Annotated in this window: 226 protein-coding genes, 5 tRNA genes, 3 pseudogenes and 1 riboswitch (2 of these 235 only partly in view); of the genes and pseudogenes, 134 read left to right on the plus strand and 100 right to left on the minus strand. The window is 68.5% G+C overall.

What is annotated here, in order from left to right; all coding sequences use genetic code 11:
• Positions 1-413: the 5' portion of a biotin transporter BioY gene (locus ACFQRE_RS04845; RefSeq protein ID WP_380119509.1), read on the minus strand. The gene continues 175 nt to the left of window position 1, outside the view; 413 of the gene's 588 nt are visible here — the first part of the coding sequence; it begins with the start codon at positions 411-413; the stop codon falls past the left edge of the window.
• Positions 414-473: 60 nt separating this feature from the next.
• Entirely contained in the window at positions 474-1,907 is a 1,434-nt protein-coding gene (locus ACFQRE_RS04850) for an MFS transporter (RefSeq protein ID WP_380119511.1), read from the minus strand.
• Positions 1,908-1,961: 54 nt separating this feature from the next.
• Between ACFQRE_RS04850 and soxR the strand changes: the two genes are divergently transcribed.
• The 7 genes from soxR to ACFQRE_RS04885 all read left to right on the plus strand — a co-directional run bounded on the left by soxR (position 1,962) and on the right by ACFQRE_RS04885 (position 9,450).
• Positions 1,962-2,414: a redox-sensitive transcriptional activator SoxR gene (gene soxR, locus ACFQRE_RS04855; RefSeq protein ID WP_380119513.1), complete on the plus strand. Its 453-nt coding sequence runs from the start codon at positions 1,962-1,964 to the stop codon at positions 2,412-2,414.
• Between the two features lie 33 nt (positions 2,415-2,447).
• Positions 2,448-3,338: a phosphoribosylaminoimidazolesuccinocarboxamide synthase gene (locus ACFQRE_RS04860; RefSeq protein ID WP_380119515.1), complete on the plus strand. Its 891-nt coding sequence runs from the start codon at positions 2,448-2,450 to the stop codon at positions 3,336-3,338.
• 54 nt (positions 3,339-3,392) lie between these two features.
• Positions 3,393-4,058: a class I SAM-dependent methyltransferase gene (locus ACFQRE_RS04865; protein ID WP_380119517.1), complete on the plus strand. Its 666-nt coding sequence runs from the start codon at positions 3,393-3,395 to the stop codon at positions 4,056-4,058.
• A gap of 43 nt (positions 4,059-4,101) precedes the next feature.
• Positions 4,102-4,341, plus strand: a complete 240-nt coding sequence (locus ACFQRE_RS04870) for a hypothetical protein (RefSeq protein WP_380119519.1) — start codon at positions 4,102-4,104, stop codon at positions 4,339-4,341.
• A complete protein-coding gene (locus tag ACFQRE_RS04875; RefSeq protein ID WP_380119522.1) occupies positions 4,341-4,643 on the plus strand; it encodes a type II toxin-antitoxin system PemK/MazF family toxin in 303 nt (100 codons plus the stop codon). The genes ACFQRE_RS04870 and ACFQRE_RS04875 overlap by 1 nt, the downstream gene beginning before the upstream one ends.
• Positions 4,644-4,731: 88 nt before the next feature.
• Positions 4,732-8,634, plus strand: a complete 3,903-nt coding sequence (gene purL / locus ACFQRE_RS04880) for a phosphoribosylformylglycinamidine synthase (RefSeq protein WP_380119524.1) — start codon at positions 4,732-4,734, stop codon at positions 8,632-8,634.
• Between the two features lie 180 nt (positions 8,635-8,814).
• Complete coding sequence (locus tag ACFQRE_RS04885; protein WP_380119526.1) at positions 8,815-9,450, plus strand: hypothetical protein; 636 nt, start codon at positions 8,815-8,817, stop codon at positions 9,448-9,450.
• 297 nt (positions 9,451-9,747) lie between these two features.
• Here the strand turns inward: ACFQRE_RS04885 and ACFQRE_RS04890 are convergent, their stop codons facing one another.
• Positions 9,748-10,548, minus strand: coding sequence for a spermidine synthase (locus tag ACFQRE_RS04890; RefSeq protein WP_380119528.1), 801 nt, complete (start codon positions 10,546-10,548; stop codon positions 9,748-9,750).
• Positions 10,549-10,614: 66 nt separating this feature from the next.
• Between ACFQRE_RS04890 and ACFQRE_RS04895 the strand changes: the two genes are divergently transcribed.
• Genes ACFQRE_RS04895 through ACFQRE_RS04905 form a run of 3 tightly spaced genes read left to right on the plus strand, consistent with a single transcriptional unit; the run spans position 10,615 to position 12,111 of the window.
• Complete coding sequence (locus tag ACFQRE_RS04895; protein ID WP_380119530.1) at positions 10,615-10,992, plus strand: sterol carrier family protein; 378 nt, start codon at positions 10,615-10,617, stop codon at positions 10,990-10,992.
• A gap of 2 nt (positions 10,993-10,994) precedes the next feature.
• On the plus strand, positions 10,995-11,852 hold the full coding sequence (locus tag ACFQRE_RS04900) for an LLM class flavin-dependent oxidoreductase (protein WP_380119532.1): 858 nt from the start codon (positions 10,995-10,997) through the stop codon (positions 11,850-11,852).
• Between the two features lie 10 nt (positions 11,853-11,862).
• A complete protein-coding gene (locus tag ACFQRE_RS04905) occupies positions 11,863-12,111 on the plus strand; it encodes a hypothetical protein (RefSeq protein WP_380119534.1) in 249 nt (82 codons plus the stop codon).
• Between the two features lie 39 nt (positions 12,112-12,150).
• On the opposite strand, the gene ACFQRE_RS04910 is transcribed toward ACFQRE_RS04905, so the two are convergent.
• Entirely contained in the window at positions 12,151-13,176 is a 1,026-nt protein-coding gene (locus ACFQRE_RS04910) for a helix-turn-helix transcriptional regulator (RefSeq protein ID WP_380120431.1), read from the minus strand.
• Between the two features lie 89 nt (positions 13,177-13,265).
• Between ACFQRE_RS04910 and ACFQRE_RS04915 the strand changes: the two genes are divergently transcribed.
• Positions 13,266-13,574: a hypothetical protein gene (locus ACFQRE_RS04915; protein WP_380119536.1), complete on the plus strand. Its 309-nt coding sequence runs from the start codon at positions 13,266-13,268 to the stop codon at positions 13,572-13,574.
• Between the two features lie 12 nt (positions 13,575-13,586).
• Here the strand turns inward: ACFQRE_RS04915 and ACFQRE_RS04920 are convergent, their stop codons facing one another.
• The 4 genes from ACFQRE_RS04920 to ACFQRE_RS04935 all read right to left on the minus strand — a co-directional run bounded on the left by ACFQRE_RS04920 (position 13,587) and on the right by ACFQRE_RS04935 (position 17,471).
• Positions 13,587-14,381 carry an anti-sigma factor gene (locus ACFQRE_RS04920; RefSeq protein WP_380119538.1) on the minus strand — a complete coding sequence of 265 codons (795 nt, stop codon included), beginning with the start codon at positions 14,379-14,381 and terminating at the stop codon, positions 13,587-13,589.
• Complete coding sequence (gene sigK, locus ACFQRE_RS04925; protein WP_380119540.1) at positions 14,378-14,980, minus strand: ECF RNA polymerase sigma factor SigK; 603 nt, start codon at positions 14,978-14,980, stop codon at positions 14,378-14,380. Before sigK ends, ACFQRE_RS04920 begins: the two co-directional genes overlap by 4 nt.
• Before the next feature lie 50 nt (positions 14,981-15,030).
• Positions 15,031-15,681: a fasciclin domain-containing protein gene (locus ACFQRE_RS04930; RefSeq protein WP_380119542.1), complete on the minus strand. Its 651-nt coding sequence runs from the start codon at positions 15,679-15,681 to the stop codon at positions 15,031-15,033.
• 218 nt (positions 15,682-15,899) lie between these two features.
• A complete protein-coding gene (locus tag ACFQRE_RS04935) occupies positions 15,900-17,471 on the minus strand; it encodes a molybdopterin-dependent oxidoreductase (RefSeq protein WP_380119544.1) in 1,572 nt (523 codons plus the stop codon).
• 80 nt (positions 17,472-17,551) lie between these two features.
• Here ACFQRE_RS04935 and purF point away from each other — a divergent pair, with 80 nt between their 5' ends.
• Both purF and purM read left to right on the plus strand, forming a co-directional pair.
• On the plus strand, positions 17,552-19,126 hold the full coding sequence (purF, locus tag ACFQRE_RS04940; protein WP_380119546.1) for an amidophosphoribosyltransferase: 1,575 nt from the start codon (positions 17,552-17,554) through the stop codon (positions 19,124-19,126).
• Between the two features lie 25 nt (positions 19,127-19,151).
• Positions 19,152-20,384, plus strand: coding sequence for a phosphoribosylformylglycinamidine cyclo-ligase (purM, locus tag ACFQRE_RS04945; protein WP_380119548.1), 1,233 nt, complete (start codon positions 19,152-19,154; stop codon positions 20,382-20,384).
• Between the two features lie 13 nt (positions 20,385-20,397).
• Here the strand turns inward: purM and ACFQRE_RS04950 are convergent, their stop codons facing one another.
• The 3 genes from ACFQRE_RS04950 to ACFQRE_RS04960 form a co-directional block, all read right to left on the minus strand.
• Positions 20,398-20,952 (minus strand): cysteine hydrolase family protein, encoded by a 555-nt coding sequence (locus tag ACFQRE_RS04950; RefSeq protein ID WP_380119550.1) that lies wholly within the window; start codon positions 20,950-20,952, stop codon positions 20,398-20,400.
• On the minus strand, positions 20,949-22,442 hold the full coding sequence (locus ACFQRE_RS04955; protein ID WP_380119552.1) for a purine-cytosine permease family protein: 1,494 nt from the start codon (positions 22,440-22,442) through the stop codon (positions 20,949-20,951). Before ACFQRE_RS04955 ends, ACFQRE_RS04950 begins: the two co-directional genes overlap by 4 nt.
• A gap of 85 nt (positions 22,443-22,527) precedes the next feature.
• Positions 22,528-22,722, minus strand: a complete 195-nt coding sequence (locus tag ACFQRE_RS04960; protein WP_380119554.1) for a DUF3073 domain-containing protein — start codon at positions 22,720-22,722, stop codon at positions 22,528-22,530.
• Positions 22,723-22,980: 258 nt separating this feature from the next.
• On the opposite strand from ACFQRE_RS04960, the gene ACFQRE_RS04965 reads away from it, so the two are divergent.
• Both ACFQRE_RS04965 and ACFQRE_RS04970 read left to right on the plus strand, forming a co-directional pair.
• Positions 22,981-23,472 (plus strand): RNA polymerase sigma factor, encoded by a 492-nt coding sequence (locus tag ACFQRE_RS04965; RefSeq protein WP_380119556.1) that lies wholly within the window; start codon positions 22,981-22,983, stop codon positions 23,470-23,472.
• A complete protein-coding gene (locus tag ACFQRE_RS04970; protein WP_380119558.1) occupies positions 23,465-24,280 on the plus strand; it encodes a hypothetical protein in 816 nt (271 codons plus the stop codon). Before ACFQRE_RS04965 ends, ACFQRE_RS04970 begins: the two co-directional genes overlap by 8 nt.
• Before the next feature lie 88 nt (positions 24,281-24,368).
• Here ACFQRE_RS04970 and ACFQRE_RS04975 read toward each other — a convergent pair whose 3' ends face one another.
• From ACFQRE_RS04975 to ACFQRE_RS04990, 4 genes are all read right to left on the minus strand, one after another.
• On the minus strand, positions 24,369-25,487 hold the full coding sequence (locus ACFQRE_RS04975) for a Glu/Leu/Phe/Val family dehydrogenase (RefSeq protein WP_380119560.1): 1,119 nt from the start codon (positions 25,485-25,487) through the stop codon (positions 24,369-24,371).
• A 96-nt stretch (positions 25,488-25,583) separates the two neighbouring features.
• The gene (locus tag ACFQRE_RS04980; RefSeq protein ID WP_380119562.1) at positions 25,584-26,501 is read right to left on the minus strand and encodes a hypothetical protein; all 918 of its coding nucleotides are present in this window, start codon (positions 26,499-26,501) and stop codon (positions 25,584-25,586) included.
• A 107-nt stretch (positions 26,502-26,608) separates the two neighbouring features.
• A complete protein-coding gene (locus ACFQRE_RS04985) occupies positions 26,609-27,280 on the minus strand; it encodes a DUF6766 family protein (RefSeq protein WP_380119564.1) in 672 nt (223 codons plus the stop codon).
• 85 nt (positions 27,281-27,365) lie between these two features.
• Positions 27,366-27,809 (minus strand): hypothetical protein, encoded by a 444-nt coding sequence (locus ACFQRE_RS04990; RefSeq protein ID WP_380119566.1) that lies wholly within the window; start codon positions 27,807-27,809, stop codon positions 27,366-27,368.
• A 38-nt stretch (positions 27,810-27,847) separates the two neighbouring features.
• Between ACFQRE_RS04990 and fgd the strand changes: the two genes are divergently transcribed.
• Genes fgd through ACFQRE_RS05020 form a run of 6 tightly spaced genes read left to right on the plus strand, consistent with a single transcriptional unit; the run spans position 27,848 to position 32,885 of the window.
• Entirely contained in the window at positions 27,848-28,900 is a 1,053-nt protein-coding gene (gene fgd / locus ACFQRE_RS04995) for a glucose-6-phosphate dehydrogenase (coenzyme-F420) (protein WP_380119568.1), read from the plus strand.
• Positions 28,900-29,421, plus strand: a complete 522-nt coding sequence (locus ACFQRE_RS05000) for a DoxX family protein (protein WP_380119570.1) — start codon at positions 28,900-28,902, stop codon at positions 29,419-29,421. The genes fgd and ACFQRE_RS05000 overlap by 1 nt, the downstream gene beginning before the upstream one ends.
• Entirely contained in the window at positions 29,418-30,185 is a 768-nt protein-coding gene (locus ACFQRE_RS05005; RefSeq protein ID WP_380119572.1) for an enoyl-CoA hydratase/isomerase family protein, read from the plus strand. The genes ACFQRE_RS05000 and ACFQRE_RS05005 overlap by 4 nt, the downstream gene beginning before the upstream one ends.
• Positions 30,182-31,168 (plus strand): glucosyl-3-phosphoglycerate synthase, encoded by a 987-nt coding sequence (locus tag ACFQRE_RS05010; protein WP_380119574.1) that lies wholly within the window; start codon positions 30,182-30,184, stop codon positions 31,166-31,168. The genes ACFQRE_RS05005 and ACFQRE_RS05010 overlap by 4 nt, the downstream gene beginning before the upstream one ends.
• Complete coding sequence (folP, locus tag ACFQRE_RS05015; RefSeq protein WP_380119576.1) at positions 31,165-32,037, plus strand: dihydropteroate synthase; 873 nt, start codon at positions 31,165-31,167, stop codon at positions 32,035-32,037. Before ACFQRE_RS05010 ends, folP begins: the two co-directional genes overlap by 4 nt.
• Positions 32,034-32,885 (plus strand): hypothetical protein, encoded by an 852-nt coding sequence (locus ACFQRE_RS05020; protein ID WP_380119578.1) that lies wholly within the window; start codon positions 32,034-32,036, stop codon positions 32,883-32,885. The genes folP and ACFQRE_RS05020 overlap by 4 nt, the downstream gene beginning before the upstream one ends.
• Positions 32,886-32,893: 8 nt before the next feature.
• On the opposite strand, the gene ACFQRE_RS05025 is transcribed toward ACFQRE_RS05020, so the two are convergent.
• A complete protein-coding gene (locus ACFQRE_RS05025; protein ID WP_380120433.1) occupies positions 32,894-33,190 on the minus strand; it encodes an excalibur calcium-binding domain-containing protein in 297 nt (98 codons plus the stop codon).
• Between ACFQRE_RS05025 and ACFQRE_RS05030 the strand changes: the two genes are divergently transcribed.
• Together ACFQRE_RS05030 and ACFQRE_RS05035 are read left to right on the plus strand one after the other, a co-directional pair.
• On the plus strand, positions 33,072-33,359 hold the full coding sequence (locus ACFQRE_RS05030; RefSeq protein ID WP_380120470.1) for a hypothetical protein: 288 nt from the start codon (positions 33,072-33,074) through the stop codon (positions 33,357-33,359). The genes ACFQRE_RS05025 and ACFQRE_RS05030 overlap by 119 nt on opposite strands.
• Before the next feature lie 214 nt (positions 33,360-33,573).
• Positions 33,574-33,856 (plus strand): annotated as a pseudogene (locus tag ACFQRE_RS05035) (DUF4287 domain-containing protein).
• Here the strand turns inward: ACFQRE_RS05035 and ACFQRE_RS05040 are convergent.
• On the minus strand, positions 33,857-35,152 hold the full coding sequence (locus ACFQRE_RS05040; protein WP_380119580.1) for an esterase-like activity of phytase family protein: 1,296 nt from the start codon (positions 35,150-35,152) through the stop codon (positions 33,857-33,859).
• 117 nt (positions 35,153-35,269) lie between these two features.
• On the opposite strand from ACFQRE_RS05040, the pseudogene ACFQRE_RS05045 reads away from it, so the two are divergent.
• The 4 genes and pseudogenes from ACFQRE_RS05045 to ACFQRE_RS05060 all read left to right on the plus strand — a co-directional run.
• Positions 35,270-35,347: pseudogene (locus ACFQRE_RS05045) on the plus strand (ATP-binding cassette domain-containing protein); the annotation flags it as partial.
• A gap of 331 nt (positions 35,348-35,678) precedes the next feature.
• The gene (locus ACFQRE_RS05050) at positions 35,679-36,290 is read left to right on the plus strand and encodes a dihydrofolate reductase family protein (RefSeq protein ID WP_380119582.1); all 612 of its coding nucleotides are present in this window, start codon (positions 35,679-35,681) and stop codon (positions 36,288-36,290) included.
• Positions 36,290-36,670 (plus strand): nitroreductase family deazaflavin-dependent oxidoreductase, encoded by a 381-nt coding sequence (locus tag ACFQRE_RS05055; RefSeq protein ID WP_380119584.1) that lies wholly within the window; start codon positions 36,290-36,292, stop codon positions 36,668-36,670. Before ACFQRE_RS05050 ends, ACFQRE_RS05055 begins: the two co-directional genes overlap by 1 nt.
• A 79-nt stretch (positions 36,671-36,749) precedes the next feature.
• Positions 36,750-38,297 (plus strand): DHA2 family efflux MFS transporter permease subunit, encoded by a 1,548-nt coding sequence (locus ACFQRE_RS05060; protein WP_380119586.1) that lies wholly within the window; start codon positions 36,750-36,752, stop codon positions 38,295-38,297.
• 131 nt (positions 38,298-38,428) lie between these two features.
• Here ACFQRE_RS05060 and ACFQRE_RS05065 read toward each other — a convergent pair whose 3' ends face one another.
• From ACFQRE_RS05065 to ACFQRE_RS05095, 7 genes are all read right to left on the minus strand, one after another.
• On the minus strand, positions 38,429-39,298 hold the full coding sequence (locus ACFQRE_RS05065) for an IclR family transcriptional regulator (protein ID WP_380119588.1): 870 nt from the start codon (positions 39,296-39,298) through the stop codon (positions 38,429-38,431).
• A 62-nt stretch (positions 39,299-39,360) separates the two neighbouring features.
• Positions 39,361-40,380 (minus strand): CobW family GTP-binding protein, encoded by a 1,020-nt coding sequence (locus ACFQRE_RS05070; RefSeq protein ID WP_380119590.1) that lies wholly within the window; start codon positions 40,378-40,380, stop codon positions 39,361-39,363.
• Between the two features lie 77 nt (positions 40,381-40,457).
• Positions 40,458-41,843: a UbiD family decarboxylase gene (locus ACFQRE_RS05075; RefSeq protein ID WP_380119592.1), complete on the minus strand. Its 1,386-nt coding sequence runs from the start codon at positions 41,841-41,843 to the stop codon at positions 40,458-40,460.
• Positions 41,840-42,448 (minus strand): UbiX family flavin prenyltransferase, encoded by a 609-nt coding sequence (locus ACFQRE_RS05080; protein ID WP_380119594.1) that lies wholly within the window; start codon positions 42,446-42,448, stop codon positions 41,840-41,842. Before ACFQRE_RS05080 ends, ACFQRE_RS05075 begins: the two co-directional genes overlap by 4 nt.
• Positions 42,449-42,535: 87 nt before the next feature.
• Positions 42,536-44,008, minus strand: a complete 1,473-nt coding sequence (locus ACFQRE_RS05085; protein WP_380119596.1) for a nucleobase:cation symporter-2 family protein — start codon at positions 44,006-44,008, stop codon at positions 42,536-42,538.
• Between the two features lie 207 nt (positions 44,009-44,215).
• Positions 44,216-45,718: a nucleobase:cation symporter-2 family protein gene (locus ACFQRE_RS05090; protein ID WP_380119598.1), complete on the minus strand. Its 1,503-nt coding sequence runs from the start codon at positions 45,716-45,718 to the stop codon at positions 44,216-44,218.
• 73 nt (positions 45,719-45,791) lie between these two features.
• Positions 45,792-47,198, minus strand: coding sequence for an amidohydrolase family protein (locus ACFQRE_RS05095; RefSeq protein WP_380119600.1), 1,407 nt, complete (start codon positions 47,196-47,198; stop codon positions 45,792-45,794).
• A gap of 482 nt (positions 47,199-47,680) precedes the next feature.
• Here ACFQRE_RS05095 and ACFQRE_RS05100 point away from each other — a divergent pair, with 482 nt between their 5' ends.
• Positions 47,681-48,697 carry an amidohydrolase family protein gene (locus tag ACFQRE_RS05100; protein WP_380119602.1) on the plus strand — a complete coding sequence of 339 codons (1,017 nt, stop codon included), beginning with the start codon at positions 47,681-47,683 and terminating at the stop codon, positions 48,695-48,697.
• Positions 48,698-48,746: 49 nt separating this feature from the next.
• Here ACFQRE_RS05100 and ACFQRE_RS05105 read toward each other — a convergent pair whose 3' ends face one another.
• Positions 48,747-49,475 (minus strand): GntR family transcriptional regulator, encoded by a 729-nt coding sequence (locus tag ACFQRE_RS05105; RefSeq protein WP_380119604.1) that lies wholly within the window; start codon positions 49,473-49,475, stop codon positions 48,747-48,749.
• The gene (locus ACFQRE_RS05110) at positions 49,472-50,524 is read right to left on the minus strand and encodes a LacI family DNA-binding transcriptional regulator (RefSeq protein WP_380119606.1); all 1,053 of its coding nucleotides are present in this window, start codon (positions 50,522-50,524) and stop codon (positions 49,472-49,474) included. Before ACFQRE_RS05110 ends, ACFQRE_RS05105 begins: the two co-directional genes overlap by 4 nt.
• A 159-nt stretch (positions 50,525-50,683) precedes the next feature.
• On the opposite strand from ACFQRE_RS05110, the gene ACFQRE_RS05115 reads away from it, so the two are divergent.
• The 5 genes from ACFQRE_RS05115 to ACFQRE_RS05135 are packed head-to-tail and all read left to right on the plus strand — an operon-like array spanning position 50,684 to position 56,779.
• Positions 50,684-53,092 (plus strand): molybdopterin cofactor-binding domain-containing protein, encoded by a 2,409-nt coding sequence (locus tag ACFQRE_RS05115; RefSeq protein ID WP_380119608.1) that lies wholly within the window; start codon positions 50,684-50,686, stop codon positions 53,090-53,092.
• A gap of 55 nt (positions 53,093-53,147) precedes the next feature.
• Complete coding sequence (locus ACFQRE_RS05120; RefSeq protein WP_380119610.1) at positions 53,148-54,017, plus strand: FAD binding domain-containing protein; 870 nt, start codon at positions 53,148-53,150, stop codon at positions 54,015-54,017.
• Positions 54,018-54,020: 3 nt separating this feature from the next.
• Complete coding sequence (locus ACFQRE_RS05125) at positions 54,021-54,503, plus strand: (2Fe-2S)-binding protein (protein WP_380119612.1); 483 nt, start codon at positions 54,021-54,023, stop codon at positions 54,501-54,503.
• A gap of 45 nt (positions 54,504-54,548) precedes the next feature.
• Positions 54,549-55,700 carry an XdhC family protein gene (locus ACFQRE_RS05130; RefSeq protein WP_380119614.1) on the plus strand — a complete coding sequence of 384 codons (1,152 nt, stop codon included), beginning with the start codon at positions 54,549-54,551 and terminating at the stop codon, positions 55,698-55,700.
• On the plus strand, positions 55,697-56,779 hold the full coding sequence (locus ACFQRE_RS05135) for an EamA family transporter (protein ID WP_380119616.1): 1,083 nt from the start codon (positions 55,697-55,699) through the stop codon (positions 56,777-56,779). Before ACFQRE_RS05130 ends, ACFQRE_RS05135 begins: the two co-directional genes overlap by 4 nt.
• A gap of 75 nt (positions 56,780-56,854) precedes the next feature.
• Here ACFQRE_RS05135 and ACFQRE_RS05140 read toward each other — a convergent pair.
• Positions 56,855-56,931, minus strand: a tRNA-Phe gene (locus ACFQRE_RS05140).
• A gap of 382 nt (positions 56,932-57,313) precedes the next feature.
• Between ACFQRE_RS05140 and ACFQRE_RS05145 the strand changes: the two genes are divergently transcribed.
• From ACFQRE_RS05145 to ACFQRE_RS05195, 11 genes are all read left to right on the plus strand, one after another.
• Positions 57,314-58,312, plus strand: a complete 999-nt coding sequence (locus ACFQRE_RS05145) for an ABC transporter substrate-binding protein (protein WP_380119618.1) — start codon at positions 57,314-57,316, stop codon at positions 58,310-58,312.
• Between the two features lie 120 nt (positions 58,313-58,432).
• Positions 58,433-60,019: a sugar ABC transporter ATP-binding protein gene (locus ACFQRE_RS05150; RefSeq protein ID WP_380119620.1), complete on the plus strand. Its 1,587-nt coding sequence runs from the start codon at positions 58,433-58,435 to the stop codon at positions 60,017-60,019.
• Positions 60,016-61,161: an ABC transporter permease gene (locus ACFQRE_RS05155; protein ID WP_380119622.1), complete on the plus strand. Its 1,146-nt coding sequence runs from the start codon at positions 60,016-60,018 to the stop codon at positions 61,159-61,161. The genes ACFQRE_RS05150 and ACFQRE_RS05155 overlap by 4 nt, the downstream gene beginning before the upstream one ends.
• Positions 61,158-62,171 (plus strand): galactofuranose ABC transporter, permease protein YjfF, encoded by a 1,014-nt coding sequence (gene yjfF / locus ACFQRE_RS05160; protein WP_380119624.1) that lies wholly within the window; start codon positions 61,158-61,160, stop codon positions 62,169-62,171. Before ACFQRE_RS05155 ends, yjfF begins: the two co-directional genes overlap by 4 nt.
• Entirely contained in the window at positions 62,168-63,187 is a 1,020-nt protein-coding gene (locus ACFQRE_RS05165) for a LacI family DNA-binding transcriptional regulator (protein ID WP_380119626.1), read from the plus strand. The genes yjfF and ACFQRE_RS05165 overlap by 4 nt, the downstream gene beginning before the upstream one ends.
• Positions 63,188-63,192: 5 nt before the next feature.
• Positions 63,193-63,861, plus strand: coding sequence for an L-ribulose-5-phosphate 4-epimerase (locus ACFQRE_RS05170; RefSeq protein ID WP_380120435.1), 669 nt, complete (start codon positions 63,193-63,195; stop codon positions 63,859-63,861).
• Between the two features lie 34 nt (positions 63,862-63,895).
• The gene (araA, locus tag ACFQRE_RS05175; RefSeq protein ID WP_380119628.1) at positions 63,896-65,407 is read left to right on the plus strand and encodes an L-arabinose isomerase; all 1,512 of its coding nucleotides are present in this window, start codon (positions 63,896-63,898) and stop codon (positions 65,405-65,407) included.
• 22 nt (positions 65,408-65,429) lie between these two features.
• Complete coding sequence (locus ACFQRE_RS05180) at positions 65,430-66,476, plus strand: aldose epimerase family protein (RefSeq protein WP_380119630.1); 1,047 nt, start codon at positions 65,430-65,432, stop codon at positions 66,474-66,476.
• Positions 66,443-68,068 (plus strand): xylulokinase, encoded by a 1,626-nt coding sequence (locus tag ACFQRE_RS05185; protein ID WP_380119632.1) that lies wholly within the window; start codon positions 66,443-66,445, stop codon positions 68,066-68,068. Before ACFQRE_RS05180 ends, ACFQRE_RS05185 begins: the two co-directional genes overlap by 34 nt.
• Positions 68,069-68,183: 115 nt before the next feature.
• A complete protein-coding gene (locus ACFQRE_RS05190) occupies positions 68,184-69,107 on the plus strand; it encodes an NADP-dependent oxidoreductase (protein WP_380119634.1) in 924 nt (307 codons plus the stop codon).
• 55 nt (positions 69,108-69,162) lie between these two features.
• Positions 69,163-69,918, plus strand: a complete 756-nt coding sequence (locus tag ACFQRE_RS05195) for a lysophospholipid acyltransferase family protein (RefSeq protein ID WP_380119636.1) — start codon at positions 69,163-69,165, stop codon at positions 69,916-69,918.
• A gap of 83 nt (positions 69,919-70,001) precedes the next feature.
• Here ACFQRE_RS05195 and ACFQRE_RS05200 read toward each other — a convergent pair.
• From ACFQRE_RS05200 to ACFQRE_RS05230, 7 genes are all read right to left on the minus strand, one after another.
• Positions 70,002-70,078 (minus strand) — tRNA-Asp (locus ACFQRE_RS05200).
• Positions 70,079-70,129: 51 nt separating this feature from the next.
• Positions 70,130-70,202 (minus strand) — tRNA-Glu (locus tag ACFQRE_RS05205).
• A 167-nt stretch (positions 70,203-70,369) separates the two neighbouring features.
• Positions 70,370-70,744, minus strand: a complete 375-nt coding sequence (locus tag ACFQRE_RS05210) for a GntR family transcriptional regulator (RefSeq protein WP_380119638.1) — start codon at positions 70,742-70,744, stop codon at positions 70,370-70,372.
• A complete protein-coding gene (locus ACFQRE_RS05215) occupies positions 70,741-71,685 on the minus strand; it encodes a hypothetical protein (protein ID WP_380119639.1) in 945 nt (314 codons plus the stop codon). The genes ACFQRE_RS05210 and ACFQRE_RS05215 overlap by 4 nt, the downstream gene beginning before the upstream one ends.
• A gap of 126 nt (positions 71,686-71,811) precedes the next feature.
• Entirely contained in the window at positions 71,812-72,705 is an 894-nt protein-coding gene (locus tag ACFQRE_RS05220; protein ID WP_380119640.1) for a hypothetical protein, read from the minus strand.
• The gene (locus tag ACFQRE_RS05225; RefSeq protein ID WP_380119642.1) at positions 72,702-73,268 is read right to left on the minus strand and encodes an RNA polymerase sigma factor; all 567 of its coding nucleotides are present in this window, start codon (positions 73,266-73,268) and stop codon (positions 72,702-72,704) included. Before ACFQRE_RS05225 ends, ACFQRE_RS05220 begins: the two co-directional genes overlap by 4 nt.
• A gap of 33 nt (positions 73,269-73,301) precedes the next feature.
• A complete protein-coding gene (locus ACFQRE_RS05230; RefSeq protein ID WP_380119644.1) occupies positions 73,302-74,354 on the minus strand; it encodes a PHP domain-containing protein in 1,053 nt (350 codons plus the stop codon).
• Positions 74,355-74,480: 126 nt separating this feature from the next.
• Between ACFQRE_RS05230 and ACFQRE_RS05235 the strand changes: the two genes are divergently transcribed.
• Together ACFQRE_RS05235 and ACFQRE_RS05240 are read left to right on the plus strand one after the other, a co-directional pair.
• Positions 74,481-75,182: an isocitrate lyase/PEP mutase family protein gene (locus ACFQRE_RS05235; RefSeq protein ID WP_380119646.1), complete on the plus strand. Its 702-nt coding sequence runs from the start codon at positions 74,481-74,483 to the stop codon at positions 75,180-75,182.
• 40 nt (positions 75,183-75,222) lie between these two features.
• Entirely contained in the window at positions 75,223-76,554 is a 1,332-nt protein-coding gene (locus ACFQRE_RS05240; protein WP_380119648.1) for a lactate 2-monooxygenase, read from the plus strand.
• Between the two features lie 60 nt (positions 76,555-76,614).
• On the opposite strand, the gene ACFQRE_RS05245 is transcribed toward ACFQRE_RS05240, so the two are convergent.
• The 5 genes from ACFQRE_RS05245 to ACFQRE_RS05265 all read right to left on the minus strand — a co-directional run bounded on the left by ACFQRE_RS05245 (position 76,615) and on the right by ACFQRE_RS05265 (position 81,648).
• Entirely contained in the window at positions 76,615-77,694 is a 1,080-nt protein-coding gene (locus tag ACFQRE_RS05245) for a hypothetical protein (protein ID WP_380119650.1), read from the minus strand.
• A gap of 77 nt (positions 77,695-77,771) precedes the next feature.
• Positions 77,772-78,446, minus strand: a complete 675-nt coding sequence (locus ACFQRE_RS05250) for a response regulator (RefSeq protein WP_380119652.1) — start codon at positions 78,444-78,446, stop codon at positions 77,772-77,774.
• Complete coding sequence (locus ACFQRE_RS05255; RefSeq protein WP_380119654.1) at positions 78,443-79,666, minus strand: sensor histidine kinase; 1,224 nt, start codon at positions 79,664-79,666, stop codon at positions 78,443-78,445. Before ACFQRE_RS05255 ends, ACFQRE_RS05250 begins: the two co-directional genes overlap by 4 nt.
• Before the next feature lie 29 nt (positions 79,667-79,695).
• Positions 79,696-80,895 (minus strand): cysteine desulfurase-like protein, encoded by a 1,200-nt coding sequence (locus ACFQRE_RS05260; protein WP_380119656.1) that lies wholly within the window; start codon positions 80,893-80,895, stop codon positions 79,696-79,698.
• Between the two features lie 30 nt (positions 80,896-80,925).
• The gene (locus ACFQRE_RS05265; RefSeq protein WP_380119658.1) at positions 80,926-81,648 is read right to left on the minus strand and encodes a hypothetical protein; all 723 of its coding nucleotides are present in this window, start codon (positions 81,646-81,648) and stop codon (positions 80,926-80,928) included.
• A 152-nt stretch (positions 81,649-81,800) separates the two neighbouring features.
• Here ACFQRE_RS05265 and ACFQRE_RS05270 point away from each other — a divergent pair, with 152 nt between their 5' ends.
• On the plus strand, positions 81,801-82,391 hold the full coding sequence (locus tag ACFQRE_RS05270; protein ID WP_380119660.1) for a hypothetical protein: 591 nt from the start codon (positions 81,801-81,803) through the stop codon (positions 82,389-82,391).
• Here the strand turns inward: ACFQRE_RS05270 and ACFQRE_RS05275 are convergent.
• Both ACFQRE_RS05275 and ACFQRE_RS05280 read right to left on the minus strand, forming a co-directional pair.
• Entirely contained in the window at positions 82,378-83,364 is a 987-nt protein-coding gene (locus ACFQRE_RS05275) for a hypothetical protein (protein ID WP_380119662.1), read from the minus strand. The two genes, ACFQRE_RS05270 and ACFQRE_RS05275, sit on opposite strands and share 14 nt — an antisense overlap.
• 11 nt (positions 83,365-83,375) lie before the next feature.
• Positions 83,376-84,812 carry a GuaB1 family IMP dehydrogenase-related protein gene (locus tag ACFQRE_RS05280; RefSeq protein ID WP_380119664.1) on the minus strand — a complete coding sequence of 479 codons (1,437 nt, stop codon included), beginning with the start codon at positions 84,810-84,812 and terminating at the stop codon, positions 83,376-83,378.
• A gap of 40 nt (positions 84,813-84,852) precedes the next feature.
• Between ACFQRE_RS05280 and ACFQRE_RS05285 the strand changes: the two genes are divergently transcribed.
• On the plus strand, positions 84,853-86,106 hold the full coding sequence (locus tag ACFQRE_RS05285) for a DUF445 domain-containing protein (protein WP_380119666.1): 1,254 nt from the start codon (positions 84,853-84,855) through the stop codon (positions 86,104-86,106).
• A gap of 92 nt (positions 86,107-86,198) precedes the next feature.
• Here the strand turns inward: ACFQRE_RS05285 and ACFQRE_RS05290 are convergent, their stop codons facing one another.
• From ACFQRE_RS05290 to ACFQRE_RS05300, 3 genes are all read right to left on the minus strand, one after another.
• Positions 86,199-86,720, minus strand: coding sequence for a hypothetical protein (locus ACFQRE_RS05290; protein ID WP_380119668.1), 522 nt, complete (start codon positions 86,718-86,720; stop codon positions 86,199-86,201).
• 124 nt (positions 86,721-86,844) lie between these two features.
• Positions 86,845-87,636 carry a DUF1295 domain-containing protein gene (locus tag ACFQRE_RS05295; RefSeq protein WP_380119671.1) on the minus strand — a complete coding sequence of 264 codons (792 nt, stop codon included), beginning with the start codon at positions 87,634-87,636 and terminating at the stop codon, positions 86,845-86,847.
• The gene (locus tag ACFQRE_RS05300) at positions 87,636-88,925 is read right to left on the minus strand and encodes a class I SAM-dependent methyltransferase (RefSeq protein ID WP_380119673.1); all 1,290 of its coding nucleotides are present in this window, start codon (positions 88,923-88,925) and stop codon (positions 87,636-87,638) included. Before ACFQRE_RS05300 ends, ACFQRE_RS05295 begins: the two co-directional genes overlap by 1 nt.
• 84 nt (positions 88,926-89,009) lie before the next feature.
• Here ACFQRE_RS05300 and ACFQRE_RS05305 point away from each other — a divergent pair, with 84 nt between their 5' ends.
• The 6 genes from ACFQRE_RS05305 to ACFQRE_RS05330 all read left to right on the plus strand — a co-directional run bounded on the left by ACFQRE_RS05305 (position 89,010) and on the right by ACFQRE_RS05330 (position 97,753).
• Positions 89,010-90,296 carry an NAD(P)/FAD-dependent oxidoreductase gene (locus ACFQRE_RS05305; RefSeq protein WP_380119675.1) on the plus strand — a complete coding sequence of 429 codons (1,287 nt, stop codon included), beginning with the start codon at positions 89,010-89,012 and terminating at the stop codon, positions 90,294-90,296.
• 56 nt (positions 90,297-90,352) lie between these two features.
• A complete protein-coding gene (locus tag ACFQRE_RS05310; protein ID WP_380119677.1) occupies positions 90,353-91,120 on the plus strand; it encodes a DUF1365 domain-containing protein in 768 nt (255 codons plus the stop codon).
• Positions 91,117-92,352 (plus strand): class I SAM-dependent methyltransferase, encoded by a 1,236-nt coding sequence (locus tag ACFQRE_RS05315; RefSeq protein ID WP_380119679.1) that lies wholly within the window; start codon positions 91,117-91,119, stop codon positions 92,350-92,352. The genes ACFQRE_RS05310 and ACFQRE_RS05315 overlap by 4 nt, the downstream gene beginning before the upstream one ends.
• A gap of 198 nt (positions 92,353-92,550) precedes the next feature.
• Positions 92,551-93,552 carry an ABC transporter ATP-binding protein gene (locus tag ACFQRE_RS05320; RefSeq protein WP_380119681.1) on the plus strand — a complete coding sequence of 334 codons (1,002 nt, stop codon included), beginning with the start codon at positions 92,551-92,553 and terminating at the stop codon, positions 93,550-93,552.
• Positions 93,549-94,934: an ABC transporter permease gene (locus ACFQRE_RS05325; RefSeq protein WP_380119683.1), complete on the plus strand. Its 1,386-nt coding sequence runs from the start codon at positions 93,549-93,551 to the stop codon at positions 94,932-94,934. The genes ACFQRE_RS05320 and ACFQRE_RS05325 overlap by 4 nt, the downstream gene beginning before the upstream one ends.
• A 44-nt stretch (positions 94,935-94,978) precedes the next feature.
• The gene (locus ACFQRE_RS05330) at positions 94,979-97,753 is read left to right on the plus strand and encodes a bifunctional YncE family protein/alkaline phosphatase family protein (RefSeq protein ID WP_380119685.1); all 2,775 of its coding nucleotides are present in this window, start codon (positions 94,979-94,981) and stop codon (positions 97,751-97,753) included.
• 87 nt (positions 97,754-97,840) lie between these two features.
• Here the strand turns inward: ACFQRE_RS05330 and ACFQRE_RS05335 are convergent, their stop codons facing one another.
• On the minus strand, positions 97,841-98,839 hold the full coding sequence (locus ACFQRE_RS05335) for an NAD(P)H-binding protein (RefSeq protein WP_380119687.1): 999 nt from the start codon (positions 98,837-98,839) through the stop codon (positions 97,841-97,843).
• A 21-nt stretch (positions 98,840-98,860) separates the two neighbouring features.
• On the opposite strand from ACFQRE_RS05335, the gene ACFQRE_RS05340 reads away from it, so the two are divergent.
• The 7 genes from ACFQRE_RS05340 to ACFQRE_RS05370 all read left to right on the plus strand — a co-directional run bounded on the left by ACFQRE_RS05340 (position 98,861) and on the right by ACFQRE_RS05370 (position 106,370).
• Entirely contained in the window at positions 98,861-99,586 is a 726-nt protein-coding gene (locus ACFQRE_RS05340) for a CPBP family intramembrane glutamic endopeptidase (RefSeq protein WP_380119689.1), read from the plus strand.
• A gap of 113 nt (positions 99,587-99,699) precedes the next feature.
• Positions 99,700-100,059: a TFIIB-type zinc ribbon-containing protein gene (locus ACFQRE_RS05345; RefSeq protein WP_380119691.1), complete on the plus strand. Its 360-nt coding sequence runs from the start codon at positions 99,700-99,702 to the stop codon at positions 100,057-100,059.
• A 71-nt stretch (positions 100,060-100,130) separates the two neighbouring features.
• Entirely contained in the window at positions 100,131-100,970 is an 840-nt protein-coding gene (locus ACFQRE_RS05350) for a hypothetical protein (RefSeq protein WP_380119693.1), read from the plus strand.
• Between the two features lie 211 nt (positions 100,971-101,181).
• Positions 101,182-101,646, plus strand: a complete 465-nt coding sequence (locus tag ACFQRE_RS05355; protein WP_380119695.1) for a hypothetical protein — start codon at positions 101,182-101,184, stop codon at positions 101,644-101,646.
• 61 nt (positions 101,647-101,707) lie between these two features.
• Positions 101,708-102,229, plus strand: a complete 522-nt coding sequence (locus tag ACFQRE_RS05360) for a hypothetical protein (RefSeq protein ID WP_380119697.1) — start codon at positions 101,708-101,710, stop codon at positions 102,227-102,229.
• 8 nt (positions 102,230-102,237) lie between these two features.
• A complete protein-coding gene (locus tag ACFQRE_RS05365) occupies positions 102,238-102,726 on the plus strand; it encodes a hypothetical protein (RefSeq protein ID WP_380119699.1) in 489 nt (162 codons plus the stop codon).
• Positions 102,723-106,370, plus strand: a complete 3,648-nt coding sequence (locus tag ACFQRE_RS05370) for a hypothetical protein (protein WP_380119701.1) — start codon at positions 102,723-102,725, stop codon at positions 106,368-106,370. The genes ACFQRE_RS05365 and ACFQRE_RS05370 overlap by 4 nt, the downstream gene beginning before the upstream one ends.
• Before the next feature lie 25 nt (positions 106,371-106,395).
• Here the strand turns inward: ACFQRE_RS05370 and ACFQRE_RS05375 are convergent, their stop codons facing one another.
• The 7 genes from ACFQRE_RS05375 to ACFQRE_RS05405 form a co-directional block, all read right to left on the minus strand.
• Positions 106,396-106,848, minus strand: a complete 453-nt coding sequence (locus ACFQRE_RS05375) for a cupin domain-containing protein (RefSeq protein WP_380119703.1) — start codon at positions 106,846-106,848, stop codon at positions 106,396-106,398.
• 74 nt (positions 106,849-106,922) lie between these two features.
• Positions 106,923-107,405, minus strand: a complete 483-nt coding sequence (locus ACFQRE_RS05380; protein WP_380119705.1) for an RrF2 family transcriptional regulator — start codon at positions 107,403-107,405, stop codon at positions 106,923-106,925.
• 77 nt (positions 107,406-107,482) lie between these two features.
• Entirely contained in the window at positions 107,483-108,661 is a 1,179-nt protein-coding gene (locus ACFQRE_RS05385; protein ID WP_380119707.1) for a YibE/F family protein, read from the minus strand.
• Between the two features lie 26 nt (positions 108,662-108,687).
• Positions 108,688-108,763: transfer RNA gene (locus tag ACFQRE_RS05390), tRNA-Lys, on the minus strand.
• Positions 108,764-108,817: 54 nt separating this feature from the next.
• Positions 108,818-109,243 (minus strand): DUF1810 domain-containing protein, encoded by a 426-nt coding sequence (locus ACFQRE_RS05395; protein WP_380119709.1) that lies wholly within the window; start codon positions 109,241-109,243, stop codon positions 108,818-108,820.
• Positions 109,234-110,133 (minus strand): crotonase/enoyl-CoA hydratase family protein, encoded by a 900-nt coding sequence (locus tag ACFQRE_RS05400; RefSeq protein WP_380119711.1) that lies wholly within the window; start codon positions 110,131-110,133, stop codon positions 109,234-109,236. Before ACFQRE_RS05400 ends, ACFQRE_RS05395 begins: the two co-directional genes overlap by 10 nt.
• Positions 110,134-110,143: 10 nt before the next feature.
• Positions 110,144-110,614: a hemerythrin domain-containing protein gene (locus ACFQRE_RS05405; protein ID WP_380119713.1), complete on the minus strand. Its 471-nt coding sequence runs from the start codon at positions 110,612-110,614 to the stop codon at positions 110,144-110,146.
• Between ACFQRE_RS05405 and ACFQRE_RS05410 the strand changes: the two genes are divergently transcribed.
• The 3 genes from ACFQRE_RS05410 to ACFQRE_RS05420 all read left to right on the plus strand — a co-directional run bounded on the left by ACFQRE_RS05410 (position 110,613) and on the right by ACFQRE_RS05420 (position 113,178).
• Entirely contained in the window at positions 110,613-111,257 is a 645-nt protein-coding gene (locus ACFQRE_RS05410; RefSeq protein ID WP_380119715.1) for a hypothetical protein, read from the plus strand. The genes ACFQRE_RS05405 and ACFQRE_RS05410 overlap by 2 nt on opposite strands.
• 287 nt (positions 111,258-111,544) lie before the next feature.
• On the plus strand, positions 111,545-112,171 hold the full coding sequence (locus tag ACFQRE_RS05415; protein ID WP_380119717.1) for a DUF47 domain-containing protein: 627 nt from the start codon (positions 111,545-111,547) through the stop codon (positions 112,169-112,171).
• 5 nt (positions 112,172-112,176) lie between these two features.
• A complete protein-coding gene (locus ACFQRE_RS05420; protein WP_380119719.1) occupies positions 112,177-113,178 on the plus strand; it encodes an inorganic phosphate transporter in 1,002 nt (333 codons plus the stop codon).
• Between the two features lie 210 nt (positions 113,179-113,388).
• Here the strand turns inward: ACFQRE_RS05420 and pstB are convergent, their stop codons facing one another.
• The 7 genes from pstB to ACFQRE_RS05455 all read right to left on the minus strand — a co-directional run bounded on the left by pstB (position 113,389) and on the right by ACFQRE_RS05455 (position 121,784).
• Positions 113,389-114,165 (minus strand): phosphate ABC transporter ATP-binding protein PstB, encoded by a 777-nt coding sequence (gene pstB, locus ACFQRE_RS05425; protein WP_380119721.1) that lies wholly within the window; start codon positions 114,163-114,165, stop codon positions 113,389-113,391.
• A 58-nt stretch (positions 114,166-114,223) separates the two neighbouring features.
• A complete protein-coding gene (gene pstA / locus ACFQRE_RS05430; RefSeq protein ID WP_380119723.1) occupies positions 114,224-115,144 on the minus strand; it encodes a phosphate ABC transporter permease PstA in 921 nt (306 codons plus the stop codon).
• Positions 115,141-116,154, minus strand: coding sequence for a phosphate ABC transporter permease subunit PstC (gene pstC / locus ACFQRE_RS05435; protein WP_380119725.1), 1,014 nt, complete (start codon positions 116,152-116,154; stop codon positions 115,141-115,143). The genes pstA and pstC overlap by 4 nt, the downstream gene beginning before the upstream one ends.
• 107 nt (positions 116,155-116,261) lie before the next feature.
• Positions 116,262-117,395 carry a phosphate ABC transporter substrate-binding protein PstS gene (gene pstS / locus ACFQRE_RS05440; protein WP_380119727.1) on the minus strand — a complete coding sequence of 378 codons (1,134 nt, stop codon included), beginning with the start codon at positions 117,393-117,395 and terminating at the stop codon, positions 116,262-116,264.
• 344 nt (positions 117,396-117,739) lie between these two features.
• Positions 117,740-118,708: an NUDIX hydrolase gene (locus ACFQRE_RS05445; RefSeq protein WP_380120437.1), complete on the minus strand. Its 969-nt coding sequence runs from the start codon at positions 118,706-118,708 to the stop codon at positions 117,740-117,742.
• On the minus strand, positions 118,705-121,029 hold the full coding sequence (locus ACFQRE_RS05450; protein WP_380119729.1) for an RNA degradosome polyphosphate kinase: 2,325 nt from the start codon (positions 121,027-121,029) through the stop codon (positions 118,705-118,707). Before ACFQRE_RS05450 ends, ACFQRE_RS05445 begins: the two co-directional genes overlap by 4 nt.
• A gap of 47 nt (positions 121,030-121,076) precedes the next feature.
• A complete protein-coding gene (locus ACFQRE_RS05455) occupies positions 121,077-121,784 on the minus strand; it encodes an aspartate/glutamate racemase family protein (RefSeq protein ID WP_380119731.1) in 708 nt (235 codons plus the stop codon).
• Positions 121,785-121,929: 145 nt separating this feature from the next.
• Here ACFQRE_RS05455 and ACFQRE_RS05460 point away from each other — a divergent pair, with 145 nt between their 5' ends.
• From ACFQRE_RS05460 to ACFQRE_RS05475, 4 genes are all read left to right on the plus strand, one after another.
• Positions 121,930-122,157, plus strand: coding sequence for a FitA-like ribbon-helix-helix domain-containing protein (locus tag ACFQRE_RS05460; RefSeq protein ID WP_380119733.1), 228 nt, complete (start codon positions 121,930-121,932; stop codon positions 122,155-122,157).
• Positions 122,154-122,573: a type II toxin-antitoxin system VapC family toxin gene (locus ACFQRE_RS05465; RefSeq protein WP_380119735.1), complete on the plus strand. Its 420-nt coding sequence runs from the start codon at positions 122,154-122,156 to the stop codon at positions 122,571-122,573. The genes ACFQRE_RS05460 and ACFQRE_RS05465 overlap by 4 nt, the downstream gene beginning before the upstream one ends.
• Before the next feature lie 342 nt (positions 122,574-122,915).
• Positions 122,916-124,142, plus strand: a complete 1,227-nt coding sequence (locus ACFQRE_RS05470; protein WP_380119737.1) for a lipid II:glycine glycyltransferase FemX — start codon at positions 122,916-122,918, stop codon at positions 124,140-124,142.
• Positions 124,143-124,155: 13 nt separating this feature from the next.
• On the plus strand, positions 124,156-125,472 hold the full coding sequence (locus ACFQRE_RS05475; protein WP_380119739.1) for a carboxylate--amine ligase: 1,317 nt from the start codon (positions 124,156-124,158) through the stop codon (positions 125,470-125,472).
• A 94-nt stretch (positions 125,473-125,566) separates the two neighbouring features.
• Here ACFQRE_RS05475 and murJ read toward each other — a convergent pair whose 3' ends face one another.
• From murJ to ACFQRE_RS05490, 3 genes are read right to left on the minus strand one after another with little or no spacing between them, the layout of a single operon-like run.
• A complete protein-coding gene (murJ, locus tag ACFQRE_RS05480) occupies positions 125,567-127,252 on the minus strand; it encodes a murein biosynthesis integral membrane protein MurJ (RefSeq protein WP_380119741.1) in 1,686 nt (561 codons plus the stop codon).
• 38 nt (positions 127,253-127,290) lie between these two features.
• Complete coding sequence (gene mshD / locus ACFQRE_RS05485) at positions 127,291-128,205, minus strand: mycothiol synthase (RefSeq protein ID WP_380119743.1); 915 nt, start codon at positions 128,203-128,205, stop codon at positions 127,291-127,293.
• Entirely contained in the window at positions 128,202-128,912 is a 711-nt protein-coding gene (locus tag ACFQRE_RS05490; protein ID WP_380119745.1) for a response regulator transcription factor, read from the minus strand. Before ACFQRE_RS05490 ends, mshD begins: the two co-directional genes overlap by 4 nt.
• A gap of 20 nt (positions 128,913-128,932) precedes the next feature.
• Here ACFQRE_RS05490 and ACFQRE_RS05495 point away from each other — a divergent pair, with 20 nt between their 5' ends.
• Together ACFQRE_RS05495 and ACFQRE_RS05500 are read left to right on the plus strand one after the other, a co-directional pair.
• Positions 128,933-129,205, plus strand: coding sequence for a MoaD/ThiS family protein (locus ACFQRE_RS05495; protein WP_380119747.1), 273 nt, complete (start codon positions 128,933-128,935; stop codon positions 129,203-129,205).
• A gap of 4 nt (positions 129,206-129,209) precedes the next feature.
• Positions 129,210-130,109 (plus strand): hypothetical protein, encoded by a 900-nt coding sequence (locus ACFQRE_RS05500; protein ID WP_380119749.1) that lies wholly within the window; start codon positions 129,210-129,212, stop codon positions 130,107-130,109.
• A 32-nt stretch (positions 130,110-130,141) separates the two neighbouring features.
• Here the strand turns inward: ACFQRE_RS05500 and ACFQRE_RS05505 are convergent, their stop codons facing one another.
• A complete protein-coding gene (locus tag ACFQRE_RS05505; protein ID WP_380119751.1) occupies positions 130,142-130,519 on the minus strand; it encodes a DsrE family protein in 378 nt (125 codons plus the stop codon).
• A 35-nt stretch (positions 130,520-130,554) separates the two neighbouring features.
• On the opposite strand from ACFQRE_RS05505, the gene ACFQRE_RS05510 reads away from it, so the two are divergent.
• Positions 130,555-131,064, plus strand: coding sequence for an FABP family protein (locus tag ACFQRE_RS05510; RefSeq protein ID WP_380119753.1), 510 nt, complete (start codon positions 130,555-130,557; stop codon positions 131,062-131,064).
• Between the two features lie 42 nt (positions 131,065-131,106).
• Here ACFQRE_RS05510 and ACFQRE_RS05515 read toward each other — a convergent pair whose 3' ends face one another.
• A complete protein-coding gene (locus ACFQRE_RS05515; protein WP_380119755.1) occupies positions 131,107-132,123 on the minus strand; it encodes an LCP family protein in 1,017 nt (338 codons plus the stop codon).
• Positions 132,124-132,180: 57 nt separating this feature from the next.
• Here ACFQRE_RS05515 and ACFQRE_RS05520 point away from each other — a divergent pair, with 57 nt between their 5' ends.
• The 3 genes from ACFQRE_RS05520 (at position 132,181) to ACFQRE_RS05530 (ending at position 134,534) form a co-directional block, all read left to right on the plus strand.
• Positions 132,181-132,600 (plus strand): Fur family transcriptional regulator, encoded by a 420-nt coding sequence (locus tag ACFQRE_RS05520; protein ID WP_380119757.1) that lies wholly within the window; start codon positions 132,181-132,183, stop codon positions 132,598-132,600.
• The gene (ygfZ, locus tag ACFQRE_RS05525) at positions 132,597-133,631 is read left to right on the plus strand and encodes a CAF17-like 4Fe-4S cluster assembly/insertion protein YgfZ (protein ID WP_380119759.1); all 1,035 of its coding nucleotides are present in this window, start codon (positions 132,597-132,599) and stop codon (positions 133,629-133,631) included. Before ACFQRE_RS05520 ends, ygfZ begins: the two co-directional genes overlap by 4 nt.
• Positions 133,632-133,694: 63 nt before the next feature.
• Entirely contained in the window at positions 133,695-134,534 is an 840-nt protein-coding gene (locus tag ACFQRE_RS05530; protein ID WP_380119761.1) for a BKACE family enzyme, read from the plus strand.
• An 85-nt stretch (positions 134,535-134,619) separates the two neighbouring features.
• On the opposite strand, the gene ACFQRE_RS05535 is transcribed toward ACFQRE_RS05530, so the two are convergent.
• Positions 134,620-135,129, minus strand: a complete 510-nt coding sequence (locus ACFQRE_RS05535; protein WP_380119763.1) for a DUF4395 domain-containing protein — start codon at positions 135,127-135,129, stop codon at positions 134,620-134,622.
• Positions 135,130-135,319: 190 nt separating this feature from the next.
• Between ACFQRE_RS05535 and ACFQRE_RS05540 the strand changes: the two genes are divergently transcribed.
• The 5 genes from ACFQRE_RS05540 to ACFQRE_RS05560 all read left to right on the plus strand — a co-directional run bounded on the left by ACFQRE_RS05540 (position 135,320) and on the right by ACFQRE_RS05560 (position 138,218).
• A complete protein-coding gene (locus tag ACFQRE_RS05540; protein WP_380119765.1) occupies positions 135,320-135,691 on the plus strand; it encodes a helix-turn-helix domain-containing protein in 372 nt (123 codons plus the stop codon).
• A gap of 63 nt (positions 135,692-135,754) precedes the next feature.
• Positions 135,755-136,432 carry a hypothetical protein gene (locus ACFQRE_RS05545; RefSeq protein WP_380119767.1) on the plus strand — a complete coding sequence of 226 codons (678 nt, stop codon included), beginning with the start codon at positions 135,755-135,757 and terminating at the stop codon, positions 136,430-136,432.
• A 31-nt stretch (positions 136,433-136,463) separates the two neighbouring features.
• The gene (locus tag ACFQRE_RS05550; protein WP_380119769.1) at positions 136,464-137,447 is read left to right on the plus strand and encodes an asparaginase; all 984 of its coding nucleotides are present in this window, start codon (positions 136,464-136,466) and stop codon (positions 137,445-137,447) included.
• Positions 137,448-137,882: a D-aminoacyl-tRNA deacylase gene (gene dtd / locus ACFQRE_RS05555; RefSeq protein ID WP_380119771.1), complete on the plus strand. Its 435-nt coding sequence runs from the start codon at positions 137,448-137,450 to the stop codon at positions 137,880-137,882.
• Positions 137,883-137,891: 9 nt separating this feature from the next.
• Positions 137,892-138,218, plus strand: a complete 327-nt coding sequence (locus ACFQRE_RS05560) for a DUF2516 family protein (RefSeq protein WP_009777551.1) — start codon at positions 137,892-137,894, stop codon at positions 138,216-138,218.
• Here ACFQRE_RS05560 and ACFQRE_RS05565 read toward each other — a convergent pair.
• Positions 138,203-139,033 (minus strand): class I SAM-dependent methyltransferase, encoded by an 831-nt coding sequence (locus tag ACFQRE_RS05565; protein WP_380119774.1) that lies wholly within the window; start codon positions 139,031-139,033, stop codon positions 138,203-138,205. The genes ACFQRE_RS05560 and ACFQRE_RS05565 overlap by 16 nt on opposite strands.
• 282 nt (positions 139,034-139,315) lie before the next feature.
• Here ACFQRE_RS05565 and ACFQRE_RS05570 point away from each other — a divergent pair, with 282 nt between their 5' ends.
• From ACFQRE_RS05570 to ACFQRE_RS05585, 4 genes are all read left to right on the plus strand, one after another.
• On the plus strand, positions 139,316-140,107 hold the full coding sequence (locus tag ACFQRE_RS05570; RefSeq protein WP_380119776.1) for a hypothetical protein: 792 nt from the start codon (positions 139,316-139,318) through the stop codon (positions 140,105-140,107).
• A gap of 34 nt (positions 140,108-140,141) precedes the next feature.
• Positions 140,142-141,455: a D-inositol-3-phosphate glycosyltransferase gene (gene mshA / locus ACFQRE_RS05575; protein WP_380119778.1), complete on the plus strand. Its 1,314-nt coding sequence runs from the start codon at positions 140,142-140,144 to the stop codon at positions 141,453-141,455.
• Positions 141,452-141,946 carry a YbjN domain-containing protein gene (locus ACFQRE_RS05580; RefSeq protein WP_380119780.1) on the plus strand — a complete coding sequence of 165 codons (495 nt, stop codon included), beginning with the start codon at positions 141,452-141,454 and terminating at the stop codon, positions 141,944-141,946. The genes mshA and ACFQRE_RS05580 overlap by 4 nt, the downstream gene beginning before the upstream one ends.
• A gap of 65 nt (positions 141,947-142,011) precedes the next feature.
• Positions 142,012-142,746 carry a phosphoglyceromutase gene (locus tag ACFQRE_RS05585; protein WP_380119782.1) on the plus strand — a complete coding sequence of 245 codons (735 nt, stop codon included), beginning with the start codon at positions 142,012-142,014 and terminating at the stop codon, positions 142,744-142,746.
• 87 nt (positions 142,747-142,833) lie between these two features.
• On the opposite strand, the gene ACFQRE_RS05590 is transcribed toward ACFQRE_RS05585, so the two are convergent.
• From ACFQRE_RS05590 to phoU, 3 genes are all read right to left on the minus strand, one after another.
• Positions 142,834-144,186, minus strand: coding sequence for a hypothetical protein (locus ACFQRE_RS05590; RefSeq protein WP_380119784.1), 1,353 nt, complete (start codon positions 144,184-144,186; stop codon positions 142,834-142,836).
• A 1-nt stretch (position 144,187) separates the two neighbouring features.
• On the minus strand, positions 144,188-144,727 hold the full coding sequence (locus ACFQRE_RS05595) for a SigE family RNA polymerase sigma factor (protein ID WP_380119786.1): 540 nt from the start codon (positions 144,725-144,727) through the stop codon (positions 144,188-144,190).
• 261 nt (positions 144,728-144,988) lie between these two features.
• Positions 144,989-145,696 carry a phosphate signaling complex protein PhoU gene (phoU, locus tag ACFQRE_RS05600; protein ID WP_380119788.1) on the minus strand — a complete coding sequence of 236 codons (708 nt, stop codon included), beginning with the start codon at positions 145,694-145,696 and terminating at the stop codon, positions 144,989-144,991.
• Positions 145,697-145,890: 194 nt separating this feature from the next.
• On the opposite strand from phoU, the gene ACFQRE_RS05605 reads away from it, so the two are divergent.
• Complete coding sequence (locus tag ACFQRE_RS05605; protein WP_380119790.1) at positions 145,891-147,075, plus strand: sensor histidine kinase; 1,185 nt, start codon at positions 145,891-145,893, stop codon at positions 147,073-147,075.
• Positions 147,072-147,752: a response regulator gene (locus ACFQRE_RS05610; RefSeq protein ID WP_380119792.1), complete on the plus strand. Its 681-nt coding sequence runs from the start codon at positions 147,072-147,074 to the stop codon at positions 147,750-147,752. The genes ACFQRE_RS05605 and ACFQRE_RS05610 overlap by 4 nt, the downstream gene beginning before the upstream one ends.
• 230 nt (positions 147,753-147,982) lie before the next feature.
• Here the strand turns inward: ACFQRE_RS05610 and ACFQRE_RS05615 are convergent, their stop codons facing one another.
• Positions 147,983-148,483, minus strand: coding sequence for a hypothetical protein (locus ACFQRE_RS05615; RefSeq protein WP_380119794.1), 501 nt, complete (start codon positions 148,481-148,483; stop codon positions 147,983-147,985).
• 233 nt (positions 148,484-148,716) lie between these two features.
• Here ACFQRE_RS05615 and ACFQRE_RS05620 point away from each other — a divergent pair, with 233 nt between their 5' ends.
• The 8 genes from ACFQRE_RS05620 to rlmB all read left to right on the plus strand — a co-directional run bounded on the left by ACFQRE_RS05620 (position 148,717) and on the right by rlmB (position 155,516).
• Positions 148,717-149,199, plus strand: coding sequence for a CarD family transcriptional regulator (locus tag ACFQRE_RS05620; RefSeq protein WP_009777563.1), 483 nt, complete (start codon positions 148,717-148,719; stop codon positions 149,197-149,199).
• 39 nt (positions 149,200-149,238) lie between these two features.
• Positions 149,239-149,910 carry a 2-C-methyl-D-erythritol 4-phosphate cytidylyltransferase gene (ispD, locus tag ACFQRE_RS05625; protein WP_380119797.1) on the plus strand — a complete coding sequence of 224 codons (672 nt, stop codon included), beginning with the start codon at positions 149,239-149,241 and terminating at the stop codon, positions 149,908-149,910.
• The gene (locus tag ACFQRE_RS05630; protein ID WP_380119799.1) at positions 149,907-150,677 is read left to right on the plus strand and encodes an SDR family NAD(P)-dependent oxidoreductase; all 771 of its coding nucleotides are present in this window, start codon (positions 149,907-149,909) and stop codon (positions 150,675-150,677) included. The genes ispD and ACFQRE_RS05630 overlap by 4 nt, the downstream gene beginning before the upstream one ends.
• On the plus strand, positions 150,674-151,168 hold the full coding sequence (ispF, locus tag ACFQRE_RS05635; RefSeq protein WP_380119801.1) for a 2-C-methyl-D-erythritol 2,4-cyclodiphosphate synthase: 495 nt from the start codon (positions 150,674-150,676) through the stop codon (positions 151,166-151,168). The genes ACFQRE_RS05630 and ispF overlap by 4 nt, the downstream gene beginning before the upstream one ends.
• 139 nt (positions 151,169-151,307) lie before the next feature.
• Positions 151,308-152,393 (plus strand): S-(hydroxymethyl)mycothiol dehydrogenase, encoded by a 1,086-nt coding sequence (locus tag ACFQRE_RS05640; protein ID WP_380119803.1) that lies wholly within the window; start codon positions 151,308-151,310, stop codon positions 152,391-152,393.
• Positions 152,393-153,070, plus strand: a complete 678-nt coding sequence (locus ACFQRE_RS05645) for an MBL fold metallo-hydrolase (RefSeq protein WP_380119805.1) — start codon at positions 152,393-152,395, stop codon at positions 153,068-153,070. Before ACFQRE_RS05640 ends, ACFQRE_RS05645 begins: the two co-directional genes overlap by 1 nt.
• Positions 153,071-153,129: 59 nt before the next feature.
• The gene (gene cysS, locus ACFQRE_RS05650; protein ID WP_380119807.1) at positions 153,130-154,563 is read left to right on the plus strand and encodes a cysteine--tRNA ligase; all 1,434 of its coding nucleotides are present in this window, start codon (positions 153,130-153,132) and stop codon (positions 154,561-154,563) included.
• 2 nt (positions 154,564-154,565) lie between these two features.
• Positions 154,566-155,516 (plus strand): 23S rRNA (guanosine(2251)-2'-O)-methyltransferase RlmB, encoded by a 951-nt coding sequence (gene rlmB, locus ACFQRE_RS05655; RefSeq protein ID WP_380119809.1) that lies wholly within the window; start codon positions 154,566-154,568, stop codon positions 155,514-155,516.
• 86 nt (positions 155,517-155,602) lie between these two features.
• Here rlmB and ACFQRE_RS05660 read toward each other — a convergent pair whose 3' ends face one another.
• The gene (locus ACFQRE_RS05660; RefSeq protein WP_380119811.1) at positions 155,603-156,097 is read right to left on the minus strand and encodes a DUF4190 domain-containing protein; all 495 of its coding nucleotides are present in this window, start codon (positions 156,095-156,097) and stop codon (positions 155,603-155,605) included.
• A gap of 236 nt (positions 156,098-156,333) precedes the next feature.
• Between ACFQRE_RS05660 and ACFQRE_RS05665 the strand changes: the two genes are divergently transcribed.
• A complete protein-coding gene (locus ACFQRE_RS05665; protein ID WP_380119813.1) occupies positions 156,334-156,684 on the plus strand; it encodes a DUF2752 domain-containing protein in 351 nt (116 codons plus the stop codon).
• A gap of 86 nt (positions 156,685-156,770) precedes the next feature.
• A complete protein-coding gene (locus ACFQRE_RS05670) occupies positions 156,771-156,914 on the plus strand; it encodes a hypothetical protein (RefSeq protein ID WP_380119815.1) in 144 nt (47 codons plus the stop codon).
• Positions 156,915-156,985: 71 nt separating this feature from the next.
• Here the strand turns inward: ACFQRE_RS05670 and ACFQRE_RS05675 are convergent, their stop codons facing one another.
• The 3 genes from ACFQRE_RS05675 to ACFQRE_RS05685 all read right to left on the minus strand — a co-directional run bounded on the left by ACFQRE_RS05675 (position 156,986) and on the right by ACFQRE_RS05685 (position 160,172).
• Positions 156,986-157,666 (minus strand): RDD family protein, encoded by a 681-nt coding sequence (locus ACFQRE_RS05675; protein ID WP_380119817.1) that lies wholly within the window; start codon positions 157,664-157,666, stop codon positions 156,986-156,988.
• Positions 157,667-157,709: 43 nt separating this feature from the next.
• A complete protein-coding gene (locus ACFQRE_RS05680; RefSeq protein ID WP_380119819.1) occupies positions 157,710-158,963 on the minus strand; it encodes a DUF4032 domain-containing protein in 1,254 nt (417 codons plus the stop codon).
• A gap of 102 nt (positions 158,964-159,065) precedes the next feature.
• Positions 159,066-160,172, minus strand: a complete 1,107-nt coding sequence (locus ACFQRE_RS05685; RefSeq protein ID WP_380119821.1) for an ABC transporter ATP-binding protein — start codon at positions 160,170-160,172, stop codon at positions 159,066-159,068.
• A gap of 199 nt (positions 160,173-160,371) precedes the next feature.
• Between ACFQRE_RS05685 and ACFQRE_RS05690 the strand changes: the two genes are divergently transcribed.
• From ACFQRE_RS05690 to ACFQRE_RS05715, 6 genes are all read left to right on the plus strand, one after another.
• The gene (locus ACFQRE_RS05690; protein ID WP_380119823.1) at positions 160,372-160,800 is read left to right on the plus strand and encodes a CBS domain-containing protein; all 429 of its coding nucleotides are present in this window, start codon (positions 160,372-160,374) and stop codon (positions 160,798-160,800) included.
• 11 nt (positions 160,801-160,811) lie between these two features.
• The gene (locus tag ACFQRE_RS05695; protein ID WP_380119825.1) at positions 160,812-161,468 is read left to right on the plus strand and encodes a hypothetical protein; all 657 of its coding nucleotides are present in this window, start codon (positions 160,812-160,814) and stop codon (positions 161,466-161,468) included.
• 187 nt (positions 161,469-161,655) lie between these two features.
• Positions 161,656-163,407 (plus strand): serine/threonine-protein kinase, encoded by a 1,752-nt coding sequence (locus ACFQRE_RS05700; RefSeq protein ID WP_380119827.1) that lies wholly within the window; start codon positions 161,656-161,658, stop codon positions 163,405-163,407.
• Positions 163,404-164,858 (plus strand): threonine/serine exporter family protein, encoded by a 1,455-nt coding sequence (locus ACFQRE_RS05705; protein ID WP_380119829.1) that lies wholly within the window; start codon positions 163,404-163,406, stop codon positions 164,856-164,858. The genes ACFQRE_RS05700 and ACFQRE_RS05705 overlap by 4 nt, the downstream gene beginning before the upstream one ends.
• A gap of 160 nt (positions 164,859-165,018) precedes the next feature.
• A complete protein-coding gene (locus ACFQRE_RS05710) occupies positions 165,019-165,708 on the plus strand; it encodes a transglycosylase family protein (RefSeq protein ID WP_380119831.1) in 690 nt (229 codons plus the stop codon).
• Positions 165,709-165,943: 235 nt separating this feature from the next.
• Positions 165,944-166,633, plus strand: coding sequence for a transglycosylase family protein (locus ACFQRE_RS05715; protein WP_380119833.1), 690 nt, complete (start codon positions 165,944-165,946; stop codon positions 166,631-166,633).
• 18 nt (positions 166,634-166,651) lie between these two features.
• On the opposite strand, the gene ACFQRE_RS05720 is transcribed toward ACFQRE_RS05715, so the two are convergent.
• From ACFQRE_RS05720 to ACFQRE_RS05730, 3 genes are all read right to left on the minus strand, one after another.
• Positions 166,652-167,023, minus strand: a complete 372-nt coding sequence (locus tag ACFQRE_RS05720; RefSeq protein ID WP_380119835.1) for a VOC family protein — start codon at positions 167,021-167,023, stop codon at positions 166,652-166,654.
• A gap of 111 nt (positions 167,024-167,134) precedes the next feature.
• Positions 167,135-167,383, minus strand: coding sequence for an acyl-CoA-binding protein (locus tag ACFQRE_RS05725; protein WP_380119837.1), 249 nt, complete (start codon positions 167,381-167,383; stop codon positions 167,135-167,137).
• A gap of 70 nt (positions 167,384-167,453) precedes the next feature.
• The gene (locus ACFQRE_RS05730; RefSeq protein WP_380120439.1) at positions 167,454-168,119 is read right to left on the minus strand and encodes an NUDIX domain-containing protein; all 666 of its coding nucleotides are present in this window, start codon (positions 168,117-168,119) and stop codon (positions 167,454-167,456) included.
• Positions 168,120-168,222: 103 nt separating this feature from the next.
• Here ACFQRE_RS05730 and ACFQRE_RS05735 point away from each other — a divergent pair, with 103 nt between their 5' ends.
• Entirely contained in the window at positions 168,223-169,221 is a 999-nt protein-coding gene (locus ACFQRE_RS05735) for an SPFH domain-containing protein (RefSeq protein WP_380119839.1), read from the plus strand.
• 10 nt (positions 169,222-169,231) lie between these two features.
• Positions 169,232-170,116 carry a hypothetical protein gene (locus ACFQRE_RS05740; RefSeq protein WP_380119841.1) on the plus strand — a complete coding sequence of 295 codons (885 nt, stop codon included), beginning with the start codon at positions 169,232-169,234 and terminating at the stop codon, positions 170,114-170,116.
• Between the two features lie 72 nt (positions 170,117-170,188).
• Here the strand turns inward: ACFQRE_RS05740 and ACFQRE_RS05745 are convergent.
• Positions 170,189-170,261, minus strand: a tRNA-Thr gene (locus ACFQRE_RS05745).
• Positions 170,262-170,415: 154 nt separating this feature from the next.
• Between ACFQRE_RS05745 and ACFQRE_RS05750 the strand changes: the two genes are divergently transcribed.
• Complete coding sequence (locus ACFQRE_RS05750) at positions 170,416-171,759, plus strand: MFS transporter (protein WP_380119842.1); 1,344 nt, start codon at positions 170,416-170,418, stop codon at positions 171,757-171,759.
• A 191-nt stretch (positions 171,760-171,950) separates the two neighbouring features.
• Here the strand turns inward: ACFQRE_RS05750 and ACFQRE_RS05755 are convergent, their stop codons facing one another.
• Genes ACFQRE_RS05755 through ACFQRE_RS05765 form a run of 3 tightly spaced genes read right to left on the minus strand, consistent with a single transcriptional unit; the run spans position 171,951 to position 174,663 of the window.
• A complete protein-coding gene (locus ACFQRE_RS05755) occupies positions 171,951-173,111 on the minus strand; it encodes an acyl-CoA dehydrogenase family protein (RefSeq protein WP_380119843.1) in 1,161 nt (386 codons plus the stop codon).
• Positions 173,112-173,158: 47 nt separating this feature from the next.
• Positions 173,159-173,989, minus strand: a complete 831-nt coding sequence (locus tag ACFQRE_RS05760) for an SGNH/GDSL hydrolase family protein (RefSeq protein WP_380119845.1) — start codon at positions 173,987-173,989, stop codon at positions 173,159-173,161.
• On the minus strand, positions 173,986-174,663 hold the full coding sequence (locus ACFQRE_RS05765; protein WP_380119847.1) for a uracil-DNA glycosylase: 678 nt from the start codon (positions 174,661-174,663) through the stop codon (positions 173,986-173,988). The genes ACFQRE_RS05760 and ACFQRE_RS05765 overlap by 4 nt, the downstream gene beginning before the upstream one ends.
• A gap of 142 nt (positions 174,664-174,805) precedes the next feature.
• On the opposite strand from ACFQRE_RS05765, the gene ACFQRE_RS05770 reads away from it, so the two are divergent.
• Positions 174,806-175,141, plus strand: a complete 336-nt coding sequence (locus ACFQRE_RS05770; protein WP_380119849.1) for an ArsR/SmtB family transcription factor — start codon at positions 174,806-174,808, stop codon at positions 175,139-175,141.
• 34 nt (positions 175,142-175,175) lie between these two features.
• A complete protein-coding gene (locus tag ACFQRE_RS05775) occupies positions 175,176-175,673 on the plus strand; it encodes an SRPBCC family protein (RefSeq protein ID WP_380119851.1) in 498 nt (165 codons plus the stop codon).
• An 82-nt stretch (positions 175,674-175,755) separates the two neighbouring features.
• On the opposite strand, the gene ACFQRE_RS05780 is transcribed toward ACFQRE_RS05775, so the two are convergent.
• On the minus strand, positions 175,756-176,124 hold the full coding sequence (locus ACFQRE_RS05780; RefSeq protein ID WP_380119853.1) for an ArsR/SmtB family transcription factor: 369 nt from the start codon (positions 176,122-176,124) through the stop codon (positions 175,756-175,758).
• A gap of 115 nt (positions 176,125-176,239) precedes the next feature.
• Between ACFQRE_RS05780 and ACFQRE_RS05785 the strand changes: the two genes are divergently transcribed.
• The 11 genes from ACFQRE_RS05785 (at position 176,240) to ACFQRE_RS05835 (ending at position 186,535) form a co-directional block, all read left to right on the plus strand.
• Entirely contained in the window at positions 176,240-176,731 is a 492-nt protein-coding gene (locus ACFQRE_RS05785; protein WP_380119855.1) for an ArsI/CadI family heavy metal resistance metalloenzyme, read from the plus strand.
• Entirely contained in the window at positions 176,728-177,399 is a 672-nt protein-coding gene (locus tag ACFQRE_RS05790) for an aquaporin (RefSeq protein ID WP_380119857.1), read from the plus strand. The genes ACFQRE_RS05785 and ACFQRE_RS05790 overlap by 4 nt, the downstream gene beginning before the upstream one ends.
• Positions 177,396-177,812, plus strand: coding sequence for an arsenate reductase ArsC (locus tag ACFQRE_RS05795; protein WP_380119859.1), 417 nt, complete (start codon positions 177,396-177,398; stop codon positions 177,810-177,812). The genes ACFQRE_RS05790 and ACFQRE_RS05795 overlap by 4 nt, the downstream gene beginning before the upstream one ends.
• Before the next feature lie 126 nt (positions 177,813-177,938).
• Positions 177,939-178,763 (plus strand): DUF3152 domain-containing protein, encoded by an 825-nt coding sequence (locus ACFQRE_RS05800; RefSeq protein ID WP_380119861.1) that lies wholly within the window; start codon positions 177,939-177,941, stop codon positions 178,761-178,763.
• Positions 178,764-178,785: 22 nt separating this feature from the next.
• On the plus strand, positions 178,786-179,442 hold the full coding sequence (locus ACFQRE_RS05805) for an HAD family hydrolase (protein WP_380119863.1): 657 nt from the start codon (positions 178,786-178,788) through the stop codon (positions 179,440-179,442).
• A gap of 123 nt (positions 179,443-179,565) precedes the next feature.
• Positions 179,566-179,865, plus strand: coding sequence for a DUF3263 domain-containing protein (locus ACFQRE_RS05810; RefSeq protein ID WP_380119865.1), 300 nt, complete (start codon positions 179,566-179,568; stop codon positions 179,863-179,865).
• Between the two features lie 4 nt (positions 179,866-179,869).
• Positions 179,870-180,334, plus strand: coding sequence for a hypothetical protein (locus ACFQRE_RS05815; protein ID WP_380119867.1), 465 nt, complete (start codon positions 179,870-179,872; stop codon positions 180,332-180,334).
• A gap of 123 nt (positions 180,335-180,457) precedes the next feature.
• The gene (locus ACFQRE_RS05820) at positions 180,458-181,060 is read left to right on the plus strand and encodes a hypothetical protein (RefSeq protein WP_380119869.1); all 603 of its coding nucleotides are present in this window, start codon (positions 180,458-180,460) and stop codon (positions 181,058-181,060) included.
• Positions 181,061-181,402: 342 nt separating this feature from the next.
• Positions 181,403-183,031, plus strand: a complete 1,629-nt coding sequence (groL, locus tag ACFQRE_RS05825) for a chaperonin GroEL (protein ID WP_380119871.1) — start codon at positions 181,403-181,405, stop codon at positions 183,029-183,031.
• 168 nt (positions 183,032-183,199) lie between these two features.
• Positions 183,200-183,988 carry an ABC transporter ATP-binding protein gene (locus ACFQRE_RS05830; protein ID WP_380119873.1) on the plus strand — a complete coding sequence of 263 codons (789 nt, stop codon included), beginning with the start codon at positions 183,200-183,202 and terminating at the stop codon, positions 183,986-183,988.
• 3 nt (positions 183,989-183,991) lie between these two features.
• Positions 183,992-186,535, plus strand: a complete 2,544-nt coding sequence (locus ACFQRE_RS05835) for an ABC transporter permease (protein WP_380119875.1) — start codon at positions 183,992-183,994, stop codon at positions 186,533-186,535.
• Positions 186,536-186,667: 132 nt separating this feature from the next.
• On the opposite strand, the gene ACFQRE_RS05840 is transcribed toward ACFQRE_RS05835, so the two are convergent.
• Positions 186,668-186,958 carry a WXG100 family type VII secretion target gene (locus ACFQRE_RS05840; protein ID WP_380119877.1) on the minus strand — a complete coding sequence of 97 codons (291 nt, stop codon included), beginning with the start codon at positions 186,956-186,958 and terminating at the stop codon, positions 186,668-186,670.
• 130 nt (positions 186,959-187,088) lie between these two features.
• Between ACFQRE_RS05840 and ACFQRE_RS05845 the strand changes: the two genes are divergently transcribed.
• On the plus strand, positions 187,089-187,835 hold the full coding sequence (locus ACFQRE_RS05845) for a DUF4031 domain-containing protein (RefSeq protein ID WP_380119879.1): 747 nt from the start codon (positions 187,089-187,091) through the stop codon (positions 187,833-187,835).
• Positions 187,836-187,972: 137 nt separating this feature from the next.
• Positions 187,973-188,593, plus strand: coding sequence for a DedA family protein (locus ACFQRE_RS05850; protein ID WP_380119881.1), 621 nt, complete (start codon positions 187,973-187,975; stop codon positions 188,591-188,593).
• On the opposite strand, the gene ACFQRE_RS05855 is transcribed toward ACFQRE_RS05850, so the two are convergent.
• The 9 genes from ACFQRE_RS05855 to ACFQRE_RS05895 all read right to left on the minus strand — a co-directional run bounded on the left by ACFQRE_RS05855 (position 188,581) and on the right by ACFQRE_RS05895 (position 198,932).
• Positions 188,581-189,228, minus strand: coding sequence for an HD domain-containing protein (locus ACFQRE_RS05855; RefSeq protein ID WP_380119883.1), 648 nt, complete (start codon positions 189,226-189,228; stop codon positions 188,581-188,583). The two genes, ACFQRE_RS05850 and ACFQRE_RS05855, sit on opposite strands and share 13 nt — an antisense overlap.
• A gap of 13 nt (positions 189,229-189,241) precedes the next feature.
• Positions 189,242-191,080, minus strand: a complete 1,839-nt coding sequence (locus ACFQRE_RS05860; protein ID WP_380119885.1) for a DUF2339 domain-containing protein — start codon at positions 191,078-191,080, stop codon at positions 189,242-189,244.
• A gap of 126 nt (positions 191,081-191,206) precedes the next feature.
• The gene (locus ACFQRE_RS05865) at positions 191,207-192,610 is read right to left on the minus strand and encodes a S1C family serine protease (protein WP_380119887.1); all 1,404 of its coding nucleotides are present in this window, start codon (positions 192,608-192,610) and stop codon (positions 191,207-191,209) included.
• A gap of 49 nt (positions 192,611-192,659) precedes the next feature.
• Positions 192,660-194,120 carry a sensor histidine kinase gene (locus ACFQRE_RS05870; RefSeq protein ID WP_380119890.1) on the minus strand — a complete coding sequence of 487 codons (1,461 nt, stop codon included), beginning with the start codon at positions 194,118-194,120 and terminating at the stop codon, positions 192,660-192,662.
• Positions 194,120-194,833, minus strand: coding sequence for a response regulator transcription factor (locus ACFQRE_RS05875; protein ID WP_380119892.1), 714 nt, complete (start codon positions 194,831-194,833; stop codon positions 194,120-194,122). The genes ACFQRE_RS05870 and ACFQRE_RS05875 overlap by 1 nt, the downstream gene beginning before the upstream one ends.
• Before the next feature lie 63 nt (positions 194,834-194,896).
• Complete coding sequence (locus tag ACFQRE_RS05880; RefSeq protein ID WP_380119894.1) at positions 194,897-195,268, minus strand: DNA polymerase ligase N-terminal domain-containing protein; 372 nt, start codon at positions 195,266-195,268, stop codon at positions 194,897-194,899.
• Positions 195,269-195,292: 24 nt separating this feature from the next.
• The gene (locus tag ACFQRE_RS05885; protein WP_380119896.1) at positions 195,293-195,919 is read right to left on the minus strand and encodes a hypothetical protein; all 627 of its coding nucleotides are present in this window, start codon (positions 195,917-195,919) and stop codon (positions 195,293-195,295) included.
• Between the two features lie 628 nt (positions 195,920-196,547).
• Positions 196,548-198,185 (minus strand): DNA repair helicase XPB, encoded by a 1,638-nt coding sequence (locus ACFQRE_RS05890; protein WP_380119898.1) that lies wholly within the window; start codon positions 198,183-198,185, stop codon positions 196,548-196,550.
• A gap of 6 nt (positions 198,186-198,191) precedes the next feature.
• On the minus strand, positions 198,192-198,932 hold the full coding sequence (locus ACFQRE_RS05895; RefSeq protein ID WP_380119900.1) for a DUF4190 domain-containing protein: 741 nt from the start codon (positions 198,930-198,932) through the stop codon (positions 198,192-198,194).
• Positions 198,933-199,039: 107 nt separating this feature from the next.
• Here ACFQRE_RS05895 and ACFQRE_RS05900 point away from each other — a divergent pair, with 107 nt between their 5' ends.
• On the plus strand, positions 199,040-199,969 hold the full coding sequence (locus tag ACFQRE_RS05900; protein ID WP_380120441.1) for a hydroxymethylglutaryl-CoA lyase: 930 nt from the start codon (positions 199,040-199,042) through the stop codon (positions 199,967-199,969).
• Between the two features lie 31 nt (positions 199,970-200,000).
• Here the strand turns inward: ACFQRE_RS05900 and ACFQRE_RS05905 are convergent, their stop codons facing one another.
• A complete protein-coding gene (locus tag ACFQRE_RS05905) occupies positions 200,001-202,286 on the minus strand; it encodes a helicase-associated domain-containing protein (RefSeq protein WP_380119902.1) in 2,286 nt (761 codons plus the stop codon).
• 55 nt (positions 202,287-202,341) lie between these two features.
• Between ACFQRE_RS05905 and ACFQRE_RS05910 the strand changes: the two genes are divergently transcribed.
• A complete protein-coding gene (locus ACFQRE_RS05910) occupies positions 202,342-203,262 on the plus strand; it encodes an aldose 1-epimerase family protein (RefSeq protein ID WP_380119904.1) in 921 nt (306 codons plus the stop codon).
• Here the strand turns inward: ACFQRE_RS05910 and ACFQRE_RS05915 are convergent.
• Positions 203,249-204,517 carry an MFS transporter gene (locus ACFQRE_RS05915; RefSeq protein WP_380119906.1) on the minus strand — a complete coding sequence of 423 codons (1,269 nt, stop codon included), beginning with the start codon at positions 204,515-204,517 and terminating at the stop codon, positions 203,249-203,251. The two genes, ACFQRE_RS05910 and ACFQRE_RS05915, sit on opposite strands and share 14 nt — an antisense overlap.
• Positions 204,518-204,748: 231 nt before the next feature.
• On the opposite strand from ACFQRE_RS05915, the gene ACFQRE_RS05920 reads away from it, so the two are divergent.
• The 3 genes from ACFQRE_RS05920 to ACFQRE_RS05930 are packed head-to-tail and all read left to right on the plus strand — an operon-like array spanning position 204,749 to position 206,175.
• Entirely contained in the window at positions 204,749-205,153 is a 405-nt protein-coding gene (locus tag ACFQRE_RS05920) for a cold-shock protein (RefSeq protein ID WP_380119908.1), read from the plus strand.
• Complete coding sequence (locus ACFQRE_RS05925; RefSeq protein ID WP_380119910.1) at positions 205,153-205,890, plus strand: DUF3027 domain-containing protein; 738 nt, start codon at positions 205,153-205,155, stop codon at positions 205,888-205,890. The genes ACFQRE_RS05920 and ACFQRE_RS05925 overlap by 1 nt, the downstream gene beginning before the upstream one ends.
• Before the next feature lie 6 nt (positions 205,891-205,896).
• On the plus strand, positions 205,897-206,175 hold the full coding sequence (locus ACFQRE_RS05930; protein ID WP_380119912.1) for a DUF2530 domain-containing protein: 279 nt from the start codon (positions 205,897-205,899) through the stop codon (positions 206,173-206,175).
• A 90-nt stretch (positions 206,176-206,265) separates the two neighbouring features.
• Here ACFQRE_RS05930 and ACFQRE_RS05935 read toward each other — a convergent pair whose 3' ends face one another.
• Complete coding sequence (locus tag ACFQRE_RS05935) at positions 206,266-207,750, minus strand: NCS2 family permease (protein ID WP_380119914.1); 1,485 nt, start codon at positions 207,748-207,750, stop codon at positions 206,266-206,268.
• A gap of 119 nt (positions 207,751-207,869) precedes the next feature.
• Here ACFQRE_RS05935 and ACFQRE_RS05940 point away from each other — a divergent pair, with 119 nt between their 5' ends.
• Positions 207,870-208,322 (plus strand): MarR family winged helix-turn-helix transcriptional regulator, encoded by a 453-nt coding sequence (locus ACFQRE_RS05940; protein WP_380119917.1) that lies wholly within the window; start codon positions 207,870-207,872, stop codon positions 208,320-208,322.
• Positions 208,319-209,617 (plus strand): MFS transporter, encoded by a 1,299-nt coding sequence (locus tag ACFQRE_RS05945; RefSeq protein WP_380119919.1) that lies wholly within the window; start codon positions 208,319-208,321, stop codon positions 209,615-209,617. Before ACFQRE_RS05940 ends, ACFQRE_RS05945 begins: the two co-directional genes overlap by 4 nt.
• Before the next feature lie 230 nt (positions 209,618-209,847).
• On the opposite strand, the gene ACFQRE_RS05950 is transcribed toward ACFQRE_RS05945, so the two are convergent.
• The 3 genes from ACFQRE_RS05950 to ACFQRE_RS05960 form a co-directional block, all read right to left on the minus strand.
• On the minus strand, positions 209,848-211,164 hold the full coding sequence (locus tag ACFQRE_RS05950) for a KOW motif-containing protein (RefSeq protein WP_380119921.1): 1,317 nt from the start codon (positions 211,162-211,164) through the stop codon (positions 209,848-209,850).
• 249 nt (positions 211,165-211,413) lie between these two features.
• Positions 211,414-212,538, minus strand: coding sequence for a phosphoserine transaminase (gene serC / locus ACFQRE_RS05955; RefSeq protein WP_380119923.1), 1,125 nt, complete (start codon positions 212,536-212,538; stop codon positions 211,414-211,416).
• A gap of 138 nt (positions 212,539-212,676) precedes the next feature.
• Positions 212,677-213,825 (minus strand): citrate synthase 2, encoded by a 1,149-nt coding sequence (locus ACFQRE_RS05960; protein WP_380119925.1) that lies wholly within the window; start codon positions 213,823-213,825, stop codon positions 212,677-212,679.
• A gap of 133 nt (positions 213,826-213,958) precedes the next feature.
• Between ACFQRE_RS05960 and ACFQRE_RS05965 the strand changes: the two genes are divergently transcribed.
• The 6 genes from ACFQRE_RS05965 to ACFQRE_RS05990 all read left to right on the plus strand — a co-directional run bounded on the left by ACFQRE_RS05965 (position 213,959) and on the right by ACFQRE_RS05990 (position 219,070).
• Complete coding sequence (locus tag ACFQRE_RS05965; protein WP_380119927.1) at positions 213,959-215,194, plus strand: MFS transporter; 1,236 nt, start codon at positions 213,959-213,961, stop codon at positions 215,192-215,194.
• Positions 215,195-215,209: 15 nt separating this feature from the next.
• The gene (locus ACFQRE_RS05970) at positions 215,210-215,917 is read left to right on the plus strand and encodes a metal-dependent transcriptional regulator (RefSeq protein ID WP_380119929.1); all 708 of its coding nucleotides are present in this window, start codon (positions 215,210-215,212) and stop codon (positions 215,915-215,917) included.
• A 119-nt stretch (positions 215,918-216,036) separates the two neighbouring features.
• A complete protein-coding gene (locus ACFQRE_RS05975; protein ID WP_380119931.1) occupies positions 216,037-216,879 on the plus strand; it encodes a hypothetical protein in 843 nt (280 codons plus the stop codon).
• Between the two features lie 197 nt (positions 216,880-217,076).
• A riboswitch (cyclic di-AMP (ydaO/yuaA leader) is annotated at positions 217,077-217,231 on the plus strand.
• Between the two features lie 3 nt (positions 217,232-217,234).
• Positions 217,235-218,032: a C40 family peptidase gene (locus ACFQRE_RS05980; protein ID WP_380119933.1), complete on the plus strand. Its 798-nt coding sequence runs from the start codon at positions 217,235-217,237 to the stop codon at positions 218,030-218,032.
• A 108-nt stretch (positions 218,033-218,140) separates the two neighbouring features.
• Complete coding sequence (locus ACFQRE_RS05985) at positions 218,141-218,725, plus strand: DsbA family oxidoreductase (protein WP_380119935.1); 585 nt, start codon at positions 218,141-218,143, stop codon at positions 218,723-218,725.
• A 120-nt stretch (positions 218,726-218,845) separates the two neighbouring features.
• The gene (locus ACFQRE_RS05990; RefSeq protein WP_380119937.1) at positions 218,846-219,070 is read left to right on the plus strand and encodes a hypothetical protein; all 225 of its coding nucleotides are present in this window, start codon (positions 218,846-218,848) and stop codon (positions 219,068-219,070) included.
• A gap of 2 nt (positions 219,071-219,072) precedes the next feature.
• Here ACFQRE_RS05990 and ACFQRE_RS05995 read toward each other — a convergent pair whose 3' ends face one another.
• On the minus strand, positions 219,073-221,238 hold the full coding sequence (locus ACFQRE_RS05995; RefSeq protein WP_380119939.1) for a DEAD/DEAH box helicase: 2,166 nt from the start codon (positions 221,236-221,238) through the stop codon (positions 219,073-219,075).
• 572 nt (positions 221,239-221,810) lie between these two features.
• On the opposite strand from ACFQRE_RS05995, the gene chrA reads away from it, so the two are divergent.
• Both chrA and ACFQRE_RS06005 read left to right on the plus strand, forming a co-directional pair.
• Entirely contained in the window at positions 221,811-223,232 is a 1,422-nt protein-coding gene (gene chrA / locus ACFQRE_RS06000) for a chromate efflux transporter (protein ID WP_380119941.1), read from the plus strand.
• A gap of 271 nt (positions 223,233-223,503) precedes the next feature.
• Positions 223,504-224,013 (plus strand): annotated as a pseudogene (locus tag ACFQRE_RS06005) (replication initiator).
• On the opposite strand, the gene ACFQRE_RS06010 reads toward ACFQRE_RS06005, so the two are convergent.
• On the minus strand, positions 223,937-224,077 hold the 3' portion of the coding sequence (locus ACFQRE_RS06010) for an alkaline phosphatase family protein (protein ID WP_380119943.1). Its footprint extends 828 nt past the window's final position; 141 of the gene's 969 nt are visible here — the last part of the coding sequence; the start codon falls outside the window, past its right edge; the stop codon is at positions 223,937-223,939. The pseudogene ACFQRE_RS06005 and the gene ACFQRE_RS06010 sit on opposite strands and share 77 nt — an antisense overlap.

Below are 224,077 nucleotides of genomic sequence, written 5' to 3' on the forward strand. Positions count from 1 at the left end.
ATCGCCATGCCGATGATGCCGATGATGTTGAGGGCGATGACGCCGCCGAGGATGTTGGCCATGACACCGAGGGTGAGCTTGTAGGGGCGGCCGACCTTCTCGGTGAGGAGGCCGACCAGGAACGCGGCGACGGGGAAGCCGACGAGGTAGCCGACGCTCGGGCCGGCGAACACACCGAGGCCGCCACGGCCGCCCGAAAGGAGGGGCAGGCCGATCGCGACGAGCGCGAGGAAGAGCAGGACCGAGAGGGCGCCGCGCTTCGAGCCGAGGATGGCGCCGGCGAGCATGATGCCCATCGACTGGGCCGTGATGGGCACGGCGCCGCCGAACGGGGCAATGGCCGGGATGAGGCCGAGTGCGGCGATGACGCCGGTGAAGATGGCAATGAGCGCGAGGTCGCGGGACTTGAGCATGGACGGAGTGTGCCAGTCCGACAAGGGGTTGCGGCACCCCCGTCCGTGCCCGTGATTCTTCTACGGGCGCATCCGCTGCGTGAGCGTGAGGGCAATCACGGCGGCGCCCAGGGAGATACCCATGAGTACGGCGAAGACGCCCCCGTCGAGGGTGTCGTGGCGGGCCGCGATGAGGGCGCCACCACCGGCCGTGGTGAGGGCGCTGCCGAGGCTGGCACCGATCTGTGAGGCGGCCGTCGCCTGTCCCTGCTCGTGCTCGGGAGCGAGGGTGAAGATCTCGGTGGCCAGGCTGGGTGAGCACAGGCCCATGCCGGCTGAGGCGAGCGCCCAGCCGGCGAGTCCGGGGACGAGGCCGACGACCTCGAGCGAGAGCAGCAAGGGGCCGATGCCGCCCAGGGTGATGAGGGTGAGGCCCAGGCGGACGCGCGCGGCGGCGTCGAACCGGCGCTGGACCGCGTCAAGGCTGTGGAAGGCCGAACCCGCCGCCCAGAACACTCCCGTGAGGCTGAGGCTGATCCCCGCGATGGCCGGGCCGACGTCGTGGGTGACGTCGAGCATGAGCGGCAGGTAGCCGCCGATGCCGCCGAAGGCGATGACGAGCAGCGTGCGCAGAGCAACGACGGCGGGTATGCCGGGTGCTGCCGTCAGCGTTCCGGCTGGCAGTGCCGCTCGGATCGTGGCGACGAGAGTGGCGGCGCCGACGACAAGGCTGGCGAGGCCGGCGATGCGGTGGTCGCCGCCGTCGAAGGCGAGGGGCCCGCCGACGCTGAGCAGGGCCACGGCGCCGGCGAGCCCGAGGGCAGGCAGGAGCGGTTTGTCCTTCTGGGCATCCGACAACTCGGTGGCTTGCTCGCCACGTGTGCGGTCGCTGACCCGGAGAAGTCCCGGGATGAGGAGCAGCAGGGCAGGGACGAGGAGGAAGGTCGGCAGCAGGAAGACGAGTCGCCAACCCACGAGGGCCTCGGCTGCCCCCGCGGCCCCGGGCCCGAGGAGGCTCGGCAGGATCCAGGCAGCCGCGAACGTCGCGAAGACCTTGGCGCGCAGGTGCTCCGGCAGGGCACGGGCTGCGAAGACGAGGGTGGACACGTCGATGAGGCCCTCGGCGATGCCGGAGAGCCCGCGCCCCGCGATGAAGACAGCCATCGAGGGGGCACTCGCGGTGACCACCTGTGCGGCGGCGAAGGTTGCGAGCCCCGTGAGCAGGACGGCTCGGGCCCCGGCGCGATCGACCCAACGCCCGGCGACGACCACCGCGACCATGAAGGTCACCATCGACGCGGCGTTGGCCGGTCCGAACCAGGCGAGTCCGTCGAGTGCCCGGGCAGCCGTGGGCATGATGCTGATCGTGGCGCGGTTCTCGAAGGCCCCCAGGGTGACGAGGGCGATGATGCCCAGGGCCACGGGGAGGTGCTTGGCGCTGAACAGCCTCTCCGGTGGGAGCTCGGTCTGGGTTGGCGCTGTGGGGGTTGCGGGCGCGTCGGCCGTCGAGGTCATGGAGAGCATCCTGATATCTCAAGGGCACTTGAGATCAAGGCCTACTCTGGAGTGGTGGACAAGAACGACGAGCTGCCCATCGGTGAGGTCGCTGCACGCAGTGGCGTCTCCATCCCCACAGTCCGCTTCTACGAGGATCGCGGACTCATCCAGAGCGTGAGGAACGCCGGAAACCACCGCCGGTATGCACGGCATACGCTCCGCCGCATTGCCGTCGTGCGCGCCGGGCAACGGTTCGGGCTGAGCCTCGCCGAGATCGGTGAAGCGCTCGCGACCCTGCCGTCCGACCACCCGCCGACGAAACGCGACTGGGCCCGGCTCTCGACCGTGTGGCACGACGCGTTGTCGGAGCGGATCGAGGCGCTCACCAAGGTCCGCGACGGGCTCACCGACTGCATCGGGTGCGGGTGTCTGTCGTTGACCTCGTGTCCGATCTACAACGCCGAGGATGGGCGCGCTGCGGACGGTCCGGGGGCGCAGCGGTGGCCGGCCGCAGCCAGGGCATGACTCGTCCGTCGTGCGGCTGACAGAATCTGCGGCATGACGACGCCCCCGACGCAGTCACCCCTCGAGATCCCCGGCTTCACACACGTCTACTCCGGCAAGGTCCGCGACCTCTACGAGCCGGACGGCCGCGACGACCAGCTGCTGCTCGTGGCGTCGGACCGGATCTCGGCGTTCGACTTCATCCTCGACCCGCCCATCCCCGACAAGGGCGCGGTGCTGACCCAGCTGTCGCTGTGGTGGTTCGAACAACTGGCCGACCTCGTGCCCAACCACGTGGTCTCGACGGACGTGCCCGAGGTCGTGGCCGGGCGGGCGGTGCTCGTGCGCAAGCTCGACATGGTGCCGGTCGAGTGCGTGGCGCGGGCCTATCTCACGGGTGGCGGACTGCGGGAGTATGCCGCGGACGGCACCGTGAGCGGTTTGTCCTTGCCGTCCGGTCTGCGGGACGGCGACCGTTTTGACGAGGTGCTGTTCACGCCGTCGACCAAGGCGCCGATGGGGGAGCACGACGAGCCGATGTCCTATGGGGCGGTCGAGGCCGAGGTGGGGCCCGAGCTGGCCGCGACCCTGCGTAACCTGACGACGCGAATCCTGGGTCGTGGCAACGAGATCGCGGGGAAGCGCGGCATCCTCATCGCCGACACCAAGGTCGAGTTCGGCCTCGATCCAGCCGGAGCGCTGGTGCTCGCCGATGAGGTGCTGACCCCGGACTCGTCGCGCTTCTGGCCAGCCGACCAGTGGGAGCCCGGCCACACGCAACCGAGCTTCGACAAGGAGTTCGTGCGTGAGTGGCTGCTGTCGCCGGAGAGCGGTTGGTCGAAGGCATCGGGCGAGGCTCCGCCGGCGCTGCCCGCTGAGGTCGTCGAACGGACGCGCGCGAAGTACGTCGAGGCCTACGAACGCCTCACCGGCAAGACCTTCTGAGTCAGCCGCAACCCCCGACTCGCGGGGTCGGTCGGTCGGGCCTAGCGTCGGGGCATGAGGAGTGAGCCGCGGGGATGGCAGGCGGAGGCGGATCGACTGGCCAACGCAAGCGTGGAGCGAGGTGACCCGACCGGGTGGTTCGAGGAGCTCTACGCCGCGGGCGAGTCGGGTGAGGTGACGATGGCGTGGGACCACGACGACCCACAGCCGCTGTTCGCGGACTGGACCCACGAGGGAGACGTGAGAGGCGCGGGGCGCCGTGCGCTCGTCGTCGGTTGTGGTCTCGGCGCCGAGGCAGAGCACCTCGCAGCGCTGGGGTTCGCCACGGCAGCGTTCGACCTGTCGCCGACGGCGATCCGCACGGCCCGCTCGCGTCACCCGGACTCGACCGTGGACTACCGGGTGGCCGACCTCCTCGACCCGCCGCGGGACTGGCGCCAGGCCTTCGATCTCGTCGTCGAGATCTACACGGTCCAGGCCGTGCCTCGCGAACTGCGCGACCAGATGGTCGCCGGAGTGTGTGACCTGGTCGCGAGCGGCGGCACGTTGCTCGTCATCCAGGCGGTCCTCGAACCCGACGACGATGGTTCGGGCCCGCCATGGCCCCTCACTCGCGAGGAGATCGAGTCCTTCGCCCGGCACGGTCTCACCAAGGTTGCCGTCGAACAGCTCCATCTGGCTGACACCCCCTCTCGCTGGAGGGCCGAGTTCCTCCGCTGAACTTGGGATTCACGCTGTCACCCATCTTGGGTACGCTGGGCTCATGAGCACCCAGATCTCCGTCCGCCTCAACGACCGCGTCGTCTTCGAGCTGGACGCGCTTGTCGCATCCGGCGCTGCCAAGAGCCGAGCCGAGCTCGTCGAGTCCGCTCTGGAGGCCGAGTTGCGCAGGCGGCTCTACCAACGAGATGCGGAGATCTATCGCGAGCACGGCGAAGATCCTGAGCTCGCAGGGATGAACGACTGGCTCCGCGAGCGGACCTACCCGTCGCTTGACGACTGATGCACTCGATCCACACCGCAAGGCTCGACAAGGTACGGACGGTGCTTGTGCTGACTCGTGCTGACGTCCGCCCACACCGGTCGCGAGTCACCGTCGCCACCATCACGTCCACCGTCAGAGGACTGAGTGTCGAGGTGCCCGTCGGGCCTGCCGATGGTTTGGACCGTCCTTCGGTCGTCAACTTGGACGAGATCACGACCATCCTTGTCGACGATCTCGGTCCTCAGATCGGCCAACTCGCGGCCGCCAAGGAGGCCGCACTGGCGGCGGCTGTCTTTCACGCCTTCGGCCTGGACTGGTGATGCATGGGAGGTCGCGGACGGACACGGCTGGCCGGGCCAGTAGCCTGTGACTCGGCCCAGCCGCACCTCCCTGGAGATCCCCCACGTGATGGTTTCGACGCATGACCTCGCCCTGACCACTGTCGATGGAGGGTCTGCGCTCTCACCTTTCCGGGCCCGCGCGCTGCTCGCGAGGCTGCAAGCAGTCGATCCGGCCATCACGGGAGTGAGTGCTCGCTTCGTCCACTGGGTCGCGAGTGAAGAGCCCCTCGACGACGCACAGCGCGCCACGGTCGAGCGTCTCCTGGCCTACGGCGACGCGTATGCCGGTGGCTCACCTACGCAGGACCCCCACACTCTCGTCGTGGTCGCGCCGCGCCTGGGCACCATCTCGCCCTGGGCGAGCAAAGCCACCGACATCGCCCACAACTGCGGCATCGACCTCCGCCGGGTCGAGCGGGTCACCGAGTTCGTCGTCGAAGGCGTCAAGCTGACCAGCAGCGAGTCCGACGCAGAGCAGTGGGGCGCGATCGCCGCAGTCCTCCACGACCGCATGACCGAGACCGCTCTCCCGCTGCGTGAGGCCGCCGCAGCTCTCTTCGAGGAGCGCGAGGCCGAGCCGATGGAGCACGTCGACGTCCTCGGCGGCGGTCGCGAGGCGCTGGAAGGTGCGAACACGGCATACGGGCTCGCCTTGTCGGACGATGAGATCGACTACCTGGCGGCAGCGTTCACCGGACTTCAGCGCAACCCGACCGACGTCGAGCTGATGATGTTTGCGCAGGCCAACTCCGAGCACTGTCGCCACAAGATCTTCAACGCCGACTTCATCGTCGACGGCGAGCCGCAGGTCAAGAGCCTCTTCGGCATGATCCGGCACACCGAGAAGGTCGCCGGGGCCGGCACGATCGTGGCCTACAAGGACAACGCCAGCGTCATGGAAGGCGGGCGGATCGAGCGCTGGCTTCCCGGGCGCGGTGACGGTCCGACGGCATACGCCGCTCGTGAGGAGGACGTCCACGTCCTCATGAAGGTCGAGACGCACAACCACCCGACCGCGATCTCGCCGTTCGCGGGGGCCGCGACGGGTGCTGGTGGCGAGATCCGCGACGAGGGTGCGACCGGACGGGGCTCGGCGCCCAAGGCGGGGCTCACCGGCTTCGTCGTCTCGAACCTGCACCTCCCCGGGACGAACGAGCCGTGGGAGAGCGAGACCTATGGCGCGCCCGACCACATCGCGACCCCGCTCGAGATCATGGTCGACGGTCCGATCGGTGCCGCAGCGTTCAACAACGAGTTCGGTCGGCCGGGGCTCGGCGGCTTCTTCCGCGTCTATGAGCAGACCGTCGACGGTGTGCGCCGCGGCTACCACAAGCCGATCATGAGCGCCGGTGGCCTCGGCTCGATCAGCGCCGACCAGACCGAGAAGGTGCTCTTCCCCGCTGGCACGCTGCTCGTCCAGATCGGTGGACCGGGCATGCGCATCGGGATGGGCGGTGGGGCGGCGTCGTCGATGGCCTCTGGTACCAACGCTGCTGACCTCGACTTCAACTCCGTGCAGCGCGGCAACCCCGAGATGGAGCGGCGCGCGCAGGAGGTCATCAACCACTGCTGGTCCCTCGGTGCCGACAACCCGGTGCTCGCCATCCACGACGTCGGAGCGGGTGGGCTCTCCAACGCCTTCCCCGAGCTCGTCAACGACGCTGGCCTCGGTGCGCGCTTCGACCTGTCCGCGATCCAGCTCGAGGAGTCCGGTCTCGCGCCCAAGGAGATCTGGGTCAACGAGAGCCAGGAGCGCTACGTCATGGCGATCGCGCCCGAGTCTCTCGAGCTGCTCGAGACCTTCGCCGCACGTGAGCGCTGCCCGCTGGCGGTCATCGGCGTCGCGGCTGACGATGCGCAACTGCTGGTCGCCGGTGACTCTGACGACGACGTGCCCATCGACATGCCCATGGAGGTCCTCCTCGGCAAGCCGCCGCGCATGACGCGTGACGCGAAGCGGGGGTCGTGGACGGGCGATCCGCTCGACGTGAGTGACATCGACGTGCGCGACGCGGCCTACGCCGTCCTGCGTCACCCCTCGGTTGCGAGCAAGCGCTTTCTCATCACCATCGGTGACCGCACGGTCGGCGGCTTCTCGCACCGAGACCAGCTCGTCGGACCATGGCAGGTGCCCGTGGCTGACGTCGCGGTCACCCTGGCGGACCACGCCGGCTTCGCGGGTGAGGCCATGGCCTCGGGGGAGCGTATGCCGCTCGCTTCCGTCAATGCCCCCGCCTCCGGTCGGATGGCGGTCGGGGAGGCGCTGACCAACCTCTTGGCTGCGCCCCTGCCCGCGCTGTCGGCCGTCAAGCTGTCGTGCAACTGGATGGCCGCCGCTGGCGAGTCCGGCGAGGATGCTGCGCTGTTCGACACGGTCGAGGCCGTCGCGATGGAGCTGTGCCCGGCGCTGGGGATCTCGGTGCCCGTCGGCAAGGACTCGATGTCGATGCGGACGAAGTGGACGGATCAGGCGTCCGGCGAGGACCGCCAGGTGACGTCGCCGGTTTCCCTCGTCGTGTCGGCGTTCGCGGCACTGCCGGATGTTCGCGGCACACTCACTCCGCAGCTCGAGCCCGACTCGGCGTTGGTTCTGGTGGACCTTGGGGCGGGCGCGAACCGTCTCGGCGGATCGATGCTCGCGCAGGTGTCCGGTGTCTTTGGCGGCGATGTGCCCGACCTCGACGACCCGGCTCGACTGGTTGCCTTGGCCGACGCTTTGCGCGAATTGCGTTCTCGCGGGCTGCTTTCGGCCTATCACGACCGCTCGGATGGTGGCCTGTGGGCGACCGTGTGTGAGATGGCGTTCGCGAGTGGGTTCGGAGTCGAGATCGCGGTCGACTCGGTTGAGGCACTCTTCACCGAAGAGTTGGGCGCCGTGCTCGGCGTGCGCGCCGACTCGGTCAGTGAGGTCCGCGAGGTCCTCATCAGCGCTGGTGTCGGCGAGTTCTCGTCGATCATCGGCGGGACGCACCCGGAGCGTCGGGTCACGGTCTCGGTCGACGGCGAGGTGCCGCTCGATGAGTCCACGCAGGACCTTGCTCAGGCCTGGGACGAGGTGTCCTGGCGCATCTCGTCGCTGCGGGACAACCCGGAGTGCGCCGATCAGGAGCACGCAGCGTTTGGCAACGAGGACGACCCCGGGCTGCACGTGTCGACGTCGTTCGACCCGACCGATGATGTTGCTGCGCCGTATTTCAATCTGGGTGCCCGCCCCCGCGTCGCGGTGTTGCGCGAGCAGGGCGTGAACTCCCACATCGAGACGGCGTATGCCTTCCACCGCGCCGGGTTCGAGACGCTCGACGTCCACATGACCGACCTCCAGACCGGTCGGGCCTCACTGTCCGACGTCGTGGGGCTGGTGGCGTGTGGCGGCTTCTCCTACGGCGACACCTTGGGCGCCGGCGAGGGCTGGGCGCGGTCCGTGCTCTTCAACGAAGACCTGACCGACGAGTTCTCGACGTTCTTCTCGCGAGGCGACACCTTTGGGCTGGGCATCTGCAACGGTGCCCAGATGTTCGCTGCGCTTGCGGACCTCATCCCGGGAGCGGACGCGTGGCCGCGATTCACCCGCAACCGGTCCGAGCAGTACGAAGCCCGGCTCTCACTGGTCGAGGTGCTCGAGTCGCCGTCGATCTTCACCACCGGTATGGCGGGGTCGCGGATCCCCATCGCCGTCGCCCACGGTGAGGGGTTCGCGAACTTCTCCACCCGTGGCGACCAGGCTGCCGTTCAGCGAGTGGCCCGGTTCGTCAACAACGATGGTGGCGTCGCGACGGCATACCCGTTCAATCCCAACGGGTCCCCGGACGGGCTCACGTCGGTGACCACGACGGACGGTCGGTTCACTGCGATGATGCCGCACCCCGAGCGGGTCCAGCGCAACGCGCAGATGTCGTGGACGAGCGGTCGGGTCGAAGAGGTCTCGCCGTGGATGCGCATGTTCCGCAACGCCCGAACCTTCATCGGCTGACCCGAACTCCCAACCCCGAGCATGGTTGCCCCTTAGCCTGAGCCCGGGCAGGGTGTCGATGGGAAGGGGTGGGCGATGCGTGCATGACCGAAGTCGACCGAGCGACTCTGGGGGGTCAGTGCACGACTGCTGGCGGTTGCGTCGGTGTTGAGCTCGATCGGGGTTGGGCTCGCATTACGGATGTCGTGGCAACAGAGCGGGCAGAACTACGGGCCCGACGGGCAGGTCGACGGCACTGGCGTGCCTTTCGCTCAACGCCTCACCTTGGCGATGTTCGATCTCGGCTACCGACAGATCGGCCTCCAGCTGTTGCTCGCGGCTGCGTTGGTGGGCGCAGCCGTGGTTGTCCTCCACCGGAATCCGTCGTGGGCGCAGGTCCGACTGGTCCGGTGGGAGGTGTTGGGTGCTGGGCTCGTCGCCCTCGCCCCCGTCGTGGGACTCGTCCTCGCCAATCTTTACGTCCTCACGCCTTCCGACGACGCGACCAGAGGCCTGCCGGACTACATGGGCCCGCAGCCCTTGACCGAGCCGATCCTCGGCAACCTGCCGACCCTCTTGGCCTCGGTCCTCACCCTCACCGCCGCCGGCCTGTGGTGGCTGCGCCTCGAGCCAGTCGCTGACGGGACCGACGACCCCGCCGACGACGCGGCCGACGAGCCCAGTGACGACCTCGACGCGTCGGTTGAGGAGGAGGCCGCCGGGAGCCTCCCGGTTCCGGCGCAGGCACCCCTTGACTCGTCGGACAACCTGGGGAACGGCGCCGCCATGGGCTACCCCCAGGACTGGTCGCCGGAGGACTTCCGGCCGCCGAGATGACCGAGCCGCAGGGTGAGAGCGGCGGATTCATCTCGGTGACCACCACGGACGGCCGGTTCACGGCCTTGATGCCGCACCCCGAGGGCCCGCAATCAGTCCGGCGTCAGGCACAGACAGGACGTCGCCCTCGACTCCCTCCCCGTCGTCCTCACTGCCGCCGCCTAGGTTCTGGGGCGGGCACGGAGCGCGGCAATTGTTGAGGGGCACTGCACGTTCCGTGCTCAGGGGGTGCTCGTCCGCGGCAGATTCCGGGCGTTTGCCGCGCGCGGTGCTCGCGCGATGGCGGAAAAGGCGCCGTCAGGCGGGTGGGGCAGGGGAGTCGGAGGTCTCTCCTGCGGTGGCGCTGAACGGGGCGGCATGTGAGCCACGGGAGATCACCTCGTTCGGCGGCACGACGCCGGTCGGCAGGGCGAGTCGCGCCGTCGCGCGTCGCATGTCGAACAGGGGCAGGGGGTCGCGCGAGGCAGCCAGCACGACGTTGCCGAAGCCCTTGCTCTTGAGGACTTGGTGCAATCCGACGTAGGCCGTCTGCGCACCCGGGCCCAACGCGGCCCGGGCACCCGAGGCGACGCGGGCGGCATACCGGAGCCCGGGTCGATCTGCGAGGTTCGCGAGGAACAGACCGCCCGGTGCGAGAACTCGCGCAACCTCCCTCAACCACTCCACGGTGGCGAGTGAGGCAGGCACCTGCCCGTCGACGTACGCATCAAGAATGACGAGATCTGCACTGGCAGAGGCCAATCCGACAACTCCCTCTTCGCCGCGCAACGGCCGCACCCGGATCCGGTGCCCACGCGGGAGCGGCAACTCACGCCGAACCGCCTCGGTGAGGGCGACGTCCGGCTCCAACACGATCTGCGGTGAACCCGGCCGCGTCGCATGCACCCACCGTGCCAAGGTCAACCCGGCCCCGCCGACATGCGTCACGCGCAACGGCGCCGGCCGCGCAAAGACGGCGTCGATGCAGAGCGCCAGCTGCTGGACGTACTCGAAGACGAGCAGCTCAGGGTCGTTCAACGACACCGCCGACTGCGGGTGCTCACCGATGCGGATCCACGTGACGTCACCGTCCTGCTCGAACTGCGCGGCGTCGGTCACGCCCCAAAGCCAAGCACCCCCTGCGCCGTGGTGGCGCACGGGGTGCGCCGACCTACGATGTCGAGTATGCCGTCCCGTCGCCGTGTCTCCGTCGCCGACGGTCGCGCTGCACTCACCTCGTGGTCCACCGACCCGGGCACAACGGACCGTTCCACGACCGCAACTGCCGTGCGTTTCACCCTCGAGGAGTTGGGGCTTCGCGCCCCCGGCCGCAGCGTCGAGGTGCGCGTCCCGCCCTTCGGCGTCGTCCAGTGCGTCGAGGGTCTCCAGCACCGGCGTGGCACCCCGCCCAACGTCATCGAGACGGATGCGGCGACGTGGCTGGCGCTCTCGGTCGGACACCTCAGCACGGCGGATGCAGCGGCTGCGGGGGCACTCAGGGTGAGTGGCACGCGAGCCGACCTCACGGCATACCTCCCGCTGTTTCCCGACACCGAAGGCTGACCATGCGACACGGAATCTCGATCCTGCCCGACCTCCCCTGGCGCGAGGCCGGCCCGCGGTGGCGGGCCGCCGAGGAGATGGGGTTCGCGCACGCCTGGGTCTATGACCACCTCGTGTGGGGTGGGCTCCCCGACAGTGCGTGGTTCCCGGCGGTGCCGACTCTGGCCGCGGCGGCGGGGGTGACCTCGACCATGGGGCTCGGAACGTTCGTGACGTCGCCGAACTTCCGCCACCCCTACGTCTTCGCCCGCGACGTCCTGGCGTTGGACGACCTGTCCGATGGGCGGTTCATCTGCGGACTGGGCACCGGCGGCGATCTGGACTCGGCGGTGCTCGGGGAGTCCCACACGGTCAAGGCACGGGTCGACCGGTTTCACGAGTACGTTCCTCTGTTGGACCGGCTGCTCCGCGAGGATCACGTCGACCACGACGGCGACTGGTATGCCGTCCGCGACGCCCGCACGCTGCCGGGTCCCGTTCGCGATCGGGTGCCCTTCGTCGTGGCCGCCAACGGGCCGCGCTCGCTGCGGCTGGCTGCTGCCCACGGGCAGGGCTGGGTGACGACGGGGGTGAAGGCCGAGACGCTCGAGGACTGGTGGACGGGCGTCGCCGGGTTGGCGGAGAAGTTCACGGCGACCGCCGGCTCCGAGGGGGTCGACCGCTATCTCCTGCTCGACGCGTCACCACAGTTCTCGCTGGAATCCGTGGGGGTCTACCAAGACATGACCGGACGCGCGGCGGAGCTGGGCTTCACCGACACCATCACTCACTGGCCGCGATCCGAATCCCCGTATGCCGGTTCGCTGGCAACGCTCGAAGCCGTCGCCTCCGATGTCGTCGCGCCTGCGAACGGCAAGTAGCGTGGAGGCCGTGAGCAGCCAGGTTCGTCGCCCCAACCACCTCCGCGTCCTCGTCATGGGAGCATTGGTGGGCTTTGCGCTCGGCGGGTTCCTCGGTGTCTACCGCGGCCTCGAGTCGTCAGGTCGCGTGTCCCAGGGGGAGTACTCCACGTCGTCGGCAGTCGGTTACCTGGGACTTCTGGGTGCGCTGGTCGTCGGCCTGCTCGCGGCGGGCGTGTCGGTCCTGTTGGAAGCACTCTCGGAGCGCCGTAACCGCTGAGAAACCACGGCGCCGCCGCTGACGGGCCGCCGCTGACAATCAGATCGTCGGAGTGCCCATGGCGCGGGCGAGCAGTTCTCTGCGGCTGTGCTCGTCGGTCTTCGCGAAGATCGCCTTGAGGTGGTCCTGGATGGTGTGCGGCGAAAGGTGGAGTTGCGCGGCTGCCGTCGCAGTGTCCGCGCCCGTCGCAATGACGGTGAGGAGCTCGGACTCCCGGGGAGAGAGGCCATGAGCGCGGCAGAACACGTCCAAGCGGTCATGGGGCGTGGACTGTTCGATCGTCACCGCGATCTCGTGGTGAGCCTCCAGCCGTGAGGCCCGCAGTGTCACCCAGGCCCCATCGGGAAGGGGCATCCGAGCCATGGGCGGGTTGTCATCGACCCCGGCTTCACGGGCCAGGAGCTGCGCCGCCACGTTGTAGGCACATGCCGGGACCGGGCGCGTCCCATCCGGCTGGGGAAGGAGGAGACGCAGCCACTCCTCGGACCCCCGTGCTCGGTCGAGGATCGTCAGGTCGTCGCTGAGGACGAGGACGGTGGGCCCAGTCGATGCCACGGACTCACCACCGGCCACGTGGAAACTGCGCGCCCGCACGAGTCGCACGGCATTCGTGAGCGACGGCGCAAGGTCCAGCAGGAGTGCGAGCTCGCGAACGGCATACGCTCGGGTCGACCACAGGTCGAGGAAACCCCAGCATCCGTAGCGGTCACGCAGGGCCAGTGACGCGACGTCGACCACTCCATGGCGCGCCTGTTCCTCCTGCCAGAGCGGACTCTCGCTGGCCCTGGTCGCGAGGCTGGCGACACCGTCGAGCGACGTCCACCGGTTGAGGGAGGTGAGGTACTTGAGCCGGATGGTCGCGGGGATCGCCGCCGGATCGGGAAGTTCGGCGAGAGGATCGACCCCGACGGACGTCGTCGGATCGGTGAGGACCCATGCGTACCAGTCGAACTCGATGACCGCACGCAGCCTCGTCAGGAGCTCGCTGCGCAGAGAGCGCGAGTCCTCCGCATGGAGGGCCAGCCGCTCGATGGCGGCTGGCTCCAGTCCGCGCAGCCCGGGCATGCCCACGTTGCAAGAGTAGGAGGCCGAAGGGGGCAGAACCCCAGTTTTCTGGGATACCGACAGCCCCGCCGGCGTCGGACGCTGGACACATGCACACACTTCACATCGAGCACCCCATCACCAACTACGCCACCTGGAAGGGAGCCTTTGACCGATTCGCCGAGATGCGGACCGGCGCAGGTGTCCGAGCCCACCGGGTGGCACACCCGGTGGACGACGACTGCTACGTCGTCGTCGACCTCGATTTCGACACGGAAGCCGAAGCGACGGCCTTCCACGAGGTCCTTCGGACGAGGGTCTGGGCGCTTCCCGCGAACAGTCCGGCTCTCGTCGGGTCCCCGATGGCCCGTGTACTTCTCGTGGAGGAGCTGTCGAGCAGCGCCCCTGCCCCGGCCTGAGCCAGGTCCGACTCAGGCGAAGGAGAAGAGGGCGACCGGGTCGCTCGTGGGGTGCTCAGAACCGCTGGCGGGCTCCAAGGTGATCCCTGCACCGGTGGCCACCGTCGCGTCACCCTGCATCGGGATCGTCACGGCACCGCTGCCCCTGATGAGGCCGGCGCTGACCATTCCCTTGCCGGGCACGTCGAACCACAGCTGGTAGGCCTTGCCGAAGGGTGCCTCAGGCATCGCGTCGGCGAGGAAGACGGCCTTCTTGTGCGACGGACTGCGCACGATGGTGATCTCGGAGCTCCCCATGGGCTGCTCGACGCGCTGGGCATCGCTGGCGCTCAGGACCTGTTCGGTCACGGTCCCCTGTGGGGAGTCCTCGTTCCACGGCTGCCAGACGGCGCCGCCAACGGCGAAGACAGCTGCGGCGGCTGCCGCGGCGAGCCAGGGCTGCACCCGGAACCGACGACGGGCAGCGAGCTCGTCGACGGGAGCGGAGGCCGGCGTCGCCGACTCGCTCTCACGGGTCGACTCGATCCGGTCGGCCTGAATGGCGGTGGCCCGCTCGACCGACTCGGCCGACGTGATCGGCGAGAGCTGGCGGGTCTGGGAGATGGCCGAGAGGATCGAGGCACGCAGGGGAGGCGGGGGAAGCAGCTCGACGTCGATGGCCAGCGCAGCGGCGGCCTCTTGCAGCTCGGCCACCTCGGCGCGGCAGTCCTCGCAGAGGTCGAGGTGGATCTCGAAGGAGCTGCGCTCCTCGAGGGTCAGGGCATTGACGGCATACGCACCTGCCAAAGCGTGGGTATCTGGGTTCATGCCGTCACCTCCAAAGTGTCACGCAGTCTGATGAGTCCGTCTCGGATCCGGGTCTTTGCTGTCCCGAGCGGAATGCCCAGGAGTGCTGCGACCTCGGTGTGCGTGTGTCCGCCCAGGTAGGCCAGCTCGACCGCGCCCCGTTGGGTCTCGGTCAATGTGGCCAGAGCGCGACGCACGCGTTGCTGGTCGAGCCGGACCTCGACCTCTTCGAGAGTCGAGTCGTGCTCGCGTTCGGTCGTGGTGGTCTCGTAGGTCACTTCGCGTGCCTTGCTGGCTTCGGCCGAGCGAACCCGGTCCACGGCCTTGCGGTGCGCGATGGTGAGCATCCATGAGAGGGGCGAGCCCCGCGAGGGGTCGAAGCGGGTGCAGTGCCGCCAGATGTCGAGGAAGGCCTCTTGCGTGACCTCTTCACTCTGTGCCCGGTCGCGGACGACTCGGACGACGAGGCCGTGGATCCTGGCGGCGGTGGCGTCGTAGAGCTGAGCGAACGCCGACTCGTCACCTCGTGCGGATCGAGTCAGCAGAGCGCCGAGATCCGGTCCCATGGCAGCAGTCGGTGCGGGCGTATTGCCTGATCCGACTGCTGCCATGACGACCATGATTGCCTACTTCGTCTCTTGAGCGTTCATCGAGCCTGTGATCGTGTCGATCACATGGCCGGGAGCAGGACCTTGTCGACGATGTAGACGGTGGCGTTCGCGGTCTGGACGTTGCCGCAGATGACGCTGGCCTCGCCGACCTTGAAGTCCTCGCCACTGCCCGAGACGGTGATGGTGCCGCCACCGAGCGTCTTGTGCTCACCCGCGATCTTGTCGGGTGCGATCTTGCCCTCGAGGACGTGGTTGGTGAGCACCTTGGAGAGCAGGCCCTTGGGGTCGGCCATTGCGGCGTCCATCGTTGCCTTCGGGAGGGCAGCGAACGCGCTGTCGATCGGCGCGAACACGGTGAGCGCCGGGGCGCCGTTGAGGGTGTCGACGAGGCCGGCTTCCCCAACTGCGGTCACGAGCGTCTTGAGGAGCGGGTTGGCGCTCGCAGCGGTGGCGACCGGGGCGGTGGCCATGCCGTCGAACGAACCGGCGCCCGTGGTGGGGACCTTGGCGCAGCCAGGGCCGAACGGCTTGGCTGCCATGTCGTCAGCGGATGCAGACTCCGAAGGCGACTCCGAAGGGGCTGGCGCTGAGGTCGTCGACGACGAGGTCGTCGAGCCGGCGTCCGTGTCATCGGAGCTGCCACAGGCCGCGAGGCCGAGGGGCAGCGACAGAGCGAGGGCAAGGGCGGCGGTGCGGTGGGTGAGTTTCATGGTCGTCTCCTTGAGGCGGGTTGGCTTACATCTCTTATTCGCCGCCGCCACAAGCCCGGATTGGTTGACCCTCAACCTTTTTCAAACTTCCTACCGCCAGGTATGCCGCCCGCCCCAAGAACGACGTATTGCCCGTTCGCGCGGGTCCCAGCACCGGGAACGGTGCTGGGACGGGCGCGCGAACGGGCAATAGGTCGTTGGAGTGGGTTGCAGTGGGGCTATTCGACGTTGACGGGGATGGTGTGCCAGCCCGTGGCGCCCCGGGGGAACGGGGAGGCGCGCTTCTCGGTCTGCACCGCTCCGGTCAGGTCGGTTGCGCGCACGGTCAGCTCGTGCCGGCCAGCCTGCGCATCCCAGTCGAAGAACCACTGACGCCAGTAGTCGATGTTGGCGTCCGGGCCGAGCGTGGCCTTCTGCCAGGGGCCGTCGTCCACCCGGATCTCGACCTTCTCGATGCCGCGGCCCTGTGCCCAGGACACGCCGCCGATGACGTTCTTGCCGGCCTTGAGGGTGGCGAGGCCGCGAGGGGTGTCGATGCGGGACTGGGTGAGAATCCGTCCGTCGGTCGCCCAGTCGCGCTCGGTCCAGTAGGCCTTCTTGGCGGCATACGTCGTGGCCGTGAGGCTCTTGAGCCACTTCGTCGAACCGACGAAGCCATAGAGCCCGGGAGTGACGAGCCGCACGGGATAGCCGTGGCGGCGGGGGAGTGGCTCCCCGTTCATGCCGATGGCGAGCAGGGCCTCGCGGTCGTCGGTGAGTGCCTGGATGGGCGTCGAGATGGTCATGCCATCCACGGACGTGCTGAGAATCTGGTCGGCGCCCGAGCGAACTCCGGCTCGTTCCAGCAGTTCTCGCACGGGAACTCCGAGCCAGCGGGCGCCGCCGATGTAGCCACCGCCGACCTCGTTGCTCACGCAGCACATCGTGATGTCCTTCTCGATGAGGTCCATCTTGAGGATGTCGGCGTAGGTGAGCGTGAGGGGCTTGTCGACCTCACCGTCGATGGTCAGCTCCCAGGAGTCCGGGTCAACGCGCGGGATGACGAGCGCGGTGTCGATCCGATAGAAGTCGGCATTGTTGGTGCGGAACGCCGTGAGGCCCTTGACCTTGCCCTCGATCCCTTGCACCAGCGCGGGCAAAGGCTTGGCGGGGGCGGGGAGGGTGATGTTGGAGGGGGCGATCGCGTCGGTCGTGAGCTTCTGGCCGAAGGCGCCCACTGCGGCGGCTCCGACAGTCACTCCACCGGCGCCGAGCAGGAAGGCGCGGCGGCCGGCCGGGCTCGCGTCGCCGGTTGCACGGGCGTTGTGGTCGGTCGGGCTCTCGACCGCTCCCGCGCCCCCAGCGCGCGGGATGAGTCGCAGCAGGAGGACGAGCAGGCCAACGCCGACGAGGCCGGTCACGAGACCGGGGATGATGTCGGTCGGTCCCGCGGTCGGACGCAGGACCGCTGCGGCGGAGGCCAGGGCGGCGAGCACGACGATCATGAGCCGGCCGACGGTGGGGTGGCGCCGAGACACCAACCCAGCGACCGCGGCGAAGATCAGCGTGACGACGGCGACGCTGCCGATGAGGACGGGCTTGTCGGCGGTTCCCATCGTCGCCACGGCCCATTCCTTGACCGGGGTGGGCGTGGCGTCAATGACCTGCGAGCCTACGGCCAGAACGGGCGAGGACTCAGGGGAGACGAACGCCGCGACGAGGTGACCAGCAGCGGCACCGCCAGCAGCGGCGAGAAGCCCGCTCACGGCATACGGCCAACGGGGTCCGGTCGATCGTTCAGATGCGTCCATGGCAAGCCATTCGGAGCGAGGGGGCGCCACGGATTGGAGCGGCGCGTCAGTGCCCCGCGAACCCGTGGGACACTGGGAGTGTGGCACGCGGAGACGGACGACTGACCCACGACCTGATGCCCGACGAGAAGGGGCCGCAGGACGCTTGCGGGGTCTTCGGCGTCTGGGCTCCCGGCGAAGACGTCGCCAAGCTGACCTACTACGGGCTCTATGCGCTACAGCACCGTGGCCAGGAGTCCGCGGGCATCGCGACGAGCAATGGCCGACGCCTCCTGGTCTACAAGGACATGGGTCTGGTCTCGCAGGTCTTCGACGAGCGCTCCCTCGGTTCCCTCACCGGTCACCTCGCCATCGGGCACTGCCGCTACTCGACCACGGGTGCGTCGATCTGGGAGAACGCCCAGCCGACCCTCGGCGGTCACGACGGCGGGACCGTCGCCCTGGCCCACAACGGCAACCTCATCAACTCCGCCGAGCTGCGCGACATGGTCGAGGCGGCCAACGGTGACGAGGCGCATCGCGGCGAGCTCGCGCGCGGCAACACCACCGACACCGCCCTGGTCACGGCCCTGCTCACCGCCGACGAGGACCGCACGCTCGAGGAGTCCGCCCTTGAGGTCCTGCCCAAGCTGCGCGGCGCCTTCTGCTTCGTCTTCATGAACGAACACACCCTGTATGCCGCCCGCGACCCCCAGGGGATCCGCCCCCTCGTTCTGGGTCGCCTTGAACGTGGCTGGGTGGTCGCCTCCGAGACCGCGGCGCTCGACATCGTCGGCGCCTCCTTCATCCGTGAGGTCGAGCCGGGCGAGCTCATCGCCATCGACGAGGACGGTCTGCGCTCGCAGAGGTTCGCCGAGCCCGACCGCAAGGGGTGCGTCTTCGAGTACGTCTACCTCGCCCGCCCCGACACGACGATCAACGGTCGGGTCGTCCACGAGGCCCGCGTCGAGATGGGTCGGACCCTGGCCCGCGAGCACCCAGTCGATGCCGACCTCGTCATGCCCACGCCCGAGTCGGGCACACCGGCCGCCATCGGTTATGCCCAGGAGTCGGGCATCCCCTATGGCCAAGGCCTGGTCAAGAACGCCTACGTCGGCCGCACGTTCATCGCGCCGTCGCAGACGATCCGCCAGCTGGGGATCCGGCTCAAGCTCAACCCGCTGCGCGAGGTCATCAAGGGCAAGCGCCTCATCGTCGTCGACGACTCGATCGTGCGCGGCAACACCCAGCGCGCCCTCGTGCGGATGCTGCGCGAGGCCGGTGCGGCCGAGGTCCACGTGCGCATCTCGTCGCCGCCCGTGCGGTGGCCCTGTTTCTACGGCATCGACTTCGCGACCCGGGCTGAGCTCATCGCGACCGGCATCGGGGTCGAAGAGGTCTGTCGCTCGATCGGCGCCGACTCTCTCGGCTACATCTCCGAGGACGGCATGATCGCGGCGACCGACCAGCCACGCGAGATCCTCTGCTCGGCCTGCTTCACCGGGACCTATCCGTTGGAGATGCCCGCCAGCGAGCGCGTCGGCAAGGGCCTGCTCGAGCTCGAGTTCCCCGTCGAGGCCGGCGAGAGCGACGCCTCGGACGTGGGCACGCTCGACATCGATCGCGTCTCGGTCACCGCCGCTGGCGGCGCCGCCGAGGCCGTCCGCCGTCCGTGATGGCCCGGGCAATAGGCTCTCCCGCGTGAGCGACAGAGGCAGTCAGAGCGAACAGATCACCTATGCCGGCGCGGGCGTCGATGTCGAGGCCGGTGACAAGGCCGTCGAGCTGATGAAGGCCGATGTCCGCCGAGCGACCCGACCCGAGGTGCTCGGTGGTCTGGGTGGTTTCGCGGGCATGTTCGACGCCTCCGCCATCGCCCGCATGGACCGCCCGATCCTCGCCACGTCGACCGACGGGGTGGGGACCAAGGTCGCCATCGCCCAGGCGCTCGACATCCACGACACCATCGGCTTCGACCTCGTCGGCATGGTCGTCGACGACATCGTCGTCTGCGGCGCCGAACCCCTCTTCATGACCGACTACATCGCCACGGGCAAGGTCGTGCCCGAGCGGATCGCCGCGATCGTCGGCGGCATCGCGCGCGCCTGCCAGCAGGCCGGCGTCGCCCTCATCGGTGGCGAGACCGCCGAGCACCCCGGTCTGTTGGAGCCCGACGAATATGACGTGGCCGGCGCCGCGACGGGCGTGGTGGAGTATGCCGCGGTGCTCGGCCCCCAGCGTGTTCGCACCGGCGACGTGGTGTTGGGTCTGGCCAGTTCGGGGCTGCACTCCAATGGCTACTCACTCGTGCGCAAGGTCATCGCGCATGCCGGATGGGCACTCGACCGCCACGTCGACGAGTTCGGTCGCACCCTGGGTGAGGAGCTGCTCGAGCCCACCCGCGTCTATTCGCGCGACCTGCTCGACCTCATCGGCACCGATGGCGTCGACCTCCACGCCCTCTCGCACGTCACTGGTGGCGGCCTCGCGGCCAACCTCGCCCGCGTCCTGCCCGACGACGTGTTTGCCCGCGTCGACCGCAGCACGTGGACCCCGCCGGCGGTGTTCTCAACCGTTCAGCGCCTGGGCCGGGTGCCGCAGGCAGACATCGAGCGCACGCTCAACATGGGCGTCGGATTCGTGGCCATGTTGCCCGCCGACCAGGCCGAGCTGGCCGTGGCCACCCTGGCCAAGAGCGGCATCGTGGCGTGGCCGATGGGTGAGGTGACGGCGCTCGAGGACGCTCACATCGAGGACGGCGTCGAGGTCGTGCGGGGTGCCAAGGGCGTCGACGGCGGCTCCGTGCAGGTCGTCGGCAGTCACCCCGGGACGACCGGGAACGCACGTCCGTCCAGCGGGCCGCCCAGCGGGGTCATGGCGATGCGTGACCATGTCGACCTCGAGGCCGCGAACGAACCGGTCCGCGGCGACTGAGTCGCAGAAGGGGTCAGATCACGGTGATCTGGGGGGCGAACATCTCCATGGCGCCCAGTGCCTGCTCGTGCTTCTCGACGCTCGACCCGGCGCAGGCCTGAGCGATGACGCGCACGCTCGCACCGGCATCACCGGCGGGGATCGCAGTGGCGATGACGCAGCAGTCGGTGGCCACCCCCGCGAGCGCGATCCGTGGCTGGTCGCCGATGACGGCCCGCAGCTTCGGGCCCCACTTGCCGAACGTCCCCTCTGTGACCACATGGTCGGCGAGCTTCACGAGCTCGGGCACCACGGCATACAGGGGGTCCTTGTCCGGGACGAGCGCGAACTGCCAGTCGTCGTAGTAGTCCGCCCATGACCCACCGAGGCCCGGGTCCGCGACGAACCGCGTGACCACCACACGACCGGCGTATGCCGCCGAGAGACGAGCGATGCGCGGCACCGTCTCTGCCCACATGGGCGAACCCCAAGCGCTTGTCCTCGGGTCGGCGAAGATGACCTGCGGGTCGATGATGACGAGCCACTCGTCGTCCAGCGGCTCGACGGACTCGACTGGCCCTCGGGTCATGCCCCGCTCTCCTGGCGCTGCACCGTTCCACGTCGCGCGACGTAGGTGACGGCGAACGACAGCACAAGGGCCAGCAGGACGCCGAGGTTGGCGTAGGCGAAGGTGCCCTCCCAGTAGGAGCCGGCAGGGTCCTTGACGAAGGTGCCGAGGCCGAGGGGGTCCAGCAGGAAGCCCTGCCAGTTGTTCCAGGCGGCGTCGTCCGCGTAGATGTTGACGACGAGGCCCCAGCCGAGCACCGAGGTGACGATCATCGTCCCGATCGAGACCCAGTCGAAGGCACCATAACGACCGGACGCGTCGAAGAGCGCATCGTCGTCATAGTCACGCTTGCGCAGAGCGATGTCCGCGATCATGATCCCCGCCCACGACGCCAGTGGCACTCCGAGGGTGATGAGGAACGACTGGAACGGGTTGATGAAGCTCTCTGCGACGAAGACGACGTAGAACGTGCCGAGGGTGAGGATGACGCCGTCGACCAGCGCCGCCATCGGGCGTGGGATGCGCACCCCGAGGGAGAGCAGCGTGAGGCCCGACGAGTAGATGCCCAGGACGGCGCCTGACACGAGGGAGAGGATCGCCGCGACGAGGAAGGGCACGAGCACCCACGTCGGGAGCAGGGTGGCCAGGGTGCCGATCGGGTCGGTACCGATGCCCTCGAGGACCTTCTTGTCCGAGCCGGCGAGGGCGAGGCCGTAGCAGACGAGCAGGGCCGGGGCGAGGGCTCCGCCGAAGGTGTTCCAGCCGACGATGGCGGTGCCGCTCGCGTCCCGGCGCTGGTAGCGGGACCAGTCGGCCGCGATGTTGATCCAGCCGAGGCCGAAGCCGGTCATGACCGTCACCAGGGCGCCGATGGTGGCGCCGATCCCGCCGGACGGCATCGCGGAGACCGCGGACCAGTCGAGGTGGCGGAAGGTCATGACGACATAGAGGACCGTGATGATGCCGGTGATCCAGGTGAGGACCGACTGCATCCGCATGATGATGTGATAGCCGGCGACGGCCGCGGCCACGATCATCGCGGCGACGACCACGGCGGCGACGATCTTGGTGGCCGTCCCACCGCCCCAGCCGAGGCGCTCGAAGATCGTCGCGGTCGCGAGGACGGCCAGGATGGCGAGGAAGGTCTCCCACCCGATCGAGGTGAGCCACGAGATGACGCCGGGCACCTTCTGCCCCTTGACGCCGAAGGCGGCGCGCGACAGGACCATCGTCGGGGCGGATCCGCGCTTGCCGGCGATCGCGATGATGCCGCAGAGGGCGAACGACACCACGACGCCGATGATCGTCACGACGACGGCCTGCCAGAAGGAGATGCCGAAGCCGAGGACGAAGGCCGCGTAGGAGACACCGAAGACGGAGACGTTGGCGGCGAACCACGGCCAGAAGAGATCTCGGGGCGCGGCGGTGCGTTCCGCCTCGTCGATGATCTCGATGCCGGTGGTCTCGACGCCGAGTCGCTTCGCAGCGTCGGCAGTGCGCACGTCAGTCATGCCCGTGAGCATGTCAGATCTCCGACGGCAGGACGTGCTTGCCGCACAAGGATGTGCAGGTGAAACCCGAGCGGATGGTCAGACGTCAACGACGTCCGTTGACCCACTTGTCGTAGTCGTCATCCTCGTCGGTCTCCGGCTCGGCGACCCGAGTCGAAGGCAGCGTCGGAGAACTCCCGTGGAGTTCGCGCTCAAGCGAGCTCAGGTCAGTGTCGGGGCTGTAGTACTTCAGCTCCCGTGCCACCTTGGTCTGCTTGGCTTTTGCTCGGCCGCGCCCCATGGCGAGACCCCCTTGTGCGTCTGCCGGGCGACATACCCAAATGGGACGGCCCCGAAGGGGTCATCCCAAGTCGAGCTGTGGTCCCGGGAATCGTGTGTATGTCGTGGGGACAACGCTACATCAGCCCGAAGTGTTTCCGCTCCAGGGGTCGACTTGCTGAGACGGGGTCGCAACATTGGCGTGCGATTCAATGCAACCGGTCGCGGTTGCCACGCGTAGACCTGTCGACCAAGCAGTGTTTTCGGGGAGGGAGAGGGCATGAATCCGGAGGAGTTCGACCGGCTGTACCACGCAGCGGCTCCCAGGCTGATCGGCCAGGTGTATGCCATGTGCGGCAGCCGGACCGAGGCGGAGGACGTCGTGCAGGAAGCGTTCATCCGGGCCTGGCAGCACCGTGACCGCATCGACGCAGCTCGGGCTCCGGAGGCCTGGGTGCGCACCACGGCGATGCGTCTGGGGGTAAGCCGCTGGCGCAAGAGCAAGAACGCCATCATCGCCTGGACGCGGCGGGCTGACCCCCACGAGCACGAGCAGGCCCAACCCTTTGACCCCGCACTCGTGGCCGCCCTCAACCAGCTCCCGACCGCGCAACGTGAGGCGATCATCCTCCACCATCTCGCGGATCTGTCCGTCGCGCAGATCTCCCGAGAACTCGACGTGCCCGAGGGCACGGTCAAGGCTCGCCTCTCCCGCGGTCGGGCCGCACTCGCCACACTCCTCGCTCCCACGACGGAGGGCTCCCATGTCTGACCACACCAACCGCCCCCAGCCCGGCGAGGACCCCCTGGCCGACCGGCTGCGTGCTTTCGGCAGCCAGAGCGCGCACACGACCACGCTTCCCCCGGTGGAGGAGATCCACCGGGGCGGTGACCGGCGCCGGCGCAACCAGCGCATCGCCACGGCCGGTGCCACCCTCGCCGTTGCGGCGATCATCGGCGGCACGGTGATTGCCAGCCAGTTGGGCAACGGCGGAGACGACACCTTGCTACCCGCGACACCGGCGGCCATACCGACCGCCACGACTCCAGCCGTCACGCCGTCGGTGGCACGGATCGATCTCGGGGGCAAAGCCACGGTTGTCGTACCGCAGGGTTGGACGTCGCAGGGCTTGTCCACCTACGTCGACGACGCGGCTGGCAGCACGGTCGAGACCGTGTGCCTCAACGATGGGAAGGCCAACGGCCTGTCGGTGGACTGCGACATCGAGATCCAGTGGGGGCCGGTGACCTTGGGCAGCGAGCGCCAGCCGTGGACGCCGGGACAGGCGGGAGGCTGGTACCACCGCACTGACGCGGCCCCGTGCTTCCTGCCAACCGGTGATCTGTCTGCACCCGACCAGGGCGACATCATGCAGGTGGACCAGACCCCCACGAAGTCCTACGCTCCAGTCGGCTCCAAGATGGCGGAGATGTACCGCTATGCCGTCTCATGTGCCGAGGGTCGCAGTTTCACCTCGACGATGTGGTGGCTGCCGACGACGCAGTTGCGCTTCCATGATCTCGTTGGCAACACCTCGACCGCGGAGATCCTCGCGTCCGTGCGCTTCGCCGGGGAGTGACCCTCCAGAACAACGACGATGGCGTATGCCGGGTGCTCACCTCGAGAGGTGGGCACCCGGCATACGCCATGGTTGGCTTGAAAAGCGTCTAACGCTGGGGGAGCCAGATCGTCGACGAACCGGCGGCCATGCGCTTCTCGGCGATGTGGTCGGCTGCGGCGGCGGGGCTCTCGCCACGCTCGTCGGCGGTGCGGAGGACCTCGAGGGTGTGCTCCAAGATCGCCGTCGCACCGACCTTGGCACGGTCGAAGTCGAAGCCGAGGAGCTCGTCGCTCACCTGGATGACTCCACCGGCGTTGACGAGGAAGTCGGGGCAGTAGGTGATGCCGCGCGAGACGAGACGGTCGGCCGTGCCGCCGTCGCCTTCGGTCACGAGCTGGTTGTTGGCGCCACCGCACACGATGCGCGCCTTGAGGACGTCGACGGTGTCGTCATCGAGTGCTCCACCGAGTGCGCAGGGGGCGTAGACGTCGAGGTCGGCGCGCACGAGGGCGGCGACGTCACCGAGGATCTCGATCTCGGGGTGCTTCGCCTCGAGCGCCGCGACGGCGTCGGCGTTGACGTCGGTGACGACGACCTGGGCGCCGTCCTCGACGAGGTGGCCTGCGAGGATGCGTCCGACCTTGCCGACACCGGCGATGCCGACCCGACGGCCGCGCAGCGTCGGCTCGCCCCACACGTGCTGAGCGGCGGCGCGCATGCCCTGGAAGACTCCGAACGCGGTGAGCACCGAGGAGTCGCCGGCGCCGCCCTTCTCGGGGGAGCGGCCGGTTGCGAAGCGCGTCGTCTCGGCGACGACGTCCATGTCCTGCACGTAGGTGCCCACGTCGCACGCCGTGACGTAGCGGCCACCGAGGCTCTCGACGAACCGACCGTAGGCGCGAAGCAGCTCGGGGGTCTTGAGCGTCGCCGGGTCGCCGATGATGACGGCCTTGCCGCCGCCGTGCGGGATGCCCGCGACCGCGTTCTTGTAGGACATTCCCCGAGAGAGCCGGAGGACGTCGGCGAGGGCCTCGTCGTCACTGGCGTAGGGGTAGAACCGGGTGCCGCCGAGCGCGGGGCCGAGGGCGCTGTTGTGGATCGCGATGATCGCGCGCAGGCCGGACTTGGGGTCGGAGCAGTGGACGACCTGCTCGTGCTCCGCGAGCGAGAGGTGCGGCGCAGTGCTCAAACCTGCGGGCGCGGTGGTGGTGGGCGACGCGGTCACGGTGGTGACTCCTTTGTCAGAAACGGGCCGCGCGATGGCGCAGCAAGGTGGTGCGTGGGTCTCACGCACCACCAAGCGTAGGCCCGTCGCCGCGAACTAGAAGATCTTCTCGGTCCACCCGGAACTGATCTTGCCGTAGCCGACGACGTCCGACCCGGACCCGTCGTTGGCGTTCTTGTCGTGGTAGAGGTAAACGTCGCCTGCGGTGGTGACCCCAAGCAGGATTCGCCCCACGGCAGCGCCGCTGTTGTTGTAGCAGTCGCCGCTGTGGAGGGCCTTGAAGCCGCCCCAGCTCGTGGTCTTCAGGTCCACGCGGGTCCATTGAGCCGGTTGGTCGAGGGGGACGGTGTATTCGACCAGCTTGCCGTCGGTGGTGGTCGCGAGCAGGACGTCGGCCTGTCGTGTCGTGCCCGGGAGGGTCACGGTCCGGGTGCGAGCGATGGTCTTCACCACCTGCCACCCGGAAGCGCCGACCGTGACCCGGCCGTAGGGCGCTTGGCTCGCCGGGCCGTACTGGTAGCGGTAGAAGCCGCCAGCGTCACTCAGCCCGTAGATGTAGTTGGAGTTCGAACCGCCGGATCCGGTCGTCGTGAGCGTCCGGATCGCGGACCAGGAGGTGCCGACGGACGTCGCCGTGACCTTGACCTCCTCACTGCTGTTCTGCCCCACGGCGGAGATCCGGTAGAAGTTGCCTGCCGCGGAGTTGCCCAGGTAGAACGAGTTCACGGCGGGAATCCCTCCGGCGCCGCCCGGATCGGTCACGAGGCCCCGCGGGACGAATCCGAGCCGCCCCGGGTTGTAGCGATCGAGGGTCGAGGCAGGCTGACCGTTGCGGGTCTCGTAGAACCGGCGCGTGATCTGGCCGGTGTTGGCACCCGTCGCCACGACCCCGTTGAGGTGGATCGAGCACCATGCTGCGGGACCCACTGCGGCGACCGGCACCGGTCCGCTGCTCGCGTGCGCCGGAGAGGCTGCCACCACGAACGCAGCTGCCCCGACTGCCGCGCAGCCCATTCGAAACTTCTGTCCACCCATGTGGAACCCACCCTCACGTCAAAGAAATCTTCCCCCGCGGCCCGCTGCGGGCGGGCCACGTCGTCGGTGTTCCGACGAACCGAACCCTAGCCTTCGATCCCCGTGGCCTCGTGGGAGGACCCGACCGGCTTGGACTCGGGTGATCCGCGCTCGCGCAGGTAGATCGCCAGAACGACCATGCTCGCGACGGCGAGGAACTCGGACTGCCAGTTCTGGAAGGTGCGGCTCCAGAAGTCGGGCGCGGCGAGGTACTCCCCGAAGGTCAGAGTCTCCTTGAGGTCGCGGATCTGTTCGGCGTTGTATGCCGCGTGGCCGGCAATGAACTGCGCCGACCACGAGCCGACGAAGATCGCCCCCATGACGAGCCCGAGGGAGTGGGAGTAGAGGCCTCTGCGCCAGCCATCGACCTTGGCCCACGCCGGCGAGTCGGGTTCGGCGAACCGTCCGACCTTCTGCTCCTCGTCGCTCTCGCGCCCGGTCTTGTCGAGCGGTTTGGACTCGGGAGATCCCTTCTGGACGAACCAGACCGTGAGGACGATGAAGAGGAGGAACTGGAGGTACTCGGACTGCCAGTTCTCAGCGAGGTCGACGGCGAAGTCCGACGACGCGAGGTACTCAGCCATCCCGATCGTCTGGAGTCCGTGGTCGCGGGCGTCACCGTTGACGCCAGCGAGTCCCGAGATGGCCTGACCGACGAGGGCCAGGAGCAGGAGGGCGCCGAAGACGAGGGGGAGCCCGTGCTCGCGCAGTCGCCTCATCGCCCGCTCACCCCCATGACGAAGCACCACGCAAGCCCCGCGACGATGAAGACGAGCCACCCGATGAACGACCATCGCACGACGGTCACCGCCCTTCGATGGAGCAGTCGTAGGGGAGGTCCTTGCCGCGCGGGGTGCACCCGGCAGCAGTGACAAGCCAGCCACTGTCGAAGCGGGCGAGGAACATGGTCTGGTCCTCCCACTGGACGATCGCGTCGCGTCCATAGACCTGGGCCCGAAGCTCTGGGCCGTCCGCCCTCAACGTCTCCACCCCGAGGTCGGCGATCGCGGTGGCACACTCCTCGTCGTCTGAGGCGATCGAGTCGAGGGTGGCGGGGGCCAGGGTGTCGCAGGCCTTGGCTGGCTCGGTGCTCGCGGCGGAGATGAACCGTCCGGCGGCATCGTCCACTGCCGAGTTCTCGACCGACCCGCGGCCGGCGCAGCCGGTCAGCGACACGAGCGTGAGGAGCGCCGCACCGCAGACGGCGAGGCACGGCATACGTGGACGTTTGCGCAGGTCAGCAGGCACGCGACCACTATGGCACCTGCATGGGAGAGGATGGCGGCATGCGCATCGGCTACAAGGCTTCGGCCGAACAGTTCGCTCCAGCCGACCTGGCGGCATACGCCGTCCTCGCGGAGGAGCTGGGACTGGACTCGGTCACGATCTCCGACCACTTCCAGCCCTGGCGGCTCGAAGGCGGCCACGCCCCGAACTCGATCGCGTGGCTGTCGTGGGTCGCGGCCCGCACCGAGCGGGTCATGCTCGGGACGTCGGTCATGACCCCGACCTATCGCTACAACCCGGCCGTCGTCGCGCAGACGTTCGCGACCCTGGGTTGTCTCGCGCCCGGCCGCATCATGCTCGGTGTCGGCACGGGTGAGGCGCTCAACGAGGTGGCCGTCGGGTCGGTGCCCGAGAGTGGCTGGCCCGAGTTCAAGGAGCGCTACGCGCGGCTGCGCGAGTCGGTCAGGCTCATGCGGGCCCTGTGGACCGAGGAGTCCGTGACCTTCGAGGGCGAGTACTACCGCACCGAGGACGCGCGGATCTTCGACCGCCCGGATGCGCCGATCCCCGTCTACATCGCTGCGGGTGGCCCGCTCGTTGCCAGGTATGCCGGCCGGTCCGGTGACGGTTTCATCTGCACCTCGGGCAAGGGGCGTGAGCTCTATGCCGACAAGCTGCTGCCCGCTGTGGCCGAGGGGCTCGACAAGGGCGGCCGGTCCGGCAGTGACATCGATCGGATGATCGAGATCAAGGTGTCCTGGGACCCCGACGCCGACCAGGCGCTCGAGAACACCCGCTTCTGGGCGCCGCTGTCGCTCACTCCCGAGCAGAAGCACTCGATCCACAGCCCCGCCGAGATGGAGAAGGCGGCCGACGAGCTGCCCATCGAACAAGTGGCCAAGCGCTGGATCGTCGCGTCCTCACCGGATGATGTCGTCGCGGCGGTCAAGGAGTACACCGACCTCGGCTTCGACCACCTCGTCTTCCACGGACCCGGCCACGACCAGGAGCGGTTCCTGCGGACCTTCACGGAGCAGGTCGTGCCCGGCCTGCGTGAACTTGTGCCCGCTGACCTGACCACCGCACCGACCGCCACCAAGGACAACTCCTGATGGACGCCACCGCAATCTCCTCGACCGAGCTCGACGTCGCGTCTCTCATCCTGCGCCTCGCGCTCGGACCGATGCTCGTCCTCCACGGACTCAACAAGGTCCAGGGTGGCCTCGACGGCACGGTCGGCTGGTTCGAGTCGCTGGGGCTCAAGCCCGGTTGGCTGCACGCCCGGGTCGCCGCGTTCACCGAGATCGGTGCCGGGATCATCGTCACGCTCGGCCTGCTCAACGGTCTGGGAGCGATGGCGTTCGTCGGTCTCATGACGGTGGCCGCGCTGACCGACCACCGCGGCAAGGGCTACTTCATCTTCAAGGGTGGTGCCGAGTACGTCGTCCTCGTGGGCATCGTCGCGGTGGCGCTCGCCGTCGTCGGCCCCGGGCGTTGGTCCCTCGACCACGCCCTTGGCCTCGACCTCGCGGGCCTCGGCTGGGGCATCATCGCCCTCGTCGGCGGTGTGGCCGCCGCGGCCGGTCTGCTCATCACCTTCTATCGCCCCAACGCGACCAAGGCTGACGCGTGACGTCCCCTGCTGTGAGCGTTGCGATCGAGGGCGCGATCGGGCGGATCACGTTCACCGTGCCGGATCGACTCAACTCCCTCGATGCGGCCATGCTCGAATCCCTGACCGTCGAGGTCGCCCGGCTCGACGCCGACCCGAGAGTTCGGGTCATCGTCCTCGCGGGCGAGGGAAGGGCGTTCTCGGCGGGCGCGAACATCACGGCCCACGAGGACATGGGCGACCTTGACGCCACCCTGTTCGGCCTCGGGTCCGTCGTGCGCGCGATCCTCGAGGCGCGAACCCCGGTGCTGTCGCTCGTGCCCGGGGTCGCTGCGGGGGCCGGGCTCTCGCTGGCTCTGGCTGCGGACTATGTCCTGGTTGCCGATGACGCCAAGCTCCTCCTGGCCTTCGGCGCCCTCGGTCTCATGCCCGATGGTGGTGCGACGTCGCTCGTCGTGGCCTCGATCGGACGCGCGCGGGCCCTGCGCCTCGCCCTGACCGGTGAGAAGCTCAGCGGTGCCACCGCCGCAGAGTGGGGCCTCGTCTCGGAATCCGTTGCCGCAGAGGGGTTCTCGGCACGCGCCGACGAACTGATCGCTCACCTTGCCTCCCTCGCACCCGATGGCACGGCTCTCACCACGGCGGCCATCACCGATGCCGCGCTCGACCTCGACGCCACCCTCGACCGTGAGGAGCGCGGACAGCACGCTCTGCTGCGCACCGACGACTTCGCCGAGGGCCTCGCCGCCTTCCGCGAGAAGCGCCGCCCGACCTTCGGTCGGTGACGGAAGCGGTGGGGGAGGGGAACGCCTCCGGCGGGCGCGGGTCCCACGCTCTGCGTGGGCCGGCATACGCGGCTTCTGACTGGACGGCCGAGGTCCTGCTGGCCCTCAAGGGCGACCGGACGATCTCCGTCGTCATCCCCGCCAAGAACGAAGAGGCGACCGTCGGAGACGTCGCGAGCCGTATCCTCGCCGACCTGGGTGAGCTCGTCGACGAGGTCGTCGTCATCGACTCGGACTCGACGGATGCGACGAGTGAGGTGGCTCGGCGGGCAGGGGCAATCGTCCACTCCGCGGCCGATATTCGTCCCGAGCTCGGTGCGGTCGCGGGCAAGGGCGAGGCGCTGTGGAAGTCGCAGTTCGTCACGCGCGGCGATCTTGTGGTCTTCGTCGATGCGGACTTGGTCGACTGGGGCACGCACTTCGTGACCGGCCTGCTGGGCCCGCTGCTCACGCGCGACGACATCCACCTCGTCAAGGCCGTCTATGACCGGCCGATGCTCGACGACTCCGGCAACGAGGAGGAGCAGGGCGGGCGTGTCACCGAGCTCGTGGCCCGTCCGTGGCTCGGCCTCCACCGACCCGAACTGGCCGGGATCGTGCAGCCGCTGTCGGGGGAGTGGGCCATCCGGCGTTCGAGTCTTGCCGGGTTCTCGGTGCCCGTCGGCTATGGCGTGGAGATCGCTGCGGTCCTCGACACGGCCGATCGCTTCGGGGTCGACGCCATCGCGCAGGTCGACCTGGGGCTGCGCACCCATCGTCATCACCGTCATGACACGCTCGGGCTCATGGCAGTCCAGGTCCTCGCAGCCGCTGATCGTCGTCGGGTCGCTGCTGTCGTCGGTGACGTGGCGTCGGGTGCCACGGTCAACCTGACGCAGTACTCCCGTGGAGCTGTCGGCTTCGAGCCGCGCGTCACCGCGGTGGCGATCGGTGAGCGTCCTCCGGCCAATTCGGTGGGTATGCCGTCTGCGGAGTCCCGATGACCGGGTTGCGTTTCCGCTTGGGTCGCCGCGAGTTCGATGCGCACTCGCGCCTCGTCATGGCGATCGTCAACCGCACGCCGGACTCCTTCTATGACAAGGGATCGACGTGGCGGGAGGACGCGGCCTTCGACCGCGTGCGCGAGGTCGTCGCGCAGGGAGCCGACATCGTCGACATCGGCGGCATCAAGGCAGCGCCCGGTGTCGAGATCGGCGCGGACGAGGAGAAGGCGCGCGTCGTCGACTTCGTCGCTGCTGTGCGCGCCGAGCACCCGGACCTGCTCATCAGTGTCGACACGTGGCGGGCTTCGGTCGGCCGTGCGGTGCTCGAGGCGGGGGCGGACATCCTCAACGACGCGTGGGGTGGGGCGGATCCTGGTCTGGTCGAGGTGGCCGCTGAGTTCGATGCTGCGGTGGTCTGCACTCACACGGGTGGTGTGACTCCGAGGACGCGGCCGCACCGGATCGAGTACGACGACGTCGTCGAGGCCGTCGTGGAATCCCTTGTGGCACAGGCCGATCGGGCCGTCTCCGTGGGAGTGGCGCGCGAGCGGATCGTCATCGATCCGGCGCACGACTTCGGCAAGAACTCGTGGCACTCACTCGAGGTGACGCGACGGCTCGACGAGCTCGTGGCCCTGGACTGGCCGCTGCTCGTGTCGCTGTCCAACAAGGACTTCGTGGGGGAGGCGCTCGACCTGCCCGTGGGGGAGCGGCTCACCGGGACCCTTGCGGCGACGGCGATCTCGGCGTGGCACGGGGCACACATCTATCGCGTGCACGAGGTGGTCGAGACCCGGCAGGTGCTCGACATGGTGTCGGTCATCTCCGGCGACCTGCCGCCAGCCCGGACAGCTCGGGGGCTCGCATGATCACGGACATCGTCATCGTGCCGGGGGCGCCGCTGTTGTTGCCCGAGTACCAGGGGCGGGTGGCGGCCGCACCTGGGCTCCTCGAGTCCTGCGTTGGCGTGGTGCGCGAGGCGGTGGGTTCGGCACACCACGTGGTCGTCGTGCACGCGACCGATCGCGATCCCCGCAGCACGAAGCCGGCCGTGGGTCTGCGGGTGGCAGATCACCTGCTCGCTGCGACCCACGAGAACTTCGACGTCGAGCACGTCGCCGTGCCGTGGGACGCCACCGTCGAGGAGTGCGTGATCGCGGGGCACGCCCTGGTAGGCAGGTTCCACGATCGGTGGCCAACAGGGTCCCGCTCAGGAAGTGCCTTTGCTTCAACCGACGATGCAAAGGCACCCCCAATTGCTCCGGATGGTGATGCAAAGACACACCCCTTTGCATCCGATGGCGAAGCAAAGGGGAGTGTCTTTGCATCTCAGGGTGAAGCAAAGGCACCTTCTGGGGCGATCCCTCGCGAAACTCCGGCCACGACGCTCCTTGTCGTCGCGGACGGATCGGCTCGCCGCACCGAGAAGGCACCCGGACACCTTGACGAGCGGGCATTGTCTGTCGACGACGCCATCGTCGGAGCGATCCGGGGCAGCGGCGACGGGAGCCTCGACCGTCTCCTCGATCTCGACGTGGAGCTCTGTGCTGACCTGCTCGTCGCTGGTCGGGCACCACTGCAGGGCCTGGCGGCCGCCGTCCGCGCAAGCGCGGGGTCGGCGGAAGGTGAGCGGGCGGCATACCGGGTCGAGCAGTTGGAGGTGAGCGATCCGTTCGGGGTGCTCTACGTCGTTGCCCACCTCAGGGCCACCTCCTGAGCCCTGGGCTACTCGCAGGCCACGCCGTCGTTGTCGCGGTCCAACCCAGAGCGGTATCCGGGGTCGTCGCGCCGCAGCGGTGCCACACCTGCTGCGCGGGCCGCATCACAGTTCGCGTTGTAGACGGACGAATCCTCCTGTGGCGGAGGTGCCACGAACGGCACCGCCCTGGTCGCGGGCGCTTTGGTGACTGTCACCGTGGGTGCGGGGGCTGGCTTCGCAGTGACCGTGACCGTCGGGGCGGGCGCTGGAGTCGCCAAGACGGTCACTGTCGTTGTCGGTCCCGGCCTCACCGAGATCGACACGCTGGGCCGGCTTGTGGGTGCGGCAGCGCTGGCGTCGGCGTCCGTTCCGTTCGCTCCGCCTGCGCCGACCGCGGTTCCGATCAGGAGTGCTCCAACAGTCACGACACCCGCTCTGGCGTACGACACGGACGCCTTCTCGGAGGTTGGGGCCATTCGGGCGGTGCGTTGAATCTCTGGGTCATGGTCCGCTCCTCGCGTGTCCGTGAAGGTCACGCTAGGGACCTGGAGGATCGCGCGTGGGGAGACGACGCATCTAGCGGGGGGTCCTTCTGCACGGCATGTGGGTTCCCGTCAGGGTCGAGTCGATTCCCTGTCGAAATCTGCTTGGTTCGTTCGGCACTCTGGGTGAAGGACCGTCATTCACCACCGATCAAGGAGTCACCATGTCGTTCCAGGCCTACCTCGATGCCGCTGAGAAGAAGACCGGTCACACCCCGCAGGAGCTCGTGGACCAGGCGCATGCGCGCGGGTTCGGCCCAGAGACCAAGGCCGGCGAGATCCTCGCCTGGCTGGCTGAGGACCATGGCCTCGGTCGTGGCCACGGCATGGCCCTGGTCCACGTGATCAAGAACGGCGCGGGCATCTCCGGACAAGCACGTCGGCTCCACCGGGACCCATCGCGACGACTCGGACGAGCTGCGCCTCGACGGCATCGCGAATCGGTAGTCACAGCAGGCGGTGGTCGACCTGGAGTGCCGAGCCGAGGCGGATGAGGACGAACTCGTTCTGGTCGGGCACAGTCGCGCTGCGGCCTCCGGCGGCCGGGAAGTTGTTGTCGTTCATCACCGCGATGGTGCGGTCATTGACGAGCTCGACGTCCTCGATCGTGAAGAACGGGAAGGTGAACGGGTCGGCGAATCCGCCTGCGCCAGTGGGGTTTGCCACGTTCATGAGGTCGACAAGGAGGGTCTTTGACACGTAGCCACCCGCCGCGACGCCGCGGGTGTCGACGAGGTAGATCCGCTTGAACACTGCCCTCGGGCCCTGGCCGTTGTCGCGCTCGATGACGAGGAACTGGTGCTTGTTGATCGCGATGAAGTCGCCGAGAGCGTTGGCCGGGTCCTGCATGCGATAGCGGCGGAAGTCACCGGTGAAGGCAGCCGTGCCGCCCTTGGCGATCGGCGCCTCATAGATGCGCAGGTCGCTCGCGAGACCCGCGGCCTTGTCCTCGGCGGTCGAACCCTCGAGCATCGGGTACAGCGTGCGGCCGTCGGGGCTGATGGCCATGCCCTCGAAGCCCTTGGAGTTCGCGATGTTGGGCGTGTCCGTGCCGAGGACCGGGTTCGACGGCGACTTCACGCCGGGAGTCGGCACGGGTGCCTCGAGCAGCTGACCCTGCTGATCGAAGTGGAGCAGGAACGGACCGAACTCCTCACCCACCCAGTAGGTCCCGTCCGTCCCGACCTGCAGCGACTCCGGGTCGAAGTCCCATCCGGTGAGCTTGCGGTCGGGCGTCGGGCACGCGTACCCCGCCGGCAGGCTGGCCGCAGCCGCGCACCCACCGTCGCGCCACGTCGTCCACGGAATGAGTCGCTTGGGGTCGGAGAACGTGAAAAGCGTTCTCTCGTATGCCGTTGCGCCTGTTGTCGTGTTCGGTCGGATCCGGTGGATGGCCAGCAGAGCGTCCTGGCTGTTGCCCTTGGCGCCGAAGCCGTTGTCGCTGAGCACCAGGTAGGAGCCGTCAGGGTTGCGGTGGGTGCCGGAGAAGCCCTGCACTGGCTGGCCGCGGTAGGGCGCAGGCACGGCGGCGTTCCCGGCCGTCCAGTGTCCGGAAGTCTCGCTGCCGGGCACATAGGTCTCGGCCGGCAGCACCGAGAAGCCCTGCACCTGCGCAGTCGGGGCCGCAGGAACCGGGCGACCGGCCGCGCTGGCGATGCTCGGCGTTGCGGCACCGACGGCAGGGGCGATCAGGACTGCGGCTGCGAGCGCGCACGCGGGCAGGGCGAATCGGCGTGAAGTCATGGCCGCAGCCTGCCCAGTGAAGGGAACGGACGGCATACGTCCGGGTGAACCCCAGCAGAACTCCTGAGCCTGGCTCCGGCTCTTCTGCACACAACCTTCACAGGTTGATCTCCCGCTGGGAAGGTGACCGGCTTCCTCGGCCCGAACGGCGCGGGCAAGTCGACGACGATGCGGATGGTGCTCGGTCTCGATCGGCACCTCACGATCACTCCCGTGACCGACAGGTTGTTGGGCGAACTGGTGCCGACCCTGGTCGAGGCCGCCGACGCCGTCCGGGGACAGGCACTGCCGAGCCCGGAAGCGTTGTCTCACACCGGCATACCCGAACCTGTTGCTCTTGCGGACGGTGCCAGAGCGGGAGGCGACCTCGACCTCACACGGTCCTGTCGCTCATAAAGGCACTGCCACGCAAGGACTCGGCGAAGCTGCTCTCGGCCTTCCTCCACCCCGCGACTGACCCGCAGGGCCTTCCATCCCAGTGGTGCCTGCGAGAGGATCGAGGGAACCTTTCGCCGAAGGACATCTCATGCAGAGCGTCATGGTCGACTTCATCATCAGTCTCGACGGCTACGCCTCAGCGAAAGGGTGGCCGGGCCTCTGGGGGGTGGACAGTCCGGAGTACCTCGCATGGCTCGGCTCCCAGACCGGTGACCCCTACACCTACCTGATGGGTGCGACGACCTATCGCCTCATGTCGGGGTTCGCCGAGCAGGTGGGTGACGACCCGGGCTTCGCGCACCTGGCTGCGACGCCGAAGGTCGTCTTCTCCTCCTCCCTCGAAGAACCGCTCCCATGGACGAACTCGCAGCTCGTCGCGACGGATGTCGTGGATTGGGTGCGCGCGGCCAAGGAGACCGCTGACCGGCCGATGCACACCCTGGGAAGCCTTTCGGTATGCCGTGCGCTCATCTCTGCGGGACTGGTGGACCGTTTCCGGGTCGTCATCTTCCCGTTCATCACGGGGGCCACGGGTCAGGAGCGAATCTTCGACGGCTACCCCGACCTGGGGCTCGAACTGGTCGAGCACCAGACGTTCGCGCCCGGGCTGCAGCTGCTCGAATATGTCCCCACGATCCTCGACGGTCCGCCGGCCGGAGGCATCACCGGCCCTGAGACGCAACCCGAATCGAGCTCGTGATGAACGGTCCTCCTCCCGGAGCCAAGGCCTTCAACAAGCTGGCGGTGCAGGTGGCTGGGCGACGACATGTGCCGGTGTGGGCGGTGGTGCTTCACCGAGGCCGCAAGAGTGGCAAGGAGTACTCGACGCCCGTTGCCGTGCTGACCACTTCGGACGCGTTCATCATCGGGCTGCCCTGGGGCAAGGGCACCGACTGGGTGCGCAACCTTCGCGCTGCCGGCGGCGGAACCGTGCACTGGCAGGGTCGGGACGAGAGGGTCACGGATCCGGAGTTCGTGGGTGCCGACGTGGCGCTCGCCGCTGCTCCGGCCGTGTTGCGACCGGCACTGAAACGCCTCCCCGGCGGCGGTGACTTCCTCCGGCTGCACCGCTCCCGCTGAGTGTCACCGCCCGGGCGTAGTGTGCCGCTCGTCAGGCTGCCGAGGTGGCCGCCGCAGCACGTCGCGCGAGGAGATCCGGATGACCGTGAACGATCAGGTGGCAACGTCCGGAACGCCAGCCGTGGAGCGCAGCCCGTGGCCGGCGCTGTGGGCGATGGTGCTCGGCTTCTTCATGATCCTCGTCGACACGACGATCGTGTCGGTGGCGACGCCGGCGATCATGGAGGGCCTCGACACCGACGTCAACGGTGTCGTCTGGGTGACGAGCGCCTACCTGCTCGCGTATGCCGTCCCGCTGCTCATCACCGGGCGGCTCGGTGACCGGTTCGGGCCCAAGAACCTCTATCTCATCGGCCTCGCCGTGTTCACGCTCGCGTCCTTGTGGTGCGGGCTGACGGACTCGATCGGCGGACTCGTGGCTGCTCGTATCGTGCAGGGGCTCGGTGCCTCGATGCTGACGCCGCAGACGATGGCCGTCATCACGCGGACTTTCCCGGCGGCCTCTCGTGGGAGTGCGATGGCGCTGTGGGGAGCCACCGCGGGCGTGGCGATTCTCGTTGGCCCGGTCCTCGGTGGGGTGCTCACGGACGGGCCCGGCTGGGAGTGGATCTTCTTCATCAACGTCCCCGTCGGCATCGTCGGTCTGGTGCTAGCTTGGCGCCTCGTGCCTCGCCTCGAGACCCACTCGCACAGCTTCGACTGGCTCGGTGTGGGCCTGTCGGCAGTCGGCATGTTCCTGCTCGTGTTCGGCGTGCAGGAGGGGGAGACCTACGACTGGGGGACCATCACCGGCGTGATCTCGGTGCCGCTGCTCATCGGCGCCGGCCTCATCATGCTCGCGGTCTTCCTGTGGTGGCAGCGCCGCAACACCAGCGAACCCCTGCTGCCTCTCGGGCTGTTCGCCGACCGCAACTTCTCACTCGCCAACGTCGCGATCACCACGATCGGGTTCGCCTTCACCGCAATGGGTTTCCCGCTCATGCTCTTTGCCCAGGTCGTGCTGGGCTTCAGCCCAACACGGGCCGCGCTGCTCCTCGTGCCGATGGCGATCGTCTCCATCGTTCTGGCTCCACTGGTCGGCAAGCTCACCGACCGCATGCACCCGCGTCAGCTCGTCGGCTTCGGCGTCGCGACCTCGTCGGTGAGCCTGTTCTGGCTGAGCCGCATCATGACGCCCGACACGGCGACGTGGCAGCTGCTCCTGCCCATGACCCTCATGGGTGTGGGCAGCGCGTGCATGTGGGCGCCACTTGGTGCGACGGCCACACGCAACCTGCCCCTCCGGGCCGCCGGTGCAGGGGCTGGTGTCTACAACACGACACGTCAGGTTGGCGCTGTCTTCGGCAGCGCGGCGATCGCGGCGCTCATGGAGAACCGTTTGGCCGCGCACCTGCCCGGCATGCCCGAGGGTGGCGGGCTCCAGGGAGCTGGAGCGAAGCTGCCTCCGCAGTTCGCCGACGGGTTCGGGCAGGCGATGTCCCAGGCGATCGTCCTGCCGGCTGCGGTCCTGCTCATCGGTGTGGTCGCGGCCGTGCTCTTCGAGCGCCCGAGCCACCAGGGCGCCGGGGCCACCGCGGCGACCGGGGCGACCGGGGCGCCCGCGGCAACCAGGGCGACCGCCGAGTAGGCACCGGCGGCAACGACGAAACCGCAGGTGCGCCTCACGGCATACCTGCGGTTTCGTCTGTGTCCTGTGGTGGCCAGGGACGGGGTCGAACCGTCGACCTTCCGGTTTTCAGTCAGACGCACACTCACGGGTCAGGGCGCACTCATCGGCGCCCGTCCCATCTCTCGTCCAGCATCATTCACGACCCGATCGCAAGGCTCGCGGATGTGGGCGGACGAGAAGCAGTCGCTGCGTACGCGGCCGTCAGCGCGTGATTCACCGCGAGGAGAACCGCGCTGAAACTCGTCGCAGATTCGGTCTGCCGCCAGTTGCAGCAACGCCGCCGCCCGAGCGATCACCTCGTCAGTCATGCGGATGACGGGCGCCGACACGGACAAGGCCATGAGAAAGGGTGCTCCGGAAAACGCCACGGCCACGGATCGAACCCCCAGCTCCTGCTCGCCGTCCTCCATAGCAAATCCGTGCTCGCGGGTCCCGTCCAGCTCGGCGAGGAAGGCGTCAACGGTCGTGAGGGTCGACGTCGTATGCGGTGGCATGCCCGTGCGAGCGAGAAGCGCCTGTACTTCGACGGTGGTTCGCTTGGCCAAGATGGCTTTGCCAGCGGCCGTTGCGTGGGGTCGGGCCCGCGTTCCGATGTCGGTGAACATGCGCATGGAGTGGCTGGCATGTTGCACCTGCGCGGTGTAGAGGACGGCGTCGCCATCCAGTGTGGCCAAGGCGACTGACTCACCCAGGGCCTGGGCGACATCGAACATGTGGGGACGTGCCCAGATGGCGATGCGCTCCGCCGTGGCCTCGCCCAGCGGGATCAGCTGCGGCCCGAGGGAGTACATCCGGGAGCGCTCCTGCCGCAGGTAACCCAGGTCCACAAGGGTTCGCGAAAGTCGATGAACCGTGGGTGGCGGCAGGCCCATCACCAGACTGAGTTGTGACAGTGCGATCGTGCCACCCGCATCGGCGATCGCTTCGAGGATCCCAAAGGCACGCTCGAGCGAGCGCACGCTGGACGCGCGGGGGGTTGGCTCCGGTGAGGGCACCACAGACGAGATGGGCTGCGGCACCGTCACGTCTGCAGCTGGCACGCCGGATCCCGCTCGACCGCGACACACGAGCGCAGGCCCGCCGTGAGCGTCTCTCTCTCGAGGTCACGCCCGATGAAGACCATTTTGCTCGTCCGCGGCTCCAGCCCCCACGGGGTGCTGGCGCGGACGTCGAACATGCGGTGGATGCCCTGCACGACATGCCGTAGGTCGTCTCCGCTCACCGCGACCATGCCCTTCAGGCGGTACAGGTCATCGCCGTGCTGCGCCACGAAGGATGACAGCCATGCCTGCAAGGCATCTTGGTCAACGTCGCCTGCCATCTCGACCCCGACTGACATCAGCGCGGGATCGTGTTGGTGGTCGGTGTCCTCCAGCCAGTTCGGCTGGTCCGCCATCGTCCGGGTGAGGTCGAAGGCGCCGATCCCGAGAATCTGCGACACATCGATGTCCGCGTAGGTCGACGTGATCATCTCTGCCGTCGCATTGATGCCACGCACCCTGTCCCGGAGCGCCGCCAGTTCGCCGTCGGTCACCAGGTCGACCTTGTTGATCACGATGCGGTCGGCGAAGGCGATCTGGTCAAACGCCTGCGCGCTGACTCCGTCGTCGCCCTTCTCGTCGAGATGAGCCCCGATGTGCTTGGCGTCGATCAGGGTGACGATGGCGTCAAGGGTGAAGTGCTTGGCCACCTCGTCGTCGACGAAGAACGTCTGAGCAACGGGGTTGGGGTCCGCCAGCCCGCTCGTCTCGATCAGGATCCGGTCGAACTTCTCCCGCCGCTCACTGAGCGACTGGAGGATCTCGATCAGGTCCGTGCGGGCTGTGCAGCACAGGCAGCAGCCGTTGCTCATCTCGACGATCTTCTCCTCGCCGCCGAGCACCAAGGCGTTGTCGATGGGGATCTCGCCGAACTCGTTCTCGATGACCGCAATGCGGTGCCCATGGTCTGCGGTCAGAATGTGATTCACGAGGGTCGTCTTGCCAGAACCGAGGAATCCGGTCAGGACTGTCACGGGGGTCTTCTCGTCGTGGGTGCTCATGTTCTTCCTTCGGGTTTGTGTTCGTGGTTGGTCGGTGCGGCTGGGGCATTGGTTCGCGTACCGCCGTCGTGACTTCGCTACTCGCGTCTCAGCCCGAGCAGCTGGCGGGCTGCGGCGCGCGAGTCCTCGGAGACGACGATCCGCTGGCCGTCGAAGTCGGGACCCCGGGTGGCATCCAGGCCCATCCGGGAGGTGGTTCCGTCACTTCCGGAGGACGGGTCCAGCGGCGAGCCGGGGAGTCCGTCGACGGTGAAGAGGTCTCGGTGGGGCTGGAAGTGGGTGGCCAGCGCCCAGAGCACCTCCGCGTCGTTGGTCACGTCCACGTCGTCGTCCACCGCGAAGACGGTCTTGACGTAGGGGTCCCACCCAAGGAGCCCCAGCATGACCTGGCGCGCCTGACCCGGGCGCTTCTGACGCAGCGCCACATAGCAGTGGAAGTGGGTTCCGGAGGTGGGGTAGTGCAGGGCCGTCACGTCGGGAAAACGTGCCTTGATCTTCTCGGCCATCTCCGACTCGCGGGGGATGCGTGCCAGGTTGAGGTGCTCAGCGGTGTTCCCGCCCTCGACGTCGATGAGCAGCGGCTCTCTGCGCCGCAGAATGGTGTCCACGTGCATCACGTTGTTGGTGGAGCGGTTCGAGGAGTAGCCGGAGAACTCTCCGAAGGGCCCCTCCTCTGCACGGGCCTCGGGGTCGATCGTGCCCTCGAGCACGAAGTCGGCCCAGGCCGGCACGCGGATCCCGTGCTTCGGCGTGCGCACCACCTCAAGCGGCTCACCGAGCAGGGCCCCCGCGATCTCCCGTTCGTCGACGTCGTACCCGACGCGTGCTGAAGCTGCCAGCATGAAGAGGGGATGTCCGCCGATGACCAACGCGGTGGGCATGGGCTTGCCCCGGTCGCCGTACTTGTTGAGCATCCGCCACAGGTCGCCGCGCGAGTGCAGGCTGGTTGCCAGCTCGGTGGGGGAGTGGATCATCGAGCGGTGGTAGCTCATGTTGCCGACGCCGGTGTCCGGGTCCTCGGCGATGAGGATGGCGCTGGTGATGTATGGCGCCCGGTCCGAGGCGAAGTGCCGCAGCATCGGCAGGGTGCGCAGGTCGACGTCGTCGCCGGAATCGACCACCTCGCAGATGGGGCCGTCGTCGACCTCCCGCATGGGCAGCGGGATGGCCGATCGCTGCTGGTAGGTCTCGTGCAGGCGGTCCTGGGTGACCCCCAGCATCCGAGCGATCCGATCGCGAGATGCAAAGAGGTTGCTGACCACCGGCACGTCGAGCCCGTCCACCTTGCGACACAGCAGCATCTCGTTGCGGCCGGTGGCGGTCAGCTCGTAGATCAGGCCGGTGACGCCTTCATCGGCCAGGACGACGTCCTCGACCACGACGACGTCGTCGGGATGTTCGGTGACGTAAGCCTCGACGAAGACGTGGGGATCCTGTCGTGATGCCAGCTGGGGATAGGTCACAGCAGTGCTCCTTGGGCGGGTTGGTCGGATTCCGCGAGGCCTTGCCAGCGGGGGTAGAGATCGTGCTCGATGGCGAACTGGTCGAGAACCTTGCCGGTCAGGTGCGCCAGCAGGTCGTCGATGGATTGGGGCCTCTGGTAGAACGCGGGCATGGGTGGCAGGACGGTGGCGCCGGCCTCCGTGACCGCCACCATGTTCCTCAAATGCACGAGGCTCAGCGGCGTCTCGCGTGCGACCAGCACCAGGGGTCTGCGCTCCTTCAGACAGACGTCGGCTGCCCTCGTCAGCAGGTCGTCGCTGTAGCCGTGCGCGATGCCCGCCAGCGTCTTCATCGAGCAGGGCACCACGGCCATACCCATGGTCCTGAAGGACCCGGACGCGATGCTCGCTGCGATGTCCCCACGAGGATGGAAGACGTCAGCCAGAGCCGCGACCTCGGCAAGGCGCAGGCCGGTCTCGATCTCTATCGTGCGGACTGCCGCGCGGGAGATGACGAGGTGGGTCTCGACCGTGCCCAGCTGTCGCAGGGACCTGAGCAGGTGGATGCCCAGGTGAGGGGCGCTCGCTCCGGTGATCCCGACGACCAGGTGTTGGGCACTGGGCATGGAGTCCCTCGTCAGACTCGGGGGACTCAGGTGATGGGTGGACATGTCTGCCTTTCCAGCTGTTCCGTCACAGCGGAGGGGTGTGGCTCAACGTGAGAGGTGGTCTGCAGAACCTTCGAGTGGGTCCCGGGGGGTCGGCTCACTGCTCGGCCCCCGGGCCTCGCCGGAGATCTGGCCGGAGATCTGGCCAGGGATTTGGCCGGGCGGCACTGGCTGCGCCTTGCGGCCCAGTTCGTGGAACAGGAGGTTGAGCAGAATGGCAAGGATGGTCCCGGTGGCGACGCCACTCTTGAAGAACATCCGCGTGATCTCAGGCATCTGGACATAGAAGCTCGGGGCTACCGATGGGATGAGCCCGACGCTCAACCCGAGCATGACGATCAGAAGGTTGCTCGACCTGCTGTAGTCGACCTTCGACAGAAGTTGTATTCCGGCAACGGCCAGGGCGGAGAAGGTCGCGACTGCGGCAGCTCCCACCACCGGGGCAGGAATCGCCGCCATGACCCGCCCCACAGGCTGCACGACACCAAGGGCGATGAGGATGAGACCACCGGCTGCCACCGGGAACCGGCTGCGGACCCCGGTCAGCGCGATGAGGCCGATGTTCTGGCCGAACGTGGTGTAGACGAAGCCGCTGAAGACACCGCTGGCGGCAGTGAGCAAGCCGTCCACTCGCAGCAGTCGGGTGATGTCGTTCGGAGTGATCTTCTTGTCCAACAGCTCGCCCACAGCAAGGCCCTGCCCGGCCCCCTCGACCATCAGGACGAAGACGATGATGAGGAACAGCAGGATGGATGGGATGTGGAACTGCAACGCTCCGAAATGGAAGGGGGCGATCATCGAGAAGACGGGACCGTTGCCGACCTCACTCAGGGTGCCGAGGCCCATGACCCATCCCACGATGGCGCCGATGACGATGGCCAGCAGGATGGACAGCTGGCCCAGGAAGCCCCGGAGCACGCGATAGAACACGGCCATCAGAGCCAACGTGAACGCTCCGAGACCGATCTTGTCCAGATCGCCATACCCGGGGGCTGCGGGGTCTGGCCCTGCGATGAGGCGCAGCCCGACGGGGATGAGGGTCAGCCCGATCAGCATGATCACCGTGCCCGTGACGACCGCCGGGAACAACCGCAGCAGCCTGCTGAAGTACGGAGCAGCCAGTATCCAGATGACTCCAGAGACCAGCAGTGAGCCGTAGACGGTGCCCAGTCCGTGACTCTGACCCACCAGGACCATGGGAACGATGCCGTTGGATGCCGCTCCGACGACCAGTGGCATCCGGATGCCGAACTTCCAGAGGCCAAGCGCCTGGAGCAGTGTCCCGATCCCCGCCAGCACCAGGTCGATGCTGACGAGGGCGGCGACTTCATTCCCTGTGAGTCCGAGCCCGGCGCCCACCACGATGGGGACGACCACGACACCCGCGTACATCACGAGGACGTGCTGGAGGCCGAGAATCGTCGTTCGCCCCAAGGGCAGACGCTCGTCGACGGCTGCGATCCCGGATTCGGACGGCGATTCGGACGGCGGCCCTTCGGGCCGGATCTGCTGAACCATGCTCTCACTCACCTCGTAGGCAGGCCGCTGGGCGCCGGTCTCCGGGGTCAGGGCCACACAACGGTGATGACCGGTTTGGCCCTGGCCCCGGCCGTCCGAAGACGGACCGGTGGGCCCCCGGCCGCGCGGTCGTGACCGCTGCACCTACGGGGCGATGGTGTTCTCGCTACGCTGTTCTCACATATTGCATGTAATCCTGCACGTGAGTCAAGGTTGGTTCGTTTTCGCCTTGGCGGTGTCGGCCGCCTTGCTCCTCGGGGTCCCGACTGTCGACTCCCTCTCGGCGGTCAGGTCCCGCTCGTCTGTTGCGCGGGCCAGGTCCTGACCTCGTGCCGGGTTACCCGGGTCAAGGGGTGCCACGCCGGTGGCACCGCCCGACGGGCTGGCCGGGTGCTGGTCCCGGTTGCGGTTGAGGATCCAGTTGAGCACGATGGCGCAGATCCCACCGGCAGCGATGCCGCTGCCGAGGATGGTCTGCACCGACTGGGGCAGGTTCTGGTAGATCTGCGGGGCTCCGGTTGGCATCATGCCGAACCCGAAGGCCACCGCGACCACCATGATGTTGCGAGGGTTGCTCAGGTCAGCCTGAGCAGCGATCTTCAGGCCAACCACGCCGACCGTCCCGAACATGATGAGGGTGACGCCACCGAGCACCGGACCTGGCAGCGCCGCGATGACCGCGCCGAGCTTCGGCAGGAGGCCCATGAGCACCAGGAAGACTCCGGCTATGGCGACCACGAACCGGCTGAAGATCTTTGTGATGCTCACGACGCCCACGTTGTTGCTGAACGTCACGATCGGAAAGGTGTTGAAGACCCCGGCCAGGGCGGCGGAGGCTCCGTCCGCACGCAGAGCCCCGGCGATGGTGCGCTCATCGATCTTCTTGCCCGTGATGTCGCCGATCGCCAGGACGTGGCCCGTGGTCTCGACCATGTTGACGGCCTGCACGACGAGCATCGGCACGATGGCCGCGATCGCGAAGGTCGGCAGGCCGAAGCTGAACGGCGTCACGATGCCGAAGGCCTCCGCTGCGCCGGCGCTGGAGAAGTCCGTCATCCCGAGCGGAAAGGCAACCAGCGTGCCCAGCACCAAACCGGTGAGGATGCCTATGCGCCGCAGTGCTGGTGGCGCCATACGTTCGATGACCAGCACGATGACGATGGTGAGCGCGGCGAGGAGCAGCCGCTTCGGAGAGGCATAGCTCTCCGCAGTCGGGTCGCTGCCAGCGATGAGGTTCGACGTCGAAGGCAGAAGCGAGAAACCGATGATGGCGATGATGGTGCCGGTCACCAGCGGCGGAAAGAACCGCAACAGCTTGCTGAAATAGGGAGCCGCCAGCCACGCCAGGAGACCGGCCACGATGGTGGCGCCGAACACTGCGGGGAGGCCGCCCTGGCCTCCGACGATGATGGCGGGGGTGATGCCGGTGAAGGTGGACCCCATAATCAGCGGGAGACGGGCTCCGATGTTGAAGATGCCCAGGGTTTGCAGCAGCGTCGCCACTCCACCGATGAAGACGTTGGCGGTGATGAGCGTGGCGATCTGTTGCTGGGGTAGCCCTATCCCCAAGCCGATCAGAAGAGGGCAGGTGACCATGCCCGAGTAGGCGATGAGGACGTGCTGGAGGCCCAGGGGGGCCAGCAGACGCAGTGGGGGAAGGGCGTCGACAGGATGGACCTGCGTACTTCGTTGGCGTGCGAGAGAGAACATTGTTCCTCCAAGGGGCGGATGGCCGTTCGCCGAGCGACGAGCGGGGAGAGCCGAGCTGGGGCGGTGCCGCTTGTCAGCGGATCCAGGGCGTCAGCAGGTCGCCCATGCCTGCGCGGGTCAGCAGACGATTGGCCTGCTCCTGCGCATCGCTCATCACGGTGTTTTCGTCGATGCGCAGGCAACGGCCGTCGGTGTAGACGATCTCGCCGCCGATGATGGTCGTGTGCACGTCCGAGCCCCTGGCCGAGTAGACGAGGGTGCTGACGACGCGGTGCAGGGGACGAAGGTGCGGTTGATCGAGGTCCACCACGACGATGTCCGCCAGCCGCCCGGCCTCGAGCACGCCGGCGTCCACGCCTGCGTAGCGCGCACCCTCGCGGGTCGCGAGCTCCAGTGCTTGCTCAGCGCGAGCCGCTGCCGGGTCGAGCGTGGCCAGCCGCTGGGCGAAGATCGACTGCTTCATGCACTCGAACATGTCTTGGCGGTGCCCGCAGCTGGGACCGTCCGTGCCCAGCGAGACTGGCACTCCGCGTTCGCGGAGCTCGCCCAGCTGGAGGGTGCCCGACGCCAGGTAGGCGTTGGAGGTCGGGTTGTGGGCGATCCCGGCACCGGCATCGGCGATCTGCTCGATCTCCTTGGCGTCCAGCCAGATCGCGTGCGCCAGCGTGGCACGGTCGTCGAGCAGCCCTTCCTCTGCAAGCCACTGCACCGGGCGGGTGCCGTAGGCCTCGAGGTAGCTCTCCGGGTCCTTCTGGCCCTCACAGCAATGGGTGTGCCATCGCGTGCCCAGCTCGCGCGCGAGCTCGACACACCCTCGGACAAGGTCCCGGTCCACGTACGTCAAGTTCAGGGGGGCGGGCCAGATCTCCACCTTTGACCCGGGAGGGCGGTGCTGGATCGCTTCACGCGTCATGGCCAGCTCGTCCTTGAGGCTGTAGCGGAACAGCTCATCCGGCTGGCCCCGACGGGCCGCGATCTGAGTGCGCTCTCCGACGACGCCTCGTGCGACGGCCCCTCGCAGGCCCACCTCTTCCAGGACGTCGGCCACTGCGAGCGTGGTCTCCAGATCGCTAGGCGCGTAATGGTTGTCGATCACGGTGGTGATCCCCGTCCGCACCGCCTCCGCCGAACCGAGACGGACGCCGGCAAGGGCCTCCTCGCCCGTGATGGCGATCGAGTAGGGCCACATGAACTCGCACAGCCACGGCACGATCGACATGCCCTCACCCAGACCGCGAGCCAGGGCCTGGTACAGGTGGTTGTGCCCGTCGATGAACCCGGGCAGCACTGCCTTGCCACCGCAGTCGATGACCGTGTCGGCGTGCCAGCCGGTCATCTCGTCATCGGGTCCGACGGCGACGATGCGATCGCCCGACACAGCCACGGACCCCCGCAGGTGCACCTCGCGGTCGTCGTTCACCGTGACGACGGTGCCACCGGTGAGCAGCAGGTCGCAGCGCAGCAAGCTCTGGTCAGTCATCGTGCCAACACCTCCCGGACGGCAGAGCCGTCCCTCTCGTTACGGACTTGATCTCCCGACCCGAGACCTGCGGTCAGGACGCCGAACGGTTGAACCCTGGAGGGGGAGGTCACCGGCGATGCGGGACAGCGTCATCGACCGAGAGTCGACGATGACTGCCTGCAAGCGACATGTAATCTTGAAGTCGCACCCCGTGTCAAGAGTCCCCGTGTCTGCGGACCGTGAAACAGGTTGCGAGGGTCGCGACGGTCCGGAGCGGCGCATCTTTGGAATAGTTGCATGTAATTGCTTGACAGAAGCGGCCAGCGAATGCTGGAATCGATCCGGTCGACCTACCTGAGCCGCTCTTCTGCAGCGAGCTCTGGTCGACCACAAGCCGCAGTGACGACAACTAGTCGCTGCGGTGCCGCTCCCAATGCGGCGGCCCGAAGGTGCGGTTGGAACGCGGCCGGGGTGTCTCAGCAGACCCTGGAGGAGTTCCCGTGATCATCGACACTCACGTCCATCCGACCAACCTCGTCGACGAGGCCTGGCGCCACACCGGCACCCCGTTCACCGGCGAACGAACGCTGGAGATGATGGACGGGCCCTTCTACATCAACGGCAAGCCGCGGCGCGTCGACGTGTCCTGCATCATGCCGCCGCCGGGCAACACCGCATGGCGCGAGGGCAATCGCAGCGGCCGAGAGGGGATCCGGGACTACCAGGCGTACGTCTCGTCTCTCGTGCAGCAGTACCCGGACCGGTTCGTGGGTCAGTTCATCTACAATCCGCGGTTCGGGCCTGAGAACGGCGCGGCGGAGCTCGAGTTCCACGTCAAGGAGTACGGCTACAAGATGCTGAAGCTCCACGCGAACATGCACTCGTACCGGCCCGACCGGGCACTCGACTGGCTCCGGCCCGCGATGCGGAAGTGCGAGGAGCTCGGCGTCACGGTGCTCATCCACACCGGAGACGGCCCGTACTCCATCCCCACGCAGTTCTACCCGATCATCCGGGAGTTCCCGAACGTCAACTTCATCTTGGGGCACTTCGGTATCCAGACTGGCGGGGTCTACTGCTTCGAGGCGTTCTGGATGATCCAGGATTCCCCCAACGTGCTGGGTGAGTCGGGCTGGCTCCTGCAGTCGCGCATCGTGGAGTTCGCCAAGGAGATGAAGAAGAGCAAGCTGGTCTTCGGCACTGACTCGCCGCCGAACGAGCCGGGCATGTGGGCGCGTGAGCTGGAAGTGCTGTGTCACGAGCCGCCGCAGGGGCTGAACCTCTCCGAGGACGACCTCGAGGGCTACCTGGGCAACAACATGGCCAAGCTGCTCGGCCTGCAGCCCACACCTCCGCCCAAGGACAAGGCGGAGGCCCAGGCCTACCTTCGAGGTGAGATCCCGCAGGCCTCCGCGGTGAACTCGCACGCCGACCACTACTCCGACTACACGCCGGAATCGTGGGCTGACGACGCGTCACCGGCGGAGCTCGAAGCTCGTGAGGGCGCGGCTGTCTGAGGTCGGCGTCTTGCCTTGAGGCTGCGGATCCCGTCTGGGATTCGCAGCCTCAGCTCAATGCCGACGTGCCGGACCTTCGCCGCCGTGGCGGGATCGCAGCTTCTCGCAGCGTGGCCTGGGACAGTCGGATCCGAAGCCTGGCTATGTGCTGCCGGGCCGCGGTCTCAGCGAGCGCAGGGTCGCCGGTCACCATGGCGTCCACGATGCGGCAGTGCTCGTCCAGCGCGAGGCGTGGTGCATCGGCACTGCGCCACAAGGAGTGCAGGGCGAAGTGCGACCTGCCCACGATGGGTTCCAGAGCACCGGTCAGGTGAGTGTTGCCCGCAAGGTCCCGAAGCGTGCGGTGAAACAGGGTGTCGAGGTGCACGTGCGCGGCGATGTCGGTCTCGGCTGCGAGCACCTCCTCGTGGTCGGTCAGGATGCCCCGCAGGAGGGTGAGGCCGTCCACGTCCAGGTTCTCGGTAGCCAGGCGAGCCGCCAGTCCCTCCAGCAGCTCACGCACGACGTACAGCTCACGCAGGTCGTCGATGTCCACGCGGCTGACCTCCGCGCCGCGGTTGGGGACATGGGTGGCCAGGCCGTCGTAGATGAGTCGCTGGACCGCTTCTCGCACAGGGCTGCGGCTCACGCCCAGCTGGCGGGCAAGCTCCGGGACGCTCAGAGCCGTGCCGGGGGGGAGGCGGTTTGCCAAGATGGCTACCTTGACCGCCTCGTAGGTGCGTTCCCCGATGAACCCTCCCGGTGGCAGCGGATCCAAGGGGCGTTGCTGCTGAGTCACGGTGAACCTTTTGTTGCGAGAGTCGGGGGTCGCGGGGTGTCGTCGGTACAGCCACAGCTGTGGCGGACCGTCAGCTCGACCTCGAGCACGACGTCCGGCTGGCGCTGCCCGCTCCGTTGCACTTCCTTGAGGGTTGCGACCGCCTGTTGGCCGAAATCCTCGAATGGATGCCCCACGGTGCTCAAGGTCGGCCAGCTGTGGGCGGACTCGTCGGTGCCGCCGAAGCCCATCACCGCAAGGTCTTCCGGCACCTTCACACCGATCTCCTGTGCCACGCTCAGCAGGTCCAGGGCCAGGCCGTCAGCGGTCGCCATCACAGCCTGCGGCCGATCCGACCGTTGAAGCCACTTCTTCACCTGCTTTCGGGTGGAGTGTCGGTCCAAGCCGGTGCGGAGCATGATCGAGCTGTCCAGGCCCGCCCGTTGCAGTGCGGCGGCACAGCCGCGCGCACGGTCTGCCACCGGTCCTGACCGCGCGGTGCCGGTGAGGCAGGCAATACGCCGGTATCCGTGCCACATGAGGTGTTCCGCCGCCAGCGCACCTCCTCGGTGGTTGGCGAGCACGACGGAGGTGGCGTCGGCGCCGCGTGGCGCGCTGTGGTTGAGGTAGACCAGGGGCACCGCGAGTCCAGCACCCATTCCCAGGACCAGACGTCGACTCTCCACCTCGGACTCGATGAGCAGGAGGCCGTCGACCTGCATGCCCGCGAGCGACTCCGCATATCGGCGCTCCATCGTGCGGGAGAAGCCGGAGTTGCCCAACAGCACGAGAGAACCGTCGGCAAAGGCGGCTCGCTCCACGGCGTGGATGAGCTCGGTGAAGAACGCTTGGGTGCTGTCGGGAACGACAAGCCCGATGGTGTTGCTGCGCGAGGAACGCAGGGCACGAGCCACCAGGTTGGGTCGATATCCGAGTTCCACCACGGCCGCCTCGACACGCGCACGCGTCGCGGCCGCCACAGGCCGCGGCCCGTCGTTGAGCACATAGCTGACGACAGCCGACGAGGTGCCGGCGCGACGTGCGACATCGTTGCGGGTCACCCTCTGCACGTCGTCACCCTATCGCGGGCGGGCAGACTCTTGACAGGCGGGGTCTACACGTGTTGAGTGACTCTACTCGTGTAGATCTTCAAAGGAGCCAACGATGCGCATGTCGATCACCGGATCGCCCGAACGGCGCCGAACCGTCTCGCCGGTGGGAGTCTCGTCGTGACGCTCACACAGTCGGCCGAAACCCGATCGGCACAGGGCGTGGGCACGAACGCGGCCCGCCCCGACGGCAGGCTCAAGGTCACCGGGCAGTTCGCCTACTCCTCGGACATATCTGTCGAGGGAACGGTCTTCGCCACCACGGTGCGGAGTCCGCACGCCGCGGCTCGCATCCTCTCGATGGACACCACGCGCGCGCTCGCTCTCCCAGGGGTCCATGCAGTGCTCACGCATGAGGACGTTCCCGGGGCAAAGACCTACGGCATGAAGGTCGCGGACCAGCCCGTTCTTGCGATCGACGAGGTGCGCTACCAGGGCGAGGCCGTCGCCCTGGTCGCGGCTGACGACCCGGAGACCGCTCGTCAGGCGGCGAAGCTCGTCGAGATCAGGTATGAGCTGCTGGCTCCTGTGACTGATCCGGAGACCGCGCTCGAGAACGACGTCCGCGCCGTCCACCAAGGCAGCATCGAGTACTCGCCGCTCGAGCCGACGATCACGGAGGAAGAGGTCTTCGACTACGACACCTCTCAGGTACGTGTGCACGGAAACCTCGTGCGGCACGTCAAGATCCGGCACGGTGACATGGCACGGGCTCGTGAGTTGGCCGAGGTCGTCGTCGTGGGGGACTACGAGGTCGGAATGCAGGACCAGGCCTTCCTGGGTCCGGAGTCCGGTCTTGCCATCCCCGCCGATGACGGCGGGGTGGAGCTGTACGTCTCATCCCAGTGGTTGCACAAGGACCTGGAGCAGCTGGCGCCCTGCCTGGGTCTTCCTCCCGACAAGGTGCGGCTCACGCTGGCCGGGGTGGGTGGTGCCTTTGGTGGGCGCGAGGACCTCTCGGTGCATGTGCACGCGTGCATGCTCGCGCTTCACCTGGGCAAGCCCGTGCGGATGGTCTACAACCGGTACGAGTCCTTCTTCGGTCACGTCCATCGCCATCCTGCCCGGATGCGGTACGAGCACGGCGCCACGAAGGACGGGCAACTCGTGTACGTCAAGGCACGACTGCTGCTCGACGGCGGCGCCTACACCTCCACCTCTCCCGTGGTGATCGCCAACGCCTCCTACTTCGTGGCGGGTGCCTACGAGGTACCTCACGCTGAGATCGACGGCTTCGCCGTGTTCACCAACAACCCACCGTGCGGCGCGATGCGGGGGTTCGGTGCCGTCCAGTCCGCGTATGGCTGCGAGTCCAACATGGACAAGCTCGCCCGAGCGCTGGGCATGGACCCGCTCCACCTGCGTCTGAAGAACGCCATGACCACGGGGACCGTGCTTCCGACCGGCCAGGCCGTCGACGGCCCCGCGGCGGTGCGGGAACTGCTGGAGAACCTTCGGGACAGGCCCATGCCACCCATGGCAGATGGCGCGCGCGACCTGCTGGACCTGCCCGGGGGAGTGGCGAACACCACCCACGGGGAAGGTGTGCGACGGGGTGTGGGGTATGCCGTGGGTGTCAAGGCGATCGGCTACTCCGGAGGAGTCGACGACATCTCGACCGCAAGGGTGAAGCTGTCGGTGGTGGCAGGCGAACCGTTCGTCGTGGTGCACACCGCCGCCGCCGAGTGCGGGCAGGGTGTCACCACGGTCCAGGCGCAGATCGCCAGCACCGAGCTGGGAGTCGCGCGGGTGGTGGTGGCGCCCGCCGACACCCAGGTGGGGGACGCCGGTTCAGCGTCCGCGTCACGGATGACGTGGATGTCCAGTGGGGCCGTCCAAGGTGCCTGCAGAGGCATCGCGCGTGAACTGCTGTTGCGCGCCGCACAGGCGGCCGGGCGGCCCGCGAGCACACTCGCGCTGTCGGACGACGGGGTGACGGACAACGCGACGGGCCAACGGGTCTGCGCCGTGGCTGACCTTGTCGGCGAGGGCAGCATCGAGCACGTCTTCGAGTACCACCACCGGCCAACGCAGAGCATCGACCCCGAGACCGGCCAGGGAGATGCGCACATCGCCTTCGCGTTCGCGGCGCATCGGGCCGTGGTCGACGTCGACGTCGACCTCGGCCTGGTCAAGGTGGTCGAGCTGGCCACCTCCCAGGACGTCGGGAAGGCCATGAACCCACTGGCCGTGGAAGGTCAGATTGAGGGGGGCAGTGCGCAGGGACTGGGCCTCGCGCTCATGGAGGAAATCCTGCTCGACGACCAGGGCAGGGTGCGCAATCCGTCCTTCACCGACTACCTGATCCCCACGATCCTCGACATCCCGCCGATGCCCATCACCCTGTTCGAGTTCCCACACCCGGACTCCCCCTACGGACTGAACGGCGTCGGTGAACCCCCGACGCTGTCCTCCACCCCGGCGATCCTCAACGCCCTGCGCGACGCAACCGGCCTCGAGCTGCCTCGCGTACCCGTTCGGCCCGAGCACTTCACGACCGAGCAGCCAACTGCGGACGTCCCATCGTGATCAAGGCCAAGACCGCTGCCGGGAACCCACCAACCAGCACCAACAGGAGACGATCATGGAGTTTCTTCGCCCACTGACCCTGGAGCGGGCCCTGCAGCTCAAGGCAGCTCACCCCGATGCGGTACCGGTCGCAGGCGGCACCGATGTGATGGTGGAGCTCAACTTCGACAAGGTGCGGCCACCCGCGCTACTGGATCTGGGCGGGGTCGCCGAGCTGTCCCAATGGACGATGGTCGACGGGCAGGTCCGCCTCGGCGCGGGCGCCCCGTACACCCGCGTGATCGCCGAACTTGGCCAGACTCTGCCCGGCCTGGCAATGGCCGCTCGCACCGTGGGCTCGCCGCAGATCCGGAACCGAGGCACGGTCGGTGGCAACCTCGGCGCGGCGTCACCGGCCGGAGACGCGCATCCGGCACTGCTGGCGGCCGACGCCGAGGTGGAAGCGGCCTCGGTGCGGGGAGTCAGGCGGATACCCATCACGGAGTTCTTCACCGGGGTCAAGCGCAATGCCTTGGCAGCGGACGAGCTGATCGCGGCCATCTGGATCACCCCTCCGTCTGGCCCGCAGCAGTTCTCCAAGATCGGCACGCGCAACGCGATGGTGATCTCCGTCGCTGCGTTCGGACTGGCGCTGCACCCGGCACATGAGGCAATCGGCACCGGCATCGGCTCTGCAGCCCCCACGCCCCGTCGCGCCACCCACGCCGAGAAGTTCCTGGCGGGGGAGCTCACGGCGCACAACCTGTGGCACTCCCGAGGTGCCCTACCTCCGAGCCTGACCGCCGCCTTTGGCGAACGCGTAGCCGACGCGGCGTCTCCCATCGACGACGTCCGAGGCACCGCGGCATACCGCTTGCATGCCTTGTCCGTGATGGCCCGCCGCACCCTTGTCTGGGCCTGGAACGACTACCAGAGAGCAGCCTGACTCATGCGAATCACCACTACTGTCAATGGAACCGAGCGCGAGATAGACGACGTGTGGGAGGGCGAAAGCCTCCTCTACATGCTGCGTGAACGTGTCGGACTGCCCGGGTCCAAGAACGCCTGTGAGCAGGGCGAGTGTGGCTCTTGCTCGGTCTACCTCGACGAGACCCTGGTCTGCTCCTGCCTTGTCGCGGCGGGCCAGGCACAGGGCCGGAAGGTCACCACGGTCGAGGGCCTGGCCACCGAGGAAGACCTCCACCCTGTCCAGCAGGCGTTCCTCGAAGCAGGTGCCGTCCAGTGCGGGTTCTGCACACCCGGCCTCATTGTCGCCACCCACGACCTACTCACCACGAACCCAGACCCGAGCGGCCCGGAGACTCGGGAGGCGCTCGCTGGCAACCTCTGCCGTTGCACGGGCTACGAGAAGATCCTCGACGCCGTGCGGCTCGCGGCCACCCGGATGGGCTCACAGGCAGCATCCGGCTGATGTTCGGTTCTCGAAACAGATACGACAACTGAGGAGGCGAGACAGGTGCGCGAGGTCCTCGACGACGTGGTGGGTTGGTGGGCGGTCGGCGAGCCGGTGGGCCTGGCCACGGTCGTGCGCACCAGCGGCTCCACCCCCCGCCAGCCGGGTGCGGTCATGGCCGTGCGGTCGGGTGCGGTCGGGCACGCCGTAGTGCGCGGCAGCGTCTCGGGGGGTTGTGTCGAGAGCGCCGTCTACGAGCTGACGCAACAGGTCGTGGCGACCGGTGACCCGGTGCTCCAGCAGTACGGTGTCGAGGACGAGGACGCCATGGCAGTGGGCCTGACGTGTGGTGGAGCCATCGAGGTCTATGTCGAACGAGTGGACCAGCGCAGCTTCCCCGAGCTGGGTGACGTGGCGGCCTCCGTGAGAGCCGGAAGTCCGGTGGCGATCGCGACGTGCGTCGCCGGCCCTCCGCACCGCAGGGGTCGACGGCTCACGGTGTGGCCCGACGACGTGCGCGGCTCTCTCGGCACCCGGCGGCTGGATGACGCTGCCACGGAGGATGTCCGGGGCTTCCTGGCGGCCGGCATCTCGGCCACACTCCACTACGGCGCTGACGGGGAGCGGCGAGGCGACGAGTTGACCCTGTTCATCACCTCTTTCACCCCACCGCCGAGGATGCTGATCTTCGGTGCCATCGACTTCGCAGCAGCGACTGCGCGGATGGGCGCCTTCCTTGGCTTCCACGTCACGGTCTGCGATGCACGTGGCGTCTTTGCCACGACTGAACGGTTCCCTGGCGCTCACGAGGTGGTCGTGGACTGGCCGCACCGATACCTACGCGGCGAGATCGATTCGGGCCTGGTCGACGCCCGCACCGTGGTCTGCGTACTGACCCATGACCCGAGATTCGACGTCCCCGTACTGGAGATCGCGCTGCGCGCCGACTTGGGTTATGTCGGGGCGATGGGCTCTCGTCGCACGCACGACGAGCGTCTCAAACGTCTGAGGGAGGTCGGCGTGACCGAGCCCGACCTCCGTCGTCTGCACTCTCCCATCGGGATGGACATCGGCGCTCGGACCCCCGAGGAGACTGCGGTCTCCATCGCCTCAGAGGTGATCGCGGCCCGTTGGGGTGGCACTGGTCGCCACCTGAGTGACAGCGAAGGACGCATCCACGCCGGCATACTGCCGCTGCAGGTCGTCCACACATGACGGTCACAACGACGTCGGTGTCCCGAGCGCTGAGGGCACCTGCCCGTCGTCATCGCCCCGTCGCTGGTCTGGTCGCCGCGTTGGTGGCTGCCGTGATGTTTGGGGTCAACGGCACCGTCAGCAAACTGGCTCTCGAGAACGGTCTGAGCTCGTTGCAGCTTGTCGAGATCCGTTCGGTGGGCTCCGCCGTCCTGCTGGTCGCCCTGATGGGCATGACGCGCCCGCGCGCGCTGCGGGTGACCCTGCGCGACCTCGGCTTCCTGCTGCCGGCGGGCGTGGTCGGGATCGGTCTGGTCCAGTGGCTCTACTTCGTGGCCATCGCTCGACTGCCGGTGGGCATCGCGCTGCTGGTGCAGTTCCTGGCCCCGGTCATCGTCGTGCTGTGGGTGCGTCTCGTGCGCCGCGAGCCGGTCCGCGCTCGACTGTGGGCCGCCCAAGGACTTGCCTTGTTGGGTCTCGCCGTCGTGGTCCAGGGGTGGCGCGGACTCACGTTGGACGGCGTCGGGTTGCTGGCCGCGCTGGGAGCCGCGGTTGCCTTGGCGGCCTACTACCTCACCGGGGAGAAGGCCGTGGCCGCGCGGGACGAGCTGAGCCTCGCCGCCTGGCTCTTCCTGGCGGCCGGAGTGTTCTGGTCCGTGCTCCTGCCATGGTGGACCTTTCCCTTCAGCGTCCTCGCCGAGCCGGTCGCGCTTCCCGGTCCGTTGAGTGGGACGGTAGGGCCCGTGTGGGCGCTCGTCGCATGGATCATCGTGCTTGGCACCGTGGCGCCATTCGCCCTGGTACTCACCGCCATCCGCGCCATGGGACCGGCCCGTAGCGGTCTGGTCGGTATGGCGGAACCGGTCGTGGCGGCCCTGTGCGCCTGGGCGGTCATGGGGGAGCTCCTGACGCTGGGACAGCTCGCCGGTGGCGCAGCCGTGCTGTGTGGCATCGCGCTGGCCGAGACCGCTCGTAGAGGCACACCAGCAGGAACGGCCACGCACAACGGAGCGTGGCTGGGCGACAACGGGACCATGAATGGCACCCGGGGAGAAAGGTCCTCGCATGACCCAGGAGCCGACGGTCAGTGGCGCCACTGACCGGCCGGACTCGAAAGGTCGTCTCACGAGAGAAGCCGCAGGTCAGAATGTCTCTGACCTGCGGCTTCGTCGTGGTGGTGGCCAGGGACGGGGTCGAACCGTCGACCTTCCGATTTTCAGTCGGACGCTCGTACCAACTGAGCTACCTGGCCGTGTCGCGACAGTAGTCCCACGGGCTGTCCTGGTCGAACGACAGCGCCAGGCCTCCCTGGCGCGACGGCAACTATAACCCAACCCCGTGAGGGCGCAGAAACGCCGTCGCAGGGGCGCCAGGACGGCTCGCGCCCGAGCGGGGTCATCCCGCCGAGGCGCAGCCAAGGCACCGACGACCAACGCCGGAGTGTCGCGGTGTGCGCGTGAACATGCGGCGTAGCCAGGCCGACCATCCATCTGGTGAGCGGCGCTCGGGTGAGCGCAAAAGAAGTCCTTGACAGGCGTGATGTTAACGCTCACACTCGTCTGCAACGTGACGACGATGTCACGGCGGCAACCTCGGTCGGCCGCTTGGGCGACGCCAACGACGGCGTCACACACATGGAGGCACCAGTGTTCAAGAAGTTCCTTCCGGTGGCCGCGAGCATCGCTCTCGCCGCCTCCCTCACGGCCTGCGGTTCCGACTCGGCCACGCCGGACAGCGCCGCCGCGGCCGGCGGCGGCGACGCGATCGTCATGGGCTTCGCCCAGGTCGGCGCTGAGTCCGGTTGGCGCACCGCCAACACCAAGTCCATCCAGGAGTCGGCCAAGGCCGCGGGTGTGACGCTCAAGTTCTCCGACGCGCAGCAGAAGCAGGAGAACCAGATCAAGGCGATCCGCAGCTACATCCAGCAGAAGGTCGACGTCATCGCCTTCAGCCCGGTGGTCGAGACCGGGTGGGACACCATCCTGCTCGAGGCCAAGCGCGCGAAGATCCCCGTCATCCTCACCGACCGCGCCGTCGACTCCGAGGACAAGACGCTCTACAAGACCTTCCTCGGCTCCGACTTCGTCCTCGAGGGCAAGAAGGCCGGCGAGTGGCTCGTGAAGGACTCCGCAAGCGCAGGTGCGGTCAATGTCGTCGAGCTGCAGGGAACCACGGGCGCCGCGCCCGCGATCGACCGCAAGGAGGGCTTCGCCGAGGCCATCAAGGCGAACCCGCAGATCAAGGTCGTCGCGTCGCAGACGGGCGACTTCACCCGGTCCGGTGGCAAGCAGGTCATGGAGGCGTTCCTCAAGTCGAACCCGGACATCGACGTCGTCTATGCGCACAACGACGACATGGGGCTCGGTGCGATCGAGGCCATTGAGGCTGCCGGCAAGGTGCCCGGCAGGGACATCAAGATCATCACGGTCGACGCGGTCAAGGACGGCATGCAGGCCCTGGCCGACGGCAAGATCAACTACATCGTCGAGTGCAGCCCGCTGCTGGGCGACCAGCTGATGGACCTCTCCAAGAAGGTGCTTGCCGGTGAGAGCGTGCCTGAGCGCGTGGTGACCGAGGAGGCTGCCTTCGACCAGGCGCAGGCGAAGGCCGCGCTGCCCACCCGCAAGTACTGAGCGCAGCCTCAGCCCCACCCGCGCCTCCTCCGTCGCGCGCACTGATCGCGCGACGGAGGAGGCGTCACCACCACACTCTCGTTGACTCCTTCCGACCGACGATCTTCCACGGAGGCCCTGATGACAACCCCGACCCGCGAGGACCAGCCGGACGCTCTCGACCCGGTGATCTCGATGAGCGGAATCCGGATGCATTTCGGCCAGGTGAAGTCGCTCGACGACGTCGCCTTCCGCCTCGTGCCGGGCGAGGTCCACGCCCTCATGGGTGAGAACGGCGCCGGCAAGTCCACCCTCATCAAGGTCCTCACCGGCGTCTACAAGGCGACGTCCGGAACGGTTCACCTCGACGGCGCCCCCGTGTCCTTCACGGGGCCGGGCGACGCGCAGGAGCACGGTGTCAGCACCGTGTACCAGGAGGTCAACCTCTGCCCCAACCTCAGCGTCGCCGAGAACATCCTCCTGGGCCGGGAGCCCCGCCGGTTCGGGGCCATCGACGGCGGAGCCACCCGCCGCCGCGCCGCACAGCTGCTCACCGACATGGGCCTGGACATCGACCCGGGCTCGACCCTGGCCGAGCACCCCATCGCCATCCAGCAGCTGGTCGCGATCGCCCGGGCGGTGGCCGTCGACGCCAAGGTCCTCATCCTCGACGAACCGACCTCCAGCCTCGACCAGGACGAGGTCGCCGAGCTGTTCCGGATCATGCGGGTGCTGCGGGACAAGGGAGTCGCGATCCTCTTCGTCTCGCACTTCCTCGAGCAGGTCTACGAGATCTCCGACCGCATGACGGTGCTGCGCAACGGCAAGCTCGTCGGGGAGTACCGCACCTCCGAGCTCAGCCGCATCCAGCTGGTCTCGCTCATGGTCGGTCGCGAGCTCGGCGAGCTGGCCGAGGTCGAACGGATCGCCGAGCAGGCGGCCGGCAACGCCTCCGGTGTGCCGGTCATCCGCGCGACCGGGCTGGGCCGCAAGGGCTCGGTGGCCCCGTTCGACCTCCACGTCAACCGTGGCGAGGTCGTCGGGCTCGCGGGGCTCCTCGGGTCCGGTCGGACCGAGGTGGCCCGCCTGCTCTTCGGTGCCGACCGTGCCGACTCCGGTGAGATCGAGATGGATGGCCGGTCCCGCTCGATCCGGACCCCACGGGCAGCGATCGCCGCCGGCATCGCGTTCTGCTCCGAGGACCGCAAGGGCGAGGGCGTCATCGCCGACCTCAGCATCCGCGACAACATCGTGCTCGCGCTGCAGGCCTCCCGCGGCTGGGCCCGCCCACTGCCGCGGCGCACCAAGGACGAGATCGTCCAGAAGTGGATCACGGCGCTCGACATCCGCCCCACGAACCCGGACGCGCTCGTCGGCCGACTCTCTGGCGGAAACCAGCAGAAGGTCCTGCTCGCCCGCTGGCTCGTCACCGAGCCAGCCCTGCTCATCCTCGACGAACCCACCCGAGGCATCGACGTCGGTGCCAAGGCGCAGATCCAGAAGCTGGTCGCGCAGCTGGCGACCGAGGGCATGGCGGTGATCTACATCTCCGCAGAGCTCGAGGAGGTCGTCCGCCTCAGCAACCGCATCGTCGTCATGAAGGACCGTGCCAAGGTCGCCGAGCTCGACGACACGGCGACGGTGGACGAGATCATGCAGCTCATCGCCACGGTCGAGGACGCCTCCGGGACCGGGGTCCACGGCGACCGGACGGCGGTGGCCTCATGAGCACGGAACGACGGATGGACCGGCTGCGCGACAGCGGACTGCTCTGGCCCCTGCTCGCCCTGGTGGCCCTGCTCGCGGCGAACGCCGTCGTGCGGCCCTCCTTCCTGGCGCTGCGGATGCAGGACGGCCACCTCTACGGCAGCCTCATCGACATCCTCAAGAACGGCGCACCGACGCTGCTCATCGCCCTGGGCATGTGCCTCGTCATCGCCACTCGCGGGATCGACCTGTCGGTCGGCGCCGTCGTCGCCATCTCGGGCGCCGTCACCTGCACGTACATCGCCGCAGCGCCTGACCCCGGCAGCGCGCAGACCGCGCTCATCGGCATGGGGATCGCGCTCGTGCTCTGCGTCGTGCTCGGGGTCTGGAACGGCTTCCTCGTGGCGGTCCTCGGGATCCAGCCGATCATCGCGACCCTCGTGCTCATGACGGCGGGCCGCGGGATCGCCATGCTCATCACCGACGGCCAGATCATCACGGTCAACAGCCCGGCATACCGGACGGTCGGTGCCGGCTTCCTCTTCCTTCCGGTCTCCATCCTGATCGCCCTCGCCGTCCTGGTCGCCGTCGCGCTCGTCACGAGGCGGACCGCGCTGGGCCTGCTCATCGAGAGCGTCGGCGTGAACCCGGAGGCCAGCCGGCTCACCGGCATCCACGCCCGCACGATCCGCTGGACCGTCTACGTCTTTGCCGGTCTGTGCGCCGGCGTCGCCGGGCTGATGATCAGCTCCAACGTCAGCGCCGCGGACGCCAACAACGCCGGGCTGTGGATCGAGATGGACGCCATCCTGGCCGTCGTCATCGGTGGCACCTCGCTGGCGGGCGGCAGGTACAGCCTCGTGGGCACCTTGATCGGCGCCCTGACCATCCAGACACTGACCACCACCGTCTACAGCATGGGCATCGCCCCCGAGATCACCCTGGTGTTCAAGGCTGTCGTAGTCGTCACCGTCTGCCTCCTCCAGGCACCGAAGTTCCGGGCGCTCCTCTCCCGCGGAGGTCCCGGGACGAGAAGCCGCAGGCAGCCGGCCGCCCCGGCGTCACCAGAGGCAAGCGAGAACCGTGAGCCGGCCCGCCAGGCGACGCGTCGCGACCAGGTCGCGGTCTCCGCGTCCCCGAGCCAGGAAGCAGGTCGGTCATGACCGCCACAAGCACGTCCGTGGGCCGTCGCGGGGCCCTCGCCGCAGTCCTCGGCGGACGCTCCATCCCGGCACGCGTCCTGCCGACCCTCGCGACGTTCCTGCTCTTCCTCATCCTCTTCGGAGCGGGGTCGGCGCGGTTCGAGGGCTTCTCCTCGGGCCAGGTCGTCGCCAACCTCTTCATCGACAACGCGTTCCTCATCGTGCTGGCCGTGGGGATGACCTTTGTCATCCTCACCGGTGGCATCGACCTGTCGGTGGGCGCGGTCGTGGCCCTGTCGACGATGGTGACCGCGGCCCTGCTCCAGGCGGGCTGGTCGGCTCCGCTCGTGGTCCTGCTCGTCCTCGCGATGGGGTCGACCTTCGGGCTGCTCATGGGGCTGGTCATCCACCACTTCGAGATCCAGCCGTTCATCGTCACCCTCGCCGGCATGTTCCTCGCCCGGGGCCTGTGCTTCGTCGTCGGGGTCGAGTCGGTTCCGATCAAGGACTCCGGCTTCCGGGCCTTGGCGACTGCGGCGATCCCACTCCCGGGCGGAGTGACCATCACCTGGAGCGTCGTCATCGCGCTGGTCGTGGTCGTGGTGGCCGCCTGGGTGCTGCACAAGACTCGCTTCGGGCGGACGGCATACGCGATCGGTGGCAGTGAGTCGTCCGCGATGCTCATGGGACTGTCGGTCGCCAGGGTCAAAGTCGGCGTCTACGTCGTCAGCGGTCTGTGCTCGGCCATCGCCGGGCTGCTGTTCAGCCTCTACATGCTCTCGGGCTACGGCCTGCACGCCGTGGGGATGGAGCTGGACGCCATCGCCGCGGTCGTCATCGGCGGCACGCTGCTGGCCGGTGGGGTCGGCTACGTCGCGGGCAGCGTCCTCGGCGTCATGGTCCTCGGTGTCATCCAGACCCTGATCTCCTTCCAAGGCACACTCAGCTCATGGTGGACGAAGATCGCAATCGGCACCCTGCTCCTGATGTTCATCGTGATGCAGCGGATCATCGTGCGGAGGCAGCCGTGACCGACACGATGAAGGCCCCGGTCATGGCCGACGTCGCCCGTCTCGCGGGCGTGTCGCACCAGACCGTCTCACGGGTCATCAACGGCTCGCCGAAGCTGCGGCCGGAGACGCGCGACAAGGTGCTCGCCGCCATCGAGCGTCTCGGCTACCGCCCCAACACCGCTGCCCGCGCGCTCGTGCGGGGTCGCACCGGCATCATCGGCATCATCGGCACGGCGGCCGTGGAGTTCGGGCCGACGAGCATCCACCGCACCGTCGAGCAAGCGGCCCGCGAGGCCGGCTTCTTCGCCAGCTCGGTCAACCTCGCCGAGATGACCCGGGAGTCGCTGGACGGTGCCATCGAGCACCTCATGACCGTCGGGGTCGAGGGCATTGTCATGATCGCCGGCCACGACGCCGCCCTGGAAATCGTGCGGGCCCAGCGCTCCGGCATCCCCTTCGTCGTCGTCGAGGGCGACCTCAGCAAGGGGGCGCTGACCGTCGGAGTCGACCAGGTCGCCGGCGCCCGGATGGCCACCCAGCACCTCCTCGACCTCGGTCACCGCGAGATCGCCCACGTGAGCGGACCGCTCGACTGGACCGAGGCGCGAGCCCGGCTCGAGGGCTGGCGCGGTGCCCTGCTCGACGCGGGCGTGCGTCCAGCCGAACCGATCGTCGGGGACTGGAGCTCCCAGAGCGGGTATGCCGCAGGGCTGGCCGTCTGCGAGATGCCGGACGTGACGGCGGTCTTCGCCGCCAACGACCAGATGGCCATCGGCATCCTGCGGGCCCTGCACGAGTGCGGCCGAGCGGTGCCGGGTGACATCAGCGTCGTGGGGTTCGACGACGTCCCCGAGGCCGAGTACCTCATCCCTCCGCTCACCACCGTGCGCCAGGACTTCCCGGCCGTCGGACGTCGGGCGATCGAGGTCATCCAGGAGGCGATGCAGGACGGCGAGCTGACCCCGTCGCCCTTGCTCCACCCCGTCCTCGTGGTGCGCGACAGCACCGCTCGCCGCCCGGAGGTGGCACCGTGACCGTCCTGTCCGAGGTCCGCGACACACTCTCCCGCCTGCGGGCCGAGGTCGCCGAGCTGCACGCCGAGCTCACGAGGTACCAGCTCGTGGTCTGGACCGCCGGCAACGTCTCCGCCCGGGTGCCGGGTCACGACCTCATGGTCATCAAGCCGTCCGGGGTCGCCTACGAGGACCTCACCGCCGACTCGATGGTGGTCTGCGACCTGCACGGTGCCGTTGTCGAGGGTGACCACGCACCCTCCTCGGACACCGACGCGCAGGCCTACGTCTACCGACACATGCCGAACGTCGGAGGGGTCGTGCACACCCACTCGACCTACGCGACCGCCTGGGCCGCGCGCGGCGAGCCGATCCCCTGCGTGCTCACGATGATGGCCGACGAGTTCGGCGGCGAGGTGCCGGTCGGCCCGTTCGCCCTCATCGGGGACGACTCGATCGGCCGCGGCATCGTCGAGACGTTGCGGGACAGTCGTTCTCCGGCAGTCCTCATGAGCAACCACGGGGTGTTCACGATCGGCAAGAACGCTCGCACCGCCGTGAAGGCCGCGGTCATGTGCGAGGACGTCGCCCGCACCGTCCACATCTCGCGCCAGCTGGGGGAGCCCCTCCCCATCGAGCAGCACCACGTCGACGCACTGTTCGACCGCTACCAGAACGTCTACGGGCAGCGATGACCCGTCCGACCGCACGCCACCACGAGGAGATCCGATGACCCCCGACACGTCCGCGCAGCCCGAGCTCTGGTTCCTCACGGGGAGCCAGCACCTCTACGGCGAGGACACGCTGCGCCAGGTCGCCGAGCAGTCGCAGGCGATCGTCAAGGAGCTCGACGCCAGTGGTGCGATCCCGGCCCGCGTCGTGTGGAAGCCGATCCTCGCCGACTCCGGAGCCATCCACGCGCAGATCCTGGCCGCGAACGCCGCGCCGAACTGCGTGGGCGTCATCACCTGGATGCACACGTTCTCGCCGGCCAAGATGTGGATTGCGGGCATGGACGCCCTGCGCAAGCCGATGCTCCACCTGCACACGCAGGCCGGTGCCGAGCTGCCGTGGTCGACCATCGACATGGACTTCATGAACCTCAACCAGGCCGCCCACGGCGACCGGGAGTTCGGCTACATCGGGGCGCGCCTGGGCGTGGCCCGCAAGATCATCGCCGGTCACGTGGGCAACCCCGTCGTGGTCGAGCGGGTGGCGACGTGGGCCCGTGCGGCCCGGGGGGCGCACGAGCTGAGGACGCTCAAGCTTGCCCGCTTCGGCGACAACATGCGCGACGTCGCGGTCACCGAGGGCGACAAGGTCGAGGCCCAGCTCCGCTTCGGCGTCTCCATCAACACCTACGGCGTCAACGAGCTCGTCGAGGTCGTCGACCAGGTCTCCGACGCAGCCGTCGGCGACCTCGTGGACCAGTACCTCGAGGCCTACGACGTCGCGACCGAGCTGCGTCCAGGCGGTGAGCGCCACGAGTCGCTGCGCTACGGAGCGCGCATCGAGGCCGGCCTTCGCACCTTCCTCACCGACGGCGGGTTCCGCGCCTTCACCACCAACTTCCAGGACCTCGGTGGGCTGCGCCAGCTGCCGGGCCTGGCCGTGCAGCGGCTGATGGCCGACGGCTACGGCTTCGGCGGCGAGGGCGACTGGAAGACCTCGGTCGTGCTCCGCGCCGCCAAGGTCATGGCCGAGGGTGTCGAGGGCGGCACCAGCTTCATGGAGGACTACACGTACCACCTGGTCCCGGGGGAGGAGAAGATCCTCGGCGCGCACATGCTCGAGGTCTGTCCGACCATCGCCAGCGCCAGGCCGTCGCTCGAGATCCACCCCCTGGGGATCGGGGACCGCGAGGACCCCGTGCGCCTGCGGTTCACCGGGGCGCCCGGGCCTGCGGTCATCGTCGGGATCAGCGACATGGGCGGCCGCTTCCGCCTGACCCTCAACGAGGTCGAGGTCGTCGACCCCGACCACGACCTGCCGAAGCTCCCGGTCGCCTGTGCGGTCTGGGAGCCGCAGCCGAGCCTGTCGACGTCGGCCGAGTGCTGGCTGCTCTCGGGCGGCCCGCACCACACCGTGCTCTCGTCGGCCCTCACGACCCAGGAGTTCCGGGACCTTGCCGAGATCATCGGCACCGAGCTCGTCGTCATCGACGCCGGCGCGACCCCCGACTCGGTGCGCCGAGAACTCCGGTGGAACGCGGCATACCATCGCCTCGCGGCCCGGCTCTAGACCAACGGAGGAACTGCTCCCCATGCCTGCGAACTTCGGCACCCTGCCCTCGGGTGAGGCCGTCACCGCACACACCCTGAGCAACGACCACGGACTCCAGCTCGTGGTGCTCGACCTCGGGGCCACCCTGCAGAGTCTCTGCGTCACGGACGCGCGGGGCGAGCTCGTCGAGCTCACCCTCGGCTTCGACGACGTGGAGGGCTACGTGCAGGCGGGCAACCCCTACCTCGGGGCCACGGTCGGGCGCTACGCGAACCGGATCGCCGACGCCTCGTTCGTCCTCGACGGCACCCGCCACGACCTCAGCGCGAACGAAGGACCAACCTGCCTGCACGGCGGCGCAGACGGGTTCCATGCCCGGCTCTGGTCGGTCATCGACGCAACGCCGGCCAGCATCACCCTGCGGCTCGTGAGCCCCGACGGCGACCAGGGCTTCCCCGGCGAGCTGACGGTGACGGCGACCTATGCACTCGAGGGCGACTCGGTCGTGCTCACGTACGAGGCCACGACGGACGCGCCGACCGTCGTCAGCCTCACCAACCACGCCTACTTCGACCTCGGTGGGCCCGGCGGTGGGGGAGTCGACGCGCACCGCCTCACCGTCCGGTCGGATGCCTACCTCCCGGTGGACTCGCGCTCCGTCCCCGAGGGCGCGGTCGAGTCCGTGACCGGCACGCCGCTGGACCTCACGACGTCTGTCCCGCTGCGCGACCGGGTCAGGGCCGGGCACCCGCAGGTGGCGGTCGTCAGCGGGATCGACCACACCTACGTCCTGCCCGGCAGTGGCGACAGGACGGTCGCCCTGCTGGAGCACCCCGACAGCGGCAGGTCCCTCGAGGTCGCCACCGACCAGCCCTCGCTTCAGGTCTACACCGGCAACCGGCTCGACGGCGCGCTGCTCGGTCGTGGTGGCACGCTCCTGCGCCAGGGCGACGGGATCTGCCTCGAGACCCAGCAGCTCCCCGACGCACCCAACCAGCCCCAGTTCCCGTCGACCGTGCTGCGACCGGGGGAGACGTACCGGGCGCACACACGGTGGACCCTCTCGACCCGGCCCGGCCCGGCGTGACCGCGGACCTCGCCGCCGAGATCCTCGGGGGCCGGACGACCTTGGGCATCGAGCTGGGCTCGACGAGGATCAAGGCCGTGCTCATCGGCTCGGACCACCGCCCCCTGGCCGTGGGGACGGCCGAGTGGGAGAACCAGTTCGTCGACCGTGTGTGGACCTACTCCGTGGACGCGGTGTGGGCGGGGCTGCAGCAGTGCTACGCCGCTCTGGCCGCCGACGTGAGACGAACGTATGCCGTCCAGCTGGCGTCCGTGGGCGGGCTGGGGATCTCGGCGATGATGCACGGCTACCTGGCCCTCGACGCCGACGGCGAGCTGCTCACGCCCTTCCGGACGTGGCGCAACACCAACACCGGTCGCGCCGCCGACGCGCTCAGCGCCGCGTTCGGCGCCAACATCCCGCACCGCTGGAGTGTCGCCCACCTCTACCAGGCCGTACTCGACGACGAGCCCCACGTGCCCCGGATCGCGCACCTCACCACGTTGGCCGGCTACGTCCACTGGCGGCTCAGCGGTCAGCGGTGCCTCGGGGTCGGCGATGCCAGCGGCATGTTCCCCATCGACTCCACCACGGGTGGCTATGACGCGGCGATGCTCGACGAGTTCGACCGGCTCACCGCCGACAGCGCGCTCGCGGCGAAGCTCGCGGACCTCCTGCCGCCCGTGCTGGTGGCGGGTCGGGAGGCCGGCGCCCTCACCGCGGACGGTGCACTCCTGCTGGACCCCACCGGAGGGCTCGCTCCCGGTGCCGTCATGTGTCCGCCCGAGGGTGACGCCGGCACGGGGATGGTGGCGACGAACTCGGTGGCTCCGCGCACCGGCAACGTCAGCGCCGGGACGAGCATCTTCGCCATGGCCGTGCTCGAGGGCCCGCTCGGCCGTCCGCACCGCGAGGTCGACCTGGTGACCACCCCGGCCGGCGACCCGGTCGCGATGGTGCACTGCAACAACGGCGCCAGCGAGCTCAACGCCTGGGCGGGCCTGTTCGCCCAGTTCGCCCGCGCCGCAGGCACGCCCGTCGAGCCCGGCGCGGTCTTCGAGGTGCTCCTCGGTTCGGCCCGCGACGCGTCCCCCGACGGTGGCGGCCTCATGGCCTTCAACTACCTGTCCGGTGAGCCGATCACTGACCTCGAGGAGGGGCGGCCCCTGTTCTTCCGCACGCCGGGGAGCGCCCTGGACCTCGGGACGTTCGTGCGCACGCAGCTGTATGCCGTGCTCGCCACGCTCCGGCTGGGCATGGACGTGCTGCAGCGGGAGGAGGGCGTGGAGCTGGAGCGCCTGTTCGCGCACGGCGGGCTCTTCAAGACCGCCGGTGTCGCGCAGGCGTTCCTCGCCGGCGCCCTCGACACCCCCGTCGCCGTGGGTGACGTGGCCGCCGAGGGCGGAGCCTGGGGGATCGCGGTCCTCGCCGCCTTCAGCCAGCAGGGGGGACACCCGGCTGGGCTCGCGGCCTTCCTCGACACCGAGGTCTTCGCCGACGCCGTGCTGTGCACGGTGGACCCGCAGCCCGAGGACGTCGCCGGCTTCGACTCGTTCATGAAGCGCTACGTGCAGGCGCTTCCGGTGGTGAGAGCAGCCGTCAGTCACAGCTGACCCGGGTCCTGCCGGCCCCACCCCTCCACCACTCCACCGCGGCGCCTGACATCCGTCACGCGCTCCGGGACGCCGACGTGGAATGCGCCGCCGTCACCCGTGCGTTGGCCCGGGCATGCGAGCAATCACCTACAGCCAGTACGGCACCCCTGACACCCTCACCCTCACCGACGTCCCCGATCCCAAGGTCGGGCCGGGCGAGGTCCTCATCCGGGTGCGCAGCGCCTCGGTCAACCCGGTGGACTGGAAGGTCCTCGCGGGCTACCTCGACGGCCTCATGCAGGTCGACTTCCCGGCGATCCCCGGTTGGGACGTCTCTGGTGTCGTCGAGGCCATCGGCCCGGACACCCCGGAGTACGCCGTGGGTGACGAGGTCATCGCCTACGCCCGCAAGGACTGGGTCCAGCAGGGCACCTTCGCCGAACTCGTCTCGGCCCCTGTCCGCATGGTCGCGCGCAAGCCGGCCGCCCTGGATTGGAACGAAGCCGCAGGCCTTCCGCTGGCCGGCCTCACGGCATACCAGCTCCTCACGCGCCTGCGCACCACGGAAGGCGACACGGTCCTCGTCCACGCCGCGGCCGGCGGCGTCGGCATCCTCGGCGTGCAGATCGCGAAGGCCCTCGGCGCCCGCGTCATCGGCACCGCGTCCGAGGGCAACCACGAGTTCCTGCGTGAGTTGGGCGTCGAGCCGGTCACCTATGGCGACGGACTGGCCGAGCGGGTCCGCGAGCTCTCGCCCGAGGGCGTCGACGTCGTCGCAGACTTCGTGGGTGGCGTCCTCGAGACCACGCAGGCTGTCCTCGCCGAGGGTGGTCGTCACGCGTCCATCGCTGACAGCACGGTGGCCGAGGCCGGCGGCATCGCGCTGTGGGCGCGCCCCGACGCGGACGACCTGCAGGCGCTCGCGGACCTCGCTGACGCCGGCAAGCTCACCGTGCCCGTGGCGCAGGCGTTTGCGCTCGAGGACGTGGCGAAGGCGTTCGAGCTGAGCCAGAGCGGGCACGTGCGCGGCAAGATCGCGATCGAGGTCAGCCGCTGACGGTTCGTCGCAAAACGGCTCAGGAGCGTCGCAGTCCCGGGTACCCTCGGCGCCCATGAACTGGAGACAGCCGGGTCGACGGGACGCCCTGCTCTACGGGGTCGCCGCGGCAGTTGCGGGCGGTCTCGTGGCGAGTGTCGCGCGCCTCGAGGGCGCGCGACAGGTGGGGCGTCGGTCCGTCGCCCAGCAGCTGCCGGGCGGGCCGCTCATCGTCATCGCCAACCACACCAGCTATGCCGACGGGATCCTGCTCGCCATCGCCTGCCGCGACCTCGGCCGGTCGTTGCGGCTCCTCGCCACGGCCGGCGTCTTCCGGGCGCCACTGCTCGGGCCGGTGGTGCGCCGGCTCGGGTTCATCCCGGTGCACCGCGGGTCGGACGCCGCGGCGCGTTCCCTCGACGCCGCCGCAGAGGCACTGGCGGCGGGTGAGGCCGTCGGGCTGTTCCCCGAGGGACGGATCACGCGCGACCCCGGCCACTGGCCAGAGCGCTCGAAGACGGGGGCCGTGCGGCTGGCTCTGCGCACGGGTGCGCCGGTCGTTCCCGTGGCCCTGCAGGGCGCCCAGGACGTCGTCGGCCGCAGCCGCAACCTGCGTCGCACGCTACGCAACCTCGCCCTGCCGCCGGAGGTCAGCGTGCTCGTGGGGGAGACGATCGACGTGGTGGCGCTCGCCGGGGCTGACCCCGATGAGGCGACTGTCCGTCGCGTGGCCGACGAGGTGATGGGCCGCCTCATCGACCTCATCGAGGAGCTGCGGGGCCTCGATGCCGCGCACGAGTATGGCGTCCCGCGCGACCCGGCCGACGGCTAGGTCACGTCCGTCCGCTCCGCGCGACGTCATCCGGAGGCACCGACGACGAGAGGCCCACACCTGGTGGTGTGGGCCTCTCGTGCTGGCGACCCCGACGGGACTCGAACCCGCGACCTCCGCCGTGACAGGGCGGCGCGCTAACCAACTGCGCTACGGGGCCTTGCGTGGTGCAAGACCTTCACTGCTGAACTGCATTTCCAACTGCCATGCGTATCCCCAACGGGATTCGAACCCGTGCTGCCGCCGTGAAAGGGCGGAGTCCTGGGCCGCTAGACGATGGGGACCCGTCGAGACGACAGACCCCACGTCGCGCAGCGCGCAGCGCTCGAGATCCGTCGTGGACTCGGAAAGCATAAGGGACGTTCGCGCTGCATCCAAAACGAGGTCCGCAGGGCTGCTGAACGACCATCCGGTATGCCGGCCCACGCAGACCGTGGGACCCGCGCTCACCTCACGCGCGCGCCTCCCGGAGCGCTGCCCGGACGAGGTCGATGGCTGCGGAGTCGGTCAGTCCGGCCCGCGCCACGCTGATCGCGTAGGCCGCTGCGCTGCGGTGGAGGGCAGTGTCCGTGGCGTGGCCGCCGGGGGCGACGGTGGTGCCGGCTCGGCGGCCGGTTGTCACGAGCCCCTCGCCCTCGAGCTCCTTGTAGGCGCGAGCGACGGTGTTCACGGCGATCCCGAGGTCGGCGGCGAGGGCGCGAACGGTCGGGAGGCGGTCACCTTCAGCGAGGGCGCCTCGTGCGATGAGACCGGCGAGCTGCGCGCGGACCTGTTCGAACGGCGGCTCGTGCGCCGACACGTCCACGGTGATGACGAGGTCGTTCATGCGGCGGCGCCACGGGAGGGCGTCACGGCTGCGGGCGAGACGGGCGTCTGGTCTGCCGTGGGCATCGGCGGGCCGGGTGTCAGGAACACCTTGATTGCGAGGATCGCGACCGCCGCGCCCAGCACATAGGCGAAGACACCCAGGGGTTGAACGAGTCTCCATCCAACGGTGTCGAAGGCCTGTGGGGCGTCCATCTGGGCGCTTTCGAGGACTTTTGCCCACGACAGGACCACGCTCATCAGCAAGCCTGCGGTGGTGATCAGCATTGCGAACGCGCTGCCGCGCAGGATTCTCACCCGTGAGGCTTCGCGCGCGGCTTCATCCTCAAGTTCGAGTCCGACACCCAGCGCTGGACGAGCGTCGACGACGCGCAGTCCGAGCAGGGTCAGGCCGCAGACGAGAGCCAGTGCGCCGAGCACCGCCCAGGTGTAGTGGCTTCCCGGGTAGGGACCAGCCGTGGCCTTGCCTGAGTCCCAGGTGAGTTGCGCGCCAACGCCGCCCGGCTCATCGGTGAGCGCAGCAAAGATCAGCAGCATCACACTGGCCACGCCACCCACAATCGCCATGCGCGACATGGCGATGGACCCGGAGCCTGCCCGCCTGGTCCGCAGAGCCGCGGAGCGTACTTGGCCGCTGGGTCGTGGCCAGGTGCGTTCCGCAACGGTGGCGACGGCGATCATGGCCGCGCCGGTCAGCGCGGGACCGGTGGCGACGACGAAGGCAAAATACCCACTACCTGTGAGTGCCAAGGTGAGTGCGATCGCTCCGATCGCCGCCACCCCCGTGGCGGCGGACGCCGCAATGGCTCGTCGACGTGCGGTGGCCGCTGCGGCGCTGAGCCCGGAAGCACGAAGGCCCCGAAACAGCGGCCCAAGGGTTCCGAACAGCACAACGGCGATGGCGATCAGCACAAGGAAATCGAGCCAACGGCTTGCAAACATGACGCTCCCTCTATGTATCAATGACTTAATCCATTGAGACATAACTTCTCGAGCGTTGTCAAGGGTGTGCTGCAGGATGCGCGCCCTGCCGCGCACCCTGCAGCACCGGAACGACCCAGCCAGCGGTCAGCTCGTCGGAGGCGTCTCCGTGTGGATCTCGCCGCCGGGGCCTCCGGGCTCGGTCGGTGCGACATCTCGCGCGACCGTCCCGTCGGCGAAGGTCACGTCGTAGGTGATCGCCGGCGCCGGCCCGCCCTTACCGGACCGACCCGCGGAGTCCGCGAAGGCCTTGCCCGGCCACCACGCGGCATACGTGCCGTCCTTGATCGTGGCGACGACATCGTGACCGTCGGCGTGAAGGGTGAGTCCGACGACGTCGGGTCCGACCTCGCCCTCGGTGATGGACGCGCCGTCGTCGCCGCCGAACTGCGAGATGCCGCCCTGGGTGAACTGTCGGCCCGTCGGTGCGGGGAACCCGCCGCCGCCGGTCGCGCCGGTCTCGACATCAGCCACGTCCTCTGCGCCGAGGGGCAACTCGGCGAGGCAGTAGACCGAAGCGACGAGGCGATCCGGCGTCCGCTTCGAGAGCAGCATCGTCACGAAGTCGCCGCGCCGTTCGGCGAGCTGGACGGCGAGGTCCTTCGTCGCCATGAAGCCGTCGCCGATGGACGGACCCTGCTGGTCGAGGCAGGCCTCGCGCACGAGCGTGGACTCGGCTGCCGTGACGGTGTCGGGACGGGCGGTCCACGACGCGTAGGACGGTGCGGCGTTGAGCGTCGGCAACACGACTGCACCCGTGACTGCTGCGGCGGCGACAGCTCCGAGGGCAGCCCAGCGGCGAGCCGTTCGGCGAGGTGCAACGGGGAGCAGTGGCGTGACCAAGGCGGAAGTCGCGGCCGGTGCACCGAGAATGCTGTCGAGGGTGGTCGCCCGGCGAGCGGGGTCGCCAGAGACGTCGGATGCAGCGTCGAGAGAACGTAGTTCGACATCGGTGGTCGGATCCAGGACGTGGGTGTTCATGAGTTCTCCTTGAGGAGCGCGGGTGCAGGCAGCGCCCGCACCGGGGTGTCAGTGGGGTCGAGGTGGCGACGCAGCGTGCGTCGCGCTCGGGAAAGCCGCAGCCGGTATGCCGCGGCGGTCGTGCCGAGAACGCGCGCCGCCGCCGGGGAGGGCAGGTCCTCCCAGATGGCGAGGGCGAGCACCTCCTGCTCGGCATCGGTGAGCCTTTGCCAGGCGGTGGCGAGGTCGACGCGGCGGGCGATGTGGTCGGTGTCGAGGTGCGTGTGGTGGGCGTCGCTCGGTCCGGCATCCGCGATGCGCACAGCGAGGGCTCCCTGCCGCCCTGTTGCGCGAGCCGAATTGAGCAGGCAGTTGCGAGCCACGGCATACAGCCACGGCAGTGCTTCGCCAACGCGGGTCGGGACATCGTCGAGTCGGCGCCACGCCACCAGAAACGCCTCTGCCACAACGTCTTCGGCGCTGGCGGGGCTGCTTCGTCGGGCCACGAACCGCAACACGTGGTCGTAGTGGTCGGCGTAGAGGGCACGGAACCGCTGCTCTCTCGCCGCTGCTGGGGTGCTCATGTCCCGTCTATGTCCGGATGGTCAGGGGTTGTGTCAGGCGGGATTGGCCCAGGCGTGAAGCGTGTCGGCATCCCACGTCGTGATGATCCGATCCCACGGCACGCCGAGCTGTTCGGCCCGCTCGCACCCGTAGGCCTTCATGTCGAGCTGTCCAGGTGCGTGCGCATCGGAGTCGATCGAGAACAGGCAGCCGATCTCCAGGGCCAGCTCGATGAGTTCGTCGGGCGGGTCGCGTCGCTCGGGGCGGCTGTTGATCTCGACCGCGGTGTTGCCCTCGAGGCAGGCTTCGAAGACGGCGTGAGCGTCGAAGTCGGACTGCGGTCGAGTCCCGCGAGATCCCTCGACGAGCCGCCCGGTGCAGTGGCCGAGCACGTTGACGCGCGGGTTGAGGACGGCGTTGACCATGCGCTTGGTCATCGGGTCGGCGTTCATCCTGAGCTTGCTGTGCACCGACGCCGTGACGAAGTCGAGCTGGCCGAGCATCGCGTCGGTCTGGTCGAGGCGGCCGTCGTCGAGGATGTCGACCTCGATCCCCTTGAACAGCCGGAATGCCTGTCCCACACCGCGATTGATCGCGTCGACGATGGCAATTTGCTTCGTCAGCCGCTCGGCCGTGAGTCCGTTGGCGACGCGCAGCTGTGGGGAGTGGTCAGTGAGAACCATCCACTCGTGGCCGAGCTCGATCCCGGTGAGCACCATCTCGTCGATCGGTGAACCACCGTCCGACCAGTCGGAGTGGAGGTGGCAATCTCCGCGCAACGCGGCATACAGGTCCGCGCCACCGCTGACGAGCGGACCGCCGCTCTTGTCCTGCAACGACGCAAGGTATGCCGGCAGCTCACCTTGCGCTGCCTCCTCGACGACCGCTGACGTGGACTTCCCGATGCCGGGGATCTCCTGGAGCGTGCCGGCCTCGACGTGCTGGTCGAGCTCGTCGTCGCTGATCTCCTTGAGCGCCTTGACGGCATTGCGGAAGGCCTCGACCCGATAGGTGCCGGCCCGGGTCCGTTCGAGGAGGAAGGCGATCCGGCGCAACGCCTCGGTGGGTTCGACCGGGGCCTCGAGTGGGGTGAGCAGCGCAACCATGACCCCATCTTTGCGACTTTGTGCCCCATACTGACAGGCAGGGTCGGCCGTAGGCCGCCGCCGCGTGTCCGTATGGGGCACGAAGTCGAGGGGGTGGATGTCAGTGGGGGCGGGCAGGATGCAGGCATGTCCTTCGCAGAGCTCCACGAGAGCGGCCTCTTTGTCATGCCCAACGCCTTCGACGCCGGCTCGGCCAAGCGGCTCGAGGAGGCAGGCTTCCCCGCGCTCGCGACGACGAGCCACGGCCACGCCGCCACGCTCGGCAAGTCCGACCTGGAAGTGACGCGCGACGAACTCGTCGCGCACGTCGCCCTCCTCACGAGCGTCATCACGGTGCCGCTCAACATCGACTCGGCCGACTGCTTCCCGCGCGAAGCGGGTGGAGTTGCCCGGACCGTGGAGCTCCTCGCGAAGGCGGGGGCGAGTGGGCTGTCGATCGAGGACTACGACCCGGTGACGTCGGCGATCGTCCCCTTCGACGAAGCCGTCGAGCGAGTGGCGACCGTCGTCGAGGCCGCCCACCAGCACGGGATCGTCGTGACCGCCCGCTGCGAGAGCGTCCTCTACGGCTTGGGGGCGGACCACCTGGCCCGCCTCTCGGCCTACCGCGACGCGGGGGCCGACGTCCTCTTCGCGCCACTCGTCAACGACGAGGAGGGCATCGCGGCGATCGTCGCGCTCGGCCGCCCGGTCAACGTCCTCGCTGCCGGCGACCACCCCCCCGTCGAGCGGTTGGGCGAGCTCGGCGTGCGACGCGTCTCAACCGGTGGTGCTTTGGCCGGTGTCGCCTATGACGCAGCGGTCGCAGCCGCCAAGGCCCTCGCCTGACGGGCCTCGGGACCGGTCGGCGGCGCGCTAGTTTGGCGAGGTGACTGAGCAGACCCCTTCAGAGCCGGCCATCGGACCAGGGCGCACCCGGCAGAGTGCGATCTATCGCCGCGGGACCCTCGGCCAGCCGCCCCGCGTGCCGACCGACCCTGGCGAGCTCGAGGGCCGGGCCCGCAGGGAGATGAGCGCCCAGGCGTGGGCCTACGTTTCCGGTGGTGCGGGTGCCGGTGCGACCGTTCGGGCCAACCGTGCCGCCTTCGACCGCTGGCAGATCGTGCCTCGGATGCTCCACGGCAACACGACCCGCGACCTGCGCACCGAGATCCTCGGCACGCCCCTCGCCGCACCGGTGATGCTGGCTCCTGTCGGGGCCGCGGAACTGGTCGCCCCTGACTCGGACCTCGACATCGCCCGCGGTGCTTCGGCTGCAGGAACGCCCTACATCTTCTCGACCCAGGGCTGCTCGCCCATGGAGGAGACGGCGAAGGCGATGGGGGACGTCCCCTGGTGGTTCCAGCTCTACTGGTCGGTCGACGAGGGCCTGGTCGACTCACTCATCGGACGCGCTGAGGCCGCAGGCGCCAAAGCCCTCGTCGTCACCCTTGACACGACGATGCTCGGCTGGCGCACCCTAGACCTTGACCTCGGGTCGCTGCCGTTCACCCAGGGCATCGGCATCGCGCAGTACACCTCCGACCCGCGCTTCATGGAGATCGTGCGGGAGCGCGTCGCTGCCGCCGGCGACGAACCCTCACCGCTTGCCGGGACCAAGGGAGCGGAGAAGCTCATCGCTGCCGCCAGCGGAGCGCGGACCTTGCTCAACCAGTCGCGTCGCCACCCCGGCGGCACTCGCGACAACCTGCGCTCAGCGGAGCCGCGGGCCGCCGTGGAGACGTTCCTCGACATCTACTCGAACCCGGGGCTGTCGTGGGCGCACATCGAGACCCTGCGTGAGCGGACGCGACTTCCAGTGTTGCTCAAGGGAATCCTGCATCCCGACGACGCCCAACGTGCGGTGGACCTGGGCATCGACGGGATCATCGTGTCGAACCATGGGGGCCGTCAGGTGGACCGGTCGATCGCCTCGCTCGATGCCCTTGTCTCGATCCGCGATCGACTCGGCCGGGACCCCGTCGTCCTCCTCGACAGCGGCATCCGCACCGGTGCCGACGTCTTCGTCGCCTTGGCCCTCGGCGCGGACGCGGCACTCATCGGTCGTCCGCACATCTACGGGCTGGCACTCGACGGCGCCAAGGGGGTGCGTGATGTCATCGACAACGTCATCGCCGAACTCGACCTGACGATGGGCCTCACCGGAGCCGTCTCCATCGCCGACATCACCCGGGAAGGGTTCCTGACGGGTCCCTCGTGACCCGCACGGCTGTGCACCGCTGCGCCGTACTGCAGCAGTGCACAGCGGGGGAGATTGACGTCAGGACCCGGCCGTGCCAGTCAGCCGACGGCGGCGATAGGCGAGGGCGGCCACGGCCAGAGCGATTCCCCATGCGGGCCACAGCATCTCCGGGGCCCACGCCGCCCAGTCCTCCTGCGCACCGGGCAGGTCGGCAAGGTGGCCGGAGAAGACCGAGCCCCAGAACCCCGTGCCGGCGGACGTGACGATCGCCGCCACGAACAGTGCAGGGATCACGGCCATGCCGACCGGTACCGGTCGCCCACCGATCACCGGCACCCACGACCAGAACACCTCGCCCCACCGCTGGACCAGACCGAGAGTGAGCAGGGCGCCGACGACCGCGAAGGCACCCAGACCGAAGCCGGCCCATTTCGCATCACCAAGGTCAACGAGGAACTCGTCACTGACTCCGAGCGGGACGCCGACGGTCCACGCGATCCGGGTCACGGCATACATGACCGGGATGACGGCCGCGATCCCCACTGCCCACCGCGTGATGAGCCGGGTTCGCTCCGGCGTGCCCCACAGGGACCGGCCGCCTCGATCGGACACGGCGTGTGCCCCAGCGACGAGCATGCCGATCCCGGCCGTTGTCGATCCCAGAGAGAGCAGGGAGCCGGTGATGACCTCCGCACTGACGCCTCCGGTCGCGACCGGCCCGACACCGAAGAGCCCGAGCAGGAGCATCGGGCCGTAGCCGACGAAGCTCAGGGAGCGAGCGTCGGCGACCGCCAGCGTGAGGATGAGTCCGACCGCGATGAGCAGCCATCCACCCATCCGGACGCGACCGACGCGACGCGATGCCGTCACAGCTGCGAGCGCGGCAGCGGCGATCAGGCCCAGCGCGATGATCAGGGCGGACACCTGCCCCGAAGTGAGGGCCGCCAGGGCGGACGCGGGTGAGTGCGTCCACGGCGGGTCGGTGTCCCGCACCAGGTGCAGCACCGCCATGGGCACGTAGGCCCCCACCCAGAGTCCGGCCAGCCAAGGGGCTGTCCTGGTGATGCGCCCCGGCCGTTGGCCGATCGCAGAGTTGTCGTATGCCGGAGGCGCCAGTTCGCCTGTGCCTGTGCCTTTTTCGTGCGAGTGAGTTGTCATGCACCCACGTTCGCCCCGAACCCACCGACGTGGCCTCGTCGCGCAGGCCCGTCCTTCTCATCCTTCAGGAGGAGGTGTCACTGACCCGGACGCACGAGACCTGACTCGTAGGCGAGCACCACTGCCTGAACCCGGTCACGCAGGCCCAGCTTGGCGAGGACGTGACCGACGTGGGTCTTCACGGTCGTGCCGGACAGGTGCATGGCCGTGGCGATCTCGGCATTCGTGGCACCCGTCGCGATCCGGCGCAACACCTCGGACTCACGTGGCGTCAGAGCCTCCAACACCGCCTCGCCACGGGACGGGTCGAAGTCCGGGGTCGAGGCGAGGTGCTCGATGAGGCGCCGCGTCGTCGAGGGGGCCACCACTGCCTGACCGGCATGCACGACCCGGATGGCCTCGATGATCTCCTCGGCCCGCGCATCCTTGAGCAGGAAGGCGCTCGCGCCGGCGCGGATCGCGGCGAACGCGTACTCATCCAGGTCGAAGGTCGTCAACGCCACGACCCGGGTGGCCGGAAGTTCGGCCGTGATCACCTCGGTCGCCTTGATCCCGTCGAGGCGCGGCATCCGCAGGTCCATGAGCACGACGTCGACCCGATGGGCCCGGACCAGCGCCAGGGCTTCGTGCCCGTCGCTGGCCTCACCGACGAGCACAAGGTCCGGCTGGGACTCCACGGTCATGCGCAGGGCGGAGCGCATCAGTTCCTGGTCATCGACCAGCGCAACACGGATCGGCTCGTCAGCCCTCATGCCGGAATCCTCGCGCACGTCTGCCACCCACCGTCGGTCTGCGGTCCCACGGCAAGGGTGCCGCCGACCAATTCGATGCGCTCATGCATCCCGATGAGCCCTCGCCCAACACCAGCCGCAGGCGCGGGCGCACCTGTCCCGTCGTCGCTGACAGTGAGGGTGAGTCCGTTCGTCCAGTCGACGCTGACGCGGGCAGTGGCGCCCCGCCCTGCGTGCTTGACGACGTTGGTCAGGGATTCCTGCACGACGCGGTATGCCGTCAGGGCCGTTCCCGGGTCGACTCGCCTCGGGTCCCCGAAGGTCTCGAGCTCGACCTGATGGCCGGTGGCCCGGACCTGCGCAACGAGTGTGGGCAGGTCGGCCAGCGTCGGCTGAGGCGCCTCGGCGCCCGACCCGTCGGCGACGGAACCGTCCCCGGCCTCACGCAACACCCCGAGCAGGCCACGCATCTGTCCGAGCGCCTCTCGCCCCTGCGAGGCGATGCCGTCGAGAATCTCCGGTGCCCGCTCGGGTTGGGTCGCCGCCAGCATGCGACCGCCCTCGGCCTGGGCGACGACGACAGCGAGCGAATGGGCGACGACGTCGTGCATCTCGCGGGCGATGCGGCGGCGTTCCTGCGCCGCAGCCCGATCGGAGAGCGCCGCCGTCCATGCCTGTCGCGTGGCACGGTAGCGGCCCAGGGCCCAGGCGGCGACGGTGCCTGCCAGCAGCGAACCGCCGAGCAGCAGCCGCCACCCGAGAGGTCCCTGGAGCGCCTCGGACGCGCTGGAGTCCCACAGGCGCACAAGGACGAGGACGCTTCCGACGAGCCCTGTGGCCAGGCCGATGGACGGCCACGGGGCAACGGTCCGGGCGCTCACGGCATACAGGAGCACGAACCACACGAGTCCACTGGGAAGGAAGACCGGAGGGACAGCGCCGCCCGACTCCGCGGCGAGTGTGCCGCCGAGGTCTGGCGCCACGACCAGGCCCAGCATGCTGGCCGAACCGATGGCGAGGGCGACCACGGGCCATTGCGTGACCAGCGGTGGGACGAGGGTGAGGTGGAGGGCGACGAGCAGCGCGGCGAGGCCCCAGCGCCAGCCGGCGTCGAGGCCGCCGTCGGCCACGGCGGACAACCCGGTCGGCAGGAGCGCGGCGGCACAGAGCGCGGCCACGCCGACCGTCACGACCATGCCGACCCAGGGCAGCGGGCCGTCCCCCTCCCACGATCTCGTCACGTCGATCAGGCTAGCCGGGAACTGGGGATTCAGCTGAGGTCGGCGAGGGCCGTCAGGAGGCGGTCGATGTCGCTGCCGTCGGTGTAGGGCGCGAGTCCGACCCGGACGCCACCCCCGTCCCCGAGCCCCAGATGACGTGAAGCCTCGATCGCGTAGAAGTGCCCGGCCGGCGCGTTGACGCCGCTCTCGGCCAGGGCCCGCCGCACCTCCTGGGGCGACTTCCCGTCCACGGTGAAAAGAACGGTGGGCGTGCGCTTGCGAGCATTCGAGAACAGCCGCACACCCGGCATACCCAGCAGTCCGGCTTCGAGCCGGTCGAGGAGCCGGTGCTCGTGCTGCTGCAACGCGTCGAAGCTCGCGAGGATGCGTTCGCGACGCGAGCCGGTCGCGGACGGGTCCAAACCGGCGAGCACGTCGACCGCGGCAGTCGCACCGGCCAGCAGCTCATAGGGCAGCGTCCCCAACTCAAAACGCTCGGGCACCGCATCGCTGGACGGCAGCAGCTTGTCCATCGTCAGGGTCTCGAGCAGTGCGGGGGAGGCCGCCACGACGCCGAGGTGGGGGCCGAGGAACTTGTAGGGCGAGCAGGTCCAGAAGTCAACGCCGAGCACCTCCAGGTCGACCGAGGCATGAGCTGTCGAGTGCACCCCGTCGACCCAGTGCATCGCCCCGACCTCGTGGACGGCCCGGGCGATCTTGCAGACGGGCGGTTTGGTGCCGATGAGGTTGGAGGCGGCACTCGTCGCGACGAGTCGGGTGCGTTCGGTGATGAGAGAGGTCACTGCCTCGGAGTGCAGCTCGCCCGTCTCGGCCTCGAAGTCGGCCCACTTGACGACAGCACCCACCGACTCGGCTGCCTGGACCCACGGGCGGATGTTGGAGTCGTGGTCGAGGCGGGTGACGATGACCTCGTCGCCGGCCCTCCAGGTGCGGGCCAGGGCCCGCGACAGGTCGTAGGTCAGTGCCGTGGCGCTGCGCCCGAAGACGACACCTCGCGGGTCGGCGCCGAGCAGGTCCGCCATGGCGGCGCGTGCCTCGACGACCACCGACTCGGCTCGTCGTTCGCTCGCCGTGACGTCGCCACGGTTGGAGATCGCCGACACCAAGGTGTCGCGCACGGCCTCCGCCACCGGGGTCGGGGTCTGGGACCCGCCGGGCCCATCGAAGTGGGCCGCTCCTTCGCGGAGCGCCGGGAAGAGTGAGCGGACCGCTTCAACGTCATAGGTCATGACGTCAACGTACCCATGTCACGGCGATGCTCAGGTGCAGGCCGGGGCCTTCGCGACCACCGCCGCGGCGGCCGCGTAGGCGGGCACGCTCTTCTGCGCGCTGCCCACGGCCTTCACCCACGTCGTGAAGTAGGCGCCACCATCGGTGTGCGCCTTCTTGTCCATCATGCGCAGGTGGGCGGACCACTCGTCCTGCACCTTGGTGCCGGTGAGCCGGACGGCCTCGAGGGCCTTGAGTCGCGTCGTGCAGGCAGCGATGTCAGCATCCGCTGATGCGGCCCTGGCGGCATCGCCGCACGCAGCTCCCGTCGCCGTGAACGCCTTGGTCGTCGCCGCGATGGCCTTCTCGTCCGCGAGACCGAACGACTTCGACGCGGCATACTGCGCCTTCGTCTGCGCCAGGGTGAACTTCCCGTTCTTCTTCTGGAGGTAGGCGTCGGTGTGCGCCTTCCAGTGGGCGGCGGAGTTCTTGGCGGCGGCGGCGATGCCCTCGGCGGCCCTGACCTGAGCGACACATGCTGCGCGCACCTCGGCTGAGGCTGTCGTGGCGTCGGGGGTGCTGGGTGATGGCGTGGATGACGGTGTGGAGGCCGAGGGTGTTGGCTCCGGCGTGGACGACGCAGGTGCGCTCACGCTCGCCGAGGTGCTGGGTCCGGCGCTGGCCGAACCTGGGTCGTCCTTGAGGATCGAGCCCATCGCCCACGTGCCGCCGCCTGCGACGAGGACGACGCCTGCGACCACGACGGCGGTCACCAGGCTGGCATTCGTTCCGGAGTGTCTCCCCACCTGCCTGATGGTTCCAGCCGTTCGTTCACGGGGAAGGCGAATGGCTCATTTGGTGTCCGCGACCTCGCAAATGGTCCGTTTGGGGCACGGTGTACCCCCCTATGGCCTTGTATGTGGCCATGACCTCCTCCACTGACAGTTCCGTGGAGGGAAGTTCGCCACGCCCATGGGCCTCGGCCATGCGTCAGGTCCAGTGGCGTTGGCACGCCATCGTCACAGCGGGCTGGGCCCTCGCCCTGGCCTTGTCACCCTTCCTCGAGGCGTCCGGCGTCGGCCATGACATCGCCCTCGGCGGGCACCTCATCGGCATGGTTGTCGGCTTCGGGGCAGTGCTGCTCGTGGACTGGCACGGTCTCGTCTGGCTGTCGGGGCTGCGCACCTTCCGTGACTCGCTGCGGATCGGCGAGGCGGCCCACCCACTCGTGTGGATGGGCCTGCTCCTGATCATCGTCACGGGCGCGTTCCTCGGCCCCGACCTTCGCGAACCGACGACCTGGGTCAAGCAGTTGGCCGTCCTGGCCCTGGTCAACAACGGGGTGGCGGTGCGCCGGCTGGGGGCTCGGTTGAGCCTCCTCAAGCCACGGATCCACGGGATCTCCGAGCTGCCCCGACGTCACCGGATCGCGATGATCGCCAGTCTCGTCGTCTCTCAGGTGGCGTGGTGGACGGCCGGGATCGTCGGCTTTCTCGCGACCCTCAGCCGCCGCTGAGCCACGAGTAGCGCCGCACCGTCTCGCCGTCGAGGACGGTGAGACCCGTGTCGTCGATGCGCAGCGTGTGGAGCGCTTCGCGACTGACAACCCGTCCGGTATGCCGTCCGCTCACCGTGAGTGTCGGCCTTCCGTCGCCGAACGGCCACCACCACACGCCCGAACGCGTCGAGGTGGTCGTGGTCGTCGCTGACGCGTCCGACCCGGGCTTGGCCCCCGCTTCAGCTCCGGTTGCGGCGGCGGGGCAGGGGCCAGGGGTCGAGGCGATCGACGTGCGGTCCAGGGTCTGGAACGTCGTGCGGGTGCACTGGCCGCCCGAGGTCGTGCTCAGGGTCAGGGCGCCGTCTCGGCCGACGGAGGCGACGGCGGCCGGTCGGAGCACGACCCGGCTGGTTGCGGGGTCGACGAGCAGGAGCGTGCCGTCGGAGGCAGTGAGGACCCCGACGGTCGGCAGGCTTCCGTCCGCGCCGACCGTGGGCTTCGACGTGCCGGTGGCCGTCGGCTGAGGGGTCTGCCACGACTCCTTGCCGTTGTTGTCCACACCGATGAGCCGGCAGGCGACCGGCGTCCCACCGCAGGCCTGCGCGACCGTCAGCGACGGGGCCGCCGCCACGAGGGCGAGCTGGTGGGCCGGAGGGCCCTGCCACGTCCATCGGGAGCGCCCGTCGAGTCCCGCCCCATCGAGCCTCGACCCCTGCAGGACGAGCAGGCGACCCGCGCCGATGGCCGGGGTCCCGTCGGTCACCGAGCCGAGGGTGATGCGCGTGCCACTGACGAGGTCGATGGCGACCGTCGAGTCGGCGCCCACGAGGGCGCGCCCACCGAGTACCTCGCCGCGCACGGCAGCGGTCTCCCACTCGCCCTCAAGGCCCTGTGTCCGTGGCGTCGTGAGCCAGCCGACCACAAGGGTGAGGACGACAACGAAAGCCGCGAGGACGGCATACGCGATCGGTCGACGCGAGGTGGCGCGCACGCCGGGCAGGGTCACCAGGACTGGTGCAGCGGGCGGCCTTCGGCAAAGCCGGCGGTGCTCTGGATGCCAACCGTCGCGCGCTCGTGGAACTCGGCGAGGGTGCGCGCGCCGGCATAGGTGCAGCTGCTGCGGAGGCCGGCGATGATCTCGTCGATGACGTCCTCGACCGAGGGGCGGGCGGGGTCGATGAACATGCGGGCCGAGCTGATGCCCTCCTCGAACATGGCCTTGCGGGCGCGCTCGTAGGCGGAGTCGGTCGCGGTCCGGTTGCGCACGGCACGCGAGGACGCCATGCCGAAGGACTCCTTGAACTGGCGGCCCTTCTCGTCGCTGAAGAGGTCGCCGGGTGACTCGAGCGTGCCGGCGAACCACGAGCCGATCATGACGTTGGACGCCCCGGCGGCGAGGGCGAGGGCCACGTCGCGGGGGTGGCGGACACCGCCGTCGGCCCAGACGTGCTTGCCGAGCTCCCTTGCAGCAGAGGCGCATTCGAGGACTGCGGAGAACTGCGGGCGACCCACAGCCGTCATCATGCGGGTGGTGCACATGGCTCCGGGGCCGACGCCGACCTTGACGATGTCAGCGCCCGCCTTGATGAGGTCCCGGGTGCCAGCGGCGCTGACGACGTTGCCGGCGACGATCGGAACCTGGGGGTCGAGGTCGCGCACGGCCTTGAGGGCCTCGAGCATCTTGCGCTGGTGGCCGTGAGCGGTGTCGATGACGAGGACGTCCGCGCCGGCTTCGAGAAGCTGTGCGGCCTTGGCTGCGACGTCGCCGTTGATGCCGACCGCCGCGCCGATGCGGAGCGCGCCGTTGGCGTCGAGCGCAGGGGAATAGAGGTTGGCGCGCAGTGCTCCTTGGCGGGTGAGGACTCCGACGAGCGTGCCGTCCGCGGCGACGACCGGAGCGAGGCGACGACGACTCTCGTTGAGGGTGTCGAAGGCTCCGACGACGTCAACGTCGTCGCGCACGGTGACGAGGTCACGCGACATGACGTCACGCACCTGGACGAAGCGGTCGACCCCGCCGAGGTCCTTCTCGGTCACGACGCCAATCGGCTTGTCGCCCTCGATGACGACCGCCGCGCCGTGGGCCCGCTTGCCGATGAGGACCTGCGCCTCGCCGACGGTGGTGTGCGGGTCGAGGGTGATGGCCGTGTCGAAGACGAGGTGGCGCTGCTTGGTCCAGCCGATGACCTCGCTGACGACGTCACGAGGGATGTCCTGCGGGATGATCGTCAGCGCTCCACGGCGAGCGGTCGTCTCGGCCATGCGGCGTCCGGCGATGGCGGTCATGTTGGCGACGACGAGGGGGATGGTCGTGCCCGTGTCGTCGTCGGAGCTGAGGTCGACGTCAAGGCGGCTGGTGACATCCGACTGGTTCGGCACCATGAAGACGTCGTCGTAGGTGAGGTCGAACTGCGGCTGGAGGTCGTTGAGGAAATGCACGGCACCACTCTATGAGGCGAGGTGTAGCAGGATCGTGCCTGTGAGTCTCCTGGCCCCGTCACCCGCCGACGCGCAGCGCCGCGTCGGCCTGCGCCGCATGCGCGCGCTTGCCCTCGCTCTGCTCGTGCTCGCCGCGATCGTGTATGCCGTGACGTTGCGTCACGAGACCGGTTGGCTGGGCTACGTCAAGGCCGGGGCCGAGGCCGCGATGATCGGGGCGCTCGCGGACTGGTTCGCGGTGACGGCACTGTTCCGCCACCCGTTGGGGATCCCGGTGCCGCACACGGCGATCATCCCCAAGCGCAAGAACGAGATCGGACGCAACCTCCAGGACTTCGTCACGGAGAACTTCCTCACCGAGGAGATCGCGCGTGAGCGGCTCACGGCGGCCCGGGTCGGGGAGCGGTTGGGGTTGTGGCTCGGCGAGGCCCAGCACCGTCAACGGGTGATGGCCGAGGTCGTCCGGGCAACCCGCGCTGGCTTGGGGCGCATGTCCGATGACGACGTGCGCGAGGTCATCGAGAAGTTCGTCCTGCCCCGACTGGCGACCGAGCCGATCAGTCCGATCGCCGGCTCGCTCCTCGAGGGCGTCGTGGCGGAGAAGACGCACCACGGACTCGTGGACCTCGGCCTCGAGCAGCTGCACGACTGGCTCAGGGAGAACCCGGGCACGTTCCAAGCCGTGATCGGCGAGCGCGCGCCGTGGTGGTCACCGCCATGGGTGGATGACAAGGTCATCGGCTGGAGCTATCAGCAGGTGCTCACCTGGCTGCACGACATCCAGGTCACGCCCAACCATCCGGCGCGTTTGGCCCTCGACGACCTGCTGGCTCGGCTGGCTCACGACCTACAGACCGACGAGGACGTCATGCAGCGGGCCGAGTCGCTCAAGGCCCGGCTGCTGTCCCACCCTCAGGTGCCCGAGACCGCGGTCGGGTTGTGGAACTCGTTCAAGGCCGCGCTGGAGGCAGCCATGGACGACTCGCAGTCCTACCTCCACGTGCGCGGTGAGGAGCTCCTCGAGCACCTCGGCCAGCACCTGGTCGAGGACGAGGAATGGCGCTCGCGGCTCGAAGGGCACCTCGGGGAGGCCGTGTCGTTCTTCGTCAACACCTACGGATCCGAGCTGGCCGAGGTGATCTCGGTGACGGTCGAGAAGTGGGACGGGCGCGAGGCCTCGGAGCGGATCGAGCTGCAGGTCGGGCGCGACCTGCAGTTCATCCGGATCAACGGCACGATCGTCGGCGCCCTCGCCGGGATCGTCATCCACGCCCTGAGCTCCATCGCCCGCTGACCCACTGCCGGGCGGGCCAGCTCCTGGCCCACAGCGACGAGTCCGGGTGCGTCACGGGCGTCGGCCGCTGTGGGCCATGAGTCAGGGTCGGGTCAGATGTCCCGGCGGGAGCGGCGGGTGAGGTCGCCGTCGTCGCCGTCGTCGAGGCGACGGGTGTCGTCACCCACGCGGTCGGAGTCGCGCAGGCGGGCGTCGTCGTCGGCGCGGAGGCCGTCCCGATCATCAGCGCGGAGGCCGTCCCGCTCATCAGCGCGGTAGCCGTCGGCGCTGGTGTCGACGTCGGGGTCGAGCTCATCTGCCCGCCGCATCTTCTCGTCGAGCTCGGAGCGGGTCTCCGCTGCCGCGGTGCCGCGTCGGGCCCGCTCGTTCTCGAGCTTCTCCGCCTCGGCCAGCTTGAGCTCGGCATCGGCACGCGCCTGACGGGCTGCGGCATCCGCCTGACTCGCGTGCGCCTCGCGTTCATGGAGGACTTGTGAGTGCTCCTGGGCCTCCTCGCGCACCTCAGAGGCCTGTTGGCGCCGGGACTCCTCGCTCCGCTTCCGCATCTGCATGAGGAGCAGCGCAAGCAGGGCGAGCACGACGACTGCGATGACCAACCACCAGATGGTGTCCATGGGGTTCACTCCTTCGGTGTGGTGAGGAAAAGTCCTCAGCACCTTTGAAAGTAGCCCCCAGAGGCGGCTTCCGGTGGCTTGGTGCAGGGTGAGAAACGGCCAGTGACCAGCCAGAATGCTGCCGTCAGCTCGCGGATGGCCTACGGGGAGGTCGCGGGAAGAACATCGAGGTGCGCTGCATGTATTCGGGGTAGCCGGGACGTTTGGCCATCTCGGACTCCAGCAGCCGCGCCCCGGTGGCGAAGGCGAGGAAGTAGGTCATGACGATCGGCGAGAACACCGTCAGCACTGCTGGCCAGACCTCGGACGCAATGAGCCACAGCCCCCACCAGACTGCGGCGTCACCGAAGTAGTTCGGGTGCCGTGTCCACGCCCACAGGCCGCGATCCATGATCCGACCCTTGTTGGCCGGGTCCGCCTTGAACCGAGCCAGCTGCGCGTCGCCGATCGCCTCGAACCCGATCCCCACGAGGAACACGACGACGCCGAGCGCTGCCACCCAGCCGAGCGGGTGCAACCCCGTTGCCGCCGCGGCTACCTGAAGGGGCAGAGAGACGACGTATGCCGCGAGGCCCTGGACGACGAACACCTTGCGGACGGCATACGCAAAACGCTTTTCCGGCGGCGCCGCGGACAGCATCTTCTCGTAGCGGGGGTCCTCGCCGGCACCCAGCGCCCGGCGGCGGATGTGCCACGCCAGACGCCCACCCCACACGGTCACGAGCACAGCGAGCAGGATCCCGCGGGGGCCCGCACCGAAGAAGGCGCAGACCCCCGCGATGACCACGAAGACGAGGCCCCACGCGATGTCGACGACACTGATCCTGCCGAGCCGTCGGGCAATGAGGGCAGTGACGCCCATGACGACGGCAGCGGCGACGAGTGAGCTGAGCGTGACGAGCAGGAAACGATGCATCAACGCACCGTGTCATGCGCCACGGGTGCCCCGCCTGAACGACGGGACAGGATCTGGTCGACACCCATGCGGCCGTCACGGAACGCCTGGCTGCCTCCGACGAGATACAGCCGCCACACGCGGGCGACCTCCTCACCGACGAGTTCGACGACGGCCGCCCAGTTCTTCTCGAACGTCTCGAGCCACGCATCGACGGTCCACACGTAGTGCTCCCGCATCGCGTGCACGTCACGCACCTCCAGCCCGCCGGACTCGATGAGCTCGACCGTCTCGCCGACAGGCCGCATGTGCATGTCGGGCGCGATGAACGACTCGATGAACGGCCCTCCACCGGGGTGACGTCCACGACGTGACATCTGCTGGATGAGGACATATCCGCCGGGCTTCACCGCTTCGCGAAGGACGGACACATAGGCCGGGTAGTTGCCCTGGCCGACATGCTCACCCATCTCGAGCGACGCCACCGCGTCGTACGGCCCGTCGTTCACCTCGCGGTAGTCCTGCAGCCGGATCTCGACCCGGTCCTCGAGGCCGCGCTCGCGGATGCGGGCGTCGATGAACGCCTTCTGCTCCTTGGCGATGGTCACGCCGGTGACCTTCGCGCCGTAGTGCTCTGCGGCATACAGGGACAGAGAACCCCAGCCACAGCCCACGTCGAGGAAATGCGAACCCTCGTACAGACCGATCTTGCGGCAGACGAGATCGAGCTTGGCGGACTGGGCGGACTCCAGCGACTGCTGGGTCCGGTTGGGGTCTGCGCTCCACCACCCCGAGGAGTAGGCCATGTGCGGGTCGAGCAGGAGCTCGTAGAACGCGTTGGAGAGGTCGTAGTGGTGGCTGATGGCCGACCGGTCACGACCAACGGAGTGCAGCCGACCGCGCAGCCGGGCCTGGCTCGCCGGAGCCTCGAGCGGCCCGCGGAGGACACCCACCTCACGGGCCAGGGCCACGAGTCGCGGCGCCGAGCGGGCAAGCGCACCCACCGGCAGGCGATCGACTCCACGCTCGGCGAGGACGGTGCGGGCCACGTCGAGCGCCTCGCCGACGTCGCCCTGGACGTCGATCTCGCCGGTCACGTAGGCCTGCGCCGCGCCGAGCTCACCCGGCGACCACAACAGTCGCCGCAGCGCCTGCGGTGAGCGCAGAACGAGGACCGGCCCCTCCTCCGGTCCCGCTCGGGAGCCGTCCCATGCCCGCAGCCCGATGGGAAGTGGCCCACGCAGGAGGGGAACCAGCGCGTCGGCGATCCGGGGGGCGAGGTCAGGGGATGAAGTGCTCACAGTCGTCATTCGTAGGGCTCCCTCGCGCGGATTGGGTGCATGGCGGCCAAGATGGACCCAATCCAATCTCACCCGGCGCGACGAATGGACAGCATGACCTCGACAGCCGCCGCCCCTCGCACCGCTGTCGTCGGCTCCGGAGTGTCCGGGTTGACGGCGGCGCACGTGCTCTCGCGGCACCACCACGTCACCCTGTTCGAAGCCGATCCCCGGCTCGGCGGACACGCCCACACCCACACCGTCGAGACCTCGGACGGTGAGGGTGCCGTCCGCGTCGACACCGGATTCATCGTCCACAACGACCGCACGTACCCCCACCTGCAGCGGCTCTTCGGTGAGCTCGACATCCCCGTACGCGACACGGAGATGTCGATGTCGATCCTGGACCCCGCGAGTGGCCTGCAGTACGCCGGCGGCCGTGGCATCACCGGCTTCCTCGCCCGACCCCGTCAGCTGCTCTCCCGCGACTTCCTCACGATGCTGCGCTCGGTGCGTCGCTTCCACACCGAGGCCACCGCCTTCCTCTCAGCGACCGATGCCGACGACCGGACGACCTATGGGGAGTTCATCGCCGCGCGCAGCTTCCCGTCGAGCTTCGTCGAGTTGTATGCCGTGCCGCTCGTCTCGTGCGTGTGGTCCAGCGGGCGCGGCGACGCCATGGACTACCCCGCGCGCTACCTCTTCGAGTTCCTCGACCACCACGGGATGCTCAGCGTCACCGGGTCACCGCAGTGGCGCACCGTCGTGGGCGGCTCGGCCACCTACGTCGAGGCGCTCGCCGCGCGACTGACCGATGTGCGACGTGGGCAGGGAGTCCTCGGAATCGAGCGCGACGACGACGCAGTCACCATCACGACCCGGGCCGGCGACGAGCGATTCGACCACGTCGTCATCGCCACCCACGCCGACGACGCCCTGCACCTGCTCGTCGACGCGACCCCCGCCGAGAAGGAGGTCCTGGGCGCGTTCCGCTACTCGCGCAACGAGACCGTGCTCCACCGCGACGAGTCGCTCCTGCCGTCCGCGAAGTGGGCCCGCGCGTCCTGGAACTACCGCGTGGCTCGCCCCGGCCACGACGAGGGAACAACCGGACCCGTCGTCACCTATGACATGACGCGCCTGCAGGGCCTGCCGTCCGCCGACCCGCTCTACGTCACCCTCAACGCGACGGCTCTCATCGACCCGGCCAAGGTCATCGCGGTCATGGACTACGCCCACCCCATCCACGACCTCGACGCCGTGCGCGCCCAGCGCCGCCGCGACGAGATCACCACCACCCGCACGGCCTTCGCCGGTGCGCACTGGGGCTGGGGCTTCCACGAGGACGGCTGCCGCTCCGGCGTCGAGGCCGCCCATGCTCTCGGGGTGCAGTGGACATGACGGTGGACATGCCAGCCCTCTCCACGGATGTTGGGGTTGTGACGGATGCTGGGGTCGTGACGGATGCTGGGGTCGTGGCGCTGGATCTCCCCACCCTGCCGGCCCTCGTCGTCGGTCGGGTCCACCACACCCGGCACATGCCGATGCGCCACACGTTCACCCACCGGCACTACCAGTGGCTCATCGACCTCGATGAGCCCCTGACCCTCCCGGCCTGGCTGAGCCCGGTCGCATCCTTTCACCCGGAAGACCACCTGGCCGGCTCCGGATCCCACGCCGAGCTCAAGGCGAACGTCCTGCGCTGTCTCGAGCGCAGCGGCATACCCGCCGAGGGTGTGACGCGCGTCGTCGCACTGACGAACGCCCGCGTCCTCGGGCACGTCTTCGACCCGATGACCGCCTACTGGTGCCTCACGGACACCGGAGTCCTGCGCGGTGTCGTCGTGGAAGTGCACAACACCTACGGCGGACGGCATGCGTATGCCGTCGCGCCCGATCCCAGCGGCGCCGCCTCCGTGGACAAGGACTTCTACGTCTCACCCTTCAACGACACGTCGGGGGAGTACGCGATCCGGTTCCACCTCGACGCCGACCGGGTGTCCGTGGGCATCAGGCTGCACCGCGAGGGCCAGCTCGTGCTCACCGCCGTGGTCGAGGGTGAGCTCGTCCCCGCGACGCCGCGCTCCGTGCTGGCCACTGTCGCCCGCCACCCCCTCATGACCCAGCGGGTGACCGCACTCATCCGGATGCACGGCATCCGACTGTGGGCCCGCCGCCTGCCTGTCCAACCCCGTCCCCCTGCCTCCGAGGAGAGCGTCCGATGACTACCGATGTCCTTCCGTCCTTCGAAATCCCCACTGCCAAGACGCTGTTCACGCGGGGAGCCGTCGCGCGCACGCTGATCCACAAGATCGTCGCCGGTGTGCCGGTGCGGTTGCGCTACCCCGACGGTTCGCACGTTGGCGGCGGCAGCGAGGCTGGTCCGACGCTCGACATCGTTCGTGCCGCCGCGATGTATCGGCGCATCGAGCAGCACCCCAAGATCGGTCTGGGCGAGGCCTACATGGCCGGCGACTGGCGCGCGGCCCCCGGCACCGACCTCGCCCAGGCACTGTTGCCGTTCGCGGCCAGGATGGGGCAGCTCCTGCCCAAGCCCCTGCTGTCCCTGCGACGCATCGCTGACCGCGCCCTGCCCGCCGGCACCCGCAACACGCTCACCGGCAGCCGCGCCAACATCGAGGCGCACTACGACCTCTCCAACGACCTCTTTGCCGCGTTCCTCGACCCGACGATGTCCTATTCGTCGGCCCTGTTCGACCACACCAAGCCGCTGGCCGGCCAGGACCTCGTCGAGGCACAGCACCGCAAGATCGACGCCATCCTCGACTCGACGGCCGTCGGCCCGGGCTCGCGCGTCCTCGAGATCGGCACGGGCTGGGGCGAACTCGCGCTGCGCGCAGCGGCCCGCGGCGCCGACGTCCTGTCGATCACCCTCTCCCACGAGCAGCGGGCGCTGGCCCAGGAACGCATCGCCGCCGCCGGTCTCACCGACCGCGTCGAGGTGCGGCTGCAGGACTACCGCGAGGTGACGGGGGAGTTCGATGCCATCGTCTCGGTCGAGATGATCGAGGCCGTGGGCGAGGAGTACTGGCCGACGTACTTCGGGGCGATCGACAACCTCCTGGCACCCGGTGGCACTGCTGCCGTCCAGGCGATTCTCATGGACCACAACCGCTACCTCGCGACCCGCAACTCCTACGGCTGGATCCAGAAGTACATCTTCCCCGGTGGCCTCATCCCCTCACTGGACGCGATCTCGGAGGTGACCGGACGGCATACGGGACTGAAGGTTCGCGACGTGCGCGCGTTCGGCGGCGACTACGCAGAAACGTTGCGGCGCTGGCGTTTTCAGTTTCTCGAGGCGTGGCCGCAGATCGAGGGCGGCACGTTCGACGAGACGTTCAAGCGGATGTGGGAGTTCTACCTCGCCTACTGCGAGGCCGGATTCGCCTCTGGCTATCTCGACGTCGCCCAGGTGACCCTGCGCCGCGACTGAGGCCACTTTGCCGGCCGCAGACCTTCGCTCCACGAAGTCGGCCGACAGTGTTCAGCATCCATTCATGCTGCGCTGCTGACCTCTCGAAAGTTCGGTGCGCGTTTCCCCTGCGTTCGTCGTAGGGGACCCGCCACGTCTCCCTCGCGCTCGTAACTTCCCTCAAGGCAGGGGCGCGAGCAACTACGGGAGACACACATCATGAATCGGAGCACGGCGGTCCGGGCGCGCGGACTCACCAAGAAGTTCGGTGACGTCGTCGCACTCGACGCCCTGGATCTCGATGTCGAACCGGGTCAGATTCATGGACTCGTCGGGCCCAACGGCGCAGGCAAGACCACCCTGCTCGGTCTGCTGCTCGGCCTTGCAGTGGCCGATTCCGGAAGCCTCGAGGTCTTGGGTGCGCCGGTCGGCCCCGTGCTGTCGACCCCGGAGGGTGTCGCCGGCTTCGTGGACGGACCCGGGCTCTACCCATCCCTGACGGCGCGCCAGAACCTCTTCTCGGTCGTGAGCCTTCGAGGTCAGCGTCATCGTCGCGATGACGTCGACGATGCCTTGGCCAAGGTCGGCCTCGAGGATGTCGCGGACGACCCGGTGCGCGGGTTCTCCCTGGGGATGCGCCAACGTCTTGGTCTGGCCGCGGCACTGCTCAGTGAACCCCGGCTGCTCATCCTCGACGAGCCGGCCAACGGCCTCGACCCGGCCGGCAAGCGTCAGGTGCACCGTGTCCTCACCGACTTCGCCGAGGCTGGCGCCACGGTGATCCTGTCGAGCCACCGGATGGACGACCTCGCCGCGCTGTGCACCGACGTCACCCTGCTGTCGACCGGCCAAATGGTCTTCTCCGGGCCCCCGAAAAAACTCGCCGTCGAAGGCGGACTCCTCGACTACCGGATCCTCACGTCGGACGGCGACGGGGCCAGAGAGGTTGCCGCGTCAACGCCCGGCCTGCAGATCGTCCACACCCGCGACACCCTTGGCCTGGCCGATGCGCGGGCGATGGTCGTGCGCGGTCACGAGTCCGCCGTCGACGTCCTCGTGGGTGATCTGGTCCGATCAGGAATCGCGATCCGCGAGCTGGCACCGACCGTCCCACCGCTCGAAGCGGCGTTCCTGGCGCTGACGGGGGCCGACACGCAGAGCTACTTCCCGGAGCAGCTCACCCCACGTGAACCCACCCTTGTCGAGGAGCCCGCGCGATGACGACCACTCTCGACCGTCCTGACTCCCAAGGGGAGGCTGCGCCGACAGGTCCTCCATCGCCGACCGCTCCGGCCGCGCGAACCGGTCTGGCCGCCGTCTACCGCTTCGAGCTGGTCAAGCTCCTCGCCCAGTGGCGTCTGAAGGCAGTCTTCCTCGCCTGCCTCGTCGTCCCCGCCCTCTACACCGCAGTCGTGAGCAGCCAGACCTCCTTGCCCGCCGACTCTGTCTACGGACGGTGGATGAACCAGTCGGGCTGGGCCGGATCCCTGGTCATCCTCGTGTTTATGGGCACGCTCGTCCTGCCGCTCCTCACGAGTGTCGTGTCCGGCGACATCTACGCCGTGGAGGACCGGCTCGGAACCTGGCGCCACCTGCTGGTCACGGTCCGCTCGCCGCGGTTGATCTTCGGCGCCAAGGCGCTCGCGGCGCTGACCGTGACGCTCGCCCTGTTCGTGCCGCTCGTGATCTCGTCCATCGTCGGCGGGCTGCTGGTCGTGGGCAGCCACCCGGTGCCCGGTCTCGACGGACACCTGATCAGCTCGGGCGAGCTCTCCGGGTTGGTCCTCCTCTCCTGGGCCACAGTCATCCCGCCGACGCTGGCCTTCTCGGCCATCGGCCTGCTCGGTTCGGTCTCCTTCGGTCGCTCGCCGCTCGGCCTGCTCATGCCGGTGGTGTTCGCCGTCGTCCTCGACCTGGTCCACCTGATGCCGGCCCCGGTCGCCCTTCGGGCGGCAACGCCGACGAGCCCCTTCACGGCATACAGAGGTCTGTTCACGGAACCGGCCCAGGTCGGCATGCTCGGCATCGGCCTCGTGGTCAGCGTGGCCTGGGCGGGGTTGGCGACCTACCTGGCCTACCGAACCTTTGTCCGGCGCGACTTCACCGACCTCGCCAACGACGGTTCCGCCCGTCGGTTCGCGGTCACGGGTCTGCTCCCGCTCGTCGGCCTGTTCATCGCGACCGCAGCTGCCGTGTCAACGGTGACCGGGGTGGCCGGCAGCGGCATCAACCGGGCCAAGCTCGAGGCCTCCCTGGCCACCTCTTTCTCGCACCTCTACGTGCTCCAGAACACCGAGCTGAACCGACCGGCGATGAGTGAGGACCAGCTCAGGTCAACCGCCGAGTGCGACAAGGGTGGCGACCGGGTCGAGGACACCGGCCCGGGCAACGACTGGCGCTGCGTCGTGACCTGGACAGTGCCCGGTGCCGCCGGGTCAGCCAACGCCATCTACCAGCTCGATGTCCTGCCGGACGGCCGCTACATGGCCGACGGCGACGGACCCAAGGAAGTCAACGGCTACTTCCTGGTCCACACCCAGACGGGGGATGCACCCAACCCCCTGTGGCAGTTCGACGGTCTCGTCGACCTGCTCGAGAAGTAACAACTGAAAACACAACTCAACACACAACTCAAGAAAGGTTTCCCATGCGCGTCACACGCAATCGCGTGGAGAAGGCCGCAGGCCGCCACGTCTCCCGCCACCTGATGGCAGTCACTGCTGGTTCGCTCGCCCTGGTCGTCACCGGAGGGATCGCCTACGGCACGACCAATGGCTTCGGCGAGAACCTGGTCGGCACCGAGTATGCGAACGGCCGGCAGATCTCCTCGAACCAGCTGATCAAGCCGATCGGTCAGCGGCTCCTTACCGAGTACGGCAAGTTCATGGGCTCGACCATCAGCCCGGACGGCCGCTACCTCGCGGCGACCGCGAACGACCGCTCGATCTCCCTGCAGATTTTCGACCTCCGGAACAACGCGCTGATCTTCCGCGCGGGCACTGCTGCTGGCGCCAATCTGCGCCCGGCGGACAACACCGTCGGCCAGGAAGGTCCCACGTACTCGCCCGACGGCCAGTTCCTCTTCATGCCGAACGCCACGGGGATCACTCGCTTCCCCGTCAAGGCCGACGGCACCCTTTCGGCCGGGACGAAGATCGCCATCCCCACCTTGGCCACGCCGAGCCGCCAGGCGCTCACCGCCGGCATGACCTTCTCTGCGGACGGCAAGACCCTGTATGCCGCGGTCAACGGTCAGAACTCGGTTGTCGCCATCGATCCGGTCGCCGGCACGATCACCCGGACCTGGAACGTGGGCATCGCCCCGCGCCAGGTGAAGTTCGTCGGCACCAAGCTCTATGTCTCCGACGAGGGTGGCCGCCTGGCCAGGCCCGGTGAGACCACGATCGAGTCGTACGGCACCAACGTCCCGGCCAACCCGGTTCTCGGCACCTCGACCAACGGCATACTCAGCGTCATCGACACGGCGACTGCCGGTGCGCCGGTCGCTTCGCTCGAGGTCGGCCTGCACCCGACCGCCATGCACCTCAACGGCACCGACCTCTATGTCGCCAACACCAACGACGACACCATCTCGGTCGTCGACACGAAGACCGACAAGGTCGTCCAGACCATCGCGACCCAGCCCTGGGCCAGCTCGAAGGTCGGCTACGAGCCGACCGGAATGACCGTCAAGGACGATCGACTCCTGGTCACCCTCGGACGGGCGAACGCGGTCGCCGTCTACAAGCTCGGCGCGAATGCCCTTGACCCGGTCAGCTATGTCGGCCTGCTCCCGACCGACTTCTACCCCGAGGACGTCTTCCCCGTGGGTGACGAGCTCGTCGTGGCCAACCGTCGCGGCATCGACGCCCGTGGCCCGGAGATCACCTACAACGCGGGCTACGGCACCACGCCCGCCACCGGCCACGGCACGCACAGCACCACCGCCTCACTGACCCGGTTCAGCCTGCCGAGTGACACCGCAATCCGGAGGACCTACACGCCGCAGGTGTTCACTCAGAACGGTTGGGGCAAGAAGGACTCCGATGTGGAGCGGGCCAAGGGCAACCGCAAGGTCAAGCCGGTTGCGGTGCCCAAGCGCATCGGCGATCCGTCGACCATCAAGCACGTCTTCCTGCTGGTCAAGGAGAACCGGACCTACGACCAGGTCCACGGCGACATGCCGGAGGGGAACGGGGACCCGACCTTGGCCCAGTTCGGGGAGCAGGTCACCCCCAACACCCACGCGTTGGCCCGCCAGTTCGGCCTCTACGACAACACCTACGACGTCGGCACCAACTCCGCCGAGGGTCACAACTGGCTCATGCAGGGTGACAACCCGGAGTACACCGAGTCGAGCGCCGGTGAGTACACCCGTTCCTACGACACCGAGAACGACGTCTTGGGACACCAGCGCTCCGGCTTCTTGTGGACCGCGGTCCAGGCGGCTGGCAACACCGCCCGCAACTTCGGTGAGTTCTCCTTCTTCGAGAACAAGCCGGCCGGCGCGACCTGGCAGAAGTACTACTGCGCGACGAAGAGCGTGGAGGCCGGTGGCGACCCCGCCCAGCTCACCGATCCCGCGATCCGGGTCAACCAGGTCTCACCGATCCCGTCCCTCAACGCGATCTCCAACCACGATTCGCCGATGTTCGACTCGAACATCCCGGACCTGTACCGCTACCAGATCTGGAAGCAGGAGTTCGAGAAGCAGGGCCCCGCGAACTTCCAGATGATGTGGCTCTCGAGCGACCACACCGGTGGCGCTCCCGACCCGCGCGCCCAGGTCGCCGATGGTGACCTGGCGGTGGGCAAGATCGTCGACACGATCTCGCACAGCAAGTGGTGGAAGGACTCGGCGATCTTCGTGGTCGAGGACGACAGCCAGAACGGCCCTGACCACGTCGACGGTCACCGTGCACCGATCCAGGTCATCAGCCCGTATGCGGTCCACGGCAAGACGGTCTCGACGTACTACTCGCAGATCAACATGGTTCGAACGATCGAGCAGATCCTCGGGGCCGAGCCGCTGAACCAGAAGGTTGCTGCGGCCACGCCGATGTTCAACGCGTTCTCGCAGAGGCCGGACCTCACGCCGTTCACTGCCCTGCCGAACCGCATTCCCCTCACCGAGAACGTCAAGACCGCACCTGAGTGCGGCCTGGACGAGGTGGCCAACCCTCCGGTTGCCCCCACGGTGGCACCCGCGCAGGTGTCCACCTCGGTGGAGTGGGAGAAGTGGGCGCAGAAGCAGCACTTCAGCGGGAAGACTCCGCGCGCGGACTTCTCCCACCCGGAGCAGATGAACCGGTACACGTGGTACCAGACGCACAACTGGGACCTGCCCTACCCGGGTGACTCCACGATCTACACGCCGTCGCAGGTCCCCGGTGGGGCGCTGCCCGGCGCCGACAACGAGTGACTCGGGTGATCCTGAAGTAGCTCTCGCGTGATGCAGCGGCCCACCGGACTCCGGTGGGCCGCTGCCCATGTCGAACTCTCGAGCTGCTCAGCCGGCCCAGTCGGGGTCGGCGGCCGTGAGTCGGGCGGGCTCGACGGTGCCCGGCTCGGGACGGGTGGTCTCGTCCTTGCCCACGAGGGCGGCCTTCACGGAGTCCTCAAAGGTCATCGCCCCGCCCTCGGGCGCGCCGATGACGTCGTCGACGTCGTTCTCCTGGCACACCACCTCGTGAATGAGGCTCCCCACCAAGGGTTTCGCGATGCCCGACGGCACGGGGGTGACGAGTCCGACCCAGTGGCTGGCCAGACCGGGGGTGAGGACCGGCACGGTCACGATGGCCCGGTCACGCAGACCCGCCACCCTGGCGAAGCGGTGGATCATGTCGCGGTAGGTGAGGACGTCGGGCCCACCGATGTCGAACGTCCGGTTGTGCTCGCCGCCGAGGGTGGCGGCGCCGATGAGGTAGTGGAGGACATCACCGATCGCGATCGGTTGGATCCGGTTGTTGACCCACTTGGGCGTCAGCATCACCGGGAGGTTGTGGGTGAGGTGCCGGAGCATCTCGAAGGAGGCCGAGCCGGACCCGATGATGATCGCCGCCTGCAGAACCACGGTGGGCACGCCCGAGGCCATGAGCAGGTCACCGACCTCGACCCGCGAGGCGAGGTGGGTCGACAGCTTCTTCTCATCGGGATGCAGACCGGAGAGATAGACGAGGCGCTGGACGTCGGCCGCCTGGGCTGCCAGGCCGAACGTGCGCGCCAGCTCGCGGTCGCGCTCCTCGAAGTCAGCGCCTCCGTCCATCGAGTGGAGCAGGTAGTAGGCGACGTCGATGTCCGTCAGGGCCCGGTCGAGGTCGGCGCGAGATGTCGCGTCACCCTCGATGATGTCGACGGCGTCGTGCCAGTCGCGGCTGGTGAGGCGGTCGGCCGAGCGCGTGAGGACGCGGACCTCGTGACCGGCAGCAAGAAGGGCGGGCACGAGGCGCGAACCGATGTAGCCGGTCGCCCCCGTGACGAGGACACGAACGTGCTGGTCAGAAGTCATCTGTGGCATCGTCTCACTGCCATGCGACATGCACTCACGGAACTGCAGCGGTTCTTCCGCGCGACCCTTGTCGTGCCCGTGGCTCGCGACCACGCGGAGTCCGACCGGGCGTTCCAACGACGGCGCATTGTCGCCGTGGCCACGCTCGTCGTCGGCCTCGTCCTGAATGCCTGGGCGCTGCGCATCCCGCCGGGCGACGGCCTCTTCTATGGTGCGACGTTGGCGCTGGCTGCTGTGTGGGCCGGCGGCGCGTTCCTGTCCGGTCCCCTCCATCTCGGGCGGGCGCACACCCGCGGCGGTGATGAGCGGAGCCGGTCGGTCGTGCAGTCGCTCGTCCTGGGGCTCCTGCTTCTCGCGCTGTTCCTCGTCGGAGCGCTCGTCGTCGCGCGCATCCCGGTGCTGCGTCAGCCGGTGGACGGGCTGCTCGACCACGCCCGCTTTGGCTCCCTTGCCGTCGTGGCCGTCATCACCGCGGTGAACGGGGTTGCTGAGGAGCTCTTCTATCGGGGTGCGCTCTTTGCGGCCGTCGGTCGTCGGCATGCCGTTCTCGTCACGACGATCGTGTATGCCGTGGTCTCGGCTGCCGCTGGCGTCCCCCTGCTCGTGTTGGCGGCTGTGCTGCTGGGCATCGTCGTCGGCCTGCAGCGCCGCGTCACCGGCGGCATCCTCGGCCCGATCATCACCCACCTCACCTGGTCGCTCGGCATGCTCTTCCTGCTGCCCCACGTCCTCGCCGCTGCCGGCTGAGCGACTTCGTGCCCCACACGGACCATCGTCGCTGGGCTCCTCATGTCCGTGTGGGGCACGAAGTCGGGTGTGGGTGTCGGGACGATCGAGGGGGCTCGGTCGTTGGGGTGGGCATGAGCACCCTCACCTGCCCCAAGTGCGCATCTGAGATGCGGAACTACGAGCGCAACCAGGTCCACGTCGACCAATGCACCGGCTGCGGCGGCCTCTTCCTCGACCGCGGCGAGCTCGAGGCCCTCGTCAACGCCGAGAACGCCTGGCACCAGCCACAGGCACAGCAGGCCCCACCCCAGGCGCCGCCGGCAGCGGCACCGCAGCAGCCGGCATACGGGCAAGAACAACAGCCCTATGGTCAGCCGGCCGCCCAGGCCTATGGGCAGGCGCCGCGCTACTCGTCCTCGCCCGGCAAGGGTCAGTACGGCTACGGACACCCGCGACGCAAGAAGTCCTTCATGTCCGAATTGTTCGACTGACCGACCCGCCCCGACTCACAGGCCCCCGTTGGCATCTGGTCAGCGGGGGTTTGTCGTGCCATATTTCAGTCATGACGGTTGGGGTGGGGGTAGGGGACGACGTCGCGCAGGTCGCGACCCCGGAGCGGGAGCGCACCGAGCCGGGGTGGCATGCGCGGTTCATCGCGGCGTTCGGCGGTGCCGTCGTCATCGTCGCCCTGATCCTCATTGCCATGTCCTGGAGCGAGGGACTGCGCGCGGCGACGTTCGGAGACCTGCGAGCCGACATCGGTCAGGGCAGCGTGCAGGAGTGGTACGTCGCCGACAGCATCGACAAGGGCGACTTCGACCGGATGGAGGCGCGCCAGTCGACGCTCCACGACGAGGTCGTCACGGAGGACGGAACGACGGTCTCGAACTCGACCTCCCTGAACGGGCCCGGAGAGCCCTCGGGCGGGATCCTCGTCTGGCGCACGTGGGGCGACTCGGGCTGGAAGGTGGCCACCGCTGACTCCGAAATCCAGGGGATGGGCGGACTCAGCGCGGAGGCGTCGGAGGAGTCGAAGGCTGTGGTGAAGCAGCTGCGCGATGCGGGCGTCTCGATGCGGCCCTACGACTTCTTTGAATCCACAGGGCTGGAGAACCTTGCCAAGCTCGGTGGTCTCCTCGTCCTGCTTGGCCTCGTGGCCGGCTCTGCACCGCGGGTGGGGACGCGGTGGTTCTGGTTCTGGGCGATGGTCATCGGTCCCTGGTTCCTGGGTTTCATTGCGTATGCCGTGATGGAGCTCATCGGGTTCCGTCGCCAGCCCGACCCGCCGCTCAAGAAGCGCCTTCCCGGCATCGCCAGTTTCGTCGGCGCGCCCGTCCTCGGTTTCCTGCTCGCCGTGGGCGTCGACTACCTGCGCTCTCGTGGGTTGGCATTCCCACTCTGAGCTCGTGCAGGACGGGACGGACGAGGTCCTGCGTTCCCCAACGGGCCTCGCCGCGCGCGATGCCGCCATGTGAGAGACACTTGAGCCACTTGAGCCACTGAGACGTGCCAGCCATGGGTTAGGCCGTCGTCAGGCGGGTCCGAGGCTGGGGGTCTGCCGTCTTGGCGCCCTGGGGCGGGCTGGCAATCACATTAGGGACAGGGCTATTCACATGCGCACACTGAACAAGAAGACCGTTGTCATCGGGGCCGCCGCCACACTCGTTCTCCTGGGTGGTGGAGTGGCGTTCGCCTACTGGACCAACACTGGGTCCGGCACAGGTGGGGCGACGACCGGGTCCAACCAGAGCATTGTGGTCAAGCAGACCAGCACGGTCACCGGTCTCGCGCCGGGACTGCCGGCACAGGCCCTGAGCGGCAACTTCGACAACCCGAACACCAGCCCGGTCCGCGTCGGCACGGTCACCGCCACCGTCACTGGCACCGACAAGGCCGGCTGCGGCCCGACCGACTACACGATTGGCGGCACGGCCCCCGTCAACGCGGAGGTTCCCGCGGGCACCGGCGTGGGGAGCTGGTCGGGTCTGACCATCGCGTTCAACAACAAGCCGGCCGTCAACCAGGACGCCTGCAAGGACGCCGTCGTCACCATCGCGTACGCCGCCTCGAACAGCTGATCCGAGAGATCCACCTGCACCGCGAGAGGGCCGGGACGTCCGGCGTCTCCCGGAGGGCTTGATGACCGACGATGCGCGCAGGCGTCACGTCCCGGTCGGCGCGCTGGCGCTGCTCGGGGCGGCCATCGTCATGCTCTTGATCAGGTGCGGGGGTCCGGACGACACGGGCACGGGCCACGGTGGAGGTCGGGCCACGTCGTCAGGTTCTTCGTTCACCATCTCGGGTGATGCCAGCGAACCGATCACCCCGGGCTCGAGGGCGAGCATCGACCTGGAGTTCGCGAACCCGCGCTGGCTACCTCTGGTGGTCCGCGACGTACGGGTGAGTGTTCGCGCGGTCAGAGCCCCGCACGCGGACTCCGAGCATCCGTGCGGCATCAGCGACTACACCGTGGAGCAGGTCCCGGCGGGCACAAAGATCACCATCCCCGCCCGGGCCACGCGCACCCTCAGTGGTCTGGCGCTGCCCGAGCGGTCCTGGCCGAGCGTCGAGCTCGTGGCGAACCCGACCGGGAACCGGGACGGGTGCAAGGGCGCGTCGCTGGAGCTGGTCCACGGCGCGTCCGGGTCGATCGGATGGTGAGCGTGCGGGTGGCAGGTGCACGCGCAGCGCTGCTCCTCGGACTGGCGGTGCTCTTCATCGCGGGCGCGGGAGCCGCCTTTGCGTTCTGGAGTGCGTCCGGGAGCGGCTCCGGCGCCGGGAGGACCGCGAAAGTCATGCCCGTCACGCTGAGTCCGGGCCTGCCCAACGCAGACCTCGTCCCCGGTGGTCGGGCCGACATCCTCCTGACCATGACCAACCCCAACGCCTCGTCGGTGCGCGTCGAGGCGCTCGTGCTCCAGGGGGCGCAGGGGACAGGCGGATTCGCCGTGGACGCCGGTCATTCCGGGTGTGCGTTGTCGGCCCTCAGCTATGCAGCGCAGACCAACGGGGGTGTCGGCTGGGCCGTTCCCCCGAGAAGCGGGAGCGTTGACGGCACGCTCGAGATCAGGTTGCCGAACGCGCTGACGATGAGCCTGGACGCCGCGAACGCGTGCCAGGGCGCCCGGATCACGGTCTACCTGGCGGTGGGCCCATGACCTCCACGCGGCGGACCCTGCTCAGGGTCCTGCTCGTCGTGCTGCTGGGCCTCGGCATGACGGGCGGTGCCGCCTGGGCGTTCTGGACGACCTCCGCGACACCGGGGAGCAGCGGCGCCTCCCAAACGGCATCGCTCAACCAGGTCCCCACTCCCAGCGCCGTAGCCACGGGTCGGGCTGTCCGCGTCACCTGGGCGGAGAGCACGGTGTCCAACGGCGCGTCCGTGGACGGCTATCTGGTCAGGCGCTACGACGCGGCGACACTCAGCCCGCAGATCGTTGGATCCGGTTGTGCGGGAACCCTTTTCCTGGCCAGCTGCGTGGAGTCTGGCGTCCCGGCCGGAACCTGGGTCTACTCCGTCACGCCCGTGCTCGCCACCAACTGGCGCGGCCTGGAAAGCGTCAAGAGCAGCCCCGTCACGGTGGCCGCGCCCACCTTGGCGCTGTCCTCGACCCGGGCGAGGCCCGGGACGTCCCTGTCCGGCACGGCCAGCGGCTTCATCGTGGGTGAGACGCTGCGCTACCGCCTCGACAGTCCTACCGGCGCCGAACTGACCGGCACCCTGGCCGGCAATGCCACGCCTGCTGTCGTTCCCTCCGGTGGGGGCGGGGCGCTCACGGTCCTGATCCCGTCGGGTGCCAGCGACGGCACCCACACCGTGTATGCCGTCGCCTCACCGACCGGTGAGGCGGCCGCGACCGACGTGGTCGTCGACGGAACGGCACCCCCGGCGCCTGTCTTCACCCAGACGCCCGTCAACCCGAGCGGCGACACCGCCACCTTCGCCTTCACCGAGGCCGAAGCGGGGGCCACGGTGGAGTGCCGTCTCGACACCGCGGCATACGCGTCGTGCGAGAGCCCGACGAGCTTTGCCGAACTGGCGGCCGGCTCACACACCTTCCAGGCGCGCGCGACCGACACGGTGGGCAACGTCAGCGCGGTCACGTCCTACACGTGGACCGTCAACCTGACGATCCCGACGGTGAGCATCGGCTTCCCCGCCCTGGGGGGCTCCTACAACGACACAGGCTTCACGACCGGCTGCGGCACGGCCTCCATTGGCGACCTGTGCGGCACGGCAGAGGACGACACCGCCGTGACCGCGGTCGCGGTGAGCCTGCGCCAGATCAGCACCGGCCTGTACTGGAACGGAGCGAGCTTCTCCGGGGGCACCGAGACCTTTTTGCCGGGGTCGCTGACCGCCACCGACTGGAGCTACGCCATCGGGTCGGGCTCGCTGCTCGAGGGCGACTACACAGTGCGCGCGAGGGCCAGCGACGGGGCCAACCTCGGCTACGACTCCCGCACCTTCACCGTTGACCGCACCGCCCCGACCGCACCAACTCTGACCATCTCGCCGCCGGCAACCAGCGGGCCGGCGGTGACCGTTGGCTTCAGCGCCGGCGACCCGAACGCCACCTTCGAGTGCCGCCTGGACAGCGGGCCGTGGACGCCCTGTGCGAGCCCGAAGCAGTACGACGCGCTGAGCGACGGGTCGCACACCGTCGCGGTGCGGGCGCTCGACCGGGCCGGCAATATCAGCACCGTCACCTCACGCACCTGGACGGTCGACGCCATCGCCCCCTCCGCGGGGCTGACCTTCCCCAGCTCTGGCACCTACAACCACGCCAGCTGGGCTGCGGGCTGCGCCACACCGACCACCGGGGACCTGTGTGGAACGGCCAGCGACGCGCGCAGCGGACTGGCCAGCGTCGCGGTCAGCATCCGTCGGGTGGCCACCAACGGCTACTGGGACGGCACTGGGTTCGCGGCGGCGAGTGAGACCTGGCAGACCGCAACCGGAACCACGTCGTGGCGCTACCCGTTCGAGGCCACCAGCTTTCCCGCCGACGGCGCCTACACCGTCCGGTGGCGCGCCACCGATGCTGTGGGCAACTCCACGACTGGGGGTACGGACCTGACCGTGGACACTGCGGCGCCCTCGGCGCCCGTCATCGTCCAGGCCCCGCAGGATCCCAGTGGCCCTTCCGTCCAGTTCGACTTCACCACCGCAGAGACCGGCACTGTGTCCGAGTGCCGCCTCGACGCCGGCTCCTGGACCGTCTGCACCGGCCCGGTCGGCTACAGCCCGCTGGCTCCTGGTGCGCACACCTTCGCTGTCCGCAGGACCGATGCCGCTGGCAACGTCAGCGCCGCGACGTCCTACAGCTGGACCGTCGACACCGGCATACCCAACGTCAACGTCAGCTCGCCCGCCGGTGGCCGTGCCTACAACGAAACCGGCTACAACGCCGGGTGCGGCACGCCCGCAGGCGACATCTGCGGCACCGCCTCCGACCCCCAGGGCAACCTGTCCGCCGTCCACGTCAGCATCCAGCGAGCGTCCACGCAGCTGTACTGGAACGGGAGCAGCTTCGGCAGCCCTTCCGAGGTGTTCCTGCCGGTGACCCGCTCCACCACCTGGTCCTTGTCGATGCCCGGTGCGTCCTTCCCGGCCGACGGGGTCTACACGGTGCGCGCCCGCGCCACTGACGGTGTCGGCCTGACTGCGCTCGACTCGGTGAGCATCACCCTCGACCGCGCCGCGCCCGCCGCGCCGACCATCACCAGCGGGCCGACCGGCACGACCTCCGGAAGCGGCACGTTCACCTTCACGGGCGAGTCCAATGCTCGCTTCGAGTGCCAGCTCGACGGTGGGACCTGGACCGCGTGCACCAGCCCCAGGACCTACGCGTCCCTCGCCGATGGTTCGCGCACCTTCGCGGTCCGCGCCGTGGATGTCGCGGGCAACACCGGCCCAGCCACCAGCCGGTCCTGGACCGTCGACGCCACTGCCCCCACCATCGCCACCACCTTCCCCGCGGTGGGTGGCCGCTACAACGCCACCACCTACGACGCCGGCTGTGTCGCAGCCACCGGCGACATCTGCGGTACCACCCTTGACTCACCGGCCGGTGTCGCCACCGTGGAGGTCAGCGTGCAGCGCGCCAGCACCGGGCTCTTCCTGTCCGGCACCACCTTCGGCTCCGCCACCCCGATGTGGGTCCCGGCCAATGGCACCACGTCGTGGAGCCTGCCACTGGCTGCCAGCACCTTCCCCGCGGACGACACCTACACCCTGACCGTTCGCGCCACCGACACCGTCGGCAACGCGCGGACCGCCAGCACGGCATACGCCATCGACCGCACCAAGCCGGTGGCGGCCGGTCTGACCGCGACCAACACCACTGGCGGAACGGTGCGCAAGCTCGACCTGAAGGACACCCTCACCCTGACGTACTCGGAGGCGGTCACCCCGAGCTCGATCATCGCCGGATGGAACGGAGCAACCGCCCAGAACGTGGTGGTCCGGGCCACCGGGAGCGGCGGCACCAAGGACCGGCTCACCGTCTACAACGGCGCCAACACCACCCTGCTGCCGTTGGGCACCATCAACCTGAACAGGACCGACTACGTCACTGGCGCAGTGAACTTCGGGGTCACGGGGACACTCTCGACTCTCACCATGAACGGCTCCACCCTCACCATCACCCTCGGCACCCCCAGCCTCACGACCAGGATCACGATCGCCGGTGCAGCAGCCAACATGAGCTGGATCCCGAGTGCCAGCGTGCGTGACCTCGCCAGCAACGCCGCCGCCACCACGACCTACGCCGAGACGGACAACGACAGCGACTTCTAGTGAATCGACGTCCGGGGCTGTGAGGTCAGCGGGTCTGCCAGGTGGGGCTGTCGACGTAGTGGTTGTCGTAGAGCGTGCTGGTGGTGCCAAGTTCCTTGGGATCGGCCTCGCCGCGGTAGACCCGCTCGAGGAGGCGGTAGTAGTCGAACCGGGGCTTGGCGTTGGTGAGGACGAAGAGAACCTGGGCATCTGTTGTCCCGGCTGCTTCGAAGGCGTGCGGGGTGTTCGGGGGGACCACCAGGAAGTCGCCCACATTCAAGGTGGTGAGGGTTTCGCCGGTGAGGACCCGGAGGCTGCCGGCGATCACGTAGAAAAGTTCTGATGCTTCGTGGTGGAGGTGCGGCGGTGCGCCTTCCTTGCCCGGCCTGAAGACCGACCGGTGGCTGGTGAGGTGGCCGTCGGTGGCAGGGGTGTCGGCGAAGAGAGTGACGCCGCTGGCGGGGAGTACTTCGGCTTCTGCTGCGCGAACGAGGATCATGGGTCTGCTCCTAATGTTGATGTGTGATGTCCAGAACCTGGTGTTGCCTTGAGTGCGTGGGTTTGCTGAGGGCGTCAGGACGTGAGGTTGGCGAACCAGTTGCGGGTGTTGACCGCTGTCTCCGGGTGGGTCTGCTCGACCTGGCCGACCAGATCAGCGATCGTTGTGCCGGCCAGTTCGCGGCGGTAGGTCAGCTCGGCCTTGCGCATCGTCATGGAGACCAAGCAGGTCTTGCGGTAGTCGGCCTTCTGGTCGGCGCCGGGTCCGGCCTTGAGGATTTCCGTGCATCTGAAGGCCTCTTCGGGCCCGTCGATTGCGGTGACGACGTCCAGGACGGTGATCCGCTCGGGGCTGCGGGCCAGCTCGAACCCGCCCTTGGGTCCGGAGGTCGAGCTCAGGATCCCGGCCCGGCCGAGTGCCTGCAACTGCTTGTTGAGGTACGCCGTGGGTAGCTCGTAGAACGCGGCGAGCCGCTTTGCGGTCACCGTCTCTCCTGGAATGAAGCACAGGTTCACACAACTGTGGAGCGCCCACTCCACGCCTTCGTTCATCCTCATAATCTAGATATTAGATGTCCAGAATGCTGATTGTCAACGGTTCGCCGGATCCCTGCCCCCGGGTTCACCCGTTCGGGTCAGAGGGCCCGTCGTGCGGTCACGGCGGCCAGGGCCGTCGTGATGGGGACTGCGGCGATCAGCCCCAGGGTGGCCACGACGCTGCGGACGATCTCCTGAGCGATGACCTGGGTCGTGACGACGTTGCTGATCGAGGTGTTGTTCGCGGCGATCAGGATGAGGAGCGGAAGTGACGATCCGGCATACGCCAAAATGATGGTGTTGATCACCGAAGCGATGTGCGCCCGGCCAACGCGGGTGCCGGCGCGATAGAGCTCGCGCAGGCCGTACCCCGGATTGGCCCGGGCAACCTCGGTCACGGTGGCCGCCTGGGTGACCGTGACGTCGTCCAGGACGCCGAGGGTTCCGATGACGATTCCGGCGAGCAGCAGGCCCTGCATGTTGACGCCCTGCGACGTAGCCAGGAAGGTCGATGACTCGTCCGAGAACCCACTGAGATGCATGCCGGCCACCCACAGCGCCGAGAGGATTCCGGTGAGGCAGAGGCTGGCCAGAGTCCCCAACACGGCGACGGAGGTCAGGAGGCTGAGACCGTGAGTGAGGTACAGGACGGTGAGCATGATGGCGGCAGAGCCCACGATGGCCACGAGGAGTGGCGAGGACCCGGCAAGGATGGCGGGCACGACGAAGTACAGGAGCAGGGCAAAGGTCACGGCCAGCCCGATGAGGGCTGCAAAGCCGCGCCACCTGCCGAAGGCCACCACCGCGAGGACGAAGGCGACGGCCAGGAGCCACAGCCCCGTGCCCCGCTGGTGGTCCACGATGTCGTAGCGATCCCCCTCCGGTGCGGTGGTCTTCACGACGATGACGTTGTCGCCCTCGGAGACTGTGGGGGCGCCCGGACCGTTGGGCAGTTCAACGGTGACTCGTCGGTCGCGGTCCGCACCGTTGGTGATCTGCACTTGTGCCGTCCCGCAGACCGTTGCAACCAGCGACGTTCCGCTGGTCTGGGGCTCCTCCGGTGCTTCGGTCTTGGGACAGTCCACCTCGTCGACGCCGATGACCTGCGCACTGGACTGGTCCGCCCTTCCGGACTGGTCCACCGTGTCTGTGGCCGGGGGCCAGAGCCAGATCAGCGCAAGGAGGGTGATGAGCCCGCAGGGAACGATCACGGCGAGCGCGATGTTGCGCATCCGCTTCGTGTCCTGACCGGTGTGGCGCGAGTGGTGATGGCCCATGACCTGAAGTCCTTGTCGACATTCGATGGTGGGCCCCGTGGGACTCGAACCCACAACCTACGGATTAAAAGTCCGCAGCTCTAACCATTGAGCTAGAGGCCCGCGCGGGCGTGAACCCACACGACCGCAGACGATACCGGGCGGCGCTGGGGTCCTTCAGCCGAGGAGCGCGATGGTGGCGGAGTCCTCGGCGCCGTCGAAGTACTTGTCGAGCACGCCGACGAACAGATCGCGGTCCAGCTCGGCCTCGGCAGCGTGCGTGAACAAGGTCATGGACGAGCGCAGTTTCACGGCATCGATCCCGCCGAACACGGCCACCGGATCCGACCCCTGCAGCTCCAACAACACCGCGCAGCACTCCCGCAGCCGCTGTCCGAGAACGGGATCCGTGAGAAAGGCGCGGGCCTCCGCAAGGTCTGACACGGCATACCGCTGCGCCATGGCGCTCCGCCCGAGACCGGCAATCTGCGGGAAGACGAACCACATCCAGTGGCTCTTCTTGCGGCCATGCCTCAGCTCGGCGAGGGCTGCGGCATACGTCCCGCCCGCGTCCTGAGCCTCGACGAACCGGGCTAGTTCCACGGCACCCAGCCGGGCAGGTCGGTGGACGCCGCCGACGTGAACTCCGCCGCCCGCTTCTCCTTGAACGCGGCCACACCCTCCTTGCCGTCGCCGACGCTCGTGACCCACATCGCGAGCGAGTCGACGCGGTGCGCTTCGAGCGGGTGCGGTTGAGCAGCGTTGCGCCACATCATCTGCCGAGTCAGTGCCGTACCGACCCGCGACTTCCCGACAACAAAACGACGGGCGAGCTCGTATGCCGTGCCCAACAACGCTTCTGGCTCCACCACCGTGCGAACCAAGCCACCCTCCAGGGCGTCGGCGGGGGAGAGGATGTCGGCGGCATACGTCCATTCGAGCGCGCGCGATACGCCCACCAAACGCGGCAGGAACCACGAAGAGCAGGCCTCCGGCACGATGCCGATCTTCCCGAAGACGAACCCGATCCGCGCCGCCGTCGACGCCAGGCGCACGTCCATCGGCAGCGTCATCGTCGCGCCAATCCCCACGGCCGGTCCGTTGATCGCCGCGATGACCGGCTTGGTGCAGTCAAAGATCGCCAGGGCGACGCGACCGCCGGTGTCGCGCACGCCCTCCGCGATCTCGGGCGAGTCCAGCCGTTCGCGCATGTCCTCCAACGTCGGCGACAGCGACTCGTCCAGCCCGAACACGTTGCCCGCGCGCGACAGGTCCATCCCCGCGCAGAACGCCCGCCCCGCACCGGTCACCACGACGGCTGCCACCGAGTCGTCGCCGTTGACCCGACGGAACGCGTGCTCGAGCTCGCGCGCCATCGTCACGGTGAACGCGTTGAGTGCCTCCGGCCTGTTGAGGGTGAGTGTGAGGATGCCGTCGTCCGACACCTCCCAGAGCAAGGTCTCGTAGGCCTCAGGGGCAGCGGTGTCCGTCATGGAACCCAACCTATGGGGCCCGGGTCAGCGTCTCGGCCTCGTCCCAGTCCTCGCCGGACATCTCGATCGCGGCGGCGGGGAAGAGGCCGTTCTCTTCCTTGTCGATGTGTTCGCGCAGCTCGTGGACGAACGTGTCGATCAGCTCCAGGTGGCCACCACGGATCTGCTCGGCCAGCTCGTCGAGGCGGTCGTGCTCGGCGCAGAGGGTGGCGATGTGGTCGGTGAAGTCGGGGTTGCGGCGCAGGACCGTGAACAGGCCCTTCTCCTCGGCCCCGGTGTGCGGCTGAAGATGCCCCACGGCGCTGTCGAGGGCGTCCGACACGGCCTGGGCGTCACCGCTCACCGCCGTGCGCCGCAGGTCCCCGGCGAGGTTGACGATGTCCTCGTGCTCGGCCATGAAGCGCCCGATCATCTCGATCGACTGGCACCCGCAATAGCTGCACACATCCCCACCGTAGACCCGGTGCGAGAATGGGGGCATGACCTCCGAAGGTGGGCGCAACGTCCCCCGGCGCCCGGTCCACTTCGGTCCGGACGCCATTGAAGCCCACGGCGCAGGCCTCCCCGGCCCCGCCGAGATCGTCGAGATCGCGCACCAGACCGCGGCCGTCCTTGTCGGCACTGGCCGCGCTGTTCACGACCCGACCGTGACGGGCCGGCTGGTCGCGCTCGTGGACGAGCTCGGCCTCTCGACCGTCGCGGATCTCTGGGCTGCCCGCCCGGCCCGCAGCCTGCCGGGCACCCTGTGGCGCCTCTACGCACTGCGCGAGTGGGTGCGCCGCCAGCCCGTGGAGGCAAGCCGGCAGTATGCCGCGGGGATGCGATTCACCGACGTCGCCCACGCTGTGGCCGGGGTGGCCGAACCGCCCGGTCCCGCCGAGGTCATGGCTCTCGCCGACGAGATCCTCACGGGTGTGTTCGCCGGTGACCTGGCCGTCGCCCTGGAGCGTGCCGCGGCGTTCTGCGCCGTCATCGCCGCAGGGCGCGCGGAGCTGGCTCACGACCGCGATTCCACCGACCCGGCGACCGCAGGCACTCTCACCACGAGCGCCGCCGCTATGCAGCGCACCGGCGAGGACCTCGTCGCCAGCGCCGCTCTCTGGCGCGCCGACGAGCTGGACTGAGCCACACGGCATACCCGACGTCTTCGAAGTCGGGAACACATCGGGACTGCACCGGCGTTAGGCTTGTCTGGTGGTGCCGGATCGCGGCAGCCCCGGGTCCCAATTTCAGCCGCTACGAGCGGCCTCGCGCCGTGAGGTGCTCCCGGTCCGGCACCACACCTCTTCCCCCCTCTCGTCCGCGAACCCGCAGGTCGAACACTCGGTGAACCGCCGATGACACGTGGATGGCCAAGAGGCCTTAGCCTTGTCAGCGACACCTGTACCTCGAGCCGTTCGGAGCGACTCTCGTGGGCTTCAGCCTCACCCCCAAGGACAACGGGTTCTACGAACTCTTCTCGATTTCCGCGAAGCACCTCATCGAGGGCGCGGCGGAGCTCACCGCCATTCTCGGCGCGGAGACCCAAGAGGAGCGCGAGATCATCGCCGCTCGCATGAGCGATGTGGAGACGTCGGCCGACGAGGCCACCCATGAGCTCCTGCGCAAGGTGAACTCCTCGTTCATCACGCCGTTCGACCGTGAGGACATCCACGGCCTCGCGAGCGCCCTCGACGACTGCGTCGACCACATGGAAGCTGCCGCCGACCTCGTGGCGCTCTACCGGATCGACAACCTCCCCAAGGGCGTCACCAAGCAGGTCGAGATCCTGTCGCGCATGGCCGAGCTCACCGTCGAGGCGATGCCCAAGCTGCGCTCGATGAAGGACCTGAGCGACTACTGGATCGAGATCAACCGGCTCGAGAACTCGGCTGACAAGGCCTACCGACGCATGCTGGCCAAGCTCTTCAACGCCGAGGGTGCCGACGCCATCACCGTGATGAAGCACAAGGAGCTCATCGACGAGCTCGAGGCCGCTGCCGATGCGTTCGAGACGGTGGCCCACAAGGTCGAGGGCATCGCCGTCAAGGAGTCCTGACCACTGTGGACAGCTGGATCCCGGTGGCCCTCGTCGTTGCACTGGCGATGGGCTTCAACTACACCAACGGTTTTCACGACGCGGCCAATGCCATCGCAACGTCGGTGTCGACCCGTGCCCTGACTCCGCGAATTGCGTTGGGAATGGCGGCGATCGCCAACCTCTTCGGCGCCTTCCTCGGCACCAAGGTCGCCAAGACCGTCGGCAGCGGCATCATCGACGCCCCCGCCGGCAAGGTCGGTCTGACCATCTGTGCGGCCGGGCTCGTCGGCGCCATCGCCTGGAACCTCCTGACCTGGTGGTTCGGCCTGCCGTCGTCTTCGTCCCACGCGCTCATCGGTGGGCTGGGCGGCGCGGCCATCGCGGCGTCGACGACGGTCCACTGGGCCAAGGTCTTCGAGAAGGTCATCATCCCGATGGTGGCCTCGCCCGTCATCGGGCTCATCGTCGGCTTCCTCGTCATGACGGCGATCCTCTGGATCTTCCAGAAGGGCCACCCGGGCAGGGTCAACCGTGGTTTCCGCTACGCCCAGACGGTGTCGGCCGCCGCGATGGCGTTCGGGCACGGCATGCAGGACGCAGCGAAGACGGCCGGTGTCGTCGTGCTCGCGTTGACCGTCGGCGGCTTCCACGCCACCGGCGACGACCACATTCCGCTGTGGGTGCTCGTCGCCAGCGCACTGGTCATCTCTGCCGGCACGTATGCCGGTGGGTGGCGGATCATGCGCACTCTCGGCCGGCGCATCATCCACCTCGACCCGCCCCAGGGTTTCGCGGCAGAGACGACGGCTGCAGCCGTGCTGTTCGTCGCCACCGCCACGGGTGCCCCGATCTCGACGACCCACGCCATCACGTCGGCGATCATGGGCGTCGGCTCGACCAAGTCGATCAAGGCGGTGCGCTGGGGCGTGGCCAAGAACATCGTCGGGGCCTGGGTCTTCACCTTCCCGGGCGCCGGTCTCGTGGCCGCAGGCACCTACCTGCTCCTCAAGTTCGTCACCTCCTGACCCCCGCCCTGCCCGCCCTCTCGCCCGGTTGAGTCGCGAAAGGATCACTTCCTGACGGGGTGTCCACCTCCACATGGGTGTTCCATCAAGAGGTGGACGTCTCGCCCCCCCGCCTGCCCCGCCCAAACGCCCCAGAGACAGCGGAGCACGCCGTGCCCCCCCTGCCGCACGGCGTGCTCTGGTGTCCGGCCCTGGCCGGGGTGCTGCGGCTCAGCCGAAGCGGCCCGAGATGTAGTCCTCGGTGGCCTTCTGCGTCGGGTTGCTGAAGATCTTCTGGGTGTCGTCGACCTCGACCAGGCGCCCGGGCTGACCGGTCGCCTTGAGGTTGAAGAACGCCGTCTGGTCGGACACGCGCGCCGCCTGCTGCATGTTGTGCGTGACGATGACGACGGTGAACTGGCTCTTGAGCTCGTTGATCAGGTCCTCGATGGCGAGGGTCGAGATCGGGTCGAGCGCGGAGCAGGGCTCGTCCATGAGGAGCACCTGTGGGTCGACCGCGATGGCGCGAGCGATGCAGAGCCGCTGCTGCTGACCACCGGAGAGGCCGGCGCCCGGCTTGTCGAGGCGGTCCTTGACCTCGTTCCACAGGTTGGCGCTCTGGAGTGACTTCTCGACGACCTCGTCGAGCTTCTTCTTGTTCTTGACGCCGTTGAGCTTGAGCCCGGCGGCGACGTTGTCGCGGATGGACATCGTCGGGAACGGGTTGGGCCGTTGGAACACCATGCCGACGGTGCGTCGCACGGCCACCGGGTCCATCGACGACGCATAGAGGTCCTGGTCGTCGAGCGTCACCTTGCCGTCGACGCGACCACCGGGGATGACCTCGTGCATCCGGTTGAGGGTGCGGAGCACCGTCGACTTGCCGCAGCCGGACGGGCCGATGAAGGCCGTCACGGAGCGGGGCTCGACGGTGAGGGTGACCCCTTCGACGGCCTTGAAGTCGCCGTAGTAGATGTCGAGGTCCTTGACGTCAATGCGCTTGGCCATGTGCTGTCGTTTCTCTCTGGGTTCAGAAATTCAGGGGTATGCCGTGTGCGCGGCGCGGTCAGTTCCGCACCTTGCTGAACCGGCCGATGAACCGGCCGGCGATGTTCAGCAGGAAGACGATGAGGATGAGGGTCAGGGCAGCACCCCACAACCGGTCGACAGAAGGTTCGAGGGTCTCGCCGTAGTTCTGGTAGATCATCGTCGGCAGGGTCGGCATGAGCCCGTCGAAGAGGTTCGTTGCGATGACCGCTGTGTATGGCCCGAGGATGATCAGCGGTGCCGTCTCGCCGATGACACGGGCGAGGCCGAGCAGGATGCCGGTGACGATGCCCGAGAACGAGGTGGGGATGACGATCTTCATGATCGTCTTCCACTTCGGCACGCCGAGGGCATAGGACGCCTCGCGCAGCTCGTTGGGCACGAGCTTGAGCATCTCCTCGGTCGACCGGACGACCGTGGGAATCATCAGCATCGTCAGGGCCAGGCAGACGGCGATGCCGACGCGTTGGAAGTTGAACGTCGTGACCCAGAGGGCGTAGATGAACAGCGCGGCCACGATCGACGGGATGCCGGTGAGGATGTCGACCATGAATGACACGACCTTGGCGAGTCGACCTCGGCCGTACTCCACGAGGTACACCGCGGTGAAGATACCGATCGGCACCGAGATGAGGGCCGTGACGCCCGCTTGGATGAGAGTCCCCTGGATGGCGTGGACAGCGCCTCCGCCCTCCCGACGGGCGGTGATTCCTGCCTGGGACCTGGTCCACCACCCGGCGTCGAGCAGCATGGCGCCGCCCTTGTAGATCGTTGACCCGAGGATCCAGATCAGGGGGATGAGGGCGATCAGGAAGGCAGTCCACATCAGGACTCGTGCGAGCTGGTCCTTGAAGGCGCGCCCGCTGGACTTGCCGCCGAAGTCGTCGTCGGCACGCGCCGTGGGCAGGGCTGCATCGTCGAGGGTGCTGAGGGTGCTCATTCGCTGAAGGCCTTCCGACGGTCGATGACGACTCTCGCGGCCGCGTTGACGATGAAGGTGAGGATGAACAGGACGAGGCCAGCTGCGATGTAGGCACCCGTCTTCTGCGCCGAGTCGAACTCACCGGCGTCGTTGGCGATGCGGGATGCGAACGTCTCGCCGCCGCCGAAGATCGAGAACGAGAACTTGTCGGACGTGTTCAGGGCGGACAGGAGCAAGGTCACGGCGAGCGTCTCGCCCAGCGCCCGTCCCAGGCCGAGCATGGCCGCCGAGATGATGCCGGGCTTGCCGAACGGCAGGACGGCGGTGCGGATCATCTCCCACTTCGTCGCCCCCAGAGCGAGGGCGCCCTCCTTGTGCGTCGTCGGCACCTGCGCGAAGACCTCACGCGAGATCGCCGTGACGATCGGCAGGATCATGATGGCGAGGATGACCCCGGCGAAGGCAAGGGTGCTCTTGGCGCTCGGTGTTCCGGTGTAGGTGAAGAACGGGAGCCACCCCAGCACCGTGTCGATGAGCTTCGCAATGGGTTCGAAGTACTGACCTGCGACCAAGAGGCCCCACAGCCCGTAGACGATCGAGGGGACGGCGGCCAGCAGGTCCACCAGCGCTGCCGCAGGCTTGCTCAGCCAGTCGGGGGCGTACTGGGTGATGAACAGCGCCACAGCCACGCCGAGAGGCACGGCGATGAACATGGCAATGAGCGAGGTGATGATCGTGGCCCACAACAGGTCGACGATGCCGAAGCGCGGATCCGTGCCGCTGGCCACCCATTCACGTGACGTGAGGAAGTTCGCGTTGTTGTTGAGCAACGACGGCACTGCCTGGATGACGAGGAAGACCCCCACGAGGGTGACCAGGACAACGACGAAAATGCCCGATCCGGTCGCGAGGCCGCCGAAGATGCGGTCTCCGAGTCGACCGGTGTCGGCCCTGTCGGCCTCGAGCAGTGGGCGGCCGTCCTCGGTGGGCAGTTCGTCGATCGCACTGTGACCGGTGATCGATGGCACGAGGTCGATTCCTCTCGGAAATGGTGGGGGAGGGGAGAGGGGGCGGAGCCGGTCTGGCTCCGCCCCCTCAGTGGATCAGATGATCTGAAGGTCTGGAAGGGACCTGATCAGGAGATCGCGTCGATCGCGGTCGCGACCTTGGTCTGCACGTCGGCGGGGAGCGGCGCGTAGCCGATCTCCTCGATGGCCTTCTGGGCCTCTTCGGAGGCGAAGTACTTGAGGAACGCCTTGATGTTCTTCTGCTTCGCGGCGTCCTTGCCCTTGGAGCAGACGATCTCGTAGGTCACGAGGTTGATCGGGTAGGCCCCGGCTTCCTTCGTGGCGTAGTCGAGCTTCAGGGCGAGGTCGTTGCCCGTGCCGGTCTGCTTCGCCGTGGCGATGGCCTTGCCGACGGTCTCGGAGGTGAGCTCGACGGCGCCGGCGCCGTTGTCGATCGCGGCGACACCAAGGTCGGCGTCCTTCGCGTAGCTCCACTCGACGTAGGTGATGCCACCGTCGGTGCTCTTGACGCCTTCGGTGACACCGGCGGACTTGCCCTTGCCCTCGCCCTTGCCGTCCCACGTCTTCGCGGGCTCGCCCGGCCAGTTCGCCTCGGCAGCGGCCTTGAGGTACTTGGTGAAGTTCTCGGTCGTGCCCGACTCGTCGGAGCGGAAGAAGGGCTTGATCGCGGTGGCGGGGAGGCTGACACCAGAGTTGACCGCGGCGATCTTCGGGTCGTTCCAGGTGGTGATCTTGCCCTGGAAGATGTCGCCGATGACGGCGGGGGTCAGGGTGAGCTTGTCGACACCCTTGAGGTTGTAGGCCACGGAGATGGGGCCGGTGACCATGGGGATGTTCCACGCGGGGGAGCCACAGAAGGTGGCTGCGTCGGTGGCCTCGACCTTGCCGTCCTTCTCCACCGTCTTGAGGGCCGAGTCGGAGCCGGCGAAGTCGACCTGACCGCCGATGAACTGCTTGACGCCCGCGCCGGAGCCAGACGGGTTGTAGTTGATCGTCGCACCGGAGCACTTCTCGCTGAACTTCGAGCCGACCTCCTCAAAGGCGTTCTTCTGGGCCGACGAGCCTTCGGCGTTGAGGGTGCCTTCGAAGCAGTCCTCGGTGCCGGCGGAGCCGCTCGATGACGCGGTGCTGTCGCCGGTGCCGGCGTCGGCGCTGGCGTTGTTGTCGGAGCCGCAACCGGCCAGGGCAATCGAACCGACGAGGGCGAGGGACGCCATCGCGCCGAGACGCTGAATCTTCACTGTGTGGACCTCTCACAAGGACAAGGAATCTGGGCCGAGCGTGGTGCCCGACACTGCGAAGGTAGGGATGGCCGATGACGCGATGGCCCGTGCCCGGTGAACGCGACGTGAACGCTGTTCGGCCATTGCCTTTCGCGCAGTTCAAGTGGGAGTCAGATCCCCCCAGTTCGTCTTCGTGCCCCGCACGGACGGCGAGCGCCAGCGAGTTGTCCGTGCGGGGCACGAAGACGAGAGTCAGGCGCTACGGCGAGCGCCAGCGAGTTGTCCGTGCGGGGCACGAAGACGAGAGTCAGGCGCTACGGCGAGCGCCAGCGAGTTGTCCGTGCGGGGCACGAAGTCGAGATTCAGGGGTTCAGGTGGCGCTCGACGGCGACGATGCGTGCGTCCGACCCGACACCGGCGACGTGGCACACGAACGCCTCGCCCTTGACGAGGTTGTCGTCCTGCGCCTCGACGAAGGCCTCGAGCATCTCCACCGAGCCGTCGCCCACGAGATCGAGTCGTGTGCCGAGAGCACCGAGCAGGGTGCCCATCACAGGTCCGTGCGAGCACACCGCCGCCGGCTCACCGCGCTCAAGGACGCGCTCGAGGTGCTGTTCGGTCTTCGCGGGGTCCGCTTCGTGGCCCTCCTCGGACAGGCCCTTCTTGGCGCGGGGCACGATCCCGGACCACACGGCATACGGGGAGATCGTGTCGAGACAACGCACGGACGGTGACGTGAGGATCCGGGAGATCCCGTATGCCGTGAGCACTGGGATGAGCGCATCCGCGCGTTCTCGTCCGCGCGCCTCAAGGGGGCGCTCGCGGTCATCGCCCTTCCAGTCCGAGCGCGGCACAGCCTTGGCGTGCCGCACGATCACCAGTGGCCAGGTGTCCAGCGAACCTTCGGTGTGAGCGCGCACGAGGGCTCGCAGCTGCTCGCGGTCGTGGGCGTAGTCGAGGCGGACGTTGGCCTCGACCACGTCGAGCCACTCGACCGCGTCGATCTCGTTCTCGAGGAGTCCGCTGCCGCCGGTGACCGTGGAGGCCCAGTAGCGGACGATCTTCTCGCCCTGCTCGCCCGCCTTGGTGAGCAGCAGGTAACGGGCTTCGGGCAGGGGCCGACCGAGGCGCACCTCGAGCCCGGTCTCCTCGAGCGTCTCGCGGGCCGCGGCGGTGCCCCAGTCCTCGCCCGCGTCGAGTTTGCCCTTGGGCCAGGACCAGTCGTCGTAGCGAGGGCGGTGGACGAGGGCGACTTCGAGCACGCCGTCACGCATCCGCCACGGCAGCGTGCCTGCCGCGGGGATGCTCTGGGCTCGGGCCTGAGTGCTCAGCGCCGACGAGCCTTGCGTCGACGCTTCGCGTGCATCTCGATGAGGACGGCCTGCACGTCCTCGAGCAGTTCGCCGTCAGTGCCGACGTGGTGTCGGGCCCAGCGGCCGTCGCTCTCGAGACTCCAGTGCGAGTAGTCGCCACTCATGCCCTTGGTCATGAGTGACGTGAGGTCGTGGAGGTGGCGTGGGTCGGAAAGTCGCACGAGGCACTCGACGCGGCGGTCCAGGTTGCGGTGCATCATGTCGGCGCTGCCGATCAGGGCCTCGACGTCGTCGCCGGTGCCGAAGAGGAAGACGCGGGAGTGCTCCAGGAAGCGGCCGAGGATCGAGTGAACCGTGATGGTCTCGGACAGGCCTGCGACCCCGGGTCGCAGGGAGGAGATGCCGCGGACCCAGACGTCGACCTTCACGCCGGCCTGCGAGGCGCGATAGAGGGCGTCGATGATCTGCTCGTCGACGATGGAGTTGACCTTGAAGCCGATGTAGCCACTCCCCGTGCTCGCGCGCTCCTTCTGGATTTGTGAGTCGATGCGCTCGAGGAGCCCGGTGCGCACCGATCGCGGCGCCACCAGAAGGCGCTTGAACTTGGTCCGTGGCGCGATGCCCGACAGCTGGTTGAACAGTCGCGAGAGGTCCTCGCCGACCTGGGGGTCGCAGGTGAGCAGGCCGAAGTCCTCGTAGAGGCGGGCCGTCTTGGGGTTGTAGTTGCCGGTGCCGACGTGGCAGTAGCGGCGCAGGCCGTCCTCCTCCTGGCGGACGACGAGGCTGAGCTTGCAGTGGGTCTTGAGTCCGACGATGCCGTAGACGACGTGGACGCCGGCGCGCTCGAGCTTGCGGGCCCAGGAGATGTTGTTCTGCTCGTCGAAGCGGGCCTTGATCTCGACGACGGCCAGCACCTGCTTGCCGCTGTCGGCGGCGTCGATGAGGGCGTCGATGATGGGGGAGTCGCCGCTCGTGCGATAGAGGGTCTGCTTGATGGCGAGGACGTTGGGGTCGGCCGCTGCCTGCTCGATGAACGCCTGCACCGACGTCGAGAACGAGTCGTAGGGGTGCTGGAGGAGGACGTCCTGCTTGCGGATGCTCGCGAAGATGTCGCGGGCCTTGGCGCTCTCGGTCGGGGCGAGGTCGCTGTTGGTGCGCGAGACGAACGCCGGGTAGTGCAGGTCGGAGCGTTCGAGGTCGGCGATGATGTTGAGCCCGCGCAGGTCGAGCGGTGCGGGCAGGCGGTAGACCTCGTGGCCCGAGACACCGAGCTCGCGCACGAGCAGGTCCATGACGTGGTCGTCCATGTCACGGTCGACCTCGAGCCGGACGGGCGGGCCGAAGCGGCGCCGGGTCAGCTCCTTCTCCAGGGCGGCGAGGAGGTTCTCGGCGTCGTCCTCCTCGACCTCGAGGTCCTCGTTGCGGGTGACCCGGAAGGTGTAGTGCTCGTGGACCTCCATGCCGGGGAAGAGCTGGTCGAGGTGAGAGGCCATGACGTCCTCGAGCGGGACGAACCGCACGTCGTAGACGTCGCCCGCCGAGCCGGTCTCGCCCACGCGGAGCAGGCGGGGGAGGAGCGGTGGGACCTTGACCCGGGCGAAGTGCTCCTTGCCGGTCTTGGGGTTGACCAGGAGGACCGCGAGGTTGAGCGACAGCCCGGAGATGTAGGGGAACGGGTGGGCCGGGTCGACGGCGAGCGGCGTGAGGACGGGGAAGACCCGGTCGGTGAAGAGTTGCCCGAGCTCGGTCTGCTCGTCCTCGGACAGCTCGTCCCAGCGCATGACCTGGATGCCTTCGTCCTCGAGCGCGGGCTGCACGAGGTCGTCGTAGACGCGGGCCTGCATGTCGAGGAGCTCGTGGGCCACGGTGGAGATCTGCTCGAGGACCTCGCGGGGTTCGAGGCCCGAGGCCGAGCGGACGGCCAGGCCGGTGGCGATGCGGCGCTTGAGACCGGCGACGCGCACCATGAAGAACTCGTCGAGGTTGGACGTGAAGATCGCGAGGAACCGCGCCCGCTCGAGCAGGGGGACGTTCTCGTCGGCGGCCAGTTGCAGGACCCGCTCGTTGAACTGCAGCCACGAGATCTCGCGGTCGAGGAACCGGTCGGCGGGCAGCCCGTCGTCCTCCTCGTCGGTCCGTGCGAAGCGGCCGTTGGAGGAGCGGGGCTGGATCGCGCGGGCCTCGGACGCGGAGGCGCTCGCGATGGACACCTCACGGACGAAGTTCGCATCAGCAGCAGCCCGGGCAGCCGTGTCGGCGGCGGTCGCATCCGCCGCTTTCGTCAAAACCTCGGGCTGGTCCAGGTCCAGTGAGCTGTCCTGGGTCGTCGACGTCGTCATGGATTCATCGTGTCAGTTCGAGGTGAACAGGAGAAGACATCACGGGGTCAGCGCAGACGTCCGCCGGCGAGCACCACCGTGCGTGCCGCAAGCGCATCGAGCGAGTCGACGACGTCGGGCTCATCGACCTTGAGGTCGGTCTGCAGGATGGACAGCTCGGTGCAGCCGAGCACGATGGCGCCGGCACCCTTGGCGCGCAGGTGCGCGACCGCAGCGTCGAAGCGGTCACGCTCGACCGGCATACCCGCTTTGACGCCGTCATAGATCATCGACATGACGTCCTTCTGGACGACGTCGTCGGGAACGATGGGCTGGAGCCCGGCTGCCTCGGCCGCCCGGTGATAGGTCTCGGCGCGCAGCGTGCCGTCGGTCGCGAGGATGCCCAGTGTCGTCAGCCCGGGCACCGCGGCCTGGGCGGCCTGGACCGTCACGGCGACGATGTCGATGACGGGGATGTCGACGGCGGCCGCGACCTCGTCCTGGAAGGCCTGGGCGGTGTTGCACGGCAGGGCGATGAACTTCGCGCCGGCGCGCTCGAGCTGGCGGGCGTCCTCGGCCATCACCGGTCCGGGGCTCTCGTCACTGTCTCCGACGATGTATGCCGTCCGGTCCGGAATGCTGGCGTGGTTCCACACGAGCATGTCGACGTGGTCCTGGTCGCGGCCCGCGTCGGTCATCTCGAGGACGCGCTGCATGAAGTAGACGGTGGCCATCGGGCCCACGCCGCCGAGGATGCCGACTGGTTCGTTGCGCACGCTTCGAGCCTAACCCGCACGCCCTCGTCGCCGATGACGCGGAAATCGTGGATCGTCCCGGTTATAACCGGGAATGCGTGAGATTTCCGGTTCACAGACCGGCGGGCACAGTGATATCCTGTCGGTGATATCGGAGGTGGTTGTCATGGAGCAGATCCTGATCCGCAATCTTCCCGCGGGCACGAAGGCCGCGCTCAAGGCGCGTGCCCGGCAACATCACCGGTCGGCGGAGGCTGAGGCGCGTGAAGTCCTTGCGGCCGCCTTGGAGCGCGACCCTGTCACCCTCGTGGACCTGCTGTCTGGCGACGAGGGGGCGGGCATCGACTTCGAGCCCGGTCGGCTCGGCCTGACGGCCCGCACTGCCGTCCTGTGAGCTACGTCCTCGACACCAATGTCGTGTCGGCGCTTCGGGTGCGCGGTCGCCATCCCGAGGTTGAGGCGTGGGCTGTCTCGGTTCCTGTCGCCGAGCAGTTCGTCACCGCCATGACGATCAGCGAGATCGAGCGTGGAGTCGCGGGCCGGGAACGCTCCGACGCTGCTCAAGGTGAGGTTCTGCGTCGGTGGTTCGAGGAGCGAGTCCTGCCGGCTTTCGCGGATCGTGTGCTGCCCTTCGACGTGGCCGCAGCGCGGATTCTGGCGACCTACCGCGTGCCAGAGCATGCTCCGCTGGACGATGCCCTGATCGCTGCGGTGGCGCAGGCTCGGGAGTTCACCGTCGTCACCCGCAACGTCCGCCACTTCGAGCCCCTCGGCGTCGCGCGCCTCGACCCCTGGACCTGGTCGCCGTGAGGCCCAGACAGCGAGTGACCGAGTGGATGGAGCGCCCACGCCGCCGCTACTTCGACGCTGTCTCTTGGTCCATCCAAGGGCTGTTGGCCCTTCCGATCGTGTGTCTATTCTTTGTCATCCGCTGGCTGACTGGAGGACCAAGGCCGGAGAGCCACGTCCTTGTCTTGATCTTCTCTGGCGTGGGCGTGCTCGAAATCGCCTTCCTGGTCATCTGGCTACGACGGCCGAAAGAGAGCCGCGAGGCGACGCGACGGCGACGCGTGGGTCTGACGCCGACCGATGATCAAGAGCCCGGCGGATAGACTCCGGGGCGATCCCTGACGACCCCTACCAAGGAGCTTCGTGGCACTGTCGGCCCTGTCCCTCACCGAGCGTGAGCACGACGACTTCGTTCGTGACCACCCCAACGGGCACCTCATGCAGACGACGCCGTGGGGCAAGGAGAAGGAGCACACCGGCTGGACCTGGCGCACCGTCGCCGTGGGTCGCAAGGGTGCCGGAGCCGACGGCGCCGACGAAATCACCGGCGCCGCGCTGATCCTCTTCCGGCGCACTCCGGTCGTGCCCATGGCGCTGGCCTATTGCCCGCGTGGGTTCGTCGTCGACTGGTCCGACGCCGAGAGCGTCGACGCGCTGCTCGCCGAGGTCACGCGGGTTGCCAAGGAGAGCCGAGGCGTCCTGCTTCGCGTCGACCCGGCCGTCCGCATCGACAACCCCGACATCCGGCCGGCCCTCGAGTCGCGTGGCTTCACCCGCACCGACCCGGGCGACGACGCGGCCAAGACGCTCGCCCAGCCGGCGCTGCGCATGGTCACCGACATCAGCGACCTCGAGGCCCTGCACAAGGACCTCACGCAGGGCACGCGGCAGTCGATCCGCAAGGCCGAGAAGTCCGGCCTGGTCTACGAGTCGGTCGGTCGCGACAAGATCCCCGCGTTCTACGAGCTCATGAAGACGACCGGCGCGCGCGACGGCTTCGGCATCCGCAGCATGGAGTACTTCACCACCCTCTACGACGTGCTCTCGCCCACCGACGACATCGTCATCTCGCTCGTCAAGCTCGACCACGGCGCCGCCGCCGAGTCGGCGCGCACCAAGCTGGAGGACCTGCGCGGTCAGCTCGAGAAGGCATCGGCCAAGCGAGAGAAGTACCCCTCCGAGAAGGCCGACCGCCAGGTCGCAGGTCTCGAGGAGAGCATCGAGAAGAACGAGGGCTCGGCGGCGCAGTTCGAGGCTTCGCACGCCCAGCACCCTGACGGCCAGTACTTGGCCGGCTCCGTCTTCGCGACCTGCGGCACGCGCGGTTCCTACCTGTACGCCGCGTCGTCCGACGAGCACCGCAACCTGCGCCCGAACTACCTCATGGTCTGGCAGATCATGCAGGACGCTGCGGCCAAGGGCGTCACGACGTTCGACTTCGGTGGCATCGACGCGTCCGAGGGACTCGAGGAGTTCAAGCGCCAGTGGAACCCGGAACGACGCGAGTATGCCGGTGAGTTCACCAAGCAGCTCCGTCCCCTTTCCGGTCGGCTCATCGACCTTGCCGTCCGCGTCTACAAGCGCCGCTGAGAGGCGAATCCCGTTGTCCGACAACAAGTTTGCGTCCATCGCGGACCAGCCGTTCGTGCCCGTGATCGTCGGGGCCCATGTCGGCGGGTACTCGCTCGTGCGCGCGTTCCATGAGGCGTACGGCGTGAAGTCGCTCGTCGTCACCGGCGCGTCCTCGTGGGTCGTCGACAACTCGGCGATCCTTGAGGTCGTCGGCTGCCCCGACGCCCACGACGCCGACGTCCTTGCTGCGACCCTCGAGGGCTCGCCGTTCGCGGAGCTGTCGCAGCCCAAGATCCTTCTCGCGACGTCGGATTCGCTCGTCGACGTCATCGACGCCATGCGCGACCAGCTCGACGAGTCGTGGAAGGTGCCGTACGTCCGCGCCGAGATCCTGGAGAGGGCGACCCGCAAGCACACCTTCGAGCAGGCTGCCGCGGCGGCGGGGGTCTCCATCCCGACCACGACGATCATCGACCTGTCCGACGAAGGCGACGGAACGGCATACGCGATCAAGGTTCCGGCAGAGGGCTATCCGCTGATTCTCAAGCCAACGGCCCCGCGCGCCTGGAACACGGTGACGTTCGAGGGCCAGGCCAAGGTGCACGAGGTCGCGTCCGCTGACGAGCTGCGTGACCTTCTCGACCGGATCCACGCGTCCGGCTACCGCGCCAAGCTGATCCTCCAGGACATGATCCCCGGCGACGACACGGGGATGCGGATCCTCACCTGCTACTGCGACAGGAACTCGCAGGTGCGCTTCGCGTCCTACGGCCGGACGCTGATCGAGGAGCACTCGCCCGGACTCATCGGGGTGCCGGCGGCGATCCTCACCGGCCAGAACCGCGAGATCGTCGACGAGGCCGTGCGGTTGCTCGCTGAGCTCAAGTGGGTGGGCTACGCGAACTTCGACCTCAAGTACGACCCGCGCGACGGCAAGAGCAAGTTCTTCGAGCTCAACCCTCGGCTCGGGCGCTCGAACTACTACGTCACGGGGACGGGCTTCAACGCCATCACCTGGTACGTCGACGAGTACGTCCACGACAACCTTCCCGACGAGTTCGAGCTCATCGAGGCCGACACCGAGACTGTCTACTCAGTGGTGCCGGTGCGGACCATCAAGTGGGCGCTCGCGGGTCACCCCGAGCTGTGGGCGCGGGTCCAGCGCGTCATCAAGGCCGGTGGGCTGCGCAACCCGATGCACTACAAGGCCGAGAAGCACCCGGTGCGGTGGGCCAAGATCCTCGCCGCCGGCGTGAGCTATGACCGCAAGTTCCACCAGTACTACGACCCCGAGGCAGCGTTCCACCCCGGCGGCGAGGCCGCCGACTCCGACCTCCCCCGCCCCTGAGGTCTTATTGCGCTGGAGCGACTTCATCCGGGTCGAAACCCCGGTTACGTGTGGCTTTTGCGCAAGAAGGCGGGTGGGGCCAGGGGAGATGAGGTCAGGCGCGGCCAGGGAGGCGGCGGAGGATGGGCGCGAGCATCTCGTCGACCTCACGGATCTTCATGAGCCTGGCGAAGCCATAGAACACGACCGCCAACGCGATTCCGCCACAAGCCAGCGCGAGGAACTGTGACAGCCAGGGGCTCCCGGGGTCGGCGATGAGGGCGGCGACCCCCCACCCCGCGACGCCGGAGATCGTCGCGGCGACCGTGAGACGGGTCCACATCCGGGCCACCGTCGCGAGGTTGAGTCCGCCGAGCTGGCTCCGGGCGATGAGGAGGAACGCGCCCGCCGCAATGAAGTTCGAGATGCTCGCACCACCCGCGACGACCGCGACGACGTACTGCGGCGCGGTCCACAGCAGCGCCACGACACAGCCCAGGGCGTTGCCTGCCATGAGCAGCACGACCGTCCAGAAGTTCATCTTCCCGTCGCCACGTGCGAAGCAGTAGCGCTGCTTGAGCGCCGTGATGCCGAACGGAACGCTTCCCACGGCACTGACGGCGAGGATGAGCGCGATGTCCCGCGCTTGGTCGATCCCCTTGCTGGGGATGTAGTCCGTCCCGGGCAGCAGGGTCGAGACGAGCGGCCGACCGAGGGCGATGAGCGCGGCCGAGGCGGGGAGGACCAGCACCGCCGGAGCGGTCAGTCCGTGGACCAGCCACCGACGCATCGCCGCGAGATCGCCCTGCTCGTGGGCGCGCGACATGGCGGGGAACATCGCGGTGATGATCGAGATGGTGATGATCGAGTGGGGGAGCATGTAGAACGTGTAGGCGTACCCCTGCGCGCCATTGCCGGCCACGTTGTCGGCCCTGCTCGAGCCTGTGCTGTAGGTGTAGGTGCTCAGGAAGCCGTACGCCTGCGACACCAGCAACGCCGCGATCGTCCACATGCCCATGCGCGACATCTCGCCGAAGCCGTATCCACGCCACCCGAAACGAGGCCTGTAGGCGAACCCTGATCGCAGCAGAGGGGCGACGAGGCAGACGCCCTGCACCACAATGCCCAGGGTCGTCGTGCCACCAAGCAGCCAGATCATCGCCGGAGTCCAGGTGTCCACCGTCGGCTGCTTGCCCCATTGAATGATGAACCAGGTCAGGCCGATGATCTGCACGACGTTCGCCCACGCGGGCGCCCAAGCGTAGGCCACGAAGTGCCCACGCGCGTTGAGCACCTGACCGAGCACCGAGTAGAGCCCGTAGAAGAAGAGCTGCGGCAGGCAGATGTAGGCCATGGTCGTCGTGAGCGACAGGTAGTTCGGACGGTCGTTGTCGCTGAGCAGGCGCACGATCCACGGGGCCGCAGCCAGACACGCAATCGTGCTCACCCCCAGCACGAGGAAGCATGCGGTGATGAGCCGGTCGCTGAAGTCCTGGCCGCCGTCCTTGCGCAGCATCGCCTTGGTGATCTGGGGGATCAGCAGGGCCGACAACAGGCCACCGTTGATGAGGACGTAGATCTGCGTGGGCAGGGAGTTCGCCACGGTGTAGGAGTCCGAGGCCAGCGCCGCGCCGACGACCCCGGTGAGCAGGGCCATCCGGACGAAGCCGAGGATGCGTGAGCCGAACGTCCCCATCGCCATGATCGCGCTGTTGCGGGCGACGCTGTTGTCACCCGTGCCACTGGGCGGGGTGGCGCCTTCGGGATCTACTCCGGCGCCCTCGGGGCGGGTGTCGGTCACGTGCTCTCCCTGCGGGTTCCTCGGTGGACCGGGCCACTCTACGGCGCGGAGGGACGTCCGTAGACGACGTGGATGGCCGCGTCCTCGAAGCCCGCGCGCCGATAGGTCGCGAGGGCACGCGTGTTGTCACCGTCGACATAGAGGTCGATCGCGTCGACGCCCTGACGGGCGAGGTGGGCCGTACCCAGTCCCGTGAGCGGTCCCGCAAGACCACGTCCTTGGTATGCCGGGTGCACGCCTACGACGTAGACCTCGCCCGTGCTTGAGCCAGGTTCCCTTTTGGTCCAGTGGGACGCCGCGAGGGGGTGATTGCCGTCGGCCGCGGTCACAGTGGTGTCCTCGACAAGCAGGAGACCTGCGGGGTCGAACCAGTCCTGGGCCATGCGGTCCTGCAGGTCCTGCAGCGTGATCGAACCCTGCTCCGGGTGACTCGCAAACGCCAGGCCGTTGACCTCCAACCACGCCTGCTCATCACGCCCCGGCTCAAACGCCCGCACCGAAAAGCCCTCTGGCAGAACGGGATCGACATCGTCGCCGGGCGCAACGACGCGCGCCATCACATGAAGTTCGCGGGTCGACACCAGACCTTCGGCCGCAGCCAAGGCCCGGGCTGCGGGCAGATCCCCGTGAGCCCACACGCCCTTCGCCACCTGTTGCGAGGCGAACAAGGTCCGCACCAACGCCCGACCCACGCCCTGCCGGCGGGCATCAGGATCGACCACCAGTTCTGCGGACCCGGCCGCATCGAGAGCCGCGTAGCCCACGAGACGGGACTGGGCGGCATACGCCGCAACGTGTGAGACCTCGGCACGAGCGGAGGTGAGAGCGAGACGAAAGGCCTCCGAGATCGCGTCGACGCCATCGGCGTCAGCCGCCCGCCCAGCCAACGCGAGGACGTCAGCAGCCGCTGTCGCGTCCAGGTGCGACGACGTGTCGAGGTGCACGGAGGTCACGAGGACGCGATCTCGGCCTCGGCAGCGGCTTCGGCCTCTTCGGGAACGAACCGGTAGCCGACGTTGCGAACCGTGCCGATGAGCGTCTCGTGGTCGGAGCCCAGCTTGGCGCGCAGCCGGCGGACGTGGACGTCGACGGTGCGGGTGCCACCGAAGTAGTCGTAACCCCAGACCTCCTGCAGCAGCTGGGCGCGGGTGAAGACGCGCCCCGGGTGCTGCGCGAGGTATTTGAGGAGCTCGAACTCCTTGTAGGTGAGGTCGAGGGCCTTTCCGCGCAGCTTGACCGAGTAGGTCGCCTCATCGATGACGAGGACGCCAGCGGTGATCCGCACGTCGTCGTCGCCCGGGTCGCCCTCCAGGCCGCGAGCAATGGCGAGCCGCAGCCGGGCCTCGACCTCGGCCGGCCCGGCACTGTCGAGCAGCACGTCGTCGATGCCCCACTCAGGGGTCAGGCCCGCGAGCCCACCCTCGGTGAGCACGGCAAACAGGGGCGCGGACAGCCCGGTCGTGCGGATGACGCGGCACAGCGAACGAGCCATCGCGAGCTCGCGACGGGCGTCGACGAGCACTGCGTCAGCGGGCGGAGCGTCGATGAGGGCGGTCGGCTCGGCCGGGAGGATGCGAACATGGTGGCTGAGCAGGCCCAGAGCTGGCAGCACCTCGGCGCTCGGCGCCAAGGCGTTCGTCAGCAGCAGGAGTTGGGCCATCCAGCACAGAATAGGTGGACATGACCGCGACCGACGGCTCTCACCGGGGCATGAGACCGGTGACACTGCGTTATTGGGCCGGTGCCCGAGCGGCAGCAGGGGTGACCGAGGAGACGTTCGAGGCGGGACCGCGCGTCGGCGACGTCCTTGACGCTGCGGTCGCGGCGCACCCGGCCCTTCGCGACGTCGTCGCCGTCTGTTCGGTCCTCCTCGACGGGCGCTCCGTCGGTCGTGACGCCGAAGTCGGGCTGGACAAGGTCGTCGAAGTGCTCCCCCCGTTCGCCGGTGGCTGACCGCATGACTGATGGCAGGATGCCGATCGTGGATGCGACGGAGCCCGTGAGTGACCCCGTGAGTGACCCGGTGAACGAACCAGTGAACGAGTCGCGTGCTGCCCGGCGTGCGGCGCGGGAGGATCGCCGCCGCAACCCGATCCTGCCGCCGATCGCCACGGAGCGCCGGGTGATCCTGGTCCTGGCCACGGCGGTGTTCGCGGTGCTGCTGGCTCTGGCAACCGCAGCTGACCAGGCTCTCGGCGCTGCGGCGATCGCCTGGGGCGGCCTCGTGCTCGCCTGGGGCTGGCCCGAGCTGCTGGGTTCGTCGAGCAAGTTCGGCTCGTCGCTCGCCATCGGCCTGGCCGGCGTGCTCGCTCCTGTGGCCGTCGCAGTGACCTCGGAGGAGCCCTTCCTGCGGCATGTCCCTGTCGTCGTGGCCGTCGCCATGCTCGCGATGTTCCTGCACCAACTGCTGCGCCGTGACGGTCGGCCCCGCCTCACGCAGTCCCTGGCGGTGAGCGCAGCCGGCATCGCGATCGCCGCGATCGGTGCGGCCTACGTCCCGCTCGGTCGCACGTTCGGTGGTCGTGAAGTGGTTGCGGTCGTGGCGGCCTCCCTCGCCCTGTCCGCCATCGCCGACCTCGGTGCACCGATGGCCAGGGCTCGTCCTTGGATGGTGGCGGCGGCAGGTGCCATCGGTCTCGTCGCCGGAGGGGTCGCCGGCCTGTTCGTCGACGTGGTCGGTGCGCCTTCTGGAGCTCTGCTCGGCGCGGTGGTCGGCGTGCTGGCGCACGTGACGCGACGTGCGCTGTGCACCCTTTCGCCGATTCGCGGGATGCGCGGCCAGATCACGGCCGCGGCGGCCTCGGTCCTCGTGACTGCCGTTCCGGTCTACCTGCTGTCGCGACTCATCGTCGGCTGACGGACCACACGGCATACGCAGTCCGGGATGCGTCAGTAGACGATCGCCTGCGCGTCCGGTCGCAGGATTTCCTCGACGTATGCCGCGGCGCCCCTGATCGTCGCGCCCTCCAGCAGGTCGTCGGGCGAGAGGTCACGGCGGGCCGCGCACTGGCCGCAGACCGTGACGGTGGCGCCGGCGAGCAGGGCGTCACGAAGGGCCGCGAGAGGGGTGCCGTGGGGGAGGGAGAGCTCCTCGGCGCGGCCGGCGACAGCCATCCACGTGGCCTCCCCGCTGAGCCAGACGCTGACCTCGGTGCCGGCGGTGACGGCGATGACGGCAACGGTGAAGCCTTGGTTGAGGCGTTCGAGGGCTTCGGCGCCGCAGGTGATCTTGACGACGAGCGGTCGGATGCTCGAGGGATTGGCCATGGGTCCTCCTCAGGGGTACGGCTACGATCCCACTCGTGGCCTTCCATCTCGACACAGACCTCCCGCCTGAGCTCGCGCCCCTCGCCTGGCTGATCGGCAAATGGGTCGGTGCCGGCGTCGTCGGCTACCCCACGATGGAGTCGGCGAACTTCGGCCAGGAGATCATCTGCGCCCATGACGGCCGGCCCTTCCTCGAGTGGCGCAGCCAGTCCTGGCTCCTTGACGACGCGGGCGAGAAGGTCCGCCCACTCGCGACCGAGGTCGGCTTCTGGCGACCCGTGCCCGAGACGCCGGACGGCACCAACGTCGAACTGCTGCTCGCCCACCCCACGGGATTCGTGGAGATGTATGCCGGGCACGCCCAGCCGGCCAAGGTCGAGCTCCGCACCGACGGCGTCATGCGCAGCCCGCACGCCAAGGAGTACACCGCGGCGCACCGGATGTACGGCTACGTGAACTCCAACCTCATGTGGGTCATGGACATGGCCGCCATGGGTCAGCCGCTGACCTCACACCTCTCGGCCGAGCTCAAGCGCGTCGAGTAGTCGTTCCCCCTTCCGGCTGGTCGGCTGCCGGCAGGCCGGTCCTTACGGCGTGACGGACACGTCTGCGTAGTCGTCCATCGTGTCGGTGCGCAGGCCCTTGCCCAGAGCGTCCATGCCGGCCTCGTCGACGACGTCGATGGCGCCGCCCTCCGGAGAGGTTCCGAAGCCGGTGAAGGGTGCGGTGATGAAGACGATGTCGCCGCTGCGGAGGTTGCGCAGCGAGATCGCCTCGCTGCGCATCGTTCCCACATTGAGGGCGCTGTCGACGACCAGGTTGCTCGTCGCTGCGTTGACGAACTTCGTGAGCGTGATCGGGTTGGCGATGACCGACGGGGTGAGCGTCTTGATCATCAGGGCCTTGATGAACGCCTGCTGGCGTCGGCCGCGCGAGATGTCGCCCTCGGAGAGTTCGTGGCGCTCTCGCACGAAGGCCAGGGCCTGCTCACCATTGAAGTTGTTCCAGCCCTCGCGGACCTGGAAGGCGCCCTCGTTGCTGGCCTCCTCGGCATAGACGCGCACGCCACCGACGGCGTCGGTCATCCTGCGGAAGCCTTCGAAGTCGGTCTTGGCCACGTGGTCGATCTTGACGCCGAGGAGGTCCTGGAGCGTGCTCACCAGCAGGGGTGCCCCGCCGTAGGCGTAGGCCGCGTTGATCTTGTCCTTCTTGCGCCCCGGGATCGAGACATAGAGGTCGCGAGGGAAGTGGATGAGCTGGACGGATTTCTTGTCCTCGGGCACGTGGGCGAGGACGATGACGTCGGCTCGGCCCGCGTCGCCGGGGCGCGTGTCCGCGCCGACGATGAGGTAGTTCTGCCCCACGCCCTTGAGCGGGACGGGCTTGCCGTCCTTCGTCGTCGGGGTGGACTTGGGGGGAAGGAGGTCCTCCTGGGTGATGTTGCTCGCTGCCTTGCGGTCGAGGAAGACCACGAAGCCGACCGCGCCGACGAGGGTCACGGCCACGAACGAGGCCACGACGAGGAGGAACCGACGCCCCCAGCGCGGCTTCCTGTGAGCCTGGCGGTCTGCACGGGTGTCCTCGGCGGCGAAGTCGTCTAGCACCCGGCCCAGTGTAGGTGCGCCTGAGGGCCAGCCGGCCGACCGGCATACATTGGTGGTGTGAGTGATCTCGGCACGCGTCTGCGAGCTGCCGGCCGGCGGCTCACGCCGCAGCGCCAGCAGGTGCTCGACGCGGTCGAGCGGCTCGGTCACGCGACGCCCGAGCAGATCGTCGACGCCGTCTGCGCCAAGGCCGAGACGCCGATGGCCCTGTCGACCGTCTACCGCTCCCTCGAGGCGCTCCAGGAGCTCGGCCTCGTGAGCCACACCCACGTCGACCACCGCGTCCCGAGCTATCACCTCACCACCCACGCCACCCACATCCATGTCGTGTGCCGTGAGTGCGGTTCCGTGGACGAGGCGCCTGTCGAGGTGGCCGAGGAATTCGTGGCCCGGCTCGACGGTTCTCTTGGATTCGAGGCCGACGTCACCCACGCCGCCATCCACGGCCTCTGCCGCACCTGCAGGAAGCAGTCATGACCGACACGACGACCGTCCGTCCCACCTCACCCCTGTTGACCAGGCCCGGTGCCGTCGCGGGTGAGGGACTCGACGCCGGAGTGGCCGCGCACTACGGCGACCCCGGTCGTGAGCAGCGGCTGCTCGAGGAGGGCCTCGCGGTCGTCGACCTCTCCCACCGTGGGGTCGTGCGCGTGTCGGGTCCCGACCGCTTGTCCTGGTTGCACTCGATCACCACGCAGCAGCTCACCGGTCTCGCGCCGCGGGTCTCGACCGAGTCGCTCGTGCTCTCACCCAAGGGCCACATCGAGCACGCCCTGCACATCGTCGACGACGGCGAGTCGACGTGGATCACTGTCGAGCCGGGCACAGCGCCAGCGCTCGCGGCCTGGCTCGACTCCATGCGCTTCATGTTGCGTGTCGAGGTTTCAGACGTCACCGATGCGTATGCCGTTCTCGGAGAACCGCTTACGGCTGCCAGTGTCGAGGGCGAACCCTTGGCGTGGGTCGACCCGTGGCCGAACCTCGTCGGTGACACCGCGGCATACGGGCCGGAGACGGATCACCCGGGTGAGGCGCGTCGCTGGCGTGAGCTCATCGTTCCTCGCGCCGGGCTCGAGGCCGCCGTGGGTGACCGCCCCCTGGCCGGGATCTGGGCGGCGGAGGCGTTGCGGGTTGCTGCCTGGCGTCCGCGACTGGGCTTCGAGACCGACCACCGCACGATCGCGCACGAGGTCGACTGGCTGCGCACTGCCGTGCACCTGCACAAGGGCTGCTACCGCGGACAGGAAACCGTCGCGCGCGTCCACAACCTTGGCCGACCCCCGCGACGCATCGTCTTCCTGCACCTCGACGGCTCGGGCCACCTGCTGCCCGAGGCGGGGGCTCCGCTGGTCCTGGAAGGTCGCGAGGTCGGTCGGATCACGAGCGTGGCCCGACACCACGAGGACGGTCCGATCGCCCTGGCCGTCATCAAGCGCAACACCCCCGAGGATGTCGATCTTGTCGCCGGAACGGTCGCCGGAGCGCAAACCGTCATCGTCGGACGCTGATTGACCGCAGGATCTGCGCGATCCGGGTCCCGGCAGGTCTGGTCCTCCTGACAGACTGAGGCCATGGCCACCGCATCGTCCGCGACCCTGATCACCGTTGCCCCCACTGGGGCCGAGCACGCGAAGGCCGATGTGCCGCAGCTGCCCACGACCCTCGACGAGCTCGTCGAGACGGCGCGCACGTGCGAGGCGGCGGGGGCTGCCTTGATTCACCTGCACATCCGCGACGGCGAACACCGTCCGACACTCGACGGTGGATACCTCAAGGCTGCGGTCGACGCGATCCGCTCCGAGACCGACCTCATCGTCCAGCTCTCCACGGGCGGCTCCGTGCACGACCCGCTCGAGCAGCGGCTCACCGTCCTCGACGCCGAACCCGACTCGTGCTCGTTGACGTGTGGCACGACGAACTTCGGGGACGACGTGTTCCTCAACCCGTGGGGCTTCATGTCCGACCTCTATGTGCAGGCGCAGGAGTGCGAGGTGGTGCCCGAGTTCGAACTCTTCGAGCTGGGCCATGTCCACGCGTTGCAGCGGCTCCTCGACACCCACGGGCTGCCGTTCGGCGGCAAGGTCCACGTCGACTTCGTCCTGGGTGTGCCGGGCGCGATGCCGGGGACTGCCGCAGCCCTCATGGCTGGCGTCGCGATGCTGCCCGACGCGGTGACGTCGTGGTCGGCGACGGGGATCGGCCGTACCCACCTGCCCGTCCTGGCTGCGGCATTGTCGGCCGGTGGACACCTGCGCGTCGGCATGGAGGACAACATCGTCTTTGCGCGAGGTCAGCAGGTGCAGCAGAACTCCGAGCTGGTCGCCCGCGCCGCCGAGCTGGCCACCACCATGCAACGCCCGCCCATGTCCACGGCATCGGCCCGCGAACTACTCGGCATCAAGCCCCGCTGACCCGCCTGAGAACCCGACTTCGTGCCCCATACGGACACGCTCGCCGGGGCTCGCATGTCCGTATGGGGCACGAAGTCGGTGTGAGTCAGGCGGGTTGGTTGGCGCGCTCGGGGTTGCGGAGGGTGATGTCGTTGCAGGCTGCGCAGGTCTCCTGCGGGATGACGCCGAGGCGCATGAGGTGACCGAACACCCAGCAGCCCGCGCAGAACCCCAGTCCTGACTCGAGCAGGGCGAAGACGACGAGGACTGCGAGCAGGACCGATGCGAAGGTCGTCGCGCCGAAGCCCAGGGCTGCGATCACGGCGACGCCACTGAACAGCAGGCCGACCGTCTGGGCGAAACGCTTGGGCGGGCCCGGCACGAGGCGCGCCTCCCCGAAGCGGGGAGCGATGACGTGGACGGCGAGGCGTCCCAGCGGGCTGTAACGCGGTCCGCCGGCCACGCGCAGGGCGAACCCGACCGCGAGGAGCGCAGCCAGCCACCACCACTGGGTGAGCAGGGTGAGCAGTGCGAGGACGACGACGCCACCAGCCACCGACCGGGCCGCCTTCTCGTTGACCGGGTTGGGGAAGGTGAGGAGCTCGCGCGCAGACATAAGGCAAGGTTATGTCAAACCCAAGCACACGGCATACCCCGTCTCAGTCCTCAGTTCGACTTCGTGCCCGAGACGGACACCCGTCGCTCGGCTCCTCCTGTCCGTCTCGGGCACGAAGTCGAGGGCAAGTGTTCACCATCACGCTTGCCCCGGTTTGCATTTTGCTAACTAGAGCAAGCACACTGGATCCATGAGCCGGAACCCGCTGAACGACCTCGCCGGACTGGGCGACTACCTGCGTGAGCAGCGTCTGTCGCACCGTCTGTCGTTGCGTCAGCTCTCCGAGCTCGCCGGGATCTCGAACCCCTATCTCTCCCAGCTGGAGCGCGGCCTCAAGCGCCCGAGCGCCGAGATCCTGCAGCAGCTGGCCAAGGGGCTGGAGGTGTCGGCCGAGACGCTCTACGTCAAGGCCGGGATCCTCGACGAGCAGCCCGTGGCCGAGTCCACCAGCACCACCACCGTCCGGGACGCCATCGCCGCCGACCCGAATCTCACCGACCGTCAACGAGCGACCCTCCTCGACGTCTATGAGTCCTTCATCGGCGCGGACCCCAAGCGCTGACCCAGACGTACCCCTTCCTTCGCACCACCCACAACCTCACCACCCAATTCACCAGGAGTGAACATGACCACGAAGACAGCCACCAAGAGCCCTGCCACCCCGCTGTTCGCCGTCGTCGGCGCCACCGACCTCGCCGTGGAGCGTGCCCGTGACGCCCGTGTCCGCGCCGACAAGGTTCGCACCGAGCTCAAGGCCGACCTGGCCCCGACCGCCGTCCAGAAGCGCGCCGAGACCGTGATCGAGGACGTCAAGGCGCTCCCGACCAAGGCCCTCAACCAGGGTGTCGCCACGGCCGACCAGGTCACCAAGAGCTACGAGGACCTCGCGGTCCGTGGCGAGAAGCTCGTCACCCGCATCAAGAACCAGAAGGCCACCAAGGACCTCGTCGCCCAGGCCGAGACCACCCTCAGCCTCGGCAAGGGTGCCGTCACGACCGCCCGCAAGGCCGTCCTCGACGTCCGCAGCTCGGCCCTCGCCACCTTCACGACCGGTCGCAAGGAGGCCGTCAAGGTCGCCGAGACCCTCGTCGAGACCGTCGACAACAACGCCGACGTCGCCGCGACCGAGGTCAAGGCTGCAGCGAAGCGCACCCGCACCGCCGCCAAGCGCACCAGCACGACGGCGACCAACGCCGCCAAGCGCACCACCACGTCGGCCAAGGCCACCACCACCAGCGCCAAGAAGGCCGCCGCCTCCACCACGAAGGCGACCGCCAAGGCTGCTGACAAGGTCGGCAACTGACGCAATACTCCGCGGACCTAGTCTGGGACGCGTGAGCATCCCCCAGACCTCCCGCACCCCTGCAGTCCTCGACGCCGCCCCGGTTCTCGCGCAAGCGATCCGGGGCGGCTTTGTCGAATCCGTCCACCGAGCCAGCGTCGCCGTCACCGCGGCCGATGGTTCGGTCGAGCTGGAACTCGGCAATGCCACGGACCCGGTCTTCCCGCGGTCCTCCAACAAGCCGATCCAGGCCCTCGCCATGGTGCGCAGCGGCCTCGACGTCGCTCCCCACCATCTGGCCCTCGTGAGCGCCAGCCACTCGGGTGAGCCGTTCCACCTCGACGCTGTGCTCGAGATCCTGGGCGGCGCCGGACTCACCGTCGCCGACCTGCAGAACACCCCGGACTACCCGATCGACGACGCGGCCAGGCTCGACTGGATCCGCGCCGGCCACGACAAGGAGTCGCTCGCCCAGAACTGTTCGGGCAAGCACTCGGGCATGCTCGCGACGTGCGTCGCCTCCGGGTGGGACCACACGGCATACCTCGAGATCGACCACCCGCTGCAGCGCGCCTGCGACGAGACGCTTGCGGACCTCGCGGGGGAGCCGATCGCGGCAACCGCCATCGATGGCTGCGGCGCACCAGTCATGGCCGTCTCACTCGCCGGCCTGGCGCGGGCCTTCGGCCGCGTCGCCAGCGCTGCCCCCGGCACGGACGAGGCACGTGTCGCCGACGCGATCCGCAGCCACCCCGAGTTCCTCGGTGGCACGGGTCGCGACGTCACGACGTTCATTCAGCGCACTCCCGGAGCGATCGCCAAGGACGGAGCAGAAGCCGTGTATGCCGTGGGGCTGGCTGACGGACGCGGCATCGCTCTCAAGGTGGCTGACGGAGGCCAGCGGGCCCGGACGGTCATCCTCGCCGCGGTGCTGCGTCGCCTCGGCGTCGAGACCGGTGCGCTCCAAGCCCTCGAGGACGCGCCGATCCTGGGGCACGGTGAGCCCGTGGGATCCGTTGTCGCCGTGGGCATCTGAGTGAGAGCAGTCATCCAGCGAGTCCGACGGGCCGCCGTCGTCGTCGACGGCGAGACCGTTGGTGAGATCACCCGGTCCGGTCTGTTCGTCCTCGTCGGGGTCGGTCATGACGACGGCCCGGCCGAGGTCGAGTTCATCGCCCGCAAGGTGGCGGACCTGCGTCTGCTCGAGGGCGAGCAGTCCGTGACTGACGCCGGTGCGCCGGTGCTCGTCGTCAGCCAGTTCACCCTGCTCGCCGACACCCGCAAGGGCCGCCGCCCATCGTGGAACGCGGCGGCCCCCGGAGATGTTGCCGAACCCGTTGTGGCACAGGTTGTCTCGGCGCTGCGTGCCCGCGGCCTGACGGTCGCGACGGGCCAGTTCGGCGCCCACATTGAGATCGAGAGCGTTGCCGACGGACCCGTCACGATCGTCGTGGACTCATCCGCGCCGTAGTCTTGTCCCATGTTCGCACTCGGTAACGCGCAGGCCTACGTCATGCTCGCGCTCACCATCGCCGCCCTCGCCGTCGAGGTGTTCGCCTTCGTACATGCCCTCCGGACCCGTGCCGACGCCTTCGCGGCGGCCGGCAAGCGCACCAAGAACTTCTGGCTCGCGGTGACTGGGGTTGCTGTCCTGCTCGGGTTCGTCGCTCTGGGCGGGGCAGTGCTCTTCCTCGGGATGATCGCTGTGGCCGCAGCCGGGGTCTACCTCGCCGACGTGCGCCCCGCAGTCGAGTCGGTGCAGGGCAAGGGCAGCGGTTCGCGCCAGGGCCCCTACGGTCCTTGGTGACTCACCGGATCTGAGCCAGGTCCGGCAGGCGCCACGGCGTCCCAGGCGACGGTGAGTTCGCCGAGTCGCCACCTGGACGGTCCGTCGAGCAGTGGCCAGCCGCCGTCACGCATGGCTTGCGCTGTGGTCAGGAACCGTTGTCTCACACCGTATGCCGCGTGGCTGGCGCTGCGTGCCCAGTGCCGGTCGAGGTCGGTCAGGTAGTTGTGGACGGCCTCACCGGGGATGTTGCGGTGGATGAGCGCTTTGGGGAGACGCTCGGCGATGGCCGAGGGCTGGTCGAGCCCACGGAGGTGCCACGACAGGGTGAGGCTGACCGGTCCCGAGCGTTCGACGGCAACCCACGTCGCCAGGCGGCCGAGTTCGTCGCAGGTGCCATCGACCAGCAGGCCGTCGTCGGTGAGTCGGCTGCAGACGGCCTCCCACGCCCCCGGCACTTCTTCCTCGGCGTATTGGCGCAGCACGTTGAAGGCCCGCACCACTGTGGCACTTCGACCGTCGAGCGGCACCTCGAACCCGCCGCGGCGAAAGCTCAGCCCCGGTCGGGCGAGCCGCTGCCCGGCGGCGACGCGAGCAGGGTCGATCTCGATGCCCACGACTTCGACGTCGGGGCGCACTCGGGTGAGTCGCTCGTGCAGCTCAACGGCCGTGACCGGTGAGGCGCCATAACCCAGGTCGACGACGATCGGAGGGAAGCCAGTCGCGCGACGCAGCCGCCACGCGGCAGGACCGGCGAGCCAGCGGTCGCAGCGGCGGAGGCGGTTGGGGTTGGTCGTGCCACGGGTGATCACCCCGACCGGTCTCGTCCTCGCCACGGGCCCCAGCGTACGAGCAGCCTGTGGTTTCCGGTTTCGCCGATGCGTTGCGCGCACTCGACTGAGGTCGGCTGCAGCGGGGCAGGGCCTTCGTGCCCCGCACGGACATCGACGTGCCTGTCCGTGTGGGGCACAAAGGTGGCTCCACCTGCGTATGCCGTTCGCTCACCTGTGCCCACCATCGTGACTTCGTGCCCCGCACGGACATCGACGCGCCTGTCCGTGTGGGGCACAAAGCTGCGTCGGGCGAGAGCCACGCCTGAGCGCACGTAGGCTGCTGACGTGCGCCAGTGGGGAGTGCGCGGCCGTGGCCGCGACGTGAGTCGGAGCATGGTGGCGCTCGTCGTCTCCGTGGCAGCCGCCCTTGCCCTGGGCCTTGCGACCTGGTTGCCCGGGGTGCTGCGCACGGACATCGGTCTCGTCCCCGTCCCGCCGGGGCTGCTCACCGTCGACGAGGGCACGCGGGGGATCGCCACCCTGGGCCGGGGCTACACGGTCGCGGCCTACCAGTCCGGCTTCCGGGTCTCAGCTGCGAGTGGGCCGCTGGTCGACACCATCACCCGCGGATCCCCGGTCAGCGCCGTCCTCGGCGACCTCGGTGAGCGAGACGACCATCCGATCGAGCACGTCGAGGCCACCCTCAATCACGTGCTCATCGATGACGTACGCATCGAGCCCGGCCGCGCGGCATACAGCGGCGAGGTCTATGACGTCGTCGACGGGCAGCGACGCAGTATGCCGCTCCGCATCGTCTTCCTGCTCACCACGGCGGGAGTGCACGTGACGGCGCACATCCAGGGCGCCGACGCGGTGATCGTCCACCTGGATGCGATTCCCGGGACGACTGGCATCGATCCGGTACTCCCGGATCACAACCTGCGCACCCGCGGCTGGTGGGTCGTGCCCAGGGCGGGGGAGCAGCGGGCCTTCACGACGGCACGCGAGGCGGTCGTCGGCATCGGTCCCGCCGTCCAGACGCGAGGACTCGACCTCCGGCCGGATGGTCGTCTCGACGTCCACGTGTGGTCCAACCGAGCGACACTCACCCTCAGCGGTGTGCCGCGACCGGGCTGAGCAGGGCGCCAACGGTGCGTGTCAGACTGACCGGATGACGATCGACGAGCCACGACCTCGGCGCCGGGTGGCGATGGTGTCGGTGCACACCTCGCCCCTCGCGCAGCCGGGCACAGGTGACGCGGGCGGCATGAACGTCTATGTCATTGAGACGGCAAAACGGTTGGCGCGCAGGGGAATCGACGTCGACATCTTCACCCGCCAGACGACGGCCTCGGACGCGCCCGTGGTTGAGGTGGAGCCCGGCGTCGTGGTCCGCCACGTCGCTGCGGGCCCCTATGAGGGACTCAACAAGGAGGACCTGCCGGGCCAGCTGTGCGCCTTCGCGGCAGGCATGATGCGGGTCGCGGCTCACGCCCCCGAGGGGCACTACGACCTCGTCCACTCGCACTACTGGCTCTCCGGGCAGGTCGGCTGGCTCGCCGCAGACCGCTGGGACGTGCCCCTCGTCCACACGATGCACACGATGGCCCGGGTCAAGAACCTTCACCGCGCCGAGGGTGACGCCGAGGAGCCCCGAGGCCGGGAGATCGGTGAGGCGCAGGTCGTCGAGGCTGCGGACCGGCTCGTGGCCAACACGAAGGACGAGGCTCGCGAGCTCATCGAGCTCTACGGCGCCGACCCCGAACGTGTCGACGTCGTCCCGCCCGGTGTGGACCTCGACGTTTTCCACCCCGGCAACCGCTCCAAGGCCCGGCGCAGCGTGGATGTCCCCGAGGATGCCGTCCTCCTGCTCTTCGTCGGACGCATCCAGCCGCTCAAGGCCCCTGATGTCCTCATCCGTGCCGCGGCCATGTTGACTCGTCGCGACCCCCACCTGCGCGAGCGGCTCGTCGTCGGCATCCTGGGCGGTCCCAGTGGGGGAGCGGTGCGCACCCCCATGGCACTGGACCGGCTCGCGCGCGACGAGGGCATCGCCGACCTCGTGCGCTTCGTCGAACCCACCGATCGCGACACCCTCGCCACGTGGATGCGGGCTGCCGACATCGTGGCCGTCCCGTCGCACAACGAGTCGTTCGGACTCGTCGCCGTCGAGGCCCAGGCCTCCGGCGCCGTCGTCATCGCCACCAACGTGGGTGGCCTGCCCACGGCCGTCGGCGACGCCGGACTTCTCGTCGACGGGCACGACGTCCACACGTGGGTCGACGCCATCGAGTCCGTCATCGACAACCCCGAACGCCAGGCCGCCCTGTCCGCCCGAGCCGTCGAACGGGCTCGCAGTTTCGCTTGGGAGGTGACCGCCGAGCGGTTGGCAGCCGTCTACGAAGCCGCGCTGGCGACCCCACGCAGAGCCTCGATCAACGAGTCAGACGCACTGGCCGGCATACCCACTGCGGTGATCCCATGAAAACACAGCCGGAGCTGGCCGCAGTTGTTGAGACGTTCCTCGACGAGACCGAGATCGAGTGGGAGGCGGGCGCGCGCGACGGCGAGTTCGTCGTGACGCTGCCCGGCGAAAAGAAGCTCAAGACCGTCGTGTCCCTGGTGGCCGGCGCGGACCTCTCGGTCTCGGCGTTCGTCATCCGCAACCCCGACGAGAACCACGAGGCGTTCTATCGCAGCCTCCTGCGACGCAACCTCAGGCTGCCGGGCCTCGCCTATGCGATCGACGGCAGTGGCGACGTCTATGTCACCGGTCGCATCCCGGCCGCGGGCGTGGACGCGGAACTGCTCGACCAGCTCTTCGGCGTCGTGTTGGAGGCGGCCGACTCACCGTTCAACGAGCTCCTCGTCATCGGCTTCCTCACGTCGATGCAGAAGGAGTGGGACTGGCGGGTCTCGCGGGGTGAGTCGTTGCGCAACCTCGAGGCGTTCCGTCACCTCCTCGACAAGTCCTGAACGACCGATTCCGTATGCCGGGTGCTCCCGATGCGCTCGCGGGTCGCCTCGCTAGGCTGCCGCCCATGGCACACACCCTGATCCTGCTGCGTCACGGCCACTCCGAGTGGAACGCCAAGAACCTCTTCACCGGATGGGTCGATGTCGACCTCAACGACCAGGGGCGTGAGGAGGCCGTCAACGGTGGCCGCCTGCTCAAGGAGCGCGGTGTCCTGCCGACCGTCGTCCACACCTCGGTGCTGCGTCGCGCGATCACCACCGCCAACCTCGCGCTCGACGCCGCCGACCGCCACTGGATCCCGGTGCGTCGCGACTGGCGCCTCAACGAGCGTCACTACGGCGCGCTGCAGGGTCTCGACAAGGCGGCGACGCGCGACAAGTACGGCGACGAGCAGTTCATGCTGTGGCGTCGTTCGTTCGACACCCCGCCGCCGCCCATCGAGCTCGGCTCGGAGTTCGACCAGACGGGCGACCCACGCTACTCCGGCATCGAGGTGCCGCGCACGGAGTGCCTCAAGGACGTCATCGAGCGCTTCACGCCCTACTGGGAGGGCTCGATCCGCGACGACCTCACGGCCGGCGAGACGGTCCTGGTCGTCGCTCACGGCAACAGCCTCCGCGGCCTCGTCAAGCACCTCGACGGGATCTCCGACGAGGCCATCGCCGGACTCAACATCCCCACCGGCCAGCCGCTCGTCTACGAGCTCGGCGACGACTTCATGCCGACCAAGCCGGGCGAGTACCTCGACCCTGAGGCTGCCGCAGCCGCAGCCGCAGCAGTCGCCAACCAGGGCCGCTGACAGACTCCCTGCGTCTGCGGATCCGGTTGTTCTAGCCGCCGAATCCGCAGACGCAAGCAGGGCGTATGCCGCCCGCCCACCGCTCGGTCAGGGCGTCACTTCATAGGTTCGTGCGTCGGATGGCAGCACGGGGTAGGTGCCGAGGGCGCGACCGGAGGCATCAAAGACCCGGAGGTCGTACTGGCTCTGGAAGTAGAGCTGGTCAACGGGGAGCTCGATCCGTGCAGCCCCACCTTTGAGTGGAAGGCGACCGCTGGATGGCCACAGGTCGGTGTCCTTGGAGACGGCCTGCACCGCTGCGGCACCGGGAGCCACAACCCACGCGGTCGTCGAACCTGAGTCCTGCCCCACCTGATTGAGGACGATCGGCTTGATGTCCGGAGTGCTTGCAGGCACCGGATTTGCGAGCTCGAGGCTAACTGAATGCTCGGGGTTCGAGTCCTCGACCGCAATGTGCACTGTACGGAGCACCTGACCTTCGGGCAGCGTGCTGAAGGTGACCTGCAACGTGGCCGAAGTGTCCTTGGGTGCCCCTTCGATGAGGCGCGCGGTGATGTCGGCGGGCACGTCTCCAACGTACGAAGTCCGCGTGGTAATTCGTTCCTGCGCAAGCCCGTAGAGTCGCGCGGCAGCAAGGTCAGCCGTGTTCTCGACCATCGCTCTCCGGTCCTCGGTGGGGCACTCGCCCGGACAAGGACTGGGCTCCGGCAGAGGGACCCCGCCGTCACCTGCCAAGAAATCCACGGCACCGGCCGTGTCGCCCAGTCGGTAGCGAGTCAACGGCGTCCACGTCGTCCGACCGAGGCCCTGTGGCAGCGCGATGGTGGCCCACGACCGCTTCACGGACCCGTCGAGCCCGACCTCGGGGACCACTGACACTTCGACGCTTTCGCGATTGGGTGTCGTGAGGAAGACAAGCTGTCCGCCGCCTGCGATTGAGAGCAGCTGGTCCCCATAGTCCGTCGTGGGGTTTTCCTGCCCGGAGGAGAGGTTCGCCACGGCTCCACGCGGCCCGGTCGCGAAGACGAGCGTGCCAGTGTTGTTGGCGATGAGCGCGACGCGCTCGGCACCCATGTCCTCGATGAAGATCGTGCGCCCGGAGAACTTCGCATCGACTTTCGCGACCAGCGCTGGGTCGTTCGCGAGCTCGCCGCGGGTGGGCCATGTCGCGATGTTGCGCCAGGCCTTGTCGGTCGGCGGGGGTACGTGGGCCGAGCTGCCCGCCGGAGTCGCCCGGCCGTCGGCGAGGCGGCTCGAGACCGTCGGGACTCCGATGACGATCGCGGCCACCACCGCCACGGCCGCAGCGCCGACCGTGCGTCGACGCGTCCGGTTCTTGGCGACGGCTCCGGCCACCCGCTCGTAGGGGTGGGCCTCCATCGACTCGATCGAGCCGGCGTGAGAGGTCAGTGCGTCGCGCAGCTGGGTCTCGATGCTCATGTCACGCTCCATTCGACTGAGTGGTGGGGGTGAGGCGTCCGGGTTCGGACGACGCGGTGATCGCGGCCCGCATCCGGTCGAGACCGCGAGAGGTCTGGCTCTTGACCGAACCCACCGAGATCCCGAGGGCATGAGCCGTCTCGGCCTCGGAAAGGTCGTCGTAGAACCGGAGGACGATCACGGCGCGCATCCGTGGGGGCAGGCCGTGCAGAACGCGAACGAGTTCGTCGCGGTTGTCGACGCCGGCGTACGCGTCGGAGCGGGCTCGGTCGGCGTGGACCGGGATGTCGCCGAGCGCCTCGTCGACCCGCTTTCGACGCCACCAGGACGTCGACTCGTTGGCGACCGCCGCCCGTGTGTAGGCATACGGCGAGCCGTCGCGATACACGCGCGGCCAGTGGCGGTGAACCTTGACGAGCGCCTGCTGCACGAGGTCCTCGGCCCGGCCGACGTCGCTGGTGAGCAGGAAGCCGACCCGCACGAGTCGTGACCACTCGCGCGTCACGAACTCGGCGAATGCCGCCTCGTCGTCTCGGTCCACGTCCCCATCCTCACGTCGATCGCACCCCTGTCACCCCAAGAGAACGCGACCTGGCCACGAAAGGTTGAGAGCGGCATACCCAAGAGTTTGCTTCGCCCACCTCCGACGACTTCGTGCCCCTCCCGGACATTCAGCACGCCTGTCCGTTTCGGGCACGAAGACGCCTGGAGCCCGGGCGAGCGGGCTGGGACGCCACAGATTCCGTATGCCGGGCGGCCGGCATACGGGATCTGTGGACTATCGCTGTGCGGGAGGAACGCGTCAGGGAGTCGTGGTCTCCGGGTGGGCCTGGTCGTCCTCGTCGTCCTCGTGGCTCGACTCGCTCTCGGCGCTGTGCTCGCCGGTGACGAGGAAGATGACGCGACGCGCGACGGAGACGGCGTGGTCGGCGAAGCGCTCGTAGTAGCGGCCGACGAGCGTGAGGTCGACGGTCACCTCGGCCGGCTGGTTCCACGAGTCCGAGGCGAGGGCTTCGAACAGGCGACGGTGGAGGTCGTCCATCGCGTCGTCGTCGCGTTCGATCTGCTTCGCGGCCTCGACGTCGCGGGCGGCGATGACGGAACCGGCCTTGGTGACGATGCGTTCGGCGACCTGGCCCATCTCGAGGATGATCGAGCGCAGCTCGGGGGGCACGGCGGAGTTCGGGTAGCGCAGCCGTGCGACCTTGGCGACGTGGCGGGCGAGGTCACCCATGCGCTCGATGTCGGCGCTCATGCGCATCGACGTGACGACCATGCGCAGGTCGGTCGCGACCGGCTGCTGCAGGGCCAGGAGGTCAAAGGACAACAGGTCGAGCTCTTCGCGGAGTGCGTCGATCTCGGCGTCGGCGCCGATGACCGACTCGGCGAGCTGCACGTCTGCATCGAGCAGAGCGGTCGTCGCCCGGGACATGGCCGAGCTCGCGAGTCGGGTCATCTCGACCAGACCCTGCGTGACCCGGTCCAACTCCTCGTGGAATGCCTTGCGCATGAATACCCTCTCGACACCAGCGACTGACGCCCTCCGGCCCGGCGGGCACGCGGACTAGGGCGTCCGTCTTCGACGGCAGCGTGGCACGAGGTGATGAATTCCCGCCACCGGGCAGGTGAACATCTGCTGCCTGCCCACCACTGGCCACCAGTGAGTGGGTCTGAGTTCATTCTCCGTCCGTCTACGCTGATCCGGTGGATGCGACGCTCGCCGGAATCGTGGGTGGCGGCCTGGGACTGGTCATCGGTGCCGTGGCCGTCGCCGCCAGTCGGCTGAGCGAACGCAAGCTGAAGACGATCCCGCCGAGCGCACCCCCGCCGCTGCCCTCGGGGGTGAGTGATGTGCTCGCCGTTCTCCGCTCGATCGCCATCGTCCTGGACTCCTCGGACGCCGTCGTCAACAACTCCGCGTCTGCCGTGAGCTATGGCCTGGTGCGTCACGGCGAGCTCGTGCACACCGAGCTGCGCCAGCTCGCCCGACAGGTGCGACGCGACGGCGAGATCCGCGAGGTCGAGCTCGAGCTCACCCGCGGTTTCGGCACGACGACCAACACGGTGATGACCGCTCGAGTCGCGCCCCTCGGCGCCCCGCACATCCTCATCCTCGCCGAGGACCACACCCACGCCCGACGGGTCGAGGAGGTGCGCCGCGACTTCGTCGCCAACGTGTCGCACGAGCTCAAGACCCCGGTCGGCGGCATCGCCCTGCTTGCCGAGGCCGTGCTTGATGCCCGCGACGACCCCGAGGCCGTGTCACGCTTCGCAGCGCGCATCCAGGTCGAGTCGACCCGCCTCACCCGCCTGGTCAAGGAGATCGTCGACCTCTCCCGCCTCCAGGTCGCCGACACCCTCCACGAGCCCGAGCTCGTCCAGATCCCGCAGGTCGTCGCCGAGGCGGTCGACCGGGTACGCGTCGCGGCCGAGGCCCGGCAGATCACCCTCGAGGCGGTGGCCGACGAGCGCGCCGCCGTCTTCGGCGACACCGAGCTGCTCGCGACGGCTGTCGCCAATCTCGTCTCCAACGCCGTGAACTACTCCGAGACCGGCACCCGGGTCGCAGTGGCGGCGCGTCGAGTGGGCGACACCATCGAGATCACGGTGTCGGACCAGGGCCAGGGGATCCCGACCACCGAGCAGAGCCGCATCTTCGAACGCTTCTACCGCGTCGATGCTGCCCGCTCGCGGGCGACGGGCGGCACCGGCCTCGGCCTCGCCATCGTCAAGCACGTGTGTGCGACCCACGGCGGTGACGTGTCGGTGTGGAGCGAGGAGGGCCACGGCTCCACCTTCACCATGAGACTTCCTGCTGCGTCCGACCGGACTGCGGCAGACTCCGATCGGCACACGGTCGGCACAGCACAAGGAGAACAGCCAGGATGACCCGCATTCTCGTCGTCGAGGACGAAGTGTCCTTCTCCGATCCCCTGTCCTACCTCCTGCGCAAGGAGGGCTACGAAGTGAGCGTCGCCGAGAACGGCAACGACGCCCTCACCGAGTTCGACAGTGGCGGAGCGGATCTCGTGCTCCTCGACCTGATGCTTCCGGGCCTTTCAGGCGTGGATGTATGCCGTGCGCTCCGGCAGCGCTCGAACGTTCCGGTCATCATGCTGACCGCCAAGGACAGTGAGATAGACAAGGTCGTCGGGCTCGAGCTCGGCGCCGACGACTACGTCACCAAGCCCTATTCGTCGCGTGAGCTGCTCGCCCGCATCAAGGCGGTCCTGCGCCGGCTCAGCGAGCCGGAGGAGCTGCTCCCGACAACCCTCGAGGCGGGGCCGGTCCGGATGGACGTCGAGCGCCACGTCGTCACTGTGGGCGGCGCCGCGACGCAGCTGCCGCTCAAGGAGTTCGAGCTCCTCGAGATGCTGCTGCGCAACACCGGCCGTGTCCTCACCCGCATGCAGCTGATCGACCGGGTCTGGGGCAGCGACTACGTCGGGGACACCAAGACCCTCGACGTCCACGTGAAGCGGCTGCGCGCCAAGGTCGAACCCGACCCGGCAGCACCCAGGCACATCGTCACCGTGCGCGGCCTCGGCTACAAGTTCGAGGCCTGACCAGCGACGCAGCACGAACGGTCGACCACCCTCGGCCCCGGCCGTCGCTGGCCACGTTCTGCGCCGTTGGCGCCGACGGCGCAGAGGCTCACCAAGGGCGCTCGCATGGCAGCTCCTCTCGTCACGATGAGCGCCTCGGGCGCCAGCGGCGCAGAAATCTGGCAAGCGCAAGAGCCCACCGGCGCGCGGTCGCGCACGGTGGGCTCACGGCATACAGGGCCGTTGTTGGATCAGGGGGTGGCGCTCGCCGACGGGGTCGGCTTGTCGCCGGTGTAGTAGCCCTTCGCGGGCAGGACCGGGACCGTGAGGACGTTCTGTCCCGTGGCCGCCGTGATGACCTGGAGCTGGAGGACGTCGCCGGGCGAGACGGTCACCTTGGGCAGCGTGGCTGCTTCGCCCTCGCCGAGAGTGAGCGAGGAGTGTCGGGCGACGGTGAGCTGGGGGCCGGCGCCACCGTCGGTCGCGAACGCGACGGCCAGGTCCTCGTTGCTCGAGTTGACGAGCTGGCCCACGATGTTGCCGGCGGCGTCCTTGGCGTCGGAAATCACGAGCACCCCGCGCACGTCGAGGTCGCCGAACGTTGCGTCGACGCCGTCCGATGCCTGATAGGCCACGTCGGTCTGCACCGGTGAGAACACGGCGCAGCCACCGAGCAGGGTGGTGCCGAGTGCGGCGGCCGCAAGGGCTGCGCGCAGGCGATGGCGGGGAGTGGTCACTGGTGCGGTCGTCACGGGGGACAGCGTAGCGAGCGCCATCCGCCACCGTGTGCACAGTGGTGGTGACGACCGGCCCCGCGCACGTCCCCGGCACCGCACAGGCACGGGAAAGGCAATGTGTCAAGACCCAGTTTCGGTGCCTGCCAACGGTTTTCAGCGTTCTGACCTGCGGGTATGCCGTCCCTCTCCGATTCTCTGTGTCGGTTCCGGCGTGTTAAACTGGGCGTCGCGAAAGGGGCAAGTTGCATATGGTTTTCAAGGTCGGCGAAACGGTCGTGTACCCCCACCACGGGGCTGCGCGCATCGAAGAGATCAACAAGCGCACCATCAAGGGCGTTGAGAGGCTGTACCTGAAGCTCAAGGTGGCCCAAGGAGACCTCGTCATTGAGGTTCCCGCCGAGAACTGTGACCTGGTCGGTGTGCGTGACGTCGTCGACAAGGCCGGCCTCGAGAAGGTCTTCGAAGTGCTTCGGGCCCCGTTTGCCGAGGAGCCGACCAACTGGTCGCGCCGCTTCAAGGCCAACCTCGAGAAGCTCGCCTCCGGCGACGTCATCAAGGTCGCAGAGGTCGTGCGCGACCTCTGGCGTCGTGACAAGGACCGCGGGCTGTCCGCCGGCGAGAAGCGCATGCTCTCCAAGGCACGCCAGATCCTCGTGTCCGAGCTCGCTCTGGCCGAGAAGACCGACGAGGAAAAGGCAGAGACCATCCTCGACGAGGTTCTCGCGTCCTGATCGGCTGCTGACATCAACGCTGCTGACACCAATGGCGGCGTGAACGTCGGCATCATCCTCGTCGCTGCTGGACTTGGCACGAGGCTTCGGGCAACGCAGCCCAAGGCTTTTGTCCGCGTCGCGGGCACCACGCTGATCGAGCACGCCGTCACCCGCGCGTTCGAGGCTGCCTACATCTCCCAGATCATCATCGTCGCGCCTGCCTCCCACCTCGGGGAGGCGGGCGCGCTCGTGTCTGCGCACCCCCGCGTCGCTGACATCACCGTGGTCGCCGGTGGCTCGGAGCGGACCCTCTCGGTCTCAGCCGGTCTCGCCGCTCTGCGCGAGGACGTCGAGATCGTGCTGGTGCACGACGCCGCTCGGTGCCTGGCTCCGGCCTCGCTCTTCGACCGGCTCGTGGCCGCCGTGCGTGCGGGCCACGACGCGGTCGTCCCCGGCCTGCCGGTCACCGACACGATCAAGCAGGTCGATGAGCAGGGTCGCGTGGTCGCCACTCCTGAGCGCTCGACCCTGCGGGCCATCCAGACACCGCAGGCCTTCCGTCGCACGGTTCTCGCGCAGGCCCATGCCGCAGGTCTCGAGGCCACCGACGACGCAGCCCTCGTCGAGCGTCTCGGCGCCGCAGTGCTGGTGGTCGACGGAGACGACCTGGCCTTCAAGGTGACCACTCAAACCGACTTGGAGCGGGCCAGCCGTATCCTCGGCTCGTGAGCCAGAGACCCGTCGCCCTTGTCACCGGAGGCGGCACCGGCATCGGTGCCGCCATCACTCGCCGCCTGGTCAATGACGGGTACGACGTCATCGTGGCCGGTCGCCGACCTGACCGCATCGAGTCGGTGGCCACCCTGCTCGGTGACGGCGTCACGGCAATGCGCCTCGACGTCACCGATGCCAAGAGCATCGACTCGGCCCTCTCCTCCGTCGAGCGGCTCGACCTGCTCGTCAACAACGCTGGTGGGGCCCTCGGCCTGAGCTCCGTCGAGAAGGCTGACCTCGACGAGTGGCAGGCGATGTATGAGACCAACGTGCTGGGCACCGTCCGCATGACCCAGGCCGCGTTGCCGCTGCTGCGCGAGTCGGCTCGGGGCACCATAGTCAACGTCAGCTCGATCGCGGGGGAGCGCGCGTATGCCGGGGGCGGCGGCTACACGGCCGCCAAGCACGGCCAGTCGGTCGTCTCGGAGACGCTCCGCCTCGAGCTCAACGGCTCACACGTGCGCGTCATCGAGATCCGCCCCGGAATGGTGCACACCGAGGAGTTCTCGCTGACCCGGCTCCACGGGGACCAGTCCGCAGCCGACAAGGTCTATGAAGGCGTGGACCGGCCCCTCATCGCCGATGATGTCGCGGCGTGCGTCGCCTTCGCCGTCGGGCTGCCGCAGCACGTCAACATCGACACCCTCGTCGTCAAGCCCGTGGCCCAGGCCGCACCCCACCTCCTGCACCGCGGCTCCATCGACTGGCGGGACGGCAAATGACCCGAGCGGCACTACCGCGCACCGGTGTCGGTGTGGACGTGCACGCGCTGGCACCCGAAGGCTCCGTGCGTGAGCTCTGGGTGGCGGGGCTGCTCTGGCCCGGCGAGCGTGGTCTCGACGGCCACTCCGACGCCGACGTCGCGGCTCACGCCGCGTGCGACGCGTTGTTCTCGGCTGCGGGCATCGGTGACCTCGGCCAGCACTTCGGCACCGATCGCCCCGAACTCGCGGGAGCCTCGGGCGTGACGCTGCTCGCCGAGGCCGCGCGACTCGTGCGTGAGGCGGGCTTCGAGATCGGCAACGTCGCCGTGCAGGTCATCGGCAACCGACCCAAGGTCGGGTCCCGGCGGGCGGAGGCCGAGAAGGCTCTGTCCGGCGCGTGCGGCGCCCCGGTGTCCGTGAGCGCAACGACCACCGACGGCCTCGGACTCACCGGCCGTGGCGAGGGAGTCGCTGCCATCGCGACGGCCCTCATCGTTCCCACCGACTGACGGCGGATCCCCGGGGCTAGATGCCTGTGCGCCAGCGGTCGCTACACCCGCTGCCACCTGCGAGGATGCGACGAGAAGGTGCTCCGGTTGCGCCACGCGAGTGACGGCATACAGTCATAAGGGACCAATGGAGGGGAACATGCCGCAGACCGTCAAGGGTGTCATCGCCCGCGCCAAGGGCGCGGGTGTCGAGCTCGTCGACGTCGTCGTACCCGACCCGGGGCCGGGAGAGGCCGTCGTCCACGTGCAGTCCTGCGGCGTGTGCCACACCGACCTGCACTATCGCGAGGGTGGGATCAACGACGAGTTTCCGTTCCTGCTCGGACACGAGGCAGCGGGGGTCGTCGAGGCGGTCGGCGAGGGGGTCACCGAGGTCGCGCCGGGAGACTTCGTCATCCTCAACTGGCGGGCCGTCTGCGGTCAGTGCCGCGCCTGTGCCAAGGGCAAGCCCTGGTACTGCTTCACCACCCACAACGCCAAGCAGAGGATGACCCTCACCGATGGGACCGAGCTCAGCCCGGCGCTCGGCATCGGTGCGTTCATCGAGAAGACCCTCGTCGCTGCAGGCCAGTGCACCAAGGTCGACGCCGACGCCGACGCAGCTGCTGTCGGGCTCCTCGGATGCGGCGTCATGGCCGGCTTCGGGGCCGCCGTGAACACCGGTGGTGTCGGCCGCGGTGACTCGGTCGCCGTCATCGGGTGCGGCGGCGTGGGCAATGCCGCGATCGCCGGAGCCTCCGTCGCCGGCGCGACCACGGTCATCGCCGTCGACGTCGACGACCGCAAGCTCGAGGGTGCCAAGAAGTTCGGCGCCACCCACACCGTCAACGGCAAGACCGAGGACGTCGTCGAGCGCATCCGTGAGCTCACCGGTGGCTTCGGCGCCGACGTCGTCATCGAGGCCGTCGGGCGCCCCGAGACCTATGAGCAGGCGTTCTATGCGCGCGACCTCGCCGGCACCGTGGTTCTCGTGGGTGTGCCGACGCCCGACAAGGAGGTGACGCTGCCGATGATCGAGATCTTCGGTCGTGGAGGTGCTCTCAAGTCCAGCTGGTACGGCGACTGCCTCCCGAGCCGCGACTTCCCGATGCTCGTCGACCTCTATCGCCAGGGCCGGTTCGACCTCGACGCCTTCGTCTCCGAACGCATCGAGCTCGGCGACGTCGAGTCGGCGTTCGAGAAGATGGAACGCGGAGAAGTGCTGCGTTCAGTGGTGGTGCTCTGATGTCCTCCGATGCATCCCTCGATGGCGTCCCCGCAATCGCCCCCACCCACAACGGTGTTCGGGTTGACCGAGTCGTCACGTCCGGGACCTTCGAGCTCGATGGAGGATCCTGGGAGGTCGACAACAACGTCTGGGTCATCGGTGACGAGCGCGAGTGCATCGTCATCGACGCCGCGCACGACGCCGACGCGATTCTCGCGGCTGTCAAGGGCCGCACCGTCCGCGCCATCCTGCTCACGCACGGGCACAACGACCACATTGGTGCTGCGGCTGAACTGGTGTCGGCCACCCACGCGCCGATTCACCTCCATCGCGACGGTCGGCTGATCTGGGCCCTGAGCCAGGACACTCCACCTCCTGACGACATGACCGACGGGCAGGAGTTCCACGTCGGCGACGTCACGCTGCGCGTTCTGCACACTCCCGGACACTCGCCGGGCAGCTGTTCCTTCCACGCGTCGGCGATGCACGTCGTCTTCACCGGGGACACGCTCTTCCAGGGCGGGCCGGGTGCCACCGGGCGGTCGTTCAGCAACTTCGGCCAGATCATCGAGTCGATCCGGACGCGACTCCTGACCCTCCCCTCGGGAACGATCGTCCTCACGGGCCACGGAGACGCGACGACCGTCGGTGCCGAGGCACCTCACCTTGACGAGTGGATCGCCCGCGGTCACTGACCACATGGGGGTATGCCGCGTGGCGGGGAGCCGTGCGTGGCGCCGGTACCCTTGTGCGGGTGACTCTCAGATTGTTTGACTCCCAGTCGCGCGCACTGCGTGACTTCGTCCCGCTGCAGCCTGGCCGGGTCGGGATCTACATCTGTGGACTCACCACACAAGCCCCTCCGCACATCGGCCACGTGCGTTTTGCCGTCGCCTTCGACGTCCTCCGTCGCTGGCTCGTGCGCGGTCACGGACTCGACGTCTCGCTCGTGCGCAACGTCACCGACCTCGACGACAAGATCCTGCGCAAGTCCGCCGAGTCCGGCGAGGACTGGTTCGCCCTGTCCTACCGCAACGAGGTCGCGACCTCCGAGGCGCTGACCCTCCTCGGAGTCCTGCCTCCGACGTACGAGCCGCGCGCCATGGGTCACATCACCGAGATGGTCGAGCTCGTCGAGCTGCTCATCGACAACGGCCATGCGTATGCCGCGGAAGATGGCTCGGGTGACGTCTACTTCGACGTCCGGTCCTGGCCGGCCTACGGAGAAGTGACGAACCAGAAGATCGACGACATGGCCGCCGCAGAGGACGCCGACCCGCGCGGCAAGCGCGACCCCCGCGACTTCGCCCTCTGGAAGGGCCGCAAGGACGACGAGCCCGAGTCCGCGAGCTGGCCGACGCCCTGGGGTCGCGGACGCCCCGGCTGGCACCTCGAGTGCTCGGCGATGGCCCGCAAGTACCTCGGCGACGCCTTCGACATCCACGGTGGCGGCGTCGACCTGCGCTTCCCGCACCACGAGAACGAGCAGGCCCAGTCGCGCGCAGCCGGACTGCCCTTCACGTCGATGTGGATGCACAACGCGTGGGTGACGATCAGCGGCGAGAAGATGAGCAAGTCGCTGGGCAACAGCCTGCTCATCCACGAGGTCACCAAGAAGGCCCGGCCTCTTGCCGTGCGCTACTACCTGACCGCTGCGCACTACCGGTCGATGATCGAGTTCCACGAGGGCTCCCTCGCGGAGGCGGAGGCCGCGGTCGACCGCATCGAGGGATTCCTGCGTCGCGCGCTCGGCCCCGACAGCGCCGTGACGCCGAGGGGCGACGAGAAGCTGCCCGTCGAGTTCGTCGAGGCCATGGACGACGACCTGGGAGTGTCCGGCGCACTTGCCGCCATCCACGACACCGTGACCCAGGGCAACACCGCCCTCGACGACGGCGAGAACGACACGGCCCGTGAGCTCGCCGGACTCGTCATCGCCATGACCGACATCCTCGGGGTCAACCCACTGGATCCGGCGTGGGCCGGCGCGGACAGCTCGTCCAGCGACGCCCAATCGGCTCTCGACGCGCTCGTGAGTGAGCGCCTCGCCGCCAGGACCACCGCGCGCTCGGCGCGCGACTACGCAACATCCGACGCGATCCGCGACCAGCTGATCAGTGCCGGCATCACGATCGAAGACACTCCGACCGGCGCTCGCTGGTCGTTGACCCGTGGACGAGGAGAGTAGCCGTGGCAGGCAACAGCCAGCGACGAGGAGCCGTCCGCAAGGGCGGAAAGAAGGCCCCAACTGTCGGTTCCGGTGGTCAGCGACGCCGAGGACTTGAGCCCAAGGGAGCGACTCCGCGCGCGGAGGACCGGACCTATCACAAGGCCCACTCGGCCGCGAAGGCCGGCGAGCGACGCTCCGGCGGGCGCCCGACCGGTGGCCGCAAGGCCAAGGCGTCGAGTGAGGTCGTGGCCGGACGCAACTCCGTCCTCGAGGCCCTGCGCAACGACGTGCCCGTCACGACGATGTACATCGCCGGGCGCATCGACAGCGATGACCGAGTGCGCGAGGCCCTCAAGATCGCGACCGAGCGCAGCCTGCCGATCCTCGAGACGCCGCGCGGCGAGCTCGACCGGATCACCGACGGTGCCGTGCACCAGGGTTTGGCCCTTCAGGTGCCGCCCTACGAGTACGCACACCCGAACGACCTCATCGACCCCGAGCTGCCGGGCATCCCGCTCGTCGTGGCGCTCGACGGCATCACCGACCCGCGCAACCTCGGAGCCATCGTGCGTTCCGTGGCAGCGTTCGGCGGTCACGGTGTCGTCGTGCCCGCTCGACGCTCGGTCGGCATGACGGCCTCGGCGTGGAAGACATCTGCCGGTGCCGCCGCCCGCATCCCGGTGGCGCAGTGCACCAACCTCACCCGGACCCTCGAGGACTACCGCAAGGCCGGCTTCTTCGTCATCGGACTCGACATGGAGGGCGATGTCGAACTGCCCGATCTCGAGTTGGCCAACGAGCCGATCGTCATCGTGGTGGGTTCCGAGGGCAAGGGACTCTCCCGGCTCGTGCGTGAAACCTGCGACCAGATCGTCTCGGTGCCGATGTCGTCGGCCGTCGAGTCGCTCAACGCCGGTATCGCCACTGGGGTCACCCTCTACGAGGTCTCTCGCCGCCGACGTCGGCGCTGATCTCGGTGTGGTGTGCCGTTGATGGCAGGTCGCCAATGCAACAGCCCGGCGAGCCACATGTCGATGGCTCGCCGGGCTGTGTTTGATCAGGAGCCTGACTGCCCTTCCATCTGACGCGCCCACTCCGACGGGTCGAGGACCCCGCTCACAGCCAAGATGATGAGTAGAACGACGAGAGCCAGCGCCACAATGCTTGTGATGAGCCCGACCTTCGCGTTCCCGCCATTGGTTTGCACGCCGCCGGACCTCTCGATCTCGCCCTTGCTGATAACGCTAAGGACGATGCCGGCGATCGCGAGCGGAACCCCGAAGTAGCAGCAGAACACCAGCGGGATGCTGGCGATCCCGAGGATCATCGACCACAGGGCCTTCTTGTTCTGGGGGTTGACCGGCTGCCCGCCGTATCCACCTGCGGGTGGCGGGGCGCCGTAGTCACCACCCGAGGGCGGTGGAGGGGCGTTGTAGCCACCACCGGCGGGGGGTGGGGGAGGGGCGTTGTAGCCACCACCGGTCGGGGGCGGGGGAGGGGGCGTGCTGCCCGAATTGTCAGGACCTGAGGGAATGGACGGCGTGTCGGACATCTAGTTACCTCCGCAATGGGTGCATGAACGCGTTCATCTAAGCACCTACGAGCGGGCGTGGCCGCACTTGGACGTCGAAAGCACGGCCAGTACCGCCATCAACTCACTGGAGACGTGCCGTGGGTGACCAGACCTGGAGATGCGATCCTATTCTCATGAGCCACGTCGAGTCGCGAGATCCCCGAGTAGGGCGGACGCGTCGTCTTTGGGGACCTCTGGTCACGGCGGGTGCGGTCATGGCTTATGGCGTCATCGTGCATCTGGTAGATCCGAACGAGTCGGGCAACTACCCGACGTGCCCGTGGCTGGTGCTTACGGGGACGTACTGCCCGGGCTGTGGCACCTTGCGTGCCACACACGCCCTCACCGAGGGTGATGTGCTCCTCGCACTCCAGCGCAACCCCGTGGTGGTCGTGGCAGCAGTTCTCGGGCTCGTTTTCCTGCTTCGTTGGTTCGGTAGGCAATGGCGCGACGAAAGGCGCCGAGGTAGCTCTCCCGCCTGGCTGCTCTATGGCATGGTCGTGCTGTTATGGGCTTTCTGGATTCTGCGTAACATTCCTGGCTGGACATGGCTTTCACCAGCCTGAGCGCCTGAATACCAGGACTTCCGCCTTTCGAATGCGATTTCGAGGAGATCGTCATAGGGTCAAGACGACCGCGACGAAGCATCGGGATGTTCCTCGGTTATGTCTTCAGTTTCCTGCTGATGTTCGTGCTCATCGGCTTCCTGACGGCACCAGCCATCTGGATCTGGGCGATGGTCGACGCATATCAGAGTGCCCAGCGGTGGAACCTGGAGCGGGGCATCGTCAGCTGACTGACGTCCCGAGGACAAGAAGGCGCCACCAGCGGGATCTGCTGTCGGCGCCTTCTAGGTGCTCGACGAGGTCAGGACTTGGGGACCTCGATGACGGTCGAACTGACGATCTTGTCATGCAGGGTCTGCTTGTTGTCGTCCCACAGCATCCAGAGGTTGCTGAGGAAGAGGATCTGGTTGATGAACTGCGAGAGGATCTCGCGTCCGAAGGCCATTCCTGCACCGATCGGCTGACCGGTCTGCTCGTGGATGAGCTTGAGGCCCATCGCCTTCTTGCCGACGCTCTGGCCGGTGCGGCCCATCTTGAAAATGCGGTTCCAGATCACGATGCCCCACATCAGCAGCACGCCGAGCAGGGCGAGGATGCCGCCCATCGCAGCCATTCCAGCATCGCCCGTGCCGCTGACGGAGTTGCCGAACTCGTCGACGTCGGGACCCGCGACGACGAGCAGAACCAGACCGATGATGAGCGGGATCAGCCCGATGAAGGACAGGAGCACGTCGATGAGGAACGCGCCGACGCGGCTGCCGAAGCCAGCGACCGGGCCGAACTGCTGCTCTACGTAAGCCCTCGTACCGGGGTACGCAGGTGCGCCAACGCCATAGGGGTTCACCGTGGGAGCCGCCTCGTAGGGCGAAGGCGCCCCACCGGCATACGGGTTCGCCTGCTGCGGCTGCTGCGGCTGCTGCGGGACGGACGGCTGCGACGGCGGGACCGGCGGCGGCTGGTTCGAGTCGTTCGGTTCGGACATGCGGTGCTTCCCCCTGGGGAGTGTGTGCTCGGACGCCCTGATTCTAGGGGCGACCGGGGCGCTCGACGATGACCGGCATCTCGACGGTGTCGACGCCGACGACGGAGACCTCGTCCGGCTTGGTGGGGAGGATCGAGGCGACGTAGTCCTCGATGGCGCGCTCGATCGGGACGTCCTTCTGCTCCCGCTCGGCCATGTACCAGCGGTGCTCGAGCACCTCGTGGAACAGCTCGGCCGGTTCGAGCTTGCCCGAGAGCTCTCGGGGGACGCGTCGGGTGATGGGTTCGTAGATCCGGGTCAGCCAGTCGTGGGCGACGATCTCTTCGTCGTCGTTCTGGCGTTCGGTGCCCGCGCGGTAGCTGTCGAGGTCGTTGAGCAGTCGCCGCGCTTGGCCTTCGCCGACGTCAAGACCGGTGAGCCGCAACAGTCGTCGCGAGTGGTGGCCGGCGTCGACGACCTTGGGCTGGATGCTGATGGTCGTCCCGCCGATGTCGGTGGTGATCGCCAGCTCGTCGACGTCGAAGCCGACCGCGTTGAGGCGGCGGATGCGCTCCTCGACCCGCCAGCGCTCGCCGGTATCGAACTCCTCGGTCTCGGTGAGCTCGACCCACAGCTCCTCGTAGCGGGTGACGATCCGGTTCGAGATCGCCACTGGGTCGACGCCCTCGTCGAGGAGTTCGCCGGCCTGGAGGTCCATGAGCTCACCGGCGATGTTGACGCGGGCGATGTCGAGGTCGTGTGCGCGTTGGCCGGCGCTGAGGGTGGGGAAGAGCTCGCCCGTCTCGGCGTCGACAAGGTATGCCGCGAAGCTTCCGGCGTCGCGACGGAAGAGCGTGTTGGACAGGGACACGTCACCCCAGAAGAAGCCCATGAGGTGCAGGCGCACGAGCAGCACGGCGAGGGCGTCGATGAGGCGCGTCTCGGTGCCGGGCCGCAAACCCTGCGAGAACAGGGCGCGGTAGGGCAGTGAGAACTTGAGGTGCCGGGTCAGCAGGCACGCATCGAGGGGGTTGCCGTCGGCGTCGACCCGACCGCTCACGATTCCGAAGGGCTCGACGCTGGGCTGGTCGAGACGCCGCAGGTTGCGCAGCATCTCGTACTCGCGCCGGGCCAGGTCCTCCTTGATCTCCTTGACGGCGAGCACCCGGCCCGACAGGCGGACGAAGCGGACGACGTGGCGGGAGATGCCTCGGGGGAGGGCAGCGAGGTGGTGTTCCGGCCAGTCCTCGAGCGGCGTCGACCATGGCAGGTCGAGCAGGGCGGGATCGGGCCGGGCGGTTGTGATCTGCAGGGCCATCGCTACCTCCGACATGACAACACGGGTACGGAACGCTTCAGGGGTGCCGAGCACGCGGCATACGCCGCTCTCGGCACCCCCGAAGGCAGTGGTGGTGCGTCGTCAGTGGCTGAGACGAACCCCGGACTCGGCGTTGAAGATGTGCATGTGGCTCGCGTTGGGCTGGACCCAGATCTTGTCGCCCTTGAGGGGGACGCGACGACCGTCGACGCGGGCGATGAACGGCTTCGGCAGCGAGTCCTCGCCACCTTCGAGGCGGATGGCGTCGTCGGACGGCGTGCCGTAGACGTAGGCATCGGCTCCGAGCTCCTCGACGACATCGATCGTGATCTCGAGACCCTGACCTTCACTCGTGACCTCGACGTCCTCGGGGCGAACTCCGACGATGGCGTTGGAACTGACGCCCTTGAGGGAGTCGCGCGGGACCTCCAGGGTGTGCGAGCCGAACTTCACGCCACCGTCGGTGACGGGGACGCTGATGAGGTTCATCGCGGGGGAGCCGATGAAGCCGGCGACGAAGACGTTGGCCGGGGTGTCATACATCTCGCGCGGCGTCGCGACCTGTTGGAGAATGCCGTCCTTGAGCACCGCGATGCGGTCACCCATGGTCATGGCCTCGACCTGGTCGTGGGTCACGTAGACCGTCGTGACGCCCAATCGCCGCTGGAGAGAGGCGATCTGGGTGCGGGTCTGGACGCGAAGCTTGGCGTCGAGATTGGAGAGCGGCTCGTCCATGAGGAACACCTGAGGTGAACGGACGATGGCGCGACCCATGGCAACGCGCTGACGTTGACCACCCGAGAGGGCCTTGGGCTTGCGCTCGAGGTAGGCCTCGAGGTCGAGGATCTTGGCGGCCTCGTCGACGCGCTTGCGGATCTCGGCCTTGTCGACGCCGGCGATCTTGAGCGCGAAGCCCATGTTGTCGGCGACGGACATGTGCGGGTAGAGCGCGTAGTTCTGGAAGACCATGGCGACGTCGCGGTCCTTGGGGGACAGGTTGGTGACGTCGCGGTCACCGATCCAGATCTTGCCGGCGTTGACCTCTTCGAGGCCGGCCAGCATGCGGAGTGCGGTCGACTTGCCGCTTCCTGAGGGACCGACGAGGACGAGGAACTCGCCGTCCTTGACGTCGATGTTCAGTCGGTCAACCGAAGGGCTGTCGTTCCCGGGGTAGATCCGGGTGGACTCGTCGAACTTGACTGTAGCCATGGCTGCATTGCCTTCCTTCACCGGCAGGAACGTGCCGGACGATCCGTTGTAAAGGGAAAAACCCGCCCACGTCGGTGTGAGCGGTTTTGCCAGCATGCCGTATGCCGTGGCCCCTGTCACTCTCTGTCTCACCGCAGCGTGATCGCAGGGTGATCGCCCAACTCTGGCGCGGGCACGCGCGGACCACTACCGTCGGCACATGAGGATCTCCGATGTCGTGAAGCGCAAGGGAGACACCGTCATCACGGTGCGCTCCGACGCCAGTGTCACCGACCTCCTCGACCTGCTCGCCGAACATCGCATCGGCGCCGTCGTCGTGAGCGATGACGGTCAGAGCGTCGACGGGATCGTCAGTGAGCGTGACATTGTGCGTCATCTCCAGCAGCTCGGTGCCGACGTGCTGGGCAAGCCCGTGTCGTCGATCATGACGAGCGAGGTGCAGACGTGTGCCCCCGAGGACGAGCTTGGTGCCCTCGAGCACACCATGACCGAGCTCCGCATCCGCCACGTCCCCGTCGTCGTGGATGGGCACCTGGCTGCGATCGTCAGCATCGGCGACGTGGTCAAGCACCGGATCACCGACCTCCAGGCGGAGCGCGACCAGCTGAGCGCCTACATCCAGCAGTAAGTCGCGCGGCCGTGCCACGTCGCAACCGGGTCGACCCGTGGGGTGACCTGGTGGCGAACCCCGCCCGCGGACTGTTCACGGGCAACCGGGGCTGTCTGGTCGATGACCATGAGAACGTCGTCCGCCACCACAAGACGAACCTCCTGTGGATCACCTGTCTGCTCGAGTTCAAGGGGTGGCGGGTGGACCTTGCTCGCCCGAACCGCTGGACTCCGCTCTTCTTCCTCGATGAGGCGGTGGCGCTGGCCGCCGGTCACCGACCGTGTGGTGAATGCCGAAGAACGGCGTATGCCGCGTACCGCGACGCTGTGTCCGTGGCCCTGGGTGCCCAGAAGCCGGGCAGTCCTCAAAAGTTGCTGACCGCAACGGAACTCAACCGACGGCTGGCGGACGAGCGACTGAGCCCGGGTCGCGGGATCGACCGGGCCACGGATCGCAGGACGTGGCGCGCGCCCATCGCCGGGCTGCCGGTCTGGACGGTCGTGTTGGATGACGAGCGTCGGCCGTGTCTGTGGACGGGGGAGGCGCTGCGGCCGTTCGCCTTCGAGGGCTGGGGTGCGCCGCTGGCGGTCACGGACGAGCGCGTCGAAGTGCTGACCCCACCGACGTCCGTGGCGGCGCTGGCCCACGGGTTCGTGCCCGTACTGCACCCGACCGCGTTCGCCTGAACCGTGTTGAGGTCACCAGCACAAAGTCGCACACCGATTCATGCCGGTCAGAGCAGCTCGGCGAGCAGCGGGGCGCGAACCCTCATGCTTGCGAGCGCCAGCACCTGAGTCACATCAGCCACACCAGTCACACCGGCGTCGGCGATTCGGACAGGTTTCGTACAGGCACACGGCATACCGTGTCTGCATGACTGCCGAAATCCTTGACGACTCGGGTGGGAGGGACGAGCTCCCCGAGCATGCGCTGCTCGGTTCGTACCGTCTCGTCCAGCGACTCGGCGAGGGCGGCATGGGTGTCGTCCACCTCGGACTCGACCGCCAGGGCAAGGCCGTCGCCATCAAGGTGCTGCGACCGCACGTCGCACACGACCCCGCAGCTCGGGCGCGACTGACGCGCGAGGTCGAGACCCTCCGCCGGATCCGCAGCCCTCGCGTCGCCCCGATCATCGACGCAGACGTCGACGGAGAGCGCCCGTTCATCGTCACCCGCTATGTCCCCGGCCCGCCGCTCGACGAGGTCGTCAACGCCCAGGGTCCGATGGGTCCGGACGACCTCCACCGCCTCGGCCGCGGTCTCGCCGAAGCGCTCGACGTCATCCACGCGAGCGATGTCATCCACCGTGACCTCAAGCCGGGCAACGTCCTCATCGTCGACGGCGACCCCGTGGTCATCGACTTCGGCATCGCCCACGTCGCCGACGACATCCGCCTCACCTTGACCGGACTCGTCATGGGCACGCCCGGCTATCTCTCACCCGAGGTCGTCGAGGGATCACCCGTGTCGACCGCCACCGACTGGTGGGGTTGGGCCGCAACCCTGGCGTATGCCGCGTCGGGCCGTCCGCCCTTCGGGCGCGGACCGATGGACGCCGTTCTCACCCGGGTCACCAGCGGCGAGCCGGACCTCGACGGGGTCGACAAGCGCATTGCACCCCTGCTGTATGCCGCCCTGGCTCCCGTTCCGCAGGACCGCCCGCACCAGCGCGAGGTCGTGGCGGCGCTCGAGAGGTATGCCCACGGCGGACTCGTCACCGACATCATCAAGGTGCGGCGCCCGTCGCCCCCCACACAGTCGCTGGCGATGCCTCGCACGGCGGTACTTCCGTTGTCCCGCACGCAGATTCAGCCCGCGCGTCCCGCAGTGGCGCCCGCCGTGATGCCGGCTGTCGTGCCACTGGTGGCGCAGCGTCCGACTCCCGCCGAGGCCCTGTTCGGACCTCCGGCCGGGGCACCCCAGGTCGCGCCGGAACGACAGCTGGAGCACCCGGCATACCCTCCGCAGGAAGGCGGCCAGAACGACTGGGATGCCGCGAGGGACGGCCAGCAACAGATCGATCCGCGCATCGGTCGGCAGAGCCGCAGCGGCACGGTCGCGGCGTTGCTTGCCGTGCTCGTGGCGACAGCGGCGACCGCTCCCGTTGTCGCTGCGATCGGACTGCTGTCGTGGATCGTCCTCGCACGCACCGCCGACCGTTCGGTGACCTCGCTCATCTTGCGGCGCCACGACAAGGGGCGGCGGCGCAGTGACATCCCGCTCGCGGTCGTGACCAGCCCCTGGCACTTCCTGGTGGGCATCATCAGCTCCTTGTTCGGCGCGATCATGCCGGCGCTCATGGCCGTGTCGGGTGTGTTCTGCGCGGCACTGGCCGTCGTCGCCATCCAGGGGACCGGATCGCCGGAGCCCGATGCGCTCGCGCCCCTCGCCGTCGGAGGGCTCCTCGCGGGGCTCATGGCGTGGTGGGGGCCGGGCGGCGCCAGTCTGCGCCGCGGCACCCGCAGCATCGTCCGGGGCGTCAGTCCCGGCCCGAGCATGGGTCGGGTCCTCGTCCTCCTCCTGCTCGTCACCGCGGTCGCCGTGGCGGCGGCGGGTGTCGTCAGCGGCCAGCCGTCGTGGTGGCCGACCGGGACGTCGTGGGCCGACCAGCTCAACCTGCCGTGAGCGACGCAGACCGTCGCCGCCGGGCCTGGCGCCTGCAGGGCGGGCCTCCGACCGAGCCCATGCCGCTCGTCGACCTCTTGCGACGCACCCCCTATCGCAACGCCCGGGTCGCCATCGAGGCCGCAGAGGAAGCGCGCGTGCGCGAGGCCCTCGACCTCGCCGTGCGCCTCGGTGAGCTCATGCTGCGCTCCGGCGCCGGGGCTCCTCAGGTCGAGGGATCGGTCGCTGCCGTCTGCGCCGCGGCGGGGCTCACCAACGTCGAGATCGACATCACGCTGCAGTCCTTGCTCGTCCACGCGCGCATCGACGCGGTGCACGCGGTGACCGAGCTGCGGGTCGTGCGGTCGACCCGTCACGACTATGCGCGACTGGTGGCGGTGCACGAGCTGGTCGACGCCTTCGTCAGTGGCCACATCGAGCTCCCGGAAGCCGTCGAGCAGTTGCGCGACATCAAGCGGGCTCGGCGCATCTGGCCGGACTGGTCGGTGACTGCCTCGACGGCGATGTTGGCCGCGGCCGTCGCCGTGATGATCGGCGCGACCCTTTTCACGGCGGCGGTCACGGTTCTCGTCGTCCTCGCGGTGTCGGCCGTCGAGCGCGTGATGCGGCCGATCCACCTGCCCGACTTCTACTCGAACGCCGTGAGCGCCTTCGTTGCGACACTGCTCGCGTGGGTCGCCTATTCCGTGGGTGCGCAGGGGTGGATTCCGTTGGGGGGCAAGGACTTTGCTTTCATCGTGGCCGGTGGAATCGTTGCGCTCCTGCCGGGGCGGACGATGGCCTCGGCTGTCGAGGACGTCATCTCTGGGTATGCCGTGACGGGCGCCGGACGGCTCCTCGCCGTCATGGTGTCGCTCACCGGAATCATCATCGGCGTCGCGGTGGCGCTGGGCACGACGATCCGGCTCACCGAGGCGCTGTCCTTCACCTTCGTCTCGCCGTCGGTGCTCGACCTGCGCACGACCCAGGCGGAGTGGTGGGCTTCGGTCATCGGTGCCTTCATCGTGGGTGCCTGCGGGTCGGTCACGATGCAGACCCGTCAGCGTCTCGTGTTGCCGACCGCTGCGATGGCGGTGGCTGCGGGCAGTGTGTATGCCGTGCTGACCCGCCTTTTCGACGTGGGTGCCGTGACGGCGACCGGGCTGGCAGCCGTCGCTCTCGGGCTGGTCGGTCGTCTGGTGGCCCTGCGTCTGGGTGCGCCGGCCATGGTGGTTGTCGTGCCGGCGAGCTTCGGGCTCCTGCCCGGTCTGACCATCTTCCGCGGCCTCTATGAGCTCGTCGGTCAGAACGCCACCGACATCGGGACGCTGTCCTTCCAGGCCGGTGTCGCGACCCTGCTCGGAGCGGCCGGCGTCCTGCTCGCCATCGCGACCGGGACGACGCTCGGTGAGATCATCGCGTCGCCGTGGGACCGGCGCGTGGCCCGGGTGCGGCGGCGCGCGCGCGTCTGACCACTTTTCGGTGGGCGAGCAGAGGGCTGGGCTCGGGTGCGAGGTTTCACAGACTTGTGAATATCCGTGATCTTCTTGTGACCTTTACTGATCGTGGGTACCTTCGAGGCTTGGCCCGAATCCCCTGTTGGGTCACCCCTCACCGCAAGGACCCCTGCCGATGTTCTACAGCCCGAAGCACGCTGCCCCGAAATCTGCACCCGTCCGTCGTCGCCTGGCAGGTGTCGCGGTGACCTCCGTGGCCGCCGTGGGTGGCGCCGCTGCGATGGCTCAGCCGGCATCTGCCGGTGGGACCGTCTGGGACCGGGTCGCGGCCTGCGAAAGCGGTGGCAACTGGTCGATCAACACGGGCAACGGCTACTACGGCGGGCTGCAGTTCTCCTACTCGACGTGGAAGGGCTTCGGCGGTCAGCGCTACGCCACCACCGCCAACAGGGCCTCCAAGGGTCAGCAGATCGAGATCGCCCAGAAGGTCCTCAAGGTCCAGGGCCCTGGCGCCTGGCCGGTCTGCAGTGTCCGTGCCGGGCTGACGCGCGCCAACGGAGCGGCTGTCCCTGCCCCCGCGACCGGGGTCTCGCGCGGCACGGCGCGACCTGGGCTGCTCGTCGTCGACGGCGTGAAGGGTCCCGCGACGCGCCGGGCGATCGAGTCATGGATCGGCGGGTCCGTCAACGCCTCGCTCGGCAAGGCCGACATGCGCCTGCTCGAGAAGAAGGTCGGCGGCTCGGTCAATGGCTCCTTCGAGCGCTCAGATGTGCGCAGGCTTCAGCGGCTCGTCGGTTCCACGGCCGATGGCTCATGGGGTCCCAAGACCACCGCGGCTCTGCAGCGTCACCTCAACGCCCGCTGACAGCAACGCTTGTGACGACGGGGTGGATCCGGCACTGGCCGGATCCACCCCGTCGTCGTGGGGCCCTGCTTGTCGGATTGGCGCGGGTGGTGCTCGGGCGGGCGACACGCCGTCGGCATACTTGCGTGACACGTGGGGTTGAAGTTACAGTCGTGTAGTTATGTGACAGGATTGAAATCTGTGACTGATGTGACGTAGCGTCCTTTGTCGTCCCCTGACGCAAAGGACTTCGGTCATGCTCTTCGCTCCTGAATTCCCCACTCGCCCGACTCGACGCCGGCCTCTGCGCCGCGCAGTCGTCGGCACCGCGCTCCTCGCCACGACCGCGTCAGCAACTGTCCTCGGTCTCGCGACCGGCGCCGGGGCGACCGAGAACGTCTGGGACCGCGTGGCCACCTGCGAGAGCGGCGGCAACTGGTCGATCAACACGGGCAACGGCTACTACGGCGGGCTGCAGTTCTCGTACTCGACGTGGAAGGCCTTCGGCGGACAGACCTACGCGACCACCGCGAACCTCGCGTCGAAGTCGCAGCAGATCCTCGTCGCCCAGAAGGTCCTCAAGGTCCAGGGCCCCGGCGCCTGGCCGGTGTGCAGTGTCCGCGCAGGCCTCACCCTGGCGAACGGCCTTGCTGTTCCCGTCTCGCGCGACACCACCCGAAGCCTGTTCCCCCTGACCGTCGACGGCCAGAAGGGGCCGGGCACGCGCAAGGCCGTCGAGACCTGGGTCGGTGGGTCGATCGATGCGATCTGGTCACCCGACGACGTCAAGAAGCTTCAGGGCAAGGTCGGCGCGACTCAGGACGGCTCGATCGGGCCGAAGACGACCAAGGCCCTCCAGGCCAAGGTCGGCGCGACTCAGGACGGCTCCTGGGGTCCCAAGACCACCGCCGCGCTGCAGGGCTACCTCAACCGCGTCTTCGACTGAGTTCCCGGTCAGTCAGGGTCAGCTGCGGTCGGGCAGCTGCTGCAGCGTCCACTGGTTGCCGTCGGGGTCGCTGAAGTCGACGAAGCGACCCCAGGCGAGGTCCTTGACGTCAGTGCACTCGACGTCCCGGTCGCGCAGATAGTCACACGCGGCGTCGGCGTCCGCGACAACGATCTGGATGTGCTGGGTCTGGCCCGTGGGCAGCATGTCCAGGCCGGTGCCGAAGCAGAACGAACATGCTGACCCCGGCGGCGTGACCTGCACGAAGCGCAGCCCGTCCATCGGCGTCTGGTCGTGATCGACGGTCCAGCCGACTTTGTCGCCGTAGAACTGCACGGCGGCGTCGACGTCGCTGACGCTGATGGGCACGAGCTCGATCTTGAAGTCCATGACAGCTTCCTTCGCGCAGACGCCCGAGCCGGTCTCGGCGCTCCCCGCCGACGTTAGCGGGCGTTCCGGTCAGCTTCAGGACGCTCAGGACAGGCGGGAGTCTCAGGACGCTCAGGACAGGCGAGCGACTTCGGCGATGTAGCCGGCCTCGGCCTGCTCGCTTGAGGTTCCGGAGAGCTTGGCCCACGCGTCGTACTTCGCGCGGCCCACCGGATTCGTGAAGCCGGGGCGCTTGCCATCCGCGTCCCCCACCGTGGCCTGCTTGTAGAGCGCATAGAGGCGCAACTTGGTGTCGTTGCCCGGGTCGTTGGTGAGGTCCGCGACCGCAGCCACAGCCTGTTCAAACTCAGAGTCAGCCATGTTCCTCAGGCTAGCGCCGGAGGCAGCGGTTGCGGGGCATCGAGAGGAGAGTGCAGGCGAGGGCTGAACCTCAGTGGCGGGTGATCGGGGGGTTGAGGACGTCGAGGCCGCCGCGAGTGAAGAGCTGCGCCGGCCGCCCGCCGTCGGCATTGCTGACCTGGCCGGTGGGATGAAGGAATCCCGGGGTCCGGGTGACCTTGCGGTGGAAGTTGCGCGGATCCAAGGACTGCCCCCAGACGGCTTCGTAGACCGCGCGCAGTTGGGCGACGGTGAACTTCGGAGGGCAGAACGCGGCCGCCAGCGGGCTGTACTCGAGTTTGGCGCGGGCGCGCTCGAGGCCGTCGGCCAGGATCTCGGCGTGGTCGAAGGCGAGCGACGTTGCCTTGGCGGTCGCATCGACGACGGGTACCCACGTGGCGCCGGCTGCGTCACTGCCGGCGACCGGCTCGACCAGTCCCGGGGCCAGGGCCAGCCAGGCAACGGTGACCGTCCGGCCGCGGGGGTCCCGGCCCGGCGCGCCATAGGTCGCGAGCTGCTCCAGGTGAACGCCCCTGCTGATGCCGGTTTCCTCGTGCAGTTCGCGATAGGCGGCATCGATCAGGTCCTCACTGGGGAGGACGAAGCCCCCGGGGAGCGCCCATCGCCCGGCGAAGGGTTCGATGCCGCGTTCGACGAGGAGCACACACAGTTGGTGCTCACGGATGGTGAGCACCACGAGGTCGGCGGTGAGGGCCATGCCGGTGTCGGTCACGAGAGAAGTCTAGCCACTAATCGTCAAGTTGACGATTAGTGATTGAGAGATTATCGTCATTCTCACGATAACCACTGAAGGAGGGCCCATGGCCACCATCACCACCGTTCCGTTCCTGCGGCACCTGCGCGCGTCCGCGACGAGCCACGTCCAACACTTGTCAGCCGGCAGCGTGCGTCACGACGCACCGGGAGCATCGTTCTGGTTCCGACCGTTGACGGCCGCGATCAGCGAGGTTCCCGTCGACGATCGCGAGCAGGAGGTCCTGGTGCGCGTCCGGACCGCAGACCTGCAGGAGGTCGCGGCTCCCGGCACCGTCACTTTCCGGTTTGCCCGACCAGAGGTCACGGCAACTCGTATCGACTTCTCGATCGACCTGCGCACGGGCGTGTGGCTGGAGCGTCCCTTGGAGCGCGTGGGTGCCACGATCCACGGCGCCACGTCGGCCGCAGTGACGTCGGCCCTGACGGGCCTGGACCTGGTTCGCGTCCTCACGATGGACCTCGAGGAGTTGGGGAGGGCCGTGGCGGCGCAGCTCTCGCAAGACGAGCGTCTCGTGTCCATCGGCATTGACGTCGTGGGCGTGAGGTTCAGCGTCCTGCGGCCCGACTCGGATGTGGAGCGTGCCCTCCAGACGCCCGCGCGTGAAGTGATCCAGCAGGAAGCGGACAAGGCCACGTTCGAACGACGTGCACTCGCCGTGGAACGTGAGGCCGCCATCGGCGAGAACGAATTGGCCAATCAGATCGAGCTCGCCCGGCGCCAGGAGCAGCTCATCGCCCAGAAGGGGTCCAATGCGCGAAAGACAGCGGAAGACGCTGCGGTGGCCGACGCCGTCGCTGCCGAGGCCGAAGCGGCTCGGATCACCGCGCTGGCCGCGGCGCAGGCCACGGCCGAGCGCTCCATCGGGCAGGCCGCAGCGGACACCGAGCGTGCCAAGCTCGCCGCGAATGAGGGTGTCTCGCAGGAGCTCCTCATGGCTCTCGCGCTGCGGGAGCTCGCCGCAAACCTTCCGGCCATCGACCAGATCACCATCACGCCGGACATGTTGACTGGTCTGGTCAACAGGCTCGGCGCCAAGGCATGAGGGCAGGCCGATGACCACTCCCCGCGTCGTTGTCGTCCACCGGCGGACCGAGTACGACGAACTCATCGCGCGCCACGGCACCCGCGGCCAGGCCGAGTTCTTCCTCGGCACGCGGCAGCTGGACCTCACTGCTGTCGAGCAGCGTCATGCACTCACAACGGCTGCCTTGGCGACCATCAGCGCGGGCATTCCGGCGGAGTGGTCCCGAGCACTGGTTGAACGAGATGACCTGTCCCAGTTCGTGATTCGCCCCGAGGACATCGTCGTGGTGGTTGGACAGGATGGCTTGGTCGCCAACCTGGCGAAGTACCTCGACGGTCAACCCGTCATCGGGATCAACCCCCTCCCGGGCTCAAACGCCGGCGTGCTGGTGCCGCACCCGCCACAGGCGATCGGGAAACTCCTTCAGTCGGTGAGCAGGGGCACGGCCCAGATCCTCGAACGAACCATGGTGCGTGCCGAGGCGGACGACGGGCAGAGTCTGATTGCCCTCAACGAGGTCTACGTCGGGCAGCCCACGCATCAGTCAGCGCGTTACACCTTGCAGGTCGCTGATGCCGTGGAGCGCCAGTCCTCATCCGGTGTCATCGTCGGAACCGGAACCGGCGCGACGGGATGGTGCCTTTCACTGCGGCAGGTTCAGGCACCCAGGCTCGCCCTGCCCGGACCGTCCGCCCGGACGCTTGCCTGGTTCGTTCGTGAGCCGTGGCCGTCGCCGTCGACAGGTGCCTCGATGACCGGCGGAACAGTCAGTGACGCAGCCGTGAGAATCCACGTCGAGTCGGACTCGCTCATCGTCTTCGGAGACGGCATCGAGAGCGATCGACTCACGCTCTCGTGGGGTCAGTCCGTGGCCATCGCCCCAGCCGACCGCAGGCTGGCAACGGTCCAGTAGGCGACCAGACAGGCTGGCGCGCAGATCTTGGGCTCGCTTCGGGGGGTGCCGATGTCCTGAGACATCGCCTTGAGCTGGCGAGGGGACTCGAACCCCTAACCTCCTGTTTACAAGACAGGTGCGCTACCAATTGCGCCACGCCAGCGCGCGTCGGCAGGCATTCGCCCCCGACGGCGACCCGAACTTTACCTGCCGCCGCTGGCCGACGCGCCATCGCCGGAAGGCAGCTCTTCACGGACCGGCGGCTCGCACGCGGACGGGGGCGGACGGCATACCCCGTCCGTCCCTAGAATTGAGCGGTGACGCGACCGCTCCGCCGCCAGATCCACGACATCGGTCGTCGTCGCGCGTGGACGATCTGGGTCGTGGCGCTCGCGGTCTACACGGTCGCGATCTTCCACCGCACCTCACTCGGCGTCGCGGGACTTGTTGCGGCAGAACGCTTTGACATCACCGCGTCCCAGCTCGCGACCTTCACGGTCCTGCAACTCGTGGTGTATGCCGGGATGCAGATTCCCGTGGGCGTCCTCCTCGACCGCTTCGGGTCGCGTCGCCTGCTGCTCGTCGGCCTCACGCTCATGACCGCCGGTCAGATGTGGTTCGCCTTCGCGGACAGCTATGCGATGGGCCTCGCGGCGCGCGTCCTGCTCGGCATCGGCGACGCCATGATCTTCACGAGCATGCTGCGCCTCGTCGCGTTGTGGTTCCACGTGAAGCAGGCGCCGATCATCACCCAGCTGAGCGGCATGGTCGGGCAACTCGGTGCGGTCGCGGCAGCCACGCCGCTGGCTCTGGCCCTCGACCGTTGGGGCTGGGAGCGGTCCTTCTCGATCACGGCGGGTTCCGGCGCACTGCTCCTCGTCGCCCTCTTCTTCGTCGTCAAGGACTCGCCCTACACCGGTGAGGCCGTCGAGAAGATCAAGGTGCGCGCCCTCGCCCGGACCCTCGGCGAGGTCTGGGGCAACCCCGGTACCCGCCTCGGCATGTGGATCCACTTCACCGGCCAGTTCGGGGCCACCGTGTTCACGATGCTGTGGGGCTACCCGTTCCTCGTCGAAGGGCAGGGGCTCAGCCCGGCGGTTGCTGGCGGACTCCTCATCACGCTCACGCTCTCGTCGATGGTGGCCGGGCCGATCGTCGGCAGCCTCACCGGGCGTCTGCCCTATCGCCGCTCGCAGATCGTCCTGTGCATCGTTGCGGCCATCGCGGGCGTGTGGGCCGTCGTCCTCCTGTGGCCCGGGCGTGCGCCACTGCCGCTGCTCGTGCTGCTCGTGTGCGTGATGGCATTCGGTGGGCCGGGTTCGATGGTGGGCTTCGACCTCGCCCGCAGTTTCCACCCGTCCGACCGGTTGGGGCGGGCAACAGGCGTCATCAACATCGGCGGGTTCTTTGCCTCGCTCGTGACGATGGCGCTCATCGGCTTCATCCTCGACCACCGGGCGCCGGGTGGGCAGGGGACCTACACGCTCACGGACTTCAAGGTCGCAATGTCGGTGCAGTTCCTCCTCTGGGGCCTCGGCGCGGTCCAGATCTGGCGCTATCGGCACAAGGGGCTGTCGTTCGTCGACGAGCACCCGGGTGCCCTCGACGCACTGCGGGCCGGCGACACGTTGCTGCCCGGCATCTCGCGCGACCCCGACTGACCCGACGCTGCCGCCCCGAGTGATCTGCCGCCGTTTGCCTGCCTGACGCGTGTCGGTCACCGGCTGGGCCGGGTCTGCGACCTATAACTGGGGTGACCGGGCCGTGTATGAGACGGCCCGGTCTGACATTTCTCCGCTCATGGGGCCAAGGGCGCGCAATGTCGCGCGGTTGGCCCCATGGAGCCGGCCGGTCAGCGCAGGACGTGACGGCTGATGACGAGCCGCTGGATCTGGTTGGTGCCCTCGAAGATCTGGGTCACCTTGGCCTCGCGGAACATGCGCTCCACCGGGAAGTCCTGCGTGTAGCCCGCCCCGCCAAGCACCTGCACCGCGTCCGTCGTCACCTTCATCGCCGCATCGGTGGCGAGCAGCTTGGCCACCGCCGCCTCCTTCGAGAACGGACGACCGGCGTCCTTGAGGCGCGCGGCATACAGGTAGGCCGCTCGCGCCCCCGAGACCGCAGCCTCCATGTCGGCGATCAGGAACGCCAGGCCCTGGTTGGCCGCGATCGCCCGTCCGAACTGCTGCCGTTCCTTGGCGTATGCCGCGGCCGCGTCGAGCGCCGACTGTGCCAATCCCGTTGCGCCAGCGGCGATTCCGAGCCGACCCGCGTCCAGCGCCGACAGCGCGATGGCCATGCCCTGACCCTCGTCGCCGATGCGGTTGGCCTCGTCGACGGGGACGCCGTCATAGATGACCTCGCGCACGGTGTCGCAGTGCAGACCCATCTTCTTCTCCGGTGCACCGAAGGTCATCGCGTCGGATCCAGCCGGCACGATGAAGCACGACAGCCCGCGCCCGCCGTCGTCGGAGGTGCGCGCGAACGTCGTGTAGTAGTCGGCGTGACCAGCGTGAGAGATCCAGGCCTTGCGGCCCTTGACCGTGTATGCCGCGTTGTCACCATCGCGCGTCGCTCGCGTTGTCATCGAGCCCACGTCCGAACCGGCGAGCGGCTCCGAGAGGGCGTAGGCGCCGAGCTGGTCGCCCGACAGCATCCCCGGAAGGAGCGCCGCCTGCTGCTCTGGCGTCCCGAAGGTCGTCACCGGATAGGCGGTCAGCGAGTGCACCGAAACACCCACGGCCACGCTCATCCACGCGGAGGCGACCTCCTCGACGACCTGCAGGTAGACCTCGTAGGGCTGCCCGCCGCCACCGTGCTCCTCGGGGTGGGGGAGCGACAACAGTCCCGCCCGCCCGAGAGTGCGGAAGACCTCGGTGGGGAACTGCTCGTCCTTCGCCGCGGCGCGCTCGGCCTCATCGACGCGCGGACGCAGCTCCTTGTCGCAGATCTCGCGGGTGAGCTCGATGAGATCGTGACCCTCATCGGTGGGCAGAAGGCGATTGACCGGCATACGCGCGACTGTAACGCGAGCGTGCTGCGAGCCGAAGGCGAGCCGGGTCAGCCTCCGGGAGCGTCGTCGAACGGCCGCATCGGCGAGAGGTCCGGTCGTTTCGGTTCGACGGTGTCGCCGCTCGACTGCCCCTTCATGCGTCGCTGGACCCAGGGGGCCAGGTGCTCGCGGGCCCAGGCGGCGTGCGCGCGAAGCTCCTGACGCTTGGTCACGGCAACCCCCTGGGGCAGTGGCGTGCGCCAGTCGTCCTCATCGGTGGCGTGCCCGAGCGCAGTCAGGGCGGCGAGTGCCACGCGTCGGTGGCCCTCGGTTGTGAGGTGGATGCGGTCAGGTGCCCACAGGCGCCAGTCGCGCAGGGCAGGGAGCCCCCAGAGGTTGAGCACATGGCAGCCGTGACGTTGGGCGATCGTGAAGATGTTGGCCGTGTGGACCGCGTGCCGACCGCGCAAGGGCTTGAGGAGTCCGGCCTCCTGCGGGTCGACGGGGGTGGCCAACAGGACGTCAGCACCGCTCTGCCGCAACCGAATCACCGCATCCTCGAGCGTCTCCATGAGCGCGTTGGTGTCAACGCCCGGTCGCAAGAGGTCGTTACCGCCACCGACGAGGGACACGAGGTCAGGGGACATCGAGAGAGCGCGATCGAGCTGGGGCCCGACGACGTCTCCGAGCAGGCGTCCGCGCACGGCGAGGTTGGCGTAGCGGAACGGCAGGTGCTCCATCTGGGCCAGATCGCTCAACGACTCCGCCAGGCGGTCGGCCCAGCCGATGTAGGCGTTGTCGTTCTCGGGATCCGGGTCGGACATGCCCTCGGTGAACGAGTCGCCGATCGCGACGTAGCTGCTCCAGACGCGCGGGGCGTTCGGCGGCAAGGGGGTCACGGCAGTCTCCAGTCGAGTGGCTCGGCGCCCTGGCGGACGAGCAGGTCGTTGACCTGGCTGAACGGTTGCGAGCCGAAGAACCCGGATCGCGCCGACAGGGGAGAGGGATGGGCGCTCTCCACACACGCCATGTCGCCGAGCCGGGGGCGCAGCGATCGGGCATCGCGCCCCCAGAGGATCGCGACGAGCGGGCCACCGCGTTGCACGAGGGCGTCGATGGCGCAGTCGGTGACCTGCTCCCAGCCTTTGCCGCGGTGGCTCGCGGACGCGCCGGGTCGCACGGTGAGGACGCGGTTGAGGAGGAGGACGCCGCGCTCGGCCCACGGGGTGAGGTCGCCGGACGTGGGGGCGGGCACGCCGAGGTCGGTCTGCATCTCCGTGTAGATGTTGACGAGGCTGCGCGGGATGGGCCGCACGTCGGGGGCCACGGCGAAACTCAGGCCGATGGGATGTCCCGGAGTCGGATAGGGGTCCTGGCCGACGATGAGGACGCGGACGTCGTCGAGGGGCTGTTCGAAGGCCCGCAGGATGTGAGGTCCGCCCGGCAGATAGCCCCGTCCCGCCGCCACCTCGGCCCGGAGGAACTCGCCCAACTCGGTCAGGGTCGACTCGACCGGAGCCAGGGCCTGTGCCCACGAGGGGTGGACGAGCTCGGTCAACGGGCGCGAAGTCACGCCCCCAACCTTAGGCCTCGACTTCGTGCCCCGGACGGACACGGTCCACCCGGCCGAAGGCCGCCCTCCCGTGTCCGTCCGGGGCGCGAAGTCGGTAAGTGGGGGTTGACAACCTACAACTGAATGGTTGTAGGTTGGCGGCATGACCACCACCGAGGAGCACGAGAAGCGGGCCGACGCCCTCTTCCACGCGCTCGCCGACAGCACACGGCGCGACATCCTGCGCCGCGTCCTGGCAGGGGAGCACTCGGTGTCGGCCCTGGCCCGCAGCTATGACATGAGCTTCGCGGCCGTGCAGAAGCACGTCGCGGTCCTCGAGCGAGCGGGACTGATCAGCAAACGCCGCAGCGGCCGCGAGGCGCTGGCGAGTGGAGAGGTCGAGGCCATCCGGTCCGTCGCCTCCCTGCTCGGCGAGTTCGAAGCCGTGTGGCGCGGCCGCATCGGTCGGATCGACGACCTCCTCGCCGGTCCCGAATGAGCCATCCCTGAGTCACAACCCGAAGGAGAGCACCATGCCTGTCACGAGCGTCGACAAGAACCTCGATGACCACTCGATCGTCGTCACCTCCGACTTCCCCGCTCCCGTCGAGCGCATCTGGCAGTTGTGGTCCGACCCGCGCCAGCTCGAGCAGTGGTGGGGGCCGCCGACCTACCCGGCCACGGTCTCCGACTTCGACTTCGTGCCTGGCGGTCGCGTCGGCTACTACATGACCAGCCCCGAGGGCGAGAAGTTCGGTGGCCTCTGGACCCTCGACTCCATCGAGGCGCCCCACCGGCTCACCTTCCAGGACGCCTTCGCCGACGACAACGGCAACCCCGCAGAGGGTATGCCGGTCGGCACCTGCGTCGTCGAGCTCACCGAGCGGGACGGCGGGACCCGCATGGTCACGACGACGACCTATGGCAGCGCCGAGGACCTCGCGAAGGTCGTCGGGATGGGCATGGAGGAGGGCCTTCGAGGCGCCATCGGCCAGATTGATGACATCCTCGCCGCCGAGGCAGCCGCCTGACCGAATCCGCGCCTACTGCACCGTAAGTGGGGTGATCACCCCACTTACGGTGCGGTAGCAGTGGGGTGATCTGGTGCCCCGGTCAACTGAAGATCGAGCGGACGTCGTCGAGGCGGGACGGGACCACGCGGAACCAGGCCCAGGTGCCCCGCTTCTCGCGCTCGATGAGCCCGGCCTCGGTGAGCACCTTGAGGTGATGGCTCACCGTCGGCTGGGCCAGACCGACGGCCGGGGTGAGGTCGCAGACGCACGCCTCACCGCCCTCGCTGTCGCGAATGATGCTCAGCAGGCGCAGTCGGACGGGGTCGGCGACGGCCTTGAGCAGTTGGGCGTTGGTCTCCGCCTGCTCGCGGGTCAGGCCCCCGGGGGTCGTGATCCCACAACAGGGCGCCGCCTCCAGAAGGTTCTCGCGCGCTCGTGCGCTCGCCTTCGTGGTCGCGCTCGTCGTCATGTCATCCCTCCGGTTGCCTCGCGCTTCATCATGCCATCCTAAGTATTGACGTTCATCGATATATGGGGTTCACTTCATCCATCGACAGTCATCAATCTACGGGAAGGCACCTCAGATGACCACTGCAGCCACCGTCTCCACCACCTCGCGGGTCCAGCTCGCCCTCAACGTCGTCGACCTCGAGGCGTCCATCGCCTTCTACTCCGCCATGTTCGGCGTCGAGCCCGCCAAGCGCCGCCCCGGCTACGCCAACTTCGCCGTGACCGAGCCGCCCCTCAAGCTCGTCCTCATCGAGACCACCGAGGAGAACCGGGGCAGCGGAACGGCCGGCGCGCTCAACCACCTCGGCGTCGAGGTCTCGTCCGTGGAGGGCGTCACCGCGGCCCGCGAGCGCTTCGCCGATGCGGGTCTCGCCGCCTTTGACGAGAACGACACGACCTGTTGCTACGCGCTCCAGGACAAGGTGTGGGTCCACGACCCCGCTGGCGCCCCGTGGGAGGTCTACACGGTCAAGGACGAGAACCCTGCGGACGCCCGCCCGGCCACCGCGAGCCTCGAAGTCCTCGACGTCTCCGGCTCGAGCGCGAAGGCTGGCTGCTGCGCGTGAGCTCCCTCCCACGGGCGCTCGCCGCTGAGGCCGTCGGCACCGCGGGGCTCCTCGCGGCTGTCGTCGGCTCGGGCATCATGGCGCAGCGCCTCACCGACGACGTCGGCCTCCAGCTCCTCGCCAACGCCGTCGCCTCCGTGGCCGCCCTCGCGGTCCTCATCGCGGTCATCGCGCCCGTGAGCGGAGCCCACTTCAACCCGGCCGTCTCGCTCGCCCAAGCGATCCGTCGCGACCTCCCGTGGTCCCGATTTCCGGGGTATGCCGTCGCGCAGGTTCTCGGCGGAACCGTCGGCGTCGCGGTCGCGAACCTGATGTACGACCTCGCACCGCTCCACCTCTCCGGAAAGGTGAGAACTGGTGCGGGACAGTGGATTGGTGAGATTGTTGCCACCGCTGGACTCGTCCTCGTCGTCGGCCACGTGAGCCGAGGAGGTCGCGGCCACCTCGCCCCGACCCTCGTCGCCGCGTGGATCTTCGCGGCCTACTGGTTCACCTCCTCGACGTCCTTCGCCAACCCGGCCGTCACCATCGCGCGGATGTTCAGCGACACCTTCGCCGGCATCGCCCCGGCCTCCGTCCTTCCCTTCGTCCTCGCCCAGGTGACGGGCGTCGCGATCGGGCTGGGCGGCATACGCCTGCTTGTCTCTGAAACTCAGGAGTCCTCATGACCGAACGCCCCTCCGTGCTCTTCGTCTGCGTCCACAATGCCGGGCGCTCCCAGATGGCTGCCGGCTACCTCGAGGCCCTCGGTGGCGGGCAGGTCGAGGTCCGCTCCGCCGGCAGCGCGCCCGCCGACCAGGTGAACGCCGCCGCGGTCGAGGCCATGGCCGAGGAGGGCATCGACCTCACCGCTGCGTCGCCCAAGGTGCTCACCACCGACGCAGTCCAGGCCTCCGACGTCGTCATCACCATGGGCTGTGGCGACGCGTGCCCGATCTTCCCGGGCAAGCGCTACGAGGACTGGGAGCTCGAGGACCCGGCCGGCAAGGGTGTCGAGTCGGTGCGCCCGATCCGCGACGACATCAAGCGCCGCGTCCTCGAGCTTCTCGCCAGCCTCGACATCGAGCCCACGCGACCCTGACCGCGACCCACCGAGGGATCGAAGGTCCCCGGCTCCGGTTGCGGGCGCTGGTGTGATGACCTTGTGACACGCGCGCACACAGCAATGAGGCCGGACCTGCACGGGGAGCCGCCGTTGGTGCTCACCGTGCGAGGGCGACGCGTCATGCTCGTCGTCCTCGTTCTCACCGTGGTGCTCGTCGCGCTCACGATCCGGGCGGTCGTGAGCGATGCCAGTCCCGTGACGAAGGGCTCGGCCGCCTCCGCGTCGACCGCGGCCAACGGCAATGCGGGACCCAAGCCGTCACCCGCGTTGAACGGCCAGTCCGCGACGCCGTCGCCGACGAAGTCCGCGACGACGAAACCCACGACGACGAAACCCACGCCTTCTCCGTCGGTGAGCGCGACGACCTCGACCGGGATCAAACGCTCCGGCCTCGTGGGCTCCGGCGCGTTCACGACGTCGACGTGGGCGAGGCCAGCGGTCCGCCAGACCCCGAAGCTGCACACGTTCATCGTGAAGGTCGAGGGGGGCGTCCGGGTCGACCCCGACGACGTCGCACAGCACGTCCACGCCATCCTCAACGACCCGCGTGGATGGACCGGCAACAACGGCGCGAGCTTCGCCGCCGTGGCCGATCCGGCCCGAGCCGACTTCGTCGTCTACATCGCATCGCCGCCGACGACCAACAGGATGTGCGCGCCGCTGCGGGTCGGTGGCAAGTGGAGCTGCGCTGCGGGGAGCAAGGTCGTGCTGAACTCGGACAGGTGGCAGCTCATGACGCCGACCTATGACGACCTCACCGAATACCGCGCGTACATGGTCAACCACGAGGTCGGTCACTTCTTGGGGCGGGGCCACGTCGGCTGCCCCAAGGCCGGGGCCGCTGCGCCGGTGATGCTGCAGCAGTCGATCAGTCTCAGGGGCTGCCGGCCCAACGCCTGGCCCACCACCCCGTCGACTGCCTCCTGACGCGACCCGCGAGGATGTGGGGGTGAGTTCCCTCCGTTGGCAGACCATCTTCTTCGACCTCGACGGCACGCTCGCCAACACCATCCCGCTCATCGTCGCGAGCTACCAGCACGCGTTCCGCGAGGTGCGCGGCGAGGAGATCGACGACGCCAGGGCCCGGGCCTGGATCGGGCGGCCGCTCCTCGGCGCCCTCCTCGAGGAAGACCCCGAGCGCGGGCACGACCTCGACTCCACCTACCGCGAGTGGAACCTTGCCAACACCGAGCGGCTCATCGAGCGCTACGACGGTGTCCCCGAGATGCTCACGACGCTCACTGCCGCAGGCGCCAACGTCCACATCGTCACGAGCAAGCGCACCGACACGGCCCGGTTGGCGCTCGTGGGAGTCGGGATCGACCACCTCATCGACGTCGTCGGCGCGCTCGAGCACACGACGAACCACAAGCCCCACCCCGAGCCCCTTCTCGTCGCGGCCGCCAAGCTCGGCGTCGACCCCACCACGGCCGTCTACGTCGGCGACGCCACCGTCGACATCATCGCGGCCCGCGCTGCCGGCATGGCCGCGGTCGCCGTGACCTGGGGCGCAGGGGAGCGCGCGGCACTTGAGGCGACCGACCCGGACACGGTCGTCGACAGCGTCGGCGAGCTCACGGCATACCTGATGACGGGGCCCATGTGACACCTGAGGCGTCTGAGCAGACCGACCCGGCGTGTGTCCAGCGGACACGCCGAGCCTAATGACAGCCGTGTCATTCGACCGATAGGGTGGCCATCGCAGCCGTCGCACCAGAAGGGTCGAACCGTGAACGCCGTCCACGAAGAGCAGTCCGCAGCACCCAGTGTCGAGGGGCTGACCGACCGTGACCGCCGCATCATCGACTTCGAGCGCCAGTGGTGGAAGTACGCCGGGTCCAAGGAGTCGGCCATCAAGGAGCTCTTCGACATGAGCCCCACGCGCTACTACCAGGTGCTCAACGCCCTCATCGACAGCACCGTGGCGCTCGAGCACGACCCGATGCTCGTCAAGCGCCTGCGCCGTCAGCGCGCGACCCGTCAGCGCGCGCGCTCGGCACGCCGCCTCGGCCTGCAGCCGCAGGGCTGACCCGGTGAGCGAGCTCGACTGGAGCACGCCCGATGGCCTCGCCGCCATCAAGGACCACCTCTCCGCCAAGATCGAGGGCTGGCGCCCTCCTGTGGCGTATGCCGTGGGGCTGAGTTCCGCGTCCAGCTCGGCTGAGCTGGACTTCGGGCACGTCAACGCTCCGGGCGGCCGGCACGGGCTCCCCGCAGTCATCCTGGCCACGGTGCTGGGACACGACGGATCGACCGCCACCCTCGAGTTGACGACCTCGCAGCTCGCCGCCGCCGTGGAGTCGCTCGAGCCGGCCGAGGCCTGCACGGAGCTCGACCACCCAAACCTTGCCGCCTGGCGAGTGGCCCTGGCCGAGGCGCAGTCCAATCCGGCCCGCACCCTGGTCGCCGTGTTCGTCGCGGACCTGGACGACCCGGTGGCCTCGGAGGCCGACGGCACGATGCGAGCCACGTTCGAGGGCCACGCACCGACTCTCTGAGGCTGCTGCCTGAAAGAAAGTCCCGCTGGCACGCAACCGAATCGCCTCGGCGCACGTAGTGATGGTCAGAGCCACAGGGGGTGGCTCGTGACCGGCCCAGTGCCGAGAACCAGGGGGGACCACGTGTCTCGCAAGATCCGCACCATGACTGCCATCGGCTTCACCGCCGCGACGTTTGCCGCCATCGCGGCGCCGTCGCAGGCCGCACCCAAAGCCAAGGTGCCGCTCAGCTCGACCCTGATCGGGGAGTGGCGTGTCGGGGGAACCTTGGCTGGGGCGCCGGGCAACGTCCACACCGGCAACATCAACCTCAGTGACGGGTCGGGCCGGTTGACCGCACTCAGCGCCTACGACTGGCAGTGCCCCGAGGAGTCGTCCTCTCCCGACGACGGCTCCTGCATCCAGCTGCGCCGCACCAGCGCCATGGACTTCGAGGCCGCCGCCGATCTGAGCATTGCCAAGAAGCTCAGGTCGGCCATCGGATCCTCGTCCGTCGTCGGCGAGGTCGTGGACGGTGAGGGCGACTCCGTCCCCACGGCTCTGGGCATCTCCGCCGCCTTCACCGGTGCTGGGCCCCTGACCCAGGAGGCCCACGAGCAGTCCGACCCCACGGCTGGCACCTACACGCTGGTCGTTCAGGAGCGCGCCGCAGTCGGGACCGTGACCTACAACGGCACCGAGATCCAAGGCGTGACCGGTCACATCGTCACGCAGACCCGCCGCTGACCGGGCGCGAGGAGCGTCCACAAGCCGCGTCCGCGCGGATGGTCCGAGTGAGGCCGTCCGCGCGGACGCACGTGTCTGGGGGAGGTGCGCACACGGCATACCGGCGTGTCGTGTCCCTTTGGAGGGATTGGTGAGAAAAGTGCGAGGTCCAGTGGGTGTGGAGCGTTTGCACTCTCCACCCGAGAGTGCCAATAATGGGTTGGCACTCTCGGCATGAGAGTGACAATCTGGCCAGTCTGGTGAGGGTCGGCACGCGCACAGACATGAAGTGCGCAGGCCTGCTCGTCCGTCGCGGGCGCCACCTGGCCAACACCTTCGATTCGCGTGGGAGGAACCACCCGAATGGCCAAGATCATCGCATTTGATGAAGAGGCACGCCGCGGACTCGAGCGAGGAATGAACATCCTCGCCGACGCCGTCAGAGTCACCCTGGGCCCCAAGGGCCGCAACGTCGTGCTGGAGAAGAAGTGGGGAGCCCCCACGATCACCAACGACGGTGTGTCCATCGCCAAGGAGATCGAGCTCGACGACCCCTACGAGAAGATCGGCGCCGAGCTGGTCAAGGAGGTCGCCAAGAAGACCGACGACGTCGCCGGTGACGGCACGACGACGGCGACCGTTCTCGCCCAGGCCCTCGTCAAGGAAGGCCTGCGCAACGTTGCGGCTGGCGCCAACCCGATGGCGCTCAAGCGCGGCATCGAGAAGGCTGTCGAGGCTGTCTCCGCTGAGCTGCTCAACAACGCCAAGGACGTCGAGACCAAGGAGCAGATTGCTGCTACCGCCTCGATCTCCGCAGCTGACCCCCTGATCGGCGAGATGATCGCCGAGGCCATGGACAAGGTCGGCAAGGAAGGCGTCATCACGGTCGAGGAGAGCAACACCTTCGGTCTCGAGCTCGAGCTCACCGAGGGCATGCGCTTCGACAAGGGCTACATCAGCCACTACTTCGTGACCGACCCCGAGCGCATGGAGACCGTCCTCGACGACCCCTACGTGCTCGTCGTCAACTCCAAGATCGGCCAGATCAAGGACCTGCTGCCGCTGCTGGAGAAGGTCATGCAGTCCGGCAAGCCGCTGCTCATCATTGCCGAGGACGTCGAGGGCGAAGCGCTCTCCACACTCGTCGTCAACAAGATCCGCGGCACCTTCAAGTCGGTTGCCGTCAAGGCTCCCGGCTTCGGTGACCGTCGCAAGGCCATGCTCGCCGACATCGCCATCCTCACCGGTGGTCAGGTCATCTCCGAGGAGGTCGGGCTCAAGCTCGACACCGCAGAGATCGACCTGCTCGGCAAGGCCCGCAAGGTCGTTGTCACCAAGGACGAGACGACCATCGTCGAGGGTGACGGGGACGCCGACCAGATCCAGGGTCGCGTCAACCAGATCCGCGCCGAGATCGAGAAGTCGGACTCCGACTACGACCGCGAGAAGCTCCAGGAGCGCCTCGCCAAGCTCGCCGGTGGCGTCGCTGTCATCAAGGCGGGCGCGGCCACCGAGGTCGAGCTCAAGGAGCGCAAGCACCGCATCGAGGACGCCGTGCGCAACGCCAAGGCTGCCGTCGAAGAGGGCATCGTCGCCGGTGGTGGCGTCGCTCTCCTCCAGGCCGGCAAGGTCGCGTTCGAGAAGCTCGAGCTCGAGGGTGACGAGGCGACGGGCGCCAACATCGTGCGTGTCGCGATCTCGGCTCCGCTCAAGCAGATCGCCATCAACGCTGGCCTCGAAGGCGGCGTCGTCTCCGAGAAGGTCGCCAACCTCGAGTCCGGTTGGGGCCTCAACGCCGCGACGGGTGAGTACGTCGACCTCATCGCTGCGGGCATCATCGACCCGGCCAAGGTGACGCGTTCCGCGCTCCAGAACGCCGCGTCGATCGCCGCGCTGTTCCTCACCACTGAGGCAGTCATCGCCGACAAGCCCGAAAAGGCTGGCCCCCCGATGCAGGGTGGCGGCGACGAGATGGGCGGTATGGGTTTCTGACCCGTACGCACTGATCGAAGCGCAGCCGACCACACGGCATACGCGAAGGAAGGGCGGTCTCCCCAACGGGAGGCCGCCCTTTCGCGTTCCGCGTTCAGGGTGCTCTCAGGGTTCTCTGGGGGAAGAAACCCACAGCGCGTATGCCGTCCGCCACCTAGCGTGGTCGCCATGACCACTGACCAAGCTCTCGAACGCCGCGACACCAGCACCACCGGCCCGGCTCGGGTCGCCGCTCGCGTGACCGACCTCGTCAAGACCTACGGCTCCGGCGACATGGCCGTCACCGCCCTCAAGGGCGTGAGCCTCGACCTCAACCGACGCGAGTTCACCGCGATCATGGGCCCGTCCGGGTCGGGCAAGTCCACGCTCATGCACTGCGCGGCTGGGCTGGACTCGGTGACGAGTGGTTCGGTGCAGCTGGGCGACATCGAGCTCACCACGCTCAAGGAGAAGGACCTCACGAAGGTTCGGCGCGACCACATCGGCTTCGTCTTCCAGTCCTTCAACCTCATCCCGACGCTGAACGCCGAGGAGAACATCCTCCTGCCGCTCTCGATTGCCGGGCGCAAGCCGGACCGCGCCTGGTTCGACCAGGTCATTTCGACCGTCGGACTGGGCGACCGGTTGGGGCACCGTCCCGGCGAGCTGTCGGGTGGACAGCAGCAGCGCGTGGCCTGCGCGCGCGCATTGGTGAGCCGGCCCGAGATCATCTTCGCCGACGAGCCGACGGGCAACCTCGACTCGACCTCCGGCGCCGAGGTGCTCGGGTTCCTGCGTCGCTCCGTCGATGAGTTCGGTCAGACGATCGTCATGGTCACCCACGACCCGGGGGCCGCGAGCTGGACCGACCGAGTGGTCTTCCTCGCTGACGGCAAGATCGTCACCGAGCTGCGCGAGCCGACGCCCGAGCTGATCCTCGAGACGATGAAGAACATCGACTCGAACGCGAAGGGCTGACCGATGCTTCGCGCCAGCTGGAAGAGCCTCATGGCCCGCAAGCTGCGGCTGTTCATGAGTGCCTTCGCCATCATCCTCGGCGTGGCCTTCGTTGCCGGCTCCTTCGTCTTCACCGACACCCTCGGCAAGAGCTTCGACTCGATCATGAACGGATCCGTGGGCGACGTCGTCGTGCGCCCGGTGACCGGTGAGGTCGACCTCGAGCAGCAGCCGTCCAGCGCCACGCTCCCCGGCTCGCTCGTCAAGGAGCTCGCCGAGGTCGAGGGTGCGGCGCGCGCCGACGGCAACATCACCAACTTCGGCACGTTCGTCGTCGGCAAGAACGGCAAACTCATCGGCGGCTTCGGGCCCCCCGGGCTCGGGTTGAACTACACCGATAGCCCTGCCGCCAAGGGTCTGCGGCCACTCACGCTCGACTCAGGTCACTGGCCCCAGGGGCCGGGGGAGGTCGTCCTCGACAACAAGACCGCGACCAAGGCCGGCTATCTCGTGGGCGAGAAGGTCAACATCGTCAGCTCGGGCGCCCAGCCCCGGATCCAGGCCAAGCTCGTCGGGATCGCGACGATGGACGGAGGCCTCGCTGGTGCGAGCCTGTCCATCTTCGACACCGCCCAGGCTCGGGCCCTCTTCATGGAGGGCAAGGACGTCTACAGCGACATCTGGGTGACGGCCGCTCCGGGAACCAGCCAGGCGGAACTGCGTGACGCCGTTGCGGCCAAGCTGCCCAGCGGGGTCGAGGCCGTCACCGGTGACGCGGCCGCCAAGGCTGCTGCGAGCGACATCCAGGAGGCGCTCGGCTTCATCACGACGTTCCTGCTGATCTTTGCCGGGGTGGCGCTCGTCGTGGGTTCGTTCCTCATCGTCAACACGTTCAGCATCCTTGTGGCACAGCGGTCCCGCGAGCTCGCGCTGTTCCGGGCAATGGGGGCGACGCGGCGACAGGTGGCTCGATCGGTGCTCTTCGAGGCCACCGTCATCGGGCTCGTCGGCTCGATCATCGGACTGGGTCTCGGCGTTGTCCTTGCCATGGGCATCCGCGTCCTCTTCGGCCGGTTCGGTCTGGACCTCAGTGGCCAGTCGCTCATCATCACCCCCCGCACGGTCGTTGTGTCCTTGGTCGTCGGGCTCTTCGTGACCCTCATCGCGGCCTACCTTCCGGCACGCAAGGCGGGCAAGGTCCCGCCGGTCGCGGCGATGCGCGACGATGCCGTCCTGGCCGAGAGCGGCATGCGCGGACGCATCATCGTCGGTGGCCTCCTCACGATCGTGGGCGCCGCCCTGCTCATCACCGGGCTGTTCGTCGACGTGCCGAACCCCACCTACTGGGTCGGCGGAGGCATCCTCGGGGTCGTCCTCGGGGTGGCCCTGATCAGCCCACTCGTCGGGCGTCCGGTCATCGCGGCCATCGGCTGGATCTGGCGCAAGGTCTTCGGGGCCGTCGGCCTCATGGCCGAGCAGAACGCGCAGCGCAACCCGCGTCGCACCGCCGCCACGGCATCGGCGCTCATGATCGGCGTGACCCTCGTGTCGATGATGGCGGTCTTCGGGGCCAGTGCGAAGGCGAGCATCGACAAGTCCATCGAGAAGGAGTTCGTTGCGGACTACGTCGTGTCGAGCGTCGTGGGCACGCCGTTCTCGACCGAGGTCACGAAGGAGCTCACGGCCGTTCCCGGGGTCGAGGAGGTCGCGGCCTTCCGCTGGGACGCCCTCGACGTCAAGGGCGAGCGCGGTGGGGTCATCGGGATCGACCCCGGCCACGTCAGCGTGCTCGGGCCGACGCCGATGGTGTCGGGACGGCTCGCCGACCTCACGCCCACCACTGTGTCAATCTCGCAGGAGCGGGCCACTGCCGACAAGCTCGCGGTCGGGTCGAAGCTTGATCTGACCCGGGCCGGCGTGACGAAGCCCTTCACGGTGTCGGCCATCCACGGGGAGTCGGCGCTGCTCTCCTCGGACTACCTCCTCAGCCTGGCGGCGCTGGAGTCCCTGGGTGGGCCCAGGACGGACTCGTTCCTCTTCATCACCCGTGAGCCCGGGACCGTGCCCGCTGTGGTGGGTCGTGACCTCGACAAGGCCATCGCCGACCTCCCGGTCGTCACGGTCAAGGACCAGGGCGAGTTCGCCGATGAGCAACGCGCCCAGATCAACCAGATGCTCTACCTGATCTATGCCCTGCTCGGACTGGCCGTCATCATCGCGATCCTCGGCATCATCAACACGCTGGCCCTGTCGGTCATCGAGCGCACTCGTGAGATCGGACTGCTGCGGGCGGTGGGCCTCAGCCGGCGACAGTTGAAGCGGATGCTGCGACTCGAGTCGATCGTCATCGCCCTGCTCGGGGCGGCACTGGGCATCGGGTTGGGCGTGGTCTTCGGGATCGCCCTGCAGCGTTCGCTCAGTGACGACGGCATCGACGTCCTGTCGATCCCGTGGCCACAGCTCGGCCTCTTCGTCGCGATGGCCGGTCTGGTCGGGATCCTCGCCGCGTGGTGGCCGGGATGGCGGGCATCGAAGCTCGACATCCTGCGCGCCGTCACGACCGAGTAGTTGACCGACTTCGTGCCCTTCCCGGACCCACCTCGCTGCGCTCGCCAGGTCCGGGAAGGGCACGAAGTCGCAAGCAACCGGTGGCGGGCACGACCTCAGGGGTGTCGTGCCCGCCACCGGTGTCTGTGCGGCTCAGGTGAACATGCGCATGTTCTGGGCCTCGGTCTCGGCGTACTGAGCACCCGCGGCAGCGAGCACCTGACCGATCGAGTCGAGCGAGGTCTGGACCTGACGCTGGGTGCCCTGCCACTGGGTCACGACGCCATGGAACTGGGTTGCCGCCCCGCCCTTCCACGCGTCCTGCAGGGCGGTGAGCTTGGACAGCATCTGGGCGACCTGACCTTCGATCTGGCTCGAGATGCGGGCGATGTCACCGGAAGCGGCCTGGATGCGCTCGGTGTCGACCTGGAACTGGGCTGACATGTCTTGGTCCCCTTCGTCGGCGCCGCACCCTGTGGTGCGACCACTGACCTCCGACGCTAGGGAATTTCGCGAAACCCGCCGGAGAGTTGTCCACAGGCTCGGGTGGGCCGGTGCGGCATACGATCACGGAGTGCTCCTCATCGACCCGCCTGCGTGGCCGGCCCACGGACGGCTGTGGTCCCACCTCGTGAGCACGACGTCGTATGCCGAGCTGCACGACTTCGCGGGACGTGCCGGCATCTCGCGGCGTGCGTTCGAGGGAGATCACTACGACATCCCGCAGGAGCGCTACGACGACGTCGTCGCTGCGGGTGCCGTCCCCATCGACGGTCGAGAGTTGCTCAAACGCCTGCGGGACAGCGGACTTCGCATCTCCAAGCGCAAACATGAGCGCGTCGTCATGAGCACCCCTGGCGCGCCGTGGCTGCCGCCGGGGAGCCGGGCCGACGTGATCGCCTCGCGACAGGACAACCCGCCCCCGAACACCGTGGTGGTGCGAGCCGTCGTCCGCAACGCTGGTGCGCTGCTGGTCGTCGAGCGCGCCGACGGTCGCGGCCTGGACCTCCCCACCCGGACGGTGGGTGACGGACAGAGTGCAGAGGACGCGTTGCGGGCACTGGGCGACGAACTCGGCGTCGCGGCTGAGGGCGCCGTGCTCCTCGGCTACGTGCGCAACGTCGTGAAACAGCCTGACGTCACCTATCCGTGGCCTTCGCCGAACGCATGCTTTGCCCTCTACGCCGTGGCCACCGACGGACTCGAGGACGCCTCGGGCACGTGGTTGCCGTCGCAGAGCCAGATGTCGGAGCTCGGTGAGCGGCACTGGTGGCCGCTTGTCGACCCGGGTGCTCAGGTGCCGGAGCACGTGCACCCCTGACGAACCCGGGGTCGGCTCAGGGGCAGGCGGGGGAGTCACCCCATGGTCCCCGCCCAGCCGGGATCCTAGGTTGGCAGTGACAGGTCGATCGGCGACACCCGCAGATCTCAATACCCCTGTCCCAAGGGGCGATTCGCATGTTCGAGACCGTCAACACTCTCATCGAGCAGAACGCTGCTGCTCTGTGGGTGCTGCCTGTGCTGTTCCTCCTGGCGACGTTCGATGCGCTCATTCCTCCCGTACCGAGCGACTCCGTCGTGATCACCCTCGCGGCGTTCGGCGCCGCCACCGGCTCACCCCACCTCGTCGCGCTCGGGCTCGTGGCGGCCCTGGGAGCCTTCCTCGGCGACAACCTCACCTTCCACCTCGCCAGACGCTCACGCCTTCGCGAGCTGCGCCACAGCCCGAGGCCCAAACTGCGGCAGGCCTTCCTCAGAGGTGAGCGCGAGCTCGACCGGCGCGGAGGGATCGCGATCGTCATCGCGCGATACATCCCGGTGGGGCGCGTCGCGGTCAACATCACCGCAGGTGCAGGCACCTTCTCGCAGCGACGATTCGTCCTGCTCTCCGCGCTGGCAGCGCTGAGCTGGGCGACCTACTCCGTCGCCATCGGCGCCCTCGCGGGTCACTGGGTGCAGGACAACCCGCTCCTTGGTGCGTTCGGCGGTATCGCGCTCGCTGGAGGCCTCGGGCTCGTCGTTGATCGGGTGTTGCAGCGCCCATCGAGAACCGGTGCGCGCGATGTTCAGTCGTTCTGAGCGAGGCGGGTCAGTTCACGGGTGAGGTTGCGCCGGGCGGCCGGCTCCCACTGCTGACGGGCCTGCGTGGTCCGATAGACGGACTCACGCTCGAGGAAGGGCGCCAGGATGGCGGTGCGGCCCCGGGCGTACGCGTCGTCGGGCACGGCGGCATACTCCCGCCGGACGGCTGTGCAGTAGTCGTCGAAGCGGCGTTCGGACGCGCTGAGGATCCAGAGGTCGGCGTCGTGGAAGGCTGCCTGCGGGCCGCGAGTCTCCTGGACGTCGTGAGCCTCCGATGCCAGGACGAGTGACACGACCGCGTCCACGACCTCCGTGCCGATTCCATTGGCGGACAGGGTGGTTCGCGCCAACTCGGCGCTCATCCGCTCGTTCTCCGCTCCAGCGGTGATGTCATAGACCGCGTCGTGTAACCACGCGGCGAACACCACGCACGCCCACTCTGTGTCGCCGCCGAGTGCGCTGTCGCGCAGCTGGCTCAACCCGTCGATGACCTCGTCGAGGTGACGCAGGTCGTGGTAGCCGCGATGAGCCTCGGACCACCGCTTCGCGAGGTCCTCGCGAACGGAGACGAGGCCGTGCGCGTCACCCCTGACGGCCCGCACGGCCTCGTCCCACATCTCGTCCCGCAGCATGCGGGCCAGTCTCTCAGGCGGTCGCCGCCGGCGGTCGGGTCCGGTCCAGAGCTTTCGCGTATGCCGTCCCGCTGGCCAGGAGCAGAAGTCCCGTGACGATGAACGCCACGACCCGCCACAACCCGTCGAGGGTGGCGAGGTCGAAGAGGAACAGCTTCGCGACGCTGACGGCGGCGAGGCCCAGGCCCAGTCGCAGCGACAGGGCGCGGTGCGCCTCCGCCTGCAGCCCGCGCAGGAGGAGCCAGGCGGAGGTGACCATCCACAGGACGGTGGCGAGCGCGTGACCGGCGAGGAAGCCGGCGGAGGTCGCCTCGAGCGCCTTGCCCACGAGCAGTCCGATCGAGATGACGGCCACGGCGGATGTGGCGAGCCCGGCGATGAGCGCCCCGATCCGGGTGAGGCGGCGAACGCGGACCGGGATGCCGCGGACGACGTCCACACCCCAGGCGCCCAGGGCGGCGATCCCGCCGGCCAGGAGGCTGTCGAGCAATGCGGTGGTGGCGTCGTGGTCCCGGGCCATGCCCAGTTCGACGTAGGCCGCCGGGTGGGTGAGGTAGGCGACCGAGGCGACCACTGTGGTTCCGGCGGCGACCCAGAGCGTGACGCGAGAACGCGTCGTGACGGCCGCTGCGGCATACCCAAGTGCAGTGATCAAGATGCCGGTGACGACCCAGCGCTCCGGAGCGCCGCTCATCACCGCGAGCAGGGCCGAGACACCCGAGATCGCACCGATGGTCGTGGCGAGCGTCGTGGGAACCGGGCCGATCGGCGCGCGTGACGTCACGGCCAGGGCGACGGCGAAAGCGACTGCAATCAGGGCGAATCCGGTCGTGCGTAGCGTGTCGCCATGCACCCCGAACGCCACGAGCAGCGAGATCGTGGCGGCGGCCAGCGTGGCGCTGCCGATGAGGTCCGCCCGGTTGTGGCGACCAGCGGACACGGCACCGACAAGGGCCAGGCCGGTGAGCGCGGCAGCCGCACCGATCGCGATCCTGGACGGCGCACCGTCACCCTCGGCGACGGCGATGCCCAGGAGGATCAAGCCGGTCGAGGGCATGGTGCGGGCCACGGCGAGCATCGGCCAACCGCGGTCCCCGCGGGCCAGGAGCGCAGCCGCCGACAGGATCACGACGAAGAGCGAGACCTCGTCGCCGAACTTCTCGGTGACGACGGGAGCAAGGAGCGTGGCGCCGAGGACGGTGAGCACGGCGAGGAGTTGGCTGTTCCAACGGCGGGCGAGGAGAAGTCCGGTGACGGCGACGGCGCCGGCCAACACCAGACCGGCCACCTGGGGGACCCAGCCATAGACGGTCGTGACGGCGACGACGTCAAGGTAGCCCGCGGCATACCCGGTGGCCGCGAGGGCGACCGGAGCGGCGCTGGAGCGTCCTCGCGACGTCTCGCGGGCCCGCACGACGTGGCCGGTGGCGACGAGAGCAACGGCGAGCAGGACGCCGAGGGCGACCCGCAGCTCGGGCACGAACCAGCCCTGCTGCATCGCGAGGGCGAGGAGCATCGCGATGCCCACGAGCGTGACGACGGCGCCGGCGACCGCGAGAACGCGGGTGACCGCACCCTCGCGCTGCCACCACGACGGCACGGCTTCAGGGACCGGGGGTGCAGCCGGAACGGGAGCGGGACCTGGTGCCTCGACAGGCATCCCGATGGGTGCGGTCGAAGGCGCCGGTGAGGACATGGAAGCGGCTGCGGGAGCGGGAGGGGCCACGGTGACCTCGCCCATCTCCAGGGAGGCGCGCATCCGAGCGAGGCCGTTGCCCACGGCATACATGCGGTTCATCGCGTCGGCGAACTCGGCTTCGAGGCGCCGCACGTCCTGCAGCTGTTGCGTCATGTTCACAGGATGGAACGACGAGTACCCCGACTCCATGAGTCGGGGTACTCACCGGATCACTCAGGTGCTGGCGTGCCTGCTGAGTGGTCGGGCGTGGGTCCGTCCCTGTTCGGACTCACTGGCGGGTCAGCTTGCGGGGGCCGCGACGAGGTTCGCCGAGATCTCCTGGGTCTTGTTGTCGCGCAGGACCGTGAGCTTCACGGAGTCGCCGACGGAGTACTCGCGGATGTGGGCGACGAGTGCCTCGGCGGAGTCGACCCGCTCGCCGTTGACCGCGATGATCACGTCGTTGACCTTCAGCCCGGCCTTCTCGGCGGGAGTGCCCGGGGAGACGGTGCTGAGCTTGGCTCCGGCGCGGGTGGCGCTGCCGTCGGAGGCGGTGCCGTCGACCGGTGCGACCCCGAGGTAGGCGTGCTCGGCCTTGCCGTCCTTGATGAGCTGCTCGGCGATCGAGGCGGCCTCCTTGGCGGGGATCGCGAAACCGATGCCGATGTTGCCGCTCTGCGACGACCCGGACGAACCGAGGGACGCGATCGAGGAGTTGATGCCCACGAGCTGGCCATTGGCGTTGACGAGGGCGCCACCGCTGTTGCCGGGGTTGATCGCCGCCGACGTCTGGATGGCGTTGGTGACGACCGGCTCGCTGCTCGACTGCTGCTGCTGTGGCGTCTGGTTGCCGAACGGGTTCTGCTGCTGCGGCTGCTCCTCCTGCGCGGCTTCGGTGGTGACGGGGCGGTTGACGGCGCTGACGATGCCGGTCGTGACCGTGCCGGCCAGGCCCAGGGGGTTGCCGACGGCCATGACCGGGTCGCCGACCTTGAGGGCATCCGAGTCACCGATCGAGATGGGCTGGAGGTCCTTGGGCGCGCCCTCGATCGTCACGACGGCGAGGTCGGTCGACGGGTCAGTGCCCTGGATCTTGCCCTTGAACGCCCGGCCGTCCGAAAGCGTGACGGTGAGCTCCTGGGCGCCGGAGACGACGTGGTTGTTGGTGAGGACGTGGCCGGAGTCGTCGATGATGACGCCCGATCCCTCACCGCTGTCCGTCTTGATCGCGACGACGCTGGGGGAGACGGCGGCGGCGGTGGCGGTCCAGTTCGGTGACTGGGGGTCGGTCTGGGAGACCGGTGCGGTCGATGCGCCGCGACCCAGGCTGGAGGAGGGGGACGCAGTGGAGGGGTTCTGCGTGTCCTGCGACCCCAGCTGGGTCGCGGCGTACGTGCCGCCCGATGCGAGGGCGGCAGTGAGCGCAGCCACCGCGAAGAGTTCCCCCATCCGACGCCGCTGAGGAGGCTTCGGTTCAGGGTTCTGCGGGGCTGCCCCGTAGGCCGGTGGCGGGGGGAACACCGGTCCGGCGGGCTCGTGGGCGCCGTACCACGTGGTCGGCGCTTCGTGGCCGGGCTGCGACGAAGGGGCCTGGGGAGCGGCCTGCTGCGGGAGCGTCTGGGTCACGGCTCCGCCCTGGGGAGCCGGGGTGTCGGGGGTGTTGCTCGTCGACGGTCCGGTCTGTCCCGGTTCGGTGTTGCTCATCTTTGGTCTCCTTCGTCGGGCTGGCACTGCCTACTCAAGTGCCTCGACATCAAGAGTCGCTGGACCGGGCCTGTGAGGGGCCTGTGGGTATGCGAACCACGAACGTCGCACCGCCGCCGGGAGTGGGCTGCACGCCGACGCGACCGCGATGTGCGGCCACGATGGCCGCGACGATCGCGAGTCCGAGACCGTTGCCGCCCCCGGCGCTGCGACCGCGCGAGGGGTCGGCCCGATAGAACCGCTCGAACACGCGATGCGCTGTGCCAGAAGGGATTCCGTCACCGTGGTCGCGAACTTCGATGACACCGTCGGTGCCGTCCTTGCCGACGGCGAGTTCGATCGGGGTGCCTTGCGGCGTATGCCGGACGGCATTGGCGACGAGGTTCGTCACCACCTGCCGGAGTCTCGATTCGGATCCCCACACCACGGTCGCGTCAACGGGCCCGCCGAGGCCGGTGAGAGTGATCCGTCGACCACCGGAGCGCACCCGCGCGTCCGAGGTGGCGTCGGCGGCCAGGACGGTGAGGTCGACCTCGCCCATGGCAGTCGTGGGTTCCTCGTCGAGCCGGGCCAGGGTGAGGAGGTCCTCGACGAGTCCGCTCATGCGACCCGACTCGGACTCGATGCGTTCCATCGCCGCGCGGGTGTCGTCGGCGCTCGAGATGGCGCCCTGGCGGTGCAGCTCGGCGTAGCCGCGGACCGTCGCCAGGGGAGTGCGGAGCTCGTGGCTCGCGTCGGCGACGAACTGTCGCATGCGGTCCTCGGATGCCTCGCGAACGGCGAACGACGTCTCGATCTGGGCGAGCATGGCGTTGAGGCTGCGGGACAGGGACGTCACCTCGTCCTCGGCTGCTCGCACCGGGATGCGCTTGGTCAGGTCGCCACCAGCGATGGCGGCTGCGGTGTCCTCGATCTGGGCCAGGGGACGGAAAGCCCGCCGGACGGCATACCACCCGAGCAGTGCCGAACCGGCGAGGACAAGAGCGCTCAGCGCCCCGGTTGTCACGAGGAGCCGCGTCACCGTGTGCTTCACCGACTCCAGGGGGACGCCGACGGCAAACGTCGCCTCGTTCTTTGAGGTCTTGCCTGCGACGAAACGCCAATTCACGTTGCCATGAAGGGACTTCACCGTGAAGGGTCGGTGGGTGGTCACCCGAGCGTCATCGAGGGCAAGTCGTGGAACATCGGGTCGGAGGTCCTCACCCGTCGGATTCACGGCGATCGTCGGTGAGTTCACCGGGAAGAGAACGAAGGCATAGCCCGTGGGTGTTGTCTTCGCGTCCCCCCGGCTGAGATCGGCAAGTGCCTGATTCGCCACGGGCGCCGTGACGCTGTGCAACTCGTCGTCCACGCGGCTCATGAGATCTCGCTGCATGAGGTAGGCCGTGGCGAGGTTGGAGAACAGAAGAGCCGCGGCGAGAACCATGAGCACGATCGCGACGAGCCGCACGCGCAGCGGCATCGCCTCGAGGCGGCGTACCACCGCCCGGGGTGCCGGTGAGCCGGCCATCAGCCCTGAGGGGGCAGGCGCAGCACGTAGCCGACACCGCGCTTGGTGTGGATCAGCGGCGGCAGGGCCTCGGTGTCGATCTTGCGCCGGAGGTAGGAGATGTAGGACTCGACGATGCCGCTCTCGCCGCGGAAGTCGTACTCCCACACGTGATCGAGGATCTGCGCCTTCGACAGCACGCGGTTGGGGTTGAGCATGAGGTAGCGCAGGAGCTTGAACTCGGTCGGGCTCGTCTCGATGACGCGGCCGGCGCGACGCACCTCGTGGCTGTCCTCGTCGAGCTCGAGGTCCTCGAAGCGCAGCGCGGAGTTGTCGTCGATGTCGCCGCGCGTGCGTCGCAGGACGGCGCGAATGCGAGCCACGACCTCCTCGAGGCTGAACGGCTTGGTGACGTAGTCGTCGCCGCCCACAGTGAGGCCCTTGATCTTGTCGTCCACCGAGTCGCGGGCGGTGACGAAGACGATGGGCAGACGGCGGCCGGACTCACGCAGCTTGCGGGTCACAGCGAAGCCGTCCATGTCGGGCAGCATCACGTCGAGGACGCAGAGGTCGGGGTGGTGCTGGTCGGCGAGCTTGACGGCCTCGCCGCCGGTCGCAGCGGTGACGACCTCGAAGCCGGCGAAGCGCAGCGAGGTCGCGAGGAGCTCACGGATGTTGGGTTCGTCCTCGACGACGAGGAGCGTGGCTTCGGGGACCTTGGCTGTGGTTGTCACATTGCCAGTGTCCGCCCCGAGTCTGGGAGTTGTCTGGACGTATGCCGTGTGCTCGCCGGCGCCCTAGGCGGGGTGCTGTTCCTTCGTCAGGTGCAGCAACCAGTCCCGGCCGGTGTCGATCAGGGCGTACCGTCGCGCGCCGGACTGTCCGTGCAGGACGAAGACGAACCGGCGGGGAGTGCGGTCGACGAGCTCCCACCAGCCGCTGTCGGCGATGTCCTTGTCCTCGTCGGTGTACGTGGCGTGCTCGAGGTCGTGGTCAGGAACCGCGACGGCGAGCCGATCGTGGGCCGGGTCGTCGGGTAGGCCACGTGGGACCGCCCACGACCGAAGGGCCCCGCCCTCCTCGAGCCGCAGGTCGAAGTGGGGGCGCGGTTTGCGGTGCTCGTGGAGCACGAACACCGGGCGTTCGCGAGGGTTCGCTGCATCGGCCACGGGCCCATTGTGTCGCGATTTGGCTCAGCGGGACTGGAGGGCGTCCAGGGCCACGGACATCGCTGCAGCCACACGCCAGTCGATGGGCTGGGCGCCGTCGACGACGGGGAGCTCGACCTCGTAGACGTCGCGCAGTGCCGGCTTCTTCGTGGAGCTGAGGACGACCTGGCCGTCGGGCAGCGTGAAGTCGAAGTGGAAGAGGAACGGGATGGGGATTTCGCCGACCACAGGGATGAGTCCCCAGACGCGGCGCACGATCGCGATGGTCTGGTTGCGTTCCTGGCCCAGGGCCACGCGGCCGTCGGCGGTGGTGAGGTGCCACGTCGAGCGCAGCAGCGACTTGCCGAAGTCCTTGCGGAACTGACCGATCGGCGCCCCTGACGCGTCGGTGATGTCATAGGTCGCCCCGAGGTCCATGCGCGTGCGCGCCTTGAACCCGAACACCGGCTGGGTCTTGCCTGCATCGGCGAAGAACGTCACCTGCTCCTTGAACGCCATCCGCTTCTGCTCAGCGAACGCCCAGAGTCCGGTCTCGGCGCCGTCCGGACCCACACCGTGGATCTCGTAGCGGTTGACCATCATCGTGAGTTTCTGCCGCATCCGGAAGCGGGTGGGCTGTGCGGTCGGGGTGCCTTGGGGCTGCTGCGTCATGGCGCAACTGTCACACACGCTTCGCGGCGGCGTATGCCGGGTCGTCACCTTCCGGGGTCAGACTCGGGGTCCGTTCCGGGTCACCCCCCACCACCACCCGACTTCGTGCCCCGGACGGACAATCGTCGCAGCGCTCCTCAGTCCGTCCGGGGCACGAAGTCGGTGATCAGGGGTTCCGGGGGATCCCTGACTTCGAGATGACCACTTCCTGGCGGGGCGACCACGCAGAGGTGGTCGCCCGGCCAAGAACTGGTCATCTCACGCCGACGGACTGACCGGCCGCCCGACGGAGCGACACCCACGGAGGTCTCCGGATCGCGAGGTAAGCGCAGGTCAACGCGCCAACAGCACCGCTCAGCATGAGCATCACGCTCAAGTAGGGCAGCGGAAAGTAGGCACCGGCACAGTCGGGATGCGGCAGCGGGTCCGGTCGCCCGAAGAGGGCGGCCCCGCAGTTGACGAACTCCGCATTCGGCTCGACCGAACTCAGCGGTGCGACCCCCAGCGCCCAACCCTGCGCCGTTGGCGCGAGAGGCGCTCAACGTGGCGACCGGCGCCCGCATGCGGGCGCCCCTGGTCAGCCTGAGCGCCGTTCGCGGCAGCGGCGCAGAAATGCGTCCCAGAAACCTCAGGTGAGGTCGTCGGCGTCGACGATCCGGTAGGCGTAGCCCTGCTCGGCGAGGAACCGCTGGCGGTGGGCAGCGAAGTCGGCATCGACGGTGTCACGCGCCACGACGGTGTAGAAGTGCGCGGTCCGGCCGTCACCCTTGGGGCGCAGGACGCGGCCCAACCGCTGGGCCTCCTCCTGGCGCGACCCGAACGTCCCGGACACCTGGATGGCGACGCTCGCCTCGGGCAGGTCGATGGAGAAGTTCGCGACCTTCGACACGACGAGCAGGCTGATCTCGCCGTCCCGGAACGCGCTGTAGAGCCGCTGACGTTCGGTCACCGTCGTCTCTCCGGTGATGACTTCGGCGCCGAGTCGCGTGGACAGCTCGTCGAGCTGGTCGAGGTACTGGCCGATGACGAGAGTGGGCTCGCCGCGGTGCTTCTCGACGAGCTTCTCGACGACGGGCAGTTTCGCGTCCGAGCAGGAGGCGAGGCGATAGCGGTCCTCGGCTTCAGCGACGGCATACGCCATGCGTTGCCCGTCAGGAAGCGTGACCCGCACTTCCACGCAGTCGGCCGGGGCGATGTAGCCCTGCGCCTCGATGTCCTTCCACGGTGCGTCGAAGCGCTTGGGACCGATGAGCGAGAAGACGTCGGACTCGAGGCCGTCCTCGCGCACGAGCGTTGCGGTGAGGCCCAATCGACGTCGCGCCTGGAGGTCGGCGGTCATGCGGAAGATCGGCGCGGGGAGCAGGTGCACCTCGTCATAGACGACGAGTCCCCAGTCCTTGGCGTCGAGCAGGTCGAGGTGCGTGTAGACGCCCTTGCGACGTGTCGTCAGCACCTGGTAGGTCGCGATGGTGACGGGGCGGATTTCCTTGCGGGCCCCGGAGTACTCACCGATCTCGTCCTCGGTGAGGCTCGTCCGGCGCAACAGCTCGTCCTTCCACTGCCGCGCGGAAACCGTGTTGGTCACGAGGATGAGAGTCGTCGCCGACGCCTTGGCCATCGCGCCCGCACCGACGAGCGTCTTGCCCGCGCCACAGGGGAGGACGACGACGCCCGAGCCGCCGTCCCAGAAGCCGTCGACGGCCTGCTGCTGGTAGGGGCGCATGACCCAGCCATCGCTCTGGTCGAGGGTGATCGTGTGCGCCTCGCCGTCGACATAGCCGGCTTCGTCCTCGGCCGGCCACCCGACCTTGAGGAGCTCCTGCTTGAGGTGGCCGCGCTCGCTGGGGTGCACGATGACCGTGTCCTCGTCGATGTGGTCGCCGATGAGGGGCTTGATTCGCTTGTGCCGCAACACTTCTGTGAGCACCGCGCGGTCGGTGGTGCGCAGGACCAGACGGCCGTCCTCCTTGGTGAGGGTGAGGCGGCCGTAGCGCGCCATCGTGTCCGCTACGTCGACGAGCAACGCGTGCGGCACGGGGTAGCGGCTGTGCGTCACCAGCGCATCGACGACCTGCTCCGCGTCGTGTCCGGCCGCGCGGGCGTTCCACAGGCCCAGGGGCGTGATGCGATAGGTGTGGATGTGCTCCGGCGCTCGCTCCAACTCGGCGAACGGTGCAATAGCGCGCCGTGCCTCAGCCGACTTGGGGTGGTCTACCTCGAGCAGGAGGGTCTTGTCGCTCTGAACAATCAGTGCGCCGTCAGTCACGCGACCTCAGTAGGTGTAGTCGGAATCGGAATCGGAGCCGTAGCCGCCGTCATCGAACATGCCCGAGGCGCCGAGGACGAAGAAGGCGATTGCGCTGATGATGGACAGTGCGACGACAACTCCGAACGCGATCCAGCCCCACTTCGCCATCTTGCGCGAGTCCGCGGGGTCGGTGGCGTTCTTCGTCAGGCCCAGGATTCCAAAGACCAGCGGAGCAATCATGAACGGGTTGCAGCAGGCGACCGTGCCAATCCCGGACAGGATCGTCAGGACGAGCGCGCTCGTGTTCTGCGGCGGCGCGGCGCCGTAGGCGGGCGGCGGAGCCTGCCACTGACCAGGAGCGGAGTATGCCGGGTAGCCGCCTTGCGCCCCCGGCGCACCGGTCGCGGCGTAGGGGTCGTAGGCCGGCTGGGGAGCGGCGTAGGGGTCGCCCGCAGGAGGCGGCGTCGCGGCATACGGGTTCGTGGGCTGCGCGCTCGACCCGGCGTAGGGGTTGCTCTGGCCCCGCGGCGCCTGGTAGGGCGCGTCATAGCTGGGTGAGCCGTACGACGGGGGAACGGGCGGGACAGGCGGAACGGGCGGGACCGGCGGCGCGAACTCAGAACCCTGGGGGATCTGCTCGGTCGGCGACCCCTGGGGGATCTGCTCCGTGGGCGGGGTCGCGTCCTGGGATGGCGCAGTCCAGTCCGGGCTGGCTGTCGGATCCGTGAACTCCCCTGAACGCGGGTCCTTGTCGTTCTCACTCATGGGCACAAGGTATCCCGCCTGCCCGGGGCTCCGTGCCGATGGCCGACAGATCGGAGCAGGCAAACGGATCGGAGCAGGCAGGGCGTGTCAGGATCAGGGGCATGAGCATGCGCACGCCGCAGGTCGAAGCCGATCCCACCCTCCCGCCCGAGATCACCATCTATGAGGTCGGGGCACGTGACGGTCTGCAGAACGAGAAGTCGATCGTCCCCGCCGAGGTCAAGGCCGAGTTCATCCGGCGCCTCGCGTCTGCCGGGCTCGAAACCGTGGAGACGACGTCGTTCGTCAACCCGCAGTGGGTGCCGCAGCTCGCCGATGCCAGCGAGGTGCTCGAGCTCCTCGGAGACGAGGGCCGCGGGCCGAAGCGGCCGGTGCTCGTCCCCAACGAACGCGGCCTCGACCGCGCCCTCGAGGCGGGTGTCGGTGCCATCGCCATCTTCGGCAGCGCAACCGAGACGTTTGCGCGCAAGAACCTCAACCGCACCGTCGACGAGTCGATCGAGATGTTCCGTCCCGTCGTTCAGCGCGCTCAGGACGCCGGCCTCTGGGTTCGGGCCTATGTGTCGATGTGCTTCGGGGACCCGTGGGAGGGTCCGGTGCCGGTGGACCAGGTCGTCGGTGTCGCAGAGCGCCTCATGGAGCTCGGCTGCGACCAGCTCTCGCTCGGTGACACGATCGGAGTCGCAACGTCGGGCCACGTCTCGCGGCTGCTGGATGGGTTGGGAGACAGAGGTATTGGCGTCGATCGCGTCGGCGTGCACTTCCACGACACCTACGGGCAGGCCCTCAGCAACACCCTCGTCGCGCTGCGTCATGGCGTGACCGTCGTGGACTCGAGTGCCGGCGGTCTCGGTGGCTGCCCCTACGCCAAGAGCGCCACGGGCAACCTCGCCACCGAGGACCTGGTGTGGGCCATGGAGGGTGCCGGCGTGCGCACCGGCGTCGACCTCGAGTCGCTGCTGGCCACGAGTGCCTGGATGGCGCAGCAGCTCGGCCGTCCCTCGCCCTCAGGCGTCGTCCGCGCCCTCACCAGCTGACTTCACCCGCCGCGTTGCCCGGCCGGCCAGCTCAGTCGGTGACGACGCCGGTGATGCGGTGGATCGAGAGGGTGCGGGTGACGCCCTCGTTCACTCCTGAGACGCGGCCGCCGTCGATGCGCTCCGGATAGAAGAGCAACCGCTGGGTGCGACCGACCCCGTCGGAGTAGCCCAACCACACGGCTCGCCCGTCGGCGATGGCCTCACGCAGCACGGCCATCGAGGTGGTGGGGTCGTTGGCGGGGATGGCCGGTCCGGCCCGCCCGTCCATCGTCACGCTGGCGCGCGACGTCGCCTCGGCCTCGGCCGCGCGCAGGCCCGCGACGAGGGAGTCGAGCTGCGCGAGGTCCATGGCCTGCACCAGCGCGGGGTCGACGGCTCGCTGGCGCACGGCCCGACGCACGGGTCGCGTCGGCACCGTGACTGTCCCGGAAGGGGACTCGGACACTGGGGCGAATCCCTCTTCGCGCAGCATCTCGAGCACGACCTCGGGTCCCACGGGTGAGGTGAGGACGGTCGGGGCGATGCGTCGCAGTTGCAGGGCAGCGAGCTTGCGGTTGGCGAGCATGACGTCCAGTCCACCCTCGTCCTCGCTGCGGATGACGGCACTCACACCGCGCACCCGGATCGTGCCGTGACGGCGAGCGACATCGCGCACGAGGTACTCGAGGGGCTGTGGCACAGGGGTGCTGCTGGCGTCACGCAGCCCGGCGAGGATGTCCTCGCCCGTCCAGCCGGTGTCGAGGCAGCGCCGGATCGAGTCCTCGCTGAAGCGGTGGACCGTGGCGCCGCCGCGCGATTCAACGTCGGCGACGAGGCGCAGGAAGGCGGCCAGCGAGCCGGTCACCGGCCCGGGTGCGATGGCAGTGAGGTCTGCCTGCAGGAGAACGGCATCGACGGGGGCAGGCAGGTGGGGGTGGATCGACTCGGCGACCGGCTTGAGGTCACCCTCGCTCGCCAGCAGGGCTCGGCCGCCGACGCTGAGGGCGCCGTGGCCGGTCACGCCGAGCCAGGAGGCTTCGCGCAGAACGGCTTCGACGACCTCGTCGAGGGTGCGGGGGACCCGGCGCGGTCGGCGCCAGCGCACGGCCCCGGCGAGGTCGGTGGCGTTCGGCGCGAGACCTTCGTCAGCGGCTGCGAGAAGGTCGAGCACGCCTCGGCGCAGGGTGCGGATGGGCGGCCACTGCCCGTCGGTCCCGAGGGCGTTGATGACGGCCGAGGTGTCGGTGCGGCTGCCGACCCGGTGCGGTGCCCGGGTCGTCGTGAGCCACGCGAGAGCCAAGCGCGCCCAGCGCTCGCCGCCGGGTTCGGTCTGCCAGATGTCGTACTCGGCGGTCGGCACCCAGTGCGGGTCGACCTCGCCGTCGTCGGCGACGAGGTCGGCGATGAGGGCAAGCTCCACGAGGTATGCCGTGTGCTCAGGTGTCGTGTCGAGCTGGGCTGCCGCTGCCTTGAGGTCGCGGACGGCCAGGCCACCGGTGCGCAGGACCCGTGGGGGCGTCTGCGACCAGGAGTCGAGAAGCTCGTCGAGCAGGGCCAACACTTCACTGGCGGAGGCTCCGGCGGCGGCGTCGACCTGCTCGACCTGACGCTCGGCGCCGGCCACCGCAGGTGCATCGAGCTGAGGGTTGCGGTGGACGCGCCCCTCGCGGAGCACCATCGCGACCTCGCGAGGCAGAGCGATCTGGTCGGAGGCCACGGCGCGCACGAGCCCGTGGGCGAGCAGCCAGCGGGGGCCGTCGTCGGCGGGACCGCGACGCCCGGGGGCATCTGCGGCGGGGACGATCCCGACGGAGGGCCCCCAGGTCAGGCGGTCGAGGATGGCGCGGGCACGCGGCGGGGCCAGGGCGATCTCGGCCCGAAGCGTCTCGGCGTCGGGCGCTGCCGGACCGGGGAGGTCATCGGCGGCCAGCCCGAGCCCGGCGACGCCTTCACCGAGGACATCCACTGCGGTGCGGGTGACGATGAGGCCGTGCGGCGCGCGCCAGACGAGGGCGAGCCGCCAGAGGTCGTCGACGAGAGCGGTGACCCGGTCGAGGTCGGCGCCGTCGAGCAGACGGGCGAGCGCGTCCGGGCTGACAGCTTCCGCGCCGATCGCAGCTGCTTCGAGGGCCTGCAGGTGGGCGGCGTCGAGCCCGTCGATCGCGCGGACGGTGCTGGCGCGGGTGGAGCTGCGGGAGGCGAGAGCCGTGAGGTCGCTGGGCGCCGGCCGGGCCAGGTCGGGTCGGGCCGCGAGCAGGGCGGCGAGCTCCTCGTCGGATCGTCCCCTGATGTCATCAGCAAGGGAACGGATAGGGGAAGAGGACGCGGGCAGCACTGCCCTACCGTACGTCCCGAACGGCCCACCTCCGGTCCGGCGTAGATTCGCGGACATGAGCTCACCCGCGACCTCACCCACCGGCGAGCAGTGGCAGCTGTCGGCCGGACCCGACGAGTTGACGGTCGTCGAGGTCGGCGGCGGGATCCGCACGTGGGCCCGCGACGGCGTCGACATCCTCGCCGGCTTCGATGCGGACGGTGCGTGCACGAGCGCGCGCGGCCAGCAGCTCATTCCGTGGCCCAACCGCATCCGCGACGGCCGCTACTCCCATGCCGGCGTCGAGCACCAGTTGCCGCTCACCGAGGTGGACCTCGGCAACGCGAGTCACGGCCTCGTCCGATGGGCGCCCTGGCACCTCGCCGAGCGCACGGACTCCTCGATCACGGTGGGTCACCGCCTCTTCCCGCAGCCGGGATGGGACTGGCACCTCGAGTCCGCGACGACGTATGCCGTGGCACAGGACGGTCTGACGGTCACGACCCGTGTGACGAACGTCGGAGCGGGGACCGCACCCTTCGGCTATGGCGCCCACCCCTACATCGCCATCGGTGACGGCCCCGTGGGCGAGGTCGAGCTGCACGTGTCGGGCGCTGCCTACATCGAGGTCGACGACCGACTCCTCCCGACCCGGACGAGCCCGGTGGAGGGCACGGACGCGGACTTCCGGGAGCGCAGGGCGATCGGAATGCATCACGTCGACACGGCATACACGGATCTCGAGGTCATGGACGGACGTTGGACCGTCACGATCGCGACGCCGGGCCGCCCGGTCGTCGATGTGTGGGCAGAGGCCCAGTCCCTGCCATGGGGGCAGGTCTTCTCGGGCAAGGCAGAGGCCGACCAGGCCGGGGTCCATGGCATCGCTGTCGAGCCGATGAGCTGCCCGGTGGACGCCTTCAACTCGGGGGACTCACTGATCGAGCTCGCGCCCGGCGAGACGTGGACAGGCATCTGGGGCATCAGCCCGAGGTGACGCCGTTCTCGAGCGGCGTGAGCTGGCGCTCGAGGGCAAAGATCGCGAAGCCCATGACGACGAGCCCGGCCAGCATCGCGGTGATGAAGACGCCGGAGAGGTCGTGCTCGAGCAGCAGGCCCGAGACGATCGGCCCGAGGATGGCGCCGCCCTGGAAGGCTCCCGCGTTGACCGCGTTGGCCCGGCCGCGCATGTGGTCGTCGGCCATGTCGTTGGTGATGGCCGGGATCGCGATCTGCATGAAGATCTCGCCGAAGCCGAAGACCGCCATGAAACCCACGACAGCGACCATGGCACCGAGCGAGGCGGGGCTGATGCCAGCTGCCGACAGGACGATCCAGGAAGCGATCCAGACGGCGACCATGACAAGCAGGACGCGGGTGCGGCGCCGGCCGGTGACGAACTTGAGGACCGTGAACTGCATCGCGACGATGACGACGGTGTTGACCGCGAACGCCATCCCGATGGTGCCGGTCGAGACCTCGCCGACCTGGCGTGAGAACGCCGGGAAGCCGGACTCGATCTGCCCGTAGCCGATGAAGGTGCACAGGAACGTGACGAAGGTCAGCCACAGCACGGGCGGTCGCCGCAGCAGGCTGAGGTAGCCCACGGTCGGAGTGCCCTCGGGTCGCTCGGCCCGGCCGTGGACGTGGCGCAGGGGTCCGAGGAGCAGCCCGATCGGGACGAGCATGCTCAGCGCGTCCGCGAGGAAGATCAGCGTGAAGGTCATCGGCTCGTTGACGTCGACGAAGATCCCGCCGACGACCCCGCCGAGGCCGATGCCGAGGTTGACGAGCGCGAAGTTGACCCCGAAGTACTGCTGGCGCAGGGGGCCGGACACCACCGAGGCGATGAGCGCGTTGAACGCCGGCCACGAGACACCGAAGTTGAACCCGAGCAGCACGAAGCCCACGACGAACGTCGGCACATTGGTCGCAAAGGCGAGGACCACGCACCCGACGAGCTGGGCGGTCGTGCCCGCAATGAGCATGCGCCGAGCGCCGATCCGGTCGGTGAGCGAACCGCCCGGGCCGGTGACGATCAGCGCGACGACGGCGACGAGGGCGAGCAGGGTGCCGGCCGTGCCGAGGCTGATGCCGCGGACCTCGTGGATGTAGATCACGGTGAACGGCAGCGTCAGACCACGTCCGAGGGTCTGGATCGCGACGGTCGAGAGCAGCCAGCGGCCCGGGGTCGGCAGATCCGTCCAGAACTGTCGAAGGCTCACTTTGGGGCGGTCGGTCGCGGTGCTCACCGGAGAACTGTCGCAGGGTCCACCGACACCGCCCAACCGACTTATTGCGCAATCCGTCGTCCCCCGCGTCCCTCCTCCCGTCGGATTGCGCGAGAAGTCGAACCAGCGGCCGGGGAGCGGACAACGAAAGGTGTGCGCGCGGCATACCCGGTCCGAGATAGCCTGTGCTGGTTAGCCCGGAGGTGCGATGCCCGCACTCCGGACCACCCGCAGCAAACACAGAGGTGCTCCGTGCCGACTGGCAAGGTGAAGTTCTACGACTCCGAGAAGGGCTTCGGATTCGTGTCCACCGACGATCCCGCCGAGGGCGGCGACGTCTTCGTGCCCTCGAGCGCGCTCCCCGAGGGCGTGACCGCGCTCAAGAACGGTGCTCGCATCGAGTTCGGCATCGTCGAGGGTCGACGCGGCGCTCAGGCGCTGTCCGTCCGCCTCCTCGAGCCGGCCGCGAGCGTCACGACCAACCGCAAGGTGCGTGACCGCAAGCCCGCCGAGGACATGGTCGTCATCGTCGAGGACGTCATCACCCTCCTCGACTCCGTCCAGGCGTCCTTGCGTCGCGGCCACTACCCCGACAAGGGCCACGGCTCGAAGGTCGCCCAGGTGCTTCGCGCCGTCGCTGACGACCTCGAGATCTGATGCCGGCGCTCAAGCCTGACGCCACCCTGCGCGCTGCTGTCGACCTCGCCCGCGAGGCCGCTGAGTCCATCGCCGAGTCCGGCACCGTGGGTGACCACCTCGGCATGGACATGGTCGAGGACCGCCTCGCGACGCACTACTTCACGTGCACCGCCGGTGCGTACCCCGGCTGGCGCTGGGCGATCACCGTCGCGCGCGTGCCGCGCTCCAAGACCGTCACCGTGTGCGAGACGAACCTCGTTCCGGGTGACGGTGCGCTGTTGTCACCGGAATGGCTTCCGTATGCCGACCGGCTGGCTCCCGGAGATGTCGGACCTGGCGATGTCACCCCCAAGATCGACGAGGACCCGCTGCTCGTGGCCGGGTTCGAGGCCACGGGCGACGAGGACGTCGACCAGATGGCGCAGTGGGAGCTCGGCCTCGGCCGGCCGCGCGTGCTGTCCGCAGAGGGTCGCGAGGTTGCGGCCCAGCGCTGGTACGACGGCGACAGTGGCCCCAACTCGGCAGTGGCCCAGAAGGCTCCGGCGCCCTGTTCTTCGTGTGGCTTCTTCGTGCCGATGGCAGGTGCCCTGCGGGATTTTTTCGGCGTGTGCGCCAGCGCCTGGTCGCCTTCCGACGGTCGCGTCGTAAGTCTTGACCACGGGTGTGGCGCACACTCCGAAGTGGACATGCAGGGTCCCGAGCCCGAGGTGATCGCGCCGATCGTGCTCGATGACAACGCGCTCGAGCGGGTTTGACTCGTCATGACTGAGGGTGTGGACGGCGTGAGCGAGTCCGAGGGGCCGACCAAGAGCCAGACCGAGGCTGAGGTGCTCGAGGCGCTGCAGGTGCCCACCCAGCGGATCATCGCGATCGGGTTGGGTCTGTGGCTCGTCGCGCTGCTCGTGACGCTCGTCGTGCCCGCCCTGCACACCGGGTCGCGGGACTGGTGGCCGTGGGCCTGCGTGGCCGGGTTCGTCCTGGGGGCGATCGGGCTCCTGTACGTCCGTCGCGGCCGCGGCAACGCCCACGACGCCGGCTGACCAGATCGACTTCGTGCCCGAAACGGACACGCTTTGTCGGCCGTAGGCCTCCGCAGCGTGTCCGTTTCGGGCACGAAGTCGGTGGTGTGACTAGACGCCGAGGAGGTCCTTGATGGGGTCGATGGCGAAGTAGAGGACGAAGAGTCCGGCGACGAGCCACATGAGCGGGTGGATGGCCGAGGCCTTGCCGCGCACCACCTTGATGAGGACGTAGGCGACGAAGCCGGCGCCGATACCCGCGGTGATCGAGTAGGTGAACGGCATGAGCACGATCGTGAGGAACGCCGGGATGGCGATCTCCACGTCGTCCCAGTCGATCTCCTTGACCTGCTGCATCATCAGGAACCCGACGAGCACGAGAGCCGGAACGGCCGCCTCGGACGGGATGACCCGGACGAGCGGTGCAAAGACCATCGATGCGAGGAACAGCAGGCCGGTGACGACTGACGCGAGGCCGGTGCGTGCACCTTCGCCGACACCTGAGGCGGACTCGATGTAGCTCGTGTTCGACGAGACACCCGCGGCGCCACCAGCAGCGGCGGCGAGGGAGTCGACGATGAGGATGCGGTCGGTGTTGGGCGGCAGGCCGTCCTCGTCGAGCAGGTCGGCCTCGTGACCGATGGCGGTCATCGTGCCCATGGTGTCGAAGAAGTCGGCGAGCATGAGCGTGAAGATGAGCAGGGCGGCCGACACGATGCCGACGGACTGGAACGAGCCGAGCAGGGAGAACTGGCCAACGGTCGCAAGGTCGGGGGAGTCGACGATCTTGTCCGGCAGCGCCGGGACGATGAGGCCCCAACCGGTCGGGTTGACCTTGTCGCCGGCAACCATCGGGCCGATCTTGGCAATGGCCTCGATGACGATCGCGAGGACGGTCGTCGTGATGATGGCGATGAGGATGGCGCCGCGGACCTTCCGGACCCACAGCACGATGATCGTGACGAGGCCGACGACGAAGACGAGCGTCGGCCAGCCGCCGAGGAAGCCGTCGACGCCGAGCTGCACGGGGACGGGACCGGCGCCGGTGCGACGCACGAAGCCGGCGTCGACGAAGCCGATGAGGGCGATGAACAGGCCGATCCCGACGGAGATGGCGACCTTGAGCTGCTTTGGCACGGCGTGGAAGACCGCTGTGCGGAAGCCGGTGAGCACGAGCACGAGGATGATGACGCCCTCGAGGACGACGAGGCCCATCGCGTCGGCCCACGTCATCTGGGACGCGATGGCGAAGGCGACGAACGCGTTGAGCCCGAGCCCCGTCGCCAGTGCGAGCGGGAAGTTCGCCACGACACCCATGAGGATCGTGAGGAGTCCGGCGACGAGCGCCGTGCCGGCTGCAATGGCCGGCAGGTTGGACCCATCACCGGAGCCGCCACCCAGGAAGTCCCCGTTGACGTCCGGCGCGAAGCCCAGGATGAGCGGGTTGAGCACGACGATGTAGGCCATCGTGAAGAACGTGACGATCCCGCCACGCACCTCCCGGCTGACCGTCGAGCCACGCTCGGAGATCTTGAAGTAGCGGTCGATCGTGGAGGACCCGGTCTGGCGCGGGTCGGCTGTGGTGTCAGTCGGCATGCGCGAACCCTAGCGACAGGCGGGGGCGGGCAGCATACGAACGACGCGCAGCGCATGACAGCGTTCGCTGACTGAGATCGGGAAATACTTAGCAGAGGTAATGAGTTAGGCTAAGTATCATGAGTGAACAACCATCTTTGTATGCCGCCCTGCGGCCTGCCGCGGTGTCCTCACTCGCTGGTGAACTTCGGTTGGCCTGCATGCGGATCTCGCGCCGAGTGCGCTACGAGAGCACCGATGTCATTGCGCCACACCAGTTTTCGGCGATGTGTCGCCTTGAGGACGCCCCGGGCACGCCCGGAGAGCTGGCCGAGATCGAGCGGGTGAGCGCACCCAGCATGACCCGGACGGTCAACCGTCTCGTCGAGCTGGGCTATGTCGAGCGCGCTCCCGACCCCAAGGACAAGCGTCAGATCATCCTGACCCTCACGCCGCAGGCCAGGCAGGTTCTCAAGGACATCCGCCGCAAGCGCGACGCCTGGATGTCGGTCCGCGTGTCGCACCTCGACCCCGAGGAGCAGGCGATCCTGCAGCGCGCCACCGCGATCCTCACCCGGGTGGCCGCCGAATGAGCCCAACCTTCACCTCGTTCACCGAACGCAACTACCGGATCTTCTACGTCGGCTCCTTCGTCTCCAACATCGGCACCTGGATGGGTCGGGTCGCCCAGGACTGGCTCGTCCTCACCGAGCTGACCGACCACTCGAGCCAGGCCCTCGGCATCGTCACCGGCCTTCAGTTCCTGCCCTTCCTGTTGCTCGCTCCCTGGGCGGGCGCGATCGCCGATCGCTATCCCAAGCGTCAGATCCTCCTCATCACCCAGGCGCTGCTGCTCGTCACCAGCCTCGTGCTCGCCGCGCTCGTGATGGCGGATGTCGCCACGCTCTATCAGGTCTATGCGATCGCCCTCATCCAGGGCGTCATCACCGCGGTCGACAACCCGGCTCGGCAGTCGTTCGTCTCCGAGATGGTCCCGCGCGACAAGCTCGCCAACGCGGTCGCACTCAACAGCGCGTCCTTCAACGGTGGCCGGCTCATCGGCCCCGGCGTCGCCGGCCTGATGATCGCGGCATACGGCACCGGTTGGACTCTCCTCGTCAACGTGCTGACGTTCGGCTTCGTCCTCGTCGCGTTGTCGTTGCTGAGGGTCAGCGAGCTCATCCCCTCGCCCCTCACCCGCGGCAAGGGCGCGATCCGCGACGGCATCCACTACGTCCGCAACCGTCCGGACCTCAAGGTCGTCATGCTCCTGGTCTTCGTGCTGGGCACCTTCGGGATGAACTTCCAGGTGACCACGGCGCTCATGGCGACTGCGGAGTTCCACAAGGGCCCCACCGAGTACGGCATCCTCGGCTCGATCATGGCGGTCGGCTCGCTCACGGCAGCCCTGCTCAGCGCCCGGCGCGGCGAACCTCGGCTGCGCGTCCTGCTCCTTGCCCTCGCCGGGTTCACGCTGTCGACGACGGCCGCGGCCCTCGCCCCGACCTACGCGCTCTTCGCGCTCGCCCTCATACCCACCGGACTCTCGGCCCTCACCGCCCTGACCACGGCCAACGCCATGGTGCAACTACGCACCGACCCGCTCGTGCGCGGTCGGGTCATGGCGCTCTACATGGCGATCTTCATGGGTGGGACGCCCATCGGGGCGCCCATCATCGGCTGGATCGGGGAGGTCTGGGGTCCGCGCTGGACCATCGCCATTGGGCCGATCGCCATCGGCACCACGTTGGTCGTCGTCCTGTGGTGGCTGGCCCGGCAGGAGAATGTCCGGGTGAGCTACGAGTCGCAGCGTTCCCCGCGCATCACCATCGAGACGACCCCGATCCGGGACATCGTCACCGAGCCTGCGCCCGAGGCCGCGCGATGACCCCGAGCTTCCGCCGGCGGATGACACTCGGCGTCCTCGCCATCGTCCTCATTGTCGCCATCGCGTATGCCGTCCTCACCTGACCGCTGACCAGCGCACCGCTTGCGATGGTGAGCATTGTGCGATGCACGCTCAGTTGCTCCTTCGTCGCAAACGCGCGCATCCCACAATGCTCACCATCGTTTCGCCCGTGGGCGTCATCGTCCGGTGAGTGCGGTCCTCCTGGGGTACTACGGAAGCAGCTGGACGCTGCTGTAGGGCAGGACGACCGGGAGCTTCACGCCGAGCACGACGACCTCGACGGTCACGGTGTTCTTGACCGTGTCGACCTTGAGGATCTTGGCGGACAGGCCGAGGTACTGGCCTGCCGTGATCTTCACCGTGTCACCGGGGGAGAACGGGTCGGGGTCGACCGTCACCGTCGTCGACGGCAGGGGCGTCGCCGTGACCTTGGGCAAGGGCACGGGGATTGCCGGGACGGGCTTCGGAGCCGTGGGTGGCTTGGGTGGTGCGGTCGTTGCGCCCGGCTTGGGTGCCTGCTGCGCGGGCGAATTGGGCTTGGTGCTCGGTGCCGGCTTTGGCGCCGTTGACGCACCCGGAGCCGGAGTTGCGGTCCCGCTCGGCGTGGCGCTCGCGCCAGGTCCGGGGGCGGCGCCGGCCGGGGGAAGGTAGGGCGCCTGGTCGCCGTAGCCCGGGGGCAGGGCGGTCGCGGGAACAACGCTGTGGCCGGCGCGGTAGGACGCCGCGATGCTCGTCACCTTGGCGACGTAGTCCATCGAGTGGTTGTAGCGCAGGACCGCGCGGGTGAGGTCGCTCGGCTGGGTGAGGTCGCCCGAGCCGGAGCAGAGGTAGATCCCGGCGGCGGTCGCGGCATCGGCCACGTTCTGGGGGTCGCGCCTGCCGTCACCGTTGCCGTCGGCGCCGACGGACTTCCAGGTGCCGGGGATGAACTGCATCGGACCCACGGCGCGGTCGAAGATGACGTCGCGGTCGTAGCGTCCACCGTCGGTGTCGGTGATGCGAGCAACGCCAGAACCGGTGAGCGGGATGCCGAAGATGCCGGGCACGGCGGTGCCACTGGCGTCGAGCAGGTTGCGGCCCCAGCGTCCGTGGTCGCTCTCGACCTTGCCGATGCCGGCGAGGAGGGCCCAGTCGATCTTGCAGCCGGGGTCGGCGGAGGCGAGGAGGCGCTGCGCGGTCTGGTATGCCGCGAGGGCCTGTGCCGGGATGCCGCTCGCGATGCTCGACAGACCCCAGGTCTGCGGCTCGGCGGGAGTGGTCAGCTCGGGCGGGATCGACGCGTTGGGGTTGGGCAGGTCCAGGGCGGGCAGAGCGGGCAGGGCCGGGAGGGAGGAGACTCCGCCGGCCTGTTCGACGGCGACGGGCGGAACGACGATGCGAGGGCGGGTCTGGGTGTTGTTGTCAGTCGCGGCTACTGCAGCGACACCGGTCGAGGTCACCGCCAGGGCCGCGAGGACTCCGATGACGCGTCGTCCGGTGGTGGTGCGCAGAGCAGCAAGTGCTGCCCGCTGGTGACCAACGCCCATGTCGGCTCTCCTTCCGCTTGCGCCGTCGTTGGCGCAGCGCCAAGGTTACCCGGAGGAACCCTCGAGCGGGAGACTATCCGTGAGACACCCCACACAGGCCAACTGACTGCCCCATCGCGCGGGCGGGGCAATCAGTTGGGTAGTGGGGGCGCGCGGTGGGGCAATCAGTGGAACTCGGGGTCGCTGCATGCGATGGCGCCCGGCTCCATGTGGGAGTCGGGCGCCATCAGAGACAACTGTGCGTAGTGGTCAGAGAGCCGCGACCACGTGCTCGATGCACGCGATGAGCTTGCTGACGTCCTCGGGGTCGACGGCCGGGAAGGTCGCGACACGGAGCTGGTTGCGGCCGAGCTTGCGGTAGGGCTCGACGTCGACGACGCCATGCGCACGCAACGTGGCAGCGATGACGGAGGCGTCGACCGCGTCGTCGAAGTCGATCGTCGTGACGACCTGGCTGCGAGCGGCGGGGTCAGCGACATACGGCGAGGCGTAGTCGACCGACTCAACCCAGGCATGGAGCCGGCCCGACGAGTCAGCCGTGCGCGCCGTGGCCCAGTCGAGGCCACCCTGACCGTTGATCCACTGCACCTGGTTGTCGAGCAGCGCGAGGGTGCCGACGGCCGGGGTGTTGTAGGTCTGGTCCTTGCGGCTGTTGTCGATGGCCGTCGGGAGGCTGAAGAAGTCGGGGACCCAGCGGCCGGACGCCGTGATCTCGTCGACGCGAGCGAGCGCGGCGGGGGAGAACAGCGCGAGCCAGAGCCCACCGTCGGCGGCGAAGCACTTCTGCGGACCGAAGTAGTAGACGTCGGTCTGCGACACATCGACGGGCAGACCGCCGGCGCCGGACGTGGCGTCGATGAGGACGAGGGCGTCGTCGGCTGCACCCTCGACGCGGCGAACGTCGGTCATGACACCGGTGCTCGTCTCGTTGTGAGCCCATGCGTAGACGTCGACGCCGTCCTCGGCAACGGCAACAGGGCGGGTGCCCGGGTCGCTCTTGATGATCGAGGACTCACCGAGGAACGGCGCGTTGTTGGTCACCGCACCGAACTTGCTCGAGAACTCACCGAAGGCGAGGTGCTGCGCGCGCTCGCGGACGAGGCCGAAAGCGGCGATGTCCCAGAACGCGGTCGCGCCACCGTTGCCGAGGATGACCTCGTAGCCCTCGGGGATCGAGAACAGGTCGGCGAGGCCGCTGCGCACCGACTTCACGAGGTTCTTGACAGGGGCCTGGCGGTGGGACGTGCCCAGGACGGTGGAGCCCAGCGAGGCGAGGAACTCGACCTGCTCGGGGCGGACCTTGGAGGGTCCGGAGCCGAAGCGGCCGTCTGCGGGAAGGAGGTCGGATGGGATGGTGATGGCGGCGTCAGTCACCGGTCCATCCTCCCGCACGCCGGTGAGTGCTCTGGTGTGAGTTCACCCACCGGACGAGGTGACCGGCTCGGCACAGCGAGCAGCACGGCATACCCAGAGAGATTCGGTATGCCGTGCCGTCACGTGGGCTGAGCGGGTTCAGGTCTGGCGGTAGCCCTTGACCGACTCGATGCCTCGGGTCGGCTCGCCGATGTAGCGCGAGCTCGGGCGGATGAGGCGACCGGTCTGCTTCTGCTCGAGGATGTGCGCCGACCAGCCGGCCGTGCGAGCGGCGACGAACAGCGGCGTCATCATGTCGCCGGGGACCTGGGCGAAGTCGAGGAGCACGGCCGCCCAGTAGTCGACGTTGGTCTCCATGACCCGCTCGGGGTGGCGCTCGGCCAGGGCTGCGATGGCGGCCTTCTCGAGTTCGGCGGCGACCTCGTAGCGGGGGGCGCCGAGGCGCTTGCACGTGTCGCGCAGGACAGCGGCGCGAGGGTCGTAGGCGCGGTAGACGCGGTGACCGAAGCCCATGAGGCGCTCGCCGCGATCGAGAACACCAGCGACGTATGCCGTTGCGTCACCCGTGCGCTCGACGCCCTCGATCATGTGCTGGGCGCGCGACGGTGCCCCACCGTGGAGCGGGCCCGAGAGCGCACCGATGGCACCCGAGAGGCACGCAGCGACGTCGGCGCCGGTCGAGGCGATGACGCGGGCGGTGAACGTCGAGGCGTTCATGCCGTGCTCGGCCGCAGAGATGAAGTAGGCGTCAATGGCCTCGACGTGCTTGGGGTCGGGCTCGCCGCGCCAACGGATCATGAAGCGCTCGACGATGGTGCGACCCTCGTCGACCCGCTTCTGCGGCACCATCGGCGACGTCTGCCCGTGGGCGGACTGGCCGATGAACGACAGCGCCATGACCGAGGCGCGAGCAAGGTTGTCGCGAGCCTCTTCTGCGTCGATGTCGAGGAGCGGCTTGAAGCCCCAGACCGGAGCGAGCTGGGCCAGCGAGGACTGGACGTCGACGCGGATGTCACCGGTGTGGACAGGAAGCGGGAAGGGCTCGGCGGGCGGGAGGCCCGGATCGAACTCGTTGTCGACGAGCAGCCCCCAGACCTGTCCGAAGCTGACACGTCCGACGAGGTCCTTGATGTCGACGCCGCGATATCGCAGCGCGCCGCCTTCCTTGTCGGGTTCGGCGATGGTCGACTCGAACGCGATGACGCCTTCGAGGCCGGGCCGGAAGTCAGGATCCGGGGTCGCGCTCGGGGCAGCGGTGGGCTGTGCGGGCTGGGACTGCGAAGTCACAAGTTCCCTCGTCTCGGTTCTTCCGGTGTCGGGCAGCAACATTGTGCATCCCGGCAGACGGTGCGGTGGGCCGTGCGGTCGGATCGATGGGCGATCCACAGTTGCTCCCAACCTACGTGTCAGGGTTGGCTGCGTGCCATCCGCCGACGATTTCTCGCTCCGGCGCATCGCGTTGCCGGCGTTCGGGCCCACCGCGGTCTGGTCGGTCGGGGTCGGTGCATCGGTCCCGGTCGTGGCGCTGAGTGCCCGCAACCTCGGCGCGAGCATCGCCCTCGCGGCGGCGTTCGTCCTCATCGAGGGCGTCGCGGCCTTTGTCTCGTCCCTGCCCGCGGGCTCGCTCGTGGCGCGCGTCGGGGAGCGCCGTGCCCTCGCCGGAGCCGCAGTCGTCGACGCCGTGGGTGCCGCGCTCGCGGTGTTCGCCCCGAACCTGTGGACCTTGGGCGTCGCCATCGGCCTCATGGGGATGACGGGTTCGGTGTTCCTGTTGGCCCGCCAGTCGTGGCTCACCGCTCGCGCCCCGGTGCGCATCCGGGCCCGTGCCATGTCGACGATGGGTGGGGTGCAGCGCGTCGGCCTGTTCGTTGGTCCCTTCGTCGCGGCCCCGATCATCCACGTGTGGGGAACCCAGGCGGCGTATGCCGTCGCTGTCGTCGCCGGTCTGTCGGCTGCGGTCTGGGCGTGGTTCGGTCTGCGGGACGCCGATGACGTGGGGGATCAGGCGACCTCGGGTGCGGACGGCCGTGGTGGGGCGGGCGATCGGGTCAGGCTGATTGAGGTGGTCCGGGATCACCGGCGTGTGCTGATGACGATCGGCGTGGGTGTTCTGCTCATCGGGGCCGCGCGCCAGGGGCGGTTCGTCATCGTGCCGCTGTGGGCCGAGTCGGTCGGGATCACGGACAGCCAGACGGCGCTGATCTTCGGCATCGCCGGGGGAGCGGAGGTCCTCCTCTTCTATCCGGCGGGCTCGGTGATGGATCGGTTCGGTCGCGTGTGGGTCGCCGTGCCCTTCCTCGTCGTGCTCGGGGTCGGGATGGTGCTGCTCCCGCTCTCTCACGGCTTCGCGGCGGTCGCCGCTGTCTCGACCCTCATGGGGATCGGCAACGGTCTGGGCTCCGGCATCGTCCAGACCCTCGGTGCCGACGCCGCTCCGGTCGTCGGTCGAGCGCAGTTCCTGTCGGCGTGGAGATTCCTCTCGCTCATCGGCCAGAACGGCGCGCCCCTCCTCGTCAGTGGCGTCACGGTCATTGCCAGCCTGGGCGTCGCCTGCGTTGTTCTCGGCCTGCTCGTGCTGGGAGGTGCGCCGTGGCTGGCACGGTGGCTCCCGGCATACGACCCGCGCCGCGCAGCGGTCCGGCCTGTCCGCCCGTGATGAGAGACTGACGTCGTGACCGATCTCATCGACACCACGGAGATGTATCTCCGCACCGTCTTCGAACTTGAAGAAGAAGGCATCACCCCGCTGCGTGCCCGGATCGCCGAGCGACTGGGCCATTCCGGACCCACCGTGTCGCAGACGGTGGCGCGCATGGAGCGCGACGGACTGCTCGCCGTTGCGGGTGACCGTCACATCGAGCTGTCCGTCGAGGGTCGCCGCCTCGCGACGCGGGTCATGCGCAAGCACCGCATCGCCGAGCGACTCCTCGTGGACGTCATCGGTCTCGAGTGGGAGTACGTCCACGAGGAGGCCTGTCGGTGGGAGCACGTCATGTCCGACCGCGTCGAGGTCAAGATCCTCGCGATGCTCGCCGATCACGCCGAGTCGCCCTACGGCAACCCCATCCCGGGGCTCGACGAGTTCGGTGAGGCGCTGGGTGAGGACTTCCGCCTCGGCCTGTCGACGCTGAGCGAGGTCGCTGTGACGGAGCCTGTCACCGTGACGGTGCGGCGCATCGGGGAGCCGGCTCAGGAGGATCACGAGGCCCTGGGGCTCATCACTGCGGCCGGGCTCCTTCCGGGTCAGCTTGCGGTGGTTCGCCGTGAGGGAGGACGCGTCATTGCCGCGCTCGCCGGCACGGACGAGTCGACCGGTGTCTCGCTGCCCGACGACATCGCCTCACATGTCTTCGTGGCTCGGGCCGTCGCACCCGTCTGAGCGCTGGACCGAGCACGGCGCGACCCCGTGGACACGCTTGCGCCGTTACCGGAATGTGACTTTGCGTGATCGCACCGTTACGGTGGGTTACTCCCTGATCCACCGAGAGGTTCTCGTTCGTGATTTCCCCTGACACCCGTTCCGGTCGCCGCCGCGCTCACAAGCGCAGCCGACTCCCTGACTTCCCCGCCCTCTCCTCACTCTCCCGGCCCACCATGGTCAAGAGTTTGGTTGGCCTCGGCCTCGCCACCAGCGTCGCCGCAGCCGTCGCGATCCCCGTTCAGGCCGAACCCAGTCAGGTCGAGCTCTCCGGTCAGACCTCTGCCCTGGTCGCCCGCGACCGCACCGACGCCGCAGTTGGCACGTCGCGCAGCACTGGCCGTGCGCCCTTGGCCAAGGCCGGTCTCGCTGTGACTGCCCCGGCTGCGGCCGAGAGCGTCAAGGTCTCCGCCGGGCCTGCAGGCGTCACCGCCGTGGCCAAGCCCGCGCCGAAGCCTGAGCCGGTGGCCGATGAGACCCCCGGGAAGCCCACCGCGAAGTCCTCGGACAAGCAGTCGTCCTCCTCGTCCTCGTCCTCGTCCTCGTCGTCCTCGACCAAGTCCGTGCCCTCGGGTGTGGGGTCGGGTGCTTACGTCGGCTGGTGCAGCGCCAAGGGGTTGGGCGGCAACGCGTCCACGGTCTGCTCAGCGGTTCGCTCCAACTTCGGCATCACCAACATCGGTGGCTATCGCGCCGGCGCCGGCGACCACGGCAGCGGCAAGGCCGTTGACGTCATGGTGGCCGGCTCCACGGGCGACGCCGTCGCCCAGTGGGCCATCAACCACATGGGGGAGCTCGACATCACCTACGTGATCTGGAAGCAGCGCATCTGGCTGGCCGGTGCCTCGAGCTGGCGGTCGATGGAAGACCGCGGCTCGGTCACGGCCAACCACTACGACCACGTGCACATCTCGGTCGAGTGACCCGAGTCGGCAGCGTTGACTGAGGGCGGGAAACCTGAGGTTTCTCGCCCTCAGTCATTCCTGTGGACCGTCGTGTCGCAGCCGGTGATGGACTTGCCGTGACCCAAACGTGACTTTGGTCCAAGGGTTGGGTACCGTTGCCCCGACTCGTCCTCCCCTGGGGTGAGTTGTCGAGACGGATTGCCGAGTCCTGTCACCGTCGTCGACTGCACGCAATCCGCTTGACAGGAGCGGGGGACCCAATTTTGGGGCAACCAACGGTTGCTCCTTGGGGTTAAGTCAGTTCCGACTGGCCGGGCAGAACCTCTTCGCCCGAACCCGACAGCTCACCCCGCAGGCATCGAGAGGTTCACACGTGGCTCACTCCACCAACGGGCGTCACCGCGCGCCCGGACGACACAACCCTGTCTCCGAACTGTCCGTCATTGCCACGCGCGCCGGTGTCACCGGTGCCAAGGCCTCCGCGGTGCTCGCTGCCTCGGGTGGTCTCGTGGCCGCCTTCGCCCTCCCGGCGTCCGCCACCCAGGACACCGCCACGAAGGTCTCGACGAGCGCGCCTGCAGCTCCCGTCGCCGCCCCCGCAGCCCCGGCCATCAGTGCCCCGGCCGCCTCGACTCCCGCCAAGGCCCAGGCCATCGGTGTCACCGGCGTCACGGTGATCGCCAAGCCGAAGCCCAAGCCCAAGCCCAAGCCGGTCGTCGTCGTCGAGCAGTCGAGCGACGAGGCCACGTCCACCGATCGCTCGAACACGAGCACGCGCACCAAGCAGGCGACGAGCCGGTCCACGACCCGCACGTCGACCAGCAACAATGTCGCGCAGTCCGCGAGCGGCATCGTCAACATCGCCCGCACCCTGCTGGGTATCGGCTACGTCTACGGCGGCGAGACCCCTGCCGGCTTCGACTGCTCCGGCTTCACCCAGTACGTCTACGGCAAGGCTGGTGTCTCCATCCCGCGCACCGCGTCTGCTCAGCAGCGCGCCGCAACTCCCGTGTCGAGCCCTCGCCCCGGCGACCTCGTCTTCTACGGCAGCCCGGCTTGGCACGTCGGCATCTTCACCGGTGGCGACATGATGATCGACTCGCCGAAGCCCGGCGCTTCCACGAGCGAGCGCAACATGTTTGGCACCCCCACCGGCTTCGGCCGCTTCTGAGATCGCCAGGTCACCTCTGAGAGGTGACCACCCGGCATACGCCTGATCGAACGCCCCCAGCCCTTCACGGGTCTGGGGGCGTTCGTCGTTGTGTGGTTCAGTGGAGCCATGACCGAGCTCGTCCTTGACCTGTGGGGCGACGTCACGGACCCGTGGTCCTACGTCGCGAAGCGCCGTGTCGAGGCGGCGGTCGCGGCGTCAGAGCACCCGGCCGACGTCGTCCTCATCCACCACGCGCTCCCGGGTGCGCCCGTGACCGCCGACGAGCTGGCGCGAGTCGCTGTCGCGTGCCGACCGGACGGCATCAACATCGTTGTGACCCAGCCTCCCGAAGCGGACACGACCGACGCGCACCGCCTCGTCGCGCTCGCGCTCGCGCTCGGCGGACCAGCACTCCAAGGAGCGATGCTCGAGCGCCTGTATGCCGCAGTGTTCACGGAGGGTCTGGACGTCGCCTCCCACAGGATCCTGCAACGCCTCGCGGCCGAAGCGGGCCTCGACGAGCATCGGGTGGGTGACGTGCTCGCGTCGACGGAGCGTTCGGAGGACGTGGCGGCCGACGGTGCTGTCGCTCGCAAAGTGGGCATCGCGGGGACGCCCCACCTCGTCGTCGACCAGCACGTCGGTCTGGGTGGACCCGCGAGCGTCGAGGACTACCTGCTCCTCATTGCCAGCGCTAGTCCGAGCCTGTGACCCAAGGAGCACGGGTCGGCGGTTCTGTGACGAGTCGGCGCTCCACGAGCAGGCGACCCGTGACGCAACCCCCGACCCGTCTGGAGGGCGCGGCGGACCACCGCACGGCATGATGTCGCTGTGAATGACACGAGGCAGTCGCTGGTGCTCTTCGTGGCGTGGTGTGTTGCCTACGTCGTCATCGGAGGATTGGTCTTCGTGATCGCGGGCGCGGTCGTCGACCAGACGGGCCACGACGGAATGCTCGGAGTAGTGATCCCAGTAGGTCTCGCCGTGCTGTTGGGTTGGCTCAGTGCCTCGTGGGTGCAGCGACGGTTGGCTGCACGTTTTGTACCCAACGCCTGAGCTCAGTTCGCGGCGAGCGGGCTCTCGGAGAACCCGTGGTCGGGAGCCTGCAGTGCTTCGGTCAGCAGTGACATGAGGGCCTCGAGCTGGACATCGGCCGAGGAGCCGACCTCCTCGTCGGAGCCGTCCAGCGCCCGTGCCGCGAGCCCAGCCTTGTCGTCGATGAGCTCAGCGAGCCGGGAGTCGATCGTCTGCGCCGCGATGATGCGCCACGCGGTGACCGGTTCGGTCTGACCGATGCGATGCACGCGGTCGATGGCCTGGGTCTGTTCGGCCGAGGTCCACGACAGCTCGGCCAGCACGACGTTGGAGGCGACCTGAAGGTTGAGCCCGACACCGGCGGCGGTGAGGGAGCACACCACGACGTGGATCTCGGGGTCGGTGAGGAAGGCCTCGATGTTGGCCTTGCGCACCTTCGGCGTCTGGTCGCCGCGGATCGAGGCATAACCGATGCCCCGCTTGGCGAAGGTCTGCTCGGCGACGTCCATGACGTCGATGTGCTTGGCGAACAGCACGACCTTGCCGACGCTTCGGGCCAGCTGGCCGGCGTAGTCGGCGGCGAGACCGGCCTTGGCCTGACCGATGCGGCGCATCACCGTGAAGACGTTGTCACCGGTCTTGCTGGCGCCGTTGTTCTTGCGTTCCCACTCGGCGACGCGGCGGACGAGGTCGTGGTCGATGCCCTCTCCGACCGGTGCGGTCTTGCGGGCGGCAAGAGCCGACTCGTAGCGAGCGACCAGGCGACGGGTCAGCTCCTGTTCGGCGGCCCGGATGGAGCGGCCGGCCTCGTCCTCGAGTTCGACCGGCAGGTCCGCGACGCGGCGGGCCGGGATGTCGGAAGCGACGTCGACCTTGCGGCGTCGCACGATCCCGAGGTCGATGACGCTGGTGCGGGCGGCGCCATAGAACCCGGGGTCGGCAGGCGTCAGGCGGGTGTCCTCGAGGGCGGCCATGAGGGCGTGCCGGGGCTTCTTGGCGTCGATCCATCCGAGGAACTGCCAGATGGCCCGGAAGTCCTCGATGTCGTTGATGAGCGGTGTACCGGTGAGGGCCATGAAGAGCGCGTTGCTCGTGCGCTCGCGGATCCGTTCCGACACCTCCAGCACGTGCTGCGAACGCTGCGACGACTTGTTCTTGATGAAGTGGGCTTCGTCGACGACCATGCCGCGGAAGCCGTGGTTGCCCAGCCAGCCCGCGTGACGGTCGAGGATCTCGTAGTTGACGATGACGATGTCGGCGAAGCCGTCGAGGGTCTCACCATCGCCGTGGACGACCGTGGCTGCCCGGCGTGGGGTCCACAGCTCGGCCTCGTGGGCCCAGTTCGCCTTGACGACGTTGGGGACGACGACGAGCAGGGGGAAGGCGTTCGCGGCGTCGGCCGCGAGCAGCGCCTGTGCGGTCTTGCCGAGGCCCGGCTCGTCTGCGAGGAGGAACGTGCGGTGTCCGGCGGCAGCGGCTGCGACGACCTGGGCCTGGTGGTGCATGAGCTCGAGCCCACGGATGCCGTGCGGGGAATGCGACGGCTCGGGCAACGGCATACACGTTGCATCTCCGCCGTACTCAAAGGCGCGGAACAAGGGGTTCAGCAGCTCCCAGTCACCCAGCCGGCCGGTGATGGGGCGACGGGCCGGCACCGATGAGAAGTCGGGCGCCAGGAACGGGTTCGCCAGCTGGCGGGCAATGACCGTCTGCGGGACGACGCGTCGAGAGGAACCGACGAGTTCGGTGGGTGCCACGGGCTCGGGCTCGGCCTCCGGCTCGGGTTCGCGTCCGCCGGCCCGAAGGAGGTCGTTCTTGAGGCTCACCGCGTGGGACGGCACGACGGCGCCATCGGCCAACAGGGCCAGCAAGGAGGTGTCACGGGCGGCCATCTTGGCCAGGATCGTGGCGATGCCATCGAGTCGCGTCAGCGCTGCGGCGCGCTCGGCCTCGATGATGGAGGTATCCGTCTTGACGCGGGCCCGTTCCTCACGCATGAGGAGAGCGACCACCTGGTATGCCGTGCGGTCGTTCGGCTTGACCTTGCCTCCGCGCGCAGCGGCTTCGACCTGGCGGATGGTCTTGGCCAGGATCGGGATGATGCCCTCGGTGTCACGGGCGCGGGACTGCTGCCGGTCGCGCTGCGTGGTGCGCTGCGCGCCTGCGCGGCGGGGAGCTCGCTGTGCCAAGCGGATCCTTCTTCTGAGTCGGGTCACGGTGTGACGACGAAGTGGACGCCGAGACCACCGTGCGTGAGGTGACGTGGCCACGCCGAGAGGACGGCATATGGGGCCAGCGTGCACGCGTGCCGAGGACCAAGCCCCGGCCCCGTGTCGCGGGTGTGTCCTCGCCAAACGGCGGGACACAGGTCAAGAGTACGTGCTCCGGGCGCTCAACGGGTGTGGCGTCCCATCGGTGCTCGAGCAGCCGGCTCTCAGACGGGGTGTTCGACGGTCATGCCGTGGCGCATCGCCGCGTGCAGGACGTCGGTGTCGATGACCGCGAGCTGGGTGAACCTGATGCAGTAGCCGTGACCCTGGCCTTGCCGATCTCTGCGCCGTAGGTGCGCGACAGGTCCGCGATGAGATCAAGGCACGGGTCGAAGTGCTCGTGACCAGCCTGAAAGAGAAGCTGAAGCAGTGCACCGTTCTGGGAAGGTTCCTCTGGACGTGGGGGGAGCCGATTCGTAGGTTCTACCTCGTCGACGCCGTTGGTCGCCTAGGTTCGTCGGCACGACCATGATTCGGAGGCGGTCAGGGTTATGGCTTCGCACGCTGACAACGAAGTGCCTGCTGGTGCTGGCGAGCCGCCCCCGGCGTCCGCGCTGGGGTCAGGGAACCGGGATGTCATCTCGTTGCGGGAAGCCACCAGGGCGTGGTTCGCCATCTCGTTGCAGACCTTCGGTGGACCTGCCGGACAGATCGCGGTCATGCAGCGCACCTTGGTCGAGGAGAAGCGCTGGATCGGTCAGCAGCGGTTCTTGTTCGCCCTCTCCTACTGCACCTTGCTGCCTGGTCCTGAGGCTCAGCAACTGGCGACCTACGTCGGGTGGCTGCTCAACGGCGTCAAGGGCGCACTCATCGCGGGCACTCTGTTCGTGCTCCCCGGCGTCGTCTCGCTCATGATCCTCTCCGGTATCTACGTCGGGTTCGGCGACACCGGCCTGGTCGAAGCTCTCTTCGCTGGACTGGCCCCCGCAGTCATCGCCATCGTCCTCCAAGCAGTCCTCCGGGTCGGCAAACGCGCCCTCACCCACCCCTTTCTCATCGGCCTCGCGGTCGCGTCGTTCGCGGCGCTGACCTTCTTCGGTGCCCCCTTTCCCGCCGTCATCGCCGTCGCCGGTCTCTTCGGATGGCTCTTCGGGCGCGGCCGCCCCGCCCTGACCGCCCCCAAGGAATCCAAGAGCGACGGCGGACCGCCGCCGCTCATCGCCGACGACGCCCTGCACACCGAACGTCCCTCGGGTCGCCGCGCCGCCCTCACCCTCGTCATCGGGCTCGTCCTGTGGGCCGCGCCCGTCGCCGCCGCCGCAGCCCTGTTCGGTCGGGACAGCGTCTTCGTCGAGCAAGGGTTGTTCTTCTCCGGAGCGGCCGTCGTCACTTTCGGTGGCGCGTACGCGGTTCTGTCCTACGTAGCACAGCAGGCCGTCACGGTGTACGGCTGGCTCGCACCCGCCGAAATGGTCCGCGGGCTCGCGCTCGCCGAAACCACACCCGGCCCCCTCATCATGGTCGTCCAGTTCGTCGCGTTCCTCGGTGCCTACCGCCATCCCGGCTCCCTCAACCCCTGGGTCGCCGCGGTCCTCGCGGGCCTGCTCAGCACCTGGGTGACGTTCGTGCCATGCTTCCTGTTCATCCTGCTCGGCGCACCGTACGTAGAACGGCTCCGCCACAACCGGTCCCTCTCAGCCGCCTTGACCGGCATCACCGCTGCCGTGGTCGGGGTCATCGGAAACCTCGCCGTCTACTTCGCCCTCCACACCCTCTTCAACGACACGAACCGGGTGATCACGGGACCCTTCGACTTCGAAACCCCAGTCTCCGGCTCACTCAACCTTGTCGCCGTCGCCATCACCGCCCTTGCGTGCGCCCTCATCTTCTGGCGCAACTGGCCCGTCCTCCGAACCCTTGGCGTCTGCGCCCTCGCCGGTGTCGCGGTGTACTTGATTGGCCTCGCGATCTGACCCTGCAGCATCCGCTCTTCGGCTACTTGTCTCATTGACGGCATGGCCGGTATCTGACGAGGCTCGGTCCAGGCGTTCGGGGTTGTCGCTCTCATTTCGGCTGCTCACCTCGGTGTAGCTCTCATTTGGCCTGCATCCCCGGACGTCGCCAGAGCGGGAGAGGCTCAAGAGGGGTTTGCCCAAGCTCGAAGTAGCGTTGCCCTCCCTGCTCGACCACCCCATCAGGTTCGAGTTCGGGACACCATGGACATGACAACCAGTGGTCATCGGGATGGACCCGCACAAACGCCAACGCCGAACCGGTCTGTGCCGGCCGCGACGCGGCCATCCCGTGTGTCCTCACGGGCGTCCGCAGTGGTGCTCGAAGAGGCATGACGCCACGGATCCGCAAGTGGGACAACCGCTTTGCGGTGAGTGCTAGGACTACGTCGGTCACGTTCTGTGGCAATGGCACGCCCCCGACCTGTGGCGGCGGTTCACCATCGCCTTGCAACGCGCCTTGGCCAGGTCGGCGGGTGTCGACGTCACGACGTTCCGCGAGGGCTGCCGGATCTCCTATTCGATGGTCGGAGTGAATCGAGCCACGTCGCGGACGATGGTTGGTGAACGCGACGCATCGATGGAGCACGCGCCTCAGCGGCCGCTCGTCCGCAGGACCGCGCACTCAGCGGCTACTTTCGCGAGGTGCCGCCGTGAGACGCCGTTCAGCCCAGCCCAAGGGTGGCGTCATCGGCAATGGAGTTCACACCGGCGTCACCGGCATGTCCGAGTAGCGGGCTGACGCCGAGCATCTGCTGGACCCCCGCGAGCGTCGAGTAATGGTTGTAGGCGACATTGGTGGTGCC

The sequence above is a fragment of the Knoellia pratensis genome, assembly GCF_042666395.1.
Lineage (GTDB): Bacteria > Actinomycetota > Actinomycetes > Actinomycetales > Dermatophilaceae > Knoellia > Knoellia pratensis.

What these genes read in the sequence shown, in the direction of transcription:
- ACFQRE_RS05935 (WP_380119914.1), bottom strand. Translation starts at nt 207,750, where the DNA reads ATGCCGACTGACACCACAGCCGACCCGCGCCAGACCGGGTCCTCCACG.
- araA (WP_380119628.1), top strand. Translation starts at nt 63,896, where the DNA reads ATGACCCCCGACACGTCCGCGCAGCCCGAGCTCTGGTTCCTCACGGGG.
- ACFQRE_RS05410 (WP_380119715.1), top strand. Translation starts at nt 110,613, where the DNA reads ATGACCTCCGAAGGTGGGCGCAACGTCCCCCGGCGCCCGGTCCACTTC.
- ACFQRE_RS05210 (WP_380119638.1), bottom strand. Translation starts at nt 70,744, where the DNA reads ATGAACGACCTCGTCATCACCGTGGACGTGTCGGCGCACGAGCCGCCG.
- phoU (WP_380119788.1), bottom strand. Translation starts at nt 145,696, where the DNA reads ATGCGCAAGGCATTCCACGAGGAGTTGGACCGGGTCACGCAGGGTCTG.
- ACFQRE_RS05290 (WP_380119668.1), bottom strand. Translation starts at nt 86,720, where the DNA reads ATGGACACCATCTGGTGGTTGGTCATCGCAGTCGTCGTGCTCGCCCTG.
- ACFQRE_RS05040 (WP_380119580.1), bottom strand. Translation starts at nt 35,152, where the DNA reads ATGACTTCACGCCGATTCGCCCTGCCCGCGTGCGCGCTCGCAGCCGCA.
- ACFQRE_RS05320 (WP_380119681.1), top strand. Translation starts at nt 92,551, where the DNA reads ATGAATCGGAGCACGGCGGTCCGGGCGCGCGGACTCACCAAGAAGTTC.
- ACFQRE_RS05665 (WP_380119813.1), top strand. Translation starts at nt 156,334, where the DNA reads ATGGCTTATGGCGTCATCGTGCATCTGGTAGATCCGAACGAGTCGGGC.
- ACFQRE_RS05580 (WP_380119780.1), top strand. Translation starts at nt 141,452, where the DNA reads ATGAAAACACAGCCGGAGCTGGCCGCAGTTGTTGAGACGTTCCTCGAC.
- ACFQRE_RS05095 (WP_380119600.1), bottom strand. Translation starts at nt 47,198, where the DNA reads ATGACTGACCAGAGCTTGCTGCGCTGCGACCTGCTGCTCACCGGTGGC.
- ACFQRE_RS04870 (WP_380119519.1), top strand. Translation starts at nt 4,102, where the DNA reads ATGAGCACCCAGATCTCCGTCCGCCTCAACGACCGCGTCGTCTTCGAG.
- ACFQRE_RS05070 (WP_380119590.1), bottom strand. Translation starts at nt 40,380, where the DNA reads ATGAGCACCCACGACGAGAAGACCCCCGTGACAGTCCTGACCGGATTC.
- ACFQRE_RS05835 (WP_380119875.1), top strand. Translation starts at nt 183,992, where the DNA reads ATGCTTCGCGCCAGCTGGAAGAGCCTCATGGCCCGCAAGCTGCGGCTG.
- ACFQRE_RS05670 (WP_380119815.1), top strand. Translation starts at nt 156,771, where the DNA reads ATGTTCCTCGGTTATGTCTTCAGTTTCCTGCTGATGTTCGTGCTCATC.
- ACFQRE_RS05775 (WP_380119851.1), top strand. Translation starts at nt 175,176, where the DNA reads ATGCCTGTCACGAGCGTCGACAAGAACCTCGATGACCACTCGATCGTC.
- ygfZ (WP_380119759.1), top strand. Translation starts at nt 132,597, where the DNA reads ATGACCGACACGACGACCGTCCGTCCCACCTCACCCCTGTTGACCAGG.
- ACFQRE_RS05540 (WP_380119765.1), top strand. Translation starts at nt 135,320, where the DNA reads ATGAGCCGGAACCCGCTGAACGACCTCGCCGGACTGGGCGACTACCTG.
- ACFQRE_RS05865 (WP_380119887.1), bottom strand. Translation starts at nt 192,610, where the DNA reads ATGAGCAACACCGAACCGGGACAGACCGGACCGTCGACGAGCAACACC.
- mshA (WP_380119778.1), top strand. Translation starts at nt 140,142, where the DNA reads ATGACGATCGACGAGCCACGACCTCGGCGCCGGGTGGCGATGGTGTCG.
- sigK (WP_380119540.1), bottom strand. Translation starts at nt 14,980, where the DNA reads ATGGTCGTCATGGCAGCAGTCGGATCAGGCAATACGCCCGCACCGACT.
- ACFQRE_RS05675 (WP_380119817.1), bottom strand. Translation starts at nt 157,666, where the DNA reads ATGTCCGAACCGAACGACTCGAACCAGCCGCCGCCGGTCCCGCCGTCG.
- ACFQRE_RS04960 (WP_380119554.1), bottom strand. Translation starts at nt 22,722, where the DNA reads ATGGGGCGCGGCCGAGCAAAAGCCAAGCAGACCAAGGTGGCACGGGAG.
- ACFQRE_RS05135 (WP_380119616.1), top strand. Translation starts at nt 55,697, where the DNA reads ATGACGGTCACAACGACGTCGGTGTCCCGAGCGCTGAGGGCACCTGCC.
- ACFQRE_RS05300 (WP_380119673.1), bottom strand. Translation starts at nt 88,925, where the DNA reads ATGACGACTGTGAGCACTTCATCCCCTGACCTCGCCCCCCGGATCGCC.
- ACFQRE_RS05640 (WP_380119803.1), top strand. Translation starts at nt 151,308, where the DNA reads ATGCCGCAGACCGTCAAGGGTGTCATCGCCCGCGCCAAGGGCGCGGGT.
- ACFQRE_RS05495 (WP_380119747.1), top strand. Translation starts at nt 128,933, where the DNA reads ATGACCGCGACCGACGGCTCTCACCGGGGCATGAGACCGGTGACACTG.
- ACFQRE_RS04900 (WP_380119532.1), top strand. Translation starts at nt 10,995, where the DNA reads ATGCGACACGGAATCTCGATCCTGCCCGACCTCCCCTGGCGCGAGGCC.
- ACFQRE_RS05180 (WP_380119630.1), top strand. Translation starts at nt 65,430, where the DNA reads ATGCCTGCGAACTTCGGCACCCTGCCCTCGGGTGAGGCCGTCACCGCA.
- ACFQRE_RS05530 (WP_380119761.1), top strand. Translation starts at nt 133,695, where the DNA reads ATGGCCACCGCATCGTCCGCGACCCTGATCACCGTTGCCCCCACTGGG.
- ACFQRE_RS05780 (WP_380119853.1), bottom strand. Translation starts at nt 176,124, where the DNA reads ATGACGACGAGCGCGACCACGAAGGCGAGCGCACGAGCGCGCGAGAAC.
- ACFQRE_RS05120 (WP_380119610.1), top strand. Translation starts at nt 53,148, where the DNA reads ATGGAGTTTCTTCGCCCACTGACCCTGGAGCGGGCCCTGCAGCTCAAG.
- ACFQRE_RS05740 (WP_380119841.1), top strand. Translation starts at nt 169,232, where the DNA reads ATGACCACTCCCCGCGTCGTTGTCGTCCACCGGCGGACCGAGTACGAC.
- ACFQRE_RS05305 (WP_380119675.1), top strand. Translation starts at nt 89,010, where the DNA reads ATGACCTCGACAGCCGCCGCCCCTCGCACCGCTGTCGTCGGCTCCGGA.
- ACFQRE_RS05090 (WP_380119598.1), bottom strand. Translation starts at nt 45,718, where the DNA reads ATGTTCTCTCTCGCACGCCAACGAAGTACGCAGGTCCATCCTGTCGAC.
- ACFQRE_RS04955 (WP_380119552.1), bottom strand. Translation starts at nt 22,442, where the DNA reads ATGACTGACGTGCGCACTGCCGACGCTGCGAAGCGACTCGGCGTCGAG.
- ACFQRE_RS05685 (WP_380119821.1), bottom strand. Translation starts at nt 160,172, where the DNA reads ATGGCTACAGTCAAGTTCGACGAGTCCACCCGGATCTACCCCGGGAAC.
- ACFQRE_RS05490 (WP_380119745.1), bottom strand. Translation starts at nt 128,912, where the DNA reads ATGGCCCAACTCCTGCTGCTGACGAACGCCTTGGCGCCGAGCGCCGAG.
- ACFQRE_RS05345 (WP_380119691.1), top strand. Translation starts at nt 99,700, where the DNA reads ATGAGCACCCTCACCTGCCCCAAGTGCGCATCTGAGATGCGGAACTAC.
- ACFQRE_RS05885 (WP_380119896.1), bottom strand. Translation starts at nt 195,919, where the DNA reads ATGACGCAGCAGCCCCAAGGCACCCCGACCGCACAGCCCACCCGCTTC.
- ACFQRE_RS05720 (WP_380119835.1), bottom strand. Translation starts at nt 167,023, where the DNA reads ATGGACTTCAAGATCGAGCTCGTGCCCATCAGCGTCAGCGACGTCGAC.
- ACFQRE_RS05450 (WP_380119729.1), bottom strand. Translation starts at nt 121,029, where the DNA reads ATGACGACGTCGACGACCCAGGACAGCTCACTGGACCTGGACCAGCCC.
- ACFQRE_RS05610 (WP_380119792.1), top strand. Translation starts at nt 147,072, where the DNA reads ATGACCCGCATTCTCGTCGTCGAGGACGAAGTGTCCTTCTCCGATCCC.
- ACFQRE_RS05830 (WP_380119873.1), top strand. Translation starts at nt 183,200, where the DNA reads ATGACCACTGACCAAGCTCTCGAACGCCGCGACACCAGCACCACCGGC.
- ACFQRE_RS05950 (WP_380119921.1), bottom strand. Translation starts at nt 211,164, where the DNA reads ATGGGCGTTGGTCACCAGCGGGCAGCACTTGCTGCTCTGCGCACCACC.
- pstB (WP_380119721.1), bottom strand. Translation starts at nt 114,165, where the DNA reads ATGGCCAAGCGCATTGACGTCAAGGACCTCGACATCTACTACGGCGAC.
- ACFQRE_RS05230 (WP_380119644.1), bottom strand. Translation starts at nt 74,354, where the DNA reads ATGGTTGCGCTGCTCACCCCACTCGAGGCCCCGGTCGAACCCACCGAG.
- ACFQRE_RS05260 (WP_380119656.1), bottom strand. Translation starts at nt 80,895, where the DNA reads ATGACCTATGACGTTGAAGCGGTCCGCTCACTCTTCCCGGCGCTCCGC.
- ACFQRE_RS05340 (WP_380119689.1), top strand. Translation starts at nt 98,861, where the DNA reads ATGCGACATGCACTCACGGAACTGCAGCGGTTCTTCCGCGCGACCCTT.
- ACFQRE_RS05335 (WP_380119687.1), bottom strand. Translation starts at nt 98,839, where the DNA reads ATGACTTCTGACCAGCACGTTCGTGTCCTCGTCACGGGGGCGACCGGC.
- ACFQRE_RS05195 (WP_380119636.1), top strand. Translation starts at nt 69,163, where the DNA reads ATGAACTGGAGACAGCCGGGTCGACGGGACGCCCTGCTCTACGGGGTC.
- ACFQRE_RS05735 (WP_380119839.1), top strand. Translation starts at nt 168,223, where the DNA reads ATGGCCACCATCACCACCGTTCCGTTCCTGCGGCACCTGCGCGCGTCC.
- ACFQRE_RS05585 (WP_380119782.1), top strand. Translation starts at nt 142,012, where the DNA reads ATGGCACACACCCTGATCCTGCTGCGTCACGGCCACTCCGAGTGGAAC.
- ACFQRE_RS04885 (WP_380119526.1), top strand. Translation starts at nt 8,815, where the DNA reads ATGTCGTGGCAACAGAGCGGGCAGAACTACGGGCCCGACGGGCAGGTC.
- ACFQRE_RS05925 (WP_380119910.1), top strand. Translation starts at nt 205,153, where the DNA reads ATGCCGGCGCTCAAGCCTGACGCCACCCTGCGCGCTGCTGTCGACCTC.
- ACFQRE_RS05660 (WP_380119811.1), bottom strand. Translation starts at nt 156,097, where the DNA reads ATGTCCGACACGCCGTCCATTCCCTCAGGTCCTGACAATTCGGGCAGC.
- ACFQRE_RS05645 (WP_380119805.1), top strand. Translation starts at nt 152,393, where the DNA reads ATGTCCTCCGATGCATCCCTCGATGGCGTCCCCGCAATCGCCCCCACC.
- ACFQRE_RS05895 (WP_380119900.1), bottom strand. Translation starts at nt 198,932, where the DNA reads ATGAGTGAGAACGACAAGGACCCGCGTTCAGGGGAGTTCACGGATCCG.
- purL (WP_380119524.1), top strand. Translation starts at nt 4,732, where the DNA reads ATGGTTTCGACGCATGACCTCGCCCTGACCACTGTCGATGGAGGGTCT.
- ACFQRE_RS05145 (WP_380119618.1), top strand. Translation starts at nt 57,314, where the DNA reads ATGGAGGCACCAGTGTTCAAGAAGTTCCTTCCGGTGGCCGCGAGCATC.
- ACFQRE_RS05755 (WP_380119843.1), bottom strand. Translation starts at nt 173,111, where the DNA reads ATGCCGGTCAATCGCCTTCTGCCCACCGATGAGGGTCACGATCTCATC.
- ACFQRE_RS04930 (WP_380119542.1), bottom strand. Translation starts at nt 15,681, where the DNA reads ATGAAACTCACCCACCGCACCGCCGCCCTTGCCCTCGCTCTGTCGCTG.
- ACFQRE_RS05500 (WP_380119749.1), top strand. Translation starts at nt 129,210, where the DNA reads ATGACTGATGGCAGGATGCCGATCGTGGATGCGACGGAGCCCGTGAGT.
- ACFQRE_RS05360 (WP_380119697.1), top strand. Translation starts at nt 101,708, where the DNA reads ATGACCGACGATGCGCGCAGGCGTCACGTCCCGGTCGGCGCGCTGGCG.
- ACFQRE_RS05375 (WP_380119703.1), bottom strand. Translation starts at nt 106,848, where the DNA reads ATGATCCTCGTTCGCGCAGCAGAAGCCGAAGTACTCCCCGCCAGCGGC.
- ACFQRE_RS05060 (WP_380119586.1), top strand. Translation starts at nt 36,750, where the DNA reads ATGACCGTGAACGATCAGGTGGCAACGTCCGGAACGCCAGCCGTGGAG.
- ACFQRE_RS05370 (WP_380119701.1), top strand. Translation starts at nt 102,723, where the DNA reads ATGACCTCCACGCGGCGGACCCTGCTCAGGGTCCTGCTCGTCGTGCTG.
- ACFQRE_RS05080 (WP_380119594.1), bottom strand. Translation starts at nt 42,448, where the DNA reads ATGCCCAGTGCCCAACACCTGGTCGTCGGGATCACCGGAGCGAGCGCC.
- ACFQRE_RS05690 (WP_380119823.1), top strand. Translation starts at nt 160,372, where the DNA reads ATGAGGATCTCCGATGTCGTGAAGCGCAAGGGAGACACCGTCATCACG.
- ACFQRE_RS05190 (WP_380119634.1), top strand. Translation starts at nt 68,184, where the DNA reads ATGCGAGCAATCACCTACAGCCAGTACGGCACCCCTGACACCCTCACC.
- ACFQRE_RS05295 (WP_380119671.1), bottom strand. Translation starts at nt 87,636, where the DNA reads ATGCATCGTTTCCTGCTCGTCACGCTCAGCTCACTCGTCGCCGCTGCC.
- ACFQRE_RS05730 (WP_380120439.1), bottom strand. Translation starts at nt 168,119, where the DNA reads ATGGCCCTCACCGCCGACCTCGTGGTGCTCACCATCCGTGAGCACCAA.
- ACFQRE_RS05945 (WP_380119919.1), top strand. Translation starts at nt 208,319, where the DNA reads ATGAGCCCAACCTTCACCTCGTTCACCGAACGCAACTACCGGATCTTC.
- ACFQRE_RS05795 (WP_380119859.1), top strand. Translation starts at nt 177,396, where the DNA reads ATGACCGAACGCCCCTCCGTGCTCTTCGTCTGCGTCCACAATGCCGGG.
- ACFQRE_RS05900 (WP_380120441.1), top strand. Translation starts at nt 199,040, where the DNA reads ATGCGCACGCCGCAGGTCGAAGCCGATCCCACCCTCCCGCCCGAGATC.
- ACFQRE_RS04895 (WP_380119530.1), top strand. Translation starts at nt 10,615, where the DNA reads ATGCCGTCCCGTCGCCGTGTCTCCGTCGCCGACGGTCGCGCTGCACTC.
- ACFQRE_RS04915 (WP_380119536.1), top strand. Translation starts at nt 13,266, where the DNA reads ATGCACACACTTCACATCGAGCACCCCATCACCAACTACGCCACCTGG.
- ACFQRE_RS05330 (WP_380119685.1), top strand. Translation starts at nt 94,979, where the DNA reads ATGCGCGTCACACGCAATCGCGTGGAGAAGGCCGCAGGCCGCCACGTC.
- ACFQRE_RS05535 (WP_380119763.1), bottom strand. Translation starts at nt 135,129, where the DNA reads ATGTCTGCGCGCGAGCTCCTCACCTTCCCCAACCCGGTCAACGAGAAG.
- ACFQRE_RS05355 (WP_380119695.1), top strand. Translation starts at nt 101,182, where the DNA reads ATGCGCACACTGAACAAGAAGACCGTTGTCATCGGGGCCGCCGCCACA.
- ACFQRE_RS05400 (WP_380119711.1), bottom strand. Translation starts at nt 110,133, where the DNA reads ATGACGGACACCGCTGCCCCTGAGGCCTACGAGACCTTGCTCTGGGAG.
- ACFQRE_RS05560 (WP_009777551.1), top strand. Translation starts at nt 137,892, where the DNA reads ATGTTCGCACTCGGTAACGCGCAGGCCTACGTCATGCTCGCGCTCACC.
- ACFQRE_RS05245 (WP_380119650.1), bottom strand. Translation starts at nt 77,694, where the DNA reads ATGACAACTCACTCGCACGAAAAAGGCACAGGCACAGGCGAACTGGCG.
- ACFQRE_RS05985 (WP_380119935.1), top strand. Translation starts at nt 218,141, where the DNA reads ATGACCGAGCTCGTCCTTGACCTGTGGGGCGACGTCACGGACCCGTGG.
- ACFQRE_RS04865 (WP_380119517.1), top strand. Translation starts at nt 3,393, where the DNA reads ATGAGGAGTGAGCCGCGGGGATGGCAGGCGGAGGCGGATCGACTGGCC.
- ACFQRE_RS05220 (WP_380119640.1), bottom strand. Translation starts at nt 72,705, where the DNA reads ATGAACACCCACGTCCTGGATCCGACCACCGATGTCGAACTACGTTCT.
- ACFQRE_RS05770 (WP_380119849.1), top strand. Translation starts at nt 174,806, where the DNA reads ATGACCACCACCGAGGAGCACGAGAAGCGGGCCGACGCCCTCTTCCAC.
- ACFQRE_RS05225 (WP_380119642.1), bottom strand. Translation starts at nt 73,268, where the DNA reads ATGAGCACCCCAGCAGCGGCGAGAGAGCAGCGGTTCCGTGCCCTCTAC.
- ACFQRE_RS05850 (WP_380119881.1), top strand. Translation starts at nt 187,973, where the DNA reads ATGTTCGAGACCGTCAACACTCTCATCGAGCAGAACGCTGCTGCTCTG.
- ACFQRE_RS05150 (WP_380119620.1), top strand. Translation starts at nt 58,433, where the DNA reads ATGACAACCCCGACCCGCGAGGACCAGCCGGACGCTCTCGACCCGGTG.
- ACFQRE_RS05050 (WP_380119582.1), top strand. Translation starts at nt 35,679, where the DNA reads ATGCAGAGCGTCATGGTCGACTTCATCATCAGTCTCGACGGCTACGCC.
- ACFQRE_RS05840 (WP_380119877.1), bottom strand. Translation starts at nt 186,958, where the DNA reads ATGTCAGCCCAGTTCCAGGTCGACACCGAGCGCATCCAGGCCGCTTCC.
- ACFQRE_RS05870 (WP_380119890.1), bottom strand. Translation starts at nt 194,120, where the DNA reads ATGGCCGGCTCACCGGCACCCCGGGCGGTGGTACGCCGCCTCGAGGCG.
- ACFQRE_RS05930 (WP_380119912.1), top strand. Translation starts at nt 205,897, where the DNA reads ATGACTGAGGGTGTGGACGGCGTGAGCGAGTCCGAGGGGCCGACCAAG.
- ACFQRE_RS05380 (WP_380119705.1), bottom strand. Translation starts at nt 107,405, where the DNA reads ATGAGGATGAACGAAGGCGTGGAGTGGGCGCTCCACAGTTGTGTGAAC.
- ACFQRE_RS05085 (WP_380119596.1), bottom strand. Translation starts at nt 44,008, where the DNA reads ATGGTTCAGCAGATCCGGCCCGAAGGGCCGCCGTCCGAATCGCCGTCC.
- ACFQRE_RS05620 (WP_009777563.1), top strand. Translation starts at nt 148,717, where the DNA reads ATGGTTTTCAAGGTCGGCGAAACGGTCGTGTACCCCCACCACGGGGCT.
- ACFQRE_RS05700 (WP_380119827.1), top strand. Translation starts at nt 161,656, where the DNA reads ATGACTGCCGAAATCCTTGACGACTCGGGTGGGAGGGACGAGCTCCCC.
- ACFQRE_RS05680 (WP_380119819.1), bottom strand. Translation starts at nt 158,963, where the DNA reads ATGGCCCTGCAGATCACAACCGCCCGGCCCGATCCCGCCCTGCTCGAC.
- ACFQRE_RS04875 (WP_380119522.1), top strand. Translation starts at nt 4,341, where the DNA reads ATGCACTCGATCCACACCGCAAGGCTCGACAAGGTACGGACGGTGCTT.
- ACFQRE_RS05545 (WP_380119767.1), top strand. Translation starts at nt 135,755, where the DNA reads ATGACCACGAAGACAGCCACCAAGAGCCCTGCCACCCCGCTGTTCGCC.
- ACFQRE_RS05000 (WP_380119570.1), top strand. Translation starts at nt 28,900, where the DNA reads ATGGACGCCACCGCAATCTCCTCGACCGAGCTCGACGTCGCGTCTCTC.
- ACFQRE_RS05235 (WP_380119646.1), top strand. Translation starts at nt 74,481, where the DNA reads ATGTCCTTCGCAGAGCTCCACGAGAGCGGCCTCTTTGTCATGCCCAAC.
- ACFQRE_RS05315 (WP_380119679.1), top strand. Translation starts at nt 91,117, where the DNA reads ATGACTACCGATGTCCTTCCGTCCTTCGAAATCCCCACTGCCAAGACG.
- ACFQRE_RS05215 (WP_380119639.1), bottom strand. Translation starts at nt 71,685, where the DNA reads ATGTTTGCAAGCCGTTGGCTCGATTTCCTTGTGCTGATCGCCATCGCC.
- groL (WP_380119871.1), top strand. Translation starts at nt 181,403, where the DNA reads ATGGCCAAGATCATCGCATTTGATGAAGAGGCACGCCGCGGACTCGAG.
- ACFQRE_RS04985 (WP_380119564.1), bottom strand. Translation starts at nt 27,280, where the DNA reads ATGAGGCGACTGCGCGAGCACGGGCTCCCCCTCGTCTTCGGCGCCCTC.
- ACFQRE_RS05505 (WP_380119751.1), bottom strand. Translation starts at nt 130,519, where the DNA reads ATGGCCAATCCCTCGAGCATCCGACCGCTCGTCGTCAAGATCACCTGC.
- ACFQRE_RS05855 (WP_380119883.1), bottom strand. Translation starts at nt 189,228, where the DNA reads ATGCTGCGGGACGAGATGTGGGACGAGGCCGTGCGGGCCGTCAGGGGT.
- ACFQRE_RS05125 (WP_380119612.1), top strand. Translation starts at nt 54,021, where the DNA reads ATGCGAATCACCACTACTGTCAATGGAACCGAGCGCGAGATAGACGAC.
- ACFQRE_RS05940 (WP_380119917.1), top strand. Translation starts at nt 207,870, where the DNA reads ATGAGTGAACAACCATCTTTGTATGCCGCCCTGCGGCCTGCCGCGGTG.
- ACFQRE_RS04970 (WP_380119558.1), top strand. Translation starts at nt 23,465, where the DNA reads ATGTCTGACCACACCAACCGCCCCCAGCCCGGCGAGGACCCCCTGGCC.
- ACFQRE_RS05590 (WP_380119784.1), bottom strand. Translation starts at nt 144,186, where the DNA reads ATGAGCATCGAGACCCAGCTGCGCGACGCACTGACCTCTCACGCCGGC.
- folP (WP_380119576.1), top strand. Translation starts at nt 31,165, where the DNA reads ATGACCGGGTTGCGTTTCCGCTTGGGTCGCCGCGAGTTCGATGCGCAC.
- ACFQRE_RS05270 (WP_380119660.1), top strand. Translation starts at nt 81,801, where the DNA reads ATGACCTCCTCCACTGACAGTTCCGTGGAGGGAAGTTCGCCACGCCCA.
- ACFQRE_RS05910 (WP_380119904.1), top strand. Translation starts at nt 202,342, where the DNA reads ATGAGCTCACCCGCGACCTCACCCACCGGCGAGCAGTGGCAGCTGTCG.
- ACFQRE_RS04965 (WP_380119556.1), top strand. Translation starts at nt 22,981, where the DNA reads ATGAATCCGGAGGAGTTCGACCGGCTGTACCACGCAGCGGCTCCCAGG.
- ACFQRE_RS05385 (WP_380119707.1), bottom strand. Translation starts at nt 108,661, where the DNA reads ATGGGCCATCACCACTCGCGCCACACCGGTCAGGACACGAAGCGGATG.
- ACFQRE_RS04920 (WP_380119538.1), bottom strand. Translation starts at nt 14,381, where the DNA reads ATGAACCCAGATACCCACGCTTTGGCAGGTGCGTATGCCGTCAATGCC.
- ACFQRE_RS04850 (WP_380119511.1), bottom strand. Translation starts at nt 1,907, where the DNA reads ATGACCTCGACGGCCGACGCGCCCGCAACCCCCACAGCGCCAACCCAG.
- ACFQRE_RS05725 (WP_380119837.1), bottom strand. Translation starts at nt 167,383, where the DNA reads ATGGCTGACTCTGAGTTTGAACAGGCTGTGGCTGCGGTCGCGGACCTC.
- ACFQRE_RS05250 (WP_380119652.1), bottom strand. Translation starts at nt 78,446, where the DNA reads ATGAGGGCTGACGAGCCGATCCGTGTTGCGCTGGTCGATGACCAGGAA.
- ACFQRE_RS05055 (WP_380119584.1), top strand. Translation starts at nt 36,290, where the DNA reads ATGAACGGTCCTCCTCCCGGAGCCAAGGCCTTCAACAAGCTGGCGGTG.
- chrA (WP_380119941.1), top strand. Translation starts at nt 221,811, where the DNA reads ATGGCTTCGCACGCTGACAACGAAGTGCCTGCTGGTGCTGGCGAGCCG.
- ACFQRE_RS05325 (WP_380119683.1), top strand. Translation starts at nt 93,549, where the DNA reads ATGACGACCACTCTCGACCGTCCTGACTCCCAAGGGGAGGCTGCGCCG.
- ACFQRE_RS04935 (WP_380119544.1), bottom strand. Translation starts at nt 17,471, where the DNA reads ATGGACGCATCTGAACGATCGACCGGACCCCGTTGGCCGTATGCCGTG.
- ACFQRE_RS05715 (WP_380119833.1), top strand. Translation starts at nt 165,944, where the DNA reads ATGCTCTTCGCTCCTGAATTCCCCACTCGCCCGACTCGACGCCGGCCT.
- ACFQRE_RS05155 (WP_380119622.1), top strand. Translation starts at nt 60,016, where the DNA reads ATGAGCACGGAACGACGGATGGACCGGCTGCGCGACAGCGGACTGCTC.
- ACFQRE_RS05710 (WP_380119831.1), top strand. Translation starts at nt 165,019, where the DNA reads ATGTTCTACAGCCCGAAGCACGCTGCCCCGAAATCTGCACCCGTCCGT.
- ispF (WP_380119801.1), top strand. Translation starts at nt 150,674, where the DNA reads ATGACCCGAGCGGCACTACCGCGCACCGGTGTCGGTGTGGACGTGCAC.
- fgd (WP_380119568.1), top strand. Translation starts at nt 27,848, where the DNA reads ATGCGCATCGGCTACAAGGCTTCGGCCGAACAGTTCGCTCCAGCCGAC.
- ACFQRE_RS05460 (WP_380119733.1), top strand. Translation starts at nt 121,930, where the DNA reads ATGGAGCAGATCCTGATCCGCAATCTTCCCGCGGGCACGAAGGCCGCG.
- yjfF (WP_380119624.1), top strand. Translation starts at nt 61,158, where the DNA reads ATGACCGCCACAAGCACGTCCGTGGGCCGTCGCGGGGCCCTCGCCGCA.
- ACFQRE_RS04910 (WP_380120431.1), bottom strand. Translation starts at nt 13,176, where the DNA reads ATGCCCGGGCTGCGCGGACTGGAGCCAGCCGCCATCGAGCGGCTGGCC.
- ACFQRE_RS05860 (WP_380119885.1), bottom strand. Translation starts at nt 191,080, where the DNA reads ATGACGCAACAGCTGCAGGACGTGCGGCGCCTCGAAGCCGAGTTCGCC.
- ACFQRE_RS04980 (WP_380119562.1), bottom strand. Translation starts at nt 26,501, where the DNA reads ATGGGCTGCGCGGCAGTCGGGGCAGCTGCGTTCGTGGTGGCAGCCTCT.
- pstA (WP_380119723.1), bottom strand. Translation starts at nt 115,144, where the DNA reads ATGAGCACCCTCAGCACCCTCGACGATGCAGCCCTGCCCACGGCGCGT.
- ACFQRE_RS04860 (WP_380119515.1), top strand. Translation starts at nt 2,448, where the DNA reads ATGACGACGCCCCCGACGCAGTCACCCCTCGAGATCCCCGGCTTCACA.
- ACFQRE_RS04950 (WP_380119550.1), bottom strand. Translation starts at nt 20,952, where the DNA reads ATGACCCGAGGGCCAGTCGAGTCCGTCGAGCCGCTGGACGACGAGTGG.
- ACFQRE_RS05350 (WP_380119693.1), top strand. Translation starts at nt 100,131, where the DNA reads ATGACGGTTGGGGTGGGGGTAGGGGACGACGTCGCGCAGGTCGCGACC.
- ACFQRE_RS05405 (WP_380119713.1), bottom strand. Translation starts at nt 110,614, where the DNA reads ATGCCCCCATTCTCGCACCGGGTCTACGGTGGGGATGTGTGCAGCTAT.
- ACFQRE_RS05020 (WP_380119578.1), top strand. Translation starts at nt 32,034, where the DNA reads ATGATCACGGACATCGTCATCGTGCCGGGGGCGCCGCTGTTGTTGCCC.
- ACFQRE_RS05785 (WP_380119855.1), top strand. Translation starts at nt 176,240, where the DNA reads ATGACCACTGCAGCCACCGTCTCCACCACCTCGCGGGTCCAGCTCGCC.